Genomic DNA, 230686 nt, shown 5'->3' with positions numbered 1-230686 from the left:
TCACGGCGCAACGTTTTCCTGAGGCGGCTCCCCAACTATTAACCCTGCCAATCGATGTGGGTCTGCATCTGAATTTCACCGAGTTTTTGGGCTTGCCAGGATTTTATGTGCCTCTTGGACGTCTGCTTGCGCTTTCTTACACGCGTCGGATTTCTCGCGCCGATGTACGAAAGCACATTAACAACCAACTCGATTTATTTGAGCAGCACGTTAAACGTGTACCAGATTTTGTCGATGGGCACCTACACGTCCATCAGTTTCCTGTTATTCGCCAAGAGCTTCTTGACGCACTGACTAAACGTTATGCGGGACGCTTACCTTGGTTGCGAGATACTAAACCGACATCCATGTCTTCGGTGCTGCCGTTTATGCAGCGTTTTAAAGCGCATGTCATCAGCACGCTCGGTTCCGCTGAGTTGGTGCGTCTTGCCAAACAGTCTGGTGCGGTCGTCAACGATGGCTTTATGGGAGCTTACGATTTTTCTCGCCCGCATCCCGCATATTTGACGATGCTGGGGGAGTGGTTAAAACACGCCCGTGCCAATAGCGTGCTGATGACACATCCTGCGCAGTATGCTTCTGACAAACTCGCTTTTGGAAAAGATCGTATTGAGGAGTATCGAGTATTAAGCAGCGCTGAGTTTTCAGCGCTTCTCGAGGAGAATCACTTGGTGGTATCGAGACTGGTGTCCTGAGCAGTGGACGGCGCGGTCAATAACTCTTCGCGTCCATAAAACTTGACGCCAAGCGCGATGCGATCTCGACCTTGCGAGCGACGATGCCGGTTTGTGTCTCGTAAAGAGTAAACACAACCACAATATTCTTGCTGGTAAAACTCTTCGCGCTTACTGATTTCGATCATACGTGCTGAGCCGCCATGCTTGCGCCAGTTATATGTCCAGTAAAGCATATTGTCATACCGGGCAGCAGCGCGTTCGCCTGAGCCGTTAATCTGATTCATATCTTTCCAGCGCGAAATGCCTAATGAGCTGGTGATCGTGTCGTACCCATGTTCGGCTGCATAGAGGGCCGTTCTTTCAAACCGCATATCAAAACACTGCGTACAACGCTCGCCGCGCTCGGGTTCGTTTTCTAGGCCTTTGATACGCTCAAACCAGTTATCCACATCGTAATCGGCATCGATAAAACCAATGCCATGTTTTTCAGCAAAACGGATATTCTCGTTTTTTCGAATTTCATACTCTTTGACGGGGTGGATATTTGGGTTGTAAAAGAAAATATCGTATTGAATCCCCGCGACGAGCATGGCCTCCATTACCTCGCCCGAGCAAGGTGCGCAGCAAGAGTGCAACAGGACCTTTGAGCGGCCTTCGGGTAGAGTCAAGGAGGGACGAAGAGCGTCTTTCACAGTGCAAGGTCGCATTTAAAGTGGAGAGCACTCATTTTAAACGCGAAACAATCCCGTATCAATCTGCCACGGTCCCCCGCCCAAAGACCGAGTCCCAGAGTTTTCGGACAGAAGCACGTTCAGCCTGAAGTTGATCCTGAGGAACGCGGGCTTTGTCTGCGCCTTGCAGACGTAACTGATGTTGAGCCCGACGCAGATTGCGATAGGCATCTCCACCTTGGCTTGCAAGCTCGGTAGGAATCAGTCCCGCTTCAGCGCTCAGACGCAGGAGTGCGATATTGCCCAAGTTGCCGAGTAAAGCAGGGTGATTGCGTGCCTCGGCTAACACAAGGTATTGCGTCACGAACTCTAGGTCAACCATTCCTCCAGCGTCATGCTTAATATCGAAGTCTTGAGTCGTATTAGGATGTCCAGCAGTCATTTTTTTACGCATCTGCCGAACTTCTTCAGCAAAAACGTCAGTCTCGCGCTCAAGGGTCAGCACCTCTTGCCGAATCTCCTCGAAACGTTGTCCGACGCTCGCGTCGCCCGCTGCAAAACGGGCTCGTGTAATCGCCTGATGCTCCCAGGGCCAAGCTTTGGTGAGTTGATACGCTTTAAATGCCTCTACCGAAACGGCAAGCAGACCGGCATCACCGTCTGGCCTTAATCTGAGATCAACTTCGTATAGCCTGCCAGAAGAAGTCATTGTCGATAGCCAGGAGGTCATGCGACGGCCAAGTTTTGTGTAAACCTCGGTCGCATCTTCGCGCGCGTCTTCATACAAATAGACGAGATCCAAATCGGAAGAGTAGCCAAGTTCTTTGCCACCCAGCCGACCATAGGCAATGATGGCCATCTTCATGGCTGGTAAAGCTCCTGAACTATCCGGTTTTGCGATGAGAGGCCAGACCCTGTGCAATGTTTCGTTCAGCAGCATATCGGCGAGCGCAGAGAGCTGATCCCCGAGTCTTTCAACGGTCAACACGCCCTCAAGATCTTGTGCGAGCAGTTGAAAGCTGATTTGACGCTGAATGTCGCGCATCATATTCATTTGTTGCTCAACATCGGCACTGCCATCAGGCAACACACAGGCATCAAGGTCTGCCCGCATCGCAGTTTGAACGCGGGAATAATCGACGGGCTCCATGAGTGCTCGCCAAGCAATTAAGCTGTCCAGCACGACAGGGTTTTGCGTGAGGTACTGCGCAGCCCATGGGCTTGAGGCCATCATGCGCGCAATGCGTGCGAGCGTCTCTGGATATTCGGCTAATAAAGCCACATAAGCACTCCGTTGCGAAATGGACTCAATCAAATCCAGCAACCGCAAGACAGTCAGCATCGGCTGTTTGGTTTGAAGTGCAGCATGAAGAGCAATCGGTAGCAGGGTATCGATTCGATTGCGACTGCTTGTTGAGAGCGCGCGGATACGATGTCCCTCAAGAAAACTGTCAATTCGTGCTGTGAGCGCACTAGCTTGATCACCGAATTTTGTAATGTTTTGTTCGAGTGCAGAGCCTTCGGCTGCCTGTGACGAAGATGAATGTTCCAACGAGTGAGCGCTTGGTGCGCTGTCCGTTGAGGCGCGGTCGTCTTCAAGACCTGCAATACGAAAAGCATTGCGAAATGTGTGTTCGACAAAGTCACGATGTTGTTTGAGTGTGTTCTCAAAATCTTCGTGTTTCATCCGCATCGCGGCAGCAAGCTCAGCCATTCTCTCAGGTGTTTGGGGCAAAAGGTGCGTTTGTGCATCTTCGGCATACTGAAGCGCGTGTTCAACCCTGCGTAAAAAACGATAGGCAAGCGCAAGCTTGTCCGCATTTTCTTCAGTGAGTATGCCCGCCCGTTTTTGTGCATCAAGTGCTGTCAACAGTCCTCTTTGTTGGAGTGCTGGCATTCGGCCGCCGCGAATGAGCTGAGAAAGTTGCACGACAAACTCAATTTCCCTAATGCCGCCATCTCCGAGCTTAATGTTGTGCGTGGACTCGACTCCCGGGCGTGTCAGCACTTTGCGTTGCCAGTCTTGTCGAATACGCTCACGTAACGCGCGTAATGCCGCTAACGCATCAAAGTCAAAATATTTACGATATACAAAGGGTAGTCGCAAGCTCTCCGCATGCTGCAGGCTGGCGGTAGAGTCACTCTGAGCAAAAGCTTTAGCCGGAATGACTCGTCCTTTTAGCCACGCGTAGCGTTCCCACTCCCGACCTTGAGTGAAAAGATATTGTTCAAAGGCATCGAGGCTCCAGGCGACCGGTCCGGAATCACCGTCAGGGCGCAAGCGCAAGTCTGTTCTAAAGACTTGTCCGTCCGCATCAGCCTCGGAAATGACTGGCATCATCTTTCGGGTGAGTTTGGCATAAAACTCATGATGGCTGATGGGTCTCGGGCCATCTGTTTCGCCTTCTTCGCCATACAGCATGACTAAATCGATATCCGAAGACACGTTGAGTTCGCAACCGCCGAGTTTGCCCATCCCAATAATGATCATTTCCTGAGGTAATCCCGTTGTGGGGTCCCTGGGGGTGCCATGAACGGGGAGCAAGTCTTGTATGACACTGCGGTAGGCTTGGCTGACACAAAGGTCTGCAAGTGCTGTCATGGCACCTACCACTTCCTCTAGGTCCGCCTGACCACCGAGGTCGCGCACCATAACAGTGAAAAAAGTACGTTTACGGAGTAAGCGAAGAACTTTTTTGCACTGAGGAATGTCCAACACAGCATGAGAAACCTCTTGACCCGCAAGCTCTTTAAACCACTCGTCAATGCGAGCTGCACTCACCGTTTGCTCTTGCGCTGTTTGTAACCATCGTGCGAATTCAGGATTAGCACTATTTAATCGGCGCAATACGCCTGACCAGGCCATTGCGTGGGTCAGATCTGATTCAGTCATGGGGAGGCGGATCGTCAAGTTAGAATAGGAAGTGTAGGTAAATGAGGTGCTTTAAGATTCAACGATACCTCAATGCAAGACCGAAGTCCTCACCTAGCAGTGAACTTTTATCCAGGTAGTTTTTTTAGAGGCTTGACCAAGTTTTGTTACTTTTTCAAAAAACGCTTCGTATCCTCATTATCGGGCTGCTTTTACTATATTTTGCGGCAGCCACCACAATGCTGGGCGTTCGCTATCTGGTGTTGCCCCATATCAATGAGTGGCGCCCAGAGATCGAGAGGCGTTTGTCAAATGCCTTGGGCGCACAGGTCACGATGGGTGAGATTGCAGCAAGCTGGTCGGGGCTCAACCCAAGCTTGGCGCTTGAAAATCTTAGGTTGCGGGACCGTGTCACCAATCACGAACTGTTGTATGTGCCCGATGCGTTTGCGGTCGTTTCTTGGCGTAGTCTATTCGCATTAGATATTCGACTGAGACAGCTTGAAATCAATGGTATTCATTTATCCGGTAGCCGTAGACCTGACGGTCGGATTGTGCTGGCAGGGAGTGTGCTAGACGAGCAAAGCGACGAAAAGCTAAAGTTTTCCACAGATACGCTTGCAGTGCGTTGGTTACTGAATCAAGGACAAATTGTTGTTCGTCATGCAACCTTCCTCTGGGATGACCAATTTAGGGGCGCACCAGAACTCGTGATTGAAGGGATTGATTTCAGCATATCGAACAGTCTCTTCCGTCATCAACTCCGTATCAGCGGCAGCTTACCTCCTGAGCTCGGCAGCACCCTTGAGCTCGTTGCGCGAACAGACAATCTCCTGAACCCACTTGCCTCGCATGAGCAAGGGGAAGCTGAAATCTTTATTGAAATCAACGATGCTCGCCCTAGCGCTTGGCAACCGTGGCTCGATGTTCCCAACATACAAGGTCGTTTTGCTTCACGGATGTGGATGACAATGTCCTCTGGACATTTTGGTCGGGCAGATATCGATTTGGCAGGGGCCAATGCTGTTTTCTCTGTCGACCAAGATGGCCCCACCAGCGTTCATGCTGACAAGCTTCAGATGCGCTTTAGTGGGTGGGTTGGTGATTTATTGCCTGAAAAAAAATGGTTGATATTTGATCGTAGTCCCAACCGCGTGGGCGCCTCTTTTTCTTTAACAAGTCAGGGCTTAGCACTCGACAGTAGCCTGTTTGAACCGCGTAAATTGTTTATTGGTAACGTGACGGCCAACACGCAGTTAAATCGCAACGAACACCAAAAGCTTCGTCTCAATGCGACACGCCTTGGTATCGAGTCAGATGCGCTGAATGCAGAGCTTCGCGGCTCCTGGACTCAGGGCCAAGAGTCCTCGCCGGGCGTGGTTGATATCGTTGGTACGATAGCAAACGCCGATCCAACTAAGCTTTATCAGTATGTCACAACCCAGGTTGGTGCTGAGTCCAGGGAGTGGTTGCGCCGCGCAATTCAAGGGGGGACCTTGAGTCAGCTTGAGCTCGCACTGCAGGGAGATTTGTTAAATTTTCCTTTTAATGCGCCGGGTAAAGAGGCGGGAATTTTTCGTATTGAGGGGCAACTCAACCAACTGGTTGTCGACTATGACTTTGTCGAACCTAATCAGCCACAGTGGCCTGCGTTGACGGTCGCGAATGGACGCATCGCGCTAAACAAGTTTGGACTCTCTGCGAAAAGCGATCAAGCGCAAATGACGGGGATGCATGGTCGACCGATTCAAATTTCTAGCTTTGAGCTCAGTGCGCCTGATCTAGAGTTAAATCCCAATATTTCAGTTCGACTGAATAGTTTCGGTTTGGCGCAGGATTATCTTGCCGTTTTAAACAGAACGCCTGTCGCGCACTCGTTAGGTCTAGACGTTGACACGTTTGAAATTAAAGGGCAAGCCTCCATGCCGTTGGCCGTTGATTTCGACCTCGATCAGCAACGCGCTGTGATGGTCAATGGTCAACTTAAATTGGCCGACGTGTCGGTGGCCCTGTCAAAAGACGGTGTCCCTGTCGAAAAAATTAATGGGCAGATCTCGTTTACAGATGAGGTGTTGACTGTCAATGCGCTTCGTGGAGAGGCTTTAGGCGGTCCCGTCAGCCTGACGGGTGAATGGGGGCCCGGCAAGCGCAGTTTGTCCGTGCAGGGAGATTTGACAACTATCGCAAGCGAAAAGCACCAAAAACTGAGTGCACTATTAGCGGTGACGGGTCGTACGAGCTATCAGGCCGATATCAAAGGCACAGAATCGGGTGGTTATGAGCTTGAAGTCAGATCAAATCTTGAGGGGCTCACTATTAAATTGCCCCCCCCCTTGGGCAAGTCTGCCAACCAGAAACGCCCACTTTCTGTGCGTTTGCAAAGCATCCGCGATAGCAAAGCTGACCGTAGCTCGCTGACCTTCTCATTCGCCAATCTCTTGAATGGTCGCTTTGAACATACTTCAAATGGTCGGGGTCAGCCCTATTTTTCACGTGGTGCTGTCATGATGGGTGGGCCCGCCGTACTGCCAGCTTCGGGCCTCGCAGTCAATCTCGGCTTTGATCGTGTCAACTGGGATGATTGGAGCGCGCTGACGGATCAATTGACTGCGCCCGCAAAACAAACTGCATCTTCTGCCACCTCGACACTTTTTCCTGAGGTCACTCAGTTAAGAGTGCGATCCCCGGAGTTTGTTTTTGCCGAGCTGACGTTGCATCAGTTGGATTTAATGCTCAGCAAAACATCGGCCCAGAAATGGTCCGCCCGTCTTGAGTCAAAAGAAACACAAGGTACCGCTTCGTGGACAACAGGCGCACGTGGGTTAGTCGGCCCCGTAGTCGCTAAGTTCTCTAAATTGTCGGTTGGTACAGAGGGCACTGCAGCAGGAGAGCCCCCAAAAACCGAAGTGATTGACGACAAGCAGTGGTCATCCATGCCAGCGATTGATCTGACCGTCGATGACTTTACCTTGTACGGTAGTCGTTTGGGTGCTTTGCGGCTTGTGGGCGAAAATACGGATAATGGTACTCGCTGGAATATCAATGCACTGGAAATCACCAACCCTCACGCCAAAATGACCGCCAAGGGGTCATGGCTTCTCAAGGGAGCCGAGCGTGGTGTTAGCCTGGATGGACAAGTCGACATTACCAATTTGGGTAAGCTCTCAGATCAGATGGGCTATGACAAGCGAGCTGCTGAAGGCTCCGGCACTATTACGGCAAAGATCAACTGGACGAATTTTCCTTGGGTCTTTACCTATGGTGGCTTAAGCGGGCAGGTGACAGTTGACCTCAAGGATGGCGTGTTTCAACACGTGAATTCTCGCAGTGCCCGACTACTTGAAGTACTGTCGCTACAGTCTCTGCAGAGAATTTTGAGCTTTAATTTTCGTACCGGAGATGAGTTTAAGGATGGCTTTCCGTGGAATAGTATCAGCGGCGACCTATCTTTGACCCGCGGTGTTGTCCATACAAAGGACCTCGTTGTACGTAGCCCGATTGCTCGCATTGCGCTGACAGGCGGATCGGATTTAACTCAAAAGGTTTGGGATATGGAGGCGGATGTACGTCCGATCCTGGATATGAGTGGTGCTGCCGTGGCGACAGCCTTTGTGGTGAATCCACTTGCAGGACTGAGCGCACTGGTGACGCAGTTTTTATTGAGAAACCCAATCGAGCGGGCTATGAGTGCGAAGTACGAGGTCAAAGGACCTTGGGATGAGCCCGAGCTCATCCCAATTGGCGTGCCTACACCCGTTCAGACCCAGGCTGATCCTGGGGGATAACTTTATTTTTTCATCATGTCAAAGAACTCAGAATTGTTCTTTGTAGAACGCATCTTGTCCATGATGAACTCCATTGCTGCCACTTCATCCATATCATGGATGAACTTCCGCAATACCCAGACCTTTTGAAGTAAGTCAGGCTTGATCAACAACTCTTCGCGACGAGTGCCTGACTTATTGAGATTGATTGCAGGGTAAACGCGTTTTTCAGCCAAGCGACGCTCAAGGTGAATTTCGGAGTTGCCTGTGCCCTTGAACTCTTCGTAAATCACTTCATCCATGCGGCTGCCTGTTTCGATCAGGGCTGTGCCGATGATGGTCAATGAGCCGCCTTCTTCAAGGTTGCGTGCTGCGCCAAAGAAGCGCTTTGGACGTTGCAGAGCGTTTGCATCGACACCGCCCGTCAACACTTTTCCTGAGGCAGGAACAACCGTGTTGTAAGCGCGAGCAAGGCGAGTGATCGAGTCCAACAAAATCACCACATCTTTTTTCATCTCAACCAAACGTTTCGCACGTTCAATCACCATTTCGGCGACCTGAACATGGCGCGTCGCTGGCTCATCGAATGTTGAGGCGACCACTTCTCCACGAACAGTACGCTGCATCTCGGTGACTTCTTCGGGACGCTCATCAACCAGCATCACGATCATGACCGCATCGGGATAGTTTGTCGTGATGGCGTGCGCAATATGCTGCATCATCACGGTCTTGCCTGACTTTGGGCTGGCTACGATCAAACCGCGTTGACCTTTGCCGATTGGCGCAAAAATATCCAGAATACGACCGGTCAGGTTTTCTTCGCTCCTGATATCACGCTCAAGTGTCATGACCTTGTCAGGATGGAGAGGGGTCAAGTTCTCAAACATAATCCGATGTTTGATCGCTTCTGGAGGGAAGCCATTGACCTTGTCAACCTTGACAAGAGCAAAGTAACGCTCTCCATCTTTGGGGGTACGAACTTCACCCTCAATGGAATCACCGGTATGCAAATTGAAGCGACGGATCTGCGAAGGAGAAATGTAGATGTCGTCCGTGCTGGCTAAGTAAGACGTGTCAGGCGAGCGCAAAAATCCAAAGCCATCTGGCAGGACTTCGAGTACGCCATCACCAAAGATTTGCTCGCCTTGTTTTGCACGCCGCTTCATGATTGCAAACATGAGTTCCTGTTTGCGTAAGCGGTTTGCGTTTTCGATTTCGAGGCCGGCGGCCATTTCGAGCAGCTGCGAAACGTGCTGCGCCTTCAGTTCATTGAGGTGCATTGATATTTATCTGGAAAAGTGACTTCACAAAAGAAGACGGGAATACATTAAGGGAGTGTTTAAGGCGCGCTAAGTAGAGTCGGTGGCGGGCCTCGGACGGGCCCGCGCGTGAAAACAAGTTAGATCGCGCTATTTAGGAATTCGGTCAACTGAGATTTGGACAGTGCGCCTACTTTCGTAGCAGCGACTTCGCCATTTTTGAACAACATCAGCGTTGGGATGCCACGGATACCAAACCTAGCGGCAGTTTCTTGGTTTTCATCAACATTGAGCTTGGCAACGGTGACTTTACCAGCAAACTCTGAGGCGACTTCCTCGAGCATCGGTGCAATCATCTTGCATGGACCACACCAGGCTGCCCAATAGTCAACCAAGACTGGCTGGGATGAATTCAATACGTCTACGTTAAAGCTGTCATCGCTCACGTTTTTAATGTGTTCACTCATGATTTTCTCTAGGGTAATTCAGTGAAGGGTCTGTACGACTGTCAGACACGTCCGTTAAATCGGGCTTTTAGAGGCTCGCAACGGGACATTTTGCAAAGCGTTCATTCATTAAAGCACAATTTATGCTGAACAGAGAGATCAAGCGGACACTTTTGAGCAGTCTTAAGTTTGGGTGAGGCTCAAAATGCTGCTCAATTTTTGAGCATGCCGGGTCTTCCCGTACCCTGATTGCCAATTTCCGTAAAATGAGCAACCTTTTCCACAGATCCTGGGGATAACTTGAGTACGAAGTCCTACAACGAATCATCGATACGCGTCCTAAAAGGGCTAGAGCCGGTCCGCCAAAGACCTGGCATGTATACCCGCACGGAAAATCCTCTTCATATTATTCAGGAGGTGATTGATAACGCAGCCGACGAAGCATTAGCGGGATTTGGAAAGCACATCCGAGTCACCATGCACACAGATGGCAGCATCACTGTCGAAGATGATGGTCGCGGTATTCCCGTCGGCATGCATCCTGAGGAAAAGGCGCCGGTTGCCGAGCTGGTCTTTACCCGCTTGCATGCTGGAGGAAAGTTCGACAAAAAGGGCGGTGGGGCTTACGCATTTTCGGGCGGACTCCATGGCGTAGGTGTTTCTGTCACAAATGCCTTGTCCTCTCGACTCGAGTTGGTGGTGTGGCGTGAAGGTGCTGCGCATCGCATGGTTTTTGCTAACGGTGATGTCGTAGAGCCTCTCAAAGTGATGCCCGATTTAGCCAGAAAAAAGTCTGGTACACGCGTCCGAGTTTGGCCAGATGCTTCATTTTTTGACTCCCCGGGCATTCCGACCCATGAACTGATGCATTTGTTGCGCAGCAAAGCAGTGCTGATGGCCGGTGTCAAAGTCACATACCTCAACGAAAAGTCGGGTGAGTCGCGAACCTGGCAGTATCAGGATGGCTTGGCTGGCTATTTGACGGAGGCTTTACAGGGACTTGAACTGCGTGTGCCGCTATTTAGTGGGGAGCAATTTGCTTCGGCGGATCACGAAAGTTTTGCAGAGGGTGAGGGTGCGCAATGGGTGGTGGCTTGGGCGGACGAAGGTAACGTGGTACGCGAGTCCTACGTCAATCTCATCCCAACCCCCGCAGGTGGAACGCACGAGTCCGGTTTGCGAGAGGGTCTCTTTGCTGCAGTAAAAGGCTTTGCCGAATTGCACAGCTTGTTGCCTAAAGGCGTCAAACTCCTCCCCGAAGACGTGTTTGCCCGGACAAGTTTTGTGTTGTCGGCCAAAGTGCTCGACCCGCAGTTTCAGGGCCAGATTAAAGAGCGCTTAAATAGTCGTGATGCTGTGCGCCTGGTTGGCGGGTTTGTCCGCACCTCGTTAGATCTTTGGCTCAATAGCCACGTCGAGTACGGTAAAAAGCTCGCCGAGCTCGCGATCCGGCAGGCACAAGCTCGCGCACGCTCAGCCCAAAAGGTTGAAAAGCGCAAGAGTTCCGGCGTTGCGGTGTTGCCGGGCAAGCTGACTGACTGTGAGTCTTCTGATACAGCGCGCACCGAGGTCTTTCTCGTCGAAGGCGATTCCGCGGGTGGCTCTGCCAAAATGGGTCGGGATAAGGAGTTTCAAGCTATTTTGCCTCTGCGAGGCAAGGTGCTTAACTCTTGGGAAGTTGATCGGGATCGCTTGTTTGCTAACAATGAAATTCACGATATCGCTGTGGCAATTGGCGTGGATCCGCATGGACCGAATGACACGCCCGACCTTTCTGGTTTGAGATATGGTCGTGTTTGCATCCTCTCCGACGCGGACGTGGATGGCTCGCATATCCAAGTACTCTTATTGACGCTTTTTTATAAGCATTTTCCACGCCTAGTCGAGGCAGGTCATGTCTTTGTTGCGCGTCCACCCTTGTTTCGAGTGGACGTCCCTGCCTTGGGAAAACGGCCTGCTCGCAAGGTCTATTGCCTGGATACAGGTGAGCTTGAGGCTGTGCAAGACAAGCTTCGTAAAGAAGGGGTTAAAGAAGGGTCATGGGATATCAGTCGTTTTAAAGGTCTCGGTGAAATGAGCCCAACCCAGCTTTGGGAAACGACGATGAATCCCGATACCCGGCGTATGTTGCCGGTCGGTTATGGTGCGCTCGATCAGATCGCCACGACACAAATGTTTGACATGTTGATGGGTAAAGGCGAGTCTGGCGCCCGTCGTACTTGGCTTGAAGAAAAAGGCAACCTCGCAGAGGTTGATATCTAAATGACTGACGGTTCTCAACCTGGTTTGTTTGACCCAAGCGATGCGGACGCATCCTTGACCCTTGGCCTGTACGCTGAGCAGGCTTATCTTGATTACGCCGTCTCCGTGGTACGGGGGCGTGCATTACCCGATGTGGGGGATGGACAAAAGCCCGTGCAGCGCAGAATCCTCTATGCCATGCAGGCCATGGGACTGCAGTCGGGGGCCAAGCCTGTAAAGTCAGCACGCGTTGTGGGCGACGTATTGGGTAAATACCATCCGCACGGCGACCAAGCTGCCTATGACGCATTAGTTCGGATGGCACAGCAGTTTTCCTTGCGCTATCCCCTGATTGACGGACAGGGTAATTTTGGCTCCAGGGATGGCGATAATGCCGCCGCCATGCGGTATACGGAGGCTCGACTCACTCCGTTTGCGCGTTTGCTGTTGGATGAGCTTGACGAGGGCACGGTCGACTTTGTTCCCAATTACGACGGGAGCCACCAAGAGCCCTCCATGCTGCCAGCGCGCTTGCCTGTCATGTTGCTCAATGGTGCCTCCGGAATTGCCGTGGGTATGGCCACTGAAATTCCTGCTCACAACTTGCGCGAAGTTGCGCTTGCGTGCGTATCTTTGATTAAAAACCCCGCTTTGCCTGATGCAGAGCTCTTCGCAATGGTGCCCGGCCCCGATTTTGCAGGTGGCGGACAAATCATTACCGCTGCGACTGAAATTGCACAGATCTATCAAACGGGTCGCGGCTCCCTCAAAGCGCGCGCGCGCTGGCAGTTTGAGGAAATGGCAAGAGGGCAATGGCAGTTAGTCGTGCACGAGTTGCCGCCTGGGGCCTCATGCCAAAAAGTACTCGAAGAAATTGAAGACTTAACCAACCCTAAGATTAAAACAGGCAAAAAAGCCTTAACGCCTGAGCAGCAACAGACCAAGACGCAGATGCTGGCATTGTTGGATGCCGTGCGCGACGAGTCTGGCAAGGACGCAGCGGTTCGTCTTGTGTTTGAGCCTAAAACCTCCAAGATTGATCGCGATGAGTTTGTCACGACCCTGTTGGCGTTGACCAGCATGGAAACAAGTGTGCCAATCAACATTGTTTGCATCGGCACTGATCACAGACCTCGTCAAAAGGGCTTGCGCGATGTTTTGCTAGAGTGGATTGGATTCAGAACTGCTACCGTTCTTCGCCGCACGCGCTATCGTTTTGACAAAATCACTGATCGCATTCACGTGCTTGAAGGCCGCATGCTGGTGTATTTGAATGTGGACGAGGTGATTCAAACGATTCGCGAATCTGACGAACCTCGCCCAGCACTGATGGCGCGTTTTAATTTGAGCGAGCGTCAGGCCGATGACATTCTCGATATGCGTCTGCGTCAGCTTGCTCGACTTGAAGGCTTCAAAATTGAACAAGAGCTGGCTGAAAAGCGCAACGAGCAACAAAAACTGCAAGAACTGATTGAGCAACCCACAGCACTCAAAAAGCTAGTCACCAAAGAAATTGAAGCTGACTCCAAGCTCTATGGTGACGAGCGTCGCACCTTAATTGAGGTGGCAGAGCGTGCCGTCAAAGAAGTGCGCGTGTTAGATGAACCCGTCACTGTGATTGTTTCTCAAAAAGGTTGGTTGAGGTCTCGTCAGGGACATGGTCATGACGCAACCCAATTTAACTTTAAAGCGGGAGACGGTCCTTACGGCGTATTTGAATGCCGTAGTACCGATACGCTGATTGCTTTTGGTGACAATGGTCGCGTCTACACTGTGGCCGTTTCTGGACTGCCCTCTGCGCGCGGCGATGGTGCGCCCGTGACCTCAATGATTGATCTCGAGCCAGGTTCACATATTGAGCACATGATTGCCGCAGCGGCTGATAGCAAGTGGTTATTGAGTACCCGTCAAGGTTTTGGCTTTTCCACCAAGCTTTCAGATATGACCAGTCGACAGCGGGCCGGTAAGCAATTTGTCACGCTCGAAGAAAAGGATCGTTTGCTGCGTCCTGTTCCCTTATTTGCTCAGGCGACACAGGTAGCTTTTTTGACGACACGCGGCAAAATTCTTGTGATTGCACTGGATGAGGTCAAGAGTTTGTCCTCGGGCGGGCGAGGTACGATTTTGATGGCTGTGGATGCGCCAGACACGCTGGCCCAGACCGTACCCGTTTCAAAAGCGGGGCTGCGCGTGACAGGGACTTACAGAACCAAGCAAGTCGAAGACATTCTGGTCGGTGCTTCGCTTGAGATCTATGTCTCCAAACGTGCTCGCAAAGGACGGTTGCTCGATATTCGCTCCAAAGAACCGATCCTTTCGCCCGTGCTTTAAAGATAAAATGTTTATCTTCACGATTCACGCCCTTTTTTAGGTATTGACATGTCGTTCCAAATCACCATTCAACCCAGTCAGCATCAGTTCCCTGCAGATCCCGACAAAAGTGTTTTGGATGCGGCGCTGGCAGCAGGGATTTTGTTGCCCTATAGCTGCCGCAGCGGTGCGTGCTCAACCTGCAAGGCTCGTGTGGTTTCTGGCACGGTCGAGGCTGGCAATACCGCAGCGCAGATTCTGACTCCCGAAGAAATCCATGAGGGTTTCACGCTTTTGTGCCAAGCACGCGCGACTTCTGATCTTGTGATTGAATCCAAAGAAATTCGCCTGGCCTCTGATATCCAGATCCGCAAACTACCCTCGCGCGTCACATCAATAAGTCGTCCTACGACAGATGTGGCGGTCTTGCAGTTGCAATTGCCGGCGACAGAGAGTTTCCGTTTTTATGCTGGGCAGTATGTTGAAATTATTCTCAAGGACGGGAAGCGCCGCAGCTACTCCATGGCCAATCCGCCTCATTCCGCAGCAGCCCTAGAGCTGCATGTCCGTCATTTGCCAGGTGGTTTATTTACGGATCACGTGTTTGGCGTCGGCGCGACCCAAATGAAAGAGCGTGAAATCTTGCGCGTCGAAGGACCTTTTGGCTCATTTTTCTTGCGAGAAGACAGCGACTTACCGATCGTCATGGTCGCAAGCGGGACAGGTTTTGCTCCCATTAAAGCGATTGTCGAGCATATGTCCCATCAAAATATTCACCGTCCCGTTACCCTGTATTGGGGAGGACGACGTCCCGCAGATTTGTACATGAACGCACTCGCAAAGCAGTGGGCCCAGTCAATCCCTGACTTTACTTACATCCCCGTCGTGTCAGATGCGCTTCCCGAAGACGCCTGGACTGGCCGAACGGGTTTTGTCCATCGTGCCGTCATGGATGATTTTCCAAGTCTGATGGGCCATCAGGTCTATGCATGCGGGGCGCCAATCGTTGTCGAATCCGCTAGACGTGAGTTTGTTGCGCAGTGTGGATTGCCTGACGAAGCCTTCTTTGCGGATTCTTTTACTTCCGCAGCCGATATTGCCGCAGTAAAATAAGCTTTTCCTTGCACAAAGGTTTTGTGCACTTGCATTCTATTTATGGAATTTTCAGCGTGACCCTTCTTAAACGTATTGCCGCGGTGCTTGGTGTGACCTGTGTTTTTGCTGTGCCTGCTCAGGCGGAGCCAGTCAAGATCGAGGTCTGGCACACAATGACTGCCATTCACAAGTCAGAGTTCGAGAAAATTGCTCGTCGCTTTAACAACGAACAGAAAGATGTCAATGTCGTTCTTAAGGCCTTCCCTAATCAGGAGTCGCTGCGCAAAGCAGGTGAGCAAGCCGTTGCCGAAAAGCGCAAGCCCAATCTAGTCCAGCTGCCGGACAACCGCTCGCCTGAGATGATTGCCCAGCACAAAGATATCATCCCGTTGCATCAGTTGCTCAAGCAATACCCGATGAAAGATGCCAGTTGGTTTGTGTCACAGACAACGGGTTTCATGCGTGATGGTCAGGGTCGCCTGATGGCTTTTCCCTATATGGCCGAAATTCCTGTGATGTTTTATAACGTCGATGGTTACAAAAAAGCGGGTCTAGACGCCAACAAACCTGCCAAAACCTGGCCTGAACTCCAAAATCATTTGCTGATTTTGAGAGACAAGGCTCACTACAATTGCCCCTTTGCCACGAGTCATCAAGTGACGACTCACCTTGAAAACATGGCTCCTTTGAACGGGACTCTGTATGTGACCCCGAAAAACGGGTTGGACAATGTCAAAGGCGCTCAACTCAACCTGCTTGACCCGGTATTCATGCGTCACTTGTCCATCATGGTGAGCTGGAAGCGTTCAGACCTCTTTCCGTTCAACAGCAATGGTTCAGAAGCAGACGACATGTTTGCTGACAACCGTTGTGCTGTGATCACGACTACCTCTGGTGCCTTGGCACGTATGCAAGATGCAAAAGGCTTGAGTTTTGGTATTGCTCCCATGCCTTTCTATGATCAGGTCGTCAAAACAGCGGGTGCACCTTACGTCAGCGGCTCTGCTTTGTGGGCAACCTCTGGCCACACCAAGGATCAGGACAAAGCCACCATGGCCTTCTTGTCGTTCTTGGCACAGCCAGTGATCGCCTCTGCATGGCATCAACGCACTGGATTTTTGCCTCTCACAGATGCGGCCTTCCGCACCGGTGATGCCGCTTTCTACGATCGTATTCCTGGCGCGCGTCAGCTCGTCGACAGTATGCGTAACGTAAAAGACGTCAATAGTCGCGGTTTCCGTTTGCGCAACTATCCACGTATCGAACCCATCTTGAGCCGCGAGTTTGATGCAGCCCTTTCTGGCAATACTCCGCCCGTAGAGGCACTCACCAAGGCCGTTGATCAAGCCAAGGTACTCTCTCAAGATCCTGTGACTTCAGCACCTGCTGCTAGACGCAAATAGGTTGTTTGCTTGATAAAAAAACGGAGCCTAAGTGCTCCGTTTTTTTATGGATAGTCATTTGATCCATTCGTATTTCATGCAATTGTGATGGGTATGATTTAGCCTCAGTATGCTTGTCTTCGATTTGATGCGATGACAATATGTTTGCGATCTGGACTTGCCGTGCCCTTTTGGTTTGTATTGTTGCTTTGCCGGGATGCGCGAGCAGACAAAAAATTTCTCCTGCCAGTGCATTGGATTTTTCCTGGAAACTGTCAGGGGACAGAACAGTCGCACCTTTGCAAGTTTTTTCGGACGCGACACATATCTGGTTGCAGTGGCAACCTAATCAGACTTTACCTGCCATCTTTGGCGTAGCAGCACAGGGTGAACAACTCGCCTCCTATGAACGTCAAGGTCCCTATACCAAACTTGATGCACAATGGACCGCGCTCGTGTTTCGTGGGGCACATCGGCAGGCTAGGGCGCGACGCTTAAACGCTTCGGCTGTCGTGCAAACAACATCTTCCGAACCGCTGCCAGTTGCGCCAGTAGCAAGTTCGCCGGCAATATCGGTGGCAGTCATGGAGCCTGTCACACACGTTACGCCAGAGTCGCCTACCCCGACTCCCTCGTCTAAAAAGCCAACTGTCCAAGCTTTTTATGCCATTACCCATTCGGATAAAAATCTCCGGCAAGCGCTCGCACGCTGGTCGGGACTCAGTGGATGGAGATTCCAAGTCGAGCACTGGGCCGTTGATGTCGATATTCCGTTAACTGCGACGGCAAATTTTTCTGATGACTTCATGGGTTCAGTGCGAGCGTTAGTCGAAGCAACTGAACTGTCAGATAGACCGCTTCAGCCATGCTTTTATACCAATCAGGTGCTACGCGTGGTTCCGATCACCGAAGCGTGCGATCGCACGGCGGTTGAGGGCACGCGGGTATGAGGCATTCAGACATGAGCCTGTTGAGCGTTTGCACAAAGGCAGCAGTGTTGATCACCTTCGTCTCTCTGGCTGGTTGCACCCTAGATCACCGCATCAAACAGCAAGAGGCGCGGGTGAAAGAGGCCGGCAGCCTCATTGATCAAAAAAAAGAAAATTTTGAGTCTCTCACACGCTCGGCACACACGAGAGTTCAAGCACAAAATGTAGCCAAGCCCTGGCTGATGGGTCGTGCCGTTCCACTAGGCAGAGAGGTGACTTTGCCGCCCGCCCTCAGATCAACCATCGACACGACTTTGATGTATCGCCAAGGCAAGGTTGATCTGTCGATCCTCGCAGAGCGTATTACGCAAGCAACTGGTATTCCCGTCAGAATTAAACCAGAGGCGTTTTTGCCCGCAGATCATTTTTTACCTCGCCTCAGCACAGCGACTGCTCAAACTCCAGATACGACAGCCAATGCGGCTCAGTTCCCAATGGGTCCAAGGCCCTTGCCAGAAGTCTTGGACATCTTGTCCAGGCGGTTAGGTGTGTTGTGGCGATATCACGATCGTGCGCTTGAGTTTTATCGAACAGAGACGCGTGTCTTCGATGTGCGTGCACTGACATTGTCATCACATGCAGACGCACGGCTCGGTCGAACCGCCAATAGCAAGACGGGTGGTTTTGATAACTCATCGCGCACGTCTTTGGTCGCTTCCGATCAGCATGTATTACTTGCGATCAAAGAGAGGCTTGAGCCCTTTCTGACTCGCGCTGCGATCATCGCTGCTCAACCGGGTGCGTCGACCTCCATTGTTGTGACGGATACGCCAGAAGTCCTTGGTGAGATTGCACGATATTTAGAAAGAGAAAATCGAATTCTGACTAGACGGGTCCGATTGATTTTCGAGGAAATTACCCTCGTGACACATCAGGATGCTGAGTTCGGTTTGGATTGGGACTCTCTTTGGGAGCACGGAAAAATTGCCGCATCGCTCTCAAGTACTTTAGCGGGCGCCCCGATTGCTGGTGCGACTGCAAAATTGGGCGTTCTGCCTTCGACCGCAATGCGAAGCCAGGCGGTACTCAGAGCGCTCTCTAAGTATGGAACGGTATTGCGTCACGTGACGATTCCCGTTTTGACATTAAATCGTCGACCCGTCACCCATGCAGTGAGAACGACTTTTTCTTATATCGATCAAGTCAAGTCGACGCAGGCTGCTGAGATGTCTCTTTCGTCGACGCGAGGCGGGGTGGGTTCAGTCACTGTCAGTCAAAAAGAGGAAACTGTCGGGGCATTTTTGACCCTCGTTCCTGATGCTCAAGAAAACGGACAAGTTTTACTTTCAGTGGCCTATGACAATACCGTCGCTCAGCCTTTGAAGTCTGTTGTGGTGGGTGACCCTGGCAGTCAGTTGCAAATTCAGCAAATCACGATTGATGGACATGGCACCGTTCAGCAAATAGCCCTTCAGACAGGACAACCAATGCTGATCTCTGGTTTTGACTCTACTCATAATGAGTCGGAACAGAACCGTTTGACCCCGGAGACCCCAATGCTGTTTGGAGGTGCCAATCGTGCCAAACAATCGCGAACTGCAACGTTGATTATGGTGACCGCACAGGTAGAAGAGGGCCTCTAAGCATGACAAACGATACTGAGTCGTGCCGAATGCCTGGCACAGTGGTGTGGAGTCATCCACAGCAAGTAGAGATTGTCTTTGGATTAGATTGGACGCCTCTTGTAGGGGGGCTTCCAGCTAAGCTCGGACGAGGTCGGGCGCGCTCACTTAAAGCCACCCATTATTTGGTGGCAGGTTCACTGGCAGCCGTTGTTGGGTGTGGGATCATTCACAAAAGAGCAAAGAATGTTGGTGCTCAAATAGAGCGTTCGAAACCTTTTCATTCGGCCGCAGCAATCTTTGCTTTGACACATCAAGAGGGTGTTGTCGCTGCGGTGAGTTTGATGCCAAGCAAAGGATACTGGCTCGTTGCAGTCAATTCAGGGTTGGTCTTGGCACAAACTGATCGTTGGTATGCGTGTTTAGCTGATGTAGAGGATGCGCTCAGCGTTCTGACTGCACGCTTTCCAAACATACAAATTTTAAGATCGCCGGAGCTCAATCAAGACAATTTACCGGACTGGCTTTCAGGAGGTATAAATTTACACTCTCGCCTTCAAAAGGTCTCGGGTACTAGACACTTCAGCATTCCAGCGGCCTGCATGGCCGTGCTGATAGGGGGCCTTTTTTTGGCAATTGGAGGTGGAGGATCTGAGCCGACCCCACCCCCTCCGGAAGAGAATGGCGACGCTTTGTGGCAGCAAGTGTATGACGCCTTTGCATTGATGCACCCCATCCATCAGCCAGAACAGTTATTTCGCGTCATCCAAGCCTGGAATCAGGCACCACTCACCCCCGGTGGGTGGAAACTCAAACAGATTATGTGTGAACCTCTGCGCATGGATTGGCATTGCGCCGCGCGTTATCAGCGCGTCAAAAGGCTTGCCTTGAGCGAGCATTTAGACGCAGCGAAACCAGCGGGTTGGGAAGCAGAGTTTACGGATCTTGAACATGGAGTGTTGCGTTGGAATGTGCTGAGCGCAGCAAGTGACTTCAAGCCTGTTGCAGCTTCTATGCCCTTAAAAAAATGGCTGAGTTATTTGCAAGGTGTGGCGCCGGTCTTTGATTCTATCCAAATTGGAACAGGATCACTCATCAATATGGCTGGACCGATCAGCAGCCAAGGAGCGCCTTTAGCGCGTCCTGCTCACTTAAAACCGTTGATACGTAGACACATTGCGATCAAAGGTCCTTTGCGTTCAATGTCCGCACTTAAAGGACTGACAGTCCCCATTCGTTGGCGCGGATTGCAACTTGAGTTAGGTGAACCAGTTGGACAGGGAATTAGTCGCAGTGAGTTAACGATGAGTTTGACGGGAGAGGTATTTGAAACAAATGAATAAATGACACACTGCATCCTTACTGAGCGTGGCATTACTCGCTGCTCAAGGATTGCTCCCCATATGTGCTCAGTCACAGGAGCCCAATATCGTGGAGGAGTTGCTCCAACTCGACACACAGGCTGCGTTATTGGCAGCACGTAAAAAAATCGTGGGCCCCATGTTAGCGCCTGGGCCGGTCATAGCGCATTCAACAGAGAATGTCCTCCTCGCCATTTATGGCGTGGGTCGGTCATTAAGCGCAGAGGTACTGATTGATGCCGAACCTCACGTGTTCAAAAACAAACACACTCAGGCGATCTCTGGACGTTCTACCTCTTACACATTAGACCGAATTACTCCACCGTGTATTTACCTTAAAAAGCACGAAAATCCAGAAACTCTTTGTTTAGGGCAGATTCTTCCATGAGCGGGTTATTCGCGCGCACGATGGAGAGGATGCCATCAGAAATAAGAACGCAAGGCGAGCTGGATCAAATGGCTCCTCCGCTGATGCGAACCCTGAGCAAAGACTTGGAGGTTCTTAGTCTCGTTGCCCGTATGTGCCCTGTTTTGTTTACGGATGGGACTGCAGGCGTATTTGTCTTGGGCGAGTTTTATCATGACGATCAGACTGCAGCCCTCTTGCAACTATTGAAAAAACGAAATTACCGTCTTCATCCAACGCCCCTGTTTATATTGTCTCCCGCATTGTTGATCGCAGTGACAAAAACCGTGCGAACCTCTTTATTAGGGACGACTCCATCCTCAGATCCAGCGGCTAATGGAGGCGCACTTGCTCAAGCATTGAATTCGATTATTGTTTGGGCGCTTCGTCATCGTGCGAGTGACGTTCACTTCAATGTCAAACGGATGCAGAGCGACTCGCCCGTGATGTTTACGATAGACGGGAGATATGTATGCCCCGATCGCTTTGCTCATATCCCAACCGCGACAATGCTTGCGATGCTGGCCGTGACATGGATGGATGTGGAGGGAGGGAACGGTGCGGTTTTTGACCCAACGGTGGAGCAACAGGGGCGTGTGACGCGTGAATTAGATGGGCAGAGGATTTGCTTGCGATGGGCGTCGCTCGCAACCGACCAAGGATGTTCGGTGTGTTTGCGTTTGTTGGTGCTTGATTCAACTGATTTGACGCCTGAACTATCAGACTTGGGCTATTTAACGTCTCAGATTACTGCTTTGCGCAGGGCGAGTTTGACGCAGGGGGGCGCAATCGTCTTAGCTGGAACAGTAGGCTCGGGCAAATCCACCACGCTTGCAACACTCATGCGAGAGATTCCATCATATCGAAAAATCATTACTCTCGAAGATCCAGCCGAGTATTTCATTCCAAATGCTTTACAAAATACCGTCTCTAGATCTTTGGAAGAAAACGAATTAAGTGTGTTCGATAATAAGCTCAAGGCATTCAAACGTTCTGCCATGAATGATTTGTTGATTGGCGAAATTAGAGATATGGCGGGCGGTCGTGCCTTTGCAGATTTGGCTGGCTCAGGGGTCAGTCTTTACACAACGGTTCACTCGGGCTCTGCACTCTGGGTGCCTGAGCGTTTGTCCTCAAGCTTTATTGGCGTGCCAAGAGACTTGTTGGCAACACCAGGGATTTTAAAGTTATTGGTGTTTCAGTGTCTTTTACCTGTGCTTTGTCAGGGGTGTGCACAAACATATGAACAGGTCGCTTCAAGCGCTCGGTGGCATTGCGCACTCTCTCAACAGCGTTCTGCGTATTGGTATGAGTCATGGGTTGCCTCACTGGAAGAGCAAGCCGAACTACCCAGATCCCGGTTGAGGTTTCGCTCTGAGCGTGGTTGCCCGGAGTGTGCGAATGGCTTGACAGCTTTGATTGGCACTTCGGGTCGCACAGTAGCGGCCGAGATGATTGCACCCTCCGAGGAACCTGATTTTTTAAGAGACTTAAAAGCAAACGACGGGCTTCGCATGCACCGTTGGTTTGAACAGCGTCAGCGCAGTGCTCTGTTCGATGCTGATATGACCGGGAAAAGTGCTCAGCAATGCGCGCTGTACAAGGTCTGGAATGGTCTTGTTGATCCTAGAACTGTCGAACAGGTATTCGGTGTGCAGAGTCTTGCCATGAGGCCCGCTTTTGTTCCAATTTAAACGCATGCGTGGATTGCGACTGATTGAATTGCAGGCTCTCTGGTTTAAATCTTGGGTGCTATTTGCTGCGATTTCGTTTCGGACTCAGCGTGCTGATTACTACGAGTACTTGGCGGATGTCATGGACTCAACGGCTGGAACGAAAACGCTTCAAAATATTTTTTATGATGATGCATCCAGATATACCGCCTCAAGTCCACGCGGAGCGTTGTCACGCGTTTGGCTCGAAAGATTTCCCCAGACAGGAGGAGATTTATTTTCTACCTGGAGTGGCACTCTACCGCTTGAGGACCTCCTTGCCATTCAGTCCGCACAGTATTCTGGATCTCAAGCGCTGACAAAAACCTTCAGGCAGCTTGCTGGGGTCGTCAGGTTAATTGACGGAGCGCACAGTTTGTTGTTGACAACAGCATTTGCTGGACTGGCGGGATTATTGGTTGCGCTTGCTTCAGTATTGTCGATTCCTTTTTTTTCGGCAAAGCATCTTCAAAAGGTTTTTGCAGCAGTGCCCGCCGAGTATTTTGCCGGATGGACAAAAAGCCTGTTTGCGACGGCAGACTTTTTGAAATCAGCCTGGCCTGTTGTGACGGTTGGTTTGCTCTTTTGCGCACTCACTGTGCTTTGGTCGTTCGCATCTTGGACCGGATCGTTGCGTGATGTTGCAGACAAGTTTAGTCCCTGGGCCTTTTATCGGCGCGTGCAAACCGTCAGGTTTGTGTCATTGCTCGCAGTGACGCTTACCCCAGGAGGGAGCCAAGGAACTCGCTTACGTGATGCCATTGCATTACAGATGCAGGGAGCGACTCCATGGTTTTCAGGACACCTGCACACCATGGTGACCCGATTGGATTTGGGCGCTCATGCCACGGATGCGCTGGACACTGGATTGATTGATTCAGAGATCTGGTGGTATTTCACGGACTTGATTCAAACCCTTGGGCTAGATGAGGCGTTGCATCGTGCGCGTCTCAGAACGGAGCGTTACGCACTTAAGCGTATCCGGACGCAGGCGGTGTACTTGCGTTGGGGCGCATTACTCCTGTCACTGATGATTGTTTTAGGCGTTGCTTTTTGGCATGCGCAGGTATTCGAAGAACTTAGGCAAGGGTTAAGCCTGTATTCCTCCCGTTAATCATCCCTTTTTCAAGGATTTGTTCACAATGTTTTTAGCCCTCTCTTTTTTTAACACTCAGAGATTTTCCTCAGAGCGCAATGTGTTTTTGTGTGGAAATTTTGCGCGATCCCTTCACCGACAGCGTGGATTTTCTTTGATTGAAATCTCGATTGTGACCACCATCATGATGTTGCTTGCAATTGTTGGAATACCTGCCATTCAGGGCTATGTTGTCGAAAGTAAAGTGCCTCGGGTCGCAGAGGAATTGCAGCGCTTTGTTGCGCGCCTCAAGGTGACGACACATGGTTTCGGTGCAAGTCCTTATGCAAGCGTTGATACCCGGGTCTTGGCAAACTCTTTGCGAGGTTCAAGTGTGGTGGCAGTTTCTGGTGAAGGGGCGGGAGCTGACGTTGCGCACGGTCTTGGCGGTCCAGGCGTCTCTGGCCGTGGCGTAGTGCGGATTGCGCCATACGCACTGTCTGGCGCACCTTTCGGTTCTGCTTTTTTGCTCACGTTAAATGATGTGAATCATGCGGCATGCCCGGGGCTTGCCTCGATTTTGCAACGCATCGCAGACGTTGTCAGAATTTCAGGTGCAGCAGGGCCAGTGACGGTTAAAGATAGCTTGCACCAACCCGTTGCTGCGTACAACCCTCTATTGGCCGACGCTCAGTGCCTGAACGGAGATCGTAACGTGTTTGAATTTGTCATTCGCTGATGAGGCAATTGCAGCGTGGTTTTTCATTGTTTGAATTGATTGTTGTCATTGCAGTAACTTCTTTGATCGGCGTGTGGTCTGCATCGACATGGGTCAATCAGACTGAGGATGTGGCCTCCGCGGCCTTGGGGCGGTGGTTAGTGACAGTCAAGGCTTCTGTTGACCAAATGTTAGTGCGTCAGGCGGACGGGTTGACTGGCTTGTCAGCTTCTGTGTCATCCTCGACAGATTATCAGGACATTTGGCGTCCAACGCTTGCTGAGTTGGTTCGTGCGGGGCATTTGCCCTCGGGGTTTGCATTGCGTGCACCATTGGAATATGACGTGACTATTCGAGTGCTTAAACCCACTGGGTTGTGTTTAACCCTAGGTTGCAAACTCGAGGCGCTGACAGTGGCCATTCCGCAGGCTTCACAAGGTAATCGGGCGGGAAATCTGACGCGACTGGGGAAATTATTGGCCTCATTTGATGGGCGTGGCGCGATTGTGTCGCAATTGTCTCCAAAGCGCGTGCGCGGTCCAAACATTGATCTGCCTAATCCGCCCGCGATGGATTTACCGACTCTGCCTGTGGGTTCAATTGTTCTATCCAGTTTTTATGACTCAAGCGCCCAGGCCAGTTTTTTGAGGCAAGGCGAGAAACGCGACGTTCGCTTGGCCGCCAACATGAGTCTTGCGGGCAGTTTAATGGCGGAGGCAGGGATGTCCACCGGTGGGGAAATTCGCGCGATTGGGCAAATATCCTCAAATGCAGGCATTTTTGCGACAGGTCGAATCAGCAGCGCAGGACACTTGCAAACGTCTGCGGTTGAAGCTCAGGGCGCACCCTGCGACGCGCCTGGGCTATTGGCGCAGTCAAGTTCAGGTGGGCTTTTAGTGTGTCAGGCTGGTGTGTGGAAAAGTAGTGCCAAAAGTGGAGGGGGCTTCTATATTGAACGAGTAGGTTTTGGGTGCAATGTGCGTGACGAGGTGACGATTGATCGCCGTAACCCGATGACAGGCGACTGTAGTTGTCCGCCTGGCTACCGTGCACAACTGGTATCGTTTTGGACCTACCCGCGCCACTCTTACAACGATTTCTATACTTATATTTGCCTGAACTCAGACGGATAGGGTGGGCTGGACTTCAGCCCGTATAATCGAAAACTAGCCTGAGAGGGGGGCTCTTGCTTACCCCGCTCGTCTTTTTCTCTTATTTGATGCCGCACGATGAAAACGACCGAAATTCGCCAGAAATTCTTGCAATTCTTCCAGTCCAAGGGGCATACGATTGTGCCTTCGTCTTCATTGGTGCCGGGAAATGATCCGACCCTGTTGTTTACCAACTCAGGGATGGTGCAATTCAAGGACGTGTTCACGGGCAAAGACTCCCGCCCATTCAAGCGTGCAACTTCCTCGCAGCGCAGTGTTCGCGCAGGTGGCAAGCATAACGATTTGGAAAACGTGGGTTACACAGCACGTCACCATACATTTTTTGAAATGCTGGGCAATTTCAGTTTTGGTGACTATTTCAAGCGCGATGCGATCGCTTTTGCTTGGGAAATGTTGACGGGTGTGTATGGACTGCCTAAGGAAAAACTTTGGGTGACGGTCTACCAAGAGGACGACGAAGCCTACGGTATCTGGGAAAAGGAAATTGGCGTGCCCCCTGAGCGGATTATCCGTATCGGTGACAACAAAGGTGCACGTTACGCCTCGGATAACTTTTGGCAGATGGCGGATACGGGCCCTTGCGGTCCGTGCACGGAAATTTTCTTCGATCACGGCGCAGATATTTGGGGTGGGCCTCCAGGTTCGCCTGAAGAGGACGGTGATCGTTATATTGAGATTTGGAACTTGGTGTTCATGCAGTTTGAGCGGGATGCGGCTGGCAATATGACACCGTTACCCAAGCCATGCGTAGATACTGGGATGGGGCTTGAGCGCATCGCTGCTGTATTGCAGCATGTACATTCCAATTATGAGATTGATTTGTTTGTGGCGCTCATTGCCGCCGCAGCACGCGAGACGGGTTGCCAAGACCTCTCAAACAACTCCCTCAAGGTCATTGCAGACCATATCCGTGCGTGTTGTTTCCTTGTCGTGGATGGAGTGATTCCGAGCAACGAGGGTAGAGGTTACGTGCTGCGTCGCATTGTTCGCAGAGCATTGCGCCACGGCTACAAATTAGGTCAAACCAAGCCATTTTTCTATCGGATGGTGCCTGACCTTGTCCAGCAAATGGGTGAGGCTTATCCTGAACTGGCCAAGAACGCAGCGCGTGTTGAGCAGGTACTCCGTCAAGAAGAAGAGCGCTTTGGTGAAACGCTTGAGCACGGCATGAAGATCTTGGATGCAGCGCTCACAGCCTTGCCAGCGGCCTCAAAAGGTCAAGCGCAGGTCTTGGACGGCAACACATTGTTTACGTTGTATGACACTTACGGATTCCCTGTTGACTTAACAGCGGATATTTGTCGCGAGCGTGGTGTTGATGTGGACCAAGCTGGGTTTGATGTCGCGATGGATCGGCAGCGGGATCAAGCCCGTGCAGCGGGTAAGTTCAAAATGGCGGAGGGGTTGTCCTACTCAGGCGCCCAGACTATTTTTGAAGGCTACGAGCATCTTCAGCGTTCAGGCAAGGTCTTGGCGCTGTATGTCGGTGGCGCTTCTGTGGTGTCTGTTGGGGCGGGCCAAGAGGCCATCGTTGTGCTCGACACGACACCTTTTTACGCTGAATCTGGTGGTCAGGTTGGGGACACTGGCAGCTTGTCTGGCCAAGCGTCAAGCTTTGCAGTCTTGGATACTCAAAAGATTCAGCCTGGGGTGTTTGGACACCATGGGCGGCTTGCCTCTGGCACCCTATCGGTGGGCGATGTTGTCACCGCGACGGTTGATGCGGAGCAGCGCGCACGTACTATTCGAAACCACTCCGCAACACATTTGATGCATAAGGCTTTGCGTGAGGTGTTGGGCGGACATGTTCAGCAGCGCGGCTCTCTGGTGGATGGGGATAAAACGCGCTTTGACTTTGCGCATGATGCGTCATTGACTGAAGACGAGATTGCGCGTGTCGAATCGATCGTGAATGCTGAGGTCCTAAAGAATCAGGCTGCTGTTGCCCAAACGATGTCTTATGACGATGCGGTGAAGGGCGGAGCAGTGGCTTTGTTTGGCGAGAAATACGGTGATAGCGTGCGCGTCTTGGATATCGGTTTTTCAAGAGAGCTGTGCGGTGGCACGCACGTGTCGCGAACGGGTGATATCGGCTTGTTCAAGGTGATCTCCGAGGGGGGTGTAGCTGCTGGAGTCCGACGTATCGAGGCGGTGACAGGATCGAATGCCTTGGCGTGGGTTCAAAATCTGAATGCCACTATTCAGCGTGCTGCGACAGCCTTGAAAACGCAGCCAGCAGAGTTGCCTGACAGGATCGTCTTGTTACAGGATCAGCTCAAGGCTGTTGAAAAAGATCTGGACCAGGCACGCGCCAAGCTCGCTTCCAATGCTGGCAATGCTTTGACAGACGCAGCGATTGAGATGCCTGCCGGCTTTAAGCTTTTGGTCACTGAAGTCAAAGGTGTGGATCCCAAGGACTTGCGATCAATGGTCGATCAGATTAAGGACCGACTTAAATCAGCGGTTGTGTTGCTTGCAGCGGCCTCGACTGATGGAAAAATCAGTTTGGTGGCGGGTGTGACGGCTGACTTGGCAGGCAAGATCAAAGCGGGCGATCTGGTTGGATTTGTCGCGGGTCAGATTGGTGGTAAAGGTGGCGGACGTCCGGATATGGCAATGGGTGGCGGCACCAATTTGAGCGCATTACCTGCGAGTCTGGCAAGCGTCAAACCTTGGATTGAAGCTAAATGAGTATGTCTGACCAGTTGAGCGATCAGCACGAAGCAACCCCTCCCGCGTTTAAAGAAACCGTAGACGCCACCGGGCTTGCCTGCCCACTACCAATTTTGCGTGCCAAAAAAGCGTTGGCTACGCTTGTTGCAGGTGAGGTGCTTCGTGTCATCACGACTGACCGAGGCGCGGTGCGAGATTTTCAGGCTTTTTGCAAACAAACGGGTAATGCACTGTTGGCACAGGTCGACGAAGTCGACCACGTCACGCATTATTTGGAGCGCCGGTTGAAATAAACAGTGTTGTTCTGCTGTTTAGTGCTATACTCATGGACTTTATTGAACATTTTCAAGGGATTACGTATGGTTGTGATTCGCCTGGCCCGTGGCGGCTCCAAGAAGCGTCCTTTTTATAACCTCGTTGCGACCGATTCCCGTGATCGCCGTGATGGTCGTTTTATCGAGCGCGTTGGTTTTTACAACCCAGTTGCAAATGCAAACGAAGAGCGTCTTCGCATTGCACTTGACCGCGTCCAGTACTGGACCGGAGTGGGTGCACAGTTGTCTCCAGCCGTTGCTCGTCTGGTCAAAGACTTCTCTGCAAAAGTCGCAACAGCGGCTTAATCAAGACGTTTGACTGACTCCGGGTCACAGCCATGGCTGACATAGGCGCGCAACTAGCGCCAGACGATCTAGTTGAACTAGGTCGTATCGTGTCAGCCTACGGTGTGCGGGGTTGGGTCAAAATACAGCCGCATTCAGCACAAGGCTTAGTCTTGCGTGCTGCGCCTGTCTGGTGGTTAGCACCACCTGTTCCGCCTGCTTCACATGCTTCACCCAACTCTGGGCTCGATGCTACAGCTCGTTCACCAAAACTTCGTTCTCATGCCGTCAAGCAAGTCCGCCCTCAAGGGTCGACTGTTGTGGCTGACCTCGAGCATGTGGGTGATCGAGATTTAGCTGAGTCGATGCGCGGCTACACAGTTTATGTGTCTCGACAATATTTCCCCAAAGCACAGGCAGACGAGTTTTATTGGGTCGACCTTGTCAATTGCTATGTGTATAGCGATGCGCGATTGGTAGGAATAGTCGCCGAGGTGGTTGATAACGGTGCACATGCCATTTTGCGTGTGATTCGCCTGACGATTGATGGGGATCAAACGCCATCAGAAGGTCATTCGCCTGAGCCAGTCCTTGATGTGAAAGGTCGTCCCGAAGAGGTTTTGGTTCCTTTTGTTGCCGCGCATGTTCAACATGTTGATATCGTGGCGCGACGGATTGAAACTGACTGGCCTCTCGATCTCTAGGTTTTTGTGATGCGCATTGACGTCATCACTTTGTTTCCAGATGCATTGGGCGTTGTCCGTGATTCTGGCGTGACGGGTCGGGCACATCATCAAGGCATTTGGTCACTTCACGCGTGGAATCCCCGTGATTTTACGCATGATGCGCATCGGACCGTCGACGATCGGCCATATGGCGGTGGACCCGGCATGGTGATGATGGCAGAGCCTCTCAAGCAAACTTTGCTCGCCATTGAGGCGGACCGTCAGCATCCAGCACCTGTCATTCTGTTGTCACCAGTTGGTAAACGTTTTGGTCAGTCAGATGCTGCTCGTCTTGCAAGCTCTGCGGGTGCGATTTTTGTGTGTGGTCGCTACGAAGGCGTTGATCAGCGTTTCATCGACGAATGCGTGGATGAGCAATGGTCACTTGGTGATTTTGTATTATCTGGCGGTGAGATTGCTGCATTGGCGATGATTGATGCAGCTGTGCGTCTCATGCCTGGCGCCTTAAATCATGGCGACTCTTCATTGCAGGACTCATTTCAAGATTCTATTTCAGGTCTTTTAGACAGCCCTCATTACACTCGTCCTGAGGTTTGTTGGGATCAGCCTGTGCCAGCCGTTTTACTATCAGGCAATCACGCAAATATTGCGCGTTGGCGACGGGAGCGATCACTTGAGCTGACCGCTAACAATCGTCCCGATCTACTGGAACACGCCAGGAAGCAGGGCTTACTGACCAAGAATGATGAAAAATTCTTGGCCAGTTTAAAAAAATAACAACACCAAACTGATCACGTATTATTTAAAATTCAATTGACTTACTTCAGTTTTGCGCGCTGCGCTTTAACCTGAATCAGTGTTTCTCCAAATTGAACAACACGTTGCTGCTCTTGTTCGACAACAGCAGCAGGTGCACGCGCAACAAAGGACTCATTCGTGAGTTTGGCTTGCGCTTTATTGATCTCACCTTCGAGTCTGGCAATCTCTTTGTCTAAACGTACTTTTTCAGCGGCCACATCAATCTCGACCTTGAGCATCAGACGTGTTTGACCTAGCGCTTGAACAGGGGCCCCGTCATCAGGCAAGGTCGTGACAACGTCAACACCTGACAGTTTGGCAAGTGCGGCAAGATAGGCTGCGTGCTGATGCAGCATTTCTTGTGGGCCTTCGGCGATGAGAGGAACGCGAGTGGCGGGTGCTAAGTTCATTTCGCTACGTAACGCGCGCACAGCTTCGATTTGACTCTTGAGCAGATCTACCTGGGCACATGCCTGCGTATCAATCGCATCCAGATTGGCTTGGGGAAATGGCTGTATAGAGATGCTTGATTGTGCATCTATCGATCTCTTGCCGGCGACAACGGAGACTTTTTGCCAGAGCTCTTCTGTAATGAATGGCATGATCGGGTGCATCAGTCTGAGGATGGCCTCGAGCACGCGGATCAGAGTGCGTCTTGTGGCGCGTTGTTGCTCAGGTGTGCCTTGTTGGATCTGTACTTTAGATAACTCCAGATACCAGTCGCAGTACTCATCCCAGACAAAGTGATAGAGCGCATTGGCGATGTTATCGAAGCGATAGTCGGCAAAGCCCTTGGCAACATCCAGTTCAAGTTGCTGTAGTTTACTGATGATCCATTTGTCCACGAAACTTTGAGCGCTTGCGTCAACCTCGGTCATGTCTTGACCCTCGGTATTCATCAACACAAAGCGAGTGGCATTCCAGAGTTTGTTACAAAAGTTTCTGTAGCCCTCACAGCGTTTGAGATCAAAATTAATGTTTCGTCCCAGAGTCGCGTAAGCAGACATCGTAAAGCGAAGCGCATCAGTCCCGAAAGCTGGAATACCTTCAGGAAATTGACGGCGAGTCGCCTTTTCAATCGCACCGGCCTGCTTGGGATTCATCAAGCCAAAGGTTCGTTTTTTGACTAAGGTTTCGAGGTCAACACCATCGATCAGGTCAACGGGATCAAGCGTATTGCCTTTTGATTTACTCATTTTCTGGCCTTCCGCATCCCGGATCAGGCCATGCACGTACACGTGTTTAAACGGCACTTGGCCGGTCAGGTGCGTGGTCATCATGACCATGCGAGCTACCCAGAAAAAGATAATGTCAAAACCCGTCACTAAGACGCTTGAGGGGAGATAACGCTCGTAGTCTGGCGTTTTTTCTGGCCAGCCCATGGTGGTGAAGGGCACCAGCGCAGAGGAGAACCACGTATCCAGTACATCTGGATCTCGAGTGAGTGGACCTTGAACGCCCGCTGCTTGCGCTTGCTGGACCGCATCGCTCTCATCGTGTGCGACAAAGACTTGACCGTCTGGGGCATACCAGGCAGGAATCTGGTGACCCCACCAAAGCTGTCTGGAGATACACCAGTCTTGGATGTTTTCGAGCCATTGGTTATATGTCGTGGTCCAATTGCTGGGGAAAAACTCGACATCCTTGTTTGCCACGACTTCGAGCGCGACTTCGGTAATGCTTTTGCCTGGATGCAGCGTATCAGCGGGGGCGGGCTTGCTCATCGCGACAAACCATTGGTCTGTCAGCATGGGTTCAAGCACCTCACCTGTGCGATCGCCACGGGGTTGCATCATTTTGTGTGCATCGACTTTAACCAAGAAGCCTTGCGCCTCCAGTTCAGCAACAACGGCCTTGCGTGCTTCGTAACGATCTAAACCATGAAACTGCGCTGGACCTTGGTCGTTGATTTTTGCATCAAGCGTAAAGATCACGATTAATGGCAAATTGTGTCGCATGGCGCATGCGTAGTCATTAAAGTCATGCGCACCGGTGATTTTGACGCAACCTGTTCCAAAGGCTTGATCCACAAAGTCATCTGCAATGATCGGTATCTGACGGTTGCAAAGCGGAAGATCCACTAATTTCCCAACAAGATGCTGGTAGCGTGGGTCTTCGGGGTGGACGCATAGCGCGCCGTCAGCAAGCATCGTCTCGGGGCGCGTGGTTGCGATCGTCATGCCGCGGAGCGTTTCTTGAGTGCCATCCTCGTGGGTGATAGTTTGTGGACCGTCCACGAAGGGATAAAGAATATGCCAGAGATGACCATCGGTTTCTACGGATTGCACTTCGAGGTCTGAAACGGCCGTGAGCAGTTTAGGATCCCAGTTGACCAAACGTTTGCCGCGATAGATGAGACCTTGCTTGTAAAGTCGAACAAAGGTTTCAACGACACCTGCCGACATTTGCTTGTCCATGGTGAAGTATTCGCGCGGCCAATCTGCGGAGGCGCCCAAGCGACGCACTTGGCTGGTGATCGTGTTGCCGGAGAGCTCTTTCCATTCCCAGACTTTTTCGATGAATTTTTCGCGACCAAGATCATGACGCGACGCTTTTTGAGCATCAAGTTGACGTTCGACAACGATTTGTGTGGCAATTCCTGCGTGATCGGTACCTGGGACAAATACGGTGTCATGGCCGAGCATGCGGTGATAACGAACGAGCCCATCCATAATGGTCTGGTTAAAAGCATGCCCCATATGAAGGGTTCCCGTCACGTTCGGGGGAGGGAACTGAATGGCGTAGGGGATACCATCGCCAGGGCCGCCCTGTGTATGCTGGCCAGCGGCAAAATAACCCCGTTTTTCCCATTCTTGGTACCAGCGCGCCTCAAGCGTTGCAGGTTCAAAACTTTTGGAGAGTTCCCCGTCTAGAGTGGTATTAGGCTGATTCATTCAAATATCCGGATAAAGTTGGGTCGCAGGGCGTCGCCAGTTGGCGAATAACGCTCTATTTTAGGGTGTTGTGGCCAGATGTGCCGTGCTAGAATCATGGGCTAGGGTCAGCACAAGCAAAGTCCCTGTTTTTATTGAGATTTATTGGAGTTTTACATGTCAGTCGAACGTACTCTTTCCATTATTAAGCCTGATGCCGTCGCTAAAAATGTCGTCGGTCAGATTATTGCCCGCTTTGAAGGCGCAGGCCTGAAAGTCATCGCCGCACGCATGATGCATCTGTCGCGTGCTGATGCTGAGCGTTTCTACGCTGTTCACAGTGCTCGTCCATTTTTCAAAGACCTGGTTGATTTCATGATCTCCGGTCCTGTGTTTGTTCAAGCCCTCGAAGGCGAGAGCGCCATTCAGAAAAACCGTGACCTGATGGGCGCAACTGATCCCAAGAAAGCTGAAAAAGGCACGATCCGTGCTGATTTCGCAGACAGCATTGACGCCAACGCTGTTCATGGCTCTGATGCTCCTGAGACTGCTCAGGCTGAAATCGCTTTCTTTTTCCCTGAAATCAATATCCACAGCCGTTAATTTGGCTGTCTGACTCGTGGCACATTACGCATGCAACCTGAACCGATCAATCTGCTTGGGCTCGACGCTCCAGCACTGACTCAACTAGTGGGTCAGTGGGGGGGCAAGCCGTTTCGTGCCCGGCAATTGCAAAAGTGGGTGCACCAGCGTGGGACGAGTCAGTTCGACGACATGACAGATCTTGCGCGCGATTTTCGCGCGCAACTCTCTCAGTCTTGTGTGGTCCTTGCACCAAAGGTTTTAAGCCAACATCGCTCCTCGGATAGCACCAGAAAGTGGTTGTTCGATGTGGGGCAGGGTAACGCGATTGAGTCGGTGTTCATTCCCGAGGATGATCGTGGCACCCTTTGCATTTCAAGTCAGGCAGGCTGCAATGTCGCCTGCCGCTTTTGCTCGACAGGACATCAGGGATTTAATCGAAACCTGACGACTGCTGAAATCATCGGTCAGCTCTGGTGGGCCCGTCACGAGCTCATGCAAGACCTTGACTCTGCCCGCATTCAGTCCTCCGGCGCCGAGCATGCAACAGTTGTCACCAGCGATACGCGGCTCATTAGCAACGTGGTGATGATGGGAATGGGCGAACCCCTCTTAAACTATGAGCCGGTGCTCGGGGCTTTGCGCCTGATGCTCGACGATAACGCTTATGGTTTATCGCGGCGTCGAGTCACTGTATCGACTTCTGGGGTAGTGCCCATGATGGATCGGCTATCGCAGGATTGTCCTGTTGCACTTGCCGTTTCTTTGCATGCCCCCAACGACGCTTTGCGGGATGAGCTGGTACCTTTAAATAAAAAATACCCTCTCAAAGAGCTGCTTGCTGCATGCGAACGTTATCTTGAGTTTGCACCGAGGGATTTCATCACCTTTGAATATGTGATGCTAGATGGCGTCAATGACAGCGATGCGCACGCCAAACAGTTGATTGATATCGCGCGCCAAGTCAACTGCAAGCTCAATTTGATTCCTTTTAATCCATTTCCTGCTTCTGGTTTGCAACGCTCCTCTGCCGCCCGAATTAGAATATTTGCGCAGCACTTAATGGATGCCGGCATTGTGACGACTGTGCGCAAAACGCGCGGTGATGATATTGACGCAGCATGCGGCCAACTGGCCGGCGAAGTCAAAGACCGCACCAATCTGAGTGAAAAAATGGCCTCAAGAAAAATGATTCCGATCAAGGAGACGCGTGCATGAGCGAGCAGTTAGATCTGAGTAGTCCTTTGCGAACAGAGTCTGCACCCGCACCAACGGAGCTCATCACCTCGGCAGGCTCCTTGCGAGCCTTGCGTGTTTCCAAAGGCTTTTCAATCGAAGATGTCGCTGTACGACTCAAGTACGCCGCGCGCCATATCGAAGCCTTGGAGTCTGAGCGCTATGATAGTTTGCCCCAAGGTCTGGGACTTCGCAGTATGGTCAGAAGCTATTCAAAATTATTAGGGATCGACCCTAGATCTCTTGAGTCGGCTCTGCAATCACGCATTGGTAGCGTTGAGGGTGGCATTGCGAATCACACTTCGATTCGAACATTAGGTGCTCATCATGTTGAGCATGTGCCTCATTCCGGCCCTTGGGCATGGCTCGTCTTAATCCTGCTGGTCGTGCTGGCTGCGTTAAGCGTTGCGATTTGGCAAGGATTGGTGCCAGCGGCATGGGTGCCGGACTGGGTTGAGGCCTTGTTTCGATGAGTCAGATCTCTACATCCCCCTTCGCCTCAACAATTGATTCAGTGATCGGACCTCTCGCTCGGCACCGCACAAGACAGGTTGCTGTTGTTTGGGGAGATCAAAAAGTACTCATTGGTGGGAATGCACCCGTGGTGGTGCAGTCCATGACCAACACTGACACGGCTGATGCGATTGCTACGGCGATCCAAGTCAAAGAGTTGGCCCAAGCCGGCTCTGAGATTGTGCGGATTACGGTCAATACGCCTGAGGCAGCCCGTGAGGTGATCGCGATCCGTGAGCAGCTGGATCGCATGGGTATTTCAGTGCCGTTAGCCGGTGACTTTCACTATAACGGCCACAAATTGCTGACTCAGTTCCCGGACTGTGCTCAGGCTTTATCTAAATATCGCATCAATCCTGGCAACATGGGTGGCGGAAAAAAGCGTGATGATAACTTCGCTCAGATGATTGAAGTGGCGTGTCGCCATCAAAAGCCAGTTCGCATTGGTGTTAATTGGGGCAGTTTGGATCACGAACTGCTCGCGCGCATGATGGACGATAACGTCAAGCTTGCTCAGCCGCGCGATGGTAGGGCCGTCATGCGAGATGCCTTAGTGGTTTCTGCGATTAGTAATGCGGAACGCGCCCAAGAGCTTGGCTTGCCTGGTGATGCCATTATTCTTTCTTGCAAAGTCAGTCACGTACAGGATTTGATCGCTGTTTACCGTGATTTGGCTTCGCGCTGCGACTATCCTTTGCATCTCGGTCTCACTGAGGCTGGCATGGGAAGTAAAGGCATTGTCGCCTCAACAGCAGCGTTGAGTGTTTTGCTCCAAGAAGGCATTGGCGACACGATTCGGATTTCTCTGACGCCAGAGCCTGGTGGCGATCGTGCGCGCGAAGTCATCGTAGGGCAAGAGATTTTGCAAACGATGGGCTTACGGGCATTTACGCCCATGGTGATTGCATGCCCTGGCTGTGGTCGCACCAGCAGCACGGTGTTTCAAGAACTCGCAGACCGGATTCAGACATATCTGCGAGATCAAATGCCTGCATGGAAAAATCAATATCCCGGCGTGGAGTCAATGAATGTTGCGGTGATGGGTTGCGTGGTCAATGGCCCAGGTGAGAGCCGACATGCTGATATTGGAATTAGTTTGCCTGGCACGGGGGAGGTGCCTTCGGCTCCTGTTTTTGTCGATGGTGAGCGAACCGTTACCCTCAAAGGCGACTATATCGCCGAAGAGTTTCAAAAGATTGTTCAGGATTACGTCGCACGCCGCTACGGCGCACACGCGAGATAAATTTATTTATGACACAAGCATTTTCCAAGGTAACCGCGATTCGCGGGATGAACGATGCATTGCCCGGTAACGGTGCACGCTGGGAGCAGCTCGAGCAAGCCGTTCGCGTCTGGTTGGCTGATTACGGTTACCGCAATATGCGTACCCCTATTCTTGAGCACACACGATTGTTTACGCGCGGGATTGGCGAGGTGACCGATATCGTCGAAAAAGAAATGTATAGCTTTACTGACTCACTCAATGGTGAGTCTTTGACGATGCGCCCTGAGTTCACTGCTGGCATGGTTCGTGCAGCCATTGAACACAATTTGTTGTACGACCGTCCGCAACGTGTATATGCGATGGGGCCAGTGTTTAGGCATGAGCGTCCGCAGAGGGGGCGTTATCGTCAGTTTCATCAGATTGACGTTGAAGCCCTTGGTTTATCTGGTCCAGACATTGATGCTGAACTGATCGTGATGGTGGCGCGTCTCTGGAAGGCCTTGGGGATTACAGACGTGCATCTTGAGCTGAATTCCCTTGGACAGGGTGAGGAGCGGGCGGCACACCGAGCAGCGTTGATCGCGCATCTTGAACAGCATAAGGACGTGCTGGACGAGGACGGGCTAAGACGCATGTACACCAACCCGTTGCGTGTTCTAGACACCAAAAATCCTGCGATGCAGGCAATGGCCGACTCAGCACCCAAGTTGTTCGATTTTTTGGGTGAAGCTTCGCGCGCGCACTTTGCTGGCGTTTGCGAACGGCTGGATGACGCAGGCATCAGTTATCGAATCAACCCCAGAATGGTGAGAGGGTTGGACTATTACAATCTCACAGTATTTGAGTGGATAACCGATAAGCTGGGTGCTCAAGCAACGGTGTGTGGCGGTGGCCGCTATGATGGCTTGGTTGAGTTGCTGGGTGGCAAGCCTTCGCCGGCTGTGGGTTTTGCGATTGGTATGGAGCGGCTCATGGACTTGTGGGGGCAGTACCAGCCAGAGACGCCAAAGGCCGAATGTGCGGTGTATTTTGTCCATCAAGGGGAAAGTGCGCAGCGCCGCGCTGCGATGTTGGCGGAGGGCCTGCGGGATATGGGTATCTCTACCATTGTGCATGCAGGTTCGGGGAGTTTTAAATCGCAATTCAAGCGTGCGGACACAAGTGGTGCGCAGATTGCGGTTATTCTTGGGGACGATGAGCTCGCTTCTGGCGTAGCCTCGGTCAAAATGTTACGTGTTGAGCAGCCATCCGAGGCGCTCTCACAGCAACAAGTGCCGCTCGATCATTTAGTGTTGTTTTTGAAAGATAAGGTTAATTAGGCATGGCTTACGATCTCGACGAGCAAGAACAACTAGACCAGATTAAAGCCTGGTGGAACAAGTACGGCACTTTAGTGTTGACTGTATTAATTATCGCCACAGCCGTTGTCGGCGGCTGGAGAGCATGGCAATGGTACGAGGGGCATCAGTCTTCTCAGGCGCGCGGTTATTTCGAAGCACTTGAAGAGGCAGGGCGTTCACAGGGCGAGGAGTCGGTTGCTCGCATTAACGCCGCCATGAAAACCTTGCGTAGCGAATATGCCGCAACTGATTACGCCGCCCGTGGGGCCTTAGTGGCAGCCTCTGCATTGGCGGCTCGCAAAGACTTGTCAGGTGCGCGTGCTCAGCTCGAATGGCTTTCACAAACGAAGCATGCAGCGTTAGTACCTGTCTCCCGTTTGCGTTTAGCTGCCTTATTCCTTGATCAAAAAGAATACGAATTAGCGTTGGCTCAACTCAAGGACGCTCCACCGTCTTTTGAGGGATTGTTTGCGGACCGTCGTGGTGATGTCCTTGCTGCCCAAGGGAAACCCGCTGAGGCTAAAAAGGCTTGGAACGAAGCCATTGGAACGCTCGGCGCGACAAATCCATTGACACCAATTGTTAAGCTCAAGCTTGATGCGCTGGGAGGCTAAGGATGCGGAACACTATTTCAACAGGTCTGTTTCGGGTCACTGCAGTCCTTCTTGCGTCAGCAACCCTTGCGGGCTGCAGCTTATTCGGCGGCAGTGATGATCGATACAAACCGGCACCGTTAACAGCGGTTTTGCCTGAAGTTGCTGTGCAAAATGCTTGGAAGACGCAGGTCGGTAGCGGTTCAGGACTCGGTTTTGCGCCCTCTATTGTCAATGGTGCTGCTTATGCGGCAACTCCTGACGGCGCAGTCGTTAAAGTAGATCTCCAGACGGGCGGTATCGTTTGGAGAGCAATGGTAGACAAAAAGCTTTCAGCAGGCGCGGGGAGTGACGGCAAGGTGACTGCTGTTGTGACCCGTGAGGGGGCGGTTGTTGCATTGGATGAGTCTGGTCAGGTCAAGTGGCGTGCCCAAGCGACGAGTGACGTTTCAGTTCCCCCTGTGGTCGGCTACGGTGTCGTGGTGGTGCGCAGCGGCGACTATCGCGTTCAGGCATTCAATGCTGAAACGGGCGATCGTATTTGGAGTGTTCAGCGACCTGGCCCCGCACTCACGCTTCGGGCTGCTGCACGAATGGTCATGATTGAAGGTTTAGTCATCAGTGCCATTCCGGGCGGAAAGTTGATCGGCATTAACGCTGTCTCCGGTGATGTTCAATGGGAGGGTACTGTTGCCATCCCCAAAGGCTCCTCCGATCTTGAGCGAGTGATTGACGTTGTAGGTGCCCCTGTTGTTCTGGGTCAGCTGATGTGTGCGGTGTCTTACCAAGGACGAATTGTCTGTTTTGATATCGCCGCAGGTGGACGTCCTGCTTGGGCCAAGGACTTTTCTTCCTTGGTAGGCTTGGCTCTGGACACACTGCACGTTTACGCACCCAATCAGACTGATGTTGTGACGGCGTTAAATATTCAAAATGGTTCTGCTGTTTGGGCCCAAGAAGCCTTGAAAAACCGAAAACTCACTAGCCCGGCAGCCGTAGCTTCCACAGTTGCAGTTGGTGATTACGAAGGTTTCGTTCACTTTTTGGCACAAAAAGATGGGCATTTACTTGCCCGAGTTTCTGTTGGCGGTGGCGCTATTCGTTCGCCGCTATTGGCCACGCCGCAGGGCGTGCTTGTTCAAACGGGTGATGGTGCCCTAGTTATGTTGGCGTTGAAATAATTCGTGTCTGTTAAACCTGTCGTTGTTCTGGTGGGACGCCCTAATGTGGGCAAGTCCACACTTTTTAATCGCCTGACGCGTTCGCGCTCAGCCTTGGTTGCTGACTTTTCCGGTTTGACACGGGATCGGCACTACGGTGAGGGACGTGTCGGTGAGACCCCATTTATTGTTGTCGATACGGGCGGTTTTGAGCCAATCGCTAAAACGGGCATTTTGCACCAGATGGCCCGCCAGACTAAACAGGCTATCGCGGAAGCGGATGTGGTTATTTTCATGGTGGATGCACGCGCGGGTTTAAACGCGCATGATCATGATATTTCTCGCCTTCTTCGCAAACTTGGGCAGCGCGTTGTTTTGTGTGTCAACAAAGCAGAGGGGATGCCTCATGGAAGCGCGGTCGCAGAGTTTCATGAGCTGGGTTTAGGCTTGCCGGTTGCGATTTCAGCTGCGCATGGAGACGGTATCGCAGATCTGATTGAGCATGCGCTAGAGGGTTTAGGCGAGCCTGCTGTAGAAGCACCTGAGTTTGACGCAGATGACGCAGAGCCCTCAGCGGACGCACTGAAGGTCGAAGGCGAGGTGGCTGCGCCAGAACTCAAGCATCGCATCAAGCTCGCGATTGTTGGTCGTCCAAACGTTGGAAAATCTACGCTGATCAATACATTGTTGGGCGAAGAGCGCGTGATTGCGTTTGACATGCCAGGCACCACGCGTGATGCGATCGAAATCGAGTTTGATCGAGGGGGCAAGCAATACACCTTGATTGATACTGCTGGCTTGCGCAAGCGCGGTAAGGTCTTTGAGGCGATCGAAAAGTTTTCTGTGATTAAAACTTTACAGGCGATTGAGGCAAGTAACGTCGTTCTGTTGATGATCGATGCCCAGCATGAGGTGTCTGAACAGGATGCGCACATCGCTGGCTTTATTCTTGAAACGGGTCGCGCACTGGTTGTGGCGATTAACAAGTGGGATGGTCTGGATAGCGAACAGCGCGAAAGGATTCAGCGCGAATTTGACCGCAAGCTAAGGTTTCTCTCTTTTGCACGAGTGCATACGATTTCCGCGTTGCGCGGTCAGGGAATCAATACCGTCTTACGCTCCGTCAATGCAGCTCATGCTGCAGCATTTGCCAAATTGTCGACACCACGTTTGACGCGCGAGTTACAAGCGGCTGTTGAGCAACAACCCCCACCGCGCAAAGGTATTTTCAGACCCAAAATGCGCTACGCTCATCAAGGAGGACAAAATCCTCCTCTTATCATTGTGCATGGTAACGCCTTGGATGCTATCGCTGATCCTTATCGTCGATATTTGGAAAACAGGTTCCGCGAAGCCTTTGAGTTAGCCGGAACGCCTTTGCGCATTGAGTTTAAGTCGTCTTTCAACCCTTACGCCGATAATTGAGCTGTCATGAGTCGTTACTGGAATAGTTTGGTTGCCAAGCTTGATCCCTATGTTCCTGGGGAACAGCCTCGTATACAAAATCTGATCAAGCTCAACACCAATGAGCACCCTTATGGTCCCTCCCCAAAAGTGATCGAGGCTATTCAGGCTCATACAAACGACAGTTTGCGCTTGTACCCTGATCCCACCGCGCTTGAGCTTCGCCAAGCCATTGGAAAGCGATTTCATTTATCACCCGAACAAGTATTTGTGGGTAATGGCTCCGATGAGGTCCTTGCGCACGTGTTTCATGCGTTACTCAAACATGAGGCGCCTGTTTTATTTCCGGATATTACTTACAGTTTTTATCCAGTCTACTGTGGTTTGTACGAAATACAGTTCAAAACTGTGCCGCTGGATGATGACCTGAAAATTTGTGTGGACGATTATCTTCATCTCAAGGGCGATCGAAGGGTAGGCGGGATTATTTTCCCGAATCCCAATGCGCCGACGGGAGCTGCCCACTCTCTAGACGCCGTTGAGAAAATCATTGCAGCCAACCAAGATGTCGTGGTGGTGGTGGATGAGGCTTACGTAGATTTTGGTGCGCAAAGCGCAGTGAGTTTGATTAACAAGTACCCCAATTTGCTGGTGGTTCATACCTTGTCTAAGTCGCGCTCTTTAGCTGGCTTGCGCGTGGGATATGCCATGGGTCATGCAGACCTGATTCAGGGTTTGGATAGAGTTAAAAATAGTTTCAATTCGTACCCTCTGGATCGTCTGGCGCTTGCTGGAGCGACTGCGGCTATTGAAGATCAGTCTTATTTTGAACAAACACGTGATGCTGTCGTTCGTACGCGTGGTGTGATGACAAAAGGCTTGGAGCAGCTCGGTTTCCAAGTTCTGCCCTCAGCCGCTAATTTTATTTTTGCTAAACATCCCGCACGCGATGGTGCTGAGTTTGCCGCAGCATTACGTGAAAAAAATATTATCGTTCGTCACTTTAAAAAAGAACGCATTGATCAGTATTTACGCATCACTGTCGGTACAGATGATGATTGTTCAAAACTGCTGGAAGCATGCAAATTAATTTTGAGTTAATCAAACGTAATAGATCTTTTGGTAACTAAAAGTTTCAATTGCTAGCATCCCAAGGGAAAACCCTGTACAGTGTAATCATTGGCGCCGCATCGCAGCAAATCTTTCACGATGCGGAGTCGCCTACAACAATATATGGAGCCTGCCAATGAGCAATAAAGGGCAAACTTTGCAAGATCCTTTCTTGAATGCACTACGTAAAGAGCACATTCCTGTGTCAATTTACTTGGTCAACGGGATCAAATTACAAGGCCAGGTCGAGTCTTTCGATCAGTATGTCGTGTTGTTACGCAACACTGTCACGCAAATGGTTTATAAACACGCGATTTCCACGGTTGTGCCAGCACGCGCCGTGAGTCTACCTGTTGACGCTTCGACTGATGCCTCAGCTGAAGCAGAGGCTGAATAAGCAAGCTGGGATTAACGCATGCGTGCGTTAATCATCAGCGTAGATCTTGGTTCACCTGACCATGCGGCTCACGCCGAAGAGTTTGTGCTGTTGGCCAAAGGGGCAGGCGCCGAGTTAGTGGCAACACTGACTGCTAAGCGCCAGCGTCCTGACGCTGCTTATTTTATTGGGTCAGGCAAGGTCGAGGAGGGCGTTTTGCTCGCACAAGAGTGCGATGCGGAAGTTATCCTCTTTGATCAACCCCTTTCTCCTGCGCAGCAACGTAACCTCGAGCGTCAGTTCAACTTAAGAGTGGTCGATCGCGTTGCTCTCATTTTGGACATATTCGCTTTGCGTGCGAAAAGTCACGAGGGAAAGTTGCAGGTTGAGCTTGCACAGCTCCAGCACCTCGCGACGAGATTGACGCGTTTGTGGTCACACCTTGAGCGCCAACGCGGTGGGATTGGTATGCGGGGTCCGGGCGAGTCTCAACTTGAGATGGATCGCCGTATGATTGGCTCCAAGGTCAAGCTGCTCAAAGAAAGGCTGGAGCGTGCTCAGCGACAGCGTACGACGCAACGGCGCTCTCGCGCCCGCGGATCAATTCTCTCTGTGTCGCTGGTGGGTTACACCAATGCAGGAAAATCCACGCTGTTCAATGCGATGACCAGAGCAGATTCCTATGCGGCGGATCAGCTGTTTGCTACGTTGGACACGACGACTCGGCGATTATGGATTGAGGGTGCTGGTCAGATAACCCTTTCTGATACTGTGGGATTTATTCGTGATTTGCCTCACACCTTGATTGCTGCTTTTCGAGCAACGCTCGAAGAAGCCACGCAGGCGGATTTGCTACTTCATGTCGTGGATGCTGCGAGTCCTCAGCGTGACGAGCAGATTGCCGAGGTCAATAAGGTTTTAGTCGATATTGGTGCGGCAGATATTCCCTGTATTTTGGTCTACAACAAAACCGACTTGGCTGGACTGGAATCACGTGTAGAACTAGACGAACATGGTACGATTTGTCGAGTTTTTTTAAGTGCTCAAAAGCGCTCTGGTCTGAGCGGTTTGCGAGATGCAATCAGTCAGTTTGCTTCTACCTCGGAAAACAATGCGATTTCTTACGAAAATATTCAACCTGAATGATCCCGGTTGGGGTCGTGGTCAGGGCGGTGGTGGTAACGAACCCCCGCGTCGTCCTCCCCAAGGAAATGGTCCTCCTGATCTTGATCAGGTCTGGCGTGACGTGACTAGCCGGCTTTCCGGTTTGTTTGGCGGTAAACGCGGCGGTGGAAATAACGGCGGACCCTTAGGAAGTGGTGGACCCAGTCCTCGTCAATCCAAAATTGGCTTGGGCGTGATTGTCGCTGCGGCTTTAGCTTTGTGGCTAGCGAGCGGTTTTTTTATTGTCCAAGAAGGTCAGGTTGCGGTCATTACCCAGTTTGGTAAGTACAAGAGCACATCTCAAGCTGGTTTTCAATGGAGAATTCCTGCACCGATCCAGTCGCATGAAATGGTTAATTTGTCACAACTCCGTACCTTTGAGGTAGGTTTTCGTGGCAATGCGCGCAACCGAGTCTTGCCTGAGTCGCTTATGTTGACCGATGATGAAAATATTGTCGACGTTCAGTTTGTGGTTCAGTACAGACTTCGCGCCGATGGCGCACCAGACTATTTGTTCAAGACCAAGGATCCCGATGAGTCTGTTCGTCAAGTTTCACAGTCTGCGATGAGAGAGGTTGTGGGTACTCGCTCAATGGACTTTGTTCTGTACGAGGGCCGGACGGCCGTAGCAAGTGAGGTCCAAAAACAAATGCAGCAGATTTTGGATCGCTACCAGACTGGTATCCAATTGAGTAGCGTTGCAATCCAAAACGTTCAGCCTCCAGAGCCCGTCCAGGCAGCCTTTGATGATGCAGTCAAGGCTGGTCAAGATCTTGAGCGTCAAATTAACGAAGGTCAGGCGTATCGCAACCAAATCGTCCCATTAGCGGATGGTCAGTCTTCGCGAATGCTTGAACAAGCTGAAGGTTATCGTGCTCGTGTGGTAGGGGCTGCGGTGGGAGATACGGCTCGTTTCACCAGTGTGTTGGCCGAGTACCGCAAAGCGCCTGAAGTGATTAGAGAGCGTATGTATCTTGAGACCATGCAGCAGATGTTTGCAAATGCCAGCAAGATTCTGGTCGATACTGCCGGCTCAAACAACATGTTGTACTTGCCGTTAGACAAGATTACCCAGCAGGCAGCACAGGGAGCAATGCGCCCCAATCCATTGGCAAATACGCCGGTTCAGACGAATGCGCCTGCACCCTTAGCGCAGCCTGCGCCAGTCACGCGGCCGACTCCGGCTCCTACCAACACACTGACGCGCGATCGCGGCAGTCGATAACACAGAGGACACAATCATGAAAAGATTATTTCCCCTGTTGATCGCCTTGTTCATTGGCGCGGTGGTTCTTTCTTCCTCCGTGTTTATTGTGCGTGAGCGTGACTATGCGCTGGTTTTTGCGCTGGGTGAAGTCAAGAAGATCATCTCTGAGCCAGGGCTTTACTTCAAGCTCCCTCCGCCTTTCCAAAACGTTGTGACCTTGGACAAGCGATTGCTGACGATTGATCTTCAAGAAGCTGAGCGTGTGCAGACTTCAGAAAAGAAGAACCTGTTGATTGACTCGTTCGTCAAGTGGCGAATTGTTGATCCTAGGTTGTATTACGTGACATTCGGTGGCAATGAGCGCGCAGCCCGTGAACGCTTGCAGGCACAGATTCGCGATGCGCTCAATGCTTCCGTCAACGTACGTACGGTCAAGGATGTGGTATCCCTTGAACGCGATGTCATCATGACCGAAGTGCTCAACAACGTTGCGAAGCGTGCCGAGCCTCTTGGTGTCAAAATCGTCGACGTTCGCCTCAAACGTATCGAGTTTGCCCCTGAAATTTCCGAGTCCGTTTACCGACGGATGGAGTCTGAGCGTATCCGCGTGGCGAATCAACTTCGTTCGGAAGGTGCAGCCAAGGGTGAGCGTATTCGAGCAGAAGCAGATCGTGAGCGTGAGCAGATTTTAGCTAAAGCGCAAGGTCGCGCAGAAGCGATCATGGGTGAAGGCGATGCTGAAGCTGCGGGTCTTTATGCCAAGGCGTATGGCGCTGATTTGCCTTTCTATAGCTTTTACAAGAGCTTAGAGGGTTATCGCGCTGCATTTGGTAAGTCCGGCGATGTGCTCGTGGTCGACCCAAGCTCTGAGTTCTTTAGGTTTCTTAAGAACTCTCAAGGCAAGAAGTAACAAGCTAAAAGGTCAATACTCACTCCTGTCTCTGGGAGAAAGGATTCCCTCTTCCAGAGACGTACGGTTTGTCGATAATCTGTATAATATGCTGTAAGCTTTAACGATTGTTCTGGCGGCTTGCCGGGCTTACGCCCCAAGCCGCTTTTTGTTTGGGTGTTTACTTTTTTCCTGACAATGAATCAGTCACTGTTTGTTCTTGTTGAACTTAACCCTTTGATATTTTCTCCGCGATCATGAAAGGCAATTGGTTGTTGCCAGAAAGTCTGGCAGATATGCTGCCAGCCGAGGCACGCCGCATCGAAGATTTACGTCGGCAACTACTCGACTTGTTCCGTACTTACGGATTTGAGTTGGTAGCGCCTCCTCTTGTCGAGTACATCGATTCGTTGCTTTCCGGCACAGGGAGCGACTTGAGTCTGCGTACTAGCAAGCTCGTAGATCAGTTGTCCGGTCGCACATTAGGTGTGCGTGCAGACATGACTCCTCAGGTCACGCGTATCGATGCACATTTACTCAACCGTCCTGGCGTGACACGTTTGTGTTACTGCGGTCCGGTGTTGCACGCGCGTCCAGCGGGTTTGTTGTCGAGCAGGGAGCTTCTTCAGATAGGTGCTGAGATTTTCGGCCATGCAGGTGTAGAGGCGGATTTAGAGATTATTCGGCTTGCGCTAGACAGTACACGTATGGCGGGTGTGAAAGCGGTTCGTCTTGACTTGTGTCATGCTGGCCTGGTGCGTAGTTTGCTTGATAGTGATCCAAATGCTCATGTCCGCGCTGACGAAATCATGGCGTTGCTGCGTGAAAAAGATTTGCCGGGTTTAAGTATGCTTGGGTCTGGTACGGAGCCTTTGCTGGCCTCGACGGTTAAGGCACTTTGCGCATTGCCACAGCTTTATGGCGATATTTCTGTGATACACCGGGCGCGCGCGCTGTTGCCTGATATTTCAGGCGTGACGCATTCGCTCGATACACTCGAGCAATTGTTGTCCTCTCTTGATGATGTGTCTGTGGGTGTCGATTTGGCTGATGTTGGTACGTATGGCTATCACACTGGCGTGACTTTCTCTGTTTACGCAGAGGGTTGGCATGATTCAATTGTGCAGGGTGGTCGATATGACGACGTCAGCAGAGCATTTGGCCGTGCTCGTCCTGCAACTGGTTTTAGTTTGGATTTGCGTAAGCTTGTAGCGGGATTGATGCCTGCTTTGCCTGCGCCGGCTATTCGTGCGCCCTCTGGTCAGGCGTTGTCGCTACGTCAAGCGATGCAGTCGCTTCGCCAGAGTGGCAACATTGTTGTTCAGGTATTTCCGGGCGAATTGGCCACACATGATGAGTTTGTCTTTGACCGTGAGTTAGTGCAGCGTGACGGTCAATGGGTAGTGCAGCAAGTTCTTTAGGCTTCGGCGTACTGCGTACCTTTTTGGTCAGCAGTGCGCTTGGAGAAATTTATTCTGATACTGATTGGTCTGATTATCCAATATGAGCAAGAACATCGTAGTGATCGGCACCCAGTGGGGTGACGAAGGCAAGGGCAAGATTGTTGACTGGCTTGCTGAGTCCGCTTCTGGCGTGGTGCGTTTTCAAGGTGGCCACAATGCGGGTCATACGCTCTGGGTCAATGGCAAAAAAACCATTTTGCGATTGATTCCTTCTGGCATCATGCACCCGAGCGTGACGTGCTACATCGGTAATGGTGTGGTGTTGTCGCCAGAGGCGTTGCTCAAAGAAATCTCTGAACTTGAGGCGGCAGGTTTAGATGTACGCTCGCGCCTCAAGATTTCGGAAGCTTGCCCTTTGATCCTGCCTTATCACGTGGCACTCGACCAAGCGCGTGAAGCGCGTCGCGGCGATGCCAAAATTGGCACGACTGGTCGAGGCATCGGACCGGCTTACGAGGATAAGGTTGCTCGACGTGCTTTACGTGTTCAGGACTTGTTTGATCCTGAAGGCTTCCGAGCCAAGGTCGATGAGGTGTTGGACCTCCACAATTTCGTGTTAACCAAATATCTTGGCGCGCAGGCTGTATCTGCTCAAGAGGTGGTTGATCAGGCGATGGCGCTTGCGCCTGCTGTAGCTCCGATGGTTGCTGACGTCAGTAGTTTGTTGTTCATGGCGCAACAGGCCGGACAGAATCTGCTTTTCGAAGGTGCGCAGGGTGCACTGTTAGACGTTGATCATGGTACTTACCCCTATGTGACCAGCAGCAATTGTGTGGCGGGTGCCGCAGCCGCTGGTGCCGGTGTGGGCCCACAAAGCTTGAATTATGTGCTGGGTATCACTAAGGCGTATGCGACGCGCGTGGGTTCTGGACCTTTTCCAACTGAGTTGATGGACGAGACAGGCTTGCGTCTCGCCACTGTTGGAAAGGAGTTTGGTTCCGTGACAGGGCGTCCGCGTCGTTGCGGTTGGTTTGACGGTGCGGCACTCAAACGTTCAGTACGCTTAAACGGTATTTCTGGCCTCTGTATTACTAAGCTAGATGTTCTCGATGGTTTGCCTGTCCTAAAAATGGCTGTTGGTTATGAGCTTGATGGTCAAGTTTGTGATGTGTTGCCTTATGGTGCAGCAGCTGTCGCACGTGCTAAACCAATCCTTGAAGAAATGCCTGGTTGGTCTGAGTCCACGGTGGGTGTCACGGACTTTGGCAAGCTCCCGGGTAATGCGCAGCGTTATCTTAAGCGTCTCTCTGAGGTTTGCGGTGTCCCGATTGATATGGTTTCGACGGGTCCTGATCGTAACGAAACGATTATGCTTCGCGATCCTTTTAAGTCCTAATGTCTCAGGCAGGGGCGACTCAGGATGTATGGGTGGATTGGGCAACCTACCATCAGTTAATCGAGCGCTTGATCGTCCTTGTTGATCAGTCGGGCTTGAAGTTTGATCAAATATTGTGTTTGGCCAGAGGAGGTCTGAGAGTGGGGGATGTTTTCTCCCGTGTGTTTGACCTTCCTCTTGCGATTTTGGCAACCAGTAGCTATCGTGAAAATGCGGGTCACACTCAGGGTGATTTAGAAATTGCCTCTTTTATTACGATGACCCAAGGAACGCTGAAGGGGCATGTTTTGCTCTTGGATGACTTGGTGGATAGCGGAAACACACTGAGCGGTGTCAGTCAGCATTTGTTACGAACCTATCCAAGTATTGAATCAGTCAAAACAGGTGTTATTTGGTACAAGACCTGTTCAAGCTTTAAGCCGGATTTTTTTGTAGAAAAATTGTCCTCTAATCCATGGATTCATCAGCCATTTGAGATTTACGACACTTTGTCTCCCCAAGATTTAGTCGAAAAAAGTGCTAAATTTCCAACGACGTAGCGTATTTATGCTATGATCTTAGGCTATCTAGTTGTTTAACTGCTTTATTTTTTTACGTCACGCATCCTATGCCTATCGTTCGTCTGAAAGAAAACGAGCCCTTCGAAGCCGCTCTGCGTCGCTTCAAGCGCACAATCGAAAAAACTGGTCTGTTGACAGAATTGCGCGCGCGCGAGTTTTATGAAAAGCCAACTGCTGAGCGTAAGCGCAAGCAAGCTGCTGCCGTCAAGCGCCATTACAAGCGCATTCGCAGTCAGCAATTGCCGCCACGCATGTACTAATCCCGCGGCGCAACCATTGCGCCGTTCACGTATGGTCTAAGCGTTGATCCCAGATTCCTTTATCCAGGATCTTCTAAGTCGAGTCGACGTTGCAGATGTCGTCGGTCGATACGTGCAGTTAAAGAAAGGGGGCATCAACCTGCTTGGGTTGTGTCCCTTTCATAACGAAAAATCTCCCTCTTTTACCGTCAGCCCCACCAAACAGTTCTATCACTGTTTTGGCTGTGGTGCGCATGGTAGTGCCATTACTTTTCTAATCGAGCATACGGGAGCGAGTTTCCCTGAAGCTGTTCGCACACTTGCCAGTGCAGTTGGCATGAGTGTGCCCGAAGAGAATCGTACACCGGGCCAAAAAGCCGCAAGTTCTAGGCGGCGTGAAGAGATATCACAGCATACTCAAGTGCTTGATCTTGCTCAAAAGCACTATATTTCTCAGCTACGCGACAGTCCTGCGGCCATTCGCTATTTGAAAGAGCGTGGGTTGACGGGGCTTGTGGCAAAAGAGTTTGGACTCGGCTGGTCAGGTGCAGATCGTCAGGCTTTATCAAAAGTTTTTCCTCGCTATGACGACCCCATTCTTGTCGAGTCTGGGTTGGTGATTGAGTCTGAAGATGGTCGTCGTTATGATCGCTTTCGGGAACGTGTGATGTTCCCGATTCGAAACGTTAAAGGCGAAATTGTTGGTTTTGGTGGGCGGATTATCGGCAAGGGGGAACCTAAATATTTAAACTCCCCTGAAACGCCCGTTTTTTCCAAAGGAAATGAGCTCTACGGTCTGTATGAGGCTCGAGGATCGATCAGGTCTGAGGGTTGCGTCATTGTGGTCGAGGGCTACATGGATGTAGTGGGTCTCGCGCAACTTGGCGTCCGAAATGCTGTGGCAACGCTTGGTACTGCGACAACGGCCACGCACATTCAAAAATTATTGCGCGCCAGTGACAAGATAATTTTTAGCTTCGACGGGGATGGGGCAGGTAGGCGTGCCGCTTGGAGGGCCTTGCAGGCCTCGCTTCCGCTCTTGCGCGATGATATTTCTATCCGGTTCCTTTTTTTGCCGACAGAGCATGATCCGGATAGCTATATCCGACAGTTTGGCGAAGAGGCTTTTAGGGCGTGTTTAGCCGAGTCTGACGCACTTTCTACTTTCTTTTTAAATGAGCTTGCGGCACGTCACTCTACTCAAGAGTTGGAGGGGCGCTCAGCGCTTGTCCACGAAGCGAAGCCGCTGTTGGCGCTCATTCCTGCGATCGCACTAAAGGTGCAGCTACAAAACGAGCTGGCTCGGTTGGTGCAATTTACGCCAGAGGAGCTTAACCAGTTGCTTGCTCAGGAGGCTCCTCACAAGATGGCCGGTTTACCTGAGCCTGGGCGCGCCGTCTCTGCAGGCCCATTGCAGGTGGATGATGGTAGTTTTGATCCAAGAGATGGGGCCGGAGTGCCTGAGTATTCTGGTTACAAAGGTCAGCAGGGACGACCATCGCGAAACGGTCGTTCGGGTGAGCAGGGTGGTGGCAATCGTTCGCGTGAAAACGCAAGGTCGGGAGTGAGTCGTTCAGGAAGTGCTGGAGGAATGACTGCCCGTCGCGCTGTGGCTCCCATGGCGCGTCGCTTGTTGCGCTTATTGATGACTCACCCGGAACTGGTCGATCAAATGGGTGAACAACAGATTGAAATATTGGCGCGTGGCCCCCACTTGGAGATGGTCAGAGATTTGATTGTTCTTATTCAAGCAACGGGTGCGCGTCATGTGGGTGCTTTGATTCAAGCGGCAGATCCGGGTGATGATCTTGGGGTTTTACTGGTATCTGTCGCGGAAGATCTGATGGCTCAAGAAGCGTTGCCCAACCCTCAGTCGGAGTGGGAGGATGCGGTACGACGCATTGAGTTAGAGGGTTTAAAGGCTGAACAACAGGTGTTGATTGGGCAAGGATTAAATAATTTGCACGCTCAGCAAAAATATAAGGAACTTTCTTTGAGCATCACCCGTCTAATGAGGATAATCGAAGGCAGTAAGTCAACCTAATTCGGTTAAAATCAATGGTTTACGCAGCTCAAGCGTGTGTTTGAATCAAGCACGGATTGGGCAGGCTCGTGCTTTATGCACTTCTAATACATAAGAGCGATCATGACTCAATCCCTTGGCAAGAAAAAAACGATGGCTGCTGCAAAGCCCCAACCCAAAGCAGCAACCAAACCCGTAGCCAAGTCTGCTAAACCAGTTGTTAAAGTAGCTTCAAAACCTGCTGCTAAGCAAAGTGCCAAGCCAATTGCAAAATCTGCAGCTAAACCATCTGCTAAGCCGACAGTAAAAGCTGCCGCCAAGCCTGCTGCCAAGCCAGCAACAAAAGCAACAGCCAAGCCTGCCAGCAAGGTTGCGGTCAAATCCGCAGTCAGTTCCAAACCAAACAAAGCAGCGGTCAAGTCCACAGCGACTCGGCCCGTTCCAACTCATTCCGCAGCAAAAACTGCAGTTCAATCGGTCAAGGATTCAATGAAGTCGGCTTCAAAAAGTAAACCCGCAGTCTCCGATAAAGCAAGCACTCCAAAAAGCGCAGCCAAGCCCGCTAAACCCGCTGAAAAAGCTGCGGCCAAGCCTGCGGCAAAGGTTGCTGCAAAGCCTCCAGTGAAGGCAGCAGCGAAAGTCGCTGAAAAAGCTGATAAGCAAACGCCTACAAAGGCTGCTGCAAAACCTACTGCCTCTAAGGCTGCGGCACCTGTCGCTAAGCCTGTGCCGGCTAAGGCTGCCCCTCCTGCACCCGTGTCATCCAAGGCGCCAGGTAAGGTTGATGTGTCAAAGCCTGCACCCGTTCTTGACGATGGTGAAGATCCTCCGAAAAAGGCAAGCGGTCGTCCCCCTGGTGGCACAGGCCGTCGTCCGGGTCGTCCTTCAAAAAACCCCGGCAATAATGATGTGGATTTTGGTGATTCTGGAGATGGCGAGCACGAAGCTGAGGTCGTACCTGATTTCAAGCCTGTCAAGCGTGGCAAACGCGGCAAGGGTGATGCCAAGGATCTGATTGCACGCGGCCCTGTGACGCCTGAGGAATACGAGGCACGTCGTAATCGTTTGAAATCTCTCATTAAGCTAGGTAAGGATCGTGGCTACCTGACTTATGGTGAGATTAACGACCATTTGCCTGATGATTTGGTGGATGCAGAGGCGATTGACGGCATCATCAGTACGTTTAGTGACATGGGCATTGCGGTGTATGACCAGGCTCCTGATGCTGAAACACTCTTGTTGGGCGAAAACGCCCCAGTTGCTACTTCTGACGATGACGTCGAGGATGAGGCTGAAGCCGCACTGACGACTGTTGATTCCGATTTTGGTCGCACAACTGATCCTGTGCGCATGTACATGCGTGAAATGGGTACGGTTGAGCTCTTGACGCGCGAGGGCGAAATTGAAATCGCCAAGCGCATCGAGGAGGGCCTCAAGCACATGGTGATGGCTATTTCGGCCTGCCCAACAACTGTCAATGAAATTCTCAATCACGTTCAGCGTGTGCGCGACGGTCAGGCACAAATCGATGAGGTCGTCGATGGTCTAGTGGATCCAGATGATGGCGCCGAGTACGCGGGTGCTGGCGTTTCTGACGAGGCAGATGAAGACGGTCCTGCAGGTGGCATGAGCAGCAAGCAGCTTGAAGATTTGCGCGTCAAAGGCCTCGCAAAATTTGAAATCGTAGGCGTCGAGTTTGCGAAAATGCGTGCGGCCTATGAGGCGGACGGTTATCGCTCCAATGCTTATATGACTGCGCAGGAGTCGATCCAGAACGAACTGATGGGGATTCGCTTCACTGCCAAAATGGTGGAGCGCCTTGCGGACACTTTACGTGCGCAAGTAGAAGAAGTCCGTAAAATTGAGCGTCAAGTTCTGCATACGTGTGTGGATCGTGCTGGTATGCCACGTACTCATTTCATCAAGGTATTTCCAGGTAACGAAACTAATCTTGAATGGGTGCTGGGTGAGGTCGAAACCGCGACAGATTATGCGCATACCTTGAGACGTCATGTTCCTGCGGTCCAAGAGCTTCAGCAAAAGCTGATCGACCTGCAAGTACGCGTGGTCTTGCCTCTCAAAGACTTAAAAGACGTCAACAAGAAAATGGCGACTGGCGAGGCTAAAGCCCGTAAAGCCAAGCGCGAGATGACTGAAGCAAACTTACGCTTGGTGATTTCGATTGCTAAAAAGTACACCAATCGCGGCTTGCAGTTTTTGGACTTGATTCAGGAAGGCAACATCGGTTTGATGAAAGCCGTGGACAAGTTTGAATACCGTCGTGGCTACAAGTTTTCGACTTATGCAACATGGTGGATTCGTCAGGCGATCACGCGCTCGATCGCGGATCAGGCTCGCACCATTCGTATTCCTGTGCACATGATTGAAACGATCAACAAGATGAACCGTATCAGTCGCCAGATTTTGCAGGAAACAGGTGCAGAGCCGGATCCAGCAACACTAGCTTCCAAAATGGATATGCCTGAGGACAAGATTCGCAAAATCTTGAAAATCGCGAAAGAGCCAATCTCGATGGAAACACCGATTGGTGATGATGACGATTCGCATTTGGGTGATTTCATTGAAGATATGGCGACTCTCGCGCCCGCAGATGCAGCGTTGCATGGCTCGATGCGCGATGTCGTCAAGGAAGTGCTGGACTCGCTCACACCCCGCGAGGCAAAAGTCTTGCGTATGCGCTTCGGTATCGAAATGAGTACTGATCAGACTCTCGAAGAGGTGGGCAAGCAGTTTGATGTGACGCGTGAGCGCATTCGTCAAATAGAGGCTAAAGCTTTGCGCAAACTCCGCCATCCGAGCCGTTCGGATAAGCTTAAAAGCTTTCTCGAAGGTCAGTGATGCACGATTGGTCATTCCGCCATTTGATATTTTGAATAGCTGACCCCACTAATTCATTACGAATTGTGGGGTTTCTGTTAAATTGCGAGTCTATGCAAATTCAAATCCTGGTTATTCATCCAAGCCCACTTGTGCAATCCGCGCTTGATTGCCTGATCCGCATGGATGCTTCCTTTTGTGTGGTCAAAACTTTCGCAAAGGGCGCTGAACTTGCAACGTTTTTGACTACAACAACGGATCGTTTCGACATCGTGTTGTTGAGCACGGAGGAGGAGAATCCCTCCTTAATGTTGCGGATTGCTGCCATGAGCGATGCTAAGGTTTTGTTGCTGGCGCTTGAGCGCGAACCCTCAAATGTAGAGGATTGGTTGAAGGAGGGCGCACGAGGGCTGATTAATCCCCAGGCGGACAGTGCACAGCTTTTGAAAGCAATTGCTAAGGTTTATGCCGGAGAGTTTTGGTTTAACCGTCAAATTACCTCGCGTATTTTGAGCGGTATTGGTCAAGTTAAAGAGCTTTCCGATGAACAAAAGCGAATTGCTGAGTTAACGGCCAAGGAAAAGTTGGTTGTTAAGGCCGTCGTGGATGGTGGCGGCAAGACCTTGCGAGAAACTGCTAAGGACCTTGAAATTAGCGAGAATACGGTGCGTAATCACTTGAGGTCTATTTACAGTAAATTAGGTTTAGCAAATAGACTTGAGCTGTTTGTTTTTGCTCAACAGCATTTGGGCCGATGACCTAAATTCATCGCAATTGTTTTTTAATAGAGCCCCTGCAACATAGTATTTGCAGGGGCTTTTTCATATCAAAATCATTGCCGGTATATAAGTACTAATCTTCGTGGCAGGATACTGCCGTCGCCGCACCGCAACATTTGTTAACGGTCAAGTCGATAATGATTCTCTAACTCTGCATTAAAAGATAGACTTAGTTCTATAACTTTTGATCTGTGGACAGGCTGTAACTTTGCAGCGTCTCTTTTAAAAATTCTTTTGATTAAATTGATAAGTTTTTCCCTAATTGGTTTGACTGGAGCTCAGCGCTGTCGTCGCTTGGCTGGCTTAGTCATGTCTTGTTTGTTTACCTCAATGTTAAACGGATGTTCGACGCCAATTAAGGAAGAGGGCGACGCCCCAGATGGTCCGCAGTATGTCAATTGGCTTCCTAAAACTTTTAATGGTCCGGCCAATGAAAGTTTGCCCCGTCCCAAAGAGCTCTGGTGGCAGGAGTTTGGTAGTACGGAGTTGAACAATCTTGTTGATACAGCACTCAACAATAATTATGAGCTGCGCATTGCAGTCGCGCGCGTTGCACAGTCGCGTGCGCAGGCAAATATCGTGCGTGCTGCGCAGTCACCCTCTGTTGATTTGACGGCGGGCTACAAAAATCAAGCGCCTGGTCAAGGTGTCGGTTATGCAGCGACTACTGACGACTGGGGCAGTCAGCCTGTTTGGCAGGCGGGTTTAGCAATTAATTATGAGCTCGACCTTTGGGGCAAAAAAGGGTTTAACTCTAAGGCTGCCTACTCTTTGGCACTCGCCAGTGAGTTTAATCGTGAGGTTGTGGCGCTGAGTCTGACCAGTGATGTGGTCACTGTTTACTTTCAAGTGATGGCGTTGACCGAGAGAGTTGAAGTCGGTGAGCGAAACTTGGAAACTATTCGCATGGTGGGGCGCAACTTACAGCGACGTCTGGATCGCGGGGATTCAACGCTGATTGATGTCTCTCAACAGTTGGTGTTGCAAAGCAACACGGATGCGCAGGTCACAGCGTTGAGACTGCAGCGTGAACGTGCGCTCAATCGGCTGGCTTTGTTGGTGGGGACAACGCCGTCGGCCTTGAAGCTGAATGGTGGTTTGGTTGAAGATGTGAAAACGCCTGTGGTGCAGCCTGGATTGCCCTCTGATCTGTTGTGCCGTCGTCCAGATATCAGGCGTGCAGAGGCGGCACTTGAGTCTGCGCAGGCGGATTTATATGCGGCGCGCGCGAATCTCCTTCCTTCGTTCGCTCTTTCTGCTCAGGGTGGTTTTGGTAGTTTCTTGCTGACGTCGATCTTAGCGCCCCAGAGTCTTTTTTATAACTTAAGCGCGAATCTCGTACAAAACGTTTTTGATGGCGGGAAACGCAAATCTGAAATTGCCCTAGCTGATGCAAAGAATAGAGAGTTGCTTGAAGCGTATGCGAACACTGTCTTGTCCGCGATGCGTGATGTTGAGGACGGACTCTCTGGTGTGGCTTTAACGGCTAGGCAATACGCCGCACTTAACAATGCACGTAAACGCGCGCGTCAGCTGGCTGAGTACAGCGTCAAGGTCGTCGAGCGAGGTGGAATGGATTTTGTTCAGCTATTTCAAGTTCAGGGTACGGTGATTGCTGCGGAAGACGCCGCCATTAACGGCCGCTTTGAGCAAATTAGAGCCTCTGTTGATTTATATAAGGCGATCGGCGGAGGTTTACGTTTGGGTGAGGATCCGTGTTTGGGTGGAGGCAAACTTCCCGCTGCAGATGCACGTTGGGTGGAAAATGCCGAGAAAAGTCATGGCAAATAAGAACACAACAAAAGTGACAGGGCAGTCCAGTGCCAAAGAGGCCTTGGGCTTATTGTCGCCTTTTGCGGGTGAGCGATTTACGATTTTTTCTTCAAGTTTTACGATCAATATTCTCGCCCTAGCGTTCCCGCTGTTGATGTTGCAGCTTTATGATCGGATCTTGCCCTATGAGTCTGTCGACACGCTCGGCTTAGTTGCGATTACAGTTTTGCTCGCCATATTTGTTGAAACATTGTTGCGCATTGCCCGCTCGTACTCGACAGCGTGGACCGCTGCCCGCTTTGAGTATCGTGCCATGATGGACTTAACTGAGCGAGCGTTGGCTGAACCCCTTCACCAGTTTGAACGAAAGGGAACGGGTGCTGTGATGGCACGTTTCAAATCCATCGGTACGCTTCGTTATCATTACTCCGGACAAACTTTCCAGCAGCTAATGGATTTGCCTTTTACGGTTTTATACGTATTGGTGGCGGCTGTCATGAGCCTATGGATTGGCGCCTTGTTACTAGTTGGATATGCTATTTTTGTGACGATTGTTTGGCGCAACAGTAGAAAATTTCCCGAGTTGGTCAAAGAGCAAAAAGAAGCGGATTTGAGGCGAGGTAACTTCATCAATGAAACGCTACGCAATATACACACGCTTAAATCAATGACGATGGAAGCGCTCATGCTCCGTCGCCATGAGCGTTTGCAAGAGGCCTGTGCACGTCTCATGTCTAAGGTGACCTATGCGCTTGATATGTCCTCAGGCTTGGGTAATATTTTTTCCCCTTTGATGACAACTTTCACAGTGGCTCTGGGTGCTTGGCTCGTTATCAATGGTCAGATGACCAACGGTGAGCTAGCGGCTTGCGTGCTGCTGGGCATGCGTGCGCTTGCTCCGTTGCAGAGACTTGGTGGTATTTGGGCTAAGCATCAGCAGGATAAGATTTTGCGAGAGGACTTGGCTGCGCAGCTAGCCCAACCAACACTCCCTGTCGAACCTCCCCATGCCGTATCTTTGGATATGCGGAGTGTGCCTGGTGAAAAGAGGGGCGTGAGCCTCGAAATTGCCAATGTCAGTTATCAGTTTCCTTGCTCAAAGGCGCGAGTTTTCGACAATATATCGCTCACGGTGCAGGCTAATGAGTGCTTGTTGATCGAGGGACAAAGTGGCTCGGGTCGCAGTACGTTGTTACAACTGCTGGCTGGGGTGATTGAGCCGCTCGAAGGTCAGATTTTGGTGGACCATCGCGATCTTAAGTTTATGAGTGCAACCGACGTTGGACATGAGGTTGCGTACTTGTCTCAAGAGTCAAAAATCTTTGAAGGCTCTCTTCTCGAAAATATTAGTAGTTTTGATGATGAGCGCATTGAACTCGCGCTAGTGACAGCGAAAAATTTGGGCTTGGGTGACTTTGTCTCCAGAATGCCAAGGGGCTGGGACTCGACGGTGGGTGACATGGCGACCGATTCGCTTCCGCCCGGTTATCGGCAGCGGATCTCGATTGTTCGTGCCTTAAGTGGGCAACCGCGTGTGATTTTGTTTGACGACGCCACTTCCACGATGGACTCAGAGGGGGATTCTTTATTTTTACGCTATTTGGAGTCTGTGATTGGACGTGTCACGATCGTGATGATTTCCCAGCGACCTTCATATAAGCGTCTCGCGACCAAAACAATTTATCTGCATAACGGTCACTTTAGTGATCAAGGTCTTGTGGAGCGCAATGTTTTAACAATGTTAAGTAATGGCGATTCTGTGAAGGCTGCCTCAGCGATTTCGCCAGTTAAACAAAGTACGGATATTGAAAGTTTAGTATCGATGCCACCTGCTTTAGATTCTGAGTTTGATCCATTACGTTGGAATCGAACGAGTGAGATGATATATGCTCAATTTAAAGTTCGAACAGATTTTTCAGCGTGTCTGACTATTTTGCTTAAGCAAATTAATGCGCGAATTTCCACGCGTGAAATTGCTGAATCACTACCTTATTTCGAAGATGCTCTTGATCTCTCTGGTTTTCAAAATGCAATGGCTGAGCTTGGTTACAAGCCCAAAGAAGTCCGTTGCAGACTTGGCGACATCGAGACGCGTTCCTTGCCGTGTTTATTTGTGCCGGACACGGCTCTGGCTTTTATTGTGCTCGGGCGAACGGGGCATCAAGTGCGTGTTGCGAATGATCCTGCTCAAGAACCTCGTCTTGAGTCCAATCTGAATATTGAAGGTCGAGCATTCTTTTATGAGCAGGTTGCTCGCTCAACGGTTGAGACGGGCTCATGGGCTAGGCGGGCGATCAAGAGATTTGCACCCTTGATCGGGCAGGCTACGATTTCAGCATTAGTGACGGGTCTAGTACTCATGGCAGGACCACTTTTTATGATGGTCGTTTACAGCACCGTCATTCCGACTGGTGCCGAGGATACCCTGCTATATCTGACGATTGGATCTGTGCTGGCGTTGTTGTCCAGTTTTGCATTCATGAGGCATCGTGCGCATATTTTGGCCTATATAGCGGGTCGCATTGAATATCTTTTCGGTGCGAGTATTTTGCAGCAAGTTCTGCGTATGTCGCCTTCTTATACAGAACGCTCCTCGGTAGGCGCGCAGACGTCACGGCTTCAAAGTTTTGAGGCTATTCGAGATATGTTTATTGGGCCACTTGGCTCGACTTTATTAGAGTCTCCCGCCACTTTAGTGCTGTTGGTGGCATTGTCCATCATCAATCCGATTGCTTTATTGGTGTTCGTCATCATGGTGACGATTTATGTGGTTTTGTATTGGGTTTTTACTGGGCAAACTAAAACCCTTGTGACAGAGCTGAGTCAGGCGGTGACAAAGCGTGATGAGTTTTTAGTCGAGCTCATTGTCAAGATGCGAACCGTCCGTGAATGTCATGCGCAAAGACTGTGGTTGGAGCGTTTCAGGGAGGTTTCCGCCACGGCGGCGATGGCATCTTTTAAGTCTGAGCGATTGTCTTCCTTGTTATCTAGTAGCTCTTACTTTTTGATGATGCTTGCCGCACTTTCAATTGTCGTGGCGACGGTGCCGGCAGTCTGGTCGCATTCTGTCACTTCTGGGGCATTGATTGCATCATTGATGTTGATGTGGCGTGTGTTAACACCTGTTCAAACTGTATTTACTAACATGACCAGAATGGAGCGGGTGGGTAATGCTGTCAAGCAGATCGACAGTTTGATGCGTATTCAGCCTGAGCGTATTGATATTTCTCAAGCGTTGAGTGGTCGTCGCTTAGCGGGTGAGATTGAGTTTGCCCGCGTGTCTTTTCGATACTCCATCAAAGTGGACCCTGCGCTGATTGGCGTTGAATTTCGTATTCAACCTGGCCAAATCGTTGCATTAACTGGACCTAACGGTGGTGGAAAATCTACGCTTCTAAAATTGTTGCTGGGGATGTATCAACCTCAGGCAGGTGCCATTCTTTTAGACAATGTAGATATCCGACAAATCGATCCTTTAGTGCTCAGGCGTTATATCGGGTACGTCCCACAAGATTGTCAGTTATTTAGAGCAACTATTGCTCAAAATTTAAGACTTGCACGTCCAGAGGCCTCTGATCAAGAGCTCTACGAGTGTCTCGATATGGCGGGTGCTCTGGATCAGGTTCTGGCCTTGCCACAAGGTCTCCAGTATCGGGTTGGGGACAATACGAATGAATTGGCGGCTAGTCTCAAGCAGAAATTGTCGCTTGCACGTGCATATTTAACGCGTGCACCGATTATGTTGTTTGATGAGCCAGGCAGTGGTCTGGATGAGTTGGGTGATCAGAAATTTATTGAGATGCTTAAAAGTTTCCGAGGTAAGACTACGGTTGTGTTTATTAGTCATCGACCTAGCCATATTAAGTTGGCAGATACGCTAATGATCTTTGATAAGGGCTATTTGCGCGCGAGTGGAGCGCCTGAAGCTCTACTTAAGCAGCCTGTGACATCCTGATGATGTTTAAACACATTGCTTTAATTTGTGAGACGAATATCTGTGAATAATTCTGAACCTTATCAATCCGAAAAGGCTCCCTTGACGCCCTTGGTGTTGGGTGATCGCACGGATAACTATGTCGCAAAGGCGATATTGCTCGAGGAAGCAGCTCCACCTTCCTATCTGAGGGCAACGGTCAACTTAGCCGCAGTTTCTTTGGTTTTGTTTTTAGTGTGGGCTTATTTTGCAAAGCTGGATGTTGTCGCTCTTGCGCCCGGACAAATTCTGCCAGTAGAGTCAGTGAAAGTGATTCAGCATGTTGATGGTGGTCGGATCGCTTCAATTGAAGTCAGGGATGGACAACTTGTTAAAAAAGGAGAGGTCTTAATTCGCTTGAATGATACAGAAGCAGCGGCGGAATATCAGACCTTAAGTGCCAAGTACTGGGGGCTTTTCGCCAGAGTGGAGCGGTTGCGTGCACTGATTGGCGAGCGTCCTGCAAACTTTAGTTCTGTGCCTGAGGTGTATCGGGAAACTGTGATGGAGCAGCAACATACACTCAAGACATCTCTGCAGCAGATTTCTCAACAAAAAGATGAAATCAAAATTTTGCGTGAGGTCAGCAAAATCAGAACTGAGCTCGCAGAGGAAAAACTCGCGACACGTGTTCAGGCCCTAGACGCTCAGCGGGCATTGAGTCAGGCTGAGGCTGAGTTGTTACGCTTTAGACGCGCACAGATGGATGAACTCAATGAGTCTTCCAATGAGCTTGTACAGACACAAGAGCAGTTGACCAAACTCAAAGATCGTTTGGATCGTGTGGATGTGGTGTCCCCTGCGAATGGGGTTGTTCAAGACCTGAAGTTTCGTACGGAGGGTGGCGTGATTCCGCCAGGGGCAATGTTGATGAATGTTGTGCCTGTGGATAGTCAGATGCACGCAGAGGTGAGGGTCTCACCAGTCGATATTGGTTTTGTCAAAAAAGATCAAACGGTCAGACTTAAGGTGAGTACGTTTGACTTTATGCGCTATGGAACGATTGATGGTCGTGTGTCGATGGTCTCTCCATATAGTGTGTTGGATGAGAATCAAAATCCTTATTTCAAAGTCAATATTACTGTGCCTAAAGAATATGTAGGCGATGACCGTAGCAAGAAAGTAGAGCCTGGCATGACTGTACAGGCAGATATTTTGACGGATAGACAGTCAGTGATGCGTTATTTACTTCGTCCAATTTATGTCGCATTGAATCAGGGTATGCGTGAACGCTAATTGGGACTTCGACAAATTGATTGCAGGCAGATAAAAGCATGAACAAGCGCGAAGAAAGTGACTTGGACAAAGCTCGGCCGCTGACTCCTCGGCAGGAGCAGATATTGTCCCTCTTGACTGAAGGTAAAAGTAATAAAGAGATTGCCGAGGAACTCGGAATACAGCAGGGCACTGTCAAACAGCACCTTTTTGTGCTTTTTCGTCGGCTTGGTGTAGTCAATCGTGCCAAGGCTGTGATTGCGGCGAGTCAGTTACTCAAGGCCCAGCGAGCCAGAGGGCGTGAGTCTGGCTGGACAAAACCACCTAAGCACGCGACGACGCACAAGCCGGGTTATGTCTGGCGAATGATTGCTGTTGTAGCGGTTTTTTTGCCCGACGCAACCTCGATTTCAACGGGCGTATTGGTGCAACGCGATCAGTACTTGTTATCTTTGCGTCAAACAGTCTCTGAGTTTACTGAAGCGTTGGACGGTCAGTTTGTTTCCATGCCTTACGGTGGATTTCTGGCTTGGTTCGGCCATCCCTATTCGCATCTTGATGATGCGGATCGTGCGGCGCACTTAGCTCAGGCGATTCAAAAATGGTCTGATGATTATTGTGCAAGTCATTTTGAAGAAAGTGACTCTGAGCTGCTAACTAAACCGATTGGTATTGGTGTGGCTTCACACCCCGAGGTTGTGGCTGAAAAGACAGTGCAGTTGACCGGGGCCGAGTCCTTCAGGTCAGCAGCAATTTTGGCGCGACACGCTCGACCACTGGGGCGGCCTCTCGCAGACGAGTCAACGCAACGTTTGGCGCCTCTTAGTGTTCAGTGGATCAAGGTGAAGGCGACCTCGGATAAACCGATTGGGCGGCAGCGAGAGGGAAGTGTTTCTGCGATTGGTGAGTATGGTCATTCCTTGATTGATACGCGTGCGCGTTGGGGAGGAATGGATTTTGTTGGCGAGATTTATGCTTCGACGCAGAGCGGTGTCGCGCAGTGGGTCTCGGTCGAGTCGTGGCCACCAGCTGCAGCGACTGCATTGATTGATACGATCGGCAATGCTGCAGCTTCAATTGGTTTCAGGGTGTTGCGTCTCAGGATGCCTGTTCAGACGCGTCGCGATAGAATCGTTGCAGGTTTTGTCGGACAAATTGAGATGGTTTCTGCCGATTTGAAGGCACCAATCGGCAAGGTTTATACCCTTTCTTCGGACGGGGAGAGACTGGGCTCCATGCTCCGAGATTGTGCAAGTTCGCCCTTGGTGGTTCAGGTGTATGGCCTAAAAGCGTTAGACGCTTTAGCCACTGTATTGGGTGAGCGAGGTATTAATCAGTTAGTGTCTTGTCCGATTTTGATTGTTGCGGCTAACTTAATGGACGTGGGGCAGGCGCAAACCGTTGTGCGTCTATTAGGTCCACGACCTAAGAGCGATGCGCCGTCTCGTGTGTTTTCAATGCACATGACTGAACATGCTGCACTTCCGCAAGCGATACGCGCTGACTTACAGGCCTTACTTGACGGCTTGTCTGCTGTTTCTAAACAGTTGATTGTGACCGCAGCAACGGAACCCACCAAGTCGATAGATGATTTCATTGTGCAAGCTGGCTTACCTCATCATCAAACCCAGTCTTGTTTGTCTGAGCTCACGGCTTCGGGATTGATTGCGCCTAAGTCCGGCGGTGGATTCCAATTTCGAGACCTCATGACCGCGCAGGCCATTCACAGCTTGACGGTCGCGATTCCTGAAGCAGGTGTGACTTAAATGTGTACTTTTTAGAAAGAGGCGAGTTTGATATGAAATCGCGCCCGCTGCTTCGCTGGTTTTTTTTATTTCTCGTCAGTTTCATGGCTGGTTCAGCGACTGTTTTGGCAGACTCTGGCGAAAAGCCCTCAGCGGTTGCAAGCATCAGCGTGATTACCATCACGGGCAGGATTTCAAACCGTACGCTTGAGATTGTCAGCGCCTCCGCCCTGAATGTTAAAGGCGATCCGATTCCGGCAGGTTTGATTGTTTTGCTAGATTCGTCTGGCGGTGACGGTATGGCTGCGATGAAGATCGGTCGTTTGCTTAGGCAGGCTCGAGCGCATGTATTTGTTACGGGTCAGTGTTCTAGCGCCTGTATGTTTGTTTTGGCGAGTGGAGTGGTGCGTGGTGCCCCGGCCTATACCGTTGGAATTCATCGTGGTCGTATTACTGTGACGGATGCCGACGGAAAGATTTTGAAAGAAGTGAATGCGAGTGAAAATCCTAAGGCTGCCGCAGCACTGAGAAAATTTGAGTACGATGCAGAGGTCTATTTTGCAGAGATGGGGATGTCGCCTTCATTATTTGATGCGATGCAGGCTCATACTCAAAAAGGTGTTTACCGGTTGAGTCACACCGAGATAACAAAGTTTGGTTTAGTGGGATTTGAGGCTCGTTACTTTAACGAGCGAGTCAGATTTTATGATGCTCAAAATGGGGCTTATAAAATGAATGGTAGTGAGTTGCGTCGGCGCACTGCAAGAGTTGCGTCGCGCTGTGGAGAGTTTCAGTCAGATCGCAAACAATTTATTGCTTGTTATTCAGAGGTTTTGCGTGATCGTTATTTGAATTGATTAAACTGCATTTTGGTACTAAAGTTATATAACCTTTTATAGTATTGAGGCTAGGCAGGCAGGCCATTAAAGTTCAGTGTATGAAAGTCTCAATTTGAGGCGCGCTGGACTGATAAGGCACTGAAATGGCTGACGAAAACAAACCCACCCCACAGCAGTCGCAAGATGCTGTTCAGCTTGACAGCCTGACCTCACTTCAGCAAACAACTGAGAGTGATCAGACTTCCGGTACAGCGGCAACCGATGCGCGCGCTGATTCTGTCACGACACCTACCACTTCAAGTCCGCAAGACGGGCCGAGTTTTTATCTTCCTAATACTGATCTCACAAATGCACCATCGGCACAAACGGGTGGGGCGCCAATTAGTGATTCTGAAACTGAAACTGCCAACTCCCCTAAGGATGCTGGTGAAACGATCGATCCTGTCACTGGTGCTTTAGTTTTAGGCGTGACTGCAGCGGATACGCCTGAAGTCCAAGGTGCGATTGGTGAGAGTGGGGAGGGTGAGCGTTCGGCAAATGGTAGTAGTGCACCCTCGGGCCCCGGCGCTCCTGGATCAATGAATGTTCCGCGCACAGGGACTGTTCCAGTGCAGCCGGAGGTTGCTGTAGAGGGAACTGGAACTGTTGCAGCGACTGAACCTCTCGCGCCAGTTGCGACAACTGCGCCGGTTCAACAGAGTTTTGTTCCTCAGGTAAATGAATCATCTGTATCGACTGAGTCTTTTGCTCCCGTTGTGATAATTGAGCCGACTCAACTGAGTAGCGTGCCTCAGGTAAGCGATACTGTTATTACTGATGTAACTGCTCCTGCGGTGTTGGCGGAGCCAGTGGTTGATGTGCCTGATAGCATCGCCACGCTCACGAGCGACACGAAAGCCTTGACCGAAAGCGATGCGGTGCTCAGCACGAGCGGCACGCTGACGTTGAGTGATCTGGATACCACCGATGCGACGGTCACGGCGCAGACGGATACGGCCGGCACGTACGGCAAGTTCAGCATCGACGCCAATGGCGCCTGGAGCTACACGACCAACGATGCGGTCAACGAGTTGAATGCCAATCAGGTGGTCACCGAGGTGTTTACGGTGGCCACGAGCGATGGTGGCAGTGCGACGGTGACGGTGAACATCACCGGCACGAATGATGTGGCCACAATTACCGGAACTACTCAAGGAAGTGTCACGGAAATTGGTGGAATTAACAATGCGACTCCCGGCGTGCCGACTGCAACAGGTCAGCTAAGCAGCGCTGACGTTGACAATCCAATCAATATTTTTCAATCGAGCTCAGGGAGTGCGAACTACGGAACTTATTCAATCAATAGTAGTGGTGCTTGGACATATTCGTTAAATAACAGCAATACGACTGTAGACGCACTCAATGCTGGTGAGTCGCTTTCAGACTCTTTTGTGGTGATGTCTGCCGATGGAACACCTCAAACAATAACCGTTTCAATTCAGGGTTCGACTGATTACGTTACGATTACTGGAACAACAGGTGTTGACATTTTGACAGGTACTGCAGCAAATGAGGTTATCACTGGTGGCTTGTCAGGGGATACGCTGACTGGTAACGATGGGTTAGATATCTTTGTGGTGAGCAGCGGAGTGACCTTTGGTGGCAGTAATTCAAATCCAACTGTCAGTGGTTACGATAAGGTGACTGATTTTGTGTCGGGTTCTGATCAAATACAGTTGCCTGTCAACATTATTGTTGCTGCAGATACTGGAAGAGTAAATGGTACTGACACCGCCTATCGATATTCAAACTCGTCTGCTACGATTAAATCGCATTCGATTTCAAATGGTGTCGTGACTTTTTATAACGCTAACTCTGGTGGAAGTGCTGTCACAGTCGATAGCGCTAAAGCAGTAGCCTCAGCAGTAAAGTACTTGACGCTGAATGACTTGGGTAACGCAGGAACAACAGTAACTTTTTCGACAACAATGACGCAAGTTGTTGGTGGAACAACTCTTTATACACATTACATTTATCAGCAACCCACTGCCGCAGTTGGAAACACAAGTGCAACGGTTGTAGAAGTACGTGTTCCTACAACATCATTTACGTTAGACGTGACTCCTGGCACCAAGCTTATCAACCCAATCGCCCTAGATCTCAATCAAGACGGTGTCGCCTATGTTGATCGTTCCCAAGGCGTTACCTATGACTACGCTAACGACGGTTCAGCTGTTTCCACCGCTTGGGTAGAGTCTTCAGACGGCATGCTTGCTGTTCAAAGTGAGGACGGTAAGCTGAATATCGTATTCTCAACTCAAGAAGGCGAAACCGATCTCGAAGGTTTGGCCAAGGTTTATGATAGTAACCAAGACGGTGTGTTTGACGCCAGAGATGAGAATTTCGGAAAATTTGGGGTCTGGCAGGATGCGAATAGTGACGGTATCGCGCAGACCGGTGAGTTCAAAACACTAGATCAGGCGGCAATTGCGAGCCTTTCTCTTGAGTCTTCGGGTGTGCAGCACGTTAAGGCCAATGGCGATGTCATTGTTTACGGCCAATCGTCCTTCACCACAAAAGACGGTGTCACCCATTTGCTTGAGGATGCCGGTTTTGCAACAACGGTTGGTACGCAAATGATCGGTGGTGTGTCAAATAGCGACCCAGCTTTGATTGCTACGGTAGCGATTGCAACCGCAGGGCAGGAGTCGTTATTGGGTTATTTGGTCGTTGCCACACTGGATCATGTTGAGGCAAAAGTTGGAGAGGCAATTTCTCTAGTGATTAATGACGGTGCGATTACGATTTCGCACACTTTGACTGCGGACGACATCTCCAATCGTCGCTATGAGTTTAGAATGTCAGAGAGTGTCATCGTGACAGATGTCACGAACGTAGTCGGTGTGCATCTTGGTCTAGTGGATGCGACGATTTCTTCCTACGCCAACCCGGTAAGTATTCCTTACACACTTCTTGCCCCCACTGCTTATGATGAGGGGCTTTCAACAAACGAAACAATTCTTCAAGCTGATCAAGCCAGTCAGCCGTTGCAGTTTTCAGTCATGATGAGTGAAGTACTGGTTGAAGAAGAGGCCGAGGCGGCTGCCCTTGAGCCTTCAGACTTTGTAGTGTTGAACGGGATTGTTTCCTCGGTCACCATGGAAAGTAGTACGCATTACACGCTTGAGGTGGTGTCAGACGGACAAGCTCCGCTGAGTGAGGTATCGCTTCAGGTTACTCAGCCTGAGGTGCTTGCGCTCGAAAATCCTCAGTCATTGACTGAAATTGACAGCCCTCTCACATTAGATCCAGTCACTCCTAATCCTGAGGATTTCATGTTGCTTGAGCTCGGTGGCGTGACGTATGTCATCGATACGAGCGCTGCGAATGCCTCCGAAACCGGTGCGACGGACGACTATGCGTTGACAAACTCACTGTCAACGCCGCTCGTGGCTGGTTCCTGGACTGAAGCTGTTTCTGGGATAGAGGTTCCTGCGGAAGCGTTTGAACCGACTGAACCTGCTAACCCCTTGACAGATACAAGCGCTCCGCCAATGATCAATACTGAGATATTGGACGATCCAAGGCTGACGGATAACGGCTCCTGGACGCCATAATTCGGTTGTTGTAAAGGTCAAAGTTCCTCGAGGCAGGGCGCCTCGGGGGATCTTCCTTCACTGGGGATATAATGCCGGATTGCTAGTCAATGCCCCCCTAGCTCATGCTTGGTTAGAGCAGCGGACTCATAATCCGTTGGTGCCGTGTTCGACTCACGGGGGGGGCACCAAAAAAGGTAATACTTCCCTGTGTCTACCCCATCGTCTTACGTCTTGACGCTCTCATGTTCTGACCGTATTGGCATTGTCAGTGCCGTTTCAAAATTCCTAAGTGATCGCGCTTGCAATATTTTTGAGGCTGCACAGTTTAATGATCCGGCTTCAAATTGTTTCTTTATGCGGGTCGCTTTTCATACAAATGCAATAGAACTTAATTTCAGTAATTTAAAATCTCAGTTCAATGATATTGCCGATACTTTTGGCATGGAGTGGGATTTGGTTGACGCTCAAAAGCGGATGCCAACTCTGATTCTTGTGTCAAAACTTGGGCATTGTTTGCACGATATACTACTTCGTTGGAAAACGGGTCTAATACCTATCGATATCAAAGCAATCGTGTCCAACCATCTCGAATACCAAGAGTTGGTCCAAGCTCACGGAATACCTTTTCATCACATTCCTGTCACAGCTGAAACAAAGCCTGTCGCGGAAGAAAAACTTTTAAACCTTATTAGCCAGTACCAAGTGGAGCTTGTGGTTTTAGCCCGCTACATGCAGGTCTTGAGTAATGACCTTTGTCAAAAACTCGCTGGCCGTGCAATTAATATCCACCATAGTTTTCTGCCTGGTTTTAAAGGTGCAAAACCTTATTACCAAGCATACGATCGTGGCGTCAAGCTGATTGGTGCAACGGCTCACTACGTGACCGGAGACTTAGACGAGGGCCCAATCATCGAGCAAGATGTCGAGCGTGTTGATCACGCAATGAGCCCAGATGCCCTGACCTTGCATGGTCGAGATATTGAAAGTGTCGTTTTAGCGCGTGCAGTCAAATGGCACGCTGAGCGCCGAGTCATCCCCAATGGTAGCCGAACAGTTGTCTTTCGCTAAGATTAAATAAGTATTGAGTGGTATTAATAAAAACATACAAACACCACTCAATCAACTTTTTTCAATGCGTATTCATTGATTATTGAAGCGCGTGCGTTACCGCACATAAGCTGCAAGATGTTTGCAGTAACGTCTCCAAGTAGCTTTATCGCCACTCAACTTGTCGCGATACCTCATAACCTGTTGTAGAGCCGAGCTAATTGCGGATGGGGTCAATATGAATAAGTTAAAGGCGGCAAATGCAGCAGAAAAATTGGCAAAAAAGGCTCCGTCAGTAGCGACAGTCTCACCTACAGCTACGCCTGAGGTTCAGGAACTGATCCTAATGCAGCAGGCATTAAATTCAATATCGCAAGGTGTGTTGATCACTGATTCCCAAAGACGTACAACCTACATCAATGATGCTTTCGAAAAAATGACTGGTTACGCAAGGTCTGAAATCATGGGAGGTAGTGTTGCAATTTTGCAGGGTGCTGGGACAAACCCTGATACGATCAACGCGTTGCGGACGGCTCTTAATGCGGGTCAACCATTCCATGATGAAATTTTAAATTATCACAAAAACGGTACGCCATTCTGGAACGAGCTTTCTATCAATCCCGTGAGGAATGGCGAAGGCAATCTAGTACAGTTTGTCAGTGTGCAGCGCGATGTTAGTGAGCGCAAGTCCTCAGCTGAGAAGATCGAACATTTGGCGTTCTATGACCAACTCACTGACTTGCCTAACCGACGGCTCCTCATGGATCGCCTCAATCATGCATTCACCTCCAGCAAACGCAGCGGCCGAGAAGGTGCTGTGTTGTTCATTGATGCAGATAACTTCAAGGACGTCAACGATACCCTTGGTCATGATATCGGGGACTTACTCATTCAGCAGATCGCGAAACGTCTTGAATCTTGCATGCGTGCAGGCGATACCATCGCACGAACGGGTGGTGACGAGTTCGTAGTGGTCTTAGAAGATCTGAGCGAGCAACGCATTGAAGCAGCGAAGCAGGTCAGTGCTATTGGAGAGAAAATTCTCATCACGCTCAACCAGATTTATCAGCTTGACATACATGAGTACCGCGGTACCTGCAGTATTGGTGCTGTTCTGTTTTGGGATCACGAGCATTCTGCTGAAGAGTTGCTGAAACGTGCGGACATCGCTTTGTTTCGCTCCAAGAATGCAGGTCGCAATGCGCTAACATTCTTTAACCATGAAATGCAGGTTGCCATTCAAGAACGTGTGACGCTTGTGAGGGAAATGCATACGGCATTGGACCATCAGCAATTTCTTTTGTATTACCAGGTACAAGTGGACAGTACGCATCGTACATTGGGTGCAGAAGCTTTGATCAGATGGCTACATCCTGAGCGAGGTCTATTGTCTCCAGCCCAGTTTATTCCTCTTGCAGAAGAATTGGGTTTGATTCTTCCCATCGGTAGATGGGTTCTAGAGTCAGCTTGCTCTCAGCTCAAGGCATGGGAGAAAGGGGTGTTGACTCGCGATCTTGTTCTGTCTGTGAACGTCAGTGCCAAGGAATTTCATCAGGTTGATTTTGCAGCACAAATAAAAGCCCTCCTGCAAAGGTATGACATTAACCCAGCACTACTTAAGTTAGAGCTTACCGAAAGTATGTTGCTCGACAGTACAGAGGACGTTATTACCTTAATGAATACATTGAAGGAAATTGGTGTCAAATTCTGTTTGGACGATTTCGGAACCGGTTATTCATCTTTGCATTACCTTAAAAGGCTACCAATAGATCAGCTTAAGATTGACCAGTCGTTTGTGCGCGATATCGTTACCGATCGAAGCGATAAGGTGATTGTGCGCACTATTGTAGTTATGGCACAAAGTCTAGATATAAGAGTCATCGCCGAGGGTGTAGAAACGGTAGAACAGTATCAACACCTTTTAGACAGTGGCTGTAATGAATACCAAGGATATCTGTTTGGTAAGCCGATGCCTATTGAGCAGTTTGAAGAATTACTGAAGTAAGGCTTGATAGGCACATAGCGTGCAGCCAGCTAAAGCATTCAGGGTGAATTTTGTTATAAGCTATTGCTATAAAAATTTTATTGAATAGCTCACCCATGAAACGGTACTCCTCTCGAATGGCAGCAGTTGATGCGCCCATTATTCCCGCCATCGCTGAATTGGTCCGGAGCAATCCCGGCACCATCTCGCTGGGTCAGGGGGTCGTTAACTATGGTCCCCCAGAGGAGGCGATTAAAGCGCTGTCTAGTTTAATGGGTGATACGCAGCTTCACAAATACCAGTCTGTGCTGGGGCATGCAGGTCTTCTAGATGCCCTCACTCAGAAGCTCAGTACAGAAAATAAGCTTCAACTAGGCGCCGAATCCTTAGTGATGGTGACTGCGGGTAGCAATATGGCATTTCTGAATTGCGTCATGGCAGTTGGCGATCCCGGCGATGAGTTTATTTTGCCCATGCCGTTTTATTTCAACCAAGAAATGGCGATTAGAATGTCCGGCTGTGTACCTGTCACGGTGCCTGTCAACGACGACTGGAGTCTCAATGTCGAGGCGCTTGCGGCGGCGATTACTCCTCGCACACGTGCGATCGTCACGGTTTCGCCCAATAACCCAACAGGGGCGGTTTATTCCGAAGCATCCTTGACCGCAGTCAACAAGTTGTGCGCTGACAAGGGTATCTACCACTTTAGCGACGAAGCTTACGAGTACTTTACCTACGACGGCTCGAGGCATTTTTCTCCGGCTTCATTGCCCGGAGCGAGCCGTCATACTTTTTCGTTTTATTCCATGTCTAAAAACTATGGCATGGCGAGTTGGCGTCTTGGATACGTAGTTTTTCCGTCTGATTTATTTGATGCCATGAATAAGGTGCAGGATACCAACTTGATTTGTGCACCGATGCCTTCACAATTATTGGCATTGCAAGTTTTGAAATATGGTCGCGAGTGGGTCGCGCCAAAAATTGAAGCACTTGCCACTGTTCGAGAAAATGTTTATCAGATTCTCGAACAGCTTGGAGACTTAGTTCAGTTTCCAAAAACGCAAGGCGCCTTTTATGTATTGATGAAAATGCCGGGGCTCAAGGGTCAACAAGATCCGCTCGCGTTTAACCGTGCAATGGCGCAACAACATAAGGTTGTTTCAATTCCCGGATTTGCGTTTGGACTCACTAATACTCAAGAGGCAAACTACCAGCGCTTGTCTTATGGCGCACTTCAGGCTGCAAGTGTTGCAGAAGGGGTAGCGCGTTACGTTGAGGCAGTCAAAGACTGGTACGGGAGAAATTGATGGCATCCTTGCGATTTATATGGTTTCCTTTTTTTATATGTGTGCTGTCCACCGGACTGAGTCAAGCACAGCGCTCACCTGCTGCGCATGCTGACCACGCTCCTCATGCTCACCATGCATTGCATGGGTCACATGACACCTATGGTTCGCAGTCAGTCATTGCAAGCCTGCAAGCATCGGCTAGCAAGCAGGTCCTTCAAGATGAAGTCAGGCTGGTATTTGCGCACGAGGCCAAAGGAAAAACCGCTGCAGAGGTGAACCGAGTGTTAGCTCAGGCGATCGAGCAGGCGAGGGACGCTGTCAAAAACACCACAGGTTTTACCCTATCGAGCGGAAGTTTTCGAACCTCGCCCATTTACATCAAGGATGGTCGTACCGACGGTTGGCAGGGGCGTGCAGAGTTGGTGTTGACCTCCAAAGATTTAACAGCAGCCGAGGGTGCGTTGAGTGTGCTGGGTTCGAAACTGGCGATTTCAAACATCCAGTTCTCTCTTTCCACGACTAAGCGAATGCAAGAGGAGCAGGCATTATTGATAGAGGTTGCCCAAGCGTTTCAAAACCGCGCGCAAGCTGCGGCCCTCGCATTTGGTTTCAAAACTTACAAAATAGTCAGCTTGGACCTCAATGGCCTAGGTGCTTCAATTAATGGGCCTATGCTGATGCGAAGTGCCGCTCCAATGTCGGCTCCCAATATCTCAGACGCGATTAAGCTCTCTTTAGAGCCCGCACAAGTGCTGGTCAATGTCGATGTTTCTGGAAAGGTCACTTTTGACTAAGCGCCAGCATCTGCTCAACAATCTTCGCTGTCCCTGCGGTCGCATCGCGATGGGGCAGCCTTTATTTTTTGATAAATGCTGTGGCCAATACCTTGACCACTTTGATATTAGGCCCGCTCTTGATCCTGAAAGTTTGATGCGCTCTCGTTACACGGCCTTTTGTCTTGAGCGTGAGCGGTATTTGCTTGATACTTGGCACCCAACAGAGCGGCCCCATTCAGTGGAGTTTGATCCCAAGACGCAGTGGCTAGGTTTGGATGTTCGCTCTCAAAAAATGCTTGATCCAGACACGGCAGAGGTTGAATTTGTCGCTCGATTTCGTTTAAACGGACGCGCGACAAGACTGCATGAAAATAGTCTATTTAAACGTAACAATGGTCGCTGGTTTTACGTAGTTGCGCAGACCGATTAACCGCTCTCAGCCTAAGACTTTGTTATCATGCTGTGCGCAGCAGGCGAGTTCGGACGCAGACGCACCCCTCACGGAGTGCTGGCTACAAGATGACTCCGCGAGTCTATTCACATTTAACGCCAAAACAGTGACATTCACCTCATGACACTACTGACTATTATTTTGTTGCCAATGCTTGCAGGGACGACACTTGCCTGGCTTGCTGCACGAGTCAGTCGCGGTGCTTCCGCTTGGGCAGTCGCGGGCGTGACTTTGTGTAGCCTAGGGTTACTACTCGGTTTTAGCGACACTATTTTTAGCGGTCAAAAAGTCATCTCAAGCATTCCTTGGATGCCTGAGCTCGGGATTAACTTTGCATTCAGACTAGATGGTCTAGGCTATCTTTTCACTTTGCTCATTTTATGTATTGGCTTGCTGATCATTTTGTACGCCAAATACTATCTCTCAGAGTCAGACTCAATTGGCAAGTTTTACGCATTATTAATGCTGTTTATGTCAGCGATGCTAGGCATTGTTCTGACTGAAAATATTTTGTTAACTTTTGTGTTTTGGGAGCTGACAAGCCTTTCATCATTCTTGCTGATCGGTTTTTGGAATCATAAATCTGAGTCACGCCGAGGCGCTCGTATGGCCTTGACGGTCACTGGCGGTGGCGGCTTGGCCATGCTTGCTGGATTTTTATTGCTGGGTCATGTTGCCGGTAGTTATGAGTTGACGCAGATATTTGCTGCGCGTGAGACTGTGTTGGCGAGTCCGTTGTACATGCCAATTTTGATTCTCATTTTGCTGGGTGCATTCACTAAGTCAGCGCAGTTCCCGTTTCATTTTTGGTTGCCTCAAGCCATGGCGGCACCCACGCCCGTGTCGGCCTACTTGCACTCCGCTACGATGGTCAAAGCCGGTGTATTTATGTTGGCTCGCCTGTATCCAGTGCTTGGCGGGACCTACGATTTTGAAATCATTGTTTCAGTTGTGGGTTTGACGACAATGGCATTTGCTGCCTATGTCGCAATTTTCAAGCATGATCTTAAAGGGTTGCTTGCCTATTCAACCATTAGTCACCTAGGCTTGATCATCTTTCTCATTGGCTTGAGTTCGCCTCTGTCTGCTGCTGCCGCTGTTTTCCATATTATTAATCACGCAACATTTAAAGCTTCGCTCTTTATGGTTGCTGGCATTATCGACCACGAGTGTGGCACACGAGATATGCGTCGATTGCGCGGCTTGTTCAAGTTTATGCCCTATACCGCGACACTTGCGATGGTGGCTGCGGCGTCGATGGCGGGGGTACCTCTATTCAATGGATTTTTATCCAAAGAAATGTTCTTTGTCGAATCACTTGCTTTGTCGCATTTAGGTTGGTTTGGTTCAGTGGCACCTGTGGTGGTGACACTAGGCGGGGTGTTTAGTGTGGCTTACTCAGCCCGTTTTGTGCATAACGTATTTTTTAACGGTACACCCACAGATCTACCGCATACACCCCACGAGCCACCTCGTTTTATGAAGATGCCTGTTGAGTTGCTTGTTGTGCTTTGTATCTTGATTGGTGTTTTGCCAGCCTTGACCGTTGCGCCACTTGTATTTTTAGCGGCGGTAGATGTATTTGGCGGTCCGATTCCTCAGTACACCATCGCCATCTGGCATGGTTTCAATACGCCCCTCCTGATGAGCGCGATTGCGTTGTTGGGTGGTGTATTCATGTTCTGGTTATTACAGAAAAAATTCAACTTACACTTAATCGCCCCTAAAGCGCTCAATGGCCATCGAATTTTTGTACATACGATCGAGACTCTGCTGACCTTTGCTCGCTGGATGACCTCAAGACTACAAAACGGGTCTTTGCAGCGATATTTAGCTATCTTGATCGCAAGTGTGATCGTTCTGGGTGTATGGCCTTTCATGCAGTTCGGTTACAACACGGGCGATGCTCCTTTGACGCCTCTCAATGCAGTTGCGGTGGTTGTGTGGGCGACTGCGATTATCGGATCTCTTGCAACGGCTGTTTGGCATCGTCAGCGTCTAGTTGCAGTGATTCTAGTGGGCATCGTGGGCTTGGCAACAGCGCTCACTTTTGCGTATTTTTCTGCACCTGATTTGGCGCTGACGCAGTTATCTGTCGAGGTGGTGAGTACCGCTTTAATGTTGATGGCATTGGCTTTACTGCCTTTAAATGGGCCAAAAGAGTCGAGCTTCCTGCGCCGTAGCCGCGATATTACTTTGTCAGTTTTAGCTGGAGCGGGAGTCACTGCTCTGATGTGGGCGGTATTGACTCGACCTAATGCTTCAATCGCTTGGTATTACCTTGCAGAAAGTGTGGTTCGGGGTGGCGGCGCTAACGTGGTAAACGTCATTTTGGTCGACTTCCGTGGATTTGATACGTTTGGCGAGATCACTGTGCTGGGTATTGCTGCGATTGGTGCATTGAGCTTGATGGAGGGGCTGAGCATGGAGCGCAAGTTGTCGCCTGCGTTACTGAATTCAGTGATGCTGTCTGTCGCTGCACGGATTTTGTTGCCTTTTGCCTTGCTCGTCAGCGTGTACATCTTTTTGCGGGGCCATAATTTACCAGGAGGCGGCTTTATCGCTGGCTTGATCACCTCTGTAGCTTTAGTGATGCAATACATGGCAAGTGGCTCTGCCGAGACTTCGAGCAAACTTAAGCTTGAATTTCCAAAGTTGATTGGTATTGGTGTGTTGATTGCGGGTTTGACTGGTTTGGGCAGTTTCGTTTTTGGCTCGGCGTTCTTAACGAGTACGTTCGGTCATCCTGCGTTGCCACTGATTGGAGAAATCCCATTGGCGAGTGCTGCCGCCTTTGATCTCGGTGTGTTTTTGACCGTAGTGGGTGCTACGTTGTTAACCATCTCTGCGCTCTCTGGGGCTAGTCAGCGTCCCGACGCTCTTGCAGGAGTCTCTCAATAATGGAACTTCTTCTGTCCTCTGCTTTGGGTATTGTCACAGCCTGCGGTATTTATCTAATTTTGCGCGGACGGACATTCTCTGTCGTGCTAGGTCTGTCTTTACTCGGTTATGCGGTCAATTTATTTATCTTTGCGATGGGAAGGTTGGTTTCGGCTCGGCCGCCCGTGATCGTCGAGCAAGCTGCTGTCTATGCAGACCCTATCCCTCAGGCTTTGGTCTTGACCGCAATTGTGATTGGTTTTGGTATGACTGGATTTATCGTCGAACTAGCATTGCGCACGCGCCATGAAACGCATTCAGACCATGTGGATGGTCAGGAACCTGAGCAGACACAAGAAGGGTCGCATCAATGAACCATCTTCTTGTATTGCCGATTATCTTGCCCGCTCTGACGGCCGCGCTGCTTTTACTTTGTGGGCCTCGACCGGTTTTCAGTCGTAGCATCAGCTTTGTCTCCACAGCTCTTTTGCTTGTTGTGAGTATGCTGCTTTTAAAAGATGCTGCGACAGGAGCCTTTCAGACTTATGCCTTAAGTGACTGGGCAGCACCGTTCGGCATTATTCTTGTGCTGGATCGTTTATCCGGTCTGATGGTGTTGTTGACTGCAGTGGTAGCGTTAGCGGCTCTGTTTTACGCCATGCAGGGCTGGGACACGCGTGGCAGGTATTTTCATGCATTATTTCAGTTCCAGCTGATGGGAATCAACGGCGCGTTTTTGACGGGTGATTTGTTTAACCTCTTTGTATTCTTTGAGGTCTTACTGATTGCCTCATATTGTTTGCTGATGTATGGTTTTGGAGAGCGACGCTTACGCGCTTCTGTCCATTACGTCGCGATCAACTTGACAGGCTCTGCGGTATTTTTAATCGCCGTCAGTTTGTTATACAGCGTGACTGGTACGCTCAATATGGCGCATTTGGCGGAGGTGGTGGCACAATCTCCACCCGCCGATATTGCTCTGATTCGGTCCTCTGGATTGATGTTGCTCGGCGTCTTTGGTATCAAGGCCGCACTGTTCCCCGTTTATTTTTGGTTACCTGCCGCATATTCAAGTGCCTCAGCTCCGGTAGCGGCTTTGTTCGCCATCATGACCAAGGTCGGTGTTTATTCAATTTTGAGATTCACGACCTTGATTTTCGCTGGGACGAGCGATGCGTCTGCCGACCTTACCACGCCATGGTTGCTACCGCTCGCATTGATGACTCTTGCGTTAGCAACGCTGGGGGCTTTGGCGGCTAAACGTCTGTTGGAGTTGTTCGCATACCTGACGATTGCCTCCGTGGGGACTATTTTGATTGCGGTTTCAGCGGGAGGTGTGGCGGGCCTTTCTGGTGGTTTATTTTATCTAGTACACAGTACGCTCATTATTTCAGCGCTATTTTTACTGGCTGAAATGATTGGACAAGCTCGGGGTGACGCTCAGGAGCAGCTGCATTCAGGCCCAGAGCTTTTGCAGTCAGCGCGGCTCGGCATTGCCTTTTTAATCGGGGCTGTGATTGTTGCAGGCTTGCCACTTTCATCTGGCTTTCTTGCAAAACTGATGATTTTGCAAAGTGCAATCAATAGTCCACAGATGCCTTGGGTATGGGGCACGATATTGGGTGCAAGCCTTTTAACATTGATTGGATTGGCGCGCGCCGGTAGCATGATGTTCTGGAAAACTTCGCATGCGGCTTCATCGCAAGCGGTGAGCCCAACAGGTTTGCAATGGCTTCCCGTTGTCGGTTTGCTCGCGTTGAGTGTCCTGATGGTTGTTTACGCTGCGCCTATTAAAAGATATACCGACGCCACGGCTCAGCAACTCAAAAATCCTAGCGAGTACATAACCGCTGTGATCGGAAAGACTCCCGATCGTGCGCCTCGCTTATTACCCATCGAGGCTAAGTAATGAAGGCCTGGCTTCCGTATCCAATATTGTCGTTGTTGCTCTTTATCGTATGGCTATTGCTCGTTTCTGAGATTTCAGTCGCACATGTTTTATTGGCCTTTTTTTTAGCGTGGGGATTGCCATTGCTGTGCAAGCCATTCTTATCAACGCTTCCAACGATTCGTCAGCCATTTGCTGCCATGCGTTTGATTGGGCTGGTCACCTACGATATTGTGGTGGCAAACATTGCCGTGGCCCGTTTGGTGTTGGGACCGACTGCTCGGCTCAAGCCGGTGTTTGTTCAAGTACCTTTGACGCTCACTCAGCCGATGTCAATTGCGCTTCTTGCGAGCATTATCACAATGACACCTGGCACTGTGTCCTCAGATTTGTCGAAAGACAACAAGATGTTGCTTGTGCACGCATTGGATTGTAGTGACCCTGATGCGCTGGTGGCAGACATCAAACAACGTTACGAAAAACCTCTGTTGGAGATTTTCGGATGCTAGAACTTTCTATCAATATTGCCTTGGGGGCCATTGGGTTGTCGATGGCACTCACGGTATATCGCCTCATTAAAGGGCCGGATGCGCCAGACAGGATCCTTGCCCTCGACACGCTTTACGTCAATGCAGTGGCTTTGTTAATTGTTCTCGGCATACAGGACAGTAGTTCGATTTATTTCGAAGCGGCGCTTTTAATCGCGCTGATGGGTTTTGTCGCGACGGTTGCGCTTGCGCGCTATTTGGCGCGCGGCGATGTGATGGACTAAGGACAGGAGAAACGCATGCTTGAAATCATCACATCTGTATGTCTGTTAATCGGTGCATTTTTCACCGTAGTTGGCTCAATCGGACTGGTTCGGTTGCCAGAGTTTTTTATGCGTTTGCATGCGCCAACCAAGGCCTCTACGCTTGGCGTAGGAGGGATCTTGTTAGCCTCTATGGCTTACGCGTTCAAAGACGGTTTATTGATCCATGAACTCATCATCACTCTCTTTGTGTTTCTGACCGCCCCAGTCAGCGCACAATTGTTATCCCAAGCGGCCTTGAGATTGAAACTCAAATCAAAAGCGCGCCTGCCCGAATGAAGACTTTAGGTCAGGGCTATCGAGCACTGGTAATCGGCTCGAGCGGTGCGATTGGAGGCGCTTTCATTATGGCGCTGCGCGCAGACCCTGCTTGTGCAGAAGTCGTGGCGCTATCGCGGTCGACTCATCCTGATTTTTCTCTAGAAAACGAGTCGAGTATTGCGCAGGTAGCAGAAGGGCTGAAAAGTGCCACTCCTTTTTCGTTAATTATCGATGCGACAGGAGCCTTAACGATTGACGGCCATGGTCCTGAAAAGAGTTTGAATGCCTTAAATGCCGAACGCTTATTGCGTAGCTTTCAGATTAACGCCGTTGGGCCTGCATTATTACTCAAATACTTTCTACCTTTGTTAGGCACTCGGCGTGCTGTTTACGCCAAGCTTTCCGCGCGTGTCGGGAGTATTTCTGATAACAAAAAGGGGGGGTGGTACGGGTATCGCGCCTCTAAAGCTGCTCTCAATATGCTGCTCCAAACTGCGGCGATTGAGTGGGGTCGCAAAAACCCCGCCGCTGTGATTGCAGCATTACAACCGGGAACAGTCCAGTCTGCACTCTCTAAGCCTTTTGTGGGGCAGGATGCAGCGTTATTGCCTCAAGCATCCGTGGAGGGGTTGCTTGCAGCACTTGATCAGCTTGGAATGACCTCAGAAACAGAGTGCCCTACACATAAAGGCGCTTACTTTATCGATTACCAAGGTAAATCTATCCCTTGGTAGGTTGAATTGCCAATTGGTCATTTTTGAGTACCTTCTTATTCTATTTGGTTATATGTAGATAGGAAATATGTACTTCGGGATTGAGCGAGCAAAGAGCAAAATCACACTCTCACTTTCAAACTCCTAGGTTTTGTCATGAACAAAGTTGCCGCGTTTTTCCTTAGTCTGCTGCTTTCCTTTAGTTCGATTGCAGCTGAACCGCTTATGTCTGCTCAGGCAGTGCAAGCTGGCATGACTGCCCCCAACACCGTCTTGATTGATATCCGTGATCCAAAGTCCTATGCCTCAGGTCATATTGCGGGGTCTTTGAATGCGCCCTACGGTACTTGGCGCGGTCCCGCGACCAACCCTGGCGAGTTGCCTTCAATCGCTAACTTAAGCAAATTGGTGCAGCGTTTGGGTCTGACGCCCGATACACACGTGATTGTGACTTCCTCAGGCAAAGACGAAACAGATTTCGGGGCAGCTGCACGTGTGTATTGGACACTCAAGGTCCTAGGCTTACAGAACCTGTCTATATTGAACGGTGGCCTCAAGGCATGGCAGGCCGCGGGATTAACGCTGGATAACAAACCTGTGAGCGTGACCGCCAGTTCATTTGTGCCAACGATTAACCAAAACATGATTGCTAGCCGTGACGAGGTGGTTGCTCAAGTCAAGGCAGGTAAGGCGCAGCTCATCGATGCTCGTCCAACAGAGTTTTTTGATGGTTCTACACGCCATACTGCCGCCAAAGTACCCGGTACGCTCAAAGGCGCAGTCAATGTGGAGCATTCAACTTGGTTCGAGCCTAACAGCACCAAGGTAGTTTCATCTGGCGAAGCTAAAAAGCTTCTGTCTTCAACCTCAGTGCAGGCTGATCAAGACACCGTATCGTTTTGTAACACTGGACACTGGGCCGCAACCAACTGGTTTGTTTTGTCCGAGCTCGTGGGACAGAAAAACGTCAAGCTTTACGCGGGCTCCATGGTGGATTGGACACAAGCTGACGGCGCACTTCCTATGGACAATGTCCCCAATCGTTTCAAGCAGTTGTATATTGATGCGAAATTGTGGTTAGCAAAATAAGTATCAAAAATGAAACGAACTCCCCTGAGTCTATTGCTATTCCTGTTCTTTATTTTCCTTGCTTGGACAGTTTCCATTCGCCAAGCAGTTCTGTTTGCTGTGGGCATTGGGATGGGAGCCGCACTAGCGGGTGCGCGCTTCGGATTCACCACAGGATGGCGTCAGCTGATTGAACACAAAGATCCCAAAGGAGTCATGGGTCAGTTAGTACTGCTCGCGGTGGCATCAGCCTTTTCGCTGACGCTGCTCGGACAATATTCTGAACTCACAGCAGCACTCGGTCCGCCAAGTATCAGTTTACTGATTGGTGCTTTTGTTTTCGGTCTGACTATGCAGATTGCAGATGGCTGCGGGTCAGGGACTTTATACAAGGCTGGTCTGGGTATTCCACTCAATATGGGCATTTTGCCTTTATTCGCCTTGGGTAGTTTTCTTGGCTCTGTGCAAGTGGGCGACTGGCTCAAACTCGGACAAATTGAACCGATTGGACTGGTAACTGAGTTTGGTAGCGTGAACGCTTTAGTGATCACACTGATTGGCTTAGCTATTTTTGGCTTCGCGGCAAGACTTTGGGTGGGAAAGGGGCGTACGTGGTGGGATCGTAAGTGGCTCATTGGTGCCTTGGCGCTAGCCGTTCTTGCCGCACTCAATCTCATCATCGCCGGACAGCCCTGGGGAGTGGTCTATGGCTTTGGACTCTGGGCGGCCAAAATAGTCAATGCGGCTGGTTTGTTCGATCCCGCTGCAAATGCCTTTTGGAGTCAGGCGGGCAATGCCCAGCGTTTGAATGAGATGGTGTTGATGGACATCACGTCCATTACAAATATTGGTATTTTGGGGGGTGCGCTGTGGATTTCTGCGCGAGCCTCAACAGACAGTAAACCCTTAACCGCCAAGCAGTGGTTGGTAGGTTTGATCGCTGGATTTTTGATGGGATATAGTTCCCGCTTGGCGTTTGGATGCAATATTGGTGCCATGCTGAGTGGTATTTCAACAGGAAGTATCCACGGTTGGATTTGGGTGCCGCTTGCGTTTGCTGGCACGATGATTGGTGTGCGTGTCCGCCGCCATTACCAGTTTTAAGGATCCAGCACACATGATCCAGTCAACAAAAAAATATCAAGCTCTTTTCTGGGCATGTCTGATTTCATTTCTTGTATGGGATTCCTTGGTTTCACCGCCGGTTGATTTGCGCAATGAACCACCCTTGATTGCGGCAGGTTCCGGCAAGCCCTCAAGCGGTGGACACTGCGCAGTTTCAAAATAAGAAAAGCCGCGAGCGTCATACTCGCGGCTTTTTCTTCAATCAATCCTAGTTTGGATCAAGCGAACATCATCTCCGGACGCGTTCTGGATGCTCGCCATAAGGCGGACCATACATGACTAACACGCGCACAGGTTCAGCGCTCGTGACAGAGAACACATGCATCGTGTCAGCGGGGAAAAAGCAGGTATCTCCAGCTTCCATATCAAAGGACTCCCCATCTACCTCGACATGCGCTGTGCCAGCCAGGAGGTAACACACCTGTTCGAGTCCAGGATGCGCATGGGGCAGGGCACCACCGCCACGCGCGATGGTTCCCAACACGACTTCAATGTGTTTGGCACCTACATTGTCGGCACCAATCAAGCGACGATTACTTGTCTCGTGATGGTTAGCTGGCGAGTAGGGCTGAACACTTGCTTCTTTAATGAGATATTTTGAGGTCATGATCCTAGGACATCCTTATTCGGGCTTTACACCTGCGCCACGCAGCATCTCACCCCAATGCTTGAGTTGAAAGTCCACATATTTAGCAAACTCTTCAGGTGTTTTGGTGGGGTCAAGTTCAAAACCCGTTGCAGCAATTTTTTGTTGAAAATCTTTGTCTGCAAAGACGGCTTGAAGCTCGGCATTCAGTTTGTCCACGATCGGACGTGGTAGGTTGGCTGGACCAAAAATACCGTTCCAAGAGGTTAAATCAAAACCCTTAACTGTGCTGGCAATAGAAGGCACGGCTGGAAAGCTTTGAGATCCCTTTGCTGTTGTGACAGCCAATGTGCGAACACGATCAGACTTAAGTGCACCCATACCCGAACCCAAGTCCACGACGTAGACTTGCACCTGACCTGCAATGAGATCCGTCATGGCTTGTGTGCTGGCTTTGTATGGGATGCCAACGACATCGATGCCAGAGATCCGCTTGATGGTTTCCATGGCGACCAGTGAGGTGCTGTTTGGCGTGGCATAGGACAGCTTGCCTGGATTCTTTTTGGCGTATTCGATCAATTCAGTCAGATTGGTCACAGGCAGCTTAGGATTGACGGCCAAGGCGAAAGGTAGTTCACCCACACGTGCGATCGGCGTAAAGTCCTTGATCGGATCGTAGCTCAGCGTCTTAAACATCCAGGGGTTAGCTGAGTGTGATGTGTTGGTCGTCATAAACAGCGTATAGCCGTCGGGTGCAGCCTTAGCAACGTACTGAGCTGCAATTTGAGCGCTTGCACCTGCTTTATTTTCAACAATAACAGGCTGTTTAATGCGCTCAGACAGCTTTTGGGCGACGTTGCGCGCTACGCCATCTGTGCCGCTGCCTGCAGCAAAAGGAATAACCAGTGTGATCGGCTTGTTAGGATAGGCTTGTGCAAATACACTCGCTGAGAGAGTCATCGCGGCAATGCCAAGCAAGGTTTGTAACTTTTTCATTGATAGATATCCAAGCTCTAAGACGGGCTTACTTTTTAGCATAAGGACCACCTGCCGAGCAGACAAAGAAGTGAGTATCTTCCCTAGGGTGGACATTCATTTGTCAAGACGCATCCTTGTGCCTCGACTTTACTGATAGCAGCCAAAAAGGCACAATCTAAGTATGCCTATACCTTCATACCTCACTGCAGCTTTTTATTTATTCGTGGATCTACCCGACTACGTCGCCAGACGACAAGTTTTACTTGATTTTTGTGAGCGTCGCGATGTGAAAGGGATGATTCTGTTGGCACGCGAAGGCATTAACAGCACGATTGCCGGCCGTCCCGAGGACGTGCATGCAGTTCTGGCGTATCTTCGCTCAGATTCAAAATTTTCGACCCTGCAACACAAAGAGTCTTGGTCAGATCTTCCTCCTTTTCACCGCATGAAAGTCCGTCTCAAAAAAGAGATAGTGACCATGGGGGTGCCAGGAATCAGTCCAACCAATATGGCTGGGACCTATGTTAAGCCCCGTGATTGGAATGCTCTGATCAGTGATCCTGATGTGGTTTTAATTGATACACGGAATGATTATGAAGTCGAGCTTGGAACGTTTACAGGTGCGATTGATCCCAAAATCAAGACCTTCTCCGAACTCGTCAAGTGGGTCGGTGAGGCTGAGGTACTGACCTCTCAAACGGGAAAAAAACCCAAAGTCGCCATGTTTTGCACAGGCGGAATCCGGTGTGAAAAATCAACGGCGCTCATGCGAACCAAGGGCTTTGACGAGGTTTACCACCTTGAAGGAGGCATTCTCAAGTATCTAGAGGAGGTCCCGCCCGAGCAGAGTCAATGGAATGGGGAGTGTTTCGTCTTTGACGATCGCGTCTCAGTTGATCATCACTTACAACGTTCTGGTCGCCAACTCTGCCATAACTGCCGCGATCCGCTTCCTGACGGTGCAATGCAATCACCAGAATTTGAAAAAGGAGTGAGTTGTCCACGTTGTTTTAGCAAAGGTGACGAAGAGCACAAACGTCGAGCTCGTGAGCGTCAAAAACAGTATGAACTTGCGAAAGCACGTCGCCAACTCCATATTGGCGCTAAGATAGCTCCGCATAAATAACACCGCATTAGTCATCACTTTTAGAGGTTGTATGAAAATCAAATCCACACTCGCGGCATTAACCGGCGCTGTTCTGCTGAGCTGCTTGGGCAGCGTAGCCATCGCTCAAGAGTTTCCACCCAATAAGGCTGTGACCTTGTATGTTGGTTTTCCTCCTGGTGGCGCCAATGACATTGCGGCAAGAATTATTGGAAAAAAGCTATCTGAAAATATTGGTCAAAAGGTTGTCGTAGACAACAAACCCGGTGCGGGTGGCAATATTGTGACGGACGTCGTCGCCAAAGGTCCATCAGATGGTTCGGTGATTTTGCTGGGTTCGATTGGGCCACTTTCCATCGCGTCGCACTTGATGAAAATCCCTTATGACCCGGTCAAAGATTTGGCACCACTCGCGATGGGCGGCAGCTTTCCAAACGTGTTGCTGGTCTCTCCCGAGTCCGGTATCAAGAGTTTGAAAGACCTTGTTAACTTGGCTAAAAAAGATCCAGGTAAGCTGACGTATGCCTCGACGGGTGCGGGCTCTGCTTCGCACTTGCAGGGCGAGTTGTTTAATCAGCGAGCAGGCGTGGATATTGTTCACGTGCCCTACAAAGGCGGTGGTGCAGCCATGGTCGACGTGATTGGTAATCGCGTGACGGTGTATTACTCGGCATTGCCTTCTGCGGCACCCCAGATCCGATCGGGTAAGTTGATTCCTATCGCCGTCACGAGCGACACACGTGCGGATATTTTCCCTGATATCCCCACCATTGCAGAGTCTGGTTATCCAGATTTTGATGCTAGAAACTGGTATGCATTTGTTGCGTCAGCCAAGACGCCTCCAGCAATCTTAGATCGTTGGAATCAGGAAATCGTCAAAGTGATTACAGACAAAGAAGTGACTGCCGCCTTGCATTCACATGGACTGACACTTGAGCCAGGTTCGCGCGAGGACTTATCCAAGTACATCGCCAAGGAATCGGCGACTTGGAGCAAAATCATTAAAGATCGCAATATCAAGATCGATAATTAACAGACACCTTGAGTATTGATATTCGTCGTGCTGTTCCTCACACGACGAAAAAAAGGGCGATGCTTGCATCGCCCTTTTTATTTCAAGCACAAATAAAGTTTAGTCTTCAAACTGTCCAAAACGCACTGTAGTCGAGCCGACTTTGACGTTAGACGTCGAAGGCATCACTAGAACAGTATTGTCATAGGGCACGCAAATCGTGTGATCACCGTCAGTTGCCACGACGTCACCCTTCTTGGGTACGACCTCCAGTCCTTTGTATTCTTTATTGAAACGGAAGCCCGTTGATTTGGCAACCACAGCCTCGGTCACTCGGACGATGCGTTGCTTTGCGCAGACTGGTAAGCGCAGTGCAGGTTGTACAAACGCATCATCGACAATATTGAATAAGCGCAGAAAACGCAGCAACGTGTCGTGCGCGACATCGGCTGCAGATTTTTCCCAATGTTGACCGCACTCAATCAACAAACCCGTGCGCGGATCATTGGGCTTGCCAAAACCGCCCCGCTCAATCATGCGTAGACCTGCAGGATGCCCAGTATCGATCAGCAAAAACTCAGGTAATCCGACACGCTTGGATAACGCGGCACTTTTCTCGCCGCCTTGGCCCGTTGCACCGCACACCATAATCGGTGCGCACGGCTCAGACATCGAATGAATGTCGAGCAGATAGTCTGCCGCATCGACAAAAGGCTGCAGGACGCGTGCGCGACGCAGTTCAGCAGAGTCACGCGCGCCGAACAATACATCGTCTCCCCAAACACGATTGAAGTCCTCATCCACGTAACGACTTGCGCTTGGATTTTCAGGATCCCAGCGTGAATAGGCCAGCGTGTTTGCAAAGGCAATCGTCAAGCGACCGGCATTGGGTTTAACCTGCTGGCGCAGAAACCAGTCCACCGCAATCGCGCCACAAAACTCATTGCCATGGGTCAGTGCCTGCACCATGACATGTGGACCTGGGCGACCAGAGTCAAAGCTCCAAATAAAGGGCACACCAGTATTGGAGTGCTCCCACGCGCTGATGTCAGGTGCTTGAATTTCAATAGGATAGGGTTGTTTCATTTTGTTACTTTTAAAAATTAGTGGGGCTCGTTGAGATGGCAAGCTGACTGACGTCCTGGGCTGATTTCTCTGAGCACCGGCGCTTCGACAGAGCATCGTGGCATCGCATGCGGACAACGAGGATGAAAGTGACATCCCGAAGGCGGCGCGAGCGGGGAGGGGATTTCTCCTCTAATCGGCACAAAACTGCGATGCTTACGATCGATGCGAGGGATTTCTTGGAGCAAGGCTTGGGTATAGGGATGATTCGGTTCGGCGAAGAGCTCCTCGGTAGGCGCAATCTCTGCGACACGTCCGAGATACATCACAACTACACGATTAGACAAATGTCTCACCACGCCTAGGTCGTGGCTAATAAAAAGATAGGTCAGACCCAGTTCGTCGCGCAAATCCATGAACAGATTGAGGACCTGCGCCTGAATCGACACATCTAACGCTGCAACGGCTTCATCGCACACCAAAAACTCTGGCTTGACGGCGAGCGCGCGGGCGATACCGATGCGGGCACGTTGACCTCCTGAAAACTGGTGAGGGTAACGTTGCATGTACGAGGGATCAAGGCCAACGCGCTTGAGCAGGGCCGCGGTGTAGTCGCGTTGTTGCGAGCTATCCACCAAACCATGTACCCGCGGCGCTTCTCCAACAATATCAATCACACGCATACGAGGATTGAGTGAAGCAAATGGATCCTGAAAAATGAGCTGTACAGGACGCCGAACACCGCCTTCGCTTTCCAGGGGCTGGCCGCGATAACGGACGGTGCCTTCGCTTGGGGTGTAAAGCCCACAGCCAAGTCGTCCGAGCGTTGATTTTCCACAGCCAGACTCACCGACTAAACCTACAACCTCACCCTGATTGATTGTAAAGGTAACGTTATCGACAGCATGTACGGTCTGTTCTTGAACGTTGGAACCAAATACACGGGCAATTTTTTCAAACACATCGAGTTTCTTGCCAAAACGCTTGGATACTCGATCAAAGGCTAAAAGTTCGGTCACGCTAAGCTCTCCGTTGAAGCCGTGGAAGGCTGCTGAACGATCGGGTTCCAACAACGTGTGCTGCGAGAACCGATTCCCACCATCTCGGGCATTTGCGCACAGGCTGGAAGAACACGCGTACAGCGCGCTTCGAAGGCGCAGCCTGCACCGAGTTGCATAATCGAGGGCGCCGAACCTGGAATTTGACGCAGCCGTTGACCTGGAGTCGTGGTGGCTGGCACAGAGTCGAGCAGGCCACGCGTATAGGGATGGGTCGGGTTGCTGAGCACATCTTCAGCCAAACCATGCTCAACGATGCGACCTGCATACATCACCGCGATTTTATCGGCCAGACCGGCCACGACAGCGAGGTCGTGTGTGATCCAAATCAAGGCAGTGCCAGACTGACTGACTAGTTGTTGCATTTCATACAAAATTTGTCCCTGTACCGTCACATCCAAGGCGGTAGTCGGTTCGTCCGCGATGATGAGATCGGGCTTATGCAACATCGCGATCGCAATCGCCACACGTTGACGCATGCCACCAGAGAATTGATGCGGATATTGACCGAGCCGTTCGCTGGGTGAGGCGATTCCGACTTTACCGAGAACTTCGACACAACGCTCGCGCGCAATCGCTCGGCTGACAGACTCGTGCGCCAGCACGGTTTCAATCATCTGCGTTTCAACGGTCAAGACGGGGTTAAGTGTCATCATCGGATCTTGAAAGATCATCGCGATACGACGGCCTCGCAAGCGACGTAGAGTTTCCTCGTCGGCACCCACTAGCTCTTGTCCGTCAAAGACAATGCTGCCGCGGGCAATTTTTCCTGGGGCATCAACCAGACCCATGATTGAAAAGCCTGTGACAGATTTACCTGAACCAGACTCCCCAACCAAGCCCAGCACTTCGCCGCGCTTAAGCTCTAGGGAAACATCCGCTACAGCAGGCAAAATACCGTCGCGGGTTAAAAACTCAGTGCGTAGGCCTTTGACCGTTAACAAAGCGCTCATCGTGACAACCTCGGATTCAAAATATCACGTAATTGATCGCCAACTAAATTGATCGCCAAGATAGTGATGAGCAACGCGATGCCGGGATAAACGCTGATCCAGTATTTACCTGAAAGCAGATACTCGTAACCGTTTGAAATTAACAGGCCAAGCGAAGGCTCCGTCGCAGGCAGGCCCAGTCCCAAAAAGGAAAGGGTGGCTTCAAGCGCAATCGCATGGGCGACTTGAACCGTGCCGACCACAATCAATGGTGCCATTGCATTGGGCAATAAGTGACGCAGGACGATGCGTGAGCCTTTGAGGCCGAGTGAGCGCGCGGCTTCAACGTATTCTTTGCCACGTTCAACTAACGCTGCAGAGCGGGCTGTACGTGCGTAATAGGCCCACTGAACGCTGACGAGAGCAATGATGATCTTGTCTACACCTTTGCCGAGTACCGCCAGCAAGACGAGTGCAACCAAAATCGCTGGAAAGCCCAGTTGAATATCCACCAGACGCATGATGATTTGTTCAAAGCGACCACCAAGGTGTGCCGCCAGAACGCCCATCACACTCCCGATGACCAGCGCAATAATGCCGCTGGTGAGACCGACATAGAGAGACACCCTCAAGCCATAAAAGATCGCCGAGACCATGTCGCGACCCTGACCATCCGTTCCCAATAGATACGTCTGTCCATTGAGTCCTTTTTCTCCAGGTGCGAGTCGCGCATCCATGAGGTCAAGAGAGGCCAGATCATACGGGTTTTGCGGTGAAATCCACGGCGCAAACAGCGCGGTAAACATCACCACGACCAACATGACCAGGCCAACCATGGCGACTGGACTTTCGGCAAATTGGGTACAAAGTCGCTTAAAAGGGGTTTGCACCTTGGCGACTGCTGCGATGGCTTCGCTCATCAGTGTTGCTCCGAAATACGCACTCTTGGGTCGAGCAGAGAGTAAAGAATATCAACCACCAAATTAATAATGATGTACATGGCCACGACTACGAGTAGATAGGCGACCACAACGGGACGATCTAGCTGGAAAATGGAGTCAATCACCAGCTTGCCCATGCCGGGCCAGGCGAAAATAGTCTCGGTCACAATGGCGTAAGCAATCACGGAGCCAAGCTCAAGACCGATGACAGTCACCAAGGGAATTAAAATGTTTTTAAGCAAGTGCACGCCGACCACACGCGAAGATTTCAGTCCTTTGGCTCGCGCAAATTTTATGTAATCCAGCAAGCTTTGTTCTCGCGTTTGAGCGCGGGTGAGTCGAATGATGAGCGCAAGCTTTAAGAGCGCAAGGTTTAACGCAGGGAGTAGGGCGTACTTCAGTCCCTCCCAGCTAAAAATAGAAAGCTGTAGACCAAATACGTCTGTCGTCGGGCCACGTCCGGTGGAGGGGAGCCATCCCAGCGTGACGGCAAAACACAAAATCAGCAGCAAGCCCACCCAGAATGTCGGTAATGAGAAACCAACAATGGAGCTTGTCATGATCAGTCGAGAAAACGGAGAGTTTGGCCTCAGCCCAGCATAAAGACCGAGCGGTATCCCTAGCAAAACGGAAATCAACATCGCCAGAACGGCTAACTCCATCGTGGCGGGCATTCTTTCAAAAATAATTTCGAGCGCAGGTCTGGCGTATACAAACGAGTTGCCGAGATTACCTGTGAGCGCGCCTTTTAAAAAGATAAAGTATTGCTCGACCACCGGCTTGTCTAAGCCGAGCGCGACGCGAGCGCGCTCTTTCTCAATTTGGTCCGCCTCAGGGTGTACCAAAATTTCAACGGGATCTCCAACAAGATAAAGACCCCCGAACACCAACATTGACGTGATAAACAACACCAACAAGGACTGTGCCAAACGACGAAGGATAAAAGCGGTCACTGGTTACAAGTCCTTAGTTGGTGTTGAGAGAGTAGAGAACGAATTACTTTGCACGTGTCACGAATTGTGCGAGTGTGTACTGATCCGCACGACCGCCATATTGAACACCTTTGCGTGAGGCCCAAGTGCTGACCTCATAGTGCAGAGGAATCAAACCTTGCAGTTCCATTGCTTTTTCGCTCGCGAGCGCTAATGCCGCATCACGCTGCTTGTCATCAATAATCACAATGGCTTTGGCGATCAATGCATCAAGCTCAGGGCTGGAAAAACGACCGCGGTTGGCGCCACCCATGCCTGCCTTGGGGTCATTAGTCGCAAGCAACGCACGCAGTGGGGAGGATGTATCGCCCGATGCAGCACCCCAGCCTGCCAGGATCAATGAAAACTCCATTTTGCTCGCGCGTGAAAAGAAAATGTTCGATGGCATTGTGTCGACCTTGGTCGGGACGCCATTACGCGAGAAGAACTGAGCTACTGCTTGAGCGGTTGCGCCGTCATTGATATAGCGGTTATTCGGTGAATGCAGCGTGACACCGAAACCATTGGGGTAGCCGGCTTCAGCCATAAGTTTTTTTGCGCCTGCAGGATCATACGCATCAGGCTTTAGCTTTTTACTGGTGCCGAAAAAGGCTTCGTCAAGCAACTGTCCCGCGGGGATTGCTTGTCCTTCCATGACGCGTGACACGATCGCATTGCGATCAATCATCTTGCTGAGTGCACGACGCACGCGCGCATCAGTCAGAGGGTTGGCCTCCATGGGCTTGCCGTCAGCAGTCGTGATGAAGGGCGAGTTGGTTTTGCGGTTGCTGTCCATGTGCAGATAAATCATACGGTTTGAAACAGCGTTCGAAACCTCAATGCGTTTGTCTTTTTTGAGCTTTGCGGCATCGGCAGTCGGGACACCTTCGACCATATGCACGTCCCCAGAAAGCAGGGCGGCGACACGTGCGGGCGCGCTAGTAATGATGCGAAAGGTCACTTTGTCCCAATCGGGTTGCTTGCCATAGTAGTCTTTGTTACGCGTCAGAATGACACGATCACCCGACACATACTGTTCAAAGCGGAAAGGACCTGTGCCAATCATAGCTTTGCCAGAATTGAAGTCTTCTGTTTTGGCAGTTTCTGCAATGGCTTTGGGCACAATCGCCACGGATACCATGTCGGCTGGCAGGAGAGGATAAGGCTCTTTGGTTTTAAAGCGGATCGTATGCGAATCAACAATATTGACATCTGTGATCGCGCGCACGAACACAGCAAATGAAGCTGGGCTGTTCGGGACGTTAGGAATTCGCTTAATAGTTGCCGCTACATCTTCAGCAGTGAAGGGTTCGCCGTTGTGCCACTTCACACCTTTACGTAGCTTAAATTCCCACTCAGTATCTGAGATTGCTTTCCAGGACTCAGCCAAGCCGGGGTAGGTCTTGAGCGCAGGGTCTGTTTTGACTAGCGTCTCAAAGACGTGCGCGGCCATGCCGTTGTTGGGAGTGAGGTTATGGAAGTGTGGGTCGACTGTCGTGACAGGGGTTGAAAGTGCGATGACCAGGTCTTTGATTTCTTGAGAAAAAGAGACTGTGGACCATCCTGCCGTCAAGGCAACAGAGGCGGCCAACGACGCACCGACCAATAACCGGCGCACCGGGTTCATACTGAATTTTTGTGCTTTAGATGCAGTCATGACAAAGATCCCAGATCAAAGTGGTAACGGGGATCAATATAGCGGCTGGTCAAGCAAGTGACAACCGTATTGTCTAGTGGTTTCCACTATCTAACTTTAGTGACGCGTTGTAGGTATAGAATCAGGGTGTCCATTTTTAACTTTGTTCAGGCTTCAAACATATGAAACTTTTTACTCCCACCCAATTAGGTGCATTGACGCTCAAAAATCGTGTCGTGATGGCACCATTGACGCGTATGCGAGCGACCGAGGGTGACGTGCCTGGCGAGCTGGCAGCTGAGTACTATAGCCAGCGTGCGAGTGCGGGTTTGATCATTTCAGAAGCGGCCCAAATTTCAAATTTAGCCAAGGGTTATCCCGCAACACCAGGCATTTACAGCGACGCTCAAGTAGCTGGCTGGAAAAAGGTGACCGATGCAGTGCATGCCAAAGGCGGCAAAATGGTGTGTCAGCTCTGGCATGTCGGCAGGATTTCACATTCCTCACTTCACCCCGCTGAGGGGCTACCAGTCGCCCCGTCAGCCCTTGCTCCCACTGGAAAGGTGTACACCGCAACGTGGCAGCTCGCTGAGTATGAGACACCACGCGCCTTGAGCGTGGAGGAAATTCCTGCCTTGATCGCTGATTACGTTCACGCCGCACAGCAAGCAAAAGCAGCAGGTTTTGATGGCGTTGAGGTGCATGGCGCAAATGGTTATTTGTTGGATCAGTTCTTGCATGACGGCTCTAACAAGCGCGACGACCAATATGGCGGCAGTATTGAAAATCGGAGTCGTTTGTTGCTTGAGGTGTTGCAGGCGGTTATCGGCGTATGGGGTGCGGATCGTGTTGGTGTACGTTTGTCACCCTATGGCACTTTTAATGATATGTCTGACCGTGACACCTTGGGTTTATTTACCTATGTGGTTCAGCAGCTCAATCCGCTTGGCTTATCCTATCTGCACCTGATTGAGCCACGCTCAACCTTGGCGGGCGGCACGGACAAGGTGGCCGAAGGTCAGCCGAGTACGTCCAAACTTTTTCGTCCGCTTTTTCAAGGCAAGATTATTGCTGCTGGAGGCTTTAATCGCGAAGGCGCTGAGGAGTTCGTCAGCGAAGATCTTGCGGATGCCATCGCCTTTGGCCGCTTGTATATTTCAAATCCTGATCTGCCTGAAAGGTTGTTGGCTAACGCGCCCTTAACACCCTATGATCGCAAAACTTTTTACGGCGGTGACGCAAAAGGTTATGTGGACTACCCCACGATGACTTAAATATTGATCATAAAAAAGGAGCCTGAAACATCATGTCCGATATTTTGTTGCAATCCAGGGTCGATGACATCGTGACCTTGACGATTAATCGTCCTGAAAAGCTAAACGCGATGACCAAGCCCTTGTGGGGTCAACTGGGTGATGCGATCGTGGCGTTGTCCGCCCAAGATGATGTGCGTTGCATTATTTTGCGTGGTGCCGGTGAAAAAGCCTTTTCTCCTGGCAATGACATTAGCGAGTTTGAAACGCAGCGATCCAATCAGGCTCAGGCAACTGAGTACGGACATTTCATGCATCAGACCGTCAACAAAATTAAGAGCTGCCGTCATCCGATTGTGGCGCAGATTCACGGTATTTGCGTGGGAGGGGGGTTGGAGATTGCCTCCCTCGCGGATCTGCGGATCTGCGGTGCTTCAAGTCGTTTTGGCGCGCCCATCAAAAACCTAGGTTTAGTCATGGCCTATGACGAGATGGAACCCATCGCGTCTTTAATCGGTGCATCCAAGGCCCTGGAGATTTTGCTCGAAGGTCGCATTTTTGATGCGCAAGAGGCGTTGCGCATCGGACTTGTCTCAAGAGTCGTGCCAGATGATCAGGTTGCGGCCGAAGCCATGGCAACGGCACAACGTATTGCGTCGGGTGCGCCGCTGGTGGCACGTTGGCACAAAAAATTTGCACGTCGGTTGGCAGATCCCGCGCCACTGACTGCGCTTGAGCGCGCGGAATGTTTTGAGTGTTTCGATACCGAAGACTTTCGTATCGGATATCAATCATTTTTAGCAAAACAGCCGCCCAAATTTACCGGCCGCTAAGCCCGCCTACAAATTGTCGACAGTTTGAGAGCAAGGTGTCGCTGGCTTTGGCCAGCAAGCCTTGGTCCGAGCCGAGCCCAACCATTTTGTAACCCCATTCGATATAACGCTGCGCATCCGCCTCAGAGGCGGCCAAAATGCCAATCGACTTACCGTACTTCGCTGCAATAGCGGGCAGGGACTGAATCGCCTTTTGTACCTCTGGGTGATGCTGTTGACCTAAAAACCCCAAGCTGGCGGCCATGTCATTCGGGCCGATAAAGGCACCATCGACCCCCTCGACACTGATGATCGAATCAAAGTGTTTGACACCATCCGCCGATTCAATCTGAACCAACACACAGAGCTGCTCATCCGCGGTCTGAGCATAGTTCGCCACACGGCCCCAGCGATTCGCACGCTGTTGACCAGCAACGCCTCGGATGCCTCGATGTGGGTAGCGCGTGGAGGAGACGATCTCTTGCGCTTGAGAGGCAGACTCCACATTGGGCAAAATCAGTGTGCGCACGCCCATGTCTAGGTATTGTTTAACCAAATCCTTATCAAATTTGACGAGACGGACCGCAGGCTCTAGGTTGTAGCCACCCAGCATTTGCAACTGCGTCAGAACTGTGTGCATATCATTGGGTGAGTGCTCCATATCAAGCGTCAGCCAGTCGTAACCAGAACCCGCCACAATTTCCGTAGAGTAGCTACTCGATAAGCCACACCAAAGTCCCAATTGAATTTGCTTGTTGTAGAGGGCTGCTTTGAGGGTGTTTTGTTTGAGCGTCGTCATATGTGTGTCTTTTCTTTTATGATTGATTCACAAGATGGTAAAACACAATGCAGGACTTTACAAAAATAGTTTAAGAGGCGCGTTCGGTGGATAAATTAGAAAAATGGCGGGGTTACGTCCCCGACGAAGAATTAGAAACGTATAAAAAGGGTGGCTTTGGTGAACGCATCGGGATGGGCGAACGCGTGGCCTTACTCAATGTCGACACAACCTATATGTTTGTCGACCCTGCTTATTCGATGTGTGGCAGAGATATGACGACTGTGACGGATGCAGTGACCGCACTCACTCAGCAATTTCGTACACTCAATCTACCCATCTATTACAGTCGTCGCGATGATCGCAGTCATCCTACATATCGCGGTGTTTGGAACTACAAGCTTGCCGCACCCGATGCCTTTCAATATCACAGCGATCCGCGAGCAGATCAGTGGCCTGATGCGTATGCGCCCAGACCCATTGATCGCATCGTGCTTAAAAATAAACCGTCGTGTTTTTTTGGAACGCCCCTTGAGTCTTTTCTCCGTTATGACGGGATTGACACGATTGTGGTGTGTGGGATTTCTACTTCGGGCTGTGTGCGAGGCGCCGTGTCAGACGCCTTTGCGCACAACTTTAGAGTGATCGTGGTCGAAGAAGCGTGCGGTGACCGTAGTCCTCAGGCCCACAAAGCCAACTTATTTGATATGGATATGAAGTCCGCAGACGTGGAGTCACTTGCTTATGTGCAGGAGCTGCTCAGTGCAAAGTTTGCATGAGCAGCGCAGAGAAACTAGCCTGATTAGCGATGCCAAGTCGTAAAGGCATCGACCTCCATTCTCGTGCTCTGATAACTGTTGATGGGCGCCTCCATATCTGGATAGCCGAGCGACATGGCGACAATCAGTTTCTTGCTGAAGGGCAGCCCCAGACTCTCTCGAATAGCGTCTGGATAGCCCGACACAGACGCCTGCATGCACGTCCCGAGCCCCGCGCCGTGAGCGGCCAAGGTAAAAGATTGAAGAAATAAGCCCATATCCAGAGTCGACCAGTGCTCGAGAGACTCATCCATAAAAAAGAATACAGCGCAGGGCGCACCAAAAAACTTAAAGTTTTGCATGCGAAGCTCATTGCGAAGCTTACTGTCGTCACGACCGATTCCTAGCGCGTTAAAGCGCCTCGTGCCATGGTCTTTGGCGCGAAAATCCATAGCCGCAGGCCAGGACTCCGGAGCAGGGAAGTCATACTGGGGCGCGGTATTGTCACTGGCAATTTTAAAAAGCTTCTCAGCCAAAGCGTCACGCGTCTTGCCAGTCACAATCGAGACTTCCCAAGGCTGAGTATTTTTATACGAAGGACTGCGTCCCGCCGCTTGCAACACTTCTCTGAGTAAGGACTCTGGAACCGGAGTCTGTTTAAAGCCACGGATACTTTGGCGCGTATTGATGCCTTGTAATACATCCATCTTAGTGTCTCCTGACTATTTTTCTGCGAGGATTGTAGCGATGGTTTACAGTATTAAACGAAATATTGATCCTTGGAGACTAAAAATGCGTTTTCCCTTTACCCGCACGCTCTTGGCCACTGCGACCCTGCTAGGCGCTACCTTAGCCCATGCCGCGTATCCAGACCGCAACATCACCTTGGTTGTGACCTATCCTCCGGGCGGCACCGCGGATCGTGTAGCCCGTCTCATTGCCCCCGAGCTTGCTAAAGAGCTGGGACAAAATGTGATCGTAGACAATCGTGGTGGTGCGGGAGGCATGATTGGTGCAGCCTATGTCGCCAAAGCGGCTCCAGATGGATACACCATCATGCTGGATGCGGCAAACCATACGCAAAATCCCGCCTTACGCAAGATGCAGTTCGATACGCTGAAAGATTTTTCCTCCGTCATGCTGTTGCAGCGCGTCCCGAATATTTTGGTTTCTAGCCCAACCTTTCAAGCCAAAACGGTTCAAGAGCTGATCAAACTGGCAACGCCTAAAACCCCTGTTGTGCATTACGCCACCTCCGGTGCAGGTAGCGCACAGCATTTGGCAGGTGCGTTGTTCAACGCCTTGGCTGGCACGCATCTTGAGTCAGTCCATTACAAAGGTGGTGGCTTGGCGATTACTGATGTGATGTCTGGTCAGGTTCCGCTTGCCTTTGCCACTGTTGGCACGGCTCTCCCACAGATCAAGTCAGGCAAGCTTAATGTGATTGCCTCGGGCGGAGAAAAGCGTTCTGCCGTTTTGCCGGATGTGCCCACGATTGCTGAAAGCGGTGTCAAGGGCTATTCGAGCTACGAATGGAATGCCATCTTTGCGCCTGCGGGCACTCCAGCGGCAGTGATTGAACGATTGAACAAAGCCTTGGTCAAGGTCATGCAGCAGCCCTCAGTCAAGGCGGGTATTGATGCGTTTAGCGGCGAGATTATTGCCTCGTCGCCACAGCAGCTCGAGGATTTCCGTCGTGCTGAACTGGCCAAATGGCAACGTGTCGCCAAAGAGTACAACATCAAGCTCGATTAATGAGAACAAGGGCGTCTATTGCACGCCCGGAATATCAAGCACTGTAGGCAAATGGCCTGTTGTCGCGAGAAACCGTTTTAGCTCTGGCTGCGGGATGACAACAGTCTCGGTATTGATTAAAGGGTGCGCTTGAATTGCTTCTGCATTCCAGATTGTCTGATCAATGACGAGTTCTACGGAATTTGACAGATCATGAATCAGGCTCAGGACACTCACTGAGCCTGATTCAACACCCAAGTGTTGGCGCAGGCGATCCGTTGAGGCAAAGCCGAGGCGTCTCATGCCTAAAAGCGCACTCAGCTTGTCCAAATCAATCACAAGCTTGGGCGGCACAATCACTAAAACGTGTCGAAGTCCCTTTTTGTCTCTCAAAAATAAATTTTTATTGCGTGTGCCTGGTAAGGCGGGCACCAACGCTTCGAACTCGGCGCACGTTTGAGTCGCGCGATGCTCAAATCTGGTGAAATTAAACCGATGGGAGGCGAGGAACCGTGAAATCGTCATGTTGAGGTGAAATCATTCCTGACAGAGGGGTGCTGGATTCTATGTCCGGAAGCCGATAAGGCGCCTCACAAATCCTGTCACGTGACCTGGGCCTCAAGACGTACTGAGTGCATAGAACACTCTACAATAGACACCTTGTTTAAAAGAATTGGAATCTCACCATGTCCGGTCCACTTTCGCATATCAAAGTCCTTGATTTATCCCGCGTCCTGGCGGCTCCCTGGGCGGCCCAAAACCTTGCCGACTTAGGTGCAGATGTTATTAAGGTTGAGCGCCCCGTGAAAGGCGATGATTCACGTGCATTTGCGCCGCCTTTTTTGAGAGACGAGCAAGGGAATACGACTCGGGAGTCGGCTTATTTTTGCGCAGCCAATCGGGGCAAACGCTCTATTACCATCGACATTTCCAAGCCCGAAGGCCAAGCGCTGGTGCGAGAGCTTGCGAAAAATGTAGATGTGATTCTTGAAAACTATAAAGTTGGCGATCTTGCCCGTTACGGACTGGGCTACGAGGACATCAAGGCCATCAACCCTGCGATTATTTATTGCTCTGTGACAGGCTTTGGTCAGACGGGGCCTGAAAAGGATCGTCCTGGCTATGATTTTATGGCCCAAGGCATGGGCGGGTTGATGAGTGTCACGGGTGAGCGCGATGACCTCCCCGGCGGTGGTCCGCAACGCGTCGGAGTGCCGATCATTGATTTGACGACAGGCATGTACGCAAGTGTTGCGATTTGTGCCGCCATCGCAAATCGCGCTGTTACAGGCCAAGGCCAATGGATCGACGTTTCCTTGCTCGATTCCTGCGTCGCGTTTCTCGCAAATCAGGCGATGAATTACTTTGCGACAGGCGAGGCTCCAAAGGCCATCGGCAATGCGCACCCCAATATTGTCCCTTATCAGACGTTCAAAACGTCGGATGGTGCTTTGATTCTCGCCTGCGGAAACGATAATTTATTTAATAAGTTCTGTGAGATCGCTGACTGTGTCCATCTCTCCAAAGACCCGCTGTATTCGACCAATGGTGCACGCGTTAAAAACCGTGAAGCCATCACCAATATTCTCAATGACATTTTTCTCACGCGGACAACACGTGAGTGGGTCAAAATGTTGGATGAGGCTGGTGTCGCAAATGGACCCATCAATAACGTGGCACAGGTTTTCGAAGAACCCCAAGTATTGGCGCGCGGCATGAAAATCGAACTGCCACACGCAGTGGCGGGTACGGTGCCCTTAGTTGGCAGCCCGATGAAGTTTTCCGAAACGCCTATCAAACACGAAATGCCGCCTCCTGCGCTCGGGCAGCACACGGACGAAATTTTGCTGTCAGTTTTAAATAAATCGCAGGATGAAGTCACTTCGCTCAAGACGAAGGGCATTGTTTAATAAAAAATATATTCAAAAAATAGCAGGGGAGACAACATGTACGACTTGATCATTAGACAGGCTCAGGTATTTGACGGTTTGGGTCATCCAGGAAAAATCGCTGACGTTGCGGTTCTAAACGGTGTGGTGGCTGAAATTGGTGCGGTCACAGGATCCGCTAAACAAGAGGTCGATGCCAAGGGTCTGTCCTTAATGCCAGGGATTGTCGATTTGCACACGCACTTCGATGCCCAGGTCACCTGGGACCCCACCATGTCACCCTCGCCGGCGCTTGGTGTGACGACTGTCGTGATGGGAAATTGCGGTTTTGGCATCACCCCTTGCCCAGCAGAGCACCGCGAGACCATGATGAAAAATCTCTCGGTTGTCGAGGGGATGGATCTCAATGCCCTGTTGAGCGGGATCAATTGGAATTTTGAAACCTTCAAAGAGTATATGGATCAGTTGCGGGCGACCAAGCCCTATCTGAATACAGCGCTCTTTGTCGGCCACTCGGTAGTACGTACCGCGGTGATGGGACCTGCAGGCTCTGAAAAGGTCACTCCATCGCCTCAAGAGCTTGAGGCGATGTGTCAGTTAGTGCGTGAAGCCATGCAAGCAGGAGCGATTGGTTTCGCTTCGTCATTTTCGCCAAATCACAGCGGCTATGGTGGCATCCCCATGCCTTCGACGATCGCGACTGAGGAAGAATTACTCGCGCTCTCAGGCGTCATGAAAGAGTTCGACAAAGGTGTCTTCATGATGGCGACAGGTGCACGCGCGACGCCTGAAGTGATTGAAAAAGTGGCGGCCAACAGCGGTCGTCCTGCTTTTATTTCAACCGTCTTGTCGATGTACAACCCTGCGACTCCTGATCTTGCCATCACCTATTATGAAAAGGCCGAGCAGGCGCGCGCGCGTGGCAATGAGGTCTACATCCTGACAAGTTGCCAGCCGCTTTCGTTTGACTTTACGCTCGAAGAACCCTATCCGATGTATAGCCACTCTGCTTTTGATCGGGTCAAAAATCGCCCGGCTGCAGAAATCCTAAGCGCCTACAAAGATCCCGCCTTCCGCCAGCAATTCAGAGAGAATCTTAAAAACCTCAAACCCGGCATTTTGTTCCTCGGCGATTGGAAATATCTCGAGGTGGGTGAAGTCTCACTTCCTGAGCATGCTGCGCTAGAGGGGATGACGTATGAGGCGCTTGGAAAAAAATGGGGCATGGAGCCACTGGATGCTTTCTTTGAGTTAGCTATCAAAGAGAACCTGAAAAATCACGTCATTGGAAAGTTTTTCAACCATATTGACGCAGGTGTCGCCCCTTTACTCAAACACTCATCCTCTGTCGTGACTTTGTCGGATGCCGGTGCCCATTTGATCTATATGTGCGATGCGGCCTTTGGCTTGCATTTCCTTGGACACTGGGTGCGTAAGACCGGAGAATTTACGCTCGAAGAGGGGATTCGCCGTATTACCAGTCATGCTGCGGATCGCTTCAAGATTCCGAATCGCGGGCGTTTAATCAAAGGTGCGCCAGCGGATATGCTGTTGTTTGATCCAAAAGAGGTGGGGATGACCAAGCTTGAAACCTTGCATGATTTGCCAGGTGGTGGTGCACGCAAGGTGCGTTCAGGCACTGGTATACATGGTGTCTGGGTCAACGGCTGCATGGTGCATGATGGCAAAGATTACGTAAAGCTCGCCGAAGGTCCGGGGCAGGTGATTGATTCATTTTTGCAATAGCGACTTGGGCTTCTGACGATGATCCTTTCAACATACGAAGACGGAGTGTTATGGCTTGCGTTCAATCGCACGAGCGCGGCCAATTCTCTGAATCTTGAGATGTACGATGCTTTGCATGCCGCCATGTCTGGTGCGATGGCAGATCCAGCGGTCAAATGCATTGTGTTGACCGGCGAAGGTCACAAGGCATTTTGTGCCGGAGCTGATTTAAAAGCCTTCTCTGAACTTGGCCGTGAGCAGGCAGAGCTCAAGCATCTTGATTTACTGGATCGCTGTTTTGGAGATCTTTTAACGTGTGGCAAACCTGTGGTGGCCTGTGTGCAGGCTGCCGCCGTGGGTGCTGGCTTGATGGTGGCGGCGCTGTGTGATGAGATTGTGATGTCAGAGCAGACGTGGGTGTCTTTGCCTGAGGTGTTGTTTGATATGCCGACACCAATCGGTGCGGCAATCGTTTCACCACGTGTGAGTCACCGCCTGATGCATCGATTGGTCCAGCTTGGTGAGCGCGTAGGTGCCTCGGAGTGTCTGTCGGAGGGCTTAGCTTCTTTAGTCGTACCCGCTGAGCAACTATTAGAGGTCACGCGCGCCCGTGCAAAGGCTTTGGCAGTCATTCCTAGTCACGCTTATGCCCTGAATAAGCAGTGGATCAATCAGCGCACACGAGGAGCGCTTGCGAATGCATCTCTTCTCGCCCGTTCAGTCATTGAACACTCTATAAACAGTCACCTGACTTAGCCTCCTGCTGGTATCGTGATGCGATACCAGCATTGCTCACCCTTAAGGGTTGCTAATGACAACCTTGCCAAAGTGTTTTTGCTCTTGCAGATGTTGATATGCCAGTTTGGCGTCTTCAAACTTAAATACTTTGTCTATCACCGGGCGCATTTGATTGACATCGATTGCCCGAAGCATCGCCTCAAAGCTCTGCCGACTGCCGACCGTAATCGACCGCGTTGTGATCGATCGCCCACGGAACAGTGCGGGATCAAGCTGTTGTCCCACTCCACCCAAGATGCCGACCTGCACGACATGACCACCGATCGCAGCTGACTTGAGTGAGCACGCGAGTGTGCCTGGTCCTCCGACCTCGACAACAAAGTCTGCACCACGACGACCCGTCAAACGCATGACTTCTTGGTCCCACTCTGGATGCGTGGTGTAGTTAATCACCTCATGCGCGCCCAGTGCGCGTAGTTTGTCGGCTTTTGCATCGCTAGAAGTGGTGGCGATGACTCGCGCGCCAAACATACGTGCAAACTGCATCGCAAAGACTGACACACCGCCCGAGCCCAGCGTCAGCACGGTATCACCAGGCAATAGCTGGCGTTGATCTGTCAGACAGCACCAGGCCGTCACGGCGGCGCAGGGCAAGGTTGCCGCTTCTTCAAAGGAAAGATGTGCCGGAATCTTGACCACACCTTGCTCATTGAGCACGACAAACTCGCTCAACATGCCATCAATGCTGCCGCCCATGTCCGTAGAGAGATGCTCTGCTGCAATATGTCCGCCCATCCAGCCTTGGAAAAATGCACCTGCTACGCGATCACCGATTTTGATGCGTTTGACCGCTGAGCCGACCGCGACAACTTCGCCTGCACCATCCGACAAAGGAATGACGCGTGGACGAGGCGGTACGCGATACGAGCCCCGCATCACCATCAGATCACGGTAGTTCAGGGCATTGGCGCGCACACGAATGACAACATCTTGAGCGCCAGGTGTGGGATCCGCCTCTTGGTTGAGGGAGAGGTTGTCTAAGCTACCCGTTTTTTCTAGACGATACGTTTTCATGAATGAGATCCGATATTTTTTTGATTAAATTCTTGGTCGCGCAACACGCGGCGCATGATTTTTCCCGAGGGATTTTTAGGCAGGCTTGCGACAAATTCGATCTGTCGCGGGTATTTATAAGGTGCCGTATGACGTTGCACATGTTGTTGCAGCGCTTGAACTAATTCTTCACTAGGTGCAAAGTTTGGATGCAGGACGATGAACGCTTTGACGATTTCACCTCGCTCAGGATCGGGACTCGCGACCACTGCACTTTCTGTCACGGCTGGGTGTTCAATCAGTGCATTTTCAACTTCGGTTGGACCAATTCTGTATCCCGCCGAACTAATCATGTCGTCGCTTCGTCCGGCGTAAAAAAGATAGCCCTCCTGATCTCGAGTGGCAAGATCACCTGTCAGCCAATAGTCCACGCCGTGAATGCTGCGAATATTTTGACGTGTACGAATGGGGTCATTCCAATACCCCAGCATAAATTGTGGGTTGGGTAGACGCATGACGAGATGGCCGACTTGGTTCGGTCCGAGCAAAGTGTTCTCTTCGCTGAGAATTTCAAAATGTGTACCTGGAATCGGTTGACCCATGGAACCCGCTTTAACGGGTAAACAGGGGTAGTTCAGTACCGTCATCAGCGTTTCCGTCTGGCCATAACCATCGAGTAAGGATGACCCCGAGCAAGCCTGCCATTGATGGACGATTTCAGGATTAACGGTTTCACCCGCGGAAACACTCAGGCGAAGCGCACTCAGGTCATAGGCGTCCACACTTTCATTGACGAGGTGCCTAAATTCTGTGGCCGGTGCGCAAAACACTGTGATGCGATACTGAGCGAGTAAACGAAGCCGCTCGCGTGGATCAAACTTACCGTCATAAAAAAATACGCAGCTTCCTTGGCTCCATGGCCCAAATAAAATACCTGTCCCCGCTTTTGCCCAGCCTGTATCCGCGGTACACCACTTGATATCGTCCTCTACCAGTGTTTGCCACCATGCGGCAGAGAGGCGCCATGAATAGATGCCCCGAGTTGAATGCAGCACGCCTTTGGGTTGACCAGAAGAACCGGAGGTATAAAAAAGAAGGGCAGGTTCTTCTGCAGTTAAAACGGCACACTCGAAATCAGAGGACTCTGTTGCACTGAGGCTCAGGGACGTCCATGCGGGATCTTTGGTGTCTTCAACACTCAGGCGAATCGCGACCGAGGAGCAAGAATCAAATTTATGCGTGTTCGCAGCAGTGGTGATGGCCGCAATCGCTCCAGAGTGTTGCACTCGAAAAGCCACATCTTTTGCGGTCAGCATTTCAATGCAAGGGATAGGAATCGCCCCAATTTTCATGCAAGCAACCAGAGCAATTTGCCACTCTGGGATGCGCGGCAGCATGACAAGGACGCGATCGCCTTTTTTTAATCCTTTTTTTGTCAGCAAATTTGCGAGCTGATTCGTGAGGCAACGAATGTCGGAGAAATTAAAACGTCGCTCCTCACCAAGAGCGTTGCACCAAATCAAAGCAGGTTTATCGTGCCTTGCAGCTTGGGCATCGACGACATCTTTCCCAAAGTTAAAGGTCTCTGGAATCGCCAAGGCAAAACTGCGCACGGTCTCGGCGTAGTTTTGCATGGCGTTCAGGCGCATGGGAGCCTCTCAGTTCAGTGATTGAACATCAATCATCAAACAATGGTGAGCACGTCTTTGACAGGCAGGCGAGGCTTTTGCGGCCAGTTGCCAGGCGCCGAATACCCAACTGCGATAATCATGGCAGGGATGTCGTTGGCTGACAAATTAAACTCTTTTGCCACACCTGCTGGATCAAAGCCAATCATCGGTCCACTGACCAATCCCATCCCTTCTGCAGCAAGCATAAGTGTCATGGCACCCATCGAAGCGGAGCGGACGGCTTCGTCGCGCTGACGTTCTGGATTGCCCTCGTGTCCATCATGGGCCATTTGCACCCAAGCATCTGCCATGGACTGTTCGAGCAGTCCGGATGCCACGGAGGGCTTAAGGGCATTGGCGAGACCTTTGTGCGCTTCAAGTTTGCCGCACACGATAAAAGTCACAGCCGCATCGACAATTTTTTGTTGACCATAGGCGACCGCTTTCAGACGTTCTTTTGCCGCTAATGATTGCACGGCAATGAATTTCCAATTTTGAAAATTAAAGGCTGTGGGTGCGCGTGTCGCGAGTGTGACAAGCTCTTCGATCTGTGCGGTCGTCAGCGTTTTGGCTGGATCGAACATATTGGCGGAAATACGCTGTTCAATGGCTTGTTTGATCGTAATTGTCATGTTTAGACTCAAAAGTAAAAGGGTAGCGGTTTATTTCAAGGCTTGTGCCAGAAGCACCGCGGTATGTGTGGCCTCTGCATCAGCGCCGTCTTGGATTTGATGTCGACAACTGGTGCCATCCGCGACAATGACGGTGCCCGCCGCACGGCTGCGAATTGCGGGCAGGAGAGACATCTCAGCCATCGCCATTGATGCTGCATGGTGTTCAGCTTCGTAACCAAAACTTCCCGCCATCCCGCAGCATGACGATTCAATGGTCGAGACCTTGAGACCAGGTATCCAGCTCAACACGGTTTGAACAGGTGTCAGCGCATCAAACGCTTTTTGATGACAGTGTCCATGAAGCATCGCAGTATTCGTTTCAATCGCTTTAAGTTCAAGAGTGAAACGTCCGGCCTTTTGTTCGTTGACTAAAAACTCTTCAAACAAAAAGGCGTGTTGCGCAAGCAATTTGGCCTCTTCGCCGTATCCGTAATCTAAAAACTCGTCGCGCAACGTTAATAAACACGATGGCTCAAGCCCGACGATTGCCACACCGCGCTTGACGAAAGGCACGAGTGCATCCAGTGTGCGTCGGGCTTCGGCTTTAGCTTCGTCCACCATGCCTGCAGAGAGGAAGGTGCGACCGCAGCATAGCGGACGTTCACCTGGGCGTTGATTCAAGTGAACGGCGTAGCCTGCAGCTTCTAAGACACGCTTGGCTGCATGTGCATTTTGCGTATCGATGTAGTTGTTAAACGTATCGATAAACAGCAGCACTTCGCGACCGGAGGACAATGGCGTCTTCTGGACTTGCCGAGCAAGAAAGCTCGTTTTGAAACGAGGTAAGGAGCGCTCTGTCGCAAAGCCAAGGGCGCGTTTGGTCAAGGCGCCGATGACAGGTGTATGTTCAAGCGCACTCAAAAGACCACCCATGCGACTCGCGACACCAGCATAGCGCGGCATATAGGCAACCAGTCGCTCGCGTAAGGTCGTGCCATGCCGTTTGGCCCAAGCCGCGCGGGCTTCGATTTTCATTTTGGCCATGTCGACGCCCGTCGGGCAGTCACGCTTACAACCCTTACAGGAGACGCACAGATCCAGCGTTTCTTTGACCTCAGGACTCGCTAAACCTTCGGTGCCAAGCTGGCCCGAAAGCGCCAAGCGCAGGGTATTCGCACGACCACGCGTCAGGTGTTGCTCGTCCTTGGTGATCCGATAGCTCGGACACATCGTGCCGGCATCGAATTTTCGGCAATGCCCGTTGTTGTTGCACATTTCGATGGCCGACGCCAAGCCGCCACTCGCATCGACACCCGTGCCGGGTGCAGATTCCACCCCAGTCATCGGATCACGCAAGACGTTCCAGGCGGACCAGTCCAGCGCTGTCGGTGTCGAGGCGACCGAATAGCCTGGTGCAAAACGGAAATTGCTACGATCATCCATTTTTGGAGGATGAATCATCTTGTTTGGGCTGAATCTGTTGTCAGGATCAAACAGAGTTTTGATTTCTGCAAAGGCTTGATGGATACGCGGACCATATTGCCACGAGACCCATTCACCACGGCATAAACCGTCACCATGTTCTCCAGATAACGCGCCTTTGTATTCGCGCACTAGGGCAGAAGTTTCTTCGGCAATGGCGCGCATTTGCGCTGCGCCATCACGGCGCATATCCAAAATCGGACGGACGTGCAGCGTCCCCACGCTCGCATGGGCATACCAAGTCCCTTCAGTTCCATAGCGATTAAAGACTTCCGTTAGCCGGCTCGTGTAGTCTGCCAAGTGCTCGAGTGGAACTGCGCAATCCTCGACAAAAGAAACGGGCTTGCCATCACCTTTCATGCTCATCATGATGTTTAGGCCGGCCTTGCGCACATCCCAAAGTGCCTTTTGCGCTTTGGCTTCAGGCATTTTGACCACACAATCAGGTAACCCCAGATCGCTCAGCAACGTGTCGAGTTCATCTAGTTTTCTAATCAACTCCGCTTGGTCTTGTCCTGCAAACTCTACTAATAAAATAGCCGCGGGTGAGCCGACTAAGGCTTTTTCAATGACGGGTCTAAACGAGGGGTTTTCCATCGCCAGATCAATCATCGTTCGGTCGACGAGTTCCACTGCAGTGGGTTTGAGTTTGACAATATGCTGGGTGGTTTCCATGGCTTTATAAAAGCTTTGGAAATTGACGACCCCCAGGGTCTTGTGTTCAGGCAGCGGAGAAAGCTTGAGTGTAATTTGGCGACTGTAGGCAAGGGTGCCCTCTGAGCCCACCAGTAAATGCGAAAGATTGGCGATGCCGTCATCCGTATACGCACGCGGATTTTGACAATCGAACAAGTCAATGTTGTAGCCCGCGACGCGTCGCAATACTTTAGGAATACGCTCAGCGAGTTCGCCGCGTTCGCGCGTCGCGATCGTTTTAAGTGACGCTAAGATACCCTCTAGTCGTGCGCCCTGAACGGGATCTTTCAGAGAGCCAAAATAGGCCTGTGTTCCATCCGCGAGTACGGCATCAATACCAAGCACGTTGTGCACCATATTGCCGTACTCGATCGAACGCGAGCCACAGGAGTTATTGCCCGTCATCCCGCCAATCGTGCATTGCGCGCTTGTGGAAACATCGACAGGAAACCACAAGCCATAGGGTTTAAGCCATGCATTTAAGTGATCCAGCACAATGCCTGGTTCAACCGTGACGGTGCGCGCCTGTTCATCAAAATCCACAACGTTACATAACCACCGACTGTTGTCGATGATGAGCGCCTCGCCTACCGTCTGACCACACTGGCTCGTTCCTGCTCCACGTGACAATACCGCGACCTTTTGATCACGGGCGATGTCGAGTGCACGGAGGACGTCCGCCTGGTCGCGAGGCACCACCACACCGATCGGCGTGATTTGATAGATCGAGGCGTCAGTCGAATAACGTCCCCGACTCGCGCCGTCGAACAACACATCTCCACGCAACTCTTTAGATAAAAGTTGCGCGAGTGGGGAGCTGACGCCGGACTTGCTGGGTGAAAAGAAAACCGGTTTGGGGACCGCGGGAGAGACGACTGCGTTCATGATGCGTTTGCGAAATAATCCATGCCTGCGGCCACGCCGCTGCCAGCAAGTTTGACACCAGACAGCTTCAGACCCATTTCGATGCCTGTGAGTGTGGCGAGCAAGGTCAGGTCATTGCTATCGCCCAAGTGACCGATACGGAACATGCGTCCCTTGAGCTTGCCTAGTCCTGTGCCGAGGGAAAGGTCAAAGCGCTGTTGCACCAGTTTACGGATGGCATCGGCATCGACACCGACAGGTGTGATGACGCCAGTCAAAATAGGTGAGTACACGCTCGGGTCGGCGCACTGAATGGGCAAGCCCCAGGCGTTGACGGCGGCGCGCACGCCAGCTGCCCAGCGTTGATGACGGGCAAAGACATTTTCCATGCCTTCCTCCGTCAGCATATCAATCGCCTCCGACAGGCCATAGAGCAAGTTGGTGCTGGACGTGTAAGGCCAATAGCCGTCCTTGTTCATTTCAATGATTTCATCCCATGCCCAAAAAGAGCGTGGCAGATTGGCCGTCTTGGAGGCCTCGATAGCACGCGGTGACAAGGCGTTAAAGCTGATGCCGGGTGGCAACATCAAGCCTTTTTGCGAGCCACTCACGGAGACATCGATGCCCCATTGGTCATGCCTGAAGTCTGCGCTGGCCAAGCCAGAGATGGTGTCCACAATCAATAGAGCAGGGTGCTTGGCATCATCAATCGCCTTGCGTACCGCAGCAATGTCCGAAGTCACACCTGTTGATGTTTCGTTGTGAACCACACAGACGGCTTTGATGCTGTGTGATTTGTCCTCAAGCAGACGCGCATGAATCATGTCGGCTTGCACGCCACGACGCCAGCCGGGCGCATTAGGCAGGTGTTCGTCTTGACCTTGCCAAGACATAATTTCAGTCTTTAGGCCAATACGGGTCGCAAGCTTGTTCCACAGCGAAGCAAACTGTCCTGTTTCAAACATCAGAATGTGGTCGCCTGCGCTCAGCGTGTTCACAAGCGCAGCCTCCCAAGCACCCGTACCGGATGCGGGGTAAATCACAACCGGATGCTCAGTCTTAAAAATAGTTTTCATCCCTTCCAGCACCTTGCGACCTAACGCGCCAAATTCTGGTCCGCGATGATCAATGGTTGGCAGACTGATCGCACGCAAAATTCGATCTGGAACTGGGCTAGGACCAGGAATCTGCAAAAAATGGCGACCAGTAGGGTGAAAGTTAAGTTTAAGCATGAAGGCTCCAAGTTGGACGTTTCAAGAAAAATACCATAAGGCGCACCAAGAGTGTCTTAATCTAATGAGAGACGGATGGAAAACACCAAAAAGGAACTATTCAGGGAAGGGGCGGATGGCTATTTTTAGGCAAGGTTATCGTCAAGCCCGTGCGTTGTCTAAATCTATCAAGATCACTTGGCGCGTCAAGATCAAAGACAAAATGATCGCAGTCTGTGGCAAAACGATGAACGAGTTCAGAATGCGCGTGAATATAGTCTCGGCACGTCATGCTAGACGCTAGGGCGTTTCTCATGGCCTGAGGACTCAGTATCACCGGGTTGCCGCGCTGGTGATTGACGATGGGGTACACAATCGCGCACTCGTCTGGCCGATTGTAAAAAGCCTGCATGCAGGCGGCATAGTCAGCCGCTTGCATGAGGGGCTGATCGGCGAGAGCGATAAGAACTGGCATTTCTGCGTGATATTCGGCAAGGGCGGTGAGTCCGAGCGTGACAGAGGACTGCTGGCCTCGCTCTGGTTGAGCATTTCTAACGATTTGTACGGGAGCAGCAATGCGATTGAGCACTCGCTGGAGCTCCGCCTCAATGTCGCTATAAAAATTGCCTGTCACCACCATAATGAGCCCGGCGCCTGCGCTCAATAGTGCGACAATTTGACGCTCAAGCAAGGTTTGATCGTCAATGCGCAGCAAGCTTTTAGGTATTCGCCCCAGACGAGATCCCTCGCCGGCCGCGAGCAAGAGTGCAAGAAATGGCTGCGTGGCCAGAGACATTTGGGTGCCAGTCATGGGTCCGATCAGGTAATAGGCGCTGGGTTAAACAGCACCAGCGAGTTTTGTATCTTCCAATGCTCTGCCCAGGTTTTGCGTCCGCTGGCGATATCAAGCATCAGGTGAAAAATCTCCCAACCCAATTCGTCAAGTGTGAGTTCGCCGTCCGCGACGCGTCCTGCATTGACATCCATCAGGTCATGCCAGCGACGGGCCAGATCTGAGCGAGTCGCGACCTTGATGACAGGGCAGTGGGCCAGGCCGTAGGGCGTACCCCTGCCAGTCGTAAAAATATGCAGATTCATGCCTGCAGCCAGCTGAAGCGTTCCACAGATGAAATCACTGGCGGGCGTCGCGGCATACACCAGTCCACGCTGATTGCGCGCAAGTTTGTTGCCTGGTGACAGCACGCTTGAAATGGGAGCAGAGCCGCTTTTAATAATTGAGCCCATCGCTTTTTCAACGATGTTGGCCAAACCCCCAGCCTTGTTGCCCGGGGTGGTATTGGCGCTGCGATCGACCTTGCCACGTGCGAGATATTTGTCATACCAGTCGAGCTCGGCGACGATGTCGCGTGCGACTTCTGGGGTGGCGGCACGCGAGGTCAGTTGGTCAACGCCATCGCGCACTTCCGTGTTTTCACTAAACATCACGGTCGCGCCCGCCCGCACCAGCAAATCAGCGGCTTTGCCAAGCGCCGGATTCGCGGTCACACCGCTCAGCGCATCGCTACCACCGCACTGCATACCCACGACAAGCTCACTGGCGGGAACGGTTTCGCGTTGGCGCTGATTGAGTCTGTTGAGATGGACCATCGCCTCTTGCATGATGGCATCAATCATGGACATAAAGCCAACATGCTGAGGATCTTGCAAACACACTGTATCGACGCCTGTTGAGCGGTCATCCTTGATAGGAAAGCTGCCTGGTGGCATCAAGCGATCCGGCTGGAGTTTTTCACAGCCAAGACTCACCACCATGACTTCGCCGCCAAAGTTGGGGTTTAGGCTGATGTTGCGCACAGTGCGGATCGGAATCACGGCCTCAGGAGCATCAATCGCCACACCACAGCCATAGGCGTGATCGAGCCCGACGACATCATCAACGTTGGGATATTTGGGTAAAAGTTCGCTTTTGATGCGCTGCACTGCGAAGTCAACCACACCGGCAACGCATTGGACGGTCGTGGTGATCCCGAGCAAGTTACGGGTACCCACCGAGCCATCTTCGTTACGATAGCCTTCAAATGTATAGCCTTCGAGGGGGCCGCCAAGATCTGGCTTGACGGTCGCGATGGGCAGATTTTCAAAATTTCTTGCCTCAGGCATTCTGAGCAAGCGCTCGTGCACCCAGCTTCCGGCAGGGATGTCTTTGAGGGCAAAGCCGATGGTGACCCCATAGCGTGTCACAGGCGCATCTGTCTTAAAGTCGACTAAAGCCACCTTATGTGCCTGCGGCACTTTGTCCTTGAGGATCAGCCCGTCCAAAACGACGGTTCCCGCAGCAAGACCACCGTCATTGCCTACAATGGCGACGTTGTCGTCAGGATGCATTTTGATCAGATGAGGGTTGCTACTAGTCAAAGAAGTGGCCATGGCTCTGTTTTTTTAACGATAATGACGGCACATCTTATACCGACCCTCATTCAAACGCAGACACTTTATCAAAAATGAAAATTGTTGAAATCCGCGAGTCAACTCGCCCGATCAAGTCGAACATCAGAAACGCCTATATCGACTTTTCCAAGATGACCTTGAGTCTGGTGGCCGTGGTCACGGACGTGATCCGTGATGGCAAGCCCGTCATTGGTTACGGATTCAACTCCAACGGTCGCTATGGACAGGGCGCTCTCATGCGTGAGCGTTTTATTCCTCGCGTGCTGGAGGCTGCGCCCGATACGTTGCTGGATGAGCGTGGCATTTTGTGTCCGCACAAAATCTGGGCCACGATGATGAATAATGAAAAGCCTGGCGGCCATGGTGAGCGCTCGGTGGCGATTGGAACGATCGATATGGCGATTTGGGATGCCGTGGCCAAGATCGAGGGCGTCCCTCTTTATCAGATGTTGGCGGACCGCTACGGTAACGGCCAGCCTAATCGCAAAGTGTTTGTATATGCCGCCGGCGGCTACTACTGGCCGGGGCAAGGGCTTGAGGGCCTGACGCGCGAAATGCAGAGCTATCTTGATCGTGGCTATTCGGTCGTCAAGAAAAAAATCGGTGGCGCTTCTTTGGCTGAGGATTGCAAGCGGATTGAAGCCGTTCTCAAGTTGCTTGGCCCAGGTCAGCGTTTAGCCGTGGATGCCAACGGTCGCTTTGACCTCAAGACCGCGATCGCTTACGGCAAAGAGCTCGCGCAATACAACCTCTTTTGGTACGAGGAGGCGGGTGACCCGCTGGATTACGAATTGCAAGCCGAACTGGGTCAGCATTACGAAAACTCGATGGCAACCGGTGAAAACCTTTTTTCCATGCAGGACGCTCGCAATTTGATCCGTTACGGTGGGATGCGTCGTGATCGTGATTGGCTGCAGTTTGATTGTGCGTTGAGTTATGGCTTGGTGGAATATCTACGCACCTTGGATATGCTGCGCGAATACGACTGGTCACCATCGCGCTGCGTACCTCACGGGGGGCATCAAATGTCTCTGGCTATCGCCGCAGGCCTAGGACTTGGCGGCAATGAAAGCTATCCTGATCTGTTTCAACCCTATGGTGGCTTTCCGGATGGCGCTCGTGTTGAAAATAGTATTGTGACCTTGCCAGAGCTTGTTGGCATTGGTTTCGAAGGCAAGGCAGATCTTTATGCCGAAATGAGAGCGCTTGCTAGCTAAGCAGCATATCTCTCAAATGAAATTGTCTAATAGAACCTTTGCTGTTGCGGCAATCATTTTGGTCGCCCTCAATCTGTTTGTTTACCTGTGGTGGGCAAACAGACCTTTCGTTGTGCTGCGTCCAGCGGATGTCAATCGTGAAATTGTTGCTGGGCTCGAAGCGGAGAGCCAACGCATACAAAAGATGTTAGACAGCGCGTGCACGAGTCCGGAAATGCAAGCCTATCGCCGCGGCGAAGTCGGACCTCTGTTGCGTGCTCAACCCGGCTCAGGCGCGCCTGTCACTTCCAGGCCGACTGTTACACCAAACGCCTCTGTCGCGGCAACGCCTGACGTGTCTACACCGCCGTCTGTATCTGTCCCTACGACTGCGACGCCAATAGAGTCGCCCGTAGCCCCTCCCGACCAAACCTCCACAAAAATTCTCCCTCAAGAGCAGTTAGTCTCTTTGCTTGAAGCTAGCACTGTGAGAGTGTTGGTGTTTTCAGAGCAAATGAAATATCTCGGTCATGGCACGGGATTCTTTATTGACAAGAATACCGTTGTGACCAATCGACACGTCATTGAAGCTGGCAAAAAGTTTGCGATGACCAGCAGTTTTTTAGGCAAGGAACCACTGCCTATCAAGTTGATCGCCGCCACCAAAGACTCTGAATATACTCATCCAGACTTTGCCGTATTGCGTGCAGACAAAGTCCCTGCGACCGTGCGGCCACTTGCTATCTCCACCCAACCGCAACTGCTTCAGACAGTGGTAGCCTCCGGCTTTCCAAGCTCCGAGATCAGGGTTGATGCCAATATTGTCACGCCCAACACAGTATTTTCTCAGGGCGAGGTGAGTGTGTTGCAGCGCCAACCCAATAATATGGTGCTCGTCTTGCACACCGCTCGGATCGCGACGGGTAGTTCGGGTGGGCCACTCGTCAATCGTTGCGGCAATGTCGTGGGTGTCAACACGTTTATCGGCGCGCAAACTGACAAGTTCAGCGACCGCTCTTTATATGCCTTGTCGGGCAATGCATTGCGAAGCTTCTTGGACCAGAGCGGGGTGTCTTATCAAAAGATCGCCAACGACTGTTCCTCGGACCCCAAGAATTAACACAGCGACTAAAAGCTGACAGAGCCCCTCGCCATGCAAACACTGCCGATTATTACCAAGCGCACCCAAATTGATGTCCAGGGCATCAACGGTCAGCCCATTTTTACGTATTACCAACAGTTGTTGAGCTTGCTTAAAAAGGAAGGTCAACACGATGAATGGGCTCATCTGTTTGCCGAGCCTGTCACTAACGTGATGCGTGGAGAGGTGTCCTGGGTCACCAAGCTTGACGGTCCTGTTCGTCCCTTCGACACACTCGCTGCAGACGAAAAACTCAAGGTTGCCAAAACCTTGGCGCAGGCGTGCGGGATCGTGCGTCGCGTGGCTGACAAGGTTGGAACCGGAGCGGGCTCTTCGGCTGCCTATGGCGCACAAGCATTGAGGGCGATGCTTTCAACCCCGGATGTGCTCGCTTCAATTTTTATGGTGGGTGACCAGTTGGTGTTGACGCAATGGGGATGTTTGCCCTACGGTGCGCAGGCCCATGACCATCAATTTGACACCCGTTTCGCGCAGGTCTTTAAGCCTGCAGCCAAAGTCATTGCCTCACAGAAAGCTGCGGAGGTCGCAGCGCAATCGCCCTCGAGAACCTTCGGCTTTGTTGGAGTTGCCCAATGGCTGACCTTGGCTGCCTTGTGTCTCCTGTTGTTTGCAGGTCTGTTTTACAAGCAGTGGCTCACTGTTTTAGATCCTGGTCCTTCTGTACAAGTAGAGGAGGGCTTGCGCACGCGAATCGCCGAGCTTTGGGGTAAGGTCGAGAACAAGTCGGCTGCATGTTTCCCTCCTGCGCCCATTCAGCCGCCCGTCGTCACGACACCACCCGTTGTCACACCGCCTGTCACGATTCAAGAGCCTCCAGCGACAGTGACCAGTGGAGAGATTGATCGGCGACTCAAAGAAAACTCAGTGGCTCAAGGCAAGTTTGTCAATGTGACGCTCGCCTGGAAAAACCAGAGTGACTTAGATTTGATTGTGGTCGAGCCAGGTGGAGTTGCGATTAGTATGTATGACAATCACGTCCGCAAATCTGCAACAGGCGGTAGTCTCGACATTGACGCGAACGCTTGTCAAAAAATGTCAGGCTGTCCGTCACGCCCAGACCCGGTTGAAAACATATCGTGGAATGTCAAGCCGCCTGCTGGTCGTTATGACGTTTACGTTGCCTTATTTAGCGCAAACGTCGCGAGGGATCAGCGCGAAAATATTCCCTATACCGTCGTGGTGACCATTGATGGGAAAAAGACAAGTTATGAAGGTGTGATCAATACGACGGACATGGTCTGTGGCGATCGTTGCCGCAGCAAAGACAAAATTAAAGTCGCCTCTTTTGTTATTTCATAGAATGATCTACGCGTGATGTAGTCGTTTGCTTTTTACTTTTAAGTGAGTCCGTCAATATGTCTGCCCCTTTAATGGTTAAAACCAAGGCCTATCGCGCAGCCGTCGCTCGTGCTCTTGCCGAGCATCAGCCCCGAAAAGTGCTGGACATATGCTGCGGCGACGGTTGGCTGCCTTACTCACTTGGTCCGGATGTGGAGTTGCACGGGATTGACTTCTTTGAGCAAGTGCCCAAGGGCTACCATCGGTTTGAGGTTGCGGACTTTAATCAAGGATTACCAGCTAGCTTGGAGCAGTACGATGCAATCGTCTGCTGCGAGGCAATGGGATATCTCCAAAATCCCGGTTTATTTTTGCAAAGTGTCAGCAAGCATTTAAAAAAGGATGGGATCTTTATTTTGTCTATACCCAATCCTAACTACGTCGGCGCAAGAATCAACCATTTGATTCAGGGCTTTCCCAGATCCTACTCATGGTTCAAGCAAAATGACACCATGGAGCCTCATATGCCATGGTTGTCCTTGGGCATCTTCCAGTTGTGGCTACTGCTTGGTCTCAATGGTTTCAAAGACATGCAAGTACATGAGGTGGACGAAGAGAAACCTCGTCATCTTTGGGAACATTTACTTGGTTTCGTGATCAAGGGCTTTGCCAAGCGCCGCCTAAAGAAAGCGCCCTCTGAAAGCGTTCGCCAGCTTTGGACCCTCGCGATGCGAGACCAGGTGGTCTACGGGCGCCAGCTGGTCGTGTCTGCTGTGGTGAAGTAAGCGATCGATTTCACTATAATCGCTCGCTCTTAGGTCTCAATTTTATCCAGGTGGGTATTTCATCATGACGCAAGCTGCAGCTCAACAACCAAATCTACGCATCGCGATTGCTGGTTTAGGCGCGATCGGAAAGTCCATTGCAACCACCTTAGCTAAAGGCGGTGTTCCCGGCGTTGAGTTAACGGCGGTTTCTGCTAAAAACCATGAAAAAGCGAAAGAGTTTGTATCGACCTTAGCGAAACCCGTCAAAGTATTAAATATTTCTGAGCTGGAAAAAGAGGCAGATCTCGTGATTGAGTGTGCACCCGCCGCACTCTTGCCAGAAATTGCCTCGCCATTTTTAAAAGCCCAAAAGCAAGTCATCGTCTTGTCCGTGGGGGCGTTACTGTTCCACCCTGAACTGATCGCAATGGCAAAAGAGCAGGGCGGCGTGATCCATGTTCCGACCGGTGCCCTCATCGGCCTCGACGCTATGATTGCCGCAGCCGAGGGCAAGATTCACTCGGTGCGCATGGTGACCCGCAAGCCCCCCAAGGGTTTGGCCGGTGCGCCACATTTGATCGAGCACAACATCAGCATCGAAGGCCTGACAGAGGCGAAAAAAGTGTTTGAGGGTAATGCGCGAGATGCTGCCAAAGGTTTTCCAGCCAACTTAAACGTAGTCGTTGCTTTAGCACTCGCGGGTGTCGGACCAGAAAATACGCTGTTGGAAATCTGGGCTGATCCAGCTGTGGTCCGAAACACCCACACGATCGTCGTGGACTCCGATTCAGCCAAGTTCACCATGACGATGGAAAATATCCCCTCTGAAAATCCGAAAACAGGCCGAATCGTTGCTCAGAGCGTCATTGCCATGCTACGCAAAATGAAGTCTAGCTTCAAAGTGGGTACCTAAGCCTAAGCCGCTTTGTTTGCGATGTGCGCTTGACGCGGCAAATCCAATGTTGTGACCCGCGTCAGTTCTCGCTTGTACTGTTTGTCATCGAACGGCCGCGCCCGGTGCATCGTCGTTCGATTGTCCCAAATCACCAAATCGCCTAGTTCCCACTGGTGGGAGCATAAAAACTCCCGCTGCGTGGCGTGCTCGATCAGGTCCTTGAGCAACAACCGACCCTCAGGCACTTCCCACTCAATGATTCTCGCGGCATGCGAGGCCAAATAAAGCGCTTTGCGATCAGATCCTTCGACGGTTCGCACTAAAGGGTGTGTCGCGCCCGGAAGCTTGGCTTGTTCCTCAGGTGAAAAGTCGAATCCCATGGTGTGCCGCGAATACACAATTGAATGGTGTGCATGTAAAGGCTCGATGACTGTTTTGAGTTCAGCGCTCAGAGCATCGTAAGCTGCCCGCATATCCGCAAACTCGGTATCTGCCCGCACAGGGGGAATGTTGCGTGCGAATAGCATGGAATAACGACCACAGGGGTTTTCAAAAGAGGCATCGGTATGCCATATCCGGTTACTAATGCCGTTCATTCTGCGACGATCCTGTGCCTCCAGGATGTTGCCGTCACCGCCAACATTGGAAATGTCTGTTAGTGCTTCGTTCCCAAAGCGGTTTTTGGTCAGCACGGCAGAGGAAGTCTTAGCGTGCAGCTCGCCATCCAGACGCCGCGCAAATTCAACTTGCTCATCATGTGAAAACTGTTGGCCGCGAAACACCAGCACACCGTACTGACTCATCGCGCGCCTAATTTGCTCTAAAAGCGCTTGGTCATACAAGGCGCACAAATCAATCGGACTGGCTTGCGCCATGAACGTTGGGTGCAGTTTTGTGAAGGTCAAGCTCACATTTGTCTCCCGCTACTGAATAGTTGTAGGCTAGGTTGATTTTTTTAGTTAGGATTTGTGTCTTGAAATATACACGCTCTCTCCCTGTTACAGACTGGTTGCCATGACTAAAAAAATTGTTTTTTTGACCAACCCGATTCATCCAGAAATTCATGCTGAGCTTGAAACAGTGGCTCGAGTGATCGTTTCGCCGTCCACCAGTGACCTAGATCTGATTGCCGGCGCGGAGTCAGCTTCGGTCATCGTGGTGCGTCACCCGTTGCCCCCTGCGCTGTTTGAGCGTGCGTCGCAATTAGTGGGCGTGCTGCGCCATGGGGCGGGCGTCGACATGGTGCCGATTGATGTGGCATCGCAGCATCACATCGCTGTTGGGAATGCCCCGGGAGCTAACGCTCGCACAGTGGCAGAATTTGCTGTCGGTCAAATGCTGGCACTGGCCCACAAAAGTGCGGCCATCAATATGAAAATACGAACTGAAGGCTGGGGCCAGGCGCGAGCCATGGCGGATCAGGGCTTCGATTTGGCGGGTAAGCGGGTCGGTTTGGTCGGCGTGGGTGCGATCGGTCAGGCTGTGGCTAAGATCTGTCATGCGGGCTTTGGAATGGAAGTGATAGGTTACCGACCCAGTGGACGGCCAAGCTTGGATATTATTAAGAACGTCTCCTTGGAACAGATCTTCTCAGATTCAGACTTTGTAGTGCTCGCGTGCCCTTTAAACGACCAAACCAGAGGTTTGATCAATCGAAGCTTGTTGGAGTCGATGCAATCAACCGCCTGCCTGATTAATGTGGCGCGCGGAGCCGTGGTCGACCAAGAGGCTCTGGTGGACGTATTGGTAACTAAAAAAATCGCTGGCGCTGCGCTTGATGTATTTACACAACAGCCTTTGCCGGCATCCTCCCCCCTTTATCACTTAGACCATGTGTTGCTGTCTCCTCATATGGCTGGCATTACTGACGACAGTCTCAAGGCTGTAGGCGCAAGTGTGGCGGCTCAAGTTAAGCAATTACTCAGGGGAGAATTGCCGGAGCATCTTGTTAATCGTTCACATTCGGCAGAGATTCTGGTGCGGTTACAGCACTTGACCAAAAAAGATTAAGATTTGCTTTATTTGCGTGGGCTATCGCAGTGATTGAAGGGCTCTATCTAGGAGATAGTTCCCGTGAGAGAGAGGGGGTTTGATTTTCTCTGGCGCTGATCCGGTGCTACTATTTCAGGTTACCGAAGTTTGAACTCAGTGTCTTTAAGAAGCATTTACATGAATCTGCCACTCAACGCTCCTGATTACGTTCGTCACGAAGGCCTCAAAAAATGGGTCGCCTCTATCGCTGCCAAGGTCAAACCTGCTCGCATCGTGTGGTGTGACGGTTCCCAAGAAGAATACGACCGACTGTGTGCCGAGATGGTGCAGTCCGGCATGCTGATCAAGCTCAATGCTGAAAAGCGTCCAAATTCCTTTTTGGCACGCTCTGCACCGGATGACGTGGCACGTGTCGAAGATCGTACGTTTATCTGTAGCGCGAAAAAAGAAGATGCGGGTCCGACCAACAATTGGATTGCGCCTGCTGAAATGCGCACCAAGTTGGACGAATTATTCGAAGGTTCAATGGCCGGCCGTACGCTTTACGTTGTGCCATTTTCGATGGGCCCACTGGGTTCCCCGATCGCTCAGATCGGTATAGAGCTATCTGATTCGCCTTACGTTGCTGTCAACATGCGCATGATGACGCGTATGGGTAAAAAGGTGTACGACGTTCTGGGAACAGACGGTGAGTTTGTGCCTTGTGTGCACACTGTTGGTGCGCCCCTCGCAGCGGGACAAGCAGACGTGGTCTGGCCTTGTAACGAAACTAAATACATTGTCCATTTCCCTGAGACCCGTGAAATTTGGTCCTATGGTTCTGGTTACGGCGGCAACGCTTTGCTGGGCAAAAAATGTTTCGCCTTGCGCATCGCCTCGACAATGGGTCGCAGCGAAGCGAGTGAAAAGGCTCCTGGCTGGTTAGCCGAGCACATGTTGATCCTGGGCGTACAAGCTCCTTGGGGTAAAAAATATCATGTCGCAGCCGCTTTCCCCTCAGCCTGTGGAAAAACCAACTTTGCGATGTTGATTCCTCCCGCAGGTTTGGCTCAGCAGGGTTGGAAAATCACCACAATCGGTGACGATATCGCCTGGATTAAGCCCGATGCTCAAGGTAATCTCCGAGCGATCAATCCAGAGGCAGGCTATTTCGGCGTAGCACCTGGTACCAACGAGCAGTCCAACTTTAACTGCATGGCCACGCTCAAGAGTGACACTATTTTCACAAACGTCGCCTTGACGGATGACGGCGACGTTTGGTGGGAAGGCATGTCCAAGGTTCCTCCTGCACACCTGATCGACTGGCAGGGCCGTGACTGGACGCCAGAGCAGGCCAAGGAAAAGGGCATCAAAGCTGCCCATCCAAACGCACGCTTTACTGTTTCTGCTACGCAAAACCCCGTACTGGACCCAGAGTGGGACAATCCAGAGGGTGTTGTGATCGACGCGTTCATCTTCGGTGGTCGTCGCTCCACAACAGTGCCTTTGGTTACTGAAGCGCGTGACTGGGCTGAAGGTGTCTACATGGCCGCCACGATGGGTTCTGAAACCACTGCAGCAGCCGTGGGTCAACAGGGTGTGGTGCGTCGCGATCCTTTTGCAATGTTGCCTTTCTGTGGCTACAACATGGCCGAATATTTCAGCCACTGGTTGTCCCTGGGTAATTTCTTGCAGTCCTCGGGTGCCAAGTTGCCCAAGATTTTCTGCGTCAACTGGTTCCGTACGGATGAAAATGGCAAGTTTGTCTGGCCTGGTTTCAGTGAAAATACGCGCGTCTTGAAATGGATGTTAGGTCGTATCGAAGGCCAAGCTCAAGGCAGCGAGCATGCTTTTGGTATTACGCCGGAATTTGCTGATATTGATTGGGACGGCATGGATTTTTCCAAGGAAAAGTTCAACACCATTACCTCGATTGATGTTGCCGCATGGCAACAAGAGTTCAAACTTCACGACGAGTTGTTTGAAAAGCTTTCCTTTGGTTTGCCTGAGCACCTGCTCAAAATCAAAGCCAGCTTCGAAGCCCGTCTTGGCAAGTAATTGTCTGCGACTGAGTTGAGTCAAACTCAGTCTGACGCGATAAAAAAGGCCCGATCTTCGGGCCTTTTTTATTCTTTATGATCCGGCACTTGTTTACGTACCGGCTCTTTCCAACATAGCATGTAACAACACGTTGCAACCCGCTTCAAGGTGCGCAGGCTGCGCATCCTCGATTTCGTTATGACTGATTCCATCTTTACATGGAACAAAAATCATCGCAGTGGGGGCGACGCGCGCCATATACACAGCATCGTGTCCGGCACCACTCACGACATTCATCTCGGATAAACCGATCTTTTGAGCACCATTGCGAACAGCACCCACGAGCTCTTTAGCGAAGGCTTGTGGTGGAAAGTAGACGACTTGCGTGATGTCGATGGTGACCTTGCCTTTTTTCGCAATCTCTTGCGCCCGAGCCTGCAAGGTTTCGACCATGCGGGTCAACACCTCATCGCTGTCCGCACGAAAATCAACAGACATTTTGACTGTGCCAGGAATGACATTACGCGAGTTGGGATAGTTGTCCAACATGCCAACCGTACCACGTGCATTGGGCGCATGATCCAAGGCGGTTTGATTGACCAATTGAATCATATGTGAGGCCGCGAGCAGGGCGTCGTGACGCAACGCCATGGGCGTTGGGCCCGCATGGGCTTCGGAGCCTGTGATGACCACATCAAACCAGCGTTGTCCTAATGCTCCAGTCACCACACCAATCGTGATCTCATGTGCCTCTAAAACCGGTCCTTGTTCAATATGTGCCTCAAAGTAAGCACCTATTTTTTTAGGATCAATCTGGTCTGTGCCGTTGTAACCAATTGATTTGAGGGCTTCGCCAACAGAGATCCCATCGCGATCTTTCTGCTCAAGGATAAAGTCCGTTTTGAACTCACCAATAAATGCACCCGACCCCATCATCACGGGGACAAAACGTGAGCCTTCTTCGTTGGTCCACACCACAACTTCAAGCGGTGCCTCGGTTTCTATACCTGCATCGTTCAAGGTATGCAGCACTTCAATGCCTGCTAGCACACCGTAGTTACCGTCGAATTTTCCACCAGTGGGCTGTGTATCAATGTGACTTCCTGTCATGACGGCTGGCAAGTCGTTGTTCCGGCCCGCACGTCTGGCAAAGATATTACCGACCGCATCAATGCGAATCGTGCAGCCAGCGGCTTTGGCTTGAGCGACAAAATAGTCACGGCCTTGGCGATCGAGGTCCGTCAATGCCAGTCGACAGACGCCGCCTTTTTTAGTGGCACCGATTTTTGCAAGCTCCATCAGAGCTTGCCACAGGCGCTCCCCATTGACGCGCAAATCAGTCAGGGGGGCAAGTGCGGTGACAGACATAATCTAACTCCATGAAAGTTTCGTGAATCTTGTGGCAATTAAGCGACTCTGTAACTAAACAGATTGATTGCGCTTAAAGTAAGAACTAGGTTAAATGATGCCATGCGATCGCGCAATGCGTGAGCGTATTTAAATTAGATAAGGTTAAAAGATGAAACTTGATGCGATTTCGCACCGTCACCGCAATACCAAGATTGTTGCCACGTTAGGGCCCGCTAGCAGCGACCCTGCCATGATCCGCCAGCTTTTTGATGCCGGAGTGGATGTTTTTCGTCTAAATTTTAGCCACGGTACGCATGCCGACCACAAATTGCGTTATGACGCGATCCGTCAGATTGAGGCCGATGTGGGGCGTCCAGTTGGCATTTTGATGGATTTGCAGGGCCCCAAGCTGCGCTTGGGCAAGATCGTAGACGGCAAACTCGCACTGAGCACAGGTCAGAAAATTCGTCTGGATTTGGATCCTACCCCAGGTGATATCAATCGTGTGCCATTACTGCACCCCGAAATTTTCGCGGCGATTCGCCCAGGCGATGACCTGTTGATTGACGATGGTAAGGTCCGTCTGCGTGTCCTCGCGTCGACCAAAGAGTATGCGGATGTTCAGGCACTCAATGCAGGCGTTATCTCGGATCGCAAAGGGGTCAACGTACCCGGTGCGATTTTGCCAATGTCCGCCTTAACCACCAAAGATCGAGAGGATCTCGATTTTGGTCTGAGTATCGGGATGGATTGGATCGCACTTTCTTTCGTGCAGCGTCCTGAGGATATTATTGAGCTGCGTGAAATTGTAGGCAATCGTGCCTGGATCATGGCCAAACTTGAAAAGCCCTCCGCGATTGACTCGCTTGAAGCGATTGTGGCGAGCTCAGATGGCGTGATGGTGGCGCGCGGAGACTTGGGTGTTGAGTTGCCCCCCGAGGAAGTCCCCGTCTTGCAAAAACGCATTGTTCGTGCCTGTCGTGAGGCCGGCAAGCCTGTGATTGTGGCGACTCAAATGCTTGAGTCCATGATTACCTCACCCGTCCCCACACGGGCCGAAGTCAGCGATGTGGCAACGGCGGTCTATGACGGTGTCGATGCGGTGATGTTGTCCGCAGAGTCTGCCTCAGGAGCCTATCCGATCGAAGCAGTGACCATGATGGATAGGATTTTGCTCAGCACAGAAAAGGATCCCCTTCAGCGGATCATGATGGAAGCTGTGCATTCACGTCGCAAAAATGATGCGCGTGATGCAATTTCCGCAGCCATCCGCACCGTTGCCGAGACGCTCCCGGTTGCGGCCACCGTTGCTTATACCTCCTCAGGTGCAACGACCCTGCGCGTCGCACATGAGCGGCCACGTGCCCCCATCCTAAGTATGACCCCAGTCGCAGCGGCCGCGCGCCGTTTGTCACTCGTTTGGGGCGTACATTCGATCCAGGCCGCTGACGTAGAAAGTACCGAAGAAATCGTGATGCACGCGACTCTCGCCGCCAAGAAAAACGGCTTTGGTTCACCTGGTCAGGCGCTGTTGATTATTGCCGGAACACCTTTTGGCGTACCGGGCTCCACCAACCTGTTGCGTATTTCTTGGATTGGTGAGGAGCCTGACGTTTCTTAAAAAGCGACTTGTAAACTCAGTTGTCCGAACACGCCGTTGTAAGCGCCCGTGATGGAGGTGTCATAGCCGAGGTTAAAGCTGAGTTGAGCGTCTTTAGAAATATGGACGTTCACTCCAGCATCGAGGCTCAACCAGTTTGCTGGAGTTTGCGCATTAAAGCTGACACGATCATTGTCGAATGGGTTGATGAAAGATACTTGGGGGTTGCGCCCACTCAGTGTGGATAAGCCACTCAGCCTTAGCCATGCTTGTGACCGAGGCCCTTGGTTCGTCGATGAGTCATAAGCAATCTTGACGCCTATCCTGCCCGTGGTAGACGCGTCATTTGGAATGCCAATCTGAGCGTAAATGTCTGCTGTGTCATTGAATTGACTGTTGTTATAGACAAGCTGAGCTTGAGGGGTTAGGCTGACACGCTCTGTCAAACCGATGCGCCATCCTGTCTCGATTGAAGCTGTGAGCCCCCAGCCTGTGGTGTTGATGGCGGTGCCCAAAACTGAATTCACCCTCATACCTGTAAATCTTGTGCCTTGTAAGACCGCATCCACATACAAGCCTTGAACGTTCATGTGCGTGGCATTAAGACCCAGTGAAAAACCTTGCAGCGAGGTATTTCCAGTTTTAAAACTGCCGTTCGAGCTATACGTATTTCCAGAGGCTTGACCAAAGGTGATGAAGGGCCCGAAAAAGGTTTGAGCCCCATCGTCAGACTGCTTGCGATATACATCTCGGCCCAATTGAATGGCAAAGGTTCTCGCATCTAGACCAGGACCCTGATTGGCATCTTGAGATCTGAGTTCGGCAGACTTGCCCAGCACGCGTCCCCAGGTCATCGGGCTGGTCTTTAGACCTAGACTTTGAGCACCTTGAGCAAAGTCGGGGCGACGCAAGTCAAAGTTATCAACGGTTGTGCGTGCATATAAATTCGCCAAACTTGGCAGAGCAGGGTAGGCGGCAACTTCGATTCGCTGCGAGGGTTCTGGCGTGACATTAGAAGGGAGTATGCCGACACCTGGAACGATGACTTGAGCAACAGCTTGTGCCGGCTGTTGTGTTGGGTCGTAATTTTCCAGTGGCTGACTACCGTAGGCCGCGGCGGTAGCAAGAGAGTTGGAATTGTCCGATTTTAAATACCAGCTATCAGGCGAGCTAGCACCTCCCTTGACCACGCTGTATTCGTAGGGACCCACGGCAATACGGTTGGGATAATAAAAAGCGGTATTACTCGTGATGGCACCAGCCGCAGCGATGATCAATGGAATGCCATCGCCCGAAGTGGGTTGTCCCAGTTTCTCAATGTTGATGAGCCCTATTTGAGTAGAGCCTGAAGCAATATTTCCTTGACCTGTAATCGTCAGCGTGTTGGCCACTAAATTAGATTGCACGGTGTTGAGCTCTGTCACAAATACGCCACCGTTACTGGTGTAGTTGCCTGCGATAGTGAGGTTTGTTTGAGCACCCGAGGTACCGGGCTGGATCATGCCCGAATTATTGACGGTGCCATAGATCGTCCCATTACCTTGAAGTGTTGACGTCTGGCTAATAGAGACGCCCGAAGCGACGGAGCCAGAGATGATCAGCGTACCCGCTGAAACTGTCGTCCCACCTGTATACGTATTGTCACCAGAGAGAATCAAGACACCGTCACCAGTCTTGGTCAGGCTTGAAGAGGATGCCGCCATCCCCGAGCTGTTAGAGATCGGGCTTGAAATTTCAAGACGTGAATTTTCATCAACCTTGACCTTACCCCAGCCATAAGCATATCCATTCGGAGTATTCATTTTGACATCTGCGCCGTTTAGCGCTTGGAGCGAATTGGCTCCCGTCAGCTCATTGTTGAAGTTGCTATTCCGCAATCCATCAAAACTCAATAATTCAGTCGTATTGTTTGTATTAAAAGAAATCTTGCCGTTGATCTGAGAGCCGGGCAGCAGCGTGACGCTGTTAGAGAGGGAGGTCGAGGCACTGTTGTCAAAATAGATCGCTTCAGACGGCGCACTGATCGCGCCAGAGTTCACGATTGCGGCGGCGCCGGTCACAGCGATCCCTCGTGCAGAGCCTTGTGCCGTGATCGTACCGGAGTTATTGATTGAAATAATATTGCCAGTATTGCGCACGGAAATACCATCGGCGTTCAGGCCTGACGTCGTGATGGTGCCACTGTTGGTGATCGAGCCCATCGCTTGCGCAGACTGAAGCCGAATACCGTAGGACAATAAGCCGGTGGTGGTAATACTTCCGCTGTTGGTGATGGTATTTTGAATCGCGCTCGAGGTGGCGCCGGAGTTTATATGCGCACCGATGGCATTTGCACCGCTTGTTTGGATAGAGCCCGCATTTAAAATCGTATTCCCACGTGAACCGGCATTACCCGCAACGATATACATGCCATCAGAGCCTCCTCCACCGGTGATGATTTGACCCGAACCAAAGTTATTCAGTGTGCTTCCCCCGGCCTGTGAACGACTATTCGCACCGCTCGACATCCCGTAGCCGTTAAAAAACGTTCTTGAATTCAATACGCCGTAGTTATTGACGGTGGACCCGCTGCCAATCCCGATCGGGGCGCCGTTGATACTGAGTGTTGTTCCACTCAAGACATTGACGGTCACGTTGTTATTTGACGTGGTGGTGTCGGTTTGCACACCGCTCGTCGCGGCTGGGGTGACGCTCGGTGAGCAGGTAACCGTCTGTCCCTCAGTTGGGCTGTAGTTGTCGCAACCTCCGATGCTTTGAGCGAGACTGACATGACTGAGGGTCAGTGCGCTCGTGAAGAAAAGAATGCGAGCCAAAGCGGTTTGATAGGACATATGTATGAGGAGGGAAGATGGGAAAATTAATATTTCTTAACATTCGTATTGTCCGACACAGGGCACGCCAAGGAAATTCGCCAATTGCAATACAAATTGGTATTTAAGTACTGGTTTCGGTAGATGAAGTCAGTCAAGACTTTTTAGGGAGCGCCTTCCTCACTCAAGGCTAGGGACAGTCACACTAGGAATTTATGCGGCCGAATGCTACCCTTTTTGAAATATTCAAAAGCTTGTTGTGATTGGTCATTTCTTAGCGTTCAACACTTTTACCCAAGAGGTTATTCATGCGTTTTCGTCTGGCTTTAACAGCAGCAACATTCGTTGCAGGTATGTCGGTAGCGACCTCTTTTGCTCAGGGAACAGATTCCCCAAAAATGGGGGATGAAAAATACAAGCCCTCAGTCGGTCAAAGCGGCAAGGACGTCATTTGGGTCCCCACTAATGACGCAGTCGCTGACGCCATGCTCAAAATGGCAAACGTCAAACCGGGCGATCTGGTCTATGACCTTGGATCCGGTGATGGAAAAATAGCAATCGCAGCAGCTAAAAACTTTGGTGCAACCGCTGTAGGGATCGAGTTCAATAAAGACATGGCAGAGCTCGCCACGCGAAATGCGGCAAGGGCAGGCGTTTCTGATAAAGTGAAAATCATCAATGGTGATATTTTTGTCGAGGATTTTTCCAAGGCAAACGTTCTCACCATGTACCTTCTGCCAGACCTTAACCTTAAGCTTCGCCCCACTATCCTCAAAATGGCACCCGGGACGCGCGTCGTCACAAACTCTTTCAACATGGGCGACTGGGAAGCAGATGCGCTCATCGGCAATGGTTACACACAGGGTTACTTCTGGGTGGTTCCTGGTAATGCTGCAGGCAAGTGGACGATCAAAGGCATCGAGGCCAGCAAGGCCGCAACTCTTGATCTGACCCAGCGCTATCAGCGTGTCGGCGGTACTCTTTCTCTTGATGGAAAGTCGCAGCCTATTCTTGGTCCTAGCTTAGTGGGTAACCGTCTGAAATTCAGCTTTATTGATCACAGTGGTCAATCAAGAATCATCGATGTCACGTTGAAAGGCGATACGTTTGCTGGCAATGTGCTCGAAAATTCGCCTCTCTACGAAGTCTCAGGCACACGTAACTGAGTCTTTTTATCTAGATCATTTCCAATCGTTTTGATCGCTCCTCATCTGTACCAGGCGTACAGATGAGGAGCTTTTCATAATGGCTTATTTCCTCACCCACTTTTTTGCATGACCCTTCATGACACAGCCAACTACCGTAGCAAACGAACCGACTCAGCGATTAACGGCTTTTAGTGCCATCGCGATCATTGTAGGAATTGTCATTGGTGCAGGTATTTTTAAAACGCCTTCCATGGTGGCCGGTGTTACCGGAGATGCCGGATGGTTGTTGGTCGCCTGGTTCTTGGGTGGATTGATATCTCTTGCTGGCGCTCTCTGTTATGCAGAGCTAGCCACGACTTATCCGCATGCGGGTGGTGATTACCATTTTCTCGCACGAGCTTTTGGAAAAGATATCTCGTTTCTATATGCTTGGGCAAAAGCGACTGTGATCAACACGGGTTCGATTGCTTTGCTTGCATTCGTTTTTGGTGACTACATGACCAAGGCGATTAACCTTGGGCCATACTCCTCTGCGATTTGGGCAGTTGGTGTTGTGGTTGCTCTAACGGTCATTAATCTCATTGGTATTTCTGCGACGTCTTGGGTCCAGACTTTACTGACCCTCATTGAAGTGACGGGCCTGATTTTAGTGGCGATCGCAGGGTTCTATATTTCAGGTGATGCACCTGCATCGCCTGCCTTTTTTTCCTCTTCGCCAAGTTTAGGCATGTTTGGCTTGGCGATGGTGTTTGTTTTATTAACTTACGGTGGCTGGAACGAGGCGGCTTATATTTCAGCAGAAGTCCGTGGAGGACGTCGTGCGATCGTACCAGTCATCCTCATCAGTATTTTGATTTTGACTTTGATTTACTTGTTGGTCAATATCGCTCTTTTAGCGGGCTTGGGTTTAGAGGGCTTGTCCAAGAGTAGTGCTGTCGCCGCGGATTTGATGGGTAAAGCGTTTGGTCCTTGGGGCGAACGCACGCTTGGTATTTTCGTTGCCGTGGCTGCACTCACCAGTATCAATGCAACCATGATTGTGGGTGCGCGGACTAACTATGCCTTGGGTCGAGACTGGCCTGCATTGCGTTTCATGGGCCACTGGGAAGGCGGTCGAGGCTCGCCGATCCGAGGCTATATGGTTCAGTCGGCGATTAGTCTGGCGTTAGTCGTTTTTGGTATTTGGCAGACGGATGGTTTTGGTGTGATGGTTGAATTTACTGCACCAGTATTTTGGTTCTTTTTGTTTCTGGTGGGCGTCTCTGTTTTTGTCATGCGTGTCAGAGATCCCATGGCAGATCGTCCCTTTAAAGTACCACTCTATCCCTTTACACCGATTTTGTTTGTGCTGACTTGCGCCTATTTGACCTATTCAAGCGTCACCTATGCAGCGAGTAAAGGGGCGGTTCATATTTCGCTCATCGTGATGGCAGTTGGTGTGGTCGCGTTACTCTTTACTCGAAGAGTAAAAGGCCCGTCCGCCGTGCGCTAAGCGCATCTGATCCTCTGTGTTGCACCTAGTGTTTGATCCCAAGTACGGCGAGAGTCTCGCCGTACACCACAGCATTTTCACAAAGAAAAACCACAATGTCTTGTGGTGACATGTTTTCCAAGATTTGGATTACCTCTTCGGTAATGTCGGTATTGACTTGCATGCCAGCTACGTGAACCTGAGCACCGCTTTCAAAGACAGAGACGGGGACAAGCTTTTCTACGACGGCAAGATCAACAGACGCGATCACAACGTAAGCTCGCACAATTAGATCATCCGCAGACACGTCAAGTAAAACACCCCCCTCAACGTTTTCCGCAAGCTGGCTTTGAATCATCAAGTCCATTTCATATCCTGTTTAGCTCAAAGGGTGGTTAGGCTGCTTGAATGAGCTTTTTTTCTTCGAGCGAATCAAGGAGTCCCGCAAAAAGTAGATTGAGCTCTGCACACATGAGGGTGAATTCACCATCAAATTTTTCTGCTTCATTAGCAGGTGCCAACTGATCGGCTTCGTCAAGGATGTCTTGGGGCGCGACACGTTTGATATCAAGGGCTTCGGTGAGTACAAAGGAAACTTTGTCATGCCACGTAAGTGCAAGTCGCGTGCACTGCTTGCCAGATTGGATGTGCTTTTCTATATCTACGCTGTCTAGTGCGTGTTTGACGTAGCGAATGGCGGCAGCCTTATCGCCACCTGCACGCAGTTCAGCATCCTGATCGATCGTGAAGTTTGCCGGGGGTTGACCACTTGTAATCCATTGCGTCATCGCCACAGCAGGACTGATCGTGACTTGTATGGGCTCAACAGGGAAGGGGTAAATCGCTTTGCCGAGCGCGGAGAGTATTTCCTCGGCTTTTGTGGCAGAGGCGGTATCAATCACGAGCCAATGGTTGACAGGATCAATCCAAATTCGGGTGTCTCGGGTCAAGCTGAACGCACGTGGAATCAAGGCGTTGGTGACTTCTTCTTTGAGATCCCTGAGTTGTTTGCGTCCTGGTTTAAAACCTTGTTGCTCTTCGAGCTCAATGGCGCGTTGTTTGACAAATTGATTGATGACAGACGCAGGCAGAAGCTTTTTTTCTGAGCGAAACGCGCAAAGTATTTGCTGCCCAACGCTGTAGGCTAAGCGCACATCTTCTTCTCTGGGAGGCGTCCAGCCAGAAGCCATAGGCGCAGCCGCACCAGGAGAAACAAACTGCTCTTTTGCCAAAAAGGCATCGAGTTGTTCTGCAGTCCAAGTCCACGTGTTAGATAGACGAAACAGTTTGAGATTTTTAAACCACATAACTTACCCAGCCAAAGGGGAGGATTCTAGCTGATGTCGGTGTGGAAAATCATAAGAGTGTGTCAGCTTCGTCCTGTCATGCCTTGAAATGTCGTGTGAATCAGGAGCTCGACGATGTCCTCATCAGAAAACGCACCTCCCAGTTTGAGAAAGTCGGCCACCGGATCACAGGAGCGCGCAAAAATTGTGTAAAGAATGACCTCTCCTGGTAAAGAGGGCGTCAAGTTGCCTGAAAGCTGCGCTTCGGTGATCCATTCGCCCAGCTTCTCTGTCAGCGCGCTCAGCCTAGCCATATAAAGCGCGTTAGTCAGCAGCGATTGTTGGATGCTAGAGCGCGTTGAGGGCAGCAACGGCATGGTGCCACCTAGGTGCAGCTTGATACCCCACCGGACGAGTGCTTTGAGCTTGTCAATCGCAGAGAGTTTGGTAGAAATGCCTTCGACAACGCTCAGAGCGTCCTCAAGCAGTCGGGTCATTGAGGCAGCGGCCAGTGCCTCTTTAGACTCAAAGTGTTTGTAGAGGCTTGCTTTGGCAATTCCCACATCCGCGGCGACCTCATCCATGGTCATCAGATCAAAGCCTTTTTGAGCTAACAGCTTGTTTACAGCATCCAAAATTGCGTTTTCACGAAATTTTAGCTGCTGCTGCTTGAACGAGAGCTTGTTGCTTCGGATAGCGCTTGGATTGGCAGACATCGTATTTTGAAGTTGAATTTAATCTGAATGGTTCATAATATTACTATTTGGTCGCAAAACATACTAATATGTTAAAAATATCTCAACTTAGTTATTTTTAAGTCAAACAAGTCCAATTATGCCCCTATCTTTTAAAACTGATGACATGAATCGCGTGGCCCTCAATGCAGAAGCCTTGCCCAAGGCCTTTGAGCTGGCATGCTCTGACGCGTGGTGTCAGAGTGGGGAGGGGATTTTTAGTTGGAGTGTGTTCAGGTTTTATCGTGCGCGTCTACTCACTCACACGGGTACATTTGAGGCTGACAAACCGTTCCTACTTGATCTGCATTACCTTCGCACCCTAAAGGGTGAGCAGATTGTGTCCACATCAATCGTTGAGATTTCGCGTCTATATTCGATCAGTGATGAGCAACGCACCAGGTGGACTCAGGCCTTAGCGGAAATCATCCCAGATGTCTGCTTGGGTGATCGTTTGTTGGGTTGGTTTATTCCAGGCAGCAAAGTGGAGTTTTTTTCTGCCTCTCATGCCTTGGGTCTCATTCAAGATCCGGACTTCGTGCGTTTTTTTAGTGCAATCTGGTTAGATGAGCGGACGCGTAGTCCTCACTTGCGTCATGCTTTATTAGGGAACGCCCAAGTGATGCCAGTGCTTGAGGCCAAAGTGGTTGCCCCCCAAGAGGCAAGTGTATGAGTGGACCTGCGCGCGTTCCTCCAAACAGCCGCATCGCAGTGGTCGGTGCAGGTATTTCCGGCTTAGCCTCAGCATGGTTGCTCAGACATCATTCGCGTGTCACGCTGTTTGAGGCGGGTTCTTATTTTGGTGGACATTCCAATACAGTAGATGTTTCCCTCGAAGGACATACCTATCCCGTTGATACCGGGTTCTTGGTGCACAACGATCTCACTTATCCCAATCTGATTCAATTGTTTGCACATTTAAATATTCCCGTGCATTCAAGCGAGATGTCTTTTGGTGTTTCTATAGGAAATCCTGATATCGAGTGGGCGGGGACAAATCTTGATACGGTGTTTGCTCAGCGTAGCAACATCTTCAAGCCCACGTTTTTGTTCATGCTGCGAGATATTCTGCGCTTTAATAAAAATGCCCAGCTTTATTTGGACCAGACCCGTCATGCACCGATCACCTTGGGTGAGCTTTTAGAGCGTGAGCATTTCGGGCAAGCGATGCGCAAATGGTATTTGCTTCCAATGGCCGCGGCAATTTGGTCCTCCTCGGTTCAGGACATTCTTGGTTTTCCGGCTGCGACCTTCCTGGCTTTTTGTTTAAATCACAGATTGTTGCAAATTGAAAACCGGCCAAAATGGAAAACTGTTGTTGGGGGCTCGCGTGAGTACGTCAAGGCAATGGTCTCTCAACTCAGTGATGCCCGTTTAAATTGCCCCGTGCATCGTGTCGTGCGTCAAGCTGATCAAGTGGTGGTCCACTCCGCTCAAGGGGTAGAGTACTTTGATGCAGTGATCTTCGCATGTCATGCGCCAACAGCCCTTGCGCTATTAGATGCAACTGAAAGCGAAAAAGAGGTCTTGCAGGGTTTTCGTTATCAGCCGAACAAAGCCGTATTGCATTTGGATGCCAAACTATTGCCACGCCGTAAAAAAGTATGGTCAGCATGGAATTACATGTCGTCACCCGGTGAGGGTGCACAACGACCCGTTGCGGTCAGTTATTTGCTCAATCTTTTACAGCCTTTACCCTTTAAAGCGCCTGTAATCGTGACGCTCAACCCCAATCAGGAACCCGACGCTGACTTAGTATTAAGAACTTTTGACTACGAGCATCCCGTGATGGATTTTGGTGCGGAACAGGCGCAGAAATTGTTGCCATCCATACAAGGTGCCCAGCGCGCATGGTTCTGTGGTGCATGGTCAGGTTACGGATTTCACGAAGATGGCTTGAAGTCTGCGTTGAGAGTGGTACGTGACTTCGGCGTGGACATTCCTTGGACGCCAACCTATGAATGATGATCTTCTTGTTCTGTGTCGAGGACGCGTAATGCATGCGCGCTTGAGGCCTTTCATTCATCGGTTTGTGTACCGTGTTTTTTGTATCCGCTTGCGCGTTGACCAGCTATCAAGTTTGAGTCGCTTCAATAGTTGGTTGTTCGGTATTGATAAAAAACGTATCGTAAGTTTTCAGACACGCGACCATGGTGCGCGAGACGGATCTGATCTGTTGACTTGGTTGACTGGCGCGCTTCGCGAGAGCGGCATTGCGCTTGAGACAGGAGCGGTTTGGCTTCAGTGCTTTCCACGTGTGTTTGGCTACGTCTTTAACCCCGTGAGCTTTTGGCATGTCCATGATCAGCAGGGCGCACTTAGAGTGCTTGTTGCTGAAGTCAACAATACCTTTGGTCAGCGTCACCAGTATGTCTTGACCGCGTCTAATCTTGGCGTGATTGAGTCCGGTGCTGTCCTGGAGTGTCAAAAAATATTTCATGTGTCTCCCTTTTGCGATGTCGAAGGCGTTTATCGCTTTACATCAAACCAGTTCGGTAAACAAGATCGAATGGCAATTGATTATTTTGACGATCCTTCACTTTTGCAGCCGATACTCAAAACTGCAATCGTGGTGCAAGCGCAGCCATTTTCAACACGTGCTTTAACACTCAGTCTTTTATCGATGCCGATGATGACCATTGGTGTGATGTTGCGTATTCATTGGCAAGCGTTCAAGCTTTGGCGGCAGGGCGCAACCTACCACTCGGTTCCACCACTGCCCAAGAACGAAGTCTCTAACAACGGAAAGGTTTCCTCATGAGTTCGAACGAAGAGCGTCTGACAGGTTCTATGGTCAAAATTCCATGGGCCGGGAGACTTCTTGTGAGTTTATTGGGTCGCATTACGCATGGATCACTTAAGCTGATCGATCCGGCAGGTGTAGAGTTAATGCTTGGTCAAAACGCGTCAGATCCCTCGCACAGTGTTCCACATGCCGAACTGCGCGTGTTGGATTGGCGTGCGGCAAGTTTAATTTTGCGGCAAGGGGATGTGGGTTTTGCCGAAAGTTTGAGGCGTGGTTGGGTGGACTCACCAGATTTGGTTGCGCTGTTTACACTTGCGATTCGCAATGAGCAAATTTCAGAGGCGGTCGATGGACACTGGTGGGCCCTGTTACTCAAGCGCTTGTCTCATTGGGTCTTAAAAGACAACAGTCGCGCCGGTAGTCGCCGCAACATCCTCAGTCATTATGACGTTGGAAACAGCTTTTATAGCTTGTGGCTTGATCCATCGATGACATATTCATCCGGTTTGTTTGAGGGTGATTTATCCCGCGAGCTTGAGCAAGCTCAGGACGCAAAGTATGACCGCATACTCGATCAGATTGAAGCCCAAGCTGGACAGACAATTCTCGAAGTGGGTTGTGGTTGGGGAGGGTTCGCAGAGCGTGCTGCTCGCCGAGGAATCAACGTGGTGGGGATCACCTTGTCGGACGCACAACTCGAATGGGCGACCAAGCGCATGCTGGATGCGGGTCTAAGCGACCGTGTCACATTGCGTTTACAAGACTATCGGGATGTTCCGGAAAAGTTTGACCATATCGTCTCGATTGAAATGTTTGAGGCTGTGGGCTTACTCCACTGGCCCAGCTATTTTCAAATGCTGGCACGCTGCCTGAAACCTTCTGGACGCGTGGTGGTCCAAACAATAGACATTGTTGAGGATAAATTCGACGCATACAGGCGAGGGACTGATTTTATCCAGCAATATATTTTTCCAGGCGGCATGTTGCCAAGCCCCTCGCGCTTTAGAAAAGAGTGTGAGGCTGCAGGTCTGCGTGCCATGGAAGTACTCGCCTTTGGGCAAGACTATGCCGAAACCCTCAAGCGCTGGGCGCAACGATTTGATGCGTCCCTGAGTCACATCCGCGAACAAGGTTATGACGAGGCGTTTATACGCGTATGGAAAATGTATTTGGCTTACTGTGAAGTTGGATTCCGACAAACTCGAACGGATGTTAAACAATGGACACTATGCGCAAAATCCTAATTTCCCTACTGTTGAGCTTGAGTGCGTTTAGTTTGTCTGCAGCCCCTGTTTTTACAAGTGTGTTGCCAGGGGCTCAACAGGTCGGACAAGGTGTGTTTAAACGTTTTGGATGGTCTATCTATGAGGCGCGTCTGTATGCGCTATCGGGCCGTTTTGATGTTTCCAAGCCTTACGCCTTATCACTCACTTACGAGCGTACGATTGCAGGAGACAGACTGGTTCAGGCCTCTCTCGATGAAATGCGTAAACTTGGCCAGCCTGTCGATGAGCGTCCAGAGTGGACGGCGGAGCTTGCACGTGTACTTCCAAGCGTTTCTAAAGGCGTGACGCTGACGGGCGTCTATCGTCCAGGGGAGGGTGCGGTATTTTATGAACAGGACAAAGAGATTGGTCAAATCAATGATGCTTTAGCGCGGGCATTTTTTGCCATCTGGTTGGATCCTCGCACGAGTGAGCCAAGTTTGCGTCAGTCTTTATTGGGCCTCTCTCAGTGAAAGTCACCAGCCTGATGGCCTATGCCGCGCTAGGTTTACCTCTTGCGATGGCAATGCTGCCCATCTATATGATTTCGCCGAAATTTTACGGCGATGGTTTGGGTATCGACTTAGCTGCGCTCGGTGCAGTTTTGTTTTTGACCCGTTTGTTCGACACCGTTCAGGACCCGTTTTTGGGGCGAGTCGTCGATGCATTTCAGCGTAAGCGCTCTGGCTGGCTTTTATTGATGGCCGTTTCTGGCATGGTGCTTGGTCTGGGCTTTGTCTTGTTATTTACGCCACCTCAGTGGTCTCAGGTGGGTTTGATTGCCTGGCTGGCCATGTGTTTGCTGCTGGTGTACTTTGCACACAGCTTGTTGAGTATTTGTTATTTGACGTGGGGTGCCCGTCTAACAGATGACGTGACACAGCGTTCGCGTGTGACTGCATGGCGTGAGGCGTTTGGTTTGGTGGGCGTTGTCGTCGCCTCCGTATTGCCGACATTTTGGGTGGCTGACTGGGGACCCCGTCAAGGTTACCAGGTCTTTGCCTGGGTGTTTGTCGCAGTTTTGCTCGTCGGGTTGATCATCACGTTGCGCTGGGCACCCACACCGCATGTTTCTGTCGCTGAGGTGCTGCAAGGATGGCGGTCAGCACTCAAACCTCCGGCGGTACGCCTAGTTATGTGGTTTTACTTGTTCAATGCGATCTCAGTTGCGATTCCAGCGACTTTGGTTCTGTTTTTTATTGATGACGTTGTGCAGGCCCCCCAGCAAGCGGGCATGTTTCTAGGTATATATTTTTTAGCAGGCATGTTGACGCTCCCGCTCTGGGTTGCGCTTTCTGATCGCATCGGCAAGGCACGCGCCTGGGCATTGGGCAGTGTATTTGCTGGCTGTTCACTCGTCTTCTCGGGTTGGGTTGGAAGCGGTGATGTGATGGCCTACAGTTTGATTTGTCTGATGGCCGGTACGGCGCTCGGTGCCGATGTCGCGTTGCCCCCCGCTATGCTGGCAGATGCAATACCTGAGAAAAACCGCAAAAGCACAGGGCTTTATTTTGGTATTTGGGTACTGATTAGCAAGTTCGCGCTCGCGCTGGCAGCAGGTCTGTCGCTACCTAGTCTTAAACTCTTTGGTTATGTACCAGGACAGTTTCAGACTACCGCTGCACTGACTGCACTTTATGTATGTTTGCCCATCGTGTTTAAAGGCATCGCCATCCTGGTGTTGCTGCCACAGTTAAGTGGTCGATCGTCATCGCGGACACTTGTCCGCAAGGAGCTTCAAAAATGAAATTCAAAGCACTGATAGCCTCTGCGACAGCTGCATTGATGACGGCATGTGGTAGCGTCGACGTTGAGCAATACGCGAAAGAAACGCCCAAGCTAGAAATGTCGTCATTTTTTTCTGGAACGATTGATGCTTGGGGTATTTTCCAAAAACGTAATGGCGAAGTTGCACGTCGTTTTCACGTAGAAATCATGACGAATTGGGTCAGTCCCTCCGAAGGCACGCTGGACGAACGGTTTACTTATTCGGACGGCGAAAAGCAGCGCCGCGTCTGGACGCTTAAACGACAGGCTGATGGATCATGGCAAGGTACGGCTGATGATGTCGTGGGTGTTGCGACGGGTCGTATTGCGGGAAATGCTCTGCATTGGACGTATGTATTGCGTTTGCCTGTTGATGGAAAAGAGTATCTTGTGAACTTCGATGATTGGATGTGGCAGATGGATGAGTCATCAATGATGAATCGCTCAACTATGTCCAAGTTTGGCATTGACTTAGGTGAAGTCACATTATTTTTCCGCAAGCGCACGCCCGGTAGCCCTTCGTGATGCGAGCGCTCAATCCACCGATTAAGAACTGGGCCGGCAAGCGTGTCTGGTTAGTCGGTGCCTCTAGCGGCATCGGTGCGGCTTTGGCTCAAGCTTTATTAGCAGCCGGTGCATGGGTGACGGTGTCCGCGCGCAGGCAGGAAGCCTTGCTCGAGCTTGCTCAACCTCATCCCCATGCGCATGTCGTGGCATTTGATGCCGGAGATGCGCAAGCTTGGCCCGATGCATTTGAACGCACCCTCGCTGCGATGGGACATGTCGATTTGGTGGTGTTTGGAGCGGCTCGCTACGATCCGACGCACAGTTGGGAGCTCGACCTGGATCAGGTGCAAAAGAGTTTTGATCTGAATGTTGTAGGCGTATACCGAGGTGTGTCTCTTTTAGTCCCTTATTTCTTAAAAAGAGGTGAGGGAGGGCTTGCCGTCATTGCAAGTATTTCTGCTTATACAGGTTTGCCCAAGGCCGTCATATATGGCGCGACCAAAGCCGCTCTCAATAATATGGCGCAGACACTTTATTTTGAGCTGGAACCCAAAGGGGTCTCGGTCTACCTGATTAACCCCGGTTTTGTTGAAACACCAATGACTGCGGTCAATGACTTCGAAATGCCGGGTTTGATGAAACCTGCCGAGGCTGCTAAGGCAATCGTTGCAGGTTTTGAACGTGGTGATTTTGAGATTCGTTTCCCGCGTGGTTTTGCAGGTGCCTTGCGCTGGATCAGTTTTCTCCCGGATTGCTGGCGCTTTCCCCTTTTGCACAAAATTACTAAGCTTTAAAGGTGTCAGCCATGAACACACGCTTCTCAGAAATTGCACATTGGTTTCAAACGCTGACCCCAGAGTCGCTCGAACGTGTGGGAGAGATTTATGCCCAAGAGGCCGTATTTGTAGACCCCTTTAATCAGCTTACGGGTCTAGCTTCAGTGCAAGCGGTGTATCAGCACATGTTCGATACGCTCAAGCAACCACGTTTTGTTGTCACGACAACCGTGGAGAGCGAGCGCCATGGGTTTATGACATGGGACTTTCTTTTTGAATGTCGCGGTCAAGCCCAGCAAATATCTGGCTGCACGCAGTTTGAGTTAAACGATCAGGGCTTGATTATTTTGCATCGCGACTATTGGGATGCAGCCCAGCAGGTCTATGAAAAAATTCCATTGCTCGGTGCTGTCATACGCATGATCAGGCGTAAGCTTTCACTTCCAACGACAGTCTAAGCCGCTCAAACACTTCTAAACGTTGAAATAAAAAAAAGCCCCCGGAGGGGCTTAAAAGCCGTTTGAGCGCAGCAGTCTCAGACGGCGGGGAATACGTTTTAATTAACGTGCTGCATCGCCACGCAGTGTGGGGTAGCGCACATGATCCACCAGTTCTTGAATATCTTTGCGAGGGGCTGGTGTCAGCAAACTCACAATGATGATCAGAGCAAAACCAAGCGGCACACCAAAAACACCGGCAGAGATCGGCAAGATGCCGTACCAGAGTTCAATCGGTGATGTCACGCCAAACACGCCGCGCAACCAAGGCTGAGTGGTCACCATGTAGTAAAAGGTGATACCCAAACCGCCGATCATACCGACCACTGCGCCATACTTGTTCGCACGCTTCCAGAAAATCCCTAACGTCAGGGCAGGGAAGAATGCAGCGGCAGCAAAGGAGAACGCGGCAGAAACCAAGAACAAGATGTCAGCTGGTTTTTGCGCGGCTACATATGCAGCGCACAAGGCAACGACCAACAACAAGATTTTCGAAATCAACACGCGACGTGCTGTCGGAGCGTTGGGGTTGATCATCTTGAAGTACAAGTCGTGGGACAAAGCGTTTGCGATCGTCAACAGCAGGCCATCCGCTGTTGAGAGTGCGGCAGCCAAACCACCTGCTGCAACCATGCCGGAGACGACGTAGGGCAAGCCTGCGATCTCTGGTGTAGCCAATACCACGATGTCACCGCCGATGCGCATTTCACCTAACTGCAAGATGCCGTCTTTGTTGACGTCAACCACGGAGAGCAAGGCTGGATCAACTGTGGTCCATTGTGCAATCCATCCCGGTAGTTGATCAAACGGAGTTCCGACTAGTACATGGAAAACCTCGTATTTGACCAAAACAGCCAAGGCAGGCGCCGTGAAATACAGCAAGAAAATAAAGAACAGGGACCAAGTCACTGACTCACGCGCTTGTTTAACTGAAGGCGTTGTGTAGTAACGCATCAGAATGTGCGGAAGCGCAGCAGTACCGACCATCAAGCAGAAAATCAATGCCAAGAAGTTACGACGTGATGTGTCGTAGGAAATCTTTTGTGCATCAGTGCCATTTGGATCACCCGTAAATTGCTGCGCGTGACGTGGCATGCCAGCCAAAGGTACTGCTCGAGCGTTATTCGCTGCACGTTCTTGCATCCAAAGCTTTTGTGCTGCAGCTTCAGTAGTAGGAACAGCCGCAAGTGCTTTTTGTGCGGCCTCTTGTTCAGCCTTTGGCGCATTGGCTGCTTTCAAGTCAGCGACGCGCTTTTCTGCATCTGCCTTGGCGGTTGCCATCGCGGCTGGAATATTTTTCAGCTTAGCGTCGGCTTCTTCAGCACGCTTTTTAAAGATCGCAATGACTTCAAGTTCCTTTGGATCTTTGATCAATTCAGCTTCTTTAGCAGTCACTTTTTCAAGTTGATAGCCATAGATCGCCTGTGGAACGGGCACGCCAGTTTGTTTGACTGAGAGCCACACGACAGGAATCATGTAAGCAATGATCAAGATGATGTACTGAGCGACCTGAGTCCAAGTCACTGCACGCATACCGCCCAAGAACGAGCAGACCAGAATGCCGCCGAGACCCAAGAAAATACCAATTTCAAAGGGCACGCCTGACAGTCGTGTTGTGATGAGGCCTACACCGTAAATCTGTGCCACCACGTAGGTGAATGAGCAAAGAATTGCGGCGATGATGCCCAGTAGACGTGGTAAGTTGCCGTCATAACGCTCACCAAGAAAGTCTGGAATCGTAAACTGACCAAACTTACGCAGGTAAGGCGCCAAGAACAATGCCACCAAACAGTAGCCACCAGTCCAGCCCATAATAAAGGCCAGACCGCTGTAGCCCGTCAAGTAAAGCGTTCCGGCCATACCAATAAACGATGCCGCAGACATCCAGTCTGCACCCGTTGCCATACCGTTATAGAGTGCTGGAACACGTCGTCCAGCCACGTAGTATTCGGCAGCGTCGTTGGTACGACTCATAATGCCGATGCCTGCGTAAAGACCTACAGTTGCAGCCAGAAAGATATATCCAATCCAGGCGCGACTAAGTCCCATTTGCTCAGCGATTGCCAGGGCAATCACGAATACAGCAAAACCGCCCGTATACCAAGTGTAGACTTTGTTGAGCGACTTTTTAAACTGTGCGTTTGTTGTGTTTGAGGCGAACAGGCCGCCTTCATCAGGTGTCATTCCAGCCATGTTATTCGTCCTCGTCTTCGCTGACGCCGCATGCTTCGTCAAGCTTGTTCATGTAAGAGGCGTACACGGCGATAATGACGCAATACACCACTAGAGAGCCCTGTGCTCCCATCCAAAAGCTAAAGGGCCAGCCAAAAAAGGTAAAGTCGAGCTCACGGGCAAAGTAGCTCACTACAAAAGTGACAACAAACCAGATCAGCAACAAAATTGATGTGATGCGTAGGTTTTTTTGCCAGTACACCCGATGTTTTTCGGTTAGTTGCACGGTTAAGTCTCCTCATCGTTATAAAACAAACTACAAATAAAACGGTTTAGCCATTCAACCCAGTTTCACGCTCAAGTTGACGCGCAAATTTTGGTTCAAAGCCTTTCAAGTGTTGAATGATTTTGGTCGCCTCTTCAGGTTGCTGGCGGTCGACATGGACACGGGCAAGCTGATACCAGGCATAAGGACTCATGGGCTGTAGTTTGGTGTTGCGTTCAAGCGCAACAATTGCTTCTTCGAGCCGATTTTGTTGAATCAGTGCCAAGCCCAAGCCATACCAAGCTTGATCAAGCTTGGGGTTGAGTTCAAGGGCACGTCGAAAAGAGAATTCAGCGTCAACAGGGTGTTCGAGTTCTTGTTGCAAAAAGCCGAGATTGAACCAAGCGTAGATGGGGGCGTCTGGTTGTGTCACTAATCGCTGATAAATTTGAATGGCGCCAGTTTTATCTCCAAGCTCAGCTTTGAGATGCGCAAGACTACCTAGCGCATAGCTGTCGTGAGGGTAGTCCCTGAGCATGTCTTCAAACATCTCAACGGCACGCTTACGCTGTCCAAAAACAATGAGTGTGACTGCACACCATTTATATTTCTGCCAGTTCAAATCAAATTTCATTTGCAGCCCACCATTCCCACTGAAACACAGTGTTCAATTTTTGCGACGGTGACCGCCATATAAATGGCCGCCACCAAACAAAAGGCGACAAAGGCGTGATGACGCTCGGCGATTTGCTTGGGAGAGATCAAAGCGGCAATGCGTATCCAAGGTTTATTGACGACTTGAAAAAGTTGGTAAAACAAATTGGTGTCACGCTTAGCGCCTGCGATCAAATATAAAAGTCCCTGACCCAGGAGCGCGAGCAGTCCTATGTACAGCAATAACTGCAGAATATTTAGAAATAACAGCAACCTAAGTCTCCCCACTTATTTTTGTCTTACGCGCGCTTTTTAGCCGCATTTAGATGGTCGCACTGTAAGACCGATTTCTGACAGCTTTCTGACAAAATTCAGCCGGTCGCAGCAAGTGTTGCGGATCGACCAAAATCTTTAATTTTCAAGGCATAAATAGAGGGTTAACCCTCTGCGGCGGATAGCCGAGGTGTGCGCTGCAGCATGGCTGAAAACTGCAATTCGATACGCGCGCCTGTGGCCTCAGGATCAGAGTGTTTTCTGTGAGTATCCGTAATCACCACGCTAGCATGGTGACGCTGAGCGATTTCCCGAACAATGGCTAGCCCGAGGCCGCTGCCGTCAACTCCCGAGCCTAGTACGCGGTAAAAGCGATCAAATACTCGGCCTCGCTCTTCGGGGGGAATGCCAGGGCCTGAGTCTTCCACTGCCAAGACCACGCGATCAGAGTAATCGTGAAGACTCACCGTAATTTGACCGTAGGCAGGTGTGTACCGGATGGCGTTATCGATGAGGTTGTTGAGTGCTTCACCGAGCAAGAGATTCTGACCTTGAATGTAGAGTGGCTGATCAGCGCCTTCAAAGCCGAGATCAATGTTTTTCTGGAGTGCGGTATGAATCCATTTGTGGATGTGGTCTTGTGCAAGATGCGTCAAGTCCAGCGGTGACATTTCCATTGTGTTTGGATTTTCAGCATTGGCCATTAACAAAAGTTGATTGACCAGTCTTGTTGCGCGTGTCGTGCCCGCGATGATTTGCTCAAGGCTTTCCTGTGTGTCGGTTTGCGGCTCACCTCTCATCGCAAGTTCTGCTTGGGTGCGTAGTCCCGCCAGCGGGGTCTTGAGTTGGTGCGCGGCATCTGCGACAAAGCGCTTTTGAGCGAGTAGGGTGGCTTCTAGCCGACTCAAAAGGTCGTTCATTGCCGTGATCAGTGGACCGATTTCCGAGGGAGCGAGGCGCTCATCAATCGGCGAAAGATCGTCAGGCCGCCGCGCTCTCAGTCTTCGTTGCAGGGCATTGATCGGTGCCACGCCGCGGGAAAGACCAAACCATACCAGCACCACGGCAATCGGCAACACAATAAACTGAGGAATGATGACACCCTTGATGATGTCATTGGCCAATTGAGTACGCCGATCCACGGATTCAGCCGCAACCAAGAGCACTGGTCCGGAGCCACGGGCGCTGAGGTCCATCCACGTATAAGCGATACGGATCTCAAAGTCTCTCAGAGCGTGATTTTCATAGTAGGTAATATTGGGCTGATCGCTTGGGGTGCGTTCGGGAGTGGGGAGCTCACCATCGCCGCCCAACAGGTCTCCGCTTGGACCCATGGCTTTCCAGAAGACGCCGTCATTTTCCCGAATTCTCAGTGCGAGTCGCGCGGGCGCAGACATCGGCAGTGACACGACATCGTCATGGACCTCGACCTGTTGCCCTAATACTTGCAAGGCGTTTGCAAGCCCTAGGTCGTAGGGAATATTCGCAAGGTTTTGAGCCACAACGTAAGTGATCGCGATGCTCATGGGCCACAGTAAAAAAAGTGGCGCAAGCATCCAATCCAAAATTTCACCTAACAGTGATCTTCGTGATGATTCTGCGTTTGGTTTCGTTTCGGCAGATTGAATGACTGTATGTGCGTCAAAATGACGAAAGCCGTTCATGTGGGGCTCGAGTCACGCTCTAGGCAATATCCTAACCCACGTACTGTCGCAATTTTGACGCCACTCGGTTCAAGTTTTTTGCGTAGGCGATGGACATACACTTCGATCGCGTTAGAGCTGACTTCCTCGCCCCATTCGCACAGATGGTCAACGATTTGTGTTTTGCTGACCATCCGACCACTGCGTGTGAGCAAAATCTCAAGCAAACTAACCTCGCGTGCCGACAGCTCTAAAGGTTGCTGGTCAACGACGGCGACACGACCTGTTTGGTCAAATTCGAGCCTGCCATGCCGCAGGATGGTGGAGCCGCCTCCCGCACCTCTGCGCGCGAGCGCTCTGACTCGCGCTTCAAGTTCTGACAGAGAAAAAGGCTTGGCCATATAGTCATCTGCGCCGAGATCAAGTCCTTTGACCCGTTGTTCGACGCTATCCGCGGCCGTCAAAATCAATACTGGTAAATGTGAGTTTTTACTGCGCAGGTTACTCAGTACCTCTAGACCAGACATGCGTGGCAGGCCGAGATCCAAAATGAGCAAATCAAATTCCTGTGAGCGCAGGGCGGAGTCTGCCGCGAGCCCATCGCTCACCGCATCGACTGCGTAGCCGTTTAGGCGTAAAGAGCGGGTCAGGCCATCGGCCAAAATGCTGTCATCTTCAGCGATCAGAATACGCATGGGTTTTGTTATGCAAGAACTTGATGAACCATTCTGGCACAGCCGTGTGCCTTGTGCGTATGTCGGAGCAGTGAATTACGTGTAAACCCTAGTCGGATATGCGTGAGAACGGAGAAATTGATGAAACTATTGTCATACTGTTTATTTGTACAGTATAATTGAGTGCAATAATTTCATGATCCCAATTCAGTGCCCTAATTCAGTGTCCTAATTTAGTGCTTCATTTAACTCAAGGAATTTCCATGGATGATAAAACCCTCAAGGCCGGCTCTGCTGAAAAAGGTAAGGCATTGGCTGCCGCGCTCTCCCAGATTGAGAAGCAGTTCGGCAAGGGCTCAGTCATGCGTTACGGCGATAACGAAGTCGAACACGATATTCAGGTCGTTTCCACAGGCTCGCTGGGATTGGATATCGCGCTGGGCGTCGGTGGATTACCTCGTGGTCGTGTCGTTGAAATTTATGGTCCTGAGTCCTCCGGCAAAACGACATTGACACTTCAAGTCATTGCTGAAATGCAAAAAGTCGGTGGTACTTGCGCGTTTATCGACGCTGAGCATGCGCTTGATGTCCAGTATGCCTCCAAGCTCGGCGTGAACTTGACTGATCTGCTGATTTCCCAACCAGACACGGGTGAGCAGGCTCTGGAGATTACCGACGCCTTGGTGCGCTCTGGCTCTGTCGATCTGATCGTCATTGACTCCGTTGCAGCTCTGGTTCCCAAAGCGGAAATTGAAGGTGAAATGGGTGATTCTTTGCCTGGTTTGCAGGCGCGCCTCATGAGTCAGGCTCTTCGTAAACTCACCGCCAGCATCAAGCGCACCAATTGCATGGTGATCTTTATTAACCAGATCCGTATGAAAATTGGTGTGATGTTTGGTAGTCCTGAGACGACAACAGGTGGCAATGCTTTAAAGTTTTACGCGTCTGTCCGTTTGGATATTCGCAGAATCGGTGCCATTAAAAAGGGCGACGAGGTCGTCGGCAACGAAACGCGTGTCAAAGTCGTCAAAAACAAGATCGCCCCCCCGTTCAAACAAGCTGAATTCGACATTATGTATGGCGCAGGTATTTCGCGTGAAGGCGAAATCCTAGATTTGGGCGTCACGGCTGGTATCGTCGATAAGGCTGGTGCATGGTTCAGCTATAACGGTGAGCGTATTGGCCAGGGTAGAGACAATGTTCGTGATTTCTTGCGTGAGCGGCCCGCCATGGCGATTGAGATTGAAAACCGTGTCCGTGAAAAGCTTGGTGTTACGCCTCGTGTAGGTGGAGCACCTGCAGGTGCCTCCGCAGGTGCCTCCGCTGCAACGACGGCAAAACCTCCCAAGGCAAGCAAGCTAGTCGCTGCTGAGCCTGACCTTGAGGACGAGCTGTAAACAAGCACGCAATCAACATTCATGATGAGCTTCCGTGTCCCACGACGCAGCAGATGAAGAGTTTGAAGTAGGTCCCAAGCCTACAGCACCACGGCCTGGCCTTTCCCTTAAGGCCAGAGCCGTGGGTTTGCTGTCTCGCCGAGAGCACAGCCGAGCAGAGCTTCAACGCAAACTTGCCCCGCACGCTGAAACACAAGAGGCGCTAGACAAGGTTCTGGATGAACTCGCGAAAGCAGGTTGGCAGTCTGATGCGCGTTTTACTCAAGGCTGGGTGCACCGCAAAGCCCCCGCTCATGGGGCGGCCAGAATCGTCCAAGATCTCCGATTGCAAGGTATCCCTGCTGAAGCTATCGCAGTTGTTCAATCCGAACTGAAAGAATCCGAGCTTTCTCGTGCCCAAGCGGTCTGGAGCAGAAAGTTTTCGCGTATTGGCAATCCATCCTCTCCAGCAGAATATGCAAAACAAGGCCGTTTTTTGGCGTCCAGAGGATTTTCGACTGACATTATTAGGCGCGTACTAAAAAACCCTGGTCTTGAAGACGACTAGGTGATTTCGACTAGGCTGAGCTATACTTTTGGTCTTTGTTGCAATGTGTCATTTGACCATTTGATCCAATATGCCGCTTCCAGCGCCCGATAGTCCTCGCAAACCTATGCACAATCGCTCCATACAGGTTCATTCCTTCGAGCGAGAGGATGGTCTCTGGGATATTGAGGCGGAGTTGATCGATAACAAATCCTATTCATATACTAAGCGCAATGGCACGGTGCAACCAGCAGGTCAGCCTTTTCACCACATGCATTTGCGTATCACGATTGACCGTGATTTCGAGATCAAAGCCGCGATCGCGTTGTATGATTCAGCGCCATTCGGTGTTTCTTGTACGGCTATTTCTGCAGCGTATCAGGATCTTGTGGGTATGAATTTGTTAAAAAGTTTTCGCCAACAGATCAAGGAGCGTTTTAGTCGAACGGCCGGTTGTACACACATGACCGAGCTTGCGACGGTGCTGCCAACTGCGGCTGTACAAAGCATGGCTGGTCAAAAACGAGCAGAGGCTGAGTCTGCGGGCAGACGTCCCTTTCAGATGGGAGGGTGTTACGCTTGGCGACCCGATGGCGATGTCACAAAAGAACATTATCCGCAGTGGTATGTAAATTCAAATGCAACACCCCCGGTACCTGGTCAGTAGTTTTCCAGGCAATTGATTTTTAGTTTTTTTGGACGGACAGGATTCCCATGAAAATCCATGAGTATCAAGGCAAAGAATTGCTTCGAAAGTTTGGCGTAGTTGTCCCTAAAGGCTTTCCCGCGTTTAGCGTGGATGAGGCTGTAGACGCTGCTAAAAAACTCGGTGGCCCGGTTTGGGTGGTCAAAGCGCAGATCCACGCAGGTGGTCGCGGAAAGGGTGGTGGCGTCAAGCTGGCCCGTTCGATCGACGAAGTGCGCCAACTCTCATCTGAGATTCTGGGCATGCAGTTGATCACGCATCAGACAAGCCCCCAAGGCCAAAAAGTGCGTCGTTTGCTGGTTGAAGAGGGTGCGGACATCAAAAAAGAATACTACGTCGGTATCGTGACCGATCGTGGTACTCAGCGCGTGTGCGTGATGGCCTCCAGCGAAGGCGGTATGGATGTCGAAGAAGTTGCCGAAAAACATCCAGAAAAAATTCTCAAAGTGTTTGTTGATCCCGGCAAAGGCTTGACAGACGACGAGGCAGCAGGCTTGGCGCGTGGTATTGGCGTGCCAGAAGCTTCCGTTCAAAAAGCATGTGCTGAGTTTCAAAAACTCTACAAGGCATACTGGGAAACAGATGCATCACTTGCTGAAATCAACCCCCTGATTTTGACTGGCTCAGGCGATATTATTGCGTTGGATGCCAAGTTCAATTTTGACCCTAACGCTTTGTTCCGTCACCCTGAGCTCGTCGCTTATCGCGACTTGGACGAGGAAGATCCTGCCGAAATCGAAGCCAGTAAGCATGAACTTGCCTACATTCAGCTCGATGGCAATATTGGCTGCTTGGTCAATGGTGCAGGCTTGGCGATGGCTACGATGGACACGATCAAGTTGTTTGGTGGCGAGCCCGCAAACTTTCTGGACGTTGGTGGCAGCGCGACAGCAGAGCGCGTAACTGAAGCGTTCAAGATTATGCTTGCTAACAAGGGTACCAAGGCCATTTTGGTCAATATTTTCGGCGGCATTATGCGCTGTGACGTGATTGCCCAAGGCATCATCACCGCTTGTAAGGCAGTCAACCTCAGCGTGCCTCTCGTGGTACGTATGAAGGGTACCAACGAAGAGTTGGGCAAGAAAATGTTGGCCGATTCTGGCCTGCCTATCATCAGCGCTGACACGATGGCCGACGCGGCCACTCGAGTCGTCGCAGCAGCCAAATAATTCTGCCAGGGATTCTGAAATGTCGATTCTGATCAACAAAGATACTAAAGTCATTACCCAAGGAATTACCGGTAAAACCGGTCAGTTCCACACACGGACTTCGCGTGCCTATGCGAATGGACAAGCCGCATTTGTTGCGGGTGTTCACCCAAAGAAGGCTGGTGAAGATTTTGAAGGCATACCGATTTTCGCTTCTGTCAAAGACGCGAAAGCAGAGACTGGTGCTAATGTTTCTGTCATTTATGTGCCGCCATCAGGTGCTGCTGCCGCAATCTGGGAAGGCATTGAGGCCGAACTGGATTTGGTGATTTGTATCACTGAAGGCATTCCTGTCCGCGACATGCTTGAAATCAAAGATCGCATGGCAAAAATGAACAGCAAGACTTTGCTGCTTGGACCGAACTGCCCAGGTTTGATTACGCCAGACGAAATTAAAATTGGCATCATGCCTGGCCATATTCATCGCAAAGGTCGCATCGGTATCGTCAGTCGCTCGGGTACTTTGACATACGAAGCCGTTGCACAGGTGACTGAGCTCGGGCTCGGACAGTCAAGTGCAGTTGGAATCGGTGGTGATCCAATCAACGGCATGAAGCACATTGATGTGCTTAAAATGTTCAATGAAGACCCTGATACTGATGCAGTGATCATGATTGGTGAAATCGGTGGTCCTGATGAGGTCAATGCGGCTTTGTGGGCCAAAGAGAACATGAAAAAGCCGATGGTTGGCTTTATCGCTGGTGTGACCGCACCAGCAGGCAAGCGGATGGGTCATGCAGGCGCGTTGATTTCAGGTGGTGCAGACACTGCGGATGCAAAACTGGAAATCATGGAAGCTTGTGGGATTCGGACTACGAAGAATCCATCAGAGATGGGTAAGTTGTTGAAGTCGGTGCTATAAGTATTACTGACTACACGACGCACGTTGTACAAAAATACGCCGGCTCGTCTACGACGAGTCGGCGTTATTAATCTTGAGAGGACAAATGATGGAACCCAACAAGCCAAAGCGTAAGTTAACGATTTTGCAGTGGCTCAGCCTGCTCGGACTCATCGGGATTGTTTTGACGGTCATTTTGAATTACCTGCGCTGAGAGAGATTGAGTGAGCACTAGAAAACTGGTCATTGCAACGCGTGCTAGCCGCTTAGCCCTCTGGCAGGCTGAGCATGTTCAAGCGCGTTTGCTCGCGCTGTACCCATCGGCGCAAGTTGAGTTGCTTAAGCTGAGTACGCGTGGCGATGAAATCCTTGACCGCAGTCTGTCCAAAGTGGGCGGTAAGGGGCTTTTTATCAAAGAGCTTGAGTATGCCTTGCTAGATGGGCGCGCTGACTTAGCCGTGCATTCGCTCAAGGATGTTCCCGTTGATATGGAGGCTCCCTTTGAGCTTTCCACAATCATGGCACGGGCGGATTGTCGTGATGCGTTTGTATCGAATGATTTTGAAAGTTTGTCTGAGCTCCCTCCTGGCGCTGTTGTGGGTACCTCGAGTTTGCGCCGTGAGGCTCAACTAAAGGCGCGCTTTCCTCATCTGTTGATTCAGCCCTTGCGCGGGAATCTTGATACACGGTTGGGCAAACTTGATAGCGGCCAATATTCCGCCATTATTCTGGCGGCCGCTGGTCTGGAGAGACTCGGACTTGGGCATCGTATCCGCCATCGGATGACGCCCGAGGAGTCACTCCCAGCCGCGGGTCAAGGTGCACTCGGCATTGAGATTTTGCAATCTCGCTCAGATTTGCGCGAATTGCTCGCTCCTTTGGCTTGCTCCGACACCACGGTTTGTACCTTGGCTGAGCGAGCGGTTTCTCGCGCGCTCGGAGGCTCTTGCCAAGTTCCCTTGGCGGCCTATGCGAGGCTGGAGAATGCGCAATTAAGCGTTCAGGCGCTTGTCGCAACTCCAGATGGTCAGACGATCTATCGGGCAGCGCTACAAGGGCCCGCCGCACAAGCCGAGCAAATCGGTTTGCACATTGCAAATGATCTGATCGCGCAAGGTGCGGGTCATATTCTTGCAAGCTTGTCTGAAAATACCTGACTTGCTATGGCGCAGACTCAGCCTACGGCGATTTTGACTCGTCCTGCAGGTCGCAACACGCTTGTGATGAACGGGCTGCTGCGGCGAGGTTGGCATGTGGAGGAGTGCCCCGCGTTAGAGATTCGCGAGGTCTTAACAGACGCAGTTGAGGTGCCAAGGCCCGAAGCATTCGATCTCATTGTTTTTGTCAGTCGGGCTGCTGTCACGGGATATCAATCTCAACTCTCTCGTGAGGATATTTTTGTGTGGCCACAGGCGACCTTGACGGCCTGCATGGGACCGGTGACGGCGGCGGCTATTCGAAGAGCCTTCGGGGAGTCCGTTGCCGTGGTGCACCCGGATGCTGATCATGCGCAGGATTCAGAAGCTTTGTGGCCATTACTGGTTGCGCTCAAGCAACCACTTAAAAAAGTACTGATCGTGCGTGGTCAAGACGGTCGAGAATGGCTCAGTCAGCGCTTACAACAGCGTGGATTGAGTGTGAGGGTGCACCAAGCTTACAGTCGACAAGTTGCTCTGTGGTCTGAGTCGTTATGTGGGCGGTTTTTAGCTTTGCAGCGGCAAGGTGTTTTCCCGGCTTGGTTGCTCACCAGTCCTCACGGCGTAGAGGCTATCTATAAAAATCTCAACACACTGGGTTTAGCTGATTGGTTTGCGAGCAGCAGTTTTGTCTTGACTCATGAGCGACTCAGGCCTTTTTTGGAGAGGTTGTTAAGCCAAGAAATAGTTAGCTCTCGGGTGGTGATGGCTAGCCCTGAAGATGAGGTCATTTTGCTAGGGTTTGAACAGCTCACCCCTCGCGAAATCCCCGCCCCCTGATCCCTAATTCTACGGCTACAATTGGCCCATGACTGAAACACAACCATCTACCAATTCTCCACAGAGCGCGGCCTTGCTCAAGGTAAAAAAGCGCGCGAGCGGTCCCTCTTGGCCAATTTCTCTTGCGTTGATGTTTTTAGTGATCGCTTTAGTCGCTGCAGGTGGCGTGTGGTTTCAGCAAAAGCGATTTGAAAATGTCGGCAGAGAAGTGGCGACCCAAATGCAGGCTCTCGCGAACCAAGTCAATGATGCGCGCAAAGATGCGACACAGGCACTCAGTCTTGCTCACTCTCAGGCCAATCGTATTGCGCAGCTCGAACAGTTGCAGCTCGAGTCCAAGAGTCAGTATGCAGCGCTCGAGCAACTCTGGGCAGGCGCGAACAAGGGCATTGAGGACGCCATGCTGGCGAATGACGTTGATCGCCTGTTGACAACAGCGAGCCAGCAATTAAGGCTCGCAGGCAACGTTAACAACGCGATTGTGACACTTGAAGCAGCTCAGTCGCTGTTGATTCGCGCCGACCGAGCTCGATTCGCGGCTGTTCAGCGCGCGCTGAGTCTCGATCTCGATCGTTTGCGTGCTGTTCCCTTCATTGATGTGCCTCAGTTAACCAACCGCCTGGAGACACTGAGTGCGTTGGTGGCTCGGGCTCCGCTGATATTGCCTGATGCCGCCGCACCCAAAGTAGTGACAGGGGCATCGTCTACTCAACAACCTGCGGTCAGCTTACCTTCGGCAGTCCCCGGATCAGGAGAGTCTCAGCCATCCAGCCTTGACGCAAAAGCCTGGTGGGAAATTGCGATTGATCATGCTTCACGGTGGTCCAAGTCTTTTGCTGGGATGGTCGTGCGCGAGTTTGCTGAAGTGGTGAGTATTCAACGCGTGAGTGATGCCAATGCCCTGTTAATGTCGCCGGAGCAGGGTGCGCTGTTACGGGCTAATTTACGTACGCGTGTGTTGACCGCTCAGATGGCACTTCTCATGCATCAATCCCCAGTCTGGAAGACGGAGCTTACCCAGATTGAGCAAAGTCTGTCGGCCCGTTACGATCCAAAGTCTTCGGAAACTGTCGCTGCACTTCGCTTGGTCAAAGAGTTATCCGCTATTCAGATTGCTGTCACGCTCCCTGATATTAACGCGAGCTTTGCTGCCCTCGAATCTGTCCGAACGTCTGAACCTTCCCCGGCAGGCGGGCAGTAATCATGCGGACTTGGTTCTGGACACTTGTTCTGTTGACTGCTGCGGTGGTGTTGGCTGTCGTCCTGAGAGAAAACACCGGTCATGTGTTGATTTTGGTCAATGACTGGAGGCTTCAAGTCTCTTTGGCTTTTGCCGTGGTCGCGTTAGTGGGTTTTTTCGTTTGTGTGTACGTTCTCCTTCGCGTGACGTCTTGGCTCGTTGCGATTCCTATGCGTGTTCGCGGCTGGAATAGTCGGCGTCATGTCAAGCGAGACCAAGAGCTGTTAGAGCAAGGTTGGACCGAGCTGCTTGAAGGGCGTTACTCCCACGCTGAAAAAGATCTCACCAAGTTATTTGATCGCAGCACTGACTCCAGTCGGCAAGTGCTCGCTGCGCTTTCTGCTGCACGCGCAGCGCACGCGCTGGGAGAGTTTGGGAGACGTGATCATCTCATTGCTCTTGCCAAAGAAAAAGCGTCTGACGACAGTTCTCTAAAGGAAGCGATTGCGACAGCGGCCGCAGACTTATATTTGGATCAAGGTTTAGCCGCACAGGCGCTTGAGGCGCTTTTGCCGCTGCAAGAGCGCAGCGCCAGACATATTCATACCCTCCGCCTGTTGCTCAGAGCGTATCGACAGCTCAATCGGTATGATCAAGTCTACGCGCTTGCGCGCACACTCAATCGTCGTGGTGCGTTGCACGAGACAGAGGCGCGTCAAATTATCGAAACCGCCGCTGCGGCGCGTCTGCGTGAAACGACCCATGATGGGAAATGGCATGCCTTTTGGAAAGAGCTCAAATCTGATGAGCGGACCCTAACTGAGGTCGCTCTAGCCGGTGCTGCAGCTTTTGAAGCAAATGGACAACTCGAAGAAGCCTCCCGCGCCTTGGAGCAGGCTATACCGTTGTCCTTTGACCCGCGTTTACTCGCGGCATATTCTCGCTCAGAGCCTTCGCAAGTCAAACGTCGACTCGAAAAAGCCGAAACTTGGGTTCAATCACGCCCAAATGATGCCGAACTATTAGCTGCGGTCGGCCATCTGTGTTTAGTGGGTCAGATCTGGGGACAAGCGGAAAACTATCTTTCACGCAGTCTGTCCAAGCGCGCAGATGCACGTGTGCATGTTTTGCTAGGAAGCCTTTACGACAAGCTCAATCGTCCGCAAGAAGCCGCCGCCCAATGGCGTCTGGCCACCGCTTTAGGAACCGCGCTGCCAGTCTTGGCCACAGACTCTTTCTTGCCCGTAGCAGATATCGCTTCAGACCCTGGTGTGTTGCATGCTGAAGGGCTGTCTTATCTTGCGGAAAGTGGATTTCCAGCGAATTGGGATCACGATCCGCATATAGAAAATACAGGTCTTAAAACGGCTGATGACATACCGGGAGATCCTGCACGGGACAATTTCGATGAGTACTTCGATAGCGCTCCTGTGGCAGGTCTAGGTGAGCCCGCACCTGTTTCAACGCTTCCTCCTTTGCCGGAAAAGAAAGCTTAACTTTTCACATTTTTATCCTCTGGACGCCAATCAAATGTCTGACTTTGTCTTCGAACCACAGGTGACGATCGGTCTACCCGTGGTAGGTAGTACCCAGCTTTTTCCGGTCCGTCGCGTATATTGCGTGGGCCGCAATTATGCCGAACACGCCAAAGAAATGGGTTTTACGGGACGTGAAGATCCTTTCTTTTTCTGCAAGCCAGCGGATGCCTTGATTCCTATTCCTGCGGGTCAAGCTGGCAAGATGCCTTATCCCGTCAAAACTTCAAATCTGCACTATGAAATGGAGTTAGTGGTCGCGCTAGGCAGTGGAGGGTGTGATATCCCTGTTGAGAAAGCAAACGACTGCGTCTTTGGCTATGCCTTGGGTCTGGACATGACGCGTCGTGACTTGCAAGGTGAAGCAAAAAAGCAAGGTCGCCCATGGGAAGTCGGTAAAGGCTTTGACCAGTCCGGTCCTATCGGCCCCATCCATCCAAAAACTGCTACAGGTATTTTGGCAGAGGGCACCATTTCTTTACACGTCAATGGTCAGCAAAAGCAGACCAGCGATTTGTCGCAAATGATTTGGAATATTCCTGAAAGCATTTCTTACCTGTCAGGCCTATTTGAACTTAAAACTGGCGACCTGATTTTTACTGGTACGCCAGAGGGTGTGGGGGCCGTCGTCAAAGGTGACAAACTCGTCGGCCACGTTGCTGGCTTGGGCGAGTTTGAGGTTCATATCGTTTAAGGTTGCTTAGAGAGCCTTGCCGATTTCAGCGGCATAAGCAGGGGCGGGATGCAAGGTGTTGCGTCCGCCCGCTTTAAGTAATTGACTAGGTACATCGTGTCCGATGAGTCCTGGCAACATCGCCGATACCTTCAACAGGCGATTGAGATCGATGTTGGTGTCAAATCCCTCTAGCTCCAGCATGTGCACCATATCTTCTGTACAGGCATTGCCGCTTGCACCTGGTGCATAGGGGCAGCCGCCGATTCCACCTAACGAAGCATCAAAACGATCAATGCCTGCGCTAATAGCGGCCAGAACGTTGGCTTGAGCCATTGAGCGTGTGTTGTGAAAGTGCAGTGTAAACACCATCTCTGGGAAAAGAGCCTTGGCACGTGCAGAAAGCGAGCGTACTTGAGAAGGGTAAGCCATGCCGGTTGTGTCGCAAAGGGTTGCCCGCTTGACACCTAAGTGAGCAAAACGCTCAACCCAACGCAGCACCTCGTCTTCACTCACATCGCCTTCCATCGGGCAACCAAAGCTTGTCGATAAAGAAATATTGATAGCCACAGCACTACCCGAAATCGCGGCAACAACTTGCTCGAGTTGAGCAAAAGATTGTTCACGTGTCATACGCAAGTTTGAGCGATTGTGGGTCTCGCTCATGGACATCACGAGATTGGCTTCATCAATGCCACAGGACAGTGCACGTTCTGCTCCGCGAACGTTTGGCACTAGTACCGTGTATTCCACACCAGGTTGTCGGGTGATTTCATGCATGACGCGCTCTGCATCACGCAGTGCTGGAATAGCTTTGGGTGAAGTAAAAGAGGTCACCTCAATTTTGGCGAAACCACAGAGGCTCAACGCATCAATGACGCGAACCTTATCTTCGGTCTCGATAAATTGAGCTTCGTTTTGAAAGCCGTCACGCGTGGCGACTTCTTGCATGTAAATCCGTGGGCGTGCGTTTTGCATAGTCGTATCTTTTTAAAAAAATATCAATATGTCAGAGTCAGTTTAGATGATGCCGCGCGCTTTCCAATCCGACTGTTGGGCGAGGCTGATTCCAAGCTCGCCAAGCACCTCAGCGGTATGTTCTCCGAGAGCGGGAGCCGGGCGCGTCACTTGACCGGGTGTTTGACTCAATTTTGGCACAATACCCGGCACTTGTACTGTCGAGCCATCCGGTAATGTCGCATCCAAGATCATGTCGCGGGCCTGATAGTGCGGATCATGCGCAATGTCGGCCGCATCGTAACTTTTTCCGGCAGGCACGCCAGCTGCGTTCATCGCATCAAGGACAAACTCAAGGGTGTGTTGCTGGGTAAAGGATGAAATAGCAGCATCAATCAACTCAGCATTAGCGGCTCGCCCAATGTTATTGGCTAAGTTTGGGTCTGTCGCCAAATCAGCACGGCCGATTGTTTCCATCAAGCGCTTGTAAATACTGTCGCCGTTACCTGCGATCAAGGCGTATCGGCCATCGTTGCACAGATAGGCGTTCGTAGGAACAATCCCCGGCATGCTCGCACCAGAGGGTTGCCGCACCACGCCAAATTTTGAGTATTCAGGCAGCAGACTTTCCATCATGTTAAAGACGGACTCATACAACGCAACGTCAACTTCTTGGCCGACGCCTCCTTGTTGCTCGCGGTGACGAAGCGCCATCATGACGCCAATGACACCATGCAGTCCAGAAAGCGTATCGCCGATTGAAACGCCGACCCGAACGGGGGGACGGCCCGGTTCACCGCTTAAATAACGCAGGCCTCCCATTGCCTCACCAATCACACCAAAACCAGGTCGGTCTCGATATGGGCCTGACTGACCGTAGCCTGAGACGCGCAGCATGATGAGCTTTGGGTTAATCGCGTGGAGGGCTTCAAAGCCCAAGCCCCATTTTTCCATCGCGCCTGGCCGGAAATTTTCAATCAAAATATCCGCATCTTCTGCGAGCCTTCTAATGATCTCTTGACCTTCAGGCTGTCGAAGATCAAGCGTGATTGAGCGCTTGTTTCGGGCGTGTGCGGCCCACCAGACGGAAGTGCCTTCATGCAGAAGACGCCAAGTACGCAACGGGTCCCCAGTTTTAGGGGGTTCCACCTTGATGACATCCGCACCAAATTCAGCGAGAATTTTTGAGGCAAAAGGCCCTGCAATGAGTTGGCCGAGCTCGATGACCCGCAGGCCGCTTAGAGGAAGAGACATAATGAGATTTTTAAAAATAAACTTAAAAAATTGATGCCAGAACCTACTTGGATGGTCCGGACGCTAACCACGGGTGAGTTTTTTTATGCTGCTGTTCAAAAGCTTGAATTTGCTCACCATAACCTAGCGTGAGTGCAATTTCATCGACCCCTTTTATCAAGCATTCTTGCCAGAAAGGATCGATGTCAAAGTGTAGAATTTCAGGCAGGTACGATGCGCGCACAGTGCATGCTTGAAGATCAATCGCGATCTGCAAATCATTGAAGTCGGTTGCTGCAGGGGGAGTGAGTGCGGCGGTTTGAGCGAGCTGTTGACGGAAAGGGCCGAGTAATTCTCTGGGCAGCACGATCGGAAGCACACCATTTTTTAAACAATTATTATAAAAAATATCTCCGAAGCTGGGCGCCAACACTGCTCTGATACCGAAGTCAACCAATGCGTAGACTGCTGCTTCGCGGGAGGAGCCACAACCAAAATTTTCATCACAGACCAACACGCTCGCGCCTTGAAAAGTCTGTTGATTGAGGATGAAGTCTTCGCGGGGGAGGTCTTGATCGTCCATGCGAAGGTCGTAAAACAAATAGTCACCATACTCGCCACGACTTTTTTTGAGAAAGCGGGCGGGAATGATTTGGTCGGTGTCAATATTGCGACCTTCAATAGGGGCAGCTATGCCATCCAGCGTGATAAAGGGAGTCATCATGAAATCCTGTCATGTAAAGCGCGAACATCGGTCAAATGGCCTGTCACCGCTGCCGCTGCGACCATGGCTGGACTCATTAGATGGGTTTTGACTCCAGGCCCCTGACGTCCGACAAAGTTTCGATTTGAGGTAGAGGCAATGCGCTCTCCAGCAGGTGCAGTATCGCCATTGATACCAACACACATCGAACAACCTGGTTCACGCCATTCAAGTCCGGCTTGTTTGAAAATCAGATCAAGTCCTTCTTGCTCTGCGGCGCGCTTGACCTGCATCGAACCTGGTACCACGATGCCAGGAACTTTGGATCGAGTGTCTTTTAAAATATTTGCTGCGCTGCGCAAATCTGTGAGTCGCGCATTGGTACAAGAACCAATAAATACTCGGTCGATTTTGATTGTGCTGAGAGGGGTTCCTGGGGTAAGTCCCATATAACTCAGCGCATCCGTCATGGACTGGCGCAAAGTGATGTTTGTCTCATTCATCGGGTTTGGAACAGTCCCTGTGATAGGCAAAGCAGCCTCAGGACTGGTTCCCCAGGTCACCATGGGTGCAAGTGCCCCAAGATCTAGTTCGACTTCGCGATCCCACGAACAACCTGGATCTGAAGCCAACTCCTTCCAACGGACCAACGCTTGATCCCAGTCGCCTTGTTGAGGTGCAAAGGGACGGCCGTACAAGTAATTAAAGACAAGATCGTCTGGTGCAATGATGCCAAAACGCGCACCCGCCTCAATGGTCATGTTGCACATTGTGAGCCGATCCTCGAGCGAGAGCGAGCCGATGGCAGGCCCCGCGAATTCCACGGCATGTCCTGTGGCGCCTGAGGAGCCAATCAGTGCAATCAGGGCGAGAATAATATCCTTGCCTGAAATCCCTGGTCGATGCTGACCTGTCAGCAAGACGCGCAAACCCTTTGGTTTGGGTTGCCAGAGAGACTGCGTGGCAAGCACATGCGTGCTTTCAGATTGCCCGATACCAAAAGCAAGCGCACCAAACGCACCGTGCGTTGAGGTGTGGCTATCACTACACGTCAGTGTGGAGCCGGGCAGGGTAATGCCTTGCTCTGGGCCCATGACGTGGACAATTCCTTGTCGCGCATCGTGAATAGGAAAATAATGGGCACCACTCCATTGCATATTTTTTTCAAAGCGCGTGATCATTTGGGTGATTTCTGGCGTGCACGCATCCCGAGGGTCGCGGCTGACTGTTGGGACATAATGATCCGCGACACCAAAGACTTGCTGTGGATTGCGAAGCGAGAGACCTCGTTCACGCAAGGCACTGAAGGCGTGAAAAGATCCTTCGTGAATGAGATGACGGTCAATGTAGAGCAGAGAAGGGCCTGTGTCTCGCTCAACGATCACGTGCTGACGCCAAATTTTCTCAAAAAGTGAAAGTGCAACTGGGGACGGGACTGCCATGTCAGGTTTCCTGATGATTCGCTGGGTGTTGTCGTGTCATGTCTGCTGAAACCGCAGCGCCATGAGAGGCGGCGATGGCCGCTGCATTGGCGGTGGTATGAGGATCCGTTCTAGAGGGAACAGGATCGATGTGCGTCAACAGATTCAGCACCCGATGCCTTTGCATGACTGCGTGCCGCGCTGCCAGGCCAATATCGTGACCGTCCTCGACAGAAAGATAGGCGTTTACTTCAATGTGCGCATCGACCAAAATCATGTCGCCCATTTTGCGTGTTTTGACATCGTGGGCACCCAGTACACCTGGCGTTTGCAAAAGCGTGGCCGTAATGGCAGCAACTTCTTGTTCGTCGGCGGAACGATCCATCAAGTCGTGAAAGGCACTCGATCCAAAAGTCCAACCCATTTTCCCAACCATCAGCCCAACAAACAAGGCGGCAATCGGATCCAAAATAGGGTAACCCGCCAGGTTGCCGAGAATGCCGACCGCCACCACCAATGAGGAGGCCGCATCAGAGCGAGCATGCCAAGCATTGGCCACCAGCATGCTTGATTTAACGCGCTTGGCGATTTTCAGCATGTAGCGAAATAAAAGCTCCTTGGAGACGAGCGCCAGTCCAACGATCCAAAGCGCCGCGCCATGCACCGTTGGAATGTCAGCGGGATGATTGAGCTTATCAAAGGCGGCCCAAAGCATTCCGAGTGCGACCATGATTAATAAAACCCCCAGCACCATAGATGCCGCAGTTTCAAAGCGCTGATGACCATAGGGGTGCCCCTCATCAGCGTCTTTTTTGCTGTGATGGCTAGCAAAGAGCACAACAAAATCGCCTACCAAATCGGACAAGGAATGCACGCCATCTGCAATCAAGGCCTGAGACTTGGCCAGAATGCCCACCACAATTTGGGTGATGGACAACACGATGTTGACAAATACGCTTACCCAAGTGCTTTTGTTTGCGGCGGCGCTGCGTTCCTCAACAGTGAACTCTGTATCCTCGCTGTCGTCGTGGAGGTCAGATGGTTTCATAAATGGTTTCTCGATGGCACGAAGTTCATTGGTAAAAAGCTTTGAAACGTTGGGGGCTAAAGGGCGCCAGGTTAATTTCTGGCTCAGCGCCTGCGGCCAGTTGTGCCACCAGACGTCCGGTGCGCGCGGAGCCTACTAGTCCGACGTGACCATGACCATAAGCGTGAATGATATCTCGACAACCCGATGCGAGGCCAATACAGGGAAGCCCGTCTGGTGTGCTCGGGCGTCGTCCCATCCAGATTTTGATGCGGTCAGTAGAGAAGTCTTTGGGGAGTTTGGGGTAAATCGCCACCAGATGTTTGCGTAAAATTTCGGCACGTCGCCAGTCTGGTATGTCGTCTTTTTCTGCAATTTCAACCTGTCCGGCTACGCGCAACCCACGTTCCATACTTGTCACGATCACTTTGCGGTCTGCAAACATCGTGGGAATACGGGGGCCTGCCTCAGGCTCACCAACCACAGCGTGATACCCGCGCTCAGACTCAAGTGAGACGCGATCGCCAGCTAAATGCGCCAAATCTTTAGATCTTGCTCCAATGGCAATGACGGCTTTGTCACAAACGACCTCACCCTGGTCGGTGAGGACGGCTTTAAGTTGACCTTGCTCGATCCGAAATCCGGTCGCCCGGGCACGAATGAGTTGCGCACCTCGTTTTTGAGCATGAGCAATGAGTGCGGCTGTGTAGGCGCCAGGATTTCTGCAACTCCCTGTTTCCGGGACCAGGACACCAAAGGTGTAGCGTCGATCGAGGTCGGGTTCGAGCGTTGCGAGCGCGGAGGCGTCAAGCTCTTGCCACTCAATACCTTCTTTGCGGCGGATATCCCAAGCTTTTGCATCCTGTAGAAAGTGAGACTTAGAGAGATAGGCATGTAAAAGGCCTGTACGCACAATTAAATGACTCACGCCCGCTTGTTCGGCCATTTCTTGATGTAGATCAGGCGCACCAGCGAGCAGACTGCGAAGCGCGACAGCCGTACGCTCGATTTTTGTGTAGTTGGAGGCTGCATTGAGGTAACGTGCCAGCCATGGCAGGGCACGTGGGAAATATTTCCAGCGAATCGCAAGGGGTCCTAAAGGGTCGGCAATCCATTTTGGTACGTTTTTCCATGCGCCAGGTGCGGCGGCGGGTAGAACTGAATGGGAAGAAAGCCAACCAGCGTTGCCATAACTCGCCGCCTGCTCGTCTCCGGGTTGATCTGGTTCGACCAAGGTGACGCGCAAGCCAGCATTGAGGCATTGGTAGGCGCTGGTGGCTCCAATAATGCCTGCTCCGATAATGACAACGTGTTCTGTCTGATGCATGATGGTCGTGATGACAAGAAGGAAGTTTATAGCCCAAAGTTATTTGGGCTTTTGGGTCAATCCATCGTAGCATCAAGGACTGTTCGAGTCTTTAAACACTCCGGTATGATCTGATTTTTAATTGACGCCCTTGATGGACTTAAAAGGGCTTTTGACCCGGGAGTTGATTCTAATGAAAGCTGTTTTTATTGATGCAAGCGACACGCTAGGTGATGTAGCAGAGCGTTTGCACCGCGCTGATGACATCGCACTGGTGGTGAATCGTCAGGTCGACATCACGCCTGAGCAAATCCCGGCTGCCATGGGTGATGCAGAAATATTGATTGTTGATCATACCGCCGTGCCCACAAACATTGCCAAGCAGTGCAAGGGACTCAAGCATGTCGTTTTTCTCGGAACCGGCGCTCGCTCCTATATGAATCCCGAAGAGTTAGCGGAGATCGGCATTGAGGTGCACATCATTAAAGGCTATGGCGATACGGCTGTGGCCGAGTGTGCCTTTGCCTTAATGTGGGCCTCTGCCAAGGGTTTTGCCCGCATGGATCGTGAAATGAGGGTGGGGAATTGGTTACGCACAGAAGCCGTTCAGCTGACCGGAAAAACACTGGGTTTGATCGGCTTTGGCGGTATTGCCGCTGAAATGGCACGTTTGGCACTTGGTGCAGGCATGCAGGTTTTGGCCTGGAACCGCACGCCAAAGTCTTATCCTGGCGTTCAGTTTGTCTCGCTAGACGAGCTGTTGGCGCAAAGCCAGGTGATTTCATTGCATTTGTTGCTCAATGATGAAACCAAGGGTTTCATTTCACGTGAGCGCATTGCACAAATGAAAGACGGTGTGATCTTGGTCAATACAGCCCGAGGTGCCGTGATTAATGAGCAGGCGATGGTGGATGCGTTGCGTTCAGGAAAAATTGCGCATGCAGGTTTGGATGTTTTTGAAATCGAACCACTTCCCAAAGATCACCCTTTTACTAAGATTGAAAATGTCACGCTTTCGGCGCATTCAGCCTTCCGAACCCCCGAGGCCAGCGACAACCTGATCGAAGCATCTTTAAACCACTGCCGCCGAATTTCGGGGCAGGGCACATTGCGTTAAGGAGATCACTATGCGTCAAATATTTACCCACTTGTCGGTTGCACTGATCGCGGCGTCTACCTGTTCAACAGCATTTGCTCAGGCAGATACCAAATTTCCCTCGCGAGCCATCACCATCGTGGGTGGCTTTCCAAATGGTTCTGGCATCGACATTTACGCGCGCAAACTAGGCGAGGCGATCACTGCTTCCTGGAATGTGCCTGTGGTAGTGGAGGCTAAAACAGGTGCAGGCGGCAATATTGCCTCTGATTTAGTCGCACGTGCCCAGCCAGACGGTTATACCTACTTGTTTGGCACAGCAGGCACGCATGCGATCAACCCCGCGCTCTATAAAAAACTTAGTTTCGATGTGGAAAAAGACTTTACCCGCATCGCAATTTTGGGTGACGTGCCCAACGTTCTCTTGATCAATCCTAGCAAGCTACCTCAAGTCAAGACCTGTGCAGACTTGCTTAAGCTGATGCGGGATAAGCCCGGTGCGTTGAATTACGGTTCGACCGGCAATGGCGCCTCCACGCATTTAGCGGGTGCTCAGTTTGCGAACGCGGCTAAAGTCGATATCGCCCATATTCCCTATCGTGGTCAGGGACCGGCGATGACGGCTTTATTGGGCGGAGACGTGGAGATGTTCTTTAATCAGAGCGCACCCGCCATTGCTTCTGTCAAAGGCGGGCGGACTATTGCTTTGGCCGTGACCAGCCCAACGCGTTTGGCTGCACTGCCAGACGTTCCGACCGTTGCCGAGGCCTGTAATTTGCCAGGTTTTGTGAGCACGACTTGGTACGGATTATTTGGCCCAGCTAAGCTTCCGGCCGACATTGCCAACAAAATGAGTGCTGAAGTGGTCAAAATTGTTTCGACGCCTGCGTTCAAAACATGGCTCACAGACACCCAGGGTATTACGCCTGCCGCAGATCCTAGCCCAGCAGCGTTTGCCCGTATTCACCAAGAAGACATGAAAAAATGGGCTGAGATTGTGAAAATTTCTGGTGCTCAAGTGGATTGAACATCAGTTGTTTTGGCATCGACGGGTGAGGTAAAAGTGCTTTAAAATCCGTGGATGCCTTCATCACATCCCGCTTTTTGTAAATTGTGGCTCCTCAGACGCTTTTTAATAGTCTTTGGAGCCATTTCTGTTTCCGGTTGCATGGTCGGACCCGACTTCAAGGCTCCCGAAGTCAAACTGCAATCCTCCTTCAGCGAGCCGAAGAAAACGGAGTTCACCGAGACGGTTCCGAGCGCCATCGAAAAAACACCGAATCCGGTGAGATGGTGGGCAGACTTCAATGATCCCACCCTAAACGATTTGCTGGCTAGGGCGGCGAAGGATAATTTGTCTCTGCAGCGCGCAGCACTTCGCATTTATCAGGCGCGCTCTCAACTCGGTGTGGCAGACGCCAGCCTGTTGCCCACAGCTGCCTTGACTGGGGGGGCTGTCCGTAGTGATCAACCGAATGCACTGACGCAGTTCCTCAACGTCTCCTCACTGTCGACCACACAGAACATGGTGGTACAGGCTAACTGGGAGATTGATTTTTGGGGAAAATATCGACGTGGGATCGAAAGTACCGTGTCTTCGTTGTTTTCAACTACTGCGGCCTACTATGCGGCGGATGTTTCATTGGCTGCTGATGTGGCCAATACCTACATCACGATTCGCAATTATCAGTCTTTGATTCGCGTGGCGCGTGCCAACTTGGGGCTTCAGGCTGAAAGTTTGCGTATCGCCACGTCCCGGTTTAAAAATGGCGCGACGTCACAGCTAGATCTCAGTCAGGCTGAGTCACAGTATGAGCAGACTAAGTCCGAAATCCCAGGCTTGATCTCAGCACTCAAAAATTCCGAATATGCGATGAGTATTTTGCTGGGTGAACCCCCAGATTTTTACGAAAAAAACTTTGGTCAAACTCGCGCAAGTTTGCAGCCTCCCAAAGCCCTACAAACCGGCATCCCCAAGGACTTGTTGCGACGTCGTCCAGATGTATTGCAAGCAGAGTACGCTGCTGCTGCCCAGTCGGCACTGATTGGGGTCAATGCGGCTGCCTTGTATCCGAGTTTTTCTTTGAGCGGTTATTTTGGCTTTCAAAATGTCTCCGTCAACAACGTGAGCCAATCCAGCTTGTTTTCTTGGGATAATCGCACCAGCTCCATTGGCGGCAGCTTTATGTTCCCATTGTTTTATCGGGGCGCGATCATCGACCAGATTCGCGTTCAGGATGCGGTCTTCCAAAGCAGTGTGCTGGCTTACCAAAATCAGGTCTTGCAAGCTCAAAAAGAAGTTGAACAGGCGATTGTTGCCATTTCAACGACACGCAGCTCAACTGTGGATCTCATCAAGTCTGTTGCGGCGGCACAGCGCGCCGCTTCGCTTGCTCTTGATCGTTATAAAGCGGGTCAAAACGATTACAACACCGTCATCGTGGCTCAGCAGCAGCTTTTGCAAGTTCAAAATAGCTTGGTGCAGACCCAAACCAATAATCTTCTTGGTTACGTAGCCGCCTTTAAAGCGTTGGGTGGCGGATGGTCAGGTGAGTTTGTTGTGCCTGCCTTGCCTGCTGCGATGGTCCAGCAAATGCAGGCAAGAACAAATTGGGGTGATGCCTTGGTCAATCCTGCCGAGCCAAGATTAGTGAAGTCAAGTGAGACGATTCAATGAGCACGATGATGAACAATACGATGGCTGGCCGGATGTTTGGGGTATTGATCGCTTTAGCGGCGGTTATGCTGCTGAGTGCCTGCGACAAAAAAGCCGCACCGAAAGTCAGTCCACCTCCTGCGGTGACGGTAGCGAAACCCGTCTCTCAGGATGTCCGAAGTTTCGAAGTTTTTGATGGCAACGTTGCGGCCTATCTCTCCGTTGATCTCGAGGCGCGAGTGCCAGGTTTTCTGACAAAGATCGCCTTTGATGATGGTGCCTATGTCAAAAAAGACCAGTTGTTATTTGTCATTGAGCAGGATCAATATGCTCAGCAGGTCAACTTGACGCGTGCAGTATTTCAAGAGGCCAAGATCGAAATTACGCGCCAGAAAGCCTTGTTAAAAGATAATGCCACGTCGCAGGCTGCGGTTGACAAGGCGATGTCTGTGTACCTGCAAGCAGAGGCCAATCTCAAACTGGCCGAGATCAACTATGGCTACACTGAAGTGCGCGCACCTTTTGATGGGCTGATGGGCCGACATCTCATCGATGTCGGTAACTATCTAGGTGCGAGTCCTCAGGGCGTCAAGCTGGCGACGATACAAAAAATCGATCCTATTTATGTTTATTTTTCAATCAACGAGCGAGATCTCCTGAAATATCAGAAACGCTTTGGCACTGAAAATGAACGTAAATCTCAAGTCAATAAATTACCCGTTCATGTGCAGTTACAGGGTGAGGAGGGTTATCCTCATACCGGTACGCTGGACTTTGCGGCTAATCTGTTGAGTACCAGTACGGGTTCCTTGCAGTTGCGTGCTGAGTTGCCCAACAAAAATGCTAGTTTGTTGCCTGGTCTGTACGCAAAAGTACGCGTGGAATATGGCGAGTCCCGTTTAGCGGTCTTGATTCCCAATACAAGCATACTGACTGATCAGCAAGGCGATTATGTCTTTGTCATCGACGAGGCAAAAAAAGCCACACGGCGCAACATTAAGCGCGGTCAAAGGTTTGCGCCACTGGTCGAGGTGACGAGTGGTTTAGCAGCGACCGATACGGTCATTATCAACGGGTTTATCAACGTAAGAGATGGCTTGGTTGTCAATCCAGAGCTCTCGACCGTTGCTCCGTTGCCTGCACGTTAATAGAGTCAGGCAACAGGACTACTCATGCTCTCAAAATTCTTCATTGAACGCCCCGTTCTTGGAAATGTGATCGCCTTGATCACGATGCTGATCGGTGCAGTTTCTATTTTTGGTTTGCCGATCGCACAATACCCGCCCATGACACCGCCAACGGTTCAGGTGACGACGATGTGGCCTGGGGCAAGCGCAAGTATCGTGCAGCAGTTAGTGGCGAGTAACATCGAAAATCAGGTCAATGGTGTAGAGAATATGCTCTACATGCAATCAGATTCGACCAATGATGGACGTTACACGCTGACGGTGACCTTCGAAGTGGGCACTGACCCAAATATGGCGCAGGTCACTGTACAAAACCGTGTGGCGATCGCGCTGGCCTCTTTGCCACAAGCGGTACAAAAGCAAGGTGTGACGACAAAGGTCCAGTCAACGTCTATTTTGCAGTTCGTGACGTTAACCTCGAGTAACCCCGACCACGATGCCTTGTTTCTCAGTAACTTTGCCAATTTGCAATTACAAAACCGTTTAGCGCGTATTCCGGGTGTGGCTGCGGCAAACGTGTTTGGTGTGGGCAACTACAGTATGCGGATCTGGCTGGATCCTGCGCAACTAAAAATGCGCAACTTGACGCCAACCGATGTTTCGACGGCGATCAGTCGTCAAAACGTGATGTTGGCCGCCGGCCAGGTGGGGGCGCCTCCAGTGCCCATGGGACAGGACTTTCAACTGACACTTAATGTCACGAGTGCGCTGGAAACCCCTGAGCAGTTCGAACAGATTTTGCTCAAGACAAATGATCAAGGCGAGTTGACGCGTCTAAAAGATGTTGCCCGCGTTGAAATGGGCAGTCAAAACTACAGTCAATTTTTTCGCTTAGGTGATAAGCCTGCAGGTGGGATTGCGATCTATCAGCTCCCCGCAGCCAATGCCATTGATGTCGCCAAGGCCGTCAAGTCGGAGATGGAAAAGATTTCCAAGACCTTCCCCAAAGAAATTAAGTGGGAGATTCCGTTTGATACGACGATGTTCGTAACAGCGTCTATTACTGAGGTGTATCACACGCTTTTCGAAGCGGGTATCCTGGTGCTGTTAGTCATCATGTTGTTTTTACAAGATTGGCGTGCGACGCTCGTCCCCGCGACCACCGTTCCAGTGACAATTATTGGTGCTTTTGCTTGTATGGCGGGCATGGGTTTTTCGATCAATCTTTTGACACTATTTGCGATTGTTCTGTGTATCGGCATTGTGGTGGACGATGCGATTGTGGTGGTAGAAGGGGTGGCCAAAAAGGTTGAGTTAGGTCAAACGCCACGCCAAGGCGCAATTAATGCGATGACGGAGTTACTGGGTCCGATTATCGGTATTACTTTGGTATTGATGGCGGTATTTTTACCTGCTTCATTTATCGCGGGTATTACTGGACAGATGTACCGTCAGTTTGCTTTGGTGATTGCAGCAACGGCTCTCATCAGCGGTATTAATGCGGTGACGCTCAAGCCCACGCAAGCTGCGCAATTTATTACTCCCAAGTTGCCCGGCGCGAAAAAGAACTGGTTTTTTGTTAAGTTTGATCAAGTGTTCGAAAAGATATCAGCCTGGTATGCCAGGCTGATGCGCCACTTGATGAATAACCGGAAAGTCACTTCCATCGTCGGACTGGTGCTGATTGTCGGTGCCATCATTGGCTTGATTCGCTTGCCGACCGGCTTTATTCCAAACGAAGACCAAGGCTACTTGGTCGTTGCCGTTCAGCTGCCTGATGCGGCAGCGTTATCGCGTACACAGGCTGGGATGGCTAAGGTCGTCACTGCCGTTGAAAAGGTGCCTGGCGTCAAGCAAGTGGTGTCGATCGGTGGAGTGAATGCGCTGAGCAATAACAGCTCACAGTCCAACACCGGCGTCATGTATGTGATTTTGAAGCCTTGGGAAGAACGCGGTAAAGGCGAGGACCTCAAGTCCATTTACCTCGGGATGGCGCAATCGCTGAAATCCATTCAAGAAGTCTCTGCGAACGTCTTGTTGCCCCCTGCGATTCCGGGTCTGGGTTTATCTGGCGGTTTTCAAATGCAGTTGCAGCTTGTCGATGGTAGCAATGATTTTAAAAAGCTTGAAAAAATCACCGAAGATTTTCTGGCTGAGGCGCGTAAGCGTCCGGAAATCATGGCGATTTTCACGCCCTTCAGAAATAACGTCCCTCAGTTAAAGCTAACCTTTAACCCTTCCAGAGCAGAAACTTTAGGCGTGTCTTTGGGAGATGCTTATGACGTTCTGCAGTCCTCGGTTGGCTCGACTTACGTCAATCAGTTTTTTAGATACGGTCAGACATATCAAGTTTTTCTACAGGCTGACGGCAAGAATCGTATGAGTGCCGATCAGATCTCGCGCCTGTACGTTAAAAATAAATCTGGCAATATGGTCCCAATGGGATCATTTATTGAAATCACCGAGACAACGGGACCTGCCATTGCCTCTCAGTACAACATTTATCCTACTGCAGCGATCTTGGGCGCGGCAGCTGACGGATTCAGCTCGGGGCAGGTGATCACGGCACTCGAGGAGCTGGCGCGCAGCACGTTGCCAGAGTCCGCGAGCTTTGAGTGGACTGCGATGTCTTACCAAGAAAAACTCGTTGGTAATACGGTCGTCTTGGTGTTCGCACTCTCCATTTTGCTGGTGTATTTGGTACTGGCTGCGCAATACGAGTCTTGGGCTGCTCCGATTTCCGTCATTTTGGCTGTTCCGTTGGCGTTGGTCGGCACGGTACTTGCCCTCATGGCCACGGGGTTGGCTAACAACATTTACGTGCAGATTGGTTTGGTACTGATGATTGCGCTCGCCTCTAAAAACGCGATTTTGATCGTTGAGGTGGCTCTCGAAGAACAGAAAAAAGGCTTAAATGCGGTTGAGGCGGCATTGAAAGCTTCGCACGAGCGTTTTCGGCCAATCGTGATGACCTCAATTGCGTTTATTTTGGGTGTTGTGCCGCTTCTCACGGCGTCAGGTGCTGGGGCCGCTGCGCGGGTATCTATCGGTATCACCGTATTTAGCGGAATGATTGCCTCGACATGTTTGGCCGTAGCCCTGGTACCGGTCTTTTATGTTGAAATTCAAACTTGGGTAGAGAAGCGGCAAGCCAAGCATGACGCAAAGGTCGCAGCACGTTTAGCGGCACATGAACGTGCAATGGCTGCTGACAAAGCCCAGACGCAAGATAATACGACCCCAGATCAATCTCCCACTTAACCCATCATCAGCGGAGTACATAGCACCATGAATCCATCCAGCATCAAAAGCGGCGCTTCCGTTGGTTTAGTGGGTTTGGGTGTGATGGGGCGGGGCGTCGCGGTCAATATTATTAAAAGTGGCTTCAAACTGTTGGGTCGTGATGTCAATCCGGAGTCCCTGACCTGGCTGACTTCAATCGGTGGACATATCGCCCAGACCCCTGTCGCCATGACAAGTGAGTGCGACGTTATCGTGAGTTTCGTCGTCAATGATGCCCAAACAGAGGATGTCCTGTTTGGTGAACAAGGTCTTGCCGCCACGATGAAACCTGACTCAGTGTTTATCGCATGCAGCACCATGCCGCCCAAGTACGTCAAAGACCTCTCACACAGGTTGGCAAAACTGAAGATCCACCTCGTGGATGCTCCCGTCAGTGGCGGAAAAAATGGTGCATTAAATGGTACGTTGACGGTGATGATGGCGGGTGATCCTGCTATTTGCGAGCGTGTGCAACCAGTACTGTCGAGTTTTGGCGGTAATATTTTTTCACTGGGTAGCGATGCGGGTAAAGGCAGCCAGATGAAAGTCATCAATCAGTTGCTGTGTGGTGTGCATATTGCTGCAGCGGCTGAGGCCTTGGCCATGGCAAAGCGCAATGGTTTGCCACTTGATACATCGCTTGAGATTCTCAAAAGCGGCGCGGCATCGAGTTGGATGCTTGCCGATCGCGGTCCTCGTATGGTGACGGAGTCATTTGATGATGTCGCTTCTGCCGTCGACATTTTTGTTAAAGATCTCGGTCTTGTTCTGGATAGTGCACGTCAGTCGACGTTTCCTGCCTCAATGGCACATGCTGCATTTTTACAGTTTATCGAGGCAAGCAGCCACGGCCATGGTCGGCAAGATGATTCAGCCGTGATCCGTAACTATACCGACGCTGCTTAAGCCATTTCGTCAGGCGAAGAGTTCATGCGGCTAGGGCGCCATTCAATCGCCGACCTGTGACTGTCGGCACTTTTTGGGCTGATGTAGGTAAACTGTCTTTTTTTAATCTGTCGAGACTCATTCCATGGCCCGCATTCCTTACGCAGACTTAAACAATCCCGAAGCAAAACCATTGGTTGACCGTATCACCGCTGAACGCGGCAGCGTCTTGCATCTCTATCAGATGCTGTTGCACAGTCCTCCGGTTGCGAGTGGCTGGCTCAATTATTTGACGGCAATCCGTCAGCAAAGCTCTTTGCCAGGTGCTTTGCGCGAGCTTGTGATTATGCGGATTGCGATTGTGAATGGCGCACCCTACGAAGCAGAGCAGCATGCTCCAATCGCCTTGCGCGAAGGTGTCACGCAAGCGCAACTCGATGACTTAACAGAGTGGAAAGCGTCCAAGCAGTTTGACCCGACCCAACGCGCTGTGCTTGCTTATGCGGATGCGATGACCAAAGAGATTCATGTGTCCCCCGAGGTTTTTGCCGGGGTCAAGGCATTGCTGAGTGAGCGCTTGATCGTCGAGTTAACGGCGACGATTGGCGCTTACAACATGGTTTCACGCTTTTTGGAAGCCTTGCAAATTCATTCGCACGACGTCCGCTAACAAGTTGCCCGCGAGAGCACTTGTTAGCCAGGTAAATTAGGACGTGTAAAGAGGATAGCCGCCGGGCTCAGCATCCAGCAGTCTGAGCATGGCGTGCCACTCAAGCTCACCATAGGGACGACGCACACCTGGTTGATACAGGTGTGCGGATTTCTCCAGAATTTCTTTGGGAGGAATCGACAAGGCCGCACCTGCCGCCATCGCATCGACTTGCGCTCGGCAAGACATCTCGAGTTGATACATCAAGTTAAAAGCTTGCGGGACGGAGGCACCACTTGTCAGTAAGCCGTGATTGCGCAAAATCATCGCGTTGTGCTGACCTAAGTCTCGCACAAGACTCTCACGCTCAGCCAAATCAATCGCTGGGCCAGCAAAGTCGTGATAACCGATGTGATTGTTAAAGCGACTGGATGTTTGTGTCATGGGTAGCAAGCCACACTCCATCGACGCTACGGCCATGCCGGCACGCGTATGCGTGTGAATGACACAACTGATGTCAGGGCGAGCGGTATGGATACACCCGTGAATGACATAACCGCTTTTGTTGATGCCGTAGTCTGTATCGGGCTTGCGCACAATCTCGCCTTCGACAGTGATGCGCACGAGGCTTGATGCGGTGATTTCCTTGTAAAGCAAACCATACAGGTTAATCAGAAGATCTTCGGTGCCTGGAATTCGGGCAGTGATATGGTTGTAAATCATATCGGTCATGCCGTACTTGTCCATCAAACGATAGCAAGCCGCTAGGGTCACACGTGTTTCCCACTCTTCAGGGCTGACTTTGCCTTTCAGGGGCTCAAACTGAGTAGAAAATTTGCCGCTCACAATAATCTCCTGTTTATTTTCTAGTGAAATCTTACCTTAGCGCGGAGGTGCCACGATGAGGTCGGCCGCATCTAGCGCTTGTTTGTTGAAATAGAGTTCGATATTGCGGTACATATGTCCGACGATATGGGGAACGTTGTCGTACACGCCACCGGCCGAATGCGGAGTGGCGACGACCTGATCCATATGCAGCAAAGGGTGGTCAGCGCGGGGAGGTTCTCCCTCGAAGGTATCGAGGCCGGCGCTCGAAAGCTGCCCCGAGCGCAAAGCATCCACAAGAGCGGTCTCATCAATGAGCTCACCTCTCGCGGTGTTGATCAACATCGCACCACGTTTCATTTTGCCAAATGTCTGGGCATTGAAGAGGTGCTTGGTTTGCTCGGTAAGCGGTGCATGTAGACTTAAAATATCGCTTTGAGAGAGCAGGGTATCAAAGTCTACGTATTGCACGTTCAATTGCTTTTCAATTGCAGGACCCAGGCGCGTGCGGCTATGGTAAATGATGTTGACATCAAAACCACCGAGACGTTTGGCGACAAAACGTGCAATATTGCCAAAGCCAAACAGACCGACTGTTTTACCGTCAAGTTTGGCGCAGACGGTACGAAGCTCAGAGGCAATCCATTTGCCTTCTTGGAGGCTGCGGTGCGCCAGAGGCAGGCGTCGCGAAGTTGCCAAGATGAGCATCAAGGTGTGCTCAGAGACAGGAATAGACGTTGCACCAGCGGTGATCGCGACAGTGACCCCTGCGCCTTTAGCGGCCTCGAGGTCAATTTTATCTACGCCGATTCCCCATTTCTGAATCAACTTTAAGCGTGGTGCCTGCGCGATCATCTCAGCAGTAATAAACGTCCCCGCTGCCATCAAGACATCTGCGTGACGGACCATCTCTAGGTGCTCGGACTGTTCATTCGTCTTCGCAAATGCAATCGTAAAGCCTTCTGGCTTGAGGCGATGAATCACTTCAAGGGTCGGTGCCGCCATGGGCGTGAGAAAAGCAATGTGTGGCTGCATGTGAATCGAAAGCAATCAGGTAAGGGGAATTATGTTGTGACGATGGTGATGTCGCCGCGCTCAATCAACAGCACTTTAATATCTTTTTTGACGATTTTTCCGTAACCGGATTTGGGCATCGACTCCCAAAATACAAACTGCCTCGGCCAGCGGTACTTAGCGCAACGTCCCTCGAGATGCCCCAGCAATTCTGGCGCTTCCACGGCGGGTACGCCCTCGCGTCTGACAACGACCGCCACGCCAATTTCACCCCATTTTTCATCCGGGACACCAAGGATTGCGATTTCCGCTACGCCTGGGTGTGTAAGGAGCACTTCCTCCACCTCACGTGGATAGACGTTTGAGCCGCCTGAAATATACATGTCAGATTCGCGACCGGTAATGTAGAGCAAGCCGCGTTCGTCCATGCGCCCCAGGTCGCCAGTGTGAAACCAGCCGCCTCTTAAAGCTTTAGTCGTGGCCTCGGCATTGCCATGATAGCCAGCAAATACGGCGGGACCGCGACAGCAGATTTCACCGATTTCGCCTGTGGCGACAGACTCAAGTTTGTCGTTGAGAATGGCAACTTCCATCCCGACACGCGGTCGACCACAAGAGCCAATGTTTGCATTGGGATCCGTATCATCCTCGCTGTGCATTTCACGAGGAAGAACGGTAATGTTGCCTGTGACTTCGCCCAAACCGAAGTATTGAACCAGGACTTTTCCAAGCTTGCGCAAGGCAAGCTTTTGGTCTGCTCGATACATTGGAGCACCTGCATAAATCACATATCGCAAAGAACTGTGATCGTACATATCGACAGCAGGGTGCTCTACCAGCATTTTGATAATGGTCGGCACGGTAAACATATTGGTGACACGGTAACGTTCGACCGCCTGCCAAAATGCGTCAGGATCAAGCTTTTCACTTGGCAATAAAACAGTCGCCGCCCCGCGTGCCACGTTGAGCAGGGCGTGAATGCCCGCCCCATGCGAAAGAGGGGCGACTGCGATTGAACAGTCTTGCTCCGTTGTGCCGGGAATCAGGTCTGCCAAATGATTGTTGACGACAAACGCCATCTGTCCGTGCGTCAGAATGCCGGCCTTGGGTTTGCCGGTCGTCCCTGAGGTATAAAAAAACCAAAGTGGATCGTCATACGAAACTGTTTCCTCTGCATCGTTTGCGCCCTGGTGCTGAGTGATTAACGCCTCATAGGAAAGCTCCCCTGGTCGAGGCTGACCAATCACGATGATATGTTTTAAAGTGTTTGAGGCCGCTTTCACTGCGTCTGTATGCGCGTGGAAACAATCCTCCACAATCATCGCGACCGCACCACTTGATGCACCGAGATAAGCAACTTCTGGAGGCGTCAGTCGAAAATTAGTCGGCACCCAGACGCAGCCAAGCTTGAACGCGGTCCAGCTGTTTTCAAAGGTCTGGAGATTATTTCTGGACTGCAACAGAATTCGGTCGCCTTTTTGGATACCGTGCGCGCGCAGGGCGCTCACCATGGCATTCACACGATCATTGATCTGTTTCCAGTTCCAGGTCTGGTCGCCAAGGATTAAAGCCGGACGTTGCGGATATAAGCGGGCGGTGTGCGTCAGTAACCGCCCCAGATTCATCGACTGCGCAGCGTTCACGTAGACTCCAGCACACTCAGGTAGTTGGCAACGGCTGCGCCGCCCATATTAAAGACCGCACCCATGTTGGCACCCGGAATCTGCATATCCCCTGCGGTCCCGGTGAGTTGCATGGCTGCCATGACGTGTTGGGAAACACCCGTAGCGCCAATGGGGTGTCCGCGTGACTTGAGACCACCAGAAGGATTCACGGGCAGTTTGCCTTCCTTGGTTGTCACGCCGTCCAGAATGACGCGTGCGCCCTGACCGTGAGGCGCGAGCCCCATGGCTTCGTATTCCAGCATTTCGGCAATCGTAAAGCAGTCGTGGGTTTCAACAAATTTCAAGTCGTTGAGCGAACTGCCCGCATCGGCAAGACCTTTTTGCCACGCCAACGCAGCACCTTCAAAGCGCGTCGCATCGCGTCGGGAAAGGGGAAGAAATTCGTTGACATGTGTTCGTGAGCGCCAACGCACGGCTGGAACTTTTGCACCCGACAAGGGTTCATTCGATAACACCAGCGCGGCCGCACCGTCAGAAACGAGTGAGCAGTCCGAGCGTTTCAGTGGTCCCGCGACAAAAGGATTTTTTTCGGAAGGCGTCCGACAAAAATCAAAGCCCAAGTCTCGTCGCATGTGCGCATACGGGTTGTGCATGCCGTTGGCATGATTCTTGGCGGAAATTGCCGCCAGAGCATCTGATTGATCGCCAAAGCGCTCAAAGTACTGGCCAGCAATTTGACCAAACACCCCGGCAAAACCACCCTCAGTGTGTCCCTCTTCTTTGACGAAAGAGGCCTTGAGCAAAATGTCACCAATCTCTTTGTTTGGAAGGGTATTCATTTTCTCCATGCCGACTACTAATGCGCGTTTGATCCGCCCGCTTGCCAGCGCATCCAGAGCGGCCCAGATCGCCGCTGAACCTGTTGCGCAGGCATTTTCCATCCGAACAGAGGGTGTGTGACGGAACTCAGGAATTGCAATGCTCATCAGGGCAGCGCTAAAGTCTTGTTGAACAAAACCCGCATTAAAGTGACCGACAAAAATTCCGTCGATATCGCCTGGTTCAAGGCCCGCGCTTGCGATAGCCGGTAACGCGGCCTCTCGGATCAGCTGGTCAAAGTCCATGTTGTCAAGCTTGCCGAAGGGGGTATGTCCCCAACCAACGATGTAAGGTTGCTTCATGTTTGTTTCCTTAGATCGAGCCGGTTTGGCTCTTGCGCAGCGTAGGAATCCCCACGCCAGAGGCGTCAAAGCCGCCATCGACGGCGATGCATTGACCATTGATAAACGATGCGGCAGGGCTGCAAAGAAAGCCGACTGCTTCAGCGATTTCTTCAGTTGTCGCGTATCGGTTCATGGGAATCGTGTCGTAATAGTCAGAGCGAATCGCAACACTGTGAACAAGCTTGGCCATGTCGGTATCGACCGGGCCAGGCGCGACAACGTTAGCGCGAATGCCGATCGTACCGAGCTCGACCGCTTGTTGTTTGGTGAGGTGAATAATCGCAGCCTTGCTCGTGCCGTAAGCGACTCGCAAGGTGCTGGCGCGCAAACCTGAAATGGAGGCAATGTTGACGATCGAGCCACTCCCTTGATTTTTCATATAAGGAATACAGGCTTGCGAGCACAAAAAAGCGCCATCCAGGTTAGTGCCCATGACGGTGCGGAATTCTTCAAAGCTGGTGTCCAAGAGCGGTTTAAACACCGCGACCCCTGCATTGTTGACCAGGGCGTCAATGCGACCGAATTTTGCCGCCACGAGATCAATGGCCGTTTGCACTTGGTCGGGTTTCGAAATGTCGCAGGTCAGGGCGAGCACATGGGAGGGGGCATTGAGCTCGGACTCAGTCGTTTTGAGCGTTGTCGCCTCAATATCCAGAAGCGCTACGCGGTAGTCATGGGCGAGAAACCATTTTGCAATCGCGAGGCCAATACCGCGGGCACCGCCCGTAATAACAGCAACAGGGCTATTAGATGTAGTTGAGGACAAGGTTGGCTCCAATATTAGAATTAATGTCGACAGAGTCAGACTTTACCAAATCGCGCTAAAGTAGGATAATTATAAATAGGAAGTTCCTCATGAGTCTGAATGAATGACAGGACAAGGCGCTGCGATTGCCCCCAATATCTTTGATGGATTCGCGGATACACGACTGTTACTTCCTCTCGTACTCGGCAATCTTTTGTCGCAAAATCTTTGGGATTTTAGTGCGCGTATACAAGCCAAGATTGTGGCTGCGGACACTAGCGCGCACGGAGTCGAAGACCCGCTTAAGTTTGTCCGGGCGATTCAAAAGCAGTTAGATCGCCACTTTAAGCATCTCCATCCAAGTGAAGTGGCTGATATATATGGCGAACTCTCGTTAGCGGATGAAAGGCTGCGACTCGGAAATAGGATAGTCGATCAAGCGCTCGAGACAATTGAGGCGAGCTTTTTGCAGCGCATCAATGATGGTTCTGTGCCCCGGAATGCCTTGGAGCCCTTGATGGCGCGAATCAAGCTTGGTTATTTTCCCGCATTTTTTTATGGAAATATTGATATTGTCTTGGCCAATAAGACTTTATTAGGTCAAAAATCCAGTGCCCCGAAGGGGGTGACCTCTTGTTTGGATGAGGTGGCTATTTTTGCGTCTTTGGCGATGACAATGCCTGGAGGCAGCGTCGCCAACGTTATCTCCTTATCAAGCGCGGCGCATTACACCGCCTTTGGTTGGCTGCCCAACGGCGAGGCCTGGTGGCTATACGGTAAAAATACACTCTATTCCAGACAAGACTGGTCTGATCTTGTCACACAGCAATTCGATGGAGACGCTCAACAAGCTTTTGATTTTTATTTAAAAGATATTGAGCGTGTCGTCTGTGTCACAGGTACCTTTGATCTCACTTCAGGGCAAACAAGCATCTCTCAAGAGCATCTTGTAGAGATCCTTGCACAGTTGGATCATTTTTTTGGGGTGCGTCTGACTCAAATGACTGCCGGAATATCTAAGTCTTCGAAAATTGAACATGCATCACCGTTCGCGCCTGTAATGCGAGCCTTGCTTGGCTCGCAGTCTCTTGAGTGGACACGAGAGTATTTGTTGACCCAGCAGGATTCCCCTCTGTTGGAGGTTCTATATTCCTTTCGGTCGCTCGAACTGCAAGATCTTTCTCCGTATCTGAGCGTTGCCCGTCAACAGCCACTTTGTAAGCTGTTGGGGCGTGCATTGACATCTCGTCTAGAGGCTGTTGATTTAGTCAAAAATATAGAGGGATGCGCCTCTATTTTTAAAGATCGCAACCGCATTGCGATGCCTGACGAAACGCTTCGATTAAAAACGGGTACAGACAGGGACAAGGCGTTGCTTTTGCATACTCTCATAGAGCATGTTTGTGTATTGACATCAGTGAGTGAACAGGTCGTGACCTTACTGACAGAAGATGATAGTTTTGTTTGTATGGATAGTTTTTGTTTCAGTCTCAAAACACTCAGCCATGTGACTCGCCCAATAACAGGCATCGTGGCGCAACTCTCTGATGGCGCTTGATTCTTGATGTCTGTGCCAAAAGCTGCCTATCTTGTTTCAGATGAGACTGTGCCACGCCATGAAAAGTGGGTGGTTTATTGTGTCGCGTTTGCTGCGTTTACCTTTCAATTTGAAGCGTTCGTGATTAGCGTTGCTTTACCTGACATGGCGAGGGAGCTGGGCTCTTCGTCGACAGAGATTTCCTTTGTTGTCATTGCCTATCTATTGGCAGCAACAGTGTCTTTTCTTCCAGCAGGGCGGTTGGGTGATCGCTATGGCTTACGTCGCATCTTTCTTTATGGTGCACTTCTGGCGTGCGCGGGTACCTTGTTGAGTGGCATTTCGTTTAGTTTGCAGCAGCTGTGGATCAGTCGACTGATCACAGGAGTAGGAATGGGAGCGCTTGTAGCCGTCAGCTATGCCATGATCCCCGCGTGGATCAATCAAAAAAGACTTGGGTGGGGCTACGGCATGCTTTCTTTAGGGGCTGGCCTTGGCATGATTGCAGGTCTTCCTATCGGTGGATTGCTTTCTTATTATCTTGTTTGGCAATGGATTTTTCTAGCAAGCATCCCGATCTTTGTGGTGTTACTCGCAGTCGCTTATCACCACTTGCCAAGACGTAAGCTGTCTGGCTTGATCACCTCATCGCAGCCCGGGCTGGATAGGACAGGCCTGTTGCTGTTTTCCATATTGTTATGTTCCCTGATGCTCATGATGAGTCTCGGCGCGGAATTTGGTTGGACCTCACGGTTAAATTTTTCTTTGATATTCGCCATATTAGTATCGGCATTTGCGCTGGCATGGCGTGCATATCGAGGGCGATCACTGCTGTCACCCGAGCTGTTTCGATGCGCAGGATTTTCCCTTGCATTATTAACGTTGTTTCTGTTTCAGTTCGTCAGTAGTGGAATACGATTTTTGATGCCGTTTTACCTTGAGCTAAGTGTTGGTTTGACGGTTCTCATGAGTAGTGCATTGATGCTGATCTATCCGCTGTCGTTTGCTCCGACCGGGGTTTGGGCTGGACGTCTCGCTGATCGAGTGGGCTCTCGCTTGATGGTGCTTTTGGCGCTTGGTTTAGGTGCATGCATTTGTGCACTCTATATTGGTGCTCTCACACAACTCAATATATGGATGTTTAGTTTGTTTATGTGTGGTTTTGGCGTGGTGTGCGCGCTATTTTCACCACCCAACAATCGACTCATCATGTCGAGCGTGCCTACCCAACATCGTGGAGAGGCTAGTGCACTATTGCCCATAGCACTCAATATGGGGAGTTTGTTAGGGATTAGTTTTTTTGAGAGCGTCTTTAGTTTGCACTTTTCTCAAGAAGTAGGGCAATCGTTAGAGAATTTCGCATCTACACAAGGGGCCCAACAAATCATCATGGATGGATTCGAGCTCGCTTTTTTATTTGCAGCCTTGATTTTTTTGTTGACGTTTGTTGTTGTTTTTCTTTTTAATCATCCCCGAGAAAAATAAAAAAACGCGCAAATCAGCCAAGGCGATATTTGCGCGCATGGAGTGCTAAAGCGTGAGGCTTTACTCTTTTTTATTCATAAATTCGATCAGATCTGAAAACGTCTTTTTGTAATCGATCATTTCTTGATCCATTTCTTTGGGGCCGCGAACATCTAAAACCATTCCATTTTTGAGAGCAAACTCAGCAAACTCCTTGCTGTTCGCGACCCTAAGCGAGGCGGCCACAAGTTTGTCCAGTGTCTCTTTAGGGATGCCTTTGGGCGCAACGACGCCATAGTCAGCCGGCAGCGTCACGTTATAGCCCGCTTGCACCACGGATTCGGCATTTGGAAACTGTGCGTATTTTTCTTTGGAAAATGAGGCCAATACTCGAACCGTTCCTGCATCGACGTGCGAACGGACTGTGGGCGCGTAGCCGGAGGTGGCCTCAACACGACCGCCAAGTAATGCGACCAGTGCTTCGCCTCCACCCCCTGTAAAAGGAACCGTCGCAATTCTAACTTTGGCGACTTTGTTGAGCTCTTGAATCACAAGATCTGGCGCAGTTCGATATCCGGATACTGCAATACGAATTTTGCCCGGATTTTTTCGAGCAGCGTCGAGCAAGTCCTCAAGCGTTTTATAGGGTGAGTCGGCTTTGACTGTAATGATGGCGGGGATATCAACAAGCGAGACGATTGACTGATAATCAGCTGGACTTTTCCACGCCAGCGCTTTGTTGACGAGCGGTTGATACGCCATAGAGCTGTTAGAGCTCAGGCCAATCGTGTAACCGTCAGGTTTGGCACGAATCACTTGCCCCACACCAATCGTTGCAGAGCCGCCAGGCTTGTTTTCAACGTTGACGGTTGCGTTGAGCTCTTTGGCCAGTTGAGTGGAGAATTGTCTTGAAAGGGGGTCCGTGGAACCACCCGGGTTGTAGGGGACGATAAAAGTGATGTCTCGACTAGGATATGTTTGCGCCAAGGAAGGCGTCGCGCTCAACACTGCAAGCGCTAGAGTGGCCATCTGTGCTGATAATTTAATCAATGACATTGTCTGCTCCGTTGGTGGTCTGGTTAGCAATGAGAACCTTTGACTTGCGCTTGCCTCATGCCATGTGGTTTTTTTTAGTGTTTCCCCAGTATGCCTAAGATCTAGCGGATATGCCAGCGTGATAACCCATGGTTCCGTGATGTGGAAAAGAACTCAAAATGACGAGCCTTCTGAGGAGATTCAATAGAAAATGTAGGCATATTGACTGTGAATAATCGGAATCAAATCATGACGACATCGTCTAAAAAAAGTGCAAGCGAAAAGATTGCGTCGTTTGTTGTGAACTTTGATCCGGCCGTCATTTCACCTGCCTGTCGTCACATTGCGGCGCGGGCCGTGTATGACACACTTGTCTGCGCACTTGCTGGAGTCAATGAACCTGCATCGGTTTTGTGTTTGAAATATGCGCAAAACCATACGGCCCCCCGCATGGCGACTGCTTGGGCAACGGGAGATCGTCTGTCGATTGAAATGGCGGCACTCGTCAATGGCACCACTGGTCATGCGCTTGATTTTGATGATGTTTCGTCGCCCTTACGGGGTCACCCCACTGTCGCTATCATTCCTGCTCTGTTAGCACTCGGAGAGAGTATTGGTGCACAGGGGTGCTCTGTGATTGATGCGTATGTTGTCGGGTTCGAAGTCACTTTACGCCTAGCGCGAGCAATGGTCGATGATCATTATGCTCGAGGCTGGCATTCGACCGCCTCTGTCGCGAGTTTTGGTGCGACGGCCGCTTGTGCATATTTGCTCAAGCTCACTCATGCTCAAACGGTGCACGCGCTGGGTATAACCGTTTCTCAAGTCGCTGGGACGCGACAAAATTTCGGCACAATGTCCAAGCCTTTGCAAGCAGGTCAAGCCAATGCGATCGCTTTGCGCGCCGTGTCCTTGGCGGAACTTGGCTTTGATGCGTCTGTGCAGGCGATGGACGGAAAGCAAGGCTATACCGCACTCTACGCCGATGCGCTTGATATACACGCTCAGCTAGATGATCTGGGTTGCGTACCTTTAGAAATAGAGCGCAGCGGTATTGAAATTAAAAAATATCCGCTTTGCTACGCCACACATCGCACGATTGACGGATTGCTGGATATCTTAAGTGAGTATTCGATCACGCTTAATGACATTGAACGTGTCGACATTCAAACCAATTTTCGGGCAACGGTTCCACTAATTTACAGTCAACCAAAAACGGGATTGGAAGGGAAGTTTAGTATGCAATACGCAGTCACCGCAGCTTTGCTAGACGGTGTGGTGTTGCTCAGTAGTTTCGATGACGCTGCAGTGCAGCGACCGATTGTGCAATCATTCTTATCACGGGTGCATGTGACCGAAGGGACACCACCGATGTTTCCCCGTTGGGCGAACATCAGCATTCAGCTGCGTGATGGAAGAGTGATTCAAAAACGTGTTGAACGCTTACGCGGAAGTACAGAATATCCGCTGAGTGATGCGGCGCTCGTCGAGAAAGGGAAAGATTGCTGCGCTTATGGCGGCGGTCATGTATCCGCGACAGATTTAGCTTACAGCTGCTTTGCACTTGATCAACTGCCCGTCAGTGGCTTGATTGCGGTACTGACGGAGCAGAGGCGTGTCTGACTTTAAGCAAGCGGCAGTGTAAAGACATTTTTGGAACCAGGACGTGCGAGCATCTTGGCATACCAAGCCTCAATATGCGGTCTAGATTTTGAGGGCAGATTGAGTCCAAACCAGCGGTGAATTTCGCAAGCCATTGGGATGTCTGCCATGGTGAGTGTTTTGCCAGCGACATATTCGGTCGTGCTCAAATGCGCCTCAAATCTGTCAAGCAAGATTTCTGTACCAGCAATTGATGCTTCTACTTTTTTCATGTCGCGCTCAGCTTCTGGGACACGGATGAGTTGCCAGAAAGCATCGCGACCAGAGGGGCTAAACGTGGTTTGTTGCCAGTCCATCCAGCGCTCAGCGTTAAAACGCGCTTGCAAGTCGCTTGGATATAAATTTCCTAGAGAGTGTTTTGCGCAGAGGTAGCGCACAATGACGTTTGATTCCCACAGGGTAAAGTCACCTTCAACGAGTGTTGGTACGACAGAGTTGGGATTCATGGCGATGTATTCGGGCGTTTTTGTGACACCAAAAGCACCACCTGCATCGATACGCTCAAACTCTAGGCCAAGCTCTTGCGCAGTCCAGACAGCTTTGCGAACGTTGATAGAGGTAATGCGTCCCCAGATTGTTAACATTTTTTATTTTCCCAAGTAATGGTGACTGATGGTGACTGATCGTTGATAGGACTATTTTATAAAATCAATGAGTGTGTTGAAGTCAGGAATCGAAACAGAAATTCGGTCTGGTTGTTCGCGCCATACGACTTCAGGAAAGCGTTGCTGGGTGAGCACTAGACGTTGTTTGACTGCGCTGAGATTTTTTGTGCGCAGTGCGATCGCACCGAAAAAACTTTCTCTTGCTGTGTTTTCTTGAACGAGCTGTCCATAGCATTGCTTATATTGTGCGTGCGTGACAAAAACAAGCGAATACTTTTTAGCGTGGATACGCCATTCACCGCGAGTCCCTTTTTTCAAGATCCCTCCCGAAGCTAAAAGATATTTTTTAGCCTCAGCTGCTGGATCACTGGCTACAATCAAAAAAGCGGCAGTACGTATAGTTTTGTTGGCATGGGACTGCCATTCTTTGCGCCAGACAAGTTCTGGCGTGAGGTGCTGGCAAAAATACACGCGGCCTGCTGAATACGTTCCGGCCTCAAAGCGCGTGGTACGAAAGCTCGCTGCATAGGTCGCACCGTCAAGTTCAACCGGGCGAGAAAAGGCCTGTACGGGTTGGACGGCGAGCCCCGCTTGCGTCAGCGCTTGGTAGGTCTGATCTGCATTGTTGGTTTGAAATACCAGCCCGTCGATTCCGATCGGGCTGTTCAAAACCTCTTGCCTCAGTTTGTCGGTATCCGTGGGTAATCCGACAATTTCGACATAATCATCCTCTAGCACGATCAAGTGATTGATTGAGCCCAAGGAGTGACGGCCACGTGGTGTGAGAGAGAAACCCAGCGACTCGAAAATCGCTTGGGCACGATCCATTTCAAAATGGACATTGATGACCGTGTGATCCAGAGCTAAGGCGAGGTTGGTTTTCATATGGGAGGTTTTTTAATCAGGGGATTAGAGTTTGAGCGTGGCAATTACGGGTGCATGATCTGAGGGTTGTTCAAGCGCACGCGGTCCTTTATCAATCACGCAAGCCGTGCAGTACGGCACCAGCGAGCCTGACAGCAGTACATGATCAATCCTCATGCCTGCGTTGCGCTTAAAGCCATTCATTCTGTAGTCCCACCAACTAAAGGATTTTGGTGGTTGATCAAACAGTCTAAAAGCATCATGAAAGTCGAGCTCTAAAAGAGCGTTGAGGGCCGCACGCTCAGGAGGAGAGACTAAGATTTGTCCCACCCATTTGGCCGGATCATGCACATCCTCGTCCGCAGGCGCGATGTTGTAGTCGCCGAGTATGGTGATGAAGTCGTGAGCGGATTTTTCTTGTGCAAGCCAATTCTCAAGGGCTTTAAACCAAGAGAGCTTATAGATGTATTTCTCGCTATCGACTGCCTGACCATTTGGGCAATAGGCACAAATCACACGTATGGAGCGATCTCCAAAGGGAAGTGTGACGGCAACAATACGTTGCTGGGGATCCTCGAAGCCTGGAATATTGCGAACAATATGCTCACCGGGTTGGCGGGAGATGACGGCGACGCCGTTGTATGTTTTTTGTCCGGTCCACGCGGCGTGATATCCAATCTCGGTAAAAGCTTCCAGAGGAAACTTGTCGTGATCGAGCTTAAGTTCCTGTAGGCAGAGTGCATCGACTGGATTTGCGGATAACCAGTCGAGCACTTGGGGCAGGCGAACTTTGAGAGAGTTGACGTTCCAGGTAGCGAGTTGCATGGCGCAGTTTTAAATGGCGAATTGCCGATGTGCCAGATTCTAAACCGCTATTTACCCGTATAGATGCGCTTTACGCGTTTTACGTTGCATAGAAGCTCATAGGCGATCGTATTGGCATACTGTGCGACTGTGTTGATGTCTATTTGACGCCCCCAAAGCTCGACTCGACTGCCGATTCCCGCCTCAGGAAGTGAAGTTAGGTCGACGTTGAGCATATCCATTGACACCCGTCCGATCAGCCGCGATGGCTGGCCATCGATGGCAACGGGTGTCCCAGTTGGTGCACTACGGGGGTAGCCATCCGCATAGCCTAGGGCAACGAGCCCGACCCGAGTGGGTCGTTCTGCGATAAACGTGCCGCCGTAACCAAGGGCCTCTCCGGGTTGGAGTGTTTTGACAGCAAAGACTTCGCTTTGTAAGCACATGACAGGCAAAAGTTTATGTTCTGGATGTTGCTCGATGTACGAGGGCGGTAGTGGGTTTGCGCCATATAAAAGGATGCCGGGTCTAGCCCAATCCCGTTTTGCGCTTGGCCACGCTAACACTCCTGCTGAGTTACACAAGCTGCGTGCCCCCGGTAAATGTTGCGTGGCGAGCTCAAAAGCCTCAATTTGCTTTGCAGTTGCGGCTTCGTCTGGCTCGTCAGCCCGGGCAAAATGAGACATAAGGGTAATCGAAGCGACCGCAGGACATGCCGCAAGCCGCACATGTGCCTCGGAGACTTCGCTCAGTGCAAAGCCTGCGCGATGCATCCCGGAATCGACTTTGAGCCATACGTGGATGCTCGCAGAGGGGAGGTCGCAGCCAGCTAACATATTGATTTGAGAATCTTGGTGAACGGCCACCCAAATGCTATTGGCGGAGGATTCTTGGAGCTCCTGAGTATCAAAGCACCCTTCGAGCACGAGAATAGGGCGGGTGATACCGGCTTGCCTAAGCTCAAGCGCCTCGCTCATCAGCGCAACTGCAAAACCATCCGCGCTATCTGCGAGTGCTTGCGCGCAGGCAACCGCGCCGTGCCCATATGCATTCGCCTTGACAACTGCTAATGCGCGTCCTTGATGAACGTGTTTAGCGATGAGATAGTTTTGGCGCAGCGCTGCCAGATCAATTAAAGCTCGAGAAGGTCGTGTCATTCGTTTGTCGCAGTTTCTGTCGGGTGAGTGCGGCTCCTAGGCAGGTAATGCGATAGCGCGCGCAGCGAAACCAGAGTGTGCTGCACGATAGCGATTGACCGCAAGACCTTCGGTGCTGATTTCAGGGCTCTTTCCTGTCAAGATGTCTGCAATCAGCTTTCCCGATCCACAGGCCATTGTCCATCCTAAGGTACCGTGCCCTGTGTTGATAAAGAGATTACGCAAAGGACTCGCGCCAATAATTGGAGTGCTGTCTGGTGTCATGGGGCGCAAGCCGGTCCAAAAAGAGGCTTTTTTGACGTCACCGCCCGGAAACAGATCTGTCACGACTTTTTCGAGCGTGGCGCGACGCTTTGGGTTCAGTCGGAGGTCAAAGCCACTGAGTTCAGCCATACCGCCTACTCGAATGCGCTGATCAAAACGTGTCACAGCGACTTTGTAGCTTTCGTCGAGTACGGTGGACTGCGGTGCGAGGCTTTCGTCAATCAGAGGAACGGTTAAGGAATAGCCCTTGACCGGATAGACAGGCAGATCGATGTTCACAGGCCCCAGCAAATCTCTGGAGTAGCTGCCCAGCGCAACCACATACCGATCTGCAACAAGTGTTTCTTGACCGACTCTGACGCCTTTGATGGAGTCGCCTTCTTGAAGCAGTTGATGAATGTCCTTACCGTACATGAACTTGACGCCGAGTGACTCAGCCATGGCAGCGAGTCGGGTGGTAAAGAGATTACAGTCACCGGTTTCATCGTTAGGGAGTCTTAAGCCGCCCACCAAAAGATTCGTTGAGTTTTTTAAACCGGGCTCGACAGCAGTCAGTTCGTGTTGGGGAAGTAGCTCATAAGGCACGCCACATTCTTTTAAGACCTCAATGTCACGACTCGCTGCATCGAATTGCTCTTGTGTTCGAAATAACTGCAATGTTCCGGCCGTGCGTTGTTCGTATTGAATGCCGGTGTCTGCACGCAGGGTGTCTAGACAATGGCGACTGTACTCAGCCACACGCATCATGCGTTCTTTATTGATGACATAGCGCTCCGCTGTGCATTGACGCAACATGCTCGCCATCCACTTGAGTTGCCATAAGCTGCCATCTAGTCGGATTGCAAGTGGTGCATGCTCTTCAAACATCCATTTCAGCGCTTTGAGGGGAACACCAGGCGCAGCCCATGGAGAAGAGTAACCAGGCGACACCTGACCCGCATTCGCAAAGCTTGTCTCGTTTGCTGGGCATAGCTGTCGGTCAACGACTGTGACCTCTGCACCTGCTTTTGCAAGGTAGTAGGCTGTAGTTGTGCCGATGACGCCGGCGCCTAAAACGACTACTTTCATGGTCAAAACCTCGTTATTCAGGGAATAACTGAAGTTTAGAGATAGGTTGGTAGTGTTTTTTTTTGATTTTTTTCTTAAAAATTCTATAAATCACTTTTTTTGTTGCTTTTTGTCCAATTGGACAGAGAAAATCAACTAATTGCAGTATTTGTTGAATTGATGCGATTAATCGTTTGACTGTGATTGCTTTCACACGTAAACTCAATAGGCAAGATTCTCAAGCGACGCGGTTTTTGTACCTAGGCTGTCGCCCTTAATGGTAAGCAGTGGTGTCTATCCCTTCCTTGATCATCTAGCACGCTGGGCGTTTTTGCCCGATTTTTATATTTATCAAGGAAGTTCGAAATGGCAACTGGTGTCGTGAAGTGGTTCAACGCCGAAAAAGGTTATGGTTTTATTATGCCTGACGGCGGCGGCAAAGATTTGTTCGCTCACTATTCAGAAATTCGTTCGAGCGGTTACAAAACCCTCGAAGAAAATCAGAAAGTCAGCTTTGAAATTGGTCAGGGCGCTAAAGGCCCAAGCGCGACCAACATTCAAGTGCTGTAATTCTGCACTGACAGCGTCTGATTATTCAGACGCATGTCATTAAGCCCTGTATCGCGCAAGTGATGCAGGGTTTTTTCTTGCGTAGTTTTTATCTCCATGTTTTTCTATAAGCGAAAAAAGATGACCTCTGCTTCTGTCCAGTTTCTGACCTCACGTCGTTCACAAAAACTTGTACAAGCACCTGGACCAAATCCTGAGCAGCTACAGCAATTGCTTGCGACGGCCGTTTGTGCACCGGATCATTCAGCTTTGCGCGCATGGCGCTTTGTTTTGATTGAGCAACAGAATATCGCAGCCTTGACAGATTTAGCGATAGGCGCCACTCGACGCTCTGGTCGAGAAGTGACTGAGCAAAAAGAGCAGAGCACTCGCAAATGGCTGTCTTCAGTACCGCTTTTGATCGGGCTCGCCTACAAAATTTCGCATGACAATGAAAAAGTCCCCGAGATTGAGCAAACGCTTTCAATGGGCGCTGCGGTGATGAACATCCAAAATGCAGCGCATATGATGGGTTTCTCGACATACTGGAGTACAGGTTTAGGGACTTACACCGATGAAGTGCCTGAAGCACTCGGACTCGATACGCTTGACTATCGCTTTGTTGGTTTCTTGGCTGTTGGGACGCCGAGTGTCAAGCTGCCGCCCGCCCAGCGTCCTGATCCTGCGACCATGACAACGACTTGGCAACCCTAAAAGTGCGGAATTAACTTGCGGCCTGAACGCGCTTAAGTCTGAGCGCGTTCATCACCACAAAGACGCTCGAGCAAGCCATTGCCCCTGCTGCGAACACTGGCGAAAGAAGCACGCCAAAGCCTGGGTAAAGGACACCTGCTGCAACGGGCACTAATGCTGCGTTATAGGCAAAGGCCCAGAATAAATTCTGATGGATATTTTTAAGCGTAGCGCGCGAGAGTTTGACTGCCGTCGCCACTCCCATCAGATTGTCAGACATTAATACGACCGAAGCCGCCTCAATCGCGACATCGGTGCCCGACCCAATTGCAATCCCCACATCTGCAGTCGCGAGAGCGGGTGCATCATTGATGCCATCTCCGACAAACGCAATCACATGCTTGTCTGCTCGCAGTTTCAATAACTGATCGACTTTACCCTCGGGTAACACTTGTGCGTGTATCTCGTCGATGCCGAGTTGAAAGGCAACGGCTTGCGCAGTGCCTGGGTGGTCTCCAGTGATCATGACGGTTCGGATCCCGAGTGTTTTCAGAGCGCTGATGGCCAGTGTTGCACTGGGTTTGATAGGATCGGAAACAGCCATCATCGCGGTCAGTTGACCATCAACTGCGAGGTAAATAGGCGTCTTGCCTTGTGCCGCCCATTGATCGGTCAGCGCAGTCTGCGCCTCAGTGCGAATGCCATGTGAAAACATAAAATGTTGAGCGCCAGCAAGCAGTGCTTTATTGGCAACGGTCGCACTCACACCAGCTCCGCTTGTGGCGCTAAAGTTGAGTGCGGCGGGTAAAGCAAGTCTCTCTGCGGTTGCCGCGGCAACGATGGCCTGCGCAATTGGGTGCTCTGAGTGCAGTTGCATGGCAGCTGTCCAACTCAGCACAGTCGCGCGGTCATGATGAGGATCTATCACCACCAGGTCAGTTAACGTTGGCTTGCCTTGTGTCAACGTGCCTGTTTTGTCAAAGGCAATGACAGTCACATCTCGCAGGCGCTGCAAGGCATCACCTTGACGAAACAGCACCCCCAGCTCTGCAGCGCGGCCGGTGCCCACCATGATGGACGTCGGTGTAGCAAGACCCATGGCACATGGGCATGCAATGATCAGCACGGCCACCGCGTTGACAAGTGCATAGCTCACACTCGGTGAGGGGCCCAATGCTAACCAAAGCAGAAACGTCAATAGCGCGCAAAGCATAATCACTGGCACAAACCGTGCAGTCACTCGGTCAACCACTGCTTGTATCGGCAGCTTTGCACCTTGGGCGTTTTCAACCATGCGGATGATCCGGGCCAGTACTGTTTCTGCGCCTGTATGCGTTGTTCGATACGAAAAACTTGTTGTCGTGTTGAGCGTACCCGCCGAGACTCGGTCACCTGTATGTTTCGTGACTGGGATGGGCTCGCCAGTAATCATCGATTCGTCCAGATAAGGCTGCCCCTCGGTCACCACACCATCAGTGGCCACTTTTTCTCCTGGACGAACCAAAATCAAATCTCCGGGCTTCACTAGGTCAATATTGACGTCGGTCGCGACTCCGTTCGCCAGCACACGCGCTTGTCTGGGCTGCAGACCCACCAGATGTTTGATGGCCGATCCTGTTTTTCCTCGCGCGCGCGACTCAAGTACGCGTCCAAGCAAGATGAGCGTCACAATCACTGCCGCCGCTTCAAAGTAAACGTGACGGGCCCCCTCTGGCAGCCATTCTGGGAAAAAAGTGGTCACCATTGAGTAGAGCCATGCACTGGAAGCGCCGAGCGCGACCAAAGAATTCATGTCAGGTCCGAGTCGCCAAAGTGCCGGAAAGCCTTTAGTAAAAAAACTTCTTCCTGGTCCCACCAGAATGAGTGTGGTGAGCAGGGCCTGCAACCACCAGCTGCGCTGCATGCCAATCGTGTCGTGGATTAAGTGATGAATCGGCGGAAAAAGATGTGAGCCCATTTCTAGGATAAAGACCGGTAAGGTCAGAATCAACGCCATGCTAAATGCGCGATTCAGTGCGTGTGCCTCTTGTTTTTGCTCTGCCGCGAGTCCATCCTCTGTTGCCTTGGCCCCATCAATGTAGGAGGCTTCGTAACCAGCCTTTTCAGAGGCCATGACGAGCGCAGCAATCATTGACTCTGGATCATTGACGGATGGTGTAAAAGTGAGGGAGGCGCGATGTGTGGCCAGATTGACATTCGCCTGTGCCACTCCGGGCACGCCTTTCAGGGCCTTCTCAACCCGTAGGACACAAGAGGCGCAGGTCATCCCCTTAATCGCCAGTTCGACAGGGCGGTCTGGTGTCTTTGGGGAGGTTTGTTCTAACATGGGCTGCTCATCACGCGATTTTGTTGCATTTTTACTTTAAGGAATTTCATCATGACCTCATTCCAAGTAATTGATATGACTTGTAATCACTGTGTGAAATCGATCACGACCAGTGTACACAGTGTGGCGCCAGAGGCGAGTGTTTTGTGTGATGTCGCGACGCACACAGTTACCGTATCAGGCACCCATGACGACAAGTTAGTGGAAAAAGCGATTAAAGAGGCTGGCTATACGCCTGTGCGTCAGTCTGTCACGAAATAACGTTCCGATTAATTAAAACTACCGTTTAATTGTTTATTATTTTAAAAAACTATCAATAGATTAAATAAATGCAATTGTACGAATTGATAGCTTATATTTATCATTTGCACATGTCTGATTACAGCCGTGATCAGGTCCAACCTTAAAAAAAGGATTTAGGCATGTTGCAAAATCGTCAAGGCCAGCGCGTTCCAAATGTAACGTTGCCAGTGCGCGTCGGAAATGAGTGGAAACAAGTGACGACGGATACGTTGTTCAAAGACAAAACAGTGGTGGTATTTTCTTTGCCGGGAGCTTTTACGCCCACATGTTCATCGACCCATCTGCCGCGTTATAACGAACTGGCACCCACAATGGCAAAGCTCGGTGTAGATAGCGTCATTTGTTTATCAGTCAATGACACATTCGTCATGAATGAATGGGCGCGCGATCAGGATGCTGACAATATTATCTTGCTGCCGGATGGCAACGCAGAGTTCACCAAAGGCATGGGCATGCTGGTCGACAAGACCAGCCTCGGTTTTGGTCAGCGTAGTTGGCGTTACTCAATGCTGGTCAAGGACGGAGTCATTGAAAAAATGTTTATTGAGCCTGAAAAAGACGGTGATCCGTTTGAGGTCTCTGATGCGGATACGATGTTGAATTACTTAGATCCTCATGCAAAGGCGCCTGATCAGGTGGTGGTATTTTCTAAAGTAGGTTGCCCGTTTTGCATTGAAGCGAAAGCATTACTCGCTGAGCATGGATACGCACCGATTGATATTCCTTTAGAAAACAAAGTACGTGGACGCGTGATTGGTGCGATTGCTGGTCAGGGCACTGTTCCACAAATTTTTATCAATGGCCAGCATATCGGTGGTCTTGATGCGTTGAAAGAGCGTTTCAAAATTGCTGCTTAATCAGTCAGTCATGCTGCAGCCGGTATTTAAGTCGGTGCAGCGATCGCTTCGTTACCGACGTGTCATCAAGGAATAATTATGCAAACGCTTCAGACAGATGTTGTCATTATTGGTGCCGGAACAGCCGGATTGGCCGCTTATCGAGCCGCGATCGCAGCAGGCAAACAGGCCCTCATGATTGAAGGTGGAGCCTATGGCACGACCTGCGCCAGAGTAGGGTGTATGCCCTCCAAACTTCTGATCGCAGCTGCTGAGGCTGCGCATGCCGCCAATCACACCTCTGCTTTTGGTGTGCATGTTGACGGTCCAGTGCGTATTAATGGTCGTGAGGTGATGGAACGCGTCAAGCGTGAGCGTGATCGTTTTGTTGGTTTTGTTTTAGAGAGTGTTGAAAATATTCCCGCTGAGCACAAACTCCGTGGCTATGCGAGGTTTATTGCGCCAGGCGTGTTGGCAGTTGATCAGCACACCGAAGTGCATACTAAAAGCGTCGTCATCGCAACGGGCTCAAGTCCTTCAGTGCCTCCGCCCTTTAAAGGTCTAGGAGATCGTCTCGTCATCAATGACGACGTCTTTTCCTGGGATGACTTGCCCAAACGTCTCGCAGTTTTTGGTCCTGGGGTCATTGGTCTTGAAATCGGACAGGCGCTGGCAAGGCTCGGTGTCACCGTGCGCGTATTTGGTGTCAGTGGTTCGCTTGCCGGCATGAGTGATCCTACCGTGCGTCAGGTGGCAAAAAAGATTTTTCAGCAAGAGTTTTACTTGGATCCTGATGCGCGTGTGCTCGACACTAAGCGCGTGGGTGATGAAGTAGAAATTCGTTATGTCGCGCTCGACAATACGGAAAAAACAGAGCGTTTTGATTATGCGCTGATTGCGACGGGGCGTAAGCCAAATCTTGACTCACTGGGCTTAGAACGGGCAGGGGTAGAGCGTCAGTTAGGAGCAATCCCCGCCTTCAATCGTGAAACGATGCAAATCGCCCAATTGCCCATTTTCATTGCAGGTGATGTCAATGGTGATGTGCCGCTTTTGCACGAGGCCGCTGACGAAGGCAAAATCGCAGGTGCCAATGCGGCAAACTTTCCAGATGTTCAGCCAGGTTTGCGCAGAGCAGGTCTAGGCGTCGTATTTTCAGATCCACAGATCGCACTGATTGGTCAGACTTTCGCCAAACTCAAACCGGGTGCATTCGTCACGGGTGAGGTCGACTTTACTAGTCAGGGGCGTTCGCGCGTCATGCTTAAAAATAAAGGTTTGCTGCATGTCTATGCGGACAAGTTGACGCGTCGATTTTTGGGGGCTGAAATGATCGGTCCCAGTGCGGAGCATATCGGGCATTTGCTCGCTTGGGCTGTTCAGCAGGAGCTCACCGTAGACAAGATGCTAGAGATGCCTTTTTATCATCCCGTGATTGAGGAGGGTTTACGCACGGCTTTAAGAGACGCACGTGACAAGCTTGACCAAACCCTCTCGCATCACGCGCCTGCCTAAAACAGCTGATCTTAGGATTTACCGGGCTTGGTGAGCTCAAGAAGCTGACGCAAGTCCTGAGTGACGACATCAACTTTTTCGGTGTCAGGCGCTAACAATCTCGCTCGACCGGTTTTGTCAAAAATAAACACACCGCGGCTATGCGTGACATCGTAGATTTTGGCATCATCGCCGGGCTTAGGCTTTTCAATCTGGTAGGCGACTCGGTAGCGGCGAGCGAGATCGGCAACTTGTTTTTCGCTACCTGTTAAACCGATTGCATTTTTATTGAAAGCATTCACGTAGGCTTGCAAGACATCAGGTGTGTCACGATGCGGATCAACACTGACAAAAATAATCCGTACGTCTTTAGCTTGGTCTCCAAGTTTTTCTAATACTTCGGTGAGCTGAGCCATCGTCGTGGGACAGATGTCTGGGCAGCTTGCATAACCAAAAAACATTAAAACTGTTTTATCTTTCAAATCTTTTTGGGTAATGATTTTGTTTCCTTCGCCCAACAAAGAAAACTTCAGGTCTGGCAAGTGACCCGACACATCATAGAGCGACCATTTTTGCGTTGGATCGGAGCAAGCCGTCAAGAAAACAAGACAACAAGTCATCACACTCGCGATCATTCGTTTCAAGATGGTGCAAACTGGTTGATTAAGCATACTCAACATAAAGCCTTGATGGTTTAAGTACGGATTGGCGTGGCTTCGTCGAGCATGCCGCTGTGCCTCAATAACGCATCCATCTTGGGCGGGCGGCCCCTGAAAGCATTAAACGACTCTGCGGCAGGTCTGGTGCCACCCACGGCAAGCACCTCACGGCGAAATTTCATCCCGGTGTCCGAGTCAAGTGCGCCGAGGCTCACGGCAGTTTGATGCGCTGAAGCTGCGCTGCGTGCCGCCGCCTCTTCAAACGCCTCGAAGGCGTCAGCTGACAGAACCTCTGCCCATTTGTAACTGTAATAGCCCGCGCCATAGCCACCCGCGAACAAGTGAGAAAAACTATGGGGGAAGCGGTGCCAGCTAGGTGGACGCACGACAGCGACCTCCTCACGAACTTGATCAAGTTGCGTGAGTACCTCGGCAATGGAAAGTCCTTGGCTACGATTGTGCAGTTGAATGTCAAACAAAGAAAACTCAATCTGTCTCACTGTCTGCATACCACTCTGGAAGTTGCGTGCAGCTTTCATACGATCGTAAAGCTCTTTAGGCAAGGGCTCTTGAGTATCGATGTGCGCAGTTAAGCGTTGCAACACTTGCCATTCCCAACAAAAATTTTCCATAAATTGCGAGGGAAGCTCAATTGCATCCCACTCAACTGCGGCAAAGGCAGAGACTCCCGGCTCATCTACCTCTGAAAGAAGGGCATGCAAGGCATGGCCACTTTCGTGGAACAGGGTAATCACATCATCATGCGTCAGCAAGGCTGGCCGGTCGCCCTGAGGGCGCGCAAAATTGCAGGTCAAATAAATAACAGGTGTCTGCACGGTCGATAAACGTTTGCGACGGTTGCGCTCACTGTCGACCCACGCTCCACCTTGCTTGCCTGAGCGAGCATAAAGATCCAATATCAAATATCCGAGAACTTCACCTGAATCATTTTGGACTGCAGCAGCACGAACGTCTTTATGCCAGCCGTTTAAATTGTGGGGTGTCAGTCGCACGCCAAACAGAGTCTCAATGACCTCAAACAAGCCACTTAATACGCGAGGTTCTGTGAAGTATTGTTTGACCTCATCTTCTGAATATGCGTAGCGCATTTCACGCAAGCGCTCAGAAGCATAAGGAATGTCCCAAGGCTGTAAATCAGTCAGGCCAAGTTCAGTCTTGGCAAATGCTTTTAATTCGGTGAGATCCCGCTCAGCGAAGGGTTTTGCTCGTTTAGCGAGCTGACGCAAAAAGTCCATGACTTCTTCAGCGCTATCGGCCATCCTAGTTTGCAGACGCAAGTCGGCAAAGTGCTGAAAACCTAATAATTGAGACTCTTCTGCACGCAAGGAAAGGGATTCCTCGATGAGTGGCGAGTTATCGAGACTGGTGTCGCCCTGGTCTGACGCGCGTGTCGCATAGGCTTGGTACATGGTACGTCGCAATTCGCGGTCGTGCGCATATTGAATGACAGGCAGGTAGCAGGGCATTTTAAGATTGAGCGTCCAACGCTCGTGATCGGCATCCTTGAGAGATGCCAATGTGTCCTCGGGGATGCCGTCCAGCCGCTTGATGTCTTCAATGACCAGTGACCAACGGTCCGTGGCATCCAGCACATTCTCAGAAAATTTTTGGGAAACTTGTGATTGCCTATCCGAATTCGCGGCATAACGCGTACGGGCGTCGCCCTGAAGTTCGACACCACTGAGCTTAAAGTCGCGTAAGGCCAGATCAATGACACGGCGCCTTGCAGGAGACCATTGCTCAAAGTCAGGCGCATGACGAAGTCGTTGATATTGTTGATAAAGCCCTTCGTGCAAACCTACCCAAGTAGAAAATTCGCTGATTGGACCCAGCATCTGGTTGTAGACATCCCGCAACTCGGGTGTGTTGACGACTGCATTGAGATGTCCCGCAATGGACCACGCGCGCCAAAGTGGCTCTGATGCGTCGTCAAGCGGCGTGACGACTGCTTCCCATGTTGGCGCCAAAGCTGGATCAGCTGCGACGGCGATGGCAGTTCGTGCTTTTGCGAGGAGTTGCTCGATCGCATCGCTGACGTGACTGGGGGTGATCGAGGCATAGTCGACCAACGTATCCATTGGGACCAAAAGTGGGTTCATCTGTTCAGCCTGACTATGTTGAGGACGTGAGTAAAGTGCGTTCAGCGGCTTCGATGGTGTTGACCAGCAACATGGCAATGGTCATGGGACCTACACCACCCGGTACGGGAGTGATGGCGCCTGCGACTGTTTTGACGCTGTCAAAGTCAACATCTCCGCAAAGCTTTCCGTCAGCGCCGCGGTTGATGCCCACATCAATGACAATCGCTCCTGGTTTCACCATGCTCGCATCAATCATTTTAGGCTTACCTGTAGCAACCACCAGAATATCCGCATGGCGTGTGTGCCAACTGAGTTCTCTCGTTTTTGAGTTACAGATCGTGACTGTTGCACCTGCACTTTGTAGAAGCATTGCCATGGGTTTGCCGACGATGTTGCTCGCGCCAATGACGACCGCGACAGCTCCCCTAAGCGTCACATGCTCAGATTCCAGCATTTTCATGACGCCATAGGGCGTGCAAGGCCTAAACAAAGGTTTGCCCGTCATGAGCAGTCCCGCATTACTGACGTGAAAGCCGTCTACATCCTTTTGGGCGGCGATGGTCTCAATCACCTGATGCGCATCAATGTGTGCAGGTAAGGGGAGCTGAACCAAAATCCCGTGGATGGAAGCGTCCACATTCAACTCTCTGATGCGGGACAATAAGGCCTCTTGGGTCATGTCGGCATCGTATTGTTCGAGCACAGAGTACAAGCCCGCCTTTTCACAAGCGGCAACCTTATTGCGAACATACACTTGAGAGGCGGAATCACTGCCCACCAAAATGACGGCCAGACCAGGTTTGACTCCAGCTGCGGTCAGTGTTGCTGCGCGCTGAGCTACATTTTCGCGAATCGTTGCAGCGAGTTTGACGCCGTCAATGATACGTGCCGTCATGCCGAAACCTCTGGTTTGGACAAGGCAACTTTCATCAGATCAGCAACCGTCGTGACTTGAAGCTTTTCCATGATGTTTGCGCGGTGCGCTTCGACTGTCTTGATACTAATACCTAGATCGTCAGCAATCTGTTTGTTGAGGCGACCCGCAACAATGCGTTCGAGTACTTGTTGTTCGCGAGCAGTTAGTCGAGCCAACATCGCATCATGGGCTTTTTGCGCTTGGGCTTGAGACAGTCTCTCATTGGCTTGTTCAAACATCCGGCCGACGATTTCGCGCAAGTCCGTTTCGTCAAAGGGTTTTTCCAGAAAATCAATCGCACCTTTTTTAATGGTGGAGACTGCCATTGGCACATCACCGTGACCGGTAATGAAAACAATCGGCATCGTCGATTTGCGGGCGATGAGTTGCTCTTGAAGCTCAAGTCCGCTCATGCCAGGCATGCGGACATCCACAATCAGCACACCAGGACGCTTTTCGTCATACTCCGCTAGAAAACTTTCTCCGCTTGGAAATGCCCGAACACGATAGTTATTTGCCTCAAGCAACCAGCGTAAAGAGTCCCTGACAGCTTCGTCATCATCGACAATGTAAACGGTGCTAGCAGTTTGGGGGGTATTCATGTGGGTAACTCCTCGGACTGAATGTGCTTTTGCGCCTCAAGGTTTGAGACACAAGGCAGTGTAAAGCGGAAGGTTGTTCCGCCTTCTGGATTGCTGACCGCCCAAAGACGGCCATGATGAGATTCAATAATCGTGCGGCAGATATTCAGGCCCATGCCGAGCCCCTCAGATTTAGTGCTAAAAAAGGGTTCGAACAGGCGCTCTGGGTCTGAAAGGCCGTGGCCATGATCGGTGACTGCGACTTCAATTTGATGGTCATGCAGTGTCACAGCCACGACGAGTGTTTCCACCGCGCTATGTTCCATGGACTCTAGACCATTTTTTAATAGGTTCAACAACACTTGCTCAATCAGGATGGGGTCTGCGAAGACATCGGGCAGATTTTCAGGCACATTGTGACTAATTGCGACCTGACGTTTGCGCGAGTGTATTTCAGCGAGGCTGATGGCGTTGTCGACAACGGTTTGAATTTGAATCGCTTGTCGGCGAGGTTCACTGCGTTTTACAAAGTCTCGGATCCGGCTGATGATCTTGCCTGCACGCTGTGCCTGCGCAGCAGCTTTTTCGAGCGCAGGCAGTAGTATGTCCATGTTTGGATTGCCAGACTTGACCATCGCCACGGCACCCATACTGTAATTGGCAATGGCTGTCAGGGGCTGGTTGAGTTCATGGGCAAGTGAGGAGGCCATTTCGCCCATTGTTGTGAGACGGCTGGTGAGCTGGATCTTTTCTTGCTGAACCCTTGAGGTTTCTTCGTGCTGACGACGCTCCGTGATGTCACGGGCGACCTGAAGCCTGACTCGTCGACCGTCGGTCCATGCCAACATGCGGTGTTGCACCTCAAACCATCTTTGAACGGACGCTGAAAAAATCTCGACGGATTCGTCGGTGTAACGGCCACGCCGACCCGCAAGCAACTCATCATGCCCATTTGTTTGAGCTCCAAAGAGTCGTCGGTAAGTGCGGTTGGCAAACAATAATTCAAGGCCGTCGTTGGTATCAGCCGTCACCGAGATCGCATCGTCCAGGCCTTCTAGTACCGTCATGAAACGTTCGTGCGCAGCAGTCAGCGCCTCTCGTATCCGTTTGGGCTCAGTGATATCCGTCATGGAGGTCATCCAGCCGATTTGATTGCCTTGAGGATCAAGCAGAGGAGATACGTACATGCGGGCGTTAAAGCGTGAGCCGTCACGTCGTTGTGCTTCGAGTTCAAGGCCGCTGCTTGGGGCTTTGCCTGTTAGAACACTCTCCAAGGTTTGCATGTGAGTATCGTGTAGACCGGGTACCCAGTAAGGGAAGGGAGGCATACGACCAATCAGGTCTGCTTCGTTCCAGCCAATCATGCGGCAAAAGGCAGGGTTGACGTAGGCAATGCGCCCTTCGAGATCCAATACGCGCATCCCTGTCGACATAGAGTTTTCCATGGCGCGTCTGAAACCTGTTTCCGCAATGAGCGCGGCTTCCGCTTCTGATCGGTATCGTGTGTAACGCCACAAAATTAGTAGGGCGATGACGATCACCACAGAAAGTGCGATCACGACCCAGATCAAACGGTGCTGTCGCATTTCTTGATCGATCGTGATGAACATCACGCTACCGTCTTGGATACGCTGTAACCAAAAGAAGGCACCCATCACGCACGCATACAAGATCAGAATCAGCATCGGCGTGAGCCAATACCAGCGGCGCCGGCGAAGGCGTGCCTGATCTAAAAACGGTGTGGCGATCACTGACTTTGGGGGAGCGGACATGTTTCACGCAAATTGACGGATAGCGCATTTTAGTCAGGTTATGCCACCAAAACCTCATTGTGCGTTTCACGATATGAAAATACGTCCCGCCTTATGAAATTTTTGTTGCCGTGATGAATAGATGTACATAGAATGCGGCAAATACCCAAAAAACAGTTAGGCTCTTACATCAAAGAACCCAAGAATCAGGAGATTCACATGGCACCACAAGCTGCCGGTTTCAATGCCGCGAACGACGTCGATTCGCTGGAAACACAAGAATGGCTGGATGCTTTGGCAGCAGTGTTGGACCGTGAGGGCCCAGACCGTGCGCATTACCTTTTAGAACGTCTGACAGATTTAGCGCGTCGCTCAGGTGCGCACATCCCTTTTTCTCCTAATACAGCCTATCTCAATACCATCCCTGTTGGGCTTGAGCCGACTCAGCCAGGCAATTTGGAACTTGAGGCGCGTATCCGCAGCATCATTCGCTGGAATGCGATGGCGATGGTTGTCAAGGCCAACAAACATAATCCTCCCGACGGCGGAGACCTTGGCGGTCACATTGCTTCTTTCGCCTCTTTGGCCACAATGATTGGTTGCGGTCAAAACCATTTCTGGCATGCTGACACGCCAGAGCGCGGTGGAGACTTGGTTTACTTCCAGGGGCACTCCTCACCAGGTGTGTATGGTCGCGCTTACCTCGAAGGCCGTTTGACTGAAGACCAGCTGGATCATTTCCGCCAAGAGGTTGGTGGAAAAGGACTTTCTTCTTATCCACACCCCAAGTTGATGCCCGAGTTTTGGCAATTTCCAACAGTTTCTATGGGCTTAGGTCCGCTGATGGCGATTTACCAGGCGCGTTTCTTAAAGTACCTGCATGCACGTGGAATTGCCGATACGAGCCAGCGTAAGGTCTGGGTGTTTTGCGGCGATGGCGAGATGGATGAGCCCGAGTCATTAGGCGCAATCAGCTTGGCTGCACGTGAAAAGCTCGACAACTTGATTTTTGTTATTAACTGCAACTTGCAGCGTCTAGACGGACCTGTGCGCGGTAACGGAAAGATTATTCAAGAGCTCGAGGGTGATTTCCGTGGAAGCGGCTGGAATGTCATCAAGATGATCTGGGGAGGATATTGGGATCCTCTTTTAGCAAGCGACAAGGAAGGCATCCTTCGCAAGATCATGGAGGAAACTGTTGATGGCGAGTATCAGGCCTACAAAGCCAATGATGGAAAGTTTGTTCGTGAACACTTCTTTGGCAAGCATCCCAAGCTGTTAGAAATGGTGTCTCGCATGAGCGACGACGACGTCTGGCGCTTGAATCGTGGTGGTCACGATCCCCATAAAGTCTATGCCGCGTTTTCCGCTGCGACCAAGCACACGGGGCAACCCACTGTCATCTTGGCCAAAACGATCAAAGGCTATGGCGTAGGACATGTTGTGCAGGCAAAAAATCCTTCACATCAGCAAAAGAAACTCGACACAGATACGATCCGCGAGTTCCGTGACCGCTACAACATCCCGATTCCTGATAGCAAGATTGAAGAGGTTCCTTACTTCAAGCCTGCCGAAGACTCACCTGAGATGGTGTACTTGCATGAGCGTCGCAAAGCGCTGGGTGGTTACTTGCCAAAGCGCCGCACACGTGCAGATGAATCCCTCAAAGCGCCCGCGCTTGAAGTATTGCGTCCAGTCTTGGAGCCTACAGCAGAAGGCAGAGAGATCTCCACCACTCAAGCGTTTGTTCGTGTTCTAAATCAAGTGCTGCGCGACAAGGATCTCGGACCTCGCGTTGTGCCGATTTTGGCGGATGAGTCGCGTACCTTTGGTATGGAAGGACTGTTCCGGCAGATCGGTATATACGCGCCCGAAGGCCAAAAGTACACGCCTGTCGATAAAGACCAGGTGATGTATTACCGCGAGTCTTCTGATGGTCAGCTTCTCCAAGAGGGGATTAACGAGGCGGGTGCATTTAGCTCGTGGATTGCAGCGGCAACGTCGTACTCGACCAATAACCGCATCATGATCCCGTTCTATATTTATTACTCGATGTTCGGTTTCCAGCGAGTGGGTGATTTGGCATGGGCTGCGGGTGATATGCAGGCACGAGGCTTTTTGCTCGGCGGCACGGCAGGTCGTACCACCCTCAACGGTGAGGGGCTCCAGCACGAAGACGGTCATAGCCATATTTTTTCCTCGACGATTCCCAATTGCGTCTCTTACGACCCCACCTTTGCCCATGAACTCGCGGTCATCATCCAGCATGGTTTAAAGCGGATGGTTGAAGATCAGGAAAACGTGTTCTTTTACCTGACGGTGATGAATGAGAACTATGCTCAGCCTGGTTTGAACAAAGGTGACGAGGAAGGCATCATTCGCGGAATGTATCGTCTCAAAAAAGGCGGTAAAAATAAGCTCCGCGCCCAGCTGTTGGGTTCAGGCACGATTTTGCGCGAGGTGATGGCTGCCGCAGATTTGCTCGAGAAAGATTGGGGCGTTTCTGCAGACATCTGGAGTGTGACCAGCTTTACTGAGTTGCGCCGTGATGGTTTGGATTGTGAGCGCCACAACATGCTGCATCCAACTGGCAAATCCAAAACACCTTTTGTGTCCAGCTTGCTTGAAAAAACAGAAGGTCCGATCATCGCTTCGACAGACTACATGAAGCTGTTCGCTGATCAGGTCCGTCCCTTCATGCCGCGCGGCCGCGATTACAAAGTCTTGGGCACGGATGGTTTTGGTCGCTCGGATTTCCGTTCCAAATTGCGAGAGCACTTTGAGGTGGACCGTCATTTTGTCGTGTTGGCAACCCTACGTGCGCTGGCTGATGAGGGAACCGTCCCTGTGAGTCAAGTGGCCGCTGCCATCAAGAAATATGGCATTGATCCCAACAAAGCCAATCCCCAGTACGCTTGATAAAGAGATCCGCTATGAGCAACGTTACAGCCATTCAAGTGCCAGATATCGGGGATTTCGACACTGTCGAAGTGATTGAGATTCTGGTGAAAGTCGGTGATACAGTCAAAGCAGAACAAAGTCTGATCACTGTGGAGTCGGACAAAGCCTCGATGGAAATCCCCACCTCTATTGGTGGAGTGGTCAAGTCGATTGATGTCAAAGTGGGCGACAAGGTTAAACAAGGTAGTGTCATGTTGCATGTTGATGCTGCGGCAGCATCAGCGGCCGCACCTGCAACCGCACCCACTGCCACGCCTTCAGCCCCCGTTTCTGCACCAGTAGTCACACCCGCGCCCATTGCGACTCCCGCGCCTGTCGCAGCGTCTGCTCCGGCTGCGCCTGCAGTGACAATGACACCGGCTCAAGCTCCCACAGCAGGCAAGTTAGAAATGCCAGTATCAACAGCGGGGATGGCACATGCCTCACCGTCAGTGCGCAAGTTTGCAAGAGAATTAGGTGTTGATTTAAATCTTGTGGCGGGTACAGGCCCCAAGCAGCGCATCTTGCAAGAGGATGTCCAGAGCTTTGTGAAACAGGCTTTGGCCGGCGGGGCAGGTGTTGCCACAAACGCCTCCTCAGGTGCATCTATGGGTGGGCTAGATCTCTTGCCTTGGCCCAAAATTGACTTTACAAAATTTGGTGAAGTCACGCCTAAGCCATTGTCACGGATCAAGAAAATCTCTGGTGCGAATTTACACCGTAATTGGGTCATGATTCCGCACGTCACCAACAATGACGAAGCGAATATCACTGAGCTCGAAGCCCTGCGTGTGACGCTCAACAAAGAAAACGAAAAGTCCGGCGTCAAGGTCACGATGCTTGCATTTCTGATCAAGGCTTGCGTGGCTGCGCTCAAGAAATTCCCTGAGTTCAATGCCTCGATTGACGGCGATCAGCTGATCATGAAGCAATATTTCCATATCGGTTTTGCTGCAGACACACCAAACGGTCTTGTTGTACCAGTCATCCGCGATGCAGATAAAAAAGGCATCATTGAGCTTGCAAATGAAAGCAGCGAGCTCGCCAAGAAAGCCCGTGACGGTAAATTGTCTCCAGCCGAGATGCAAGGCGGTTGTTTTTCAATTTCATCTCTGGGCGGGATCGGTGGCACGCATTTCACGCCCATCATTAACGCACCTGAGCTCGCGATTTTGGGCGTGTCACGTTCATACATGAAGCCTGTCTGGAATGGCCAAACCTTTGTGCCTCAGCTGACGTTGCCGCTTTCGCTTTCATATGATCATCGCGTGATTGATGGCGCAGCTGCTGCGCGTTTTAATGCCTATCTTGGCAGCCTCCTGGCGGATTTCCGTCGTATCGCGCTTTAAGGAGTTGCCATGAGCAATCAAATTGATGTGGTCATTCCGGATATCGGCGATTTTGATACCGTAGAAGTCATTGAGATCTTGGTCAAAGTGGGAGATGCGGTTCGGGCGGATCAAAGCTTGATTACCGTCGAGTCTGATAAGGCCTCGATGGAGATTCCAAGCGCGCAAGCGGGTGTGATCAAAAGTATCTCTGTCAAAGTAGGTGACAAGGTCAAGCAAGGCTCTGCGATCATGAAAATGGAAGCTGGCGCCGAAACAGCTCCTTCGTCTGCGCCTGCCGTTTCCGAAACTGCGAGCGCGGTTGCTTCAGCCCCCGAGAGCGTAGCGACTCCGGTCGCTCCTGCGGCCCTGGTTGCCCCCACCGCCATGCTGCCCGTTGTCGCAAGCTTCGCTGGAAAAGTGGATATTCAGTGCGATTTACTGGTGCTGGGTGCCGGTCCTGGTGGTTACTCAGCCGCCTTTCGCGCAGCGGATCTTGGTCTGAATGTGGTGTTGGTCGAGCGTTACGCAACGCTTGGTGGTGTGTGCCTCAACGTTGGCTGCATTCCGTCCAAAGCTTTGTTACATACTGCAGCTGTCCTCGAAGAAGCGCAGGCGCTTGAGGCGCATGGCATTTCTTTTGCCAAGCCCAAAATTGATCTCGATAAGCTTCGTGCCTTCAAAGACGGTGTGATTGCCAAGCTAACAGGCGGTTTGGCGGGTATGGCCAAAGCGCGAAAAGTAACTGTTATTCAGGGTTTGGGCGAATTTCTGACCGCTAATCATTTGAGCGTCAAGACTGACAAGGGCGTTCAGACGATTGCTTTCGGACAGGCAATCATTGCTGCCGGTAGTCAGTCTGTGAAACTCCCCTTTATGCCTGACGACGAGCGTGTCGTGGACTCCACAGGCGCGCTGCTTTTGCGTAGCATTCCGAAGAAAATGCTGATTGTCGGCGGTGGAATTATCGGCCTTGAAATGGGCACTGTCTATTCTGCATTGGGCTCACGTCTTGATGTGGTTGAGATGCAGGACGGTTTGATGCAGGGCGCAGATCGCGATCTCGTCAAAGTCTGGCAAAAATTTAACGCTCATCGCTTTGACAACCTCATGCTCAAGACTAAAACAGTCGCAGCCGTGGCCAAAAAGGATGGTATTTACGTCACCTTTGAGGGTGAGGGTGCGCCTAAAGAGCCGCAGCGCTACGACTTGGTGCTTCAGGCGGTTGGACGTACGCCCAACGGTAAAAAAATCAGTGCTGAGCGTGCAGGTGTTGCAGTGACAGATCGGGGCTTTATCGAAGTCGATCGGCAGATGCGCACCAACGTACCCAATATTTTCGCGATTGGCGATATTGTGGGTCAGCCGATGTTGGCACACAAAGCGGTGCATGAGGGGCATGTGGCTGCAGAGGCCGCAGCCGGTCAAAAGAGCTTCTTTGATGCGCGGGTCATTCCATCTGTTGCCTATACAGATCCTGAAATCGCTTGGGTAGGATTGACTGAAGATCAAGCCAAACAAGAGGGCATTGCTGTGACCAAGGGCGTGTTTCCTTGGGCGGCTTCTGGTCGTGCGATTGCGAATGGCCGGGATGAGGGCTTTACCAAGCTTTTATTTGACGCCACCACGCACAAGATCTTGGGTGGCGGTATTGTTGGCACGCATGCAGGCGATCTGATTGGTGAGGTTGCGCTGGCCATTGAAATGGGCGCTGATGCGGTCGATATCGGTAAAACCATTCATCCGCATCCAACGTTGGGTGAGTCGATTGGTCTTGCTGCCGAAGCCGCTGAGGGTCATTGCACGGATTTGCCACCGGTGCGTAAAAAGTAAATCTGTCCATTGGGCCTGTTGTCATCGGCCTCAGTAAAAAAAGGCTGCCAAAATTTGGCAGCTTTTTCTTTACGCGATATACCGCGCCACTCTAGAGTGCCACGGTTGAGAACCACGGTACTGCTGCAATCAAAACAAGACCCGCGATGAGTGCCAGAATATATGGCCAAATGGCACCCATGACTTCATCTGGTGAGGTGTTTCCAATACGGCACGCTACAAAAAATCCGACTCCAATGGGGGGCATCATCAGACCGATATTCATCGCAGTCACCACCACCATGGAGTAATGAATGTCATGAATGCCGAGCTTACGCGCGATTGGAAACATGATGGGCGCCAAGATCAAAATGGCGGGTAGCCCTTCAAGCAAGCAACCCAAAATCAAAAATATCAGAATCGTCACAATCATAAAACTCACTACACCGCCCGGGAGCGTCGTGAGAAACTGAGAAAGGCTTTGCACCACGCCGCTTTGGGTGATGGCCCAAGCCATCGCCGAGGCCGTGCCGAGGATGAGCAGAATAGCGCCGCTGAGCGCAGCAGTTTCTACCAACATGTTGTAAATTTTGCGCCATCCCAGACCGCCGTACAGCACCTGACCGATGATCATGGCATAGAGAACAGCAATGGTTGAGACTTCTGTAGCCGTTGCGACACCGCCGCCCACCGCGCTACGAATTAAAAATGGCAGCACAAGCGCTGGAGCCGCAATTAAAAGGGCACGGCCGATGACTGAGCCGCTTGAGCGTCTAACTTGATCCATGATTTCGTGGCGCGCTTTCCAGCGGGCTAATACTGCCAGTGCGACGAGTAAGACCATGGCGATGATGACGCCACTTTGGAAAAGACCCGCAATTGATACGCCTGCAACCGAACCCAGCACAATCAAAACGATGCTAGGAGGGACGGTGTCGGCCATGGCGGCACCGGTGGCCAGCAACGCAATCATTTCCTTCGGTTTGTGACCGCGACGTTTCATTTCCGGAAACAGGGCGGGCGCAATCGTGGCCATATCTGAAACCTTGGAGCCAGAAATGCCCGACACAATAAAAAGAGAGCCGAGCAAGACATAAGACATGCCGGCTTTGATGTGGCCAAGTAATGACGCAAGAAAGTCCACAATCGCTTTACCCATGCCGGTGGCATCCAGGACACACCCTAGCAGGACAAAAATCGGAACGGAAACCAAAATCAGGCTCGACATGCCTTCGTCCATACGGCCGATCACGACCATGAGAGGAACGCTGGTGGCAAATGCCAAGTAACTTAAGGCGCCCAGTCCAAAGCAAAAGGCGATGGGCACACCGGCTACTAAACAAAGCGCCACCAGTATGACTAGAAAAAATATGATGTTGTAGAGACCGAGTTCTGTCAGTGAAGCAGAACCCAGCCAACAGGCTGCGGCCACAGCGCTGACAACTAACACTGCTGCAAAAAGATTGCTGCGACTGACTGTTTGCGTGGCATAGGTCACCAGGATCGCGAGCATCGCCACAATTCCAAAGGCAAGCGCTGACACGCGATAGGTATTGGGAATGTTGAGTGCGGGCGATTTAACGAACCACTCTTCTTGCGCATAAATAATGGCTGGATTGATGAGTGCTAGTAAGAACGCGGCAATGGCCACTAAAGCCAGTGCATGCACAAAGCCTTGAATACGTTTTGGCATCATGTCTAGAAACAGACTAAGCCTGAGGTGCTCATTGCGGTGCATGGCGATCGCGGTACCAAGCATGGCGAGCCATAAAAAAGACAACGATACGACTTCGTCAATCCAGACAATTGGAATGGAAAAAACGTAGCGAGCCACCACGCCCACAAATAACATGGTGATGATGATCACGAGTAAAGCAGCGCTTAGAAACTCAAGAGGCTTGAGAAGCCTTGAAACCATTGGTGTTGAGTGAGGCGCTGCTTGAGTGGTCATGAAAGCTCCGGGTATTGCAAAACAACTGATCAATTGATTGTTGCGTCAGTAAAAAATCGGGCGCCGCAAACTGGGCGCCCGAGCCTCACGCACTTGATCCATTTCAAGGGATCAAGTGGAGATGTTTAGGCCAATTTACCGCTGTAGCGTTCGAGCATTGCCCAAGCTTCGTTGCCGAGCTTAGCCTTCCACTCTGAATAAAAGCCACCTGCGCGCAGACGGTCACGGAATGAGTCAGGCGTCGTTTGGTTAAAGACCATGCCTTTCTCTGTCAAGCCCTTTTGCAGAGAAGCGTTCATGCCCGCGACGTCTTCACGCTCTTTCATGCCTGCAGCATTGATGTTTTTCGCGACGATGGCGCGCAGGTTTTCAGGCAGGCGCTCCCAGGCACGACGGTTTGCCAAGAACCAAAAGCCATCCCACATATGGTTTGTCAGCGAGCAGTACTTTTGAACTTCATTGAGCTTGGCCGTATCGATAATCGCCAGCGGATTTTCTTGTCCGTCGACAATCTTTGTCTGCAGCGCGCTGTAAACCTCGTTGAAGTTGATTGAGGCGGGTGCTGAATCAAAGGCTTTAAACATTGAGGTCCAAAGTGGCGACACCGGGACGCGGATTTTGAAACCCTTCAGGTCAGCGGCCGTCTGAATCGGCTTGGTCGAGGAGGTGATCTGTCTAAAACCGTTATCCCAGATCTTGTCCATCACAACCAGATTGGCTTTGTTGATCTCTTTACGCACGTGCGCACCCAGATCGCCGTCCAACGCTTTCCATACATCGTTGTAGTTGCCAAAAGCAAAGCCAATGCCCGTAATAGAGGATGCCGGTACGAGTGTGGCCAAAATCAGGCCTGACAAGGTGAAAAATTCGACCCCGCCGCTACGGACTTGACTCAGCATGTCAGTATCGGAGCCGAGCTGGCTGCTTGGGAAAATTCGGATTTCCACGCGACCTTGCGTTTCTTTTTGAATCGCTTCAGCCATTTCCTTGGCCCGAATATTCATCGGGTGCGTGAGCGGCAAGTTATTGGCGTATTTGTAGGAGAACTCGGCCTTGGATTGGGCCCAAGCGCTATTCAAGGGGGAAGCCAGTGTGATCACCCCGGCACCCATGCCGGTCAACAGATTGCGTCGTGTAATGGACATTTTTTTGTCTCCTAAGTTTTTCGACTTGTGCACAATCATAGCAACGAACTGAGCGCCTTCGTCCCTAAAAGCAGCTCAGAGCGCTAAAATGCGTGTTTTCCCCTACGTTGCTTCCTGGTCGCCAAAGTGTCACATATTCTGCATATCCCCGGCTCCTCAGTTTTGTCCAGCTTCCGCCAAGATCGTCTGCTCTCTAAGCTCCGGGCGTTAGGCCTCCCAATTGCTAGCGTGAGTGCCAGATACGAGCACTTTGTCTGGTGTGACGAGGCGCCTGATGCGCTCACACAGACGCGACTCGGACAGTTGTTGGACTATGGGGTTCCATATTCTGAGCAGGCTGAGCAAAGCACGCCGATTGTTTTACGTGTGATTCCTAGGCTGGGCACGATTTCATCTTGGGCCAGCAAGGCAACAGACATTGCGCATAACTGCGGGTTGAACCACGTGCGACGCATCGAGCGGGGGATCGAATACACCTTAACGCCTGAGCGCGGCTGGCTCAAGACGAAAAATCTCGATGCAGCGATGTTGGCACAGGCCGCGAGTTGTTTACATGACCGGATGACTGAAACCGTCGTCGATGCCAATTTTGATCCAGAGGCTCTATTTATTTCCTTGCCCGGCAAGCCGATGCAAACGGTGGCCGTCACCGCTCAAGGTAAAGCCGCATTGCTAGAGGCCAATACCAAGCTTGGTCTGGCACTTTCTGAAGACGAAATCGACTATTTGACCCAAGCCTTTACAGAGCTCGGTCGCGATCCGACAGATGTTGAGCTCATGATGTTTGCTCAAGCCAACAGTGAGCACTGCCGCCACAAGATTTTTAACGCACAGTGGGTCATTGACGGTCAGGCCGAGAGCAAAACCCTCTTTGGCATGATTCGCGAAACGCATGCTGCGCAGCCGCTCGGAACCGTGGTGGCGTACTCTGACAACGCCGCCATTATGGAAGGTGGGCCAGCCCAGCGCTTTCAAGCGGCAGCTGGCACAGAAGGGCGGTCTGCTATCTACGGCACTGAGCTTAAAACTGTTCATACGGTGATGAAGGTCGAAACGCATAACCATCCGACCGCGATTGCACCTTTTGAGGGGGCGTCTACGGGAGCGGGTGGAGAAATTCGTGACGAGGGTGCGACCGGACGGGGTTCTAAACCAAAAGCCGGACTGGCTGGTTTTACAGTCTCCCACCTCCGTTTCGACGATGCGCCTCGCGTATGGGAGTCTGACCATCACGGGGCACCTGATCGTATTGCAACGCCTTTGTCCATCATGATCGAAGGGCCGCTGGGCGCGGCTGCGTTCAACAACGAATTTGGTCGTCCTAATTTGCTGGGCTATTTCCGCTCTTATGAACAGACGGCAGGACAAACACGCTGGGGCTATCACAAGCCCATCATGATTGCCGGTGGTTTAGGTAGCATCGACGGTGGCTGTACGTTAAAAGATCGCATCGAACCCGGTTCCCTCCTGATACAGCTCGGTGGTCCCGGACTGCGGATTGGGATGGGCGGCAGTGCCGCCTCGAGCATGGCTGTGGGGACCAACACCGCAGCCCTCGACTTTGATTCCGTTCAGCGCGGCAATCCCGAAATTGAGCGTCGTTGCCAAGAGGTGATTGATCGCTGTTGGCAGCAAGGTGACAAAAACCCGATTGTTGCCATTCATGATGTAGGCGCAGGCGGTTTGTCCAATGCCTTTCCCGAGCTCGTCAACGATGCAGGTCGGGGTGCAACCTTTGATTTGAGCCGAGTCCGCCTCGAAGAGTCTGGTATGTCGCCGGCTGAGATTTGGAGTAATGAGTCACAAGAGCGTTACGTGCTTTCAGTATTGCCACAAGACTTACCAAGATTTCAAAAGATTGCCGAGCGCGAGCGTTGTCCGTTTGCGGTGATTGGTGTGGCAACCGAAGAGCGCCAGTTGCGGGTTGTTCAAGGGGAAGGCTTGCCAGGAATGGACACACTCACACCTCAGGAGGGCATGCGACCTGTTGATGTGCCGATTGATGTGATTTTAGGTAAACCACCGCGCATGACGCGCGATGTCAAACGCGTTGAGCCACAAACAGCACCTCTCGATTTGACGTTGATCGCTTTGGATGATGCGGTCACACGCGTGTTACAGCACCCCACGGTCGCAAATAAGAGTTTTCTCATCACGATTGGTGATCGTACGGTGGGTGGCTTGTCTAGTAGGGATCAGCTTGTCGGTCCTTGGCAGGTCGCCGTGGCTGATTGCGCGGTCACGCTGTCAGACCATGACGGTACGCGTGGCGAAGCCATGGCCATGGGTGAACGCACCCCAATCGCTGCGATTGATGCTGCGGCCTCGGGGCGGATGGCGGTCGGTGAAGCCATGACCAACTTGGCGGCGGCTGATGTCGCGCGTATCGAGGATATCAAGTTGTCCGCAAACTGGATGGCGGCATGTGGTGCCCCCGGTCAGGATGCCGCGCTGTTTGATACGGTTTCTGCAGTCAGCACGCTTTGTCAGAGCGTTGGTCTGTCGATTCCTGTGGGTAAGGACTCTCTGTCCATGCAAACAAGCTGGACGCATGAGGACGAAAAGCGCCAGGTGATTTCCCCCGTGTCGCTGATTGTGACGGCTTTCGCCCCTGTTCAGGATGTGCGTCAGACCTTAACGCCACAATTGCGCACCAATGTCGGACCAACCTCTTTGATCCTGATTGATCTGGGTAGTGGGAAAAAACGCATGGGCGGGTCGATTTTGACTCAGGTCTGCAACCAAGTGGGTGAGCAAACCCCCGACGCCGATGATGCTGAGGCGCTCCGTACGTTTTTTGTCACGATTCGCGCGTTGGCCGAGTCCGGTGTGTTGCTGGCCTATCACGATCGCTCGGACGGTGGTTTGATGGCAACAGTGTGTGAAATGGCCTTTGCCGGACACACGGGAGTTTCTATCAACCTCGATATGCTGACGATCGACGCCAATGCCGAAGACTGGGATGCCTACAATATTCGCGCGGCTCAGGTCGAAGTACAGCGTAAAGAGCTCACCATCAAAGCGCTCTTTAACGAAGAACTGGGTGCGGTGCTTCAAGTGCCAAGCTCAGAACGTGATGCCGTGATGCAGGTTTTGCGGGCGGCAGGCTTGTCCGCGCACTCACATGTGATTGGTTCACTTAATTCAACGGATCAGTTCGAGATTTTCCGTGACGGCAAAAAAATCTGGGGCAAACCGCGTGCCGAGTTGGCCAAGCTTTGGAGTGATGTGAGCTATCGAATTGCAGCCTTGCGTGACAACCCAGCTTGTGCGCAGGCTGAGTTTGACGCGTGGTCCGACACGACAGATCCAGGCATGACACCGATTGTTGCTTTTGACCCTCAGGAAAATATTGCTGCGCCTTTCATCAATAAGGGCGTACGTCCACGTGTTGCGATTTTGCGAGAGCAGGGTTGTAACAGTCAGGTTGAGATGGCGTGGGCGTTTGATCGTTCAGGCTTTGATGCCTGGGATGTGCACATGACCGACCTGCAAACAGGTTCTGCAGACCTGTCAAGTTTCCAAGGGCTGGTCGCTGTGGGTGGCTTTAGCTACGGTGACGTTTTAGGAGCCGGCGAGGGCTGGGCGCGCAGTATTTTGTTTAATAACCAGCTGTCTGATCAGTTTGCCCAATATTTCAGCCGGACAGATACCTTTGCCTTAGGTGTTTGTAACGGTTGTCAGATGATGGCGGCGCTTGCCCCGATGATTCCTGGTGCTCAGGACTGGCCGAGATTTACCCGCAACGTATCCGAAAAATACGAGGCGCGCTTCTCAATGGTTGAGGTGCTTGAGTCACCGTCACTCTTTTTCAAAGGCATGGCTGGTGCGCATATTCCTGTCGCAGTTGCACATGGCGAAGGTTATGCTAACTTTGCTCGCCAGGGCGACGCCACCAAGGTCTTGAGCGCACTGAGATACGTCGATCATCGCGGTCAGGCAACGGAAACCTATCCCCTCAATCCAAACGGAAGTCCAGGCGGTTTAACTGCTGTGACGACTGCGGATGGACGCTTTACCGTGATGATGCCCCATCCGGAACGTGTTACTCGCAATGTCATGATGTCTTGGGCACCAGAGTCATGGGGACCTCAGGACACAAAAGGGGCTTACACGCCTTGGATGCGCTTTTTCCAAAATGCACGTGTTTCCCTTGGCTAAAACCTGCATCAATCTGCATTGACGTCCAAAATCATGCAGGTTGTTGTGGCAAAAGCATGCAACTTGCCATCGGGGCCGAGGATTTTCCCCTCGGCCGTAGCAACTTTGCGCCCCATCTGAATGACCGTCCCAACCGCGCGCACTCTGCCCACACTCGGGCTGATGGCGCGCGTCATTTTGACGCTCAAATCCAGCGTGGCATACCCCTTGCCGGCCGGTAACATTGAATGAATCGCATTGCCAACGGCACCATCCAGGATGCTTGAGAACCAGCCGCCATGGACCGATCCCTGCACATTGAGCACGGCTTCGGTGGGATGACCTTGCAATACGGCTCGACCTGACTCAATCTCCATGAGCATATAGTTCATCGTGACGGCCATCGGCCCGCTTGGCAAATCCCCGCGTCTGACGGCTTGCATGATTTCTAATCCCGACATGCTTGAAATCTGTTTAGGCGATAAAAAACCTGAGGCTCGGCCGTTTTTCATGCCTGCGAGAAGGGCTTTTTCCTCCTCAATCCAGCGTGCGAGGGTGTCATTGGTGCTCATAGCGAACTCAGTTCCCAATCAAAAATTTGCGGATTCAGTCTTTTAGCACCAGTTTGACCCCAAAAGTAGTGGTTTCCCCATCGTATAATCACGCTTTGCGCCCGGAGCTTTTCATGCGTCTTATCCAAACTGCGCTTACCTTCGACGATGTACTGCTGGTACCTGCCTTCTCGCAGGTGCTGCCTCGCGACACTTCGCTGGTGACACGCCTCACACGAAATATTTCTCTCAATATCCCACTCGTCTCGGCGGCGATGGACACTGTGACGGAGTCTCGACTCGCGATCGCGATGGCCCAAGAGGGTGGTATCGGGATCATCCACAAAAATCTGACTGCTGATCAGCAGGCCCAAGAGGTCGCTCGCGTCAAACGTCACGAGTTCGGGATCGTGATTGACCCCATTACCTTGACGCCTGACATGAAAGTGCGCGATGCGATCGCCTTGCAACGTCAGCATGGTATTTCCGGTTTGCCTGTGGTCAAGGGCGGCAAGCTTGTCGGTATCGTCACCAATCGCGATTTGCGCTTTGAGGATCGACTCGACGCGCTGATTGCCACGGTGATGACGCCACAGGATCGTTTGATCACGATGAAAGAGGGCACAACACTCTCCGAGGCTCAAACCTTGATGCACAAACACCGCCTCGAGCGTGTGTTGATCGTCAACGACGCTTTTGAGTTGCGTGGCTTGGCTACCGTCAAAGACATCGTCAAAAATACTGAGCATCCTGCAGCAAGCAAAGATAGTCATGGACAGTTGCGCGTTGGCGCCGCGGTCGGTGTGGGCGATGGCACCGAAGAGCGTGTTGAAAAGCTGGTCGCTGCCGGTGTAGACGTGATCGTTGTCGATACGGCACACGGCCACTCCGCAGGTGTGATCGAGCGTGTGCGCTGGGTCAAAACGAACTATCCAAAAGTTGAAGTCATTGGCGGTAACATTGCGACAGCGGATGCCGCGCGCGCGTTGCTCAATGCGGGCGCTGATGCGGTCAAGGTTGGGATCGGCCCAGGTTCAATCTGCACCACACGTGTTGTGGCGGGTGTGGGCGTGCCTCAGATTACGGCGATTTCAGATGTGTCCAAGGCCTTAGAGGGCACTGGTGTGCCGCTGATCGCCGATGGGGGCGTTCGTTTCTCCGGTGACGTGGCCAAGGCCATTGCGGCCGGTGCGTCCACGGTCATGATGGGCGGTATGTTCGCCGGCACCGAAGAGGCACCTGGTGAGGTGGTGTTGTTCCAAGGTCGTTCTTACAAGTCCTACCGCGGAATGGGTAGCTTGGGTGCGATGACGGACGGCTCTGCTGATCGATATTTTCAGGATCCTGCCAATAACGCAGACAAGCTCGTGCCCGAAGGCATCGAGGGTCGTGTGCCATACAAAGGCAGCGTGCTGGCGATTATTTTCCAACTGGTCGGTGGCGTGCGTGCTTCGATGGGCTATTGCGGTTGCGCTTCGATCGAAGAAATGCGTACCAAGACTCAATTTGTCCAGATTACCGCAGCGGGAATGCGTGAGTCGCACGTTCACGACGTTCAGATCACCAAAGAAGCGCCTAACTACCGCGCCGACTAGTTTCACTCTTAGACATTGACAGGTTTAACACTCATGCATCAGCGCATTCTCATCCTTGATTACGGTTCACAAGTCACTCAGCTCATCGCGCGTCGTGTGCGAGAGGCGGGTGTGTATTGCGAACTACACCCTGGTGATGTGGATGCTGCCTTTTTGCAAAATCAACGCTCTTTAGGTCTCAAGGGCATCATTTTGTCAGGCAGTCATGCCTCGGTGTACGACGAAGATTCGCTCAAGGTCCCACACGCAGTATTTGAGGCCGGTGTTCCCGTCCTCGGTATTTGCTATGGCATGCAGGCAATGGCTCAGCAGTTGGGCGGCGAGGTCAATTTTTCCGATCACCGTGAGTTCGGTTATGCCGAGGTGCGCGCACGCGGTCACACGCGTTTGCTCAACGGAATCGAGGATTTCACTACGCCCGAAGGCCACGGCATGCTCAAGGTGTGGATGAGCCATGGCGATCAGGTGACGCGCTTGCCTGAGGGCTTCAAGGTAATGGCTTCAACTGCCTCTTGCCCGATTGCGGGGATGGCGGATGAGGCGCGCGGCTTTTATGCGGTGCAGTTTCACCCCGAAGTGACCCATACGGTCAAGGGCCAGGACCTGCTCAACCGTTTTGTTCACGAGATCTGTGGCTGCGTGGGTGACTGGACCATGCCCACATACGTTGATGAGGCCGTCGCTCGCATCAGAGAACAGGTGGGTGAGGACGAGGTTATCCTGGGTCTGTCAGGTGGTGTGGACTCTTCAGTCGCTGCTGCGCTGATCCACAAAGCCATCGGTGATCGCCTGACCTGTGTGTTTGTCGATCATGGTCTGCTGCGGCTCGACGAAGGCAAGCAAGTCATGGAGACCTTCGCACAAAACATGGGTGTGCGCATCATTCATGTGGATGCGACCGAGCAATTTATGGGCAAGCTCGGTGAGGTGTCTGATCCTGAAGCAAAACGCAAAATTATCGGGCGTGAGTTTGTTGAGGTGTTCCAAGCTGAGGCAGGCAAGCTTAAAAAAGCCAAATGGCTCGCTCAGGGCACAATCTATCCTGATGTGATCGAGTCTGCCGGCGCTAAAACAGGTAAGGCTGTCGCGATCAAGTCACACCATAACGTAGGTGGCTTGCCCGATACCTTGAATCTCAAGCTCCTCGAGCCTCTGCGCGAGCTCTTTAAAGACGAGGTCCGCAAGCTCGGCGTAGCTCTTGGTCTGCCACATGGCATGGTCTACCGCCATCCCTTCCCAGGTCCTGGTTTGGGTGTGCGTATCTTGGGGGCGGTCAATACGGAGTTTGCCAATCTCTTGCGTCGTGCGGATGCGATTTTTATCGAAGAACTACGCAACACCATCGACCCTGAGACGCAAAAGTCCTGGTACGACCTGACCTCACAAGCCTTTGCAGTGTTCTTGCCCGTTAAGTCGGTGGGCGTGATGGGTGATGGCCGAACTTATGACTATGTCGTCGCGTTACGTGCCGTGCAGACCTCGGACTTTATGACTGCGGACTGGGCACCGTTGCCGTATCCCTTGCTTGCAAAAGTCTCCTCGCGGATTATTAACGAGGTACGCGGGATTAATCGTGTAGTGTATGACGTCTCGAGTAAGCCGCCTGCGACGATTGAGTGGGAATAGGTTTTAATGCTTAAGTGTATGATTTAAAAAGGTTTTATATTTTCAAAGAGCTTTTAAAAGCCCAGCTAAATTGTTGATTTAGTTGGGCTTTGATTTTACTGTTATACATAACTTGGACTACGTTTAATCACAAAACTCACTTAAAAAGAAACGTCCGATGAAAGTTCAAATTAATTCTGTTGAATTGCACCGCAAAGAAAGTGAGTCAATCTTTTGTTTTTTATGTGCTCCAACTTATTTAAAAAATGAAGATGGTTTTCTGATTAATTTCAATAAGCTTAATTTTTATAAAACTAAACTAAAGAATCGAAAATCTTATGGAAATTTTCGGACTATTAGTAACGTTGGCTACTACAACCGATCTGACCGCGAACGATATAGAGCAAGTATTGATTACTTTGCATCAGAAGAGTTTTTCCATCTAGTTGAAGCAGACTTAAGAGCCGGATTAGTCCCACAATCTCTTCATGTGAAATCCTTTGATAAGGTTGATAACAATACTGATACCTTTGCAGATGAATTTGAAATTCGTGAATTAGAGTTTGTGATGACACCAAAAATCAAAAATACTACAAGTAAGTTACTGAGCTTCTTTAGGTGATAAAGAGATGTCATTAAAAAATTACTAATTAACTGCCGATCAAATTCCATTGCATGTCGACGCATTAATCTATAAAAGAAGAGAGCATTGGCATATTAAGTAGTTTAAGAGCCGAAGGCTTGCCGAGTAGACTGGAAATGAATGTATGAGTGCCGATCTGTTTATCTCTTACGCGTGGACATCACAAACACATCGAGAGTGGGTTCGTTTGCTCGCTAGCCAACTCCATTTAATCGGCTACGAAGTAAAAATCGACGAGAAAGTAGGCTATGGATCAAGTCTGCACGGTTTCATGCGAGAGGTTACCGAGGCTGCTCATGTTCTTTTGATTGTTGATGAAAATTATGTCAACCGAGCTAATAACTTACCAGAGTCTGGGGTTGGCATTGAGACAAAATGGATAAGCAATGCTTATATGGACAAGCCGTCCGCATGGTTGTCCGTTGTATTCGTTCGAAACCCCAAGCGCAGTTTACCTAACTGGCTTAACGACCATAACCCAAAGGGTTTTGACTTTAATGCTAACCCTGAAAACGACGATTTCCCCGGGTCGCTTCAGATCGACGCTCTATGGCGATGGGTTGAGGGGCTCCCTGCTGACAAGACTAATGCTGTTCCATTAACTTTGGTACGGAAACGTGTAACGCGCCTTGAACGTATGGATGCTCTCCGCGACGCGGGTCTTTATGCAAATCCCGCCCTTAAGGGAAACGTAACCTTTAGGCACAAAGACCATAAACACTATTCAGTTGGCTATGGGGAGTTCGAATTCAACATAAGTTTCAGCGGTTGCTCAAAAAACAGTGTCTATGTTTACATAGATAGCGGTCTTAAAGCCCTAGGTCTGATTACCAGTCCAAATTTTGATCGTTCCAATATAGAGTCTTTTTTAACACCTGGGCGCGATGTTACTCCGGTTGTGGGGCAGAGCGTAGTCCTATTAAACTCTCATGGAATCCAGTGTGTCATCACGATTGATGAGGTTCAGAAAGAGGTTAATGCCAAAATGTATATTCCAGGGCAAGTGACGTTCAGTTACGAAATTCTCGCGAATGATTAGGTACTGTAAATAAAATTATGTCGTTAATGCCACCACCCGCATACCAACTCAAGTATCGCCATAAAGAATTTATTGGGAGCTTGCAGTAACGGATTTCATGGTGCTTTTGATCCATTTCTTTGAACCCATTTAAATCAATCCATTGCATATCTTGCGACCAAGTTCTCTAGCGTTATATTCGCCGCTACAGCATCGTGGGGCACCAACAAATACTTCCACGGTTTTCCACCTACTGTTTTGGCATAGGCAGACGCATGCTTGCACCATGTCGTAGCCTGCTCGGCTTTAGCTTTTACGTCGGTCTCTGACTCTTGAGCTGCCGCAACCTCCTGTGCCTTTTTGGTTTCAATGAGTAAAACCACATCAGAAAGTTGTGCAACGAAGTCGGGGATGTACTCGGGCTGGCTAGCACCTGAACGGTAGTAAATGTTGAACTGGCCTGAAGTTGGGCGAAACCAACGTTTGGCTTGCCGCTCAAGAACTGTTGCCAGAATACGCTCGGTGTCGGAATGAAACTTTTGATAGGGGTAGGCGCAGCGATTAAAGCCACCGTATAGATACTGGCCTATAGTGCGCTTGTCATCAGGCGCCCAATGTAGCGGTTTTACATCGTCTTTAGCTGTAAACGCACAGGGCTTGAGTGGCACAAAGCCTTGACTGACAACTACGTCAGAGCCTGCCGACTCCTCGATATAGTGCTTTGCCATCTGCGCATGGATGATTTCAGCAATAGGCTTGGCATAGTTTGCCAACACGTTATGAAGTGCGTCGTCATCTGTCAGATAAGTTTGAAAATGCGTGACCGCCTGATCAGCCAATTGATAAATGAAATCGGCGTGATGATCGTACGAAACATCGTCAAAATTAATTAACTCACGTACGATATAGTCAGCAAAACGGGACTCCTCGACAAGCCCCGCTTCACCATAAGTCAACACCTTATTTGATTGCAGTCCGTGTGACTCGAGCGTGTTTGCAAGTGGCTGATAGTTCAGTCGTGAAAGATCCAGTTGGAATGGCTTGTAACCACTTGTTACAGGACCAATCGGCACAATTGAAATCCGCGGAATGTCAATCGTGTGCTCAACGAAAACATCTACAGCTTGCCTGACTACCTCAGCGACTGCCGCCGCATCATTAAACTTCGATCCCAGACCTTCAGCGTCCAAACTAGCCTGTTGCGGAATCAATCTCTGTTGCACTAGTTGAGTAATATGCTCTTGCAAGTTTGGTGTAGACAAAGAGGCGCTGGTCGGAGCGATCAATTTGCCAGGCTCATCGCCGTCCGTGTTATCCGCGGCGTAACGTAAGCGACCAACCTCTGCAATGACATCCATCGCTACCATTGCAATTTGTCTGCCTTCACCAGTACGCAGGGCGGTTCCAACATGACCAGCGGTTTGCTGTCCAGCGGTGGTACAGGGAGTCACTTCGCCTGGCATTACTTCGCCGTCAAAAGGACTATCTGCCACAAAGCTTTTACCATTTGCACCCGTACCTTTGACATCGGCGAGGCCCAGCACAACTGTCATTGTGGACGGTACAGCATAGCTAGTTAGTCTATTGCCCTCGGAATCCGTTGGGTCAAGTTTGAGTTGCTTAAGCCGAATAGGTGAATCACCCTTATTGGCTTCGGCAATAACTTCCTGAAACTTGTCATGCGCAATGATGTTTAAGCGATCAACAACTTCTACCCCCGTTTTGCGGCCATAAGGCAAGCGCAAGCCTCGTCCGATAGATTGCTCAATCAGTGTGCGAGCATTTGCAGCCCGAAGTGGCACGATGGTGTAAAGATTGGTAACGTCCCAGCCTTCTTTAAGCATATTGACGTGAATCACAATCTCGGTAGGTTCGTCGTAACTTTCCACTGCCAACAGGCGGCGAATCATTTCTTCTTCTTCTGCTCCTGTGCGACTTGAATCGACCTGAATAACTTTGCCTTTGTAGTTTCCACCAAAGAAGCTATCGCTTTCAATTTGGGCCAGTAATTGCGCTGCATGAGTGGTGTCACGAGCAATCACCAGCACAAACGGCTTAACTGGTTTCAGCCCGCTCTGCGCGGCATAAGTCAGCAAGTGAACTTTTGTTTCCTCATGCACCCGCACGCCATCTTTGAGCTTGATGACTTCAATCTGTTCTGTGCTGTGGTCAGCCGGGTTGAAGTTCTGCTGGGTGACGACTGCAGGCTCCTTAACAAAACCGTCTTCAATGGCGCGTGCGAGCGGGTAGTCCATTACCACGTTTTTAAAGGGTACAGTCCTGCCGCCAGCCGCCTCAGTAAAAGGTGTTGCAGTGACTTCCAATCCTAATAGAGGCTTAAGTTCATTCAGCGCACGGATGCAGCCTTGAGTCCGTGCTCCGTATCCTCGATCGCCAGACACTCCTCTGCTTTGAGTCCAAGCTTCTCAAGCGCAAGCAGGTAACAGTCAGGCGCAGGTTTACTTTTTTGCACATCATCCGCAGAAATCACGAACTCAAAATGACGGTCAAAAGAGTATGAGCGAACAGTCGCACCCACTGAGTGGTGATTGGCACCGGTCACAATCGCAAGAGTAAGCCCCTGTGCAAAAAGTTCTCGAATCGCATCTGTTACACCAGGCATCAAGGGGTAAGCGTGATCAACAAGAAACTCTTTTGTCACCGCATGTTTTTCCTCTGCTAAGTCTTGAGCATTGACACAGATGTTCAAGCGCTTGATCAAGTCTTGGGCATTCGTCATCGTGGGCATCCCTGCGCACACTGAGTTGAATACATCTTCACTGATCGTGACACCATAGCGATCGAGCACTTGATTCCAGAGTCGATAATGGATAGGTTCAGAGTCAACCAGCGTGCCATCGTGATCAAAAAGAATTGCGCGTAGTTTCATTGGTCATTATTTCTGAATTGGAGTGATGACTGACGCAACCATAGCGTAAGTCATCGGTACGTATTTACTTCTGATCCATTTCTTTTAACAAGCTATCAAAGGTCTTTGTATCTCGGATGATCTCTGCACTCAGAGCATCGGGTCCTTTAGGATCCAGTGCATAACCTGTCTCTGAGAACTTTTTAAATTCCGGACTGTTAACAATATCCATCGAAACTTTACTCAATTTATTGAGGACCTCAGTAGGCATTCCTTTGGGGCCGACAATATAAAAGGAGGCTGCTAAAGTTGTGATGAAACCGGCGTCAATTGTAGATTGCGCCTCTGGCACGGGACTATACGTACCTTTATCAAACACAGCGAGTACACGAATCTTGCCCGCCTGAACGTGGCTAGGTATACCGACGGCTCCAGTAAAAAGAGTCGCCTCGACACGATTTCCTAAAAGCGCGACAAGAGCTTCGCCGCTGCCACCTGTAAAGGGGACTGTACGTAGTTTGGTCCCCGTTGATTTATTGAACTCTTGAGCGACTAGATCCGGTACGGTGCGCAGCCCAGAGACAGAGGCCCGGACCTTGCCTGGATTTTGTTTTACATGTTGGACAAAATCTGAAAAATTTTGCCATGGCGCATCTGCCCGAACCACCAAAATCACCGGCATCGAGCCGAGTTTGACGATGGGTTGATATTTATCCGGTGATTTAAAAGTCAGGCTTGTATTCACCAGAGGTTGATAAGCGAGAATGCTGTTTGTCGCGAGACCCAGGGTGTAGCCATCAGGTTTTGCGCGCACGACCATGCCAGTGCCAATCGTGCCAGAGCCGCCTGGTTTATTTTCGATTGTCACGTCGACTCCGAGTAACTTCTGGAGTTGCGTTGCGTATTGCCTGGCGACCGGATCGGTAGAGCCACCGGGGCTGTACGGCACAACGAGTGTGATGGGGCGAGTGGGATAAGTCTGCGCTTGTACGCTTGTTTGAGCGAGCGCAGCAGTCGAGCCAAGTACTGCGAAAAGGCAACGGGCACTCAATCGTCGAAAGTTCATGATCCTTCCTTTGATGTGATGAATAATCCTCGTGCATCAATACCGGAGAACCTATCATCCCTGATCAAAAGGGACGATTGAGATCCTGACTTTTTTCAGCTTAGTCCATAAACTCTCTCATGTCTTGATTCTCAAGCGGCAAGTGATAGACGTAAATTTATTCAGGGGGTCGGCCTGAGTGCAGTTGCCGGGGTAGATATGTTTGCCACTTTTGCAAAGCTTTGTGGTGCAAAAGTCCCGAATGATCGACCCATAGACAGTGTGGATCAGTCTAATTTTCTACTTAGAAAAATAGAAAACTCTTAAAAACCCAGAACCGACGATTTTTAACTTATTTACGGATCCGCGAGAGGAAAAGCCGGCGCTTGATACTTGGGTGGTTGGACCGATGTTGAAAATTGTCGGAGAATTTGAGCAGAGTATTAAGAAAGTCTCCCTAATCCCAATGGGCACTCCTGATTCATACTTTCCCCCCAAAAGGATGCCTAAGTCATAAGCATCAACGCCTGACGCGTATGAGCATGCTCAAGTTGCTCCAGCCACCATTGGAGGGCTCGGCCTCGTGAGGCGATGGGCGTTTTTAGCCAGGCATAGCTGGCTTGAATTTGACGCTCAACTCGTTCTACCCGTTTGGCGATCAAGCGGCCTGTTTCAATATAAGGCCTTGCCAGTCCTTCAGGTAAAAAACCGCAACCGAGTCCACGCAGTTGAGCATCGAGTTTGCTTTGCATCGTTGAAACGGTAAATACATCCTGGCCTGAGATCAGTCCCACCGAAACCCCTCCGCCGCGTTGCACAGAGTCTGCGGCGGCTACTGCTCGGTATTGACCGATCGTTTCGTCACTGAGCGGTTGGTCCAATCCAGCTAACGGGTGATGTGGTGCAACGGCAAAGATGAACCTTTGAACACCCAAGGGTTTAATTTGTAAGCCTGTCGTCGCACCGGCCTCGGCCACCACACCTAGGGATAAGTCTGCCAAGCCTGAGGTGAGCGCTTCTAGTGTCCCAGAAAGCGTCTCGGTGCGGATACGCAACCGTGTGGGAGGATTCAGCGCCAAAAAAGATGTACATAAATCCATAACAGTCGCATGATTGATAATGCTATCGATTGCGATCGTAAACTGGGGTTCCCAACCAGTCGCAACGCGCTTGACGCGGTTAGCGATCGCATCGAGTTCGTTGAGCATGCGCCGTCCCTCCCGAACCAGCTCTAGGCCCGCCTCAGTCAGTCTGGCTTGTCGTGAGCTTCGATCAAAGAGCAATACATCAAGCGCTTCCTCAATTTGTCGGACTCTATAGGTCAAGGCGCTGGGGACCATCCCAACCTCGCGCGCTGCCGAGGCAAAACTTCCTGTCTCGGCAATTCGCAAGAGCATCTCAAGCGCCTCTGGAGTGAGCGCTTCTCGAGCCATTTGTTTAGATTCAATTTTCATTTTAAATGATCCTATCATTCAATTTATTTGAATGATGACATCAAAACGATTGGATCGCAATGCTTGCATTCAAGCCTAAAGTTCTCTCTATCAACAAGCTTTAGGAAAATAATCATGCTAACTATTCGTCAATCACAAGATCGTGGCTACGCAGACCATGGCTGGTTAAAAAGTTATCACTCCTTTTCTTTCGCCGGATACCATGATGTTGAACACATGGGTTGGGGAAATCTGCGCGTCATTAACGAGGACAGAATCGCACCTGGTACAGGCTTTGGCAGTCACGGTCATCGCGACATGGAAATCATCAGTTATGTATTGTCTGGATCGCTTGCGCACAAAGACAATATCGGTAACGGTACAGTGATCCCACCTGGCGATGTGCAACGTATGAGTGCGGGTCGAGGGGTGGTTCACAGTGAGTTCAATCATGAACAAGACAACTTGACGCACTTTTTCCAGATTTGGATCGAGCCGAATCAGCGCGGGATCACCCCTGGTTACGAGCAAAAAACCTTTCCGGAGCAAGATAAAAGAGGTGCCTTGAGATTAGTCGCTTCACCCGATGGCGCGCAGGGATCCGTCACGATTCATGCGGACGCAAGTCTCTATGCTGGCCTATTCACTGGCAACGAGGCCGCTACCTTGGCATTGAGTCCAAAGCGTAAAGCATATGTGCATGTCGTGAGTGGTTCGCTCAACGTCAATGGACAAAAATTGCAAGCAGGCGATGCAGCAAAGTTGTCAGAAGAGCAGTTGGTCAAGCTCAGTGAGGGGTTCGACGCTGAAGTACTCGTATTCGATCTCGCAGCTTGACTGAACAATGATCCCTCAAAGCACCCGATTACATATTTCACCGCATATTTATATTCAAAACAATCACAGGAGTTTCTAAAGATGAAAATCTTACAAGTGAACAGCGCAGCACGAACAGTGGGTGCCAATTCAACTCAGATCGCCGATAGTGTGACGGCACGCCTGATTGCCAGGCATCCTAGCGCCACTGTGGAAGTTCTCGATTTGGCTGCAAATCCGCACCCGGCGCTCGACCAAGAAGGCTTGGGTGCCCTTTTTACACCCGCTGAAGATCGTAGCGAGGAACAACACGCGCGCGTTGAGCAAGACAATGCGTTAATCGCTCAAGTACAAGCAGCCGATGTCCTGGTTCTTGGCGTACCCATGTATAACTTTGCGATCTCGAGTCAGTTAAAAAACTGGATTGATGCCATTGCAAAAGCCGGAGTGACATTTCGCTACACAGAGAAGGGTCCCGAGGGTTTGCTCAAAGGAAAAAAAGTCTATGTCGCTCTTGCCCGGGGCGGTATCTATCGCGATACAGCCAATGATACTCAGGTACCATATTTAAAAATGATTCTGGGTTTTCTTGGAATGACGGATGTTGATTTCATCTACGCAGAGGGTTTTGCCATGGGGGCAGAAAGCATTGAAAAAGCTCTTGCTTCGGCAGAGGCTCAAGTCAATGCATTAATCGGGTAATTGCTGTGATTAAAAATTTTCGGCAACGATATACTGCCGAAGATATGTTGCGCTATTGACCTTGATCCGTAGAGAATGATTATCCATGAGCAAACTCAATACATTACAAAACCGGTTTGGTTATTGTGATCACGTGACTTTTGAGCAAACTGAGCAGGATATCGTTCTCATCCACATTAACCATCCTCTGGTGACAGCAACTATTAGTACTGAGGGAGGTCAGGTTCTTGCGTGGCAACCTTTATCACAGGCCGTTCCGGTACTTTGGAGCGCAGATCCAGCGCATTGGCTTCGCGGCCGAGCCATTCGAGCAGGTGTTCCGGTGTGTTGGCCGTGGTTTGGGTCGCATCCAACTGAGCGGACTGAGCCTGCGCATGGTTATGCCAGACTTTGTACCTGGAAAGTATCTGCAATCTCCATTGGGCCCGCTGGTTCTATCGATATCGATCTCAACATGTCAGCCTCACAGGATGCAGCGAAGTGCGACCTGTTCAACGCCACATTGATGACTAGGATTTCAGTCGGTGAGATATTATCGATATCGCTCATCACCACCAATACTGGCAACCATCCTATTTCCATCACAGAAGCTTTACACGCGTATTTCAGGGTTGGCGATATCAAGGACATTCAGATAAAGGGGCTAAGTGGCTGTCACTATATTGATCTGATCGATCAAAATAAACTTAAAAGGCAAGTGGACGATATACGATTTTCTGGTGAAACAGGTCGCGTATTTCTAAATACCTTGAACGATTGTTTTATCGTGGATCGTATACTTAATCGCATCATCAAGATTGAAAAATCCGGTAGTCAGAGCACTGTAGTCTGGAATCCTTGGGTGGATACCGCAAGCAAAATGAATGACCTCGGTCCAGTTGCTTGGCAAAAAATGGTCTGCGTGGAAAGCGCAAATGCGCTCGACAATTTCGTGACCCTGCATCCAAAAGAGCAACATACCCTTACGGTCAAATACTCTATCGACGCGTAAAGGTATGGGGACTATTTTATGGACGGACTTCCAAGCTGTTTCTGATCTCTCGGACGCCTTGAACTGTTTTAGTCATTTCAACGACACGATCAGCTTCTGGGCGCGACTGGACTGTGCCTGATAACGTCACAACGCCATTCACAGTTTCGATTCGGACCTGATTAACTTTAAACATCGCTTCATTGACCAATGCCGTTTTGATCTGAGCCGAGACATTTGCATCATCTACAGCAGTTGCCGGATACCCTGGTGTGCCTGGTGCCACACAGCCCACCAGTGAAATCATTGCGGCAGCCATGGCTGTTGCGACAGCATATTTGTAGTTTCTCATTTTCACTACTCCTTGAAATTCGATGCCTGAATTGGCATGCCATCCACACTAATGTAAGAGTGGCGAGCGTTTTAGACTGTCTGCTAACGCACATAGCTAAAATGATTGTTTGTGCAAACCGGAGAAAGCTTGTGCAAGTCTTGTTACAGAGAGTGTCAGCAGCCAGCGTGACAGTAGAGCAAGCCATCGTTGGAAAAATTGATCAGGGCCTCTTGGTGCTTGTTTGTGCCGAGAGCGGGGATACTGAGGCGATCTCAGCCAAGCTATTAGAAAAAATATTGAAGCTCCGTATTTTTTCTGACGAGACAGGCAAGATGAATCTCTCGGTTCAAGATATCAATGGCTCTTTGCTCATCGTGTCACAGTTCACTTTGGCTGCCGACACATCAAAAGGGACGCGTCCGAGTTTTGGTCGCGCAGCAGCCCCCGAGCAAGCCAGGTATCTTTACGATAGATTTGTTGAATTGGCACAGCAGAGCGGTGTGCCGGTTCAGACGGGTATCTTTGCTGCTGACATGAAGGTTGCCTTGATCAACGATGGACCTGTGACCATCCCGTTATCACTGTCTGCGACTGGTAACATTTGATTTCACCTAGGGAGTGACCTGAGATGCAGAGCCTTAAAAAAATACGCGCAGGTGTGCTTGAGATCACGTATGCCGAATTCGGACCGGCCGACGGTACACCGGTTTTTTTGATGCATGGATTTCCCTACGATATTCATGCCTATGCGGAGGTGGCACCTCTCCTTGCTCAGGCAGGTTGTCGAGTGATCGTGCCCTATCTTCGTGGCTACGGGCCGACAGCATTTTTGAGCCCCGTCACGCCGCGCTCTGGTGAGCAAGCGGCATTAGGTGCAGATCTTTTAGCGCTCATGGACGCTTTAGCGATTCCTCAAGCATTGCTCGCAGGGTATGACTGGGGCGGACGTGCTGCATGTGTCGTAGCAGCACTGTGGCCGGAACGCTGCAAAGGTCTTGTATCCTTCAACAGCTACAACATCCAAAATATTGCACAGGCTTTAGTACCAGACTCACCGGATAACGAACATCGTCTTTGGTATCAATACTATTTTCATAGCGAGCGGGGCCGTGCAGGCCTTGAAAAAGATCGTCGCGCTGTGACGCACTTACTTTGGAAGCAGTGGTCCCCCACTTGGACCTTCAGTGAAGATACTTTTGAAAAAAGTGCGCGCGCTTTTGATAACCCAGATTTTGTCGAGGTCGTCATTCACTCCTATCGCCATCGTTTTGGCCTGGTGAAAGGCGACCCCGCTTACGCAGAAATCGAAGCTCGCTTAGCGACCCAGCCACCCATTACTGTACCGACTATTACCTTTGATGGTGCCGACGACGGTGTTCGTCAGCCTTCAAGCACAGGGCCGCATGCCCAGCGTTTTACTGGTACCCGTTCACATCGAGTGGTTCCGGGTGTTGGTCACAATATGCCTCAAGAGGTGCCCGCAGTGTTTGCACGGGCTGTGCTTGAACTTTTGACACCGCAGCGGTGAGCATCATGACTTCACACAGCGTGATCCTTCGTGACAGCAGAGAGACAGACTGTGAGGTCATCCAACACATTTACGCGCACCATGTGTTGTTTGGCACAGCTTCTTTTGAAATCACGCCACCCACAGTCGATGAAATACGCCAGCGTCGTGCGGATGTCGTCGGAAAAGGGCTGCCCTATATCGTCGCTGAGCATGCTGGCGTAGTCGTAGGGTACGCCTATGTCACGCTATACCGTCCAAGGCCCGCTTATCGGTTTACTGTTGAAAACTCTGTTTACGTTCAAGAGGGGTTAGCGGGTGAGGGGATCGGGAGCAAGCTTTTAGTCGAGCTGATCAAACAGTGCGAACAAGCTGGATATCGCCAAATGATTGCTGTCATTGGCGATAGCAGTGCAGCTTCCGTTGCCCTACACAAACGCCATGGTTTTGAACAAGTGGGCTTGTTTCGCTCGGTAGGCTTTAAAGCGGGCGCGTGGAGAGATACCGCCATGCTCCAATTGGCGCTCGGGGCCGGTGATCAAGCGCCACCGCAGGAAATTTAGTTTTTTTATCGCAACAATTTGAAAATCATAATAAAATTGAAGCCGGATATTTAAATTATTGGACGCAATAAAATGGCGGACTACAAGACGGTAGATCTTTTTGGTGTTCCGGATGTTTTAAATGATCCGGCTGTGGTGCCTAAAAAAAGAGCACCAAAAAAAATCTTGTCTCAACAATCAGGCAATCCGCCAAAGTCATCGGCAGTTCAGCCTAGCTCTGGCAAGACGGCTGCCCCTAAGCCAGGAACTGCACCTTCTGCGGCAAACTTACCCGGACAGGGATTTTTGCCCGGGCTCTCCCGGCGCGGACGCCCCAGACTCGCCAAGCCAATCTCAGCGGTTGAGCGCACTGCCGAGCATCGCCGCAAGCGTATTGCGAATGGTGCAAAACGGGTAGAAATTATTTTGGACAGTGATGTTTCGCAGGCTTTGGATAGATTGGCTGATCACCATCAAGAGCCGCGCAGTGATGTCATTGCGACGCTTATTCGTAAAGCCGCTACTCGTTTAAAAGGTAACGGCCCCTGACTATTTTTGCGTCTAAAGTCAGTACACGTGCTAAATAAAAAAAATAATTAACGTGCGCCAGGTCTATTGACTGGGCCGCCTCGATTCATGCCCTCACCGGCACCGCCGACTCCTACGCCAGGCGCCACGCCTACACCTGGAGCACCAGCACCTGCACCAGGCAAGACGCCCACACCAGGCGCACCTGCGCCGGGAGCACCCACACCAGGCGCAACACCTACGCCCGGAGCGCCCACACCTGGTCCAGGCAATACGCCAACGCCAGGGGCGCCACGGTCCAAGGGTGTTGCCACACATCCAACTGGGAAGCCGGGCGCTGTGCAAACCACTCTCGCATTGGCCGAGGCAGCGTAAAAACTCAGTGCGATCAGTGGTGACACGAGAGCGAGGCTAAGTGAACGATTCATGGATAAAGCCTATTAAAAAGGTAGGGAGTAGGATCTACTCAAAAACATCCGACAAATTCGCCGGTCTGCTCGCAACTGAGTTGCTCCAGCCAATATAGCAACATGAACACACTCACAATTCTTGAATGCCAGACTTTGAGAGCATTTAACGACGGGCGCTCGCATACCGCTGCGCGTATTTCCAGCCAATATCAGCAAGTGGACGTGCTTTGCTACCCGTTTCCTTTGCATCAGGTGCTGAAGACGTGCCATCTTCAGCGCGTTTAGCAATTCCTTGCAAAATAGCCGCCATACGAAACAGGTTGTAAGCAATGTAAAAGTCCCAATGCTCTTCACCCTTAAGCCCTGTTGCTGCTGTATAGCGTTTAACGTAGTCGGATTCACTTGGGATGCCCAGCGTAGCGAGATCCAGGCCTGCTATCCCTCGCCAAAGGGTGGCAGGAATATGCCAACTCATGCAATGGTAAGCAAAATCAGCCATTGGATGACCGAGAGTTGCGAGCTCCCAATCCAGCAAGCCAATCGCGCGCGGCTCGGTAGGATGCAGCACCAGATTGTCTAAGCGATAGTCGCCGTGCACGATCGAGGTTTGATCACCTTCAGGAATA

General features: G+C 51.0%; 198 protein-coding genes and 1 tRNA gene (2 of these 199 running past the window's edge). 129 read left to right on the top strand and 70 right to left on the bottom strand.

Translation table 11 applies throughout. The features are described from left to right. On the top strand, positions 1–695 hold the 3' portion of the coding sequence (locus WBJ47_RS13820; RefSeq protein WP_422243226.1) for a ChbG/HpnK family deacetylase. Its footprint begins 121 nt before the window's first position; only the last 695 of its 816 coding nucleotides appear in the window; its start codon lies beyond the left edge, outside the window; its stop codon occupies positions 693–695. On the opposite strand, the gene WBJ47_RS13815 is transcribed toward WBJ47_RS13820, so the two are convergent. Both WBJ47_RS13815 and glnE read right to left on the bottom strand, forming a co-directional pair. Further along, positions 665–1384, bottom strand: a complete 720-nt coding sequence (locus tag WBJ47_RS13815; RefSeq protein ID WP_422243225.1) for an epoxyqueuosine reductase QueH — start codon at positions 1382–1384, stop codon at positions 665–667. The genes WBJ47_RS13820 and WBJ47_RS13815 overlap by 31 nt on opposite strands. A 43-nt stretch (positions 1385–1427) precedes the next feature. Next, a complete protein-coding gene (gene glnE / locus WBJ47_RS13810; RefSeq protein ID WP_424585332.1) occupies positions 1428–4241 on the bottom strand; it encodes a bifunctional [glutamate--ammonia ligase]-adenylyl-L-tyrosine phosphorylase/[glutamate--ammonia-ligase] adenylyltransferase in 2814 nt (937 codons plus the stop codon). Between the two features lie 218 nt (positions 4242–4459). Here glnE and WBJ47_RS13805 point away from each other — a divergent pair, with 218 nt between their 5' ends. After that, positions 4460–8005 (top strand): YhdP family protein, encoded by a 3546-nt coding sequence (locus WBJ47_RS13805; RefSeq protein ID WP_424585331.1) that lies wholly within the window; start codon positions 4460–4462, stop codon positions 8003–8005. A 2-nt stretch (positions 8006–8007) separates the two neighbouring features. Here WBJ47_RS13805 and rho read toward each other — a convergent pair whose 3' ends face one another. After that, a complete protein-coding gene (gene rho, locus WBJ47_RS13800; protein ID WP_422243390.1) occupies positions 8008–9264 on the bottom strand; it encodes a transcription termination factor Rho in 1257 nt (418 codons plus the stop codon). Positions 9265–9383: 119 nt separating this feature from the next. Further along, positions 9384–9710 carry a thioredoxin TrxA gene (gene trxA / locus WBJ47_RS13795; protein ID WP_422243389.1) on the bottom strand — a complete coding sequence of 109 codons (327 nt, stop codon included), beginning with the start codon at positions 9708–9710 and terminating at the stop codon, positions 9384–9386. 354 nt (positions 9711–10064) lie between these two features. Here trxA and WBJ47_RS13790 point away from each other — a divergent pair, with 354 nt between their 5' ends. From WBJ47_RS13790 to trmD, 17 genes are all read left to right on the top strand, one after another. Then, entirely contained in the window at positions 10065–11951 is a 1887-nt protein-coding gene (locus WBJ47_RS13790) for a DNA topoisomerase IV subunit B (protein ID WP_424585339.1), read from the top strand. Further along, on the top strand, positions 11952–14261 hold the full coding sequence (parC, locus tag WBJ47_RS13785; protein ID WP_422243388.1) for a DNA topoisomerase IV subunit A: 2310 nt from the start codon (positions 11952–11954) through the stop codon (positions 14259–14261). A gap of 48 nt (positions 14262–14309) precedes the next feature. Continuing rightward, entirely contained in the window at positions 14310–15353 is a 1044-nt protein-coding gene (locus tag WBJ47_RS13780; RefSeq protein WP_422243387.1) for a CDP-6-deoxy-delta-3,4-glucoseen reductase, read from the top strand. A 56-nt stretch (positions 15354–15409) separates the two neighbouring features. Further along, on the top strand, positions 15410–16738 hold the full coding sequence (locus WBJ47_RS13775) for an extracellular solute-binding protein (RefSeq protein ID WP_422243386.1): 1329 nt from the start codon (positions 15410–15412) through the stop codon (positions 16736–16738). A gap of 140 nt (positions 16739–16878) precedes the next feature. Then, entirely contained in the window at positions 16879–17667 is a 789-nt protein-coding gene (locus WBJ47_RS13770; protein WP_422243385.1) for a TcpQ domain-containing protein, read from the top strand. Positions 17668–17678: 11 nt separating this feature from the next. Further along, positions 17679–19289: a hypothetical protein gene (locus WBJ47_RS13765; RefSeq protein WP_422243384.1), complete on the top strand. Its 1611-nt coding sequence runs from the start codon at positions 17679–17681 to the stop codon at positions 19287–19289. A 2-nt stretch (positions 19290–19291) separates the two neighbouring features. After that, the gene (locus tag WBJ47_RS13760; protein WP_422243383.1) at positions 19292–20611 is read left to right on the top strand and encodes a hypothetical protein; all 1320 of its coding nucleotides are present in this window, start codon (positions 19292–19294) and stop codon (positions 20609–20611) included. A gap of 88 nt (positions 20612–20699) precedes the next feature. After that, a complete protein-coding gene (locus tag WBJ47_RS13755; protein ID WP_422243382.1) occupies positions 20700–21017 on the top strand; it encodes a hypothetical protein in 318 nt (105 codons plus the stop codon). Beyond that, positions 21014–22729 (top strand): ATPase, T2SS/T4P/T4SS family, encoded by a 1716-nt coding sequence (locus WBJ47_RS13750; protein ID WP_422243381.1) that lies wholly within the window; start codon positions 21014–21016, stop codon positions 22727–22729. The genes WBJ47_RS13755 and WBJ47_RS13750 overlap by 4 nt, the downstream gene beginning before the upstream one ends. After that, positions 22716–23861, top strand: a complete 1146-nt coding sequence (locus tag WBJ47_RS13745; RefSeq protein ID WP_422243380.1) for a hypothetical protein — start codon at positions 22716–22718, stop codon at positions 23859–23861. Before WBJ47_RS13750 ends, WBJ47_RS13745 begins: the two co-directional genes overlap by 14 nt. Before the next feature lie 28 nt (positions 23862–23889). Next, a complete protein-coding gene (locus WBJ47_RS13740; RefSeq protein WP_422243379.1) occupies positions 23890–24561 on the top strand; it encodes a prepilin-type N-terminal cleavage/methylation domain-containing protein in 672 nt (223 codons plus the stop codon). Next, a complete protein-coding gene (locus tag WBJ47_RS13735) occupies positions 24561–25673 on the top strand; it encodes a prepilin-type N-terminal cleavage/methylation domain-containing protein (RefSeq protein WP_422243378.1) in 1113 nt (370 codons plus the stop codon). Before WBJ47_RS13740 ends, WBJ47_RS13735 begins: the two co-directional genes overlap by 1 nt. Positions 25674–25769: 96 nt before the next feature. Continuing rightward, positions 25770–28403, top strand: coding sequence for an alanine--tRNA ligase (alaS, locus tag WBJ47_RS13730; protein WP_422243377.1), 2634 nt, complete (start codon positions 25770–25772; stop codon positions 28401–28403). Further along, on the top strand, positions 28400–28678 hold the full coding sequence (locus tag WBJ47_RS13725) for a sulfurtransferase TusA family protein (protein WP_422243376.1): 279 nt from the start codon (positions 28400–28402) through the stop codon (positions 28676–28678). Before alaS ends, WBJ47_RS13725 begins: the two co-directional genes overlap by 4 nt. A gap of 66 nt (positions 28679–28744) precedes the next feature. Then, a complete protein-coding gene (gene rpsP, locus WBJ47_RS13720) occupies positions 28745–29005 on the top strand; it encodes a 30S ribosomal protein S16 (RefSeq protein WP_312853075.1) in 261 nt (86 codons plus the stop codon). A gap of 32 nt (positions 29006–29037) precedes the next feature. Next, positions 29038–29688, top strand: a complete 651-nt coding sequence (gene rimM / locus WBJ47_RS13715; RefSeq protein ID WP_422243375.1) for a ribosome maturation factor RimM — start codon at positions 29038–29040, stop codon at positions 29686–29688. Positions 29689–29697: 9 nt separating this feature from the next. Then, positions 29698–30447 (top strand): tRNA (guanosine(37)-N1)-methyltransferase TrmD, encoded by a 750-nt coding sequence (trmD, locus tag WBJ47_RS13710; protein WP_422243374.1) that lies wholly within the window; start codon positions 29698–29700, stop codon positions 30445–30447. 41 nt (positions 30448–30488) lie between these two features. Here the strand turns inward: trmD and WBJ47_RS13705 are convergent, their stop codons facing one another. Further along, positions 30489–33362: a valine--tRNA ligase gene (locus WBJ47_RS13705; RefSeq protein ID WP_422243373.1), complete on the bottom strand. Its 2874-nt coding sequence runs from the start codon at positions 33360–33362 to the stop codon at positions 30489–30491. Positions 33363–33518: 156 nt separating this feature from the next. Here WBJ47_RS13705 and ndk point away from each other — a divergent pair, with 156 nt between their 5' ends. The 18 genes from ndk (at position 33519) to dnaG (ending at position 51782) form a co-directional block, all read left to right on the top strand. Next, the gene (gene ndk, locus WBJ47_RS13700; protein WP_422243372.1) at positions 33519–33944 is read left to right on the top strand and encodes a nucleoside-diphosphate kinase; all 426 of its coding nucleotides are present in this window, start codon (positions 33519–33521) and stop codon (positions 33942–33944) included. A gap of 30 nt (positions 33945–33974) precedes the next feature. After that, positions 33975–35141, top strand: a complete 1167-nt coding sequence (rlmN, locus tag WBJ47_RS13695; RefSeq protein WP_422243371.1) for a 23S rRNA (adenine(2503)-C(2))-methyltransferase RlmN — start codon at positions 33975–33977, stop codon at positions 35139–35141. Further along, complete coding sequence (locus tag WBJ47_RS13690) at positions 35138–35632, top strand: helix-turn-helix domain-containing protein (RefSeq protein WP_422243370.1); 495 nt, start codon at positions 35138–35140, stop codon at positions 35630–35632. The genes rlmN and WBJ47_RS13690 overlap by 4 nt, the downstream gene beginning before the upstream one ends. Further along, entirely contained in the window at positions 35629–36915 is a 1287-nt protein-coding gene (ispG, locus tag WBJ47_RS13685) for a flavodoxin-dependent (E)-4-hydroxy-3-methylbut-2-enyl-diphosphate synthase (protein ID WP_422243369.1), read from the top strand. Before WBJ47_RS13690 ends, ispG begins: the two co-directional genes overlap by 4 nt. A gap of 8 nt (positions 36916–36923) precedes the next feature. Then, positions 36924–38216: a histidine--tRNA ligase gene (hisS, locus tag WBJ47_RS13680; RefSeq protein ID WP_422243368.1), complete on the top strand. Its 1293-nt coding sequence runs from the start codon at positions 36924–36926 to the stop codon at positions 38214–38216. A gap of 2 nt (positions 38217–38218) precedes the next feature. Then, on the top strand, positions 38219–38851 hold the full coding sequence (locus WBJ47_RS13675; protein WP_422243367.1) for a YfgM family protein: 633 nt from the start codon (positions 38219–38221) through the stop codon (positions 38849–38851). 2 nt (positions 38852–38853) lie between these two features. Continuing rightward, positions 38854–40011, top strand: coding sequence for an outer membrane protein assembly factor BamB (gene bamB / locus WBJ47_RS13670; RefSeq protein ID WP_424585330.1), 1158 nt, complete (start codon positions 38854–38856; stop codon positions 40009–40011). Between the two features lie 3 nt (positions 40012–40014). Then, on the top strand, positions 40015–41415 hold the full coding sequence (gene der / locus WBJ47_RS13665) for a ribosome biogenesis GTPase Der (RefSeq protein ID WP_422243836.1): 1401 nt from the start codon (positions 40015–40017) through the stop codon (positions 41413–41415). Between the two features lie 6 nt (positions 41416–41421). Further along, a complete protein-coding gene (hisC, locus tag WBJ47_RS13660; RefSeq protein WP_422243835.1) occupies positions 41422–42495 on the top strand; it encodes a histidinol-phosphate transaminase in 1074 nt (357 codons plus the stop codon). Positions 42496–42640: 145 nt separating this feature from the next. Next, positions 42641–42901, top strand: a complete 261-nt coding sequence (hfq, locus tag WBJ47_RS13655) for an RNA chaperone Hfq (RefSeq protein WP_422243834.1) — start codon at positions 42641–42643, stop codon at positions 42899–42901. An 18-nt stretch (positions 42902–42919) separates the two neighbouring features. Beyond that, entirely contained in the window at positions 42920–44026 is a 1107-nt protein-coding gene (hflX, locus tag WBJ47_RS13650) for a GTPase HflX (RefSeq protein WP_422243833.1), read from the top strand. Then, on the top strand, positions 43992–45269 hold the full coding sequence (gene hflK / locus WBJ47_RS13645; protein ID WP_422243832.1) for an FtsH protease activity modulator HflK: 1278 nt from the start codon (positions 43992–43994) through the stop codon (positions 45267–45269). The genes hflX and hflK overlap by 35 nt, the downstream gene beginning before the upstream one ends. A 16-nt stretch (positions 45270–45285) precedes the next feature. Next, positions 45286–46161 carry a protease modulator HflC gene (hflC, locus tag WBJ47_RS13640; RefSeq protein WP_422243831.1) on the top strand — a complete coding sequence of 292 codons (876 nt, stop codon included), beginning with the start codon at positions 45286–45288 and terminating at the stop codon, positions 46159–46161. Between the two features lie 236 nt (positions 46162–46397). Further along, positions 46398–47561, top strand: a complete 1164-nt coding sequence (locus WBJ47_RS13635; protein WP_422243830.1) for an ATP phosphoribosyltransferase regulatory subunit — start codon at positions 46398–46400, stop codon at positions 47559–47561. 82 nt (positions 47562–47643) lie between these two features. Then, positions 47644–48939 carry an adenylosuccinate synthase gene (locus WBJ47_RS13630; RefSeq protein WP_422243829.1) on the top strand — a complete coding sequence of 432 codons (1296 nt, stop codon included), beginning with the start codon at positions 47644–47646 and terminating at the stop codon, positions 48937–48939. Further along, positions 48939–49478 (top strand): phosphoribosyltransferase, encoded by a 540-nt coding sequence (locus tag WBJ47_RS13625; RefSeq protein WP_422243828.1) that lies wholly within the window; start codon positions 48939–48941, stop codon positions 49476–49478. Before WBJ47_RS13630 ends, WBJ47_RS13625 begins: the two co-directional genes overlap by 1 nt. 68 nt (positions 49479–49546) lie before the next feature. Next, the gene (gene rpsU, locus WBJ47_RS13620) at positions 49547–49759 is read left to right on the top strand and encodes a 30S ribosomal protein S21 (protein ID WP_028817338.1); all 213 of its coding nucleotides are present in this window, start codon (positions 49547–49549) and stop codon (positions 49757–49759) included. A gap of 43 nt (positions 49760–49802) precedes the next feature. Next, a complete protein-coding gene (gene dnaG / locus WBJ47_RS13615) occupies positions 49803–51782 on the top strand; it encodes a DNA primase (protein ID WP_422243827.1) in 1980 nt (659 codons plus the stop codon). Positions 51783–51889: 107 nt separating this feature from the next. On the opposite strand, the gene WBJ47_RS13610 is transcribed toward dnaG, so the two are convergent. Continuing rightward, positions 51890–52186, bottom strand: a complete 297-nt coding sequence (locus WBJ47_RS13610; protein WP_422243826.1) for a hypothetical protein — start codon at positions 52184–52186, stop codon at positions 51890–51892. A gap of 64 nt (positions 52187–52250) precedes the next feature. Between WBJ47_RS13610 and rpoD the strand changes: the two genes are divergently transcribed. From rpoD to WBJ47_RS13490, 24 genes are all read left to right on the top strand, one after another. Continuing rightward, the gene (gene rpoD, locus WBJ47_RS13605) at positions 52251–54620 is read left to right on the top strand and encodes an RNA polymerase sigma factor RpoD (RefSeq protein ID WP_422243825.1); all 2370 of its coding nucleotides are present in this window, start codon (positions 52251–52253) and stop codon (positions 54618–54620) included. A 92-nt stretch (positions 54621–54712) separates the two neighbouring features. Next, positions 54713–55357 (top strand): LuxR C-terminal-related transcriptional regulator, encoded by a 645-nt coding sequence (locus tag WBJ47_RS13600; RefSeq protein WP_422243824.1) that lies wholly within the window; start codon positions 54713–54715, stop codon positions 55355–55357. 330 nt (positions 55358–55687) lie between these two features. After that, on the top strand, positions 55688–57169 hold the full coding sequence (locus tag WBJ47_RS13595) for a TolC family protein (protein ID WP_422243823.1): 1482 nt from the start codon (positions 55688–55690) through the stop codon (positions 57167–57169). Continuing rightward, the gene (locus WBJ47_RS13590; RefSeq protein ID WP_422243822.1) at positions 57159–61106 is read left to right on the top strand and encodes a peptidase domain-containing ABC transporter; all 3948 of its coding nucleotides are present in this window, start codon (positions 57159–57161) and stop codon (positions 61104–61106) included. The genes WBJ47_RS13595 and WBJ47_RS13590 overlap by 11 nt, the downstream gene beginning before the upstream one ends. A gap of 42 nt (positions 61107–61148) precedes the next feature. After that, positions 61149–62360: an HlyD family efflux transporter periplasmic adaptor subunit gene (locus tag WBJ47_RS13585; protein WP_422243821.1), complete on the top strand. Its 1212-nt coding sequence runs from the start codon at positions 61149–61151 to the stop codon at positions 62358–62360. Between the two features lie 38 nt (positions 62361–62398). Then, on the top strand, positions 62399–64105 hold the full coding sequence (locus WBJ47_RS13580) for a LuxR C-terminal-related transcriptional regulator (protein WP_422243820.1): 1707 nt from the start codon (positions 62399–62401) through the stop codon (positions 64103–64105). Positions 64106–64137: 32 nt separating this feature from the next. Further along, positions 64138–64941 (top strand): hypothetical protein, encoded by an 804-nt coding sequence (locus WBJ47_RS13575; protein ID WP_422243819.1) that lies wholly within the window; start codon positions 64138–64140, stop codon positions 64939–64941. 125 nt (positions 64942–65066) lie between these two features. Then, on the top strand, positions 65067–68519 hold the full coding sequence (locus WBJ47_RS13570; protein WP_422243818.1) for a VCBS domain-containing protein: 3453 nt from the start codon (positions 65067–65069) through the stop codon (positions 68517–68519). A 91-nt stretch (positions 68520–68610) separates the two neighbouring features. Then, positions 68611–68689, top strand: a tRNA-Ile gene (locus tag WBJ47_RS13565). Positions 68690–68708: 19 nt separating this feature from the next. Next, positions 68709–69569 carry a formyltetrahydrofolate deformylase gene (purU, locus tag WBJ47_RS13560; protein WP_422243817.1) on the top strand — a complete coding sequence of 287 codons (861 nt, stop codon included), beginning with the start codon at positions 68709–68711 and terminating at the stop codon, positions 69567–69569. Between the two features lie 217 nt (positions 69570–69786). Next, complete coding sequence (locus WBJ47_RS13555) at positions 69787–71553, top strand: putative bifunctional diguanylate cyclase/phosphodiesterase (protein ID WP_422243816.1); 1767 nt, start codon at positions 69787–69789, stop codon at positions 71551–71553. Between the two features lie 95 nt (positions 71554–71648). Further along, positions 71649–72839, top strand: a complete 1191-nt coding sequence (locus WBJ47_RS13550; protein WP_422243815.1) for a pyridoxal phosphate-dependent aminotransferase — start codon at positions 71649–71651, stop codon at positions 72837–72839. Then, a complete protein-coding gene (locus WBJ47_RS13545) occupies positions 72839–73615 on the top strand; it encodes an SIMPL domain-containing protein (protein ID WP_422243814.1) in 777 nt (258 codons plus the stop codon). The genes WBJ47_RS13550 and WBJ47_RS13545 overlap by 1 nt, the downstream gene beginning before the upstream one ends. Continuing rightward, complete coding sequence (locus WBJ47_RS13540) at positions 73581–74027, top strand: YchJ family protein (RefSeq protein WP_422243813.1); 447 nt, start codon at positions 73581–73583, stop codon at positions 74025–74027. Before WBJ47_RS13545 ends, WBJ47_RS13540 begins: the two co-directional genes overlap by 35 nt. Positions 74028–74168: 141 nt before the next feature. Then, a complete protein-coding gene (locus WBJ47_RS13535) occupies positions 74169–76949 on the top strand; it encodes a monovalent cation/H+ antiporter subunit A (protein ID WP_424585329.1) in 2781 nt (926 codons plus the stop codon). Continuing rightward, a complete protein-coding gene (locus tag WBJ47_RS13530; protein ID WP_422243253.1) occupies positions 76949–77302 on the top strand; it encodes a Na+/H+ antiporter subunit C in 354 nt (117 codons plus the stop codon). The genes WBJ47_RS13535 and WBJ47_RS13530 overlap by 1 nt, the downstream gene beginning before the upstream one ends. Next, complete coding sequence (locus tag WBJ47_RS13525) at positions 77299–78837, top strand: monovalent cation/H+ antiporter subunit D (RefSeq protein WP_424585328.1); 1539 nt, start codon at positions 77299–77301, stop codon at positions 78835–78837. The genes WBJ47_RS13530 and WBJ47_RS13525 overlap by 4 nt, the downstream gene beginning before the upstream one ends. Then, positions 78837–79325, top strand: coding sequence for a Na+/H+ antiporter subunit E (locus WBJ47_RS13520; RefSeq protein ID WP_422243251.1), 489 nt, complete (start codon positions 78837–78839; stop codon positions 79323–79325). The genes WBJ47_RS13525 and WBJ47_RS13520 overlap by 1 nt, the downstream gene beginning before the upstream one ends. Next, entirely contained in the window at positions 79319–79588 is a 270-nt protein-coding gene (locus WBJ47_RS13515) for a K+/H+ antiporter subunit F (RefSeq protein WP_422243250.1), read from the top strand. Before WBJ47_RS13520 ends, WBJ47_RS13515 begins: the two co-directional genes overlap by 7 nt. Positions 79589–79603: 15 nt before the next feature. Then, positions 79604–79906: a Na+/H+ antiporter subunit G gene (locus tag WBJ47_RS13510; protein ID WP_422243249.1), complete on the top strand. Its 303-nt coding sequence runs from the start codon at positions 79604–79606 to the stop codon at positions 79904–79906. Then, positions 79903–80622 carry an SDR family NAD(P)-dependent oxidoreductase gene (locus tag WBJ47_RS13505; protein WP_422243248.1) on the top strand — a complete coding sequence of 240 codons (720 nt, stop codon included), beginning with the start codon at positions 79903–79905 and terminating at the stop codon, positions 80620–80622. Before WBJ47_RS13510 ends, WBJ47_RS13505 begins: the two co-directional genes overlap by 4 nt. Before the next feature lie 135 nt (positions 80623–80757). After that, positions 80758–81690 (top strand): sulfurtransferase, encoded by a 933-nt coding sequence (locus WBJ47_RS13500; protein ID WP_422243247.1) that lies wholly within the window; start codon positions 80758–80760, stop codon positions 81688–81690. Positions 81691–81699: 9 nt separating this feature from the next. Then, positions 81700–82773, top strand: coding sequence for a YeeE/YedE thiosulfate transporter family protein (locus tag WBJ47_RS13495; protein ID WP_424585327.1), 1074 nt, complete (start codon positions 81700–81702; stop codon positions 82771–82773). A gap of 13 nt (positions 82774–82786) precedes the next feature. Beyond that, positions 82787–82957: a hypothetical protein gene (locus WBJ47_RS13490; RefSeq protein ID WP_422243617.1), complete on the top strand. Its 171-nt coding sequence runs from the start codon at positions 82787–82789 to the stop codon at positions 82955–82957. A 66-nt stretch (positions 82958–83023) separates the two neighbouring features. Here WBJ47_RS13490 and WBJ47_RS13485 read toward each other — a convergent pair whose 3' ends face one another. Both WBJ47_RS13485 and WBJ47_RS13480 read right to left on the bottom strand, forming a co-directional pair. Further along, entirely contained in the window at positions 83024–83401 is a 378-nt protein-coding gene (locus tag WBJ47_RS13485) for a cupin domain-containing protein (protein WP_422243616.1), read from the bottom strand. A gap of 15 nt (positions 83402–83416) precedes the next feature. Beyond that, positions 83417–84376 (bottom strand): Bug family tripartite tricarboxylate transporter substrate binding protein, encoded by a 960-nt coding sequence (locus tag WBJ47_RS13480; protein ID WP_422243615.1) that lies wholly within the window; start codon positions 84374–84376, stop codon positions 83417–83419. Between the two features lie 163 nt (positions 84377–84539). On the opposite strand from WBJ47_RS13480, the gene WBJ47_RS13475 reads away from it, so the two are divergent. Continuing rightward, on the top strand, positions 84540–85484 hold the full coding sequence (locus tag WBJ47_RS13475) for a rhodanese-related sulfurtransferase (RefSeq protein ID WP_422243614.1): 945 nt from the start codon (positions 84540–84542) through the stop codon (positions 85482–85484). A 31-nt stretch (positions 85485–85515) separates the two neighbouring features. Further along, positions 85516–86496, top strand: coding sequence for a Bug family tripartite tricarboxylate transporter substrate binding protein (locus tag WBJ47_RS13470; RefSeq protein ID WP_422243613.1), 981 nt, complete (start codon positions 85516–85518; stop codon positions 86494–86496). A gap of 99 nt (positions 86497–86595) precedes the next feature. Here WBJ47_RS13470 and WBJ47_RS13465 read toward each other — a convergent pair whose 3' ends face one another. From WBJ47_RS13465 to WBJ47_RS13440, 6 genes are read right to left on the bottom strand one after another with little or no spacing between them, the layout of a single operon-like run. Further along, positions 86596–87561 (bottom strand): succinylglutamate desuccinylase, encoded by a 966-nt coding sequence (locus tag WBJ47_RS13465; RefSeq protein ID WP_422243612.1) that lies wholly within the window; start codon positions 87559–87561, stop codon positions 86596–86598. Between the two features lie 17 nt (positions 87562–87578). Beyond that, a complete protein-coding gene (locus tag WBJ47_RS13460) occupies positions 87579–88559 on the bottom strand; it encodes an ABC transporter ATP-binding protein (protein WP_422243611.1) in 981 nt (326 codons plus the stop codon). After that, positions 88556–89551: an ABC transporter ATP-binding protein gene (locus WBJ47_RS13455; protein ID WP_422243610.1), complete on the bottom strand. Its 996-nt coding sequence runs from the start codon at positions 89549–89551 to the stop codon at positions 88556–88558. The genes WBJ47_RS13460 and WBJ47_RS13455 overlap by 4 nt, the downstream gene beginning before the upstream one ends. Then, a complete protein-coding gene (locus WBJ47_RS13450; protein WP_422243609.1) occupies positions 89548–90450 on the bottom strand; it encodes an ABC transporter permease in 903 nt (300 codons plus the stop codon). The genes WBJ47_RS13455 and WBJ47_RS13450 overlap by 4 nt, the downstream gene beginning before the upstream one ends. Continuing rightward, on the bottom strand, positions 90450–91424 hold the full coding sequence (locus tag WBJ47_RS13445) for an ABC transporter permease (RefSeq protein ID WP_422243608.1): 975 nt from the start codon (positions 91422–91424) through the stop codon (positions 90450–90452). Before WBJ47_RS13445 ends, WBJ47_RS13450 begins: the two co-directional genes overlap by 1 nt. 43 nt (positions 91425–91467) lie before the next feature. Continuing rightward, positions 91468–93099: an ABC transporter substrate-binding protein gene (locus WBJ47_RS13440; protein WP_422243607.1), complete on the bottom strand. Its 1632-nt coding sequence runs from the start codon at positions 93097–93099 to the stop codon at positions 91468–91470. Between the two features lie 161 nt (positions 93100–93260). Here WBJ47_RS13440 and WBJ47_RS13435 point away from each other — a divergent pair, with 161 nt between their 5' ends. Together WBJ47_RS13435 and WBJ47_RS13430 are read left to right on the top strand one after the other, a co-directional pair. Continuing rightward, positions 93261–94352, top strand: a complete 1092-nt coding sequence (locus WBJ47_RS13435) for an alkene reductase (RefSeq protein ID WP_422243606.1) — start codon at positions 93261–93263, stop codon at positions 94350–94352. A gap of 32 nt (positions 94353–94384) precedes the next feature. Beyond that, the gene (locus WBJ47_RS13430; protein ID WP_422243605.1) at positions 94385–95164 is read left to right on the top strand and encodes an enoyl-CoA hydratase/isomerase family protein; all 780 of its coding nucleotides are present in this window, start codon (positions 94385–94387) and stop codon (positions 95162–95164) included. Here the strand turns inward: WBJ47_RS13430 and WBJ47_RS13425 are convergent. Further along, the gene (locus WBJ47_RS13425) at positions 95151–95942 is read right to left on the bottom strand and encodes an HpcH/HpaI aldolase family protein (protein ID WP_422243604.1); all 792 of its coding nucleotides are present in this window, start codon (positions 95940–95942) and stop codon (positions 95151–95153) included. The two genes, WBJ47_RS13430 and WBJ47_RS13425, sit on opposite strands and share 14 nt — an antisense overlap. A gap of 86 nt (positions 95943–96028) precedes the next feature. On the opposite strand from WBJ47_RS13425, the gene WBJ47_RS13420 reads away from it, so the two are divergent. Then, positions 96029–96700, top strand: a complete 672-nt coding sequence (locus WBJ47_RS13420; protein WP_422243603.1) for an isochorismatase family protein — start codon at positions 96029–96031, stop codon at positions 96698–96700. 23 nt (positions 96701–96723) lie between these two features. Here the strand turns inward: WBJ47_RS13420 and WBJ47_RS13415 are convergent, their stop codons facing one another. Next, positions 96724–97386 carry a nitroreductase gene (locus tag WBJ47_RS13415; protein WP_422243602.1) on the bottom strand — a complete coding sequence of 221 codons (663 nt, stop codon included), beginning with the start codon at positions 97384–97386 and terminating at the stop codon, positions 96724–96726. 85 nt (positions 97387–97471) lie between these two features. On the opposite strand from WBJ47_RS13415, the gene WBJ47_RS13410 reads away from it, so the two are divergent. Then, entirely contained in the window at positions 97472–98434 is a 963-nt protein-coding gene (locus WBJ47_RS13410; RefSeq protein ID WP_422243601.1) for a tripartite tricarboxylate transporter substrate binding protein, read from the top strand. A 15-nt stretch (positions 98435–98449) separates the two neighbouring features. Here WBJ47_RS13410 and WBJ47_RS13405 read toward each other — a convergent pair whose 3' ends face one another. Further along, the gene (locus tag WBJ47_RS13405; RefSeq protein ID WP_422243600.1) at positions 98450–98938 is read right to left on the bottom strand and encodes a prolyl-tRNA synthetase associated domain-containing protein; all 489 of its coding nucleotides are present in this window, start codon (positions 98936–98938) and stop codon (positions 98450–98452) included. Between the two features lie 161 nt (positions 98939–99099). On the opposite strand from WBJ47_RS13405, the gene WBJ47_RS13400 reads away from it, so the two are divergent. Genes WBJ47_RS13400 through WBJ47_RS13390 form a run of 3 tightly spaced genes read left to right on the top strand, consistent with a single transcriptional unit; the run spans position 99100 to position 102783 of the window. Continuing rightward, complete coding sequence (locus WBJ47_RS13400; RefSeq protein WP_422243599.1) at positions 99100–100323, top strand: CaiB/BaiF CoA transferase family protein; 1224 nt, start codon at positions 99100–99102, stop codon at positions 100321–100323. Between the two features lie 36 nt (positions 100324–100359). Next, positions 100360–102048: an N-acyl-D-amino-acid deacylase family protein gene (locus WBJ47_RS13395; RefSeq protein ID WP_422243598.1), complete on the top strand. Its 1689-nt coding sequence runs from the start codon at positions 100360–100362 to the stop codon at positions 102046–102048. A gap of 18 nt (positions 102049–102066) precedes the next feature. Beyond that, positions 102067–102783: an enoyl-CoA hydratase/isomerase family protein gene (locus WBJ47_RS13390; RefSeq protein WP_422243597.1), complete on the top strand. Its 717-nt coding sequence runs from the start codon at positions 102067–102069 to the stop codon at positions 102781–102783. Between the two features lie 42 nt (positions 102784–102825). Here WBJ47_RS13390 and WBJ47_RS13385 read toward each other — a convergent pair whose 3' ends face one another. From WBJ47_RS13385 to garD, 7 genes are all read right to left on the bottom strand, one after another. Beyond that, positions 102826–103839, bottom strand: a complete 1014-nt coding sequence (locus WBJ47_RS13385) for a zinc-dependent alcohol dehydrogenase family protein (RefSeq protein WP_422243596.1) — start codon at positions 103837–103839, stop codon at positions 102826–102828. Then, positions 103836–105467 (bottom strand): acyl-CoA synthetase, encoded by a 1632-nt coding sequence (locus WBJ47_RS13380; RefSeq protein WP_422243595.1) that lies wholly within the window; start codon positions 105465–105467, stop codon positions 103836–103838. Before WBJ47_RS13380 ends, WBJ47_RS13385 begins: the two co-directional genes overlap by 4 nt. A 35-nt stretch (positions 105468–105502) precedes the next feature. Then, a complete protein-coding gene (locus tag WBJ47_RS13375; protein ID WP_422243594.1) occupies positions 105503–106120 on the bottom strand; it encodes a nitroreductase family protein in 618 nt (205 codons plus the stop codon). Between the two features lie 30 nt (positions 106121–106150). Next, complete coding sequence (locus WBJ47_RS13370; RefSeq protein WP_422243593.1) at positions 106151–109165, bottom strand: FAD-binding and (Fe-S)-binding domain-containing protein; 3015 nt, start codon at positions 109163–109165, stop codon at positions 106151–106153. After that, on the bottom strand, positions 109162–110376 hold the full coding sequence (locus WBJ47_RS13365; RefSeq protein WP_422243592.1) for a pyridoxal-phosphate-dependent aminotransferase family protein: 1215 nt from the start codon (positions 110374–110376) through the stop codon (positions 109162–109164). The genes WBJ47_RS13370 and WBJ47_RS13365 overlap by 4 nt, the downstream gene beginning before the upstream one ends. 100 nt (positions 110377–110476) lie before the next feature. Continuing rightward, positions 110477–111166: a nucleotidyltransferase family protein gene (locus WBJ47_RS13360; protein WP_422243591.1), complete on the bottom strand. Its 690-nt coding sequence runs from the start codon at positions 111164–111166 to the stop codon at positions 110477–110479. An 8-nt stretch (positions 111167–111174) separates the two neighbouring features. Next, positions 111175–112743, bottom strand: coding sequence for a galactarate dehydratase (gene garD, locus WBJ47_RS13355; RefSeq protein ID WP_422243590.1), 1569 nt, complete (start codon positions 112741–112743; stop codon positions 111175–111177). Between the two features lie 74 nt (positions 112744–112817). Here garD and WBJ47_RS13350 point away from each other — a divergent pair, with 74 nt between their 5' ends. From WBJ47_RS13350 to WBJ47_RS13330, 5 genes are all read left to right on the top strand, one after another. Then, positions 112818–113981 (top strand): mandelate racemase/muconate lactonizing enzyme family protein, encoded by a 1164-nt coding sequence (locus WBJ47_RS13350; RefSeq protein ID WP_422243589.1) that lies wholly within the window; start codon positions 112818–112820, stop codon positions 113979–113981. 16 nt (positions 113982–113997) lie between these two features. After that, positions 113998–115080, top strand: coding sequence for a trypsin-like peptidase domain-containing protein (locus WBJ47_RS13345; protein WP_422243588.1), 1083 nt, complete (start codon positions 113998–114000; stop codon positions 115078–115080). A gap of 33 nt (positions 115081–115113) precedes the next feature. Continuing rightward, complete coding sequence (locus tag WBJ47_RS13340; RefSeq protein WP_422243587.1) at positions 115114–116421, top strand: hypothetical protein; 1308 nt, start codon at positions 115114–115116, stop codon at positions 116419–116421. Between the two features lie 56 nt (positions 116422–116477). Beyond that, positions 116478–117185, top strand: a complete 708-nt coding sequence (locus WBJ47_RS13335) for a class I SAM-dependent methyltransferase (RefSeq protein WP_422243586.1) — start codon at positions 116478–116480, stop codon at positions 117183–117185. A 64-nt stretch (positions 117186–117249) separates the two neighbouring features. Then, entirely contained in the window at positions 117250–118080 is an 831-nt protein-coding gene (locus WBJ47_RS13330) for an aspartate dehydrogenase (RefSeq protein ID WP_422243585.1), read from the top strand. Positions 118081–118082: 2 nt separating this feature from the next. Here the strand turns inward: WBJ47_RS13330 and WBJ47_RS13325 are convergent, their stop codons facing one another. Then, a complete protein-coding gene (locus WBJ47_RS13325) occupies positions 118083–118973 on the bottom strand; it encodes a TauD/TfdA dioxygenase family protein (RefSeq protein ID WP_422243584.1) in 891 nt (296 codons plus the stop codon). 103 nt (positions 118974–119076) lie between these two features. On the opposite strand from WBJ47_RS13325, the gene WBJ47_RS13320 reads away from it, so the two are divergent. Both WBJ47_RS13320 and WBJ47_RS13315 read left to right on the top strand, forming a co-directional pair. Continuing rightward, the gene (locus WBJ47_RS13320; protein ID WP_422243583.1) at positions 119077–120072 is read left to right on the top strand and encodes an NAD(P)-dependent oxidoreductase; all 996 of its coding nucleotides are present in this window, start codon (positions 119077–119079) and stop codon (positions 120070–120072) included. Between the two features lie 159 nt (positions 120073–120231). Continuing rightward, positions 120232–122091 (top strand): phosphoenolpyruvate carboxykinase (GTP), encoded by a 1860-nt coding sequence (locus WBJ47_RS13315; RefSeq protein ID WP_422243582.1) that lies wholly within the window; start codon positions 120232–120234, stop codon positions 122089–122091. A 93-nt stretch (positions 122092–122184) separates the two neighbouring features. On the opposite strand, the gene WBJ47_RS13310 is transcribed toward WBJ47_RS13315, so the two are convergent. Beyond that, positions 122185–123441 carry a Zn-dependent hydrolase gene (locus WBJ47_RS13310; protein ID WP_422243581.1) on the bottom strand — a complete coding sequence of 419 codons (1257 nt, stop codon included), beginning with the start codon at positions 123439–123441 and terminating at the stop codon, positions 122185–122187. Positions 123442–123592: 151 nt separating this feature from the next. Here WBJ47_RS13310 and pyk point away from each other — a divergent pair, with 151 nt between their 5' ends. Beyond that, the gene (gene pyk, locus WBJ47_RS13305; RefSeq protein WP_422243580.1) at positions 123593–125044 is read left to right on the top strand and encodes a pyruvate kinase; all 1452 of its coding nucleotides are present in this window, start codon (positions 123593–123595) and stop codon (positions 125042–125044) included. Here pyk and WBJ47_RS13300 read toward each other — a convergent pair. Continuing rightward, positions 125041–127854 carry an autotransporter outer membrane beta-barrel domain-containing protein gene (locus WBJ47_RS13300; RefSeq protein ID WP_422243579.1) on the bottom strand — a complete coding sequence of 938 codons (2814 nt, stop codon included), beginning with the start codon at positions 127852–127854 and terminating at the stop codon, positions 125041–125043. The genes pyk and WBJ47_RS13300 overlap by 4 nt on opposite strands. Before the next feature lie 287 nt (positions 127855–128141). On the opposite strand from WBJ47_RS13300, the gene WBJ47_RS13295 reads away from it, so the two are divergent. Both WBJ47_RS13295 and WBJ47_RS13290 read left to right on the top strand, forming a co-directional pair. Next, complete coding sequence (locus tag WBJ47_RS13295; protein WP_422243578.1) at positions 128142–128999, top strand: SAM-dependent methyltransferase; 858 nt, start codon at positions 128142–128144, stop codon at positions 128997–128999. A 118-nt stretch (positions 129000–129117) separates the two neighbouring features. Then, positions 129118–130473, top strand: a complete 1356-nt coding sequence (locus tag WBJ47_RS13290) for an APC family permease (RefSeq protein ID WP_422243577.1) — start codon at positions 129118–129120, stop codon at positions 130471–130473. A gap of 25 nt (positions 130474–130498) precedes the next feature. Here the strand turns inward: WBJ47_RS13290 and WBJ47_RS13285 are convergent, their stop codons facing one another. The 3 genes from WBJ47_RS13285 to WBJ47_RS13275 form a co-directional block, all read right to left on the bottom strand. After that, entirely contained in the window at positions 130499–130819 is a 321-nt protein-coding gene (locus WBJ47_RS13285) for a hypothetical protein (protein WP_422243576.1), read from the bottom strand. A gap of 28 nt (positions 130820–130847) precedes the next feature. Next, positions 130848–131759, bottom strand: a complete 912-nt coding sequence (locus WBJ47_RS13280; RefSeq protein WP_422243575.1) for a recombination-associated protein RdgC — start codon at positions 131757–131759, stop codon at positions 130848–130850. Positions 131760–131821: 62 nt separating this feature from the next. After that, the gene (locus tag WBJ47_RS13275) at positions 131822–132454 is read right to left on the bottom strand and encodes a TetR/AcrR family transcriptional regulator (RefSeq protein WP_422243574.1); all 633 of its coding nucleotides are present in this window, start codon (positions 132452–132454) and stop codon (positions 131822–131824) included. Positions 132455–132572: 118 nt separating this feature from the next. On the opposite strand from WBJ47_RS13275, the gene WBJ47_RS13270 reads away from it, so the two are divergent. The 9 genes from WBJ47_RS13270 to WBJ47_RS13230 are packed head-to-tail and all read left to right on the top strand — an operon-like array spanning position 132573 to position 139991. Further along, complete coding sequence (locus WBJ47_RS13270) at positions 132573–133145, top strand: hypothetical protein (protein WP_424585629.1); 573 nt, start codon at positions 132573–132575, stop codon at positions 133143–133145. Further along, positions 133142–134437 carry an NAD(P)/FAD-dependent oxidoreductase gene (locus tag WBJ47_RS13265; RefSeq protein ID WP_422243572.1) on the top strand — a complete coding sequence of 432 codons (1296 nt, stop codon included), beginning with the start codon at positions 133142–133144 and terminating at the stop codon, positions 134435–134437. The genes WBJ47_RS13270 and WBJ47_RS13265 overlap by 4 nt, the downstream gene beginning before the upstream one ends. Next, positions 134430–135233, top strand: a complete 804-nt coding sequence (locus WBJ47_RS13260; RefSeq protein WP_422243571.1) for a DUF1365 domain-containing protein — start codon at positions 134430–134432, stop codon at positions 135231–135233. Before WBJ47_RS13265 ends, WBJ47_RS13260 begins: the two co-directional genes overlap by 8 nt. Further along, positions 135230–136462, top strand: coding sequence for a class I SAM-dependent methyltransferase (locus tag WBJ47_RS13255; protein WP_422243570.1), 1233 nt, complete (start codon positions 135230–135232; stop codon positions 136460–136462). Before WBJ47_RS13260 ends, WBJ47_RS13255 begins: the two co-directional genes overlap by 4 nt. Continuing rightward, positions 136447–136956: a chalcone isomerase family protein gene (locus WBJ47_RS13250; protein ID WP_422243569.1), complete on the top strand. Its 510-nt coding sequence runs from the start codon at positions 136447–136449 to the stop codon at positions 136954–136956. The genes WBJ47_RS13255 and WBJ47_RS13250 overlap by 16 nt, the downstream gene beginning before the upstream one ends. Continuing rightward, positions 136953–138230 (top strand): MFS transporter, encoded by a 1278-nt coding sequence (locus WBJ47_RS13245; protein ID WP_422243568.1) that lies wholly within the window; start codon positions 136953–136955, stop codon positions 138228–138230. The genes WBJ47_RS13250 and WBJ47_RS13245 overlap by 4 nt, the downstream gene beginning before the upstream one ends. Beyond that, positions 138227–138775, top strand: coding sequence for a DUF3833 domain-containing protein (locus WBJ47_RS13240; RefSeq protein WP_422243567.1), 549 nt, complete (start codon positions 138227–138229; stop codon positions 138773–138775). Before WBJ47_RS13245 ends, WBJ47_RS13240 begins: the two co-directional genes overlap by 4 nt. Then, complete coding sequence (locus tag WBJ47_RS13235) at positions 138775–139551, top strand: SDR family NAD(P)-dependent oxidoreductase (protein ID WP_422243566.1); 777 nt, start codon at positions 138775–138777, stop codon at positions 139549–139551. Before WBJ47_RS13240 ends, WBJ47_RS13235 begins: the two co-directional genes overlap by 1 nt. Before the next feature lie 11 nt (positions 139552–139562). Continuing rightward, positions 139563–139991: a nuclear transport factor 2 family protein gene (locus WBJ47_RS13230; RefSeq protein ID WP_422243565.1), complete on the top strand. Its 429-nt coding sequence runs from the start codon at positions 139563–139565 to the stop codon at positions 139989–139991. Positions 139992–140093: 102 nt separating this feature from the next. Here WBJ47_RS13230 and WBJ47_RS13225 read toward each other — a convergent pair whose 3' ends face one another. The 6 genes from WBJ47_RS13225 to WBJ47_RS13200 all read right to left on the bottom strand — a co-directional run bounded on the left by WBJ47_RS13225 (position 140094) and on the right by WBJ47_RS13200 (position 145732). Further along, positions 140094–142223 (bottom strand): VC_2705 family sodium/solute symporter, encoded by a 2130-nt coding sequence (locus tag WBJ47_RS13225; RefSeq protein ID WP_422243564.1) that lies wholly within the window; start codon positions 142221–142223, stop codon positions 140094–140096. 1 nt (position 142224) lies between these two features. Further along, positions 142225–142488: a DUF4212 domain-containing protein gene (locus WBJ47_RS13220; protein ID WP_422243563.1), complete on the bottom strand. Its 264-nt coding sequence runs from the start codon at positions 142486–142488 to the stop codon at positions 142225–142227. Positions 142489–142534: 46 nt separating this feature from the next. Continuing rightward, positions 142535–143101, bottom strand: a complete 567-nt coding sequence (locus WBJ47_RS13215) for a tetratricopeptide repeat protein (protein WP_422243562.1) — start codon at positions 143099–143101, stop codon at positions 142535–142537. Beyond that, entirely contained in the window at positions 143098–143394 is a 297-nt protein-coding gene (locus tag WBJ47_RS13210) for a hypothetical protein (protein ID WP_422243561.1), read from the bottom strand. The genes WBJ47_RS13215 and WBJ47_RS13210 overlap by 4 nt, the downstream gene beginning before the upstream one ends. Before the next feature lie 164 nt (positions 143395–143558). Next, the gene (locus WBJ47_RS13205) at positions 143559–145058 is read right to left on the bottom strand and encodes a sensor histidine kinase N-terminal domain-containing protein (RefSeq protein ID WP_422243560.1); all 1500 of its coding nucleotides are present in this window, start codon (positions 145056–145058) and stop codon (positions 143559–143561) included. Next, on the bottom strand, positions 145055–145732 hold the full coding sequence (locus tag WBJ47_RS13200; protein WP_422243559.1) for a response regulator: 678 nt from the start codon (positions 145730–145732) through the stop codon (positions 145055–145057). The genes WBJ47_RS13205 and WBJ47_RS13200 overlap by 4 nt, the downstream gene beginning before the upstream one ends. A gap of 242 nt (positions 145733–145974) precedes the next feature. Between WBJ47_RS13200 and recA the strand changes: the two genes are divergently transcribed. The 10 genes from recA (at position 145975) to WBJ47_RS13150 (ending at position 155774) form a co-directional block, all read left to right on the top strand. Further along, positions 145975–147108: a recombinase RecA gene (gene recA, locus WBJ47_RS13195; RefSeq protein WP_422243558.1), complete on the top strand. Its 1134-nt coding sequence runs from the start codon at positions 145975–145977 to the stop codon at positions 147106–147108. A gap of 34 nt (positions 147109–147142) precedes the next feature. Beyond that, entirely contained in the window at positions 147143–147655 is a 513-nt protein-coding gene (recX, locus tag WBJ47_RS13190) for a recombination regulator RecX (protein ID WP_422243557.1), read from the top strand. Between the two features lie 70 nt (positions 147656–147725). Then, the gene (locus WBJ47_RS13185) at positions 147726–148301 is read left to right on the top strand and encodes a DUF2889 domain-containing protein (RefSeq protein WP_422243556.1); all 576 of its coding nucleotides are present in this window, start codon (positions 147726–147728) and stop codon (positions 148299–148301) included. A gap of 47 nt (positions 148302–148348) precedes the next feature. After that, positions 148349–149509 carry an ADP-forming succinate--CoA ligase subunit beta gene (sucC, locus tag WBJ47_RS13180; RefSeq protein ID WP_422243555.1) on the top strand — a complete coding sequence of 387 codons (1161 nt, stop codon included), beginning with the start codon at positions 148349–148351 and terminating at the stop codon, positions 149507–149509. 19 nt (positions 149510–149528) lie between these two features. Next, positions 149529–150410 carry a succinate--CoA ligase subunit alpha gene (sucD, locus tag WBJ47_RS13175; RefSeq protein ID WP_422243554.1) on the top strand — a complete coding sequence of 294 codons (882 nt, stop codon included), beginning with the start codon at positions 149529–149531 and terminating at the stop codon, positions 150408–150410. 203 nt (positions 150411–150613) lie between these two features. Beyond that, a complete protein-coding gene (gene hemC / locus WBJ47_RS13170; protein ID WP_422243553.1) occupies positions 150614–151546 on the top strand; it encodes a hydroxymethylbilane synthase in 933 nt (310 codons plus the stop codon). A gap of 6 nt (positions 151547–151552) precedes the next feature. Beyond that, positions 151553–152365 carry a uroporphyrinogen-III synthase gene (locus tag WBJ47_RS13165; protein WP_422243552.1) on the top strand — a complete coding sequence of 271 codons (813 nt, stop codon included), beginning with the start codon at positions 151553–151555 and terminating at the stop codon, positions 152363–152365. Between the two features lie 28 nt (positions 152366–152393). Next, entirely contained in the window at positions 152394–153566 is a 1173-nt protein-coding gene (locus WBJ47_RS13160) for a uroporphyrinogen-III C-methyltransferase (RefSeq protein ID WP_422243551.1), read from the top strand. 2 nt (positions 153567–153568) lie between these two features. Then, on the top strand, positions 153569–155041 hold the full coding sequence (locus WBJ47_RS13155; RefSeq protein WP_422243550.1) for a heme biosynthesis HemY N-terminal domain-containing protein: 1473 nt from the start codon (positions 153569–153571) through the stop codon (positions 155039–155041). Positions 155042–155075: 34 nt separating this feature from the next. Next, the gene (locus tag WBJ47_RS13150; RefSeq protein ID WP_422243549.1) at positions 155076–155774 is read left to right on the top strand and encodes a fumarylacetoacetate hydrolase family protein; all 699 of its coding nucleotides are present in this window, start codon (positions 155076–155078) and stop codon (positions 155772–155774) included. A 6-nt stretch (positions 155775–155780) separates the two neighbouring features. Here WBJ47_RS13150 and WBJ47_RS13145 read toward each other — a convergent pair whose 3' ends face one another. From WBJ47_RS13145 to WBJ47_RS13120, 6 genes are read right to left on the bottom strand one after another with little or no spacing between them, the layout of a single operon-like run. Next, positions 155781–156731, bottom strand: a complete 951-nt coding sequence (locus WBJ47_RS13145; RefSeq protein ID WP_422243548.1) for a hydroxymethylglutaryl-CoA lyase — start codon at positions 156729–156731, stop codon at positions 155781–155783. A 42-nt stretch (positions 156732–156773) separates the two neighbouring features. Continuing rightward, entirely contained in the window at positions 156774–157964 is a 1191-nt protein-coding gene (locus WBJ47_RS13140; protein WP_422243547.1) for a CaiB/BaiF CoA transferase family protein, read from the bottom strand. A gap of 43 nt (positions 157965–158007) precedes the next feature. Beyond that, positions 158008–158667, bottom strand: coding sequence for a 3-isopropylmalate dehydratase small subunit (gene leuD, locus WBJ47_RS13135; RefSeq protein WP_422243546.1), 660 nt, complete (start codon positions 158665–158667; stop codon positions 158008–158010). Next, the gene (gene leuC, locus WBJ47_RS13130; protein WP_422243545.1) at positions 158664–160088 is read right to left on the bottom strand and encodes a 3-isopropylmalate dehydratase large subunit; all 1425 of its coding nucleotides are present in this window, start codon (positions 160086–160088) and stop codon (positions 158664–158666) included. Before leuC ends, leuD begins: the two co-directional genes overlap by 4 nt. A gap of 1 nt (position 160089) precedes the next feature. Continuing rightward, positions 160090–161115 (bottom strand): cation diffusion facilitator family transporter, encoded by a 1026-nt coding sequence (locus WBJ47_RS13125; RefSeq protein ID WP_422243544.1) that lies wholly within the window; start codon positions 161113–161115, stop codon positions 160090–160092. Positions 161116–161140: 25 nt separating this feature from the next. Further along, complete coding sequence (locus tag WBJ47_RS13120; protein ID WP_422243543.1) at positions 161141–162421, bottom strand: NAD(P)/FAD-dependent oxidoreductase; 1281 nt, start codon at positions 162419–162421, stop codon at positions 161141–161143. Between the two features lie 172 nt (positions 162422–162593). On the opposite strand from WBJ47_RS13120, the gene WBJ47_RS13115 reads away from it, so the two are divergent. The 7 genes from WBJ47_RS13115 to WBJ47_RS13085 all read left to right on the top strand — a co-directional run bounded on the left by WBJ47_RS13115 (position 162594) and on the right by WBJ47_RS13085 (position 172116). Further along, positions 162594–163517, top strand: a complete 924-nt coding sequence (locus tag WBJ47_RS13115) for an NAD(P)-dependent oxidoreductase (RefSeq protein ID WP_422243542.1) — start codon at positions 162594–162596, stop codon at positions 163515–163517. Positions 163518–163527: 10 nt separating this feature from the next. Further along, entirely contained in the window at positions 163528–164523 is a 996-nt protein-coding gene (locus tag WBJ47_RS13110) for a Bug family tripartite tricarboxylate transporter substrate binding protein (RefSeq protein ID WP_422243541.1), read from the top strand. A 54-nt stretch (positions 164524–164577) separates the two neighbouring features. Continuing rightward, positions 164578–166173 carry an efflux transporter outer membrane subunit gene (locus WBJ47_RS13105; RefSeq protein WP_422243540.1) on the top strand — a complete coding sequence of 532 codons (1596 nt, stop codon included), beginning with the start codon at positions 164578–164580 and terminating at the stop codon, positions 166171–166173. Beyond that, on the top strand, positions 166170–167300 hold the full coding sequence (locus WBJ47_RS13100; RefSeq protein ID WP_422243539.1) for an efflux RND transporter periplasmic adaptor subunit: 1131 nt from the start codon (positions 166170–166172) through the stop codon (positions 167298–167300). The genes WBJ47_RS13105 and WBJ47_RS13100 overlap by 4 nt, the downstream gene beginning before the upstream one ends. Before the next feature lie 24 nt (positions 167301–167324). Further along, positions 167325–170540 (top strand): efflux RND transporter permease subunit, encoded by a 3216-nt coding sequence (locus WBJ47_RS13095; RefSeq protein ID WP_422243538.1) that lies wholly within the window; start codon positions 167325–167327, stop codon positions 170538–170540. A gap of 27 nt (positions 170541–170567) precedes the next feature. After that, positions 170568–171467, top strand: a complete 900-nt coding sequence (locus WBJ47_RS13090; protein WP_422243537.1) for an NAD(P)-dependent oxidoreductase — start codon at positions 170568–170570, stop codon at positions 171465–171467. 124 nt (positions 171468–171591) lie between these two features. After that, positions 171592–172116, top strand: a complete 525-nt coding sequence (locus tag WBJ47_RS13085; RefSeq protein ID WP_422243536.1) for a carboxymuconolactone decarboxylase family protein — start codon at positions 171592–171594, stop codon at positions 172114–172116. Between the two features lie 36 nt (positions 172117–172152). On the opposite strand, the gene WBJ47_RS13080 is transcribed toward WBJ47_RS13085, so the two are convergent. Genes WBJ47_RS13080 through WBJ47_RS13060 form a run of 5 tightly spaced genes read right to left on the bottom strand, consistent with a single transcriptional unit; the run spans position 172153 to position 177548 of the window. Next, on the bottom strand, positions 172153–172941 hold the full coding sequence (locus WBJ47_RS13080; RefSeq protein WP_422243535.1) for a class II aldolase/adducin family protein: 789 nt from the start codon (positions 172939–172941) through the stop codon (positions 172153–172155). Between the two features lie 36 nt (positions 172942–172977). Next, a complete protein-coding gene (locus WBJ47_RS13075) occupies positions 172978–173955 on the bottom strand; it encodes a 2-hydroxyacid dehydrogenase (RefSeq protein WP_422243534.1) in 978 nt (325 codons plus the stop codon). Between the two features lie 29 nt (positions 173956–173984). Continuing rightward, a complete protein-coding gene (locus WBJ47_RS13070; protein ID WP_422243619.1) occupies positions 173985–175559 on the bottom strand; it encodes an acyl-CoA synthetase in 1575 nt (524 codons plus the stop codon). A 14-nt stretch (positions 175560–175573) separates the two neighbouring features. Beyond that, positions 175574–176740, bottom strand: a complete 1167-nt coding sequence (locus WBJ47_RS13065; protein ID WP_422243533.1) for an acetyl-CoA acetyltransferase — start codon at positions 176738–176740, stop codon at positions 175574–175576. A gap of 10 nt (positions 176741–176750) precedes the next feature. Further along, entirely contained in the window at positions 176751–177548 is a 798-nt protein-coding gene (locus WBJ47_RS13060; RefSeq protein ID WP_422243532.1) for an SDR family NAD(P)-dependent oxidoreductase, read from the bottom strand. 103 nt (positions 177549–177651) lie between these two features. On the opposite strand from WBJ47_RS13060, the gene WBJ47_RS13055 reads away from it, so the two are divergent. Beyond that, entirely contained in the window at positions 177652–179085 is a 1434-nt protein-coding gene (locus tag WBJ47_RS13055) for a hypothetical protein (RefSeq protein ID WP_422243531.1), read from the top strand. A gap of 6 nt (positions 179086–179091) precedes the next feature. Continuing rightward, positions 179092–180549, top strand: a complete 1458-nt coding sequence (locus tag WBJ47_RS13050) for an MFS transporter (protein ID WP_422243530.1) — start codon at positions 179092–179094, stop codon at positions 180547–180549. A 60-nt stretch (positions 180550–180609) separates the two neighbouring features. On the opposite strand, the gene WBJ47_RS13045 is transcribed toward WBJ47_RS13050, so the two are convergent. Beyond that, positions 180610–181584, bottom strand: a complete 975-nt coding sequence (locus WBJ47_RS13045; RefSeq protein ID WP_422243529.1) for a Bug family tripartite tricarboxylate transporter substrate binding protein — start codon at positions 181582–181584, stop codon at positions 180610–180612. A 228-nt stretch (positions 181585–181812) separates the two neighbouring features. Between WBJ47_RS13045 and WBJ47_RS13040 the strand changes: the two genes are divergently transcribed. Then, positions 181813–183186, top strand: a complete 1374-nt coding sequence (locus tag WBJ47_RS13040) for an MmgE/PrpD family protein (protein ID WP_422243528.1) — start codon at positions 181813–181815, stop codon at positions 183184–183186. A gap of 2 nt (positions 183187–183188) precedes the next feature. Here the strand turns inward: WBJ47_RS13040 and WBJ47_RS13035 are convergent, their stop codons facing one another. Genes WBJ47_RS13035 through WBJ47_RS13010 form a run of 6 tightly spaced genes read right to left on the bottom strand, consistent with a single transcriptional unit; the run spans position 183189 to position 188180 of the window. Further along, positions 183189–183809 (bottom strand): glutathione S-transferase family protein, encoded by a 621-nt coding sequence (locus WBJ47_RS13035; RefSeq protein ID WP_422243527.1) that lies wholly within the window; start codon positions 183807–183809, stop codon positions 183189–183191. A 51-nt stretch (positions 183810–183860) separates the two neighbouring features. Beyond that, positions 183861–184715 (bottom strand): VOC family protein, encoded by an 855-nt coding sequence (locus tag WBJ47_RS13030; protein WP_422243526.1) that lies wholly within the window; start codon positions 184713–184715, stop codon positions 183861–183863. 24 nt (positions 184716–184739) lie between these two features. Further along, complete coding sequence (gene xth / locus WBJ47_RS13025; protein ID WP_422243525.1) at positions 184740–185519, bottom strand: exodeoxyribonuclease III; 780 nt, start codon at positions 185517–185519, stop codon at positions 184740–184742. A 47-nt stretch (positions 185520–185566) separates the two neighbouring features. Continuing rightward, positions 185567–186655, bottom strand: a complete 1089-nt coding sequence (gene alr, locus WBJ47_RS13020) for an alanine racemase (protein ID WP_422243524.1) — start codon at positions 186653–186655, stop codon at positions 185567–185569. 36 nt (positions 186656–186691) lie between these two features. Next, a complete protein-coding gene (locus tag WBJ47_RS13015) occupies positions 186692–187987 on the bottom strand; it encodes a D-amino acid dehydrogenase (RefSeq protein WP_422243523.1) in 1296 nt (431 codons plus the stop codon). Between the two features lie 13 nt (positions 187988–188000). Next, a complete protein-coding gene (locus WBJ47_RS13010; RefSeq protein WP_422243522.1) occupies positions 188001–188180 on the bottom strand; it encodes a hypothetical protein in 180 nt (59 codons plus the stop codon). A gap of 152 nt (positions 188181–188332) precedes the next feature. On the opposite strand from WBJ47_RS13010, the gene WBJ47_RS13005 reads away from it, so the two are divergent. Both WBJ47_RS13005 and WBJ47_RS13000 read left to right on the top strand, forming a co-directional pair. Then, positions 188333–188536, top strand: a complete 204-nt coding sequence (locus WBJ47_RS13005; RefSeq protein ID WP_028816786.1) for a cold-shock protein — start codon at positions 188333–188335, stop codon at positions 188534–188536. 120 nt (positions 188537–188656) lie between these two features. Continuing rightward, complete coding sequence (locus WBJ47_RS13000) at positions 188657–189229, top strand: nitroreductase family protein (RefSeq protein WP_422243521.1); 573 nt, start codon at positions 188657–188659, stop codon at positions 189227–189229. 10 nt (positions 189230–189239) lie between these two features. On the opposite strand, the gene WBJ47_RS12995 is transcribed toward WBJ47_RS13000, so the two are convergent. Further along, on the bottom strand, positions 189240–191534 hold the full coding sequence (locus tag WBJ47_RS12995; protein ID WP_422243520.1) for a heavy metal translocating P-type ATPase: 2295 nt from the start codon (positions 191532–191534) through the stop codon (positions 189240–189242). 51 nt (positions 191535–191585) lie between these two features. Between WBJ47_RS12995 and WBJ47_RS12990 the strand changes: the two genes are divergently transcribed. From WBJ47_RS12990 to WBJ47_RS12980, 3 genes are all read left to right on the top strand, one after another. After that, a complete protein-coding gene (locus WBJ47_RS12990; RefSeq protein WP_422243519.1) occupies positions 191586–191795 on the top strand; it encodes a heavy-metal-associated domain-containing protein in 210 nt (69 codons plus the stop codon). A gap of 161 nt (positions 191796–191956) precedes the next feature. Then, positions 191957–192694, top strand: coding sequence for a glutathione peroxidase (locus WBJ47_RS12985; RefSeq protein WP_422243518.1), 738 nt, complete (start codon positions 191957–191959; stop codon positions 192692–192694). Positions 192695–192772: 78 nt separating this feature from the next. Next, positions 192773–194188, top strand: coding sequence for a dihydrolipoyl dehydrogenase (locus tag WBJ47_RS12980; RefSeq protein ID WP_422243517.1), 1416 nt, complete (start codon positions 192773–192775; stop codon positions 194186–194188). Positions 194189–194199: 11 nt separating this feature from the next. Here the strand turns inward: WBJ47_RS12980 and WBJ47_RS12975 are convergent, their stop codons facing one another. The 5 genes from WBJ47_RS12975 to WBJ47_RS12955 all read right to left on the bottom strand — a co-directional run bounded on the left by WBJ47_RS12975 (position 194200) and on the right by WBJ47_RS12955 (position 200197). Beyond that, a complete protein-coding gene (locus WBJ47_RS12975) occupies positions 194200–194787 on the bottom strand; it encodes an SCO family protein (RefSeq protein ID WP_424585326.1) in 588 nt (195 codons plus the stop codon). A gap of 74 nt (positions 194788–194861) precedes the next feature. Next, positions 194862–196946: a M3 family metallopeptidase gene (locus WBJ47_RS12970; protein WP_422243459.1), complete on the bottom strand. Its 2085-nt coding sequence runs from the start codon at positions 196944–196946 to the stop codon at positions 194862–194864. 13 nt (positions 196947–196959) lie between these two features. Beyond that, positions 196960–197823 carry a bifunctional methylenetetrahydrofolate dehydrogenase/methenyltetrahydrofolate cyclohydrolase FolD gene (gene folD / locus WBJ47_RS12965; RefSeq protein ID WP_422243460.1) on the bottom strand — a complete coding sequence of 288 codons (864 nt, stop codon included), beginning with the start codon at positions 197821–197823 and terminating at the stop codon, positions 196960–196962. Then, positions 197820–198446 (bottom strand): response regulator transcription factor, encoded by a 627-nt coding sequence (locus WBJ47_RS12960; RefSeq protein WP_422243461.1) that lies wholly within the window; start codon positions 198444–198446, stop codon positions 197820–197822. Before WBJ47_RS12960 ends, folD begins: the two co-directional genes overlap by 4 nt. Continuing rightward, a complete protein-coding gene (locus WBJ47_RS12955) occupies positions 198443–200197 on the bottom strand; it encodes a PAS domain-containing sensor histidine kinase (RefSeq protein ID WP_422243462.1) in 1755 nt (584 codons plus the stop codon). The genes WBJ47_RS12960 and WBJ47_RS12955 overlap by 4 nt, the downstream gene beginning before the upstream one ends. Positions 200198–200395: 198 nt before the next feature. Here WBJ47_RS12955 and aceE point away from each other — a divergent pair, with 198 nt between their 5' ends. Genes aceE through lpdA form a run of 3 tightly spaced genes read left to right on the top strand, consistent with a single transcriptional unit; the run spans position 200396 to position 206277 of the window. Next, a complete protein-coding gene (aceE, locus tag WBJ47_RS12950; protein WP_422243463.1) occupies positions 200396–203095 on the top strand; it encodes a pyruvate dehydrogenase (acetyl-transferring), homodimeric type in 2700 nt (899 codons plus the stop codon). 14 nt (positions 203096–203109) lie between these two features. Beyond that, on the top strand, positions 203110–204465 hold the full coding sequence (gene aceF / locus WBJ47_RS12945; RefSeq protein ID WP_422243464.1) for a dihydrolipoyllysine-residue acetyltransferase: 1356 nt from the start codon (positions 203110–203112) through the stop codon (positions 204463–204465). A gap of 9 nt (positions 204466–204474) precedes the next feature. Then, positions 204475–206277, top strand: coding sequence for a dihydrolipoyl dehydrogenase (lpdA, locus tag WBJ47_RS12940; RefSeq protein ID WP_422243465.1), 1803 nt, complete (start codon positions 204475–204477; stop codon positions 206275–206277). Between the two features lie 91 nt (positions 206278–206368). Here the strand turns inward: lpdA and WBJ47_RS12935 are convergent, their stop codons facing one another. Both WBJ47_RS12935 and WBJ47_RS12930 read right to left on the bottom strand, forming a co-directional pair. Continuing rightward, positions 206369–208207 carry a TRAP transporter large permease subunit gene (locus WBJ47_RS12935; RefSeq protein WP_422243466.1) on the bottom strand — a complete coding sequence of 613 codons (1839 nt, stop codon included), beginning with the start codon at positions 208205–208207 and terminating at the stop codon, positions 206369–206371. A 125-nt stretch (positions 208208–208332) separates the two neighbouring features. Then, on the bottom strand, positions 208333–209352 hold the full coding sequence (locus WBJ47_RS12930) for a TRAP transporter substrate-binding protein (RefSeq protein ID WP_422243467.1): 1020 nt from the start codon (positions 209350–209352) through the stop codon (positions 208333–208335). A 126-nt stretch (positions 209353–209478) separates the two neighbouring features. Here WBJ47_RS12930 and purL point away from each other — a divergent pair, with 126 nt between their 5' ends. Further along, the gene (gene purL / locus WBJ47_RS12925) at positions 209479–213513 is read left to right on the top strand and encodes a phosphoribosylformylglycinamidine synthase (RefSeq protein ID WP_422243468.1); all 4035 of its coding nucleotides are present in this window, start codon (positions 209479–209481) and stop codon (positions 213511–213513) included. A gap of 8 nt (positions 213514–213521) precedes the next feature. Here the strand turns inward: purL and WBJ47_RS12920 are convergent, their stop codons facing one another. Next, entirely contained in the window at positions 213522–214064 is a 543-nt protein-coding gene (locus tag WBJ47_RS12920) for a PaaI family thioesterase (RefSeq protein ID WP_422243469.1), read from the bottom strand. Positions 214065–214177: 113 nt separating this feature from the next. On the opposite strand from WBJ47_RS12920, the gene guaB reads away from it, so the two are divergent. The 4 genes from guaB to WBJ47_RS12900 all read left to right on the top strand — a co-directional run bounded on the left by guaB (position 214178) and on the right by WBJ47_RS12900 (position 218925). Next, entirely contained in the window at positions 214178–215638 is a 1461-nt protein-coding gene (gene guaB / locus WBJ47_RS12915; protein ID WP_422243470.1) for an IMP dehydrogenase, read from the top strand. Positions 215639–215671: 33 nt separating this feature from the next. Beyond that, the gene (guaA, locus tag WBJ47_RS12910) at positions 215672–217264 is read left to right on the top strand and encodes a glutamine-hydrolyzing GMP synthase (protein WP_422243471.1); all 1593 of its coding nucleotides are present in this window, start codon (positions 215672–215674) and stop codon (positions 217262–217264) included. A 157-nt stretch (positions 217265–217421) separates the two neighbouring features. Beyond that, a complete protein-coding gene (locus tag WBJ47_RS12905; RefSeq protein WP_422243472.1) occupies positions 217422–217865 on the top strand; it encodes a hypothetical protein in 444 nt (147 codons plus the stop codon). A 145-nt stretch (positions 217866–218010) separates the two neighbouring features. Further along, positions 218011–218925 carry a toll/interleukin-1 receptor domain-containing protein gene (locus WBJ47_RS12900; RefSeq protein WP_422243473.1) on the top strand — a complete coding sequence of 305 codons (915 nt, stop codon included), beginning with the start codon at positions 218011–218013 and terminating at the stop codon, positions 218923–218925. A 134-nt stretch (positions 218926–219059) separates the two neighbouring features. On the opposite strand, the gene WBJ47_RS12895 is transcribed toward WBJ47_RS12900, so the two are convergent. The 4 genes from WBJ47_RS12895 to WBJ47_RS12880 form a co-directional block, all read right to left on the bottom strand. Beyond that, the gene (locus tag WBJ47_RS12895) at positions 219060–221306 is read right to left on the bottom strand and encodes a DEAD/DEAH box helicase (RefSeq protein ID WP_422243474.1); all 2247 of its coding nucleotides are present in this window, start codon (positions 221304–221306) and stop codon (positions 219060–219062) included. Beyond that, positions 221252–221794, bottom strand: coding sequence for an HAD family hydrolase (locus tag WBJ47_RS12890; RefSeq protein WP_422243475.1), 543 nt, complete (start codon positions 221792–221794; stop codon positions 221252–221254). The genes WBJ47_RS12895 and WBJ47_RS12890 overlap by 55 nt, the downstream gene beginning before the upstream one ends. 64 nt (positions 221795–221858) lie before the next feature. Beyond that, positions 221859–222839 carry a Bug family tripartite tricarboxylate transporter substrate binding protein gene (locus WBJ47_RS12885; protein ID WP_422243476.1) on the bottom strand — a complete coding sequence of 327 codons (981 nt, stop codon included), beginning with the start codon at positions 222837–222839 and terminating at the stop codon, positions 221859–221861. 485 nt (positions 222840–223324) lie between these two features. After that, entirely contained in the window at positions 223325–224272 is a 948-nt protein-coding gene (locus WBJ47_RS12880; RefSeq protein ID WP_422243477.1) for a LysR family transcriptional regulator, read from the bottom strand. A 114-nt stretch (positions 224273–224386) separates the two neighbouring features. Here WBJ47_RS12880 and WBJ47_RS12875 point away from each other — a divergent pair, with 114 nt between their 5' ends. The 3 genes from WBJ47_RS12875 (at position 224387) to WBJ47_RS12865 (ending at position 226760) form a co-directional block, all read left to right on the top strand. Beyond that, positions 224387–225088, top strand: a complete 702-nt coding sequence (locus WBJ47_RS12875; RefSeq protein WP_422243478.1) for a pirin family protein — start codon at positions 224387–224389, stop codon at positions 225086–225088. Positions 225089–225169: 81 nt separating this feature from the next. Continuing rightward, positions 225170–225769, top strand: a complete 600-nt coding sequence (locus tag WBJ47_RS12870) for an FMN-dependent NADH-azoreductase (protein WP_422243479.1) — start codon at positions 225170–225172, stop codon at positions 225767–225769. Between the two features lie 85 nt (positions 225770–225854). Further along, positions 225855–226760: a D-hexose-6-phosphate mutarotase gene (locus tag WBJ47_RS12865; protein WP_422243480.1), complete on the top strand. Its 906-nt coding sequence runs from the start codon at positions 225855–225857 to the stop codon at positions 226758–226760. Between the two features lie 16 nt (positions 226761–226776). Here the strand turns inward: WBJ47_RS12865 and WBJ47_RS12860 are convergent, their stop codons facing one another. Then, complete coding sequence (locus tag WBJ47_RS12860) at positions 226777–227091, bottom strand: BON domain-containing protein (protein WP_422243481.1); 315 nt, start codon at positions 227089–227091, stop codon at positions 226777–226779. Between the two features lie 131 nt (positions 227092–227222). Here WBJ47_RS12860 and dtd point away from each other — a divergent pair, with 131 nt between their 5' ends. The 4 genes from dtd to WBJ47_RS12840 all read left to right on the top strand — a co-directional run bounded on the left by dtd (position 227223) and on the right by WBJ47_RS12840 (position 229671). After that, positions 227223–227678: a D-aminoacyl-tRNA deacylase gene (dtd, locus tag WBJ47_RS12855; RefSeq protein WP_422243482.1), complete on the top strand. Its 456-nt coding sequence runs from the start codon at positions 227223–227225 to the stop codon at positions 227676–227678. A gap of 23 nt (positions 227679–227701) precedes the next feature. Further along, entirely contained in the window at positions 227702–228601 is a 900-nt protein-coding gene (locus tag WBJ47_RS12850; RefSeq protein ID WP_424585324.1) for an alpha/beta fold hydrolase, read from the top strand. Next, the gene (locus WBJ47_RS12845) at positions 228598–229143 is read left to right on the top strand and encodes a GNAT family N-acetyltransferase (RefSeq protein WP_422244442.1); all 546 of its coding nucleotides are present in this window, start codon (positions 228598–228600) and stop codon (positions 229141–229143) included. Before WBJ47_RS12850 ends, WBJ47_RS12845 begins: the two co-directional genes overlap by 4 nt. 72 nt (positions 229144–229215) lie before the next feature. Beyond that, the gene (locus tag WBJ47_RS12840) at positions 229216–229671 is read left to right on the top strand and encodes a hypothetical protein (RefSeq protein WP_422244441.1); all 456 of its coding nucleotides are present in this window, start codon (positions 229216–229218) and stop codon (positions 229669–229671) included. A 47-nt stretch (positions 229672–229718) separates the two neighbouring features. Here WBJ47_RS12840 and WBJ47_RS12835 read toward each other — a convergent pair whose 3' ends face one another. Both WBJ47_RS12835 and WBJ47_RS12830 read right to left on the bottom strand, forming a co-directional pair. Further along, entirely contained in the window at positions 229719–230078 is a 360-nt protein-coding gene (locus tag WBJ47_RS12835; RefSeq protein ID WP_422244440.1) for a hypothetical protein, read from the bottom strand. Positions 230079–230223: 145 nt separating this feature from the next. Beyond that, positions 230224–230686, bottom strand: partial view of a phosphotransferase family protein gene (locus WBJ47_RS12830; protein ID WP_422244439.1) — the 3' portion only. It continues 605 nt past the right edge of the window; the window shows 463 of its 1068 coding nt (coding positions 606–1068); its start codon lies off the right edge, out of view; the stop codon is at positions 230224–230226.

This window comes from Zwartia sp. (assembly GCF_049655405.1).
In the GTDB taxonomy this organism is placed as follows: domain Bacteria; phylum Pseudomonadota; class Gammaproteobacteria; order Burkholderiales; family Burkholderiaceae_B; genus Zwartia.
The sequence above is the reverse complement of the archived record's forward strand: the minus strand, read 5'-3'. Positions and strand labels throughout refer to the sequence as shown.

Excerpts from the sequence above, each read along its gene's own strand:
- folD (WP_422243460.1), bottom strand. The coding sequence starts at position 197,823 with ATGACGGCACGTATCATTGACGGCGTCAAACTCGCTGCAACGATTCGC.
- WBJ47_RS13345 (WP_422243588.1), top strand. The coding sequence starts at position 113,998 with ATGAAATTGTCTAATAGAACCTTTGCTGTTGCGGCAATCATTTTGGTC.
- WBJ47_RS12890 (WP_422243475.1), bottom strand. The coding sequence starts at position 221,794 with ATGAAACTACGCGCAATTCTTTTTGATCACGATGGCACGCTGGTTGAC.
- WBJ47_RS13500 (WP_422243247.1), top strand. The coding sequence starts at position 80,758 with ATGAACAAAGTTGCCGCGTTTTTCCTTAGTCTGCTGCTTTCCTTTAGT.
- WBJ47_RS12835 (WP_422244440.1), bottom strand. The coding sequence starts at position 230,078 with ATGAATCGTTCACTTAGCCTCGCTCTCGTGTCACCACTGATCGCACTG.
- WBJ47_RS13450 (WP_422243609.1), bottom strand. The coding sequence starts at position 90,450 with ATGAGCGAAGCCATCGCAGCAGTCGCCAAGGTGCAAACCCCTTTTAAG.
- WBJ47_RS12875 (WP_422243478.1), top strand. The coding sequence starts at position 224,387 with ATGCTAACTATTCGTCAATCACAAGATCGTGGCTACGCAGACCATGGC.
- WBJ47_RS13385 (WP_422243596.1), bottom strand. The coding sequence starts at position 103,839 with ATGAAAACGTATCGTCTAGAAAAAACGGGTAGCTTAGACAACCTCTCC.
- WBJ47_RS12960 (WP_422243461.1), bottom strand. The coding sequence starts at position 198,446 with ATGAATACCCCCCAAACTGCTAGCACCGTTTACATTGTCGATGATGAC.
- WBJ47_RS12995 (WP_422243520.1), bottom strand. The coding sequence starts at position 191,534 with ATGTTAGAACAAACCTCCCCAAAGACACCAGACCGCCCTGTCGAACTG.
- leuC (WP_422243545.1), bottom strand. The coding sequence starts at position 160,088 with ATGGCAGTCCCGTCCCCAGTTGCACTTTCACTTTTTGAGAAAATTTGG.
- WBJ47_RS13095 (WP_422243538.1), top strand. The coding sequence starts at position 167,325 with ATGCTCTCAAAATTCTTCATTGAACGCCCCGTTCTTGGAAATGTGATC.
- WBJ47_RS12865 (WP_422243480.1), top strand. The coding sequence starts at position 225,855 with ATGAGCAAACTCAATACATTACAAAACCGGTTTGGTTATTGTGATCAC.
- WBJ47_RS13120 (WP_422243543.1), bottom strand. The coding sequence starts at position 162,421 with ATGCATCAGACAGAACACGTTGTCATTATCGGAGCAGGCATTATTGGA.
- WBJ47_RS13530 (WP_422243253.1), top strand. The coding sequence starts at position 76,949 with ATGGAACTTCTTCTGTCCTCTGCTTTGGGTATTGTCACAGCCTGCGGT.
- WBJ47_RS13235 (WP_422243566.1), top strand. The coding sequence starts at position 138,775 with ATGCGAGCGCTCAATCCACCGATTAAGAACTGGGCCGGCAAGCGTGTC.
- hflK (WP_422243832.1), top strand. The coding sequence starts at position 43,992 with ATGCGATTTCTTACGAAAATATTCAACCTGAATGATCCCGGTTGGGGT.
- pyk (WP_422243580.1), top strand. The coding sequence starts at position 123,593 with ATGAAACTTGATGCGATTTCGCACCGTCACCGCAATACCAAGATTGTT.
- WBJ47_RS13015 (WP_422243523.1), bottom strand. The coding sequence starts at position 187,987 with ATGAAAGTAGTCGTTTTAGGCGCCGGCGTCATCGGCACAACTACAGCC.
- WBJ47_RS13675 (WP_422243367.1), top strand. The coding sequence starts at position 38,219 with ATGGCTTACGATCTCGACGAGCAAGAACAACTAGACCAGATTAAAGCC.
- WBJ47_RS13215 (WP_422243562.1), bottom strand. The coding sequence starts at position 143,101 with ATGAAATTTGATTTGAACTGGCAGAAATATAAATGGTGTGCAGTCACA.
- WBJ47_RS13540 (WP_422243813.1), top strand. The coding sequence starts at position 73,581 with ATGTCGATGTTTCTGGAAAGGTCACTTTTGACTAAGCGCCAGCATCTG.
- hfq (WP_422243834.1), top strand. The coding sequence starts at position 42,641 with ATGAGCAATAAAGGGCAAACTTTGCAAGATCCTTTCTTGAATGCACTA.
- WBJ47_RS13505 (WP_422243248.1), top strand. The coding sequence starts at position 79,903 with ATGAAGACTTTAGGTCAGGGCTATCGAGCACTGGTAATCGGCTCGAGC.
- WBJ47_RS13495 (WP_424585327.1), top strand. The coding sequence starts at position 81,700 with ATGAAACGAACTCCCCTGAGTCTATTGCTATTCCTGTTCTTTATTTTC.
- bamB (WP_424585330.1), top strand. The coding sequence starts at position 38,854 with ATGCGGAACACTATTTCAACAGGTCTGTTTCGGGTCACTGCAGTCCTT.
- WBJ47_RS13750 (WP_422243381.1), top strand. The coding sequence starts at position 21,014 with ATGAGCGGGTTATTCGCGCGCACGATGGAGAGGATGCCATCAGAAATA.
- WBJ47_RS13145 (WP_422243548.1), bottom strand. The coding sequence starts at position 156,731 with ATGCAAAACGCACGCCCACGGATTTACATGCAAGAAGTCGCCACGCGT.
- alaS (WP_422243377.1), top strand. The coding sequence starts at position 25,770 with ATGAAAACGACCGAAATTCGCCAGAAATTCTTGCAATTCTTCCAGTCC.
- guaA (WP_422243471.1), top strand. The coding sequence starts at position 215,672 with ATGCATCAGCGCATTCTCATCCTTGATTACGGTTCACAAGTCACTCAG.
- recA (WP_422243558.1), top strand. The coding sequence starts at position 145,975 with ATGGATGATAAAACCCTCAAGGCCGGCTCTGCTGAAAAAGGTAAGGCA.
- WBJ47_RS13390 (WP_422243597.1), top strand. The coding sequence starts at position 102,067 with ATGATCCTTTCAACATACGAAGACGGAGTGTTATGGCTTGCGTTCAAT.
- WBJ47_RS12985 (WP_422243518.1), top strand. The coding sequence starts at position 191,957 with ATGTTGCAAAATCGTCAAGGCCAGCGCGTTCCAAATGTAACGTTGCCA.
- WBJ47_RS13735 (WP_422243378.1), top strand. The coding sequence starts at position 24,561 with ATGAGGCAATTGCAGCGTGGTTTTTCATTGTTTGAATTGATTGTTGTC.
- WBJ47_RS13335 (WP_422243586.1), top strand. The coding sequence starts at position 116,478 with ATGTCTGCCCCTTTAATGGTTAAAACCAAGGCCTATCGCGCAGCCGTC.
- WBJ47_RS12970 (WP_422243459.1), bottom strand. The coding sequence starts at position 196,946 with ATGAACCCACTTTTGGTCCCAATGGATACGTTGGTCGACTATGCCTCG.
- WBJ47_RS12840 (WP_422244441.1), top strand. The coding sequence starts at position 229,216 with ATGGCGGACTACAAGACGGTAGATCTTTTTGGTGTTCCGGATGTTTTA.
- WBJ47_RS13085 (WP_422243536.1), top strand. The coding sequence starts at position 171,592 with ATGGCCCGCATTCCTTACGCAGACTTAAACAATCCCGAAGCAAAACCA.
- sucC (WP_422243555.1), top strand. The coding sequence starts at position 148,349 with ATGAAAATCCATGAGTATCAAGGCAAAGAATTGCTTCGAAAGTTTGGC.
- WBJ47_RS13240 (WP_422243567.1), top strand. The coding sequence starts at position 138,227 with ATGAAATTCAAAGCACTGATAGCCTCTGCGACAGCTGCATTGATGACG.
- WBJ47_RS13065 (WP_422243533.1), bottom strand. The coding sequence starts at position 176,740 with ATGAAGCAACCTTACATCGTTGGTTGGGGACATACCCCCTTCGGCAAG.
- WBJ47_RS13295 (WP_422243578.1), top strand. The coding sequence starts at position 128,142 with ATGCGTTTTCGTCTGGCTTTAACAGCAGCAACATTCGTTGCAGGTATG.
- alr (WP_422243524.1), bottom strand. The coding sequence starts at position 186,655 with ATGACACGACCTTCTCGAGCTTTAATTGATCTGGCAGCGCTGCGCCAA.
- WBJ47_RS13200 (WP_422243559.1), bottom strand. The coding sequence starts at position 145,732 with ATGCGTATTCTGATCGCTGAAGATGACAGCATTTTGGCCGATGGCCTG.
- WBJ47_RS13380 (WP_422243595.1), bottom strand. The coding sequence starts at position 105,467 with ATGCGCCTGAACGCCATGCAAAACTACGCCGAGACCGTGCGCAGTTTT.
- WBJ47_RS13330 (WP_422243585.1), top strand. The coding sequence starts at position 117,250 with ATGACGCAAGCTGCAGCTCAACAACCAAATCTACGCATCGCGATTGCT.
- WBJ47_RS13030 (WP_422243526.1), bottom strand. The coding sequence starts at position 184,715 with ATGAAAACCAACCTCGCCTTAGCTCTGGATCACACGGTCATCAATGTC.
- WBJ47_RS13405 (WP_422243600.1), bottom strand. The coding sequence starts at position 98,938 with ATGACGATTTCACGGTTCCTCGCCTCCCATCGGTTTAATTTCACCAGA.
- xth (WP_422243525.1), bottom strand. The coding sequence starts at position 185,519 with ATGCAACTCGCTACCTGGAACGTCAACTCTCTCAAAGTTCGCCTGCCC.
- WBJ47_RS13035 (WP_422243527.1), bottom strand. The coding sequence starts at position 183,809 with ATGTTAACAATCTGGGGACGCATTACCTCTATCAACGTTCGCAAAGCT.
- WBJ47_RS13550 (WP_422243815.1), top strand. The coding sequence starts at position 71,649 with ATGAAACGGTACTCCTCTCGAATGGCAGCAGTTGATGCGCCCATTATT.
- rpsP (WP_312853075.1), top strand. The coding sequence starts at position 28,745 with ATGGTTGTGATTCGCCTGGCCCGTGGCGGCTCCAAGAAGCGTCCTTTT.
- WBJ47_RS13375 (WP_422243594.1), bottom strand. The coding sequence starts at position 106,120 with ATGACAATTACGATCAAACAAGCCATTGAACAGCGTATTTCCGCCAAT.
- WBJ47_RS12880 (WP_422243477.1), bottom strand. The coding sequence starts at position 224,272 with ATGAAAATTGAATCTAAACAAATGGCTCGAGAAGCGCTCACTCCAGAG.
- WBJ47_RS13600 (WP_422243824.1), top strand. The coding sequence starts at position 54,713 with ATGCAAATTCAAATCCTGGTTATTCATCCAAGCCCACTTGTGCAATCC.
- hisS (WP_422243368.1), top strand. The coding sequence starts at position 36,924 with ATGACACAAGCATTTTCCAAGGTAACCGCGATTCGCGGGATGAACGAT.
- WBJ47_RS13150 (WP_422243549.1), top strand. The coding sequence starts at position 155,076 with ATGTCTGACTTTGTCTTCGAACCACAGGTGACGATCGGTCTACCCGTG.
- garD (WP_422243590.1), bottom strand. The coding sequence starts at position 112,743 with ATGGCCACTTCTTTGACTAGTAGCAACCCTCATCTGATCAAAATGCAT.
- WBJ47_RS13070 (WP_422243619.1), bottom strand. The coding sequence starts at position 175,559 with ATGAATCTGGGGCGGTTACTGACGCACACCGCCCGCTTATATCCGCAA.
- WBJ47_RS13440 (WP_422243607.1), bottom strand. The coding sequence starts at position 93,099 with ATGACTGCATCTAAAGCACAAAAATTCAGTATGAACCCGGTGCGCCGG.
- WBJ47_RS13525 (WP_424585328.1), top strand. The coding sequence starts at position 77,299 with ATGAACCATCTTCTTGTATTGCCGATTATCTTGCCCGCTCTGACGGCC.
- WBJ47_RS13790 (WP_424585339.1), top strand. The coding sequence starts at position 10,065 with ATGTATACCCGCACGGAAAATCCTCTTCATATTATTCAGGAGGTGATT.
- WBJ47_RS13110 (WP_422243541.1), top strand. The coding sequence starts at position 163,528 with ATGCGTCAAATATTTACCCACTTGTCGGTTGCACTGATCGCGGCGTCT.
- WBJ47_RS13780 (WP_422243387.1), top strand. The coding sequence starts at position 14,310 with ATGTCGTTCCAAATCACCATTCAACCCAGTCAGCATCAGTTCCCTGCA.
- WBJ47_RS13520 (WP_422243251.1), top strand. The coding sequence starts at position 78,837 with ATGAAGGCCTGGCTTCCGTATCCAATATTGTCGTTGTTGCTCTTTATC.
- WBJ47_RS13425 (WP_422243604.1), bottom strand. The coding sequence starts at position 95,942 with ATGACGACGCTCAAACAAAACACCCTCAAAGCAGCCCTCTACAACAAG.
- WBJ47_RS13765 (WP_422243384.1), top strand. The coding sequence starts at position 17,679 with ATGAGCCTGTTGAGCGTTTGCACAAAGGCAGCAGTGTTGATCACCTTC.
- WBJ47_RS12975 (WP_424585326.1), bottom strand. The coding sequence starts at position 194,787 with ATGACTTGTTGTCTTGTTTTCTTGACGGCTTGCTCCGATCCAACGCAA.
- WBJ47_RS13740 (WP_422243379.1), top strand. The coding sequence starts at position 23,890 with ATGTTTTTAGCCCTCTCTTTTTTTAACACTCAGAGATTTTCCTCAGAG.
- glnE (WP_424585332.1), bottom strand. The coding sequence starts at position 4,241 with ATGACTGAATCAGATCTGACCCACGCAATGGCCTGGTCAGGCGTATTG.
- WBJ47_RS13410 (WP_422243601.1), top strand. The coding sequence starts at position 97,472 with ATGCGTTTTCCCTTTACCCGCACGCTCTTGGCCACTGCGACCCTGCTA.
- WBJ47_RS13365 (WP_422243592.1), bottom strand. The coding sequence starts at position 110,376 with ATGCTTAAACTTAACTTTCACCCTACTGGTCGCCATTTTTTGCAGATT.
- WBJ47_RS13395 (WP_422243598.1), top strand. The coding sequence starts at position 100,360 with ATGTACGACTTGATCATTAGACAGGCTCAGGTATTTGACGGTTTGGGT.
- WBJ47_RS13320 (WP_422243583.1), top strand. The coding sequence starts at position 119,077 with ATGACTAAAAAAATTGTTTTTTTGACCAACCCGATTCATCCAGAAATT.
- sucD (WP_422243554.1), top strand. The coding sequence starts at position 149,529 with ATGTCGATTCTGATCAACAAAGATACTAAAGTCATTACCCAAGGAATT.
- WBJ47_RS13490 (WP_422243617.1), top strand. The coding sequence starts at position 82,787 with ATGATCCAGTCAACAAAAAAATATCAAGCTCTTTTCTGGGCATGTCTG.
- WBJ47_RS12870 (WP_422243479.1), top strand. The coding sequence starts at position 225,170 with ATGAAAATCTTACAAGTGAACAGCGCAGCACGAACAGTGGGTGCCAAT.
- hisC (WP_422243835.1), top strand. The coding sequence starts at position 41,422 with ATGAGTCGTTACTGGAATAGTTTGGTTGCCAAGCTTGATCCCTATGTT.
- guaB (WP_422243470.1), top strand. The coding sequence starts at position 214,178 with ATGCGTCTTATCCAAACTGCGCTTACCTTCGACGATGTACTGCTGGTA.
- parC (WP_422243388.1), top strand. The coding sequence starts at position 11,952 with ATGACTGACGGTTCTCAACCTGGTTTGTTTGACCCAAGCGATGCGGAC.
- WBJ47_RS13270 (WP_424585629.1), top strand. The coding sequence starts at position 132,573 with ATGCCCCTATCTTTTAAAACTGATGACATGAATCGCGTGGCCCTCAAT.
- rpoD (WP_422243825.1), top strand. The coding sequence starts at position 52,251 with ATGAAGTCGGCTTCAAAAAGTAAACCCGCAGTCTCCGATAAAGCAAGC.
- rimM (WP_422243375.1), top strand. The coding sequence starts at position 29,038 with ATGGCTGACATAGGCGCGCAACTAGCGCCAGACGATCTAGTTGAACTA.
- WBJ47_RS13350 (WP_422243589.1), top strand. The coding sequence starts at position 112,818 with ATGAAAATTGTTGAAATCCGCGAGTCAACTCGCCCGATCAAGTCGAAC.
- WBJ47_RS13475 (WP_422243614.1), top strand. The coding sequence starts at position 84,540 with ATGCCTATACCTTCATACCTCACTGCAGCTTTTTATTTATTCGTGGAT.
- WBJ47_RS13590 (WP_422243822.1), top strand. The coding sequence starts at position 57,159 with ATGGCAAATAAGAACACAACAAAAGTGACAGGGCAGTCCAGTGCCAAA.
- WBJ47_RS12980 (WP_422243517.1), top strand. The coding sequence starts at position 192,773 with ATGCAAACGCTTCAGACAGATGTTGTCATTATTGGTGCCGGAACAGCC.
- WBJ47_RS13470 (WP_422243613.1), top strand. The coding sequence starts at position 85,516 with ATGAAAATCAAATCCACACTCGCGGCATTAACCGGCGCTGTTCTGCTG.
- WBJ47_RS13140 (WP_422243547.1), bottom strand. The coding sequence starts at position 157,964 with ATGTCTCTTCCTCTAAGCGGCCTGCGGGTCATCGAGCTCGGCCAACTC.
- WBJ47_RS13570 (WP_422243818.1), top strand. The coding sequence starts at position 65,067 with ATGGCTGACGAAAACAAACCCACCCCACAGCAGTCGCAAGATGCTGTT.
- aceE (WP_422243463.1), top strand. The coding sequence starts at position 200,396 with ATGGCACCACAAGCTGCCGGTTTCAATGCCGCGAACGACGTCGATTCG.
- WBJ47_RS13250 (WP_422243569.1), top strand. The coding sequence starts at position 136,447 with ATGCGCAAAATCCTAATTTCCCTACTGTTGAGCTTGAGTGCGTTTAGT.
- WBJ47_RS12930 (WP_422243467.1), bottom strand. The coding sequence starts at position 209,352 with ATGTCCATTACACGACGCAATCTGTTGACCGGCATGGGTGCCGGGGTG.
- WBJ47_RS13230 (WP_422243565.1), top strand. The coding sequence starts at position 139,563 with ATGAACACACGCTTCTCAGAAATTGCACATTGGTTTCAAACGCTGACC.
- WBJ47_RS13165 (WP_422243552.1), top strand. The coding sequence starts at position 151,553 with ATGGCGCAGACTCAGCCTACGGCGATTTTGACTCGTCCTGCAGGTCGC.
- lpdA (WP_422243465.1), top strand. The coding sequence starts at position 204,475 with ATGAGCAATCAAATTGATGTGGTCATTCCGGATATCGGCGATTTTGAT.
- WBJ47_RS13255 (WP_422243570.1), top strand. The coding sequence starts at position 135,230 with ATGAGTTCGAACGAAGAGCGTCTGACAGGTTCTATGGTCAAAATTCCA.
- leuD (WP_422243546.1), bottom strand. The coding sequence starts at position 158,667 with ATGATGACTCCCTTTATCACGCTGGATGGCATAGCTGCCCCTATTGAA.
- hflC (WP_422243831.1), top strand. The coding sequence starts at position 45,286 with ATGAAAAGATTATTTCCCCTGTTGATCGCCTTGTTCATTGGCGCGGTG.
- WBJ47_RS13155 (WP_422243550.1), top strand. The coding sequence starts at position 153,569 with ATGCGGACTTGGTTCTGGACACTTGTTCTGTTGACTGCTGCGGTGGTG.
- WBJ47_RS13480 (WP_422243615.1), bottom strand. The coding sequence starts at position 84,376 with ATGAAAAAGTTACAAACCTTGCTTGGCATTGCCGCGATGACTCTCTCA.
- WBJ47_RS13105 (WP_422243540.1), top strand. The coding sequence starts at position 164,578 with ATGCCTTCATCACATCCCGCTTTTTGTAAATTGTGGCTCCTCAGACGC.
- WBJ47_RS13815 (WP_422243225.1), bottom strand. The coding sequence starts at position 1,384 with ATGCGACCTTGCACTGTGAAAGACGCTCTTCGTCCCTCCTTGACTCTA.
- WBJ47_RS13045 (WP_422243529.1), bottom strand. The coding sequence starts at position 181,584 with ATGTCATTGATTAAATTATCAGCACAGATGGCCACTCTAGCGCTTGCA.
- rpsU (WP_028817338.1), top strand. The coding sequence starts at position 49,547 with ATGCCTATCGTTCGTCTGAAAGAAAACGAGCCCTTCGAAGCCGCTCTG.
- WBJ47_RS13115 (WP_422243542.1), top strand. The coding sequence starts at position 162,594 with ATGAAAGCTGTTTTTATTGATGCAAGCGACACGCTAGGTGATGTAGCA.
- ndk (WP_422243372.1), top strand. The coding sequence starts at position 33,519 with ATGTCAGTCGAACGTACTCTTTCCATTATTAAGCCTGATGCCGTCGCT.
- WBJ47_RS13285 (WP_422243576.1), bottom strand. The coding sequence starts at position 130,819 with ATGGACTTGATGATTCAAAGCCAGCTTGCGGAAAACGTTGAGGGGGGT.
- WBJ47_RS13340 (WP_422243587.1), top strand. The coding sequence starts at position 115,114 with ATGCAAACACTGCCGATTATTACCAAGCGCACCCAAATTGATGTCCAG.
- WBJ47_RS13315 (WP_422243582.1), top strand. The coding sequence starts at position 120,232 with ATGAATCTGCCACTCAACGCTCCTGATTACGTTCGTCACGAAGGCCTC.
- WBJ47_RS13515 (WP_422243250.1), top strand. The coding sequence starts at position 79,319 with ATGCTAGAACTTTCTATCAATATTGCCTTGGGGGCCATTGGGTTGTCG.
- WBJ47_RS13415 (WP_422243602.1), bottom strand. The coding sequence starts at position 97,386 with ATGGATGTATTACAAGGCATCAATACGCGCCAAAGTATCCGTGGCTTT.
- WBJ47_RS13705 (WP_422243373.1), bottom strand. The coding sequence starts at position 33,362 with ATGAATCAGCCTAATACCACTCTAGACGGGGAACTCTCCAAAAGTTTT.
- aceF (WP_422243464.1), top strand. The coding sequence starts at position 203,110 with ATGAGCAACGTTACAGCCATTCAAGTGCCAGATATCGGGGATTTCGAC.
- WBJ47_RS12850 (WP_424585324.1), top strand. The coding sequence starts at position 227,702 with ATGCAGAGCCTTAAAAAAATACGCGCAGGTGTGCTTGAGATCACGTAT.
- WBJ47_RS13455 (WP_422243610.1), bottom strand. The coding sequence starts at position 89,551 with ATGAGCGCTTTGTTAACGGTCAAAGGCCTACGCACTGAGTTTTTAACC.
- WBJ47_RS12920 (WP_422243469.1), bottom strand. The coding sequence starts at position 214,064 with ATGAGCACCAATGACACCCTCGCACGCTGGATTGAGGAGGAAAAAGCC.
- WBJ47_RS13265 (WP_422243572.1), top strand. The coding sequence starts at position 133,142 with ATGAGTGGACCTGCGCGCGTTCCTCCAAACAGCCGCATCGCAGTGGTC.
- WBJ47_RS13360 (WP_422243591.1), bottom strand. The coding sequence starts at position 111,166 with ATGACTGGCACCCAAATGTCTCTGGCCACGCAGCCATTTCTTGCACTC.
- WBJ47_RS12900 (WP_422243473.1), top strand. The coding sequence starts at position 218,011 with ATGAGTGCCGATCTGTTTATCTCTTACGCGTGGACATCACAAACACAT.
- WBJ47_RS13090 (WP_422243537.1), top strand. The coding sequence starts at position 170,568 with ATGAATCCATCCAGCATCAAAAGCGGCGCTTCCGTTGGTTTAGTGGGT.
- WBJ47_RS13280 (WP_422243575.1), bottom strand. The coding sequence starts at position 131,759 with ATGTGGTTTAAAAATCTCAAACTGTTTCGTCTATCTAACACGTGGACT.
- WBJ47_RS13580 (WP_422243820.1), top strand. The coding sequence starts at position 62,399 with ATGAACAAGCGCGAAGAAAGTGACTTGGACAAAGCTCGGCCGCTGACT.
- WBJ47_RS13725 (WP_422243376.1), top strand. The coding sequence starts at position 28,400 with ATGAGTATGTCTGACCAGTTGAGCGATCAGCACGAAGCAACCCCTCCC.
- WBJ47_RS13435 (WP_422243606.1), top strand. The coding sequence starts at position 93,261 with ATGAAACTTTTTACTCCCACCCAATTAGGTGCATTGACGCTCAAAAAT.
- hflX (WP_422243833.1), top strand. The coding sequence starts at position 42,920 with ATGCGTGCGTTAATCATCAGCGTAGATCTTGGTTCACCTGACCATGCG.
- WBJ47_RS13400 (WP_422243599.1), top strand. The coding sequence starts at position 99,100 with ATGTCCGGTCCACTTTCGCATATCAAAGTCCTTGATTTATCCCGCGTC.
- WBJ47_RS12860 (WP_422243481.1), bottom strand. The coding sequence starts at position 227,091 with ATGAGAAACTACAAATATGCTGTCGCAACAGCCATGGCTGCCGCAATG.
- WBJ47_RS13555 (WP_422243816.1), top strand. The coding sequence starts at position 69,787 with ATGAATAAGTTAAAGGCGGCAAATGCAGCAGAAAAATTGGCAAAAAAG.
- WBJ47_RS13805 (WP_424585331.1), top strand. The coding sequence starts at position 4,460 with ATGCTGGGCGTTCGCTATCTGGTGTTGCCCCATATCAATGAGTGGCGC.
- WBJ47_RS13260 (WP_422243571.1), top strand. The coding sequence starts at position 134,430 with ATGAATGATGATCTTCTTGTTCTGTGTCGAGGACGCGTAATGCATGCG.
- WBJ47_RS13205 (WP_422243560.1), bottom strand. The coding sequence starts at position 145,058 with ATGAACGGCTTTCGTCATTTTGACGCACATACAGTCATTCAATCTGCC.
- rlmN (WP_422243371.1), top strand. The coding sequence starts at position 33,975 with ATGCAACCTGAACCGATCAATCTGCTTGGGCTCGACGCTCCAGCACTG.
- WBJ47_RS13545 (WP_422243814.1), top strand. The coding sequence starts at position 72,839 with ATGGCATCCTTGCGATTTATATGGTTTCCTTTTTTTATATGTGTGCTG.
- WBJ47_RS13055 (WP_422243531.1), top strand. The coding sequence starts at position 177,652 with ATGACAGGACAAGGCGCTGCGATTGCCCCCAATATCTTTGATGGATTC.
- WBJ47_RS13770 (WP_422243385.1), top strand. The coding sequence starts at position 16,879 with ATGTTTGCGATCTGGACTTGCCGTGCCCTTTTGGTTTGTATTGTTGCT.
- WBJ47_RS13075 (WP_422243534.1), bottom strand. The coding sequence starts at position 173,955 with ATGCAGCCACACATTGCTTTTCTCACGCCCATGGCGGCACCGACCCTT.
- WBJ47_RS13575 (WP_422243819.1), top strand. The coding sequence starts at position 64,138 with ATGAAATCGCGCCCGCTGCTTCGCTGGTTTTTTTTATTTCTCGTCAGT.
- WBJ47_RS13690 (WP_422243370.1), top strand. The coding sequence starts at position 35,138 with ATGAGCGAGCAGTTAGATCTGAGTAGTCCTTTGCGAACAGAGTCTGCA.
- WBJ47_RS13630 (WP_422243829.1), top strand. The coding sequence starts at position 47,644 with ATGAGCAAGAACATCGTAGTGATCGGCACCCAGTGGGGTGACGAAGGC.
- WBJ47_RS12990 (WP_422243519.1), top strand. The coding sequence starts at position 191,586 with ATGACCTCATTCCAAGTAATTGATATGACTTGTAATCACTGTGTGAAA.
- WBJ47_RS13465 (WP_422243612.1), bottom strand. The coding sequence starts at position 87,561 with ATGAAACAACCCTATCCTATTGAAATTCAAGCACCTGACATCAGCGCG.
- WBJ47_RS13050 (WP_422243530.1), top strand. The coding sequence starts at position 179,092 with ATGTCTGTGCCAAAAGCTGCCTATCTTGTTTCAGATGAGACTGTGCCA.
- WBJ47_RS13510 (WP_422243249.1), top strand. The coding sequence starts at position 79,604 with ATGCTTGAAATCATCACATCTGTATGTCTGTTAATCGGTGCATTTTTC.
- WBJ47_RS13100 (WP_422243539.1), top strand. The coding sequence starts at position 166,170 with ATGAGCACGATGATGAACAATACGATGGCTGGCCGGATGTTTGGGGTA.
- WBJ47_RS13000 (WP_422243521.1), top strand. The coding sequence starts at position 188,657 with ATGACCTCTGCTTCTGTCCAGTTTCTGACCTCACGTCGTTCACAAAAA.
- WBJ47_RS13275 (WP_422243574.1), bottom strand. The coding sequence starts at position 132,454 with ATGTCTGCCAATCCAAGCGCTATCCGAAGCAACAAGCTCTCGTTCAAG.
- WBJ47_RS13310 (WP_422243581.1), bottom strand. The coding sequence starts at position 123,441 with ATGTCTGTCACCGCACTTGCCCCCCTGACTGATTTGCGCGTCAATGGG.
- WBJ47_RS13185 (WP_422243556.1), top strand. The coding sequence starts at position 147,726 with ATGCCGCTTCCAGCGCCCGATAGTCCTCGCAAACCTATGCACAATCGC.
- WBJ47_RS13370 (WP_422243593.1), bottom strand. The coding sequence starts at position 109,165 with ATGAACGCAGTCGTCTCTCCCGCGGTCCCCAAACCGGTTTTCTTTTCA.
- WBJ47_RS13430 (WP_422243605.1), top strand. The coding sequence starts at position 94,385 with ATGTCCGATATTTTGTTGCAATCCAGGGTCGATGACATCGTGACCTTG.
- WBJ47_RS13535 (WP_424585329.1), top strand. The coding sequence starts at position 74,169 with ATGACACTACTGACTATTATTTTGTTGCCAATGCTTGCAGGGACGACA.
- WBJ47_RS13635 (WP_422243830.1), top strand. The coding sequence starts at position 46,398 with ATGAAAGGCAATTGGTTGTTGCCAGAAAGTCTGGCAGATATGCTGCCA.
- trmD (WP_422243374.1), top strand. The coding sequence starts at position 29,698 with ATGCGCATTGACGTCATCACTTTGTTTCCAGATGCATTGGGCGTTGTC.
- trxA (WP_422243389.1), bottom strand. The coding sequence starts at position 9,710 with ATGAGTGAACACATTAAAAACGTGAGCGATGACAGCTTTAACGTAGAC.
- rho (WP_422243390.1), bottom strand. The coding sequence starts at position 9,264 with ATGCACCTCAATGAACTGAAGGCGCAGCACGTTTCGCAGCTGCTCGAA.
- WBJ47_RS12955 (WP_422243462.1), bottom strand. The coding sequence starts at position 200,197 with ATGTCCGCTCCCCCAAAGTCAGTGATCGCCACACCGTTTTTAGATCAG.
- WBJ47_RS12905 (WP_422243472.1), top strand. The coding sequence starts at position 217,422 with ATGAAAGTTCAAATTAATTCTGTTGAATTGCACCGCAAAGAAAGTGAG.
- WBJ47_RS12885 (WP_422243476.1), bottom strand. The coding sequence starts at position 222,839 with ATGAACTTTCGACGATTGAGTGCCCGTTGCCTTTTCGCAGTACTTGGC.
- WBJ47_RS13595 (WP_422243823.1), top strand. The coding sequence starts at position 55,688 with ATGTCTTGTTTGTTTACCTCAATGTTAAACGGATGTTCGACGCCAATT.
- WBJ47_RS13300 (WP_422243579.1), bottom strand. The coding sequence starts at position 127,854 with ATGTCCTATCAAACCGCTTTGGCTCGCATTCTTTTCTTCACGAGCGCA.
- WBJ47_RS13290 (WP_422243577.1), top strand. The coding sequence starts at position 129,118 with ATGACACAGCCAACTACCGTAGCAAACGAACCGACTCAGCGATTAACG.
- WBJ47_RS13040 (WP_422243528.1), top strand. The coding sequence starts at position 181,813 with ATGACGACATCGTCTAAAAAAAGTGCAAGCGAAAAGATTGCGTCGTTT.
- WBJ47_RS13485 (WP_422243616.1), bottom strand. The coding sequence starts at position 83,401 with ATGACCTCAAAATATCTCATTAAAGAAGCAAGTGTTCAGCCCTACTCG.
- WBJ47_RS13160 (WP_422243551.1), top strand. The coding sequence starts at position 152,394 with ATGACTGAAACACAACCATCTACCAATTCTCCACAGAGCGCGGCCTTG.
- WBJ47_RS12935 (WP_422243466.1), bottom strand. The coding sequence starts at position 208,207 with ATGACCACTCAAGCAGCGCCTCACTCAACACCAATGGTTTCAAGGCTT.
- ispG (WP_422243369.1), top strand. The coding sequence starts at position 35,629 with ATGAGTCAGATCTCTACATCCCCCTTCGCCTCAACAATTGATTCAGTG.
- WBJ47_RS13760 (WP_422243383.1), top strand. The coding sequence starts at position 19,292 with ATGACAAACGATACTGAGTCGTGCCGAATGCCTGGCACAGTGGTGTGG.
- WBJ47_RS13625 (WP_422243828.1), top strand. The coding sequence starts at position 48,939 with ATGTCTCAGGCAGGGGCGACTCAGGATGTATGGGTGGATTGGGCAACC.
- WBJ47_RS13005 (WP_028816786.1), top strand. The coding sequence starts at position 188,333 with ATGGCAACTGGTGTCGTGAAGTGGTTCAACGCCGAAAAAGGTTATGGT.
- WBJ47_RS13225 (WP_422243564.1), bottom strand. The coding sequence starts at position 142,223 with ATGGCTGGAATGACACCTGATGAAGGCGGCCTGTTCGCCTCAAACACA.
- WBJ47_RS13125 (WP_422243544.1), bottom strand. The coding sequence starts at position 161,115 with ATGAAACCATCTGACCTCCACGACGACAGCGAGGATACAGAGTTCACT.